This window comes from Streptomyces marincola (assembly GCF_020410765.1).
Lineage (GTDB): Bacteria > Actinomycetota > Actinomycetes > Streptomycetales > Streptomycetaceae > Streptomyces > Streptomyces marincola.
The window spans coordinates 3493999-3717429 of record NZ_CP084541.1 but is presented as its reverse complement, the minus strand read 5'-3'; the positions used below and the strand labels follow the sequence as shown (position 1 = coordinate 3717429).

General features: G+C 72.9%; 211 protein-coding genes, 10 tRNA genes and 4 pseudogenes (1 of these 225 only partly in view). 117 read left to right on the top strand and 108 right to left on the bottom strand.

The window, feature by feature from the left end; all coding sequences use genetic code 11:
* Positions 1 to 723 carry the 3' portion of a LysR family transcriptional regulator gene (locus tag LC193_RS16180; protein ID WP_226074977.1) on the top strand. It extends 171 nt beyond the left edge of the window, so 723 of the gene's 894 nt are visible here — the last part of the coding sequence; its start codon lies off the left edge, out of view; the stop codon is at positions 721 to 723.
* Between the two features lie 36 nt (positions 724 to 759).
* Here the strand turns inward: LC193_RS16180 and LC193_RS16175 are convergent, their stop codons facing one another.
* The 5 genes from LC193_RS16175 to LC193_RS16155 all read right to left on the bottom strand — a co-directional run bounded on the left by LC193_RS16175 (position 760) and on the right by LC193_RS16155 (position 7094).
* Entirely contained in the window at positions 760 to 1554 is a 795-nt protein-coding gene (locus LC193_RS16175; protein ID WP_226074976.1) for an SAM-dependent methyltransferase, read from the bottom strand.
* Positions 1555 to 1648: 94 nt separating this feature from the next.
* Entirely contained in the window at positions 1649 to 2563 is a 915-nt protein-coding gene (locus LC193_RS16170) for an NAD-dependent epimerase/dehydratase family protein (protein ID WP_226074975.1), read from the bottom strand.
* 195 nt (positions 2564 to 2758) lie between these two features.
* Positions 2759 to 4141, bottom strand: coding sequence for a geranylgeranyl reductase family protein (locus tag LC193_RS16165; protein WP_226074974.1), 1383 nt, complete (start codon positions 4139 to 4141; stop codon positions 2759 to 2761).
* 297 nt (positions 4142 to 4438) lie between these two features.
* Entirely contained in the window at positions 4439 to 5434 is a 996-nt protein-coding gene (gene mgrA, locus LC193_RS16160; RefSeq protein ID WP_226074973.1) for an L-glyceraldehyde 3-phosphate reductase, read from the bottom strand.
* 127 nt (positions 5435 to 5561) lie between these two features.
* The gene (locus LC193_RS16155; protein WP_226074972.1) at positions 5562 to 7094 is read right to left on the bottom strand and encodes an alpha-N-arabinofuranosidase; all 1533 of its coding nucleotides are present in this window, start codon (positions 7092 to 7094) and stop codon (positions 5562 to 5564) included.
* 55 nt (positions 7095 to 7149) lie between these two features.
* On the opposite strand from LC193_RS16155, the gene LC193_RS16150 reads away from it, so the two are divergent.
* The 4 genes from LC193_RS16150 (at position 7150) to LC193_RS16135 (ending at position 9193) form a co-directional block, all read left to right on the top strand.
* Entirely contained in the window at positions 7150 to 8151 is a 1002-nt protein-coding gene (locus tag LC193_RS16150) for a LacI family DNA-binding transcriptional regulator (RefSeq protein ID WP_226078663.1), read from the top strand.
* 247 nt (positions 8152 to 8398) lie between these two features.
* Positions 8399 to 8473, top strand: a tRNA-Asp gene (locus LC193_RS16145).
* Positions 8474 to 8477: 4 nt separating this feature from the next.
* Positions 8478 to 8554: transfer RNA gene (locus tag LC193_RS16140), tRNA-Phe, on the top strand.
* Between the two features lie 156 nt (positions 8555 to 8710).
* Positions 8711 to 9193: a hypothetical protein gene (locus LC193_RS16135; protein ID WP_226074971.1), complete on the top strand. Its 483-nt coding sequence runs from the start codon at positions 8711 to 8713 to the stop codon at positions 9191 to 9193.
* 118 nt (positions 9194 to 9311) lie between these two features.
* Here the strand turns inward: LC193_RS16135 and serS are convergent, their stop codons facing one another.
* Together serS and LC193_RS16125 are read right to left on the bottom strand one after the other, a co-directional pair.
* The gene (serS, locus tag LC193_RS16130) at positions 9312 to 10598 is read right to left on the bottom strand and encodes a serine--tRNA ligase (RefSeq protein ID WP_226074970.1); all 1287 of its coding nucleotides are present in this window, start codon (positions 10596 to 10598) and stop codon (positions 9312 to 9314) included.
* A gap of 375 nt (positions 10599 to 10973) precedes the next feature.
* Complete coding sequence (locus LC193_RS16125; RefSeq protein ID WP_226074969.1) at positions 10974 to 11894, bottom strand: SDR family NAD(P)-dependent oxidoreductase; 921 nt, start codon at positions 11892 to 11894, stop codon at positions 10974 to 10976.
* Between the two features lie 179 nt (positions 11895 to 12073).
* Between LC193_RS16125 and LC193_RS16120 the strand changes: the two genes are divergently transcribed.
* Positions 12074 to 12907, top strand: a complete 834-nt coding sequence (locus LC193_RS16120; protein ID WP_226074968.1) for a helix-turn-helix domain-containing protein — start codon at positions 12074 to 12076, stop codon at positions 12905 to 12907.
* 139 nt (positions 12908 to 13046) lie between these two features.
* Here the strand turns inward: LC193_RS16120 and LC193_RS16115 are convergent, their stop codons facing one another.
* Positions 13047 to 15728, bottom strand: coding sequence for a choice-of-anchor M domain-containing protein (locus LC193_RS16115; protein ID WP_226074966.1), 2682 nt, complete (start codon positions 15726 to 15728; stop codon positions 13047 to 13049).
* Between the two features lie 151 nt (positions 15729 to 15879).
* Positions 15880 to 16530 (bottom strand): TIGR03769 domain-containing protein, encoded by a 651-nt coding sequence (locus LC193_RS16110; RefSeq protein ID WP_226074964.1) that lies wholly within the window; start codon positions 16528 to 16530, stop codon positions 15880 to 15882.
* A 737-nt stretch (positions 16531 to 17267) separates the two neighbouring features.
* Here LC193_RS16110 and LC193_RS16105 point away from each other — a divergent pair.
* Positions 17268 to 17963, top strand: coding sequence for a class I SAM-dependent methyltransferase (locus LC193_RS16105; protein ID WP_226074962.1), 696 nt, complete (start codon positions 17268 to 17270; stop codon positions 17961 to 17963).
* Between the two features lie 49 nt (positions 17964 to 18012).
* Here LC193_RS16105 and LC193_RS16100 read toward each other — a convergent pair whose 3' ends face one another.
* The 5 genes from LC193_RS16100 to LC193_RS16080 all read right to left on the bottom strand — a co-directional run bounded on the left by LC193_RS16100 (position 18013) and on the right by LC193_RS16080 (position 22791).
* A complete protein-coding gene (locus LC193_RS16100) occupies positions 18013 to 18759 on the bottom strand; it encodes an SDR family NAD(P)-dependent oxidoreductase (RefSeq protein ID WP_226074960.1) in 747 nt (248 codons plus the stop codon).
* A gap of 119 nt (positions 18760 to 18878) precedes the next feature.
* Complete coding sequence (locus tag LC193_RS16095) at positions 18879 to 19703, bottom strand: helix-turn-helix transcriptional regulator (protein ID WP_226074958.1); 825 nt, start codon at positions 19701 to 19703, stop codon at positions 18879 to 18881.
* Between the two features lie 262 nt (positions 19704 to 19965).
* Positions 19966 to 20760 (bottom strand): hypothetical protein, encoded by a 795-nt coding sequence (locus tag LC193_RS16090; RefSeq protein ID WP_226074956.1) that lies wholly within the window; start codon positions 20758 to 20760, stop codon positions 19966 to 19968.
* A gap of 3 nt (positions 20761 to 20763) precedes the next feature.
* Entirely contained in the window at positions 20764 to 21486 is a 723-nt protein-coding gene (locus tag LC193_RS16085; protein ID WP_226074954.1) for a hypothetical protein, read from the bottom strand.
* A gap of 249 nt (positions 21487 to 21735) precedes the next feature.
* Positions 21736 to 22791 carry a hypothetical protein gene (locus tag LC193_RS16080; protein WP_226074952.1) on the bottom strand — a complete coding sequence of 352 codons (1056 nt, stop codon included), beginning with the start codon at positions 22789 to 22791 and terminating at the stop codon, positions 21736 to 21738.
* Between the two features lie 237 nt (positions 22792 to 23028).
* Here LC193_RS16080 and LC193_RS16075 point away from each other — a divergent pair, with 237 nt between their 5' ends.
* Positions 23029 to 23205 (top strand): hypothetical protein, encoded by a 177-nt coding sequence (locus LC193_RS16075; RefSeq protein WP_226074950.1) that lies wholly within the window; start codon positions 23029 to 23031, stop codon positions 23203 to 23205.
* Positions 23206 to 23266: 61 nt separating this feature from the next.
* Here LC193_RS16075 and LC193_RS16070 read toward each other — a convergent pair whose 3' ends face one another.
* A complete protein-coding gene (locus tag LC193_RS16070) occupies positions 23267 to 24265 on the bottom strand; it encodes an ABC transporter permease (RefSeq protein ID WP_404819421.1) in 999 nt (332 codons plus the stop codon).
* A 71-nt stretch (positions 24266 to 24336) separates the two neighbouring features.
* Between LC193_RS16070 and hrpA the strand changes: the two genes are divergently transcribed.
* Positions 24337 to 28320 carry an ATP-dependent RNA helicase HrpA gene (hrpA, locus tag LC193_RS16065; protein WP_226074946.1) on the top strand — a complete coding sequence of 1328 codons (3984 nt, stop codon included), beginning with the start codon at positions 24337 to 24339 and terminating at the stop codon, positions 28318 to 28320.
* 60 nt (positions 28321 to 28380) lie between these two features.
* Positions 28381 to 28455: transfer RNA gene (locus LC193_RS16060), tRNA-Asp, on the top strand.
* Between the two features lie 436 nt (positions 28456 to 28891).
* On the opposite strand, the gene bldC is transcribed toward LC193_RS16060, so the two are convergent.
* Together bldC and LC193_RS16050 are read right to left on the bottom strand one after the other, a co-directional pair.
* On the bottom strand, positions 28892 to 29098 hold the full coding sequence (gene bldC, locus LC193_RS16055) for a developmental transcriptional regulator BldC (protein ID WP_019431930.1): 207 nt from the start codon (positions 29096 to 29098) through the stop codon (positions 28892 to 28894).
* A gap of 397 nt (positions 29099 to 29495) precedes the next feature.
* Positions 29496 to 30338: a hypothetical protein gene (locus LC193_RS16050; protein WP_226074945.1), complete on the bottom strand. Its 843-nt coding sequence runs from the start codon at positions 30336 to 30338 to the stop codon at positions 29496 to 29498.
* Between the two features lie 154 nt (positions 30339 to 30492).
* On the opposite strand from LC193_RS16050, the gene LC193_RS16045 reads away from it, so the two are divergent.
* Both LC193_RS16045 and LC193_RS16040 read left to right on the top strand, forming a co-directional pair.
* Complete coding sequence (locus tag LC193_RS16045) at positions 30493 to 31686, top strand: Leu/Phe/Val dehydrogenase (protein ID WP_404819420.1); 1194 nt, start codon at positions 30493 to 30495, stop codon at positions 31684 to 31686.
* 245 nt (positions 31687 to 31931) lie between these two features.
* The gene (locus tag LC193_RS16040) at positions 31932 to 32192 is read left to right on the top strand and encodes a DUF3073 domain-containing protein (protein ID WP_086159371.1); all 261 of its coding nucleotides are present in this window, start codon (positions 31932 to 31934) and stop codon (positions 32190 to 32192) included.
* Positions 32193 to 32366: 174 nt separating this feature from the next.
* Here LC193_RS16040 and purM read toward each other — a convergent pair whose 3' ends face one another.
* The 3 genes from purM to LC193_RS16025 all read right to left on the bottom strand — a co-directional run bounded on the left by purM (position 32367) and on the right by LC193_RS16025 (position 35953).
* Entirely contained in the window at positions 32367 to 33446 is a 1080-nt protein-coding gene (gene purM / locus LC193_RS16035; protein ID WP_226074940.1) for a phosphoribosylformylglycinamidine cyclo-ligase, read from the bottom strand.
* Positions 33447 to 33487: 41 nt separating this feature from the next.
* Positions 33488 to 35059 carry an amidophosphoribosyltransferase gene (gene purF / locus LC193_RS16030; RefSeq protein WP_226074938.1) on the bottom strand — a complete coding sequence of 524 codons (1572 nt, stop codon included), beginning with the start codon at positions 35057 to 35059 and terminating at the stop codon, positions 33488 to 33490.
* A gap of 87 nt (positions 35060 to 35146) precedes the next feature.
* A complete protein-coding gene (locus LC193_RS16025; RefSeq protein ID WP_226074936.1) occupies positions 35147 to 35953 on the bottom strand; it encodes a sterol carrier family protein in 807 nt (268 codons plus the stop codon).
* A gap of 118 nt (positions 35954 to 36071) precedes the next feature.
* Here LC193_RS16025 and LC193_RS16020 point away from each other — a divergent pair, with 118 nt between their 5' ends.
* From LC193_RS16020 to LC193_RS16010, 3 genes are all read left to right on the top strand, one after another.
* Positions 36072 to 36572, top strand: coding sequence for a PH domain-containing protein (locus LC193_RS16020; RefSeq protein ID WP_226074934.1), 501 nt, complete (start codon positions 36072 to 36074; stop codon positions 36570 to 36572).
* Between the two features lie 259 nt (positions 36573 to 36831).
* Positions 36832 to 37158, top strand: a complete 327-nt coding sequence (locus LC193_RS16015; protein WP_086159377.1) for a DUF2795 domain-containing protein — start codon at positions 36832 to 36834, stop codon at positions 37156 to 37158.
* Positions 37159 to 37258: 100 nt separating this feature from the next.
* The gene (locus LC193_RS16010) at positions 37259 to 37768 is read left to right on the top strand and encodes a hypothetical protein (protein ID WP_226074932.1); all 510 of its coding nucleotides are present in this window, start codon (positions 37259 to 37261) and stop codon (positions 37766 to 37768) included.
* 171 nt (positions 37769 to 37939) lie between these two features.
* Here the strand turns inward: LC193_RS16010 and purL are convergent, their stop codons facing one another.
* The 3 genes from purL to purS are packed head-to-tail and all read right to left on the bottom strand — an operon-like array spanning position 37940 to position 41132.
* Positions 37940 to 40210, bottom strand: coding sequence for a phosphoribosylformylglycinamidine synthase subunit PurL (purL, locus tag LC193_RS16005; protein WP_226074931.1), 2271 nt, complete (start codon positions 40208 to 40210; stop codon positions 37940 to 37942).
* Positions 40207 to 40884 (bottom strand): phosphoribosylformylglycinamidine synthase subunit PurQ, encoded by a 678-nt coding sequence (gene purQ / locus LC193_RS16000; protein ID WP_226074929.1) that lies wholly within the window; start codon positions 40882 to 40884, stop codon positions 40207 to 40209. Before purQ ends, purL begins: the two co-directional genes overlap by 4 nt.
* Complete coding sequence (purS, locus tag LC193_RS15995) at positions 40881 to 41132, bottom strand: phosphoribosylformylglycinamidine synthase subunit PurS (RefSeq protein ID WP_086159382.1); 252 nt, start codon at positions 41130 to 41132, stop codon at positions 40881 to 40883. The genes purQ and purS overlap by 4 nt, the downstream gene beginning before the upstream one ends.
* A gap of 339 nt (positions 41133 to 41471) precedes the next feature.
* On the opposite strand from purS, the gene LC193_RS15990 reads away from it, so the two are divergent.
* The 7 genes from LC193_RS15990 to LC193_RS15960 all read left to right on the top strand — a co-directional run bounded on the left by LC193_RS15990 (position 41472) and on the right by LC193_RS15960 (position 46048).
* Positions 41472 to 41801: a histone-like nucleoid-structuring protein Lsr2 gene (locus LC193_RS15990; RefSeq protein ID WP_226074927.1), complete on the top strand. Its 330-nt coding sequence runs from the start codon at positions 41472 to 41474 to the stop codon at positions 41799 to 41801.
* Positions 41802 to 41891: 90 nt separating this feature from the next.
* A tRNA-Gly gene (locus LC193_RS15985) sits at positions 41892 to 41966 on the top strand.
* A 41-nt stretch (positions 41967 to 42007) separates the two neighbouring features.
* Positions 42008 to 42080 (top strand) — tRNA-Gly (locus tag LC193_RS15980).
* Positions 42081 to 42295: 215 nt separating this feature from the next.
* The gene (locus tag LC193_RS15975) at positions 42296 to 43210 is read left to right on the top strand and encodes an ABC transporter ATP-binding protein (protein WP_226074925.1); all 915 of its coding nucleotides are present in this window, start codon (positions 42296 to 42298) and stop codon (positions 43208 to 43210) included.
* A complete protein-coding gene (locus LC193_RS15970) occupies positions 43207 to 44046 on the top strand; it encodes an ABC transporter permease (protein WP_226074923.1) in 840 nt (279 codons plus the stop codon). The genes LC193_RS15975 and LC193_RS15970 overlap by 4 nt, the downstream gene beginning before the upstream one ends.
* 77 nt (positions 44047 to 44123) lie before the next feature.
* Positions 44124 to 45431 carry a sensor histidine kinase gene (locus LC193_RS15965; RefSeq protein ID WP_226074921.1) on the top strand — a complete coding sequence of 436 codons (1308 nt, stop codon included), beginning with the start codon at positions 44124 to 44126 and terminating at the stop codon, positions 45429 to 45431.
* Positions 45428 to 46048: a response regulator transcription factor gene (locus LC193_RS15960; RefSeq protein WP_226074918.1), complete on the top strand. Its 621-nt coding sequence runs from the start codon at positions 45428 to 45430 to the stop codon at positions 46046 to 46048. The genes LC193_RS15965 and LC193_RS15960 overlap by 4 nt, the downstream gene beginning before the upstream one ends.
* Before the next feature lie 188 nt (positions 46049 to 46236).
* Here LC193_RS15960 and LC193_RS15955 read toward each other — a convergent pair whose 3' ends face one another.
* The 4 genes from LC193_RS15955 to purD all read right to left on the bottom strand — a co-directional run bounded on the left by LC193_RS15955 (position 46237) and on the right by purD (position 52386).
* Positions 46237 to 47151: a phosphoribosylaminoimidazolesuccinocarboxamide synthase gene (locus tag LC193_RS15955; RefSeq protein WP_226074916.1), complete on the bottom strand. Its 915-nt coding sequence runs from the start codon at positions 47149 to 47151 to the stop codon at positions 46237 to 46239.
* 254 nt (positions 47152 to 47405) lie between these two features.
* Positions 47406 to 48863 carry a N,N-dimethylformamidase beta subunit family domain-containing protein gene (locus LC193_RS15950; protein WP_226074915.1) on the bottom strand — a complete coding sequence of 486 codons (1458 nt, stop codon included), beginning with the start codon at positions 48861 to 48863 and terminating at the stop codon, positions 47406 to 47408.
* A gap of 512 nt (positions 48864 to 49375) precedes the next feature.
* Positions 49376 to 50920, bottom strand: a complete 1545-nt coding sequence (locus LC193_RS15945; protein WP_226074914.1) for a hypothetical protein — start codon at positions 50918 to 50920, stop codon at positions 49376 to 49378.
* A gap of 179 nt (positions 50921 to 51099) precedes the next feature.
* Entirely contained in the window at positions 51100 to 52386 is a 1287-nt protein-coding gene (purD, locus tag LC193_RS15940) for a phosphoribosylamine--glycine ligase (RefSeq protein ID WP_226074913.1), read from the bottom strand.
* Between the two features lie 187 nt (positions 52387 to 52573).
* On the opposite strand from purD, the gene LC193_RS15935 reads away from it, so the two are divergent.
* Positions 52574 to 53278 (top strand): SLATT domain-containing protein, encoded by a 705-nt coding sequence (locus tag LC193_RS15935; protein WP_226074912.1) that lies wholly within the window; start codon positions 52574 to 52576, stop codon positions 53276 to 53278.
* Positions 53279 to 53415: 137 nt separating this feature from the next.
* Here the strand turns inward: LC193_RS15935 and LC193_RS15930 are convergent, their stop codons facing one another.
* Entirely contained in the window at positions 53416 to 54066 is a 651-nt protein-coding gene (locus tag LC193_RS15930) for a hypothetical protein (RefSeq protein WP_226074911.1), read from the bottom strand.
* 88 nt (positions 54067 to 54154) lie between these two features.
* Positions 54155 to 54811, bottom strand: a complete 657-nt coding sequence (locus tag LC193_RS15925; protein ID WP_086162163.1) for a GntR family transcriptional regulator — start codon at positions 54809 to 54811, stop codon at positions 54155 to 54157.
* 654 nt (positions 54812 to 55465) lie between these two features.
* Here LC193_RS15925 and LC193_RS29000 point away from each other — a divergent pair.
* The gene (locus LC193_RS29000) at positions 55466 to 57673 is read left to right on the top strand and encodes a serine/threonine-protein kinase (RefSeq protein ID WP_404819419.1); all 2208 of its coding nucleotides are present in this window, start codon (positions 55466 to 55468) and stop codon (positions 57671 to 57673) included.
* 119 nt (positions 57674 to 57792) lie between these two features.
* Here the strand turns inward: LC193_RS29000 and LC193_RS15915 are convergent, their stop codons facing one another.
* A complete protein-coding gene (locus tag LC193_RS15915) occupies positions 57793 to 59076 on the bottom strand; it encodes an adenylosuccinate synthase (protein WP_226074909.1) in 1284 nt (427 codons plus the stop codon).
* 131 nt (positions 59077 to 59207) lie between these two features.
* Here LC193_RS15915 and LC193_RS15910 point away from each other — a divergent pair, with 131 nt between their 5' ends.
* From LC193_RS15910 to LC193_RS15900, 3 genes are all read left to right on the top strand, one after another.
* Entirely contained in the window at positions 59208 to 59975 is a 768-nt protein-coding gene (locus LC193_RS15910) for a diacylglycerol kinase family protein (protein ID WP_226074907.1), read from the top strand.
* Between the two features lie 339 nt (positions 59976 to 60314).
* Entirely contained in the window at positions 60315 to 60857 is a 543-nt protein-coding gene (locus LC193_RS15905) for a hypothetical protein (protein ID WP_226074905.1), read from the top strand.
* 10 nt (positions 60858 to 60867) lie between these two features.
* Positions 60868 to 61992 (top strand): class F sortase, encoded by a 1125-nt coding sequence (locus LC193_RS15900; protein WP_226074903.1) that lies wholly within the window; start codon positions 60868 to 60870, stop codon positions 61990 to 61992.
* A gap of 80 nt (positions 61993 to 62072) precedes the next feature.
* On the opposite strand, the gene LC193_RS15895 is transcribed toward LC193_RS15900, so the two are convergent.
* The 10 genes and pseudogenes from LC193_RS15895 to clpB form a co-directional block, all read right to left on the bottom strand.
* Positions 62073 to 62486, bottom strand: a complete 414-nt coding sequence (locus tag LC193_RS15895; RefSeq protein ID WP_226074902.1) for a DUF3151 domain-containing protein — start codon at positions 62484 to 62486, stop codon at positions 62073 to 62075.
* 56 nt (positions 62487 to 62542) lie between these two features.
* Complete coding sequence (gene fbaA, locus LC193_RS15890) at positions 62543 to 63565, bottom strand: class II fructose-bisphosphate aldolase (protein ID WP_086159412.1); 1023 nt, start codon at positions 63563 to 63565, stop codon at positions 62543 to 62545.
* Positions 63566 to 63765: 200 nt separating this feature from the next.
* Positions 63766 to 64311, bottom strand: a complete 546-nt coding sequence (gene pyrE, locus LC193_RS15885; protein ID WP_226074901.1) for an orotate phosphoribosyltransferase — start codon at positions 64309 to 64311, stop codon at positions 63766 to 63768.
* Between the two features lie 4 nt (positions 64312 to 64315).
* On the bottom strand, positions 64316 to 65131 hold the full coding sequence (locus LC193_RS15880; RefSeq protein WP_226074900.1) for an aldose epimerase family protein: 816 nt from the start codon (positions 65129 to 65131) through the stop codon (positions 64316 to 64318).
* Between the two features lie 84 nt (positions 65132 to 65215).
* Positions 65216 to 66154 (bottom strand): SRPBCC domain-containing protein, encoded by a 939-nt coding sequence (locus LC193_RS15875; RefSeq protein WP_226074899.1) that lies wholly within the window; start codon positions 66152 to 66154, stop codon positions 65216 to 65218.
* A 150-nt stretch (positions 66155 to 66304) separates the two neighbouring features.
* Positions 66305 to 67045 (bottom strand): annotated as a pseudogene (locus LC193_RS15870) (spermidine synthase); the annotation flags it as partial.
* A complete protein-coding gene (locus tag LC193_RS15865; RefSeq protein ID WP_226074898.1) occupies positions 67042 to 67614 on the bottom strand; it encodes a DUF2617 family protein in 573 nt (190 codons plus the stop codon). The pseudogene LC193_RS15870 and the gene LC193_RS15865, both read right to left, overlap by 4 nt.
* Positions 67615 to 67969: 355 nt before the next feature.
* Positions 67970 to 68302 (bottom strand): MTH1187 family thiamine-binding protein, encoded by a 333-nt coding sequence (locus LC193_RS15860; protein WP_226074897.1) that lies wholly within the window; start codon positions 68300 to 68302, stop codon positions 67970 to 67972.
* A complete protein-coding gene (locus LC193_RS15855; protein WP_226074896.1) occupies positions 68299 to 68949 on the bottom strand; it encodes a YbjN domain-containing protein in 651 nt (216 codons plus the stop codon). Before LC193_RS15855 ends, LC193_RS15860 begins: the two co-directional genes overlap by 4 nt.
* Before the next feature lie 145 nt (positions 68950 to 69094).
* Positions 69095 to 71716 (bottom strand): ATP-dependent chaperone ClpB, encoded by a 2622-nt coding sequence (clpB, locus tag LC193_RS15850; RefSeq protein WP_226074894.1) that lies wholly within the window; start codon positions 71714 to 71716, stop codon positions 69095 to 69097.
* Positions 71717 to 71890: 174 nt separating this feature from the next.
* On the opposite strand from clpB, the gene LC193_RS15845 reads away from it, so the two are divergent.
* On the top strand, positions 71891 to 72313 hold the full coding sequence (locus LC193_RS15845) for a hypothetical protein (protein ID WP_226074892.1): 423 nt from the start codon (positions 71891 to 71893) through the stop codon (positions 72311 to 72313).
* 118 nt (positions 72314 to 72431) lie between these two features.
* On the opposite strand, the gene LC193_RS15840 is transcribed toward LC193_RS15845, so the two are convergent.
* Positions 72432 to 73217, bottom strand: coding sequence for a trypsin-like serine peptidase (locus LC193_RS15840; protein ID WP_226074891.1), 786 nt, complete (start codon positions 73215 to 73217; stop codon positions 72432 to 72434).
* A 387-nt stretch (positions 73218 to 73604) separates the two neighbouring features.
* Here LC193_RS15840 and LC193_RS15835 point away from each other — a divergent pair, with 387 nt between their 5' ends.
* The 3 genes from LC193_RS15835 to LC193_RS15825 all read left to right on the top strand — a co-directional run bounded on the left by LC193_RS15835 (position 73605) and on the right by LC193_RS15825 (position 76881).
* The gene (locus LC193_RS15835; protein ID WP_226074890.1) at positions 73605 to 75608 is read left to right on the top strand and encodes an N-acetylmuramoyl-L-alanine amidase; all 2004 of its coding nucleotides are present in this window, start codon (positions 73605 to 73607) and stop codon (positions 75606 to 75608) included.
* Positions 75609 to 75680: 72 nt separating this feature from the next.
* Entirely contained in the window at positions 75681 to 76235 is a 555-nt protein-coding gene (locus LC193_RS15830; RefSeq protein WP_226074889.1) for a TetR/AcrR family transcriptional regulator, read from the top strand.
* Between the two features lies 1 nt (position 76236).
* Entirely contained in the window at positions 76237 to 76881 is a 645-nt protein-coding gene (locus LC193_RS15825) for a phosphatase PAP2 family protein (protein ID WP_226074888.1), read from the top strand.
* Here the strand turns inward: LC193_RS15825 and LC193_RS15820 are convergent.
* From LC193_RS15820 to LC193_RS15810, 3 genes are all read right to left on the bottom strand, one after another.
* The gene (locus LC193_RS15820) at positions 76859 to 77392 is read right to left on the bottom strand and encodes a TerD family protein (protein WP_226074887.1); all 534 of its coding nucleotides are present in this window, start codon (positions 77390 to 77392) and stop codon (positions 76859 to 76861) included. The two genes, LC193_RS15825 and LC193_RS15820, sit on opposite strands and share 23 nt — an antisense overlap.
* Positions 77393 to 77898: 506 nt before the next feature.
* A complete protein-coding gene (locus LC193_RS15815) occupies positions 77899 to 78333 on the bottom strand; it encodes a PIN domain-containing protein (RefSeq protein WP_226074886.1) in 435 nt (144 codons plus the stop codon).
* Positions 78330 to 78569: a ribbon-helix-helix protein, CopG family gene (locus LC193_RS15810; RefSeq protein WP_226074885.1), complete on the bottom strand. Its 240-nt coding sequence runs from the start codon at positions 78567 to 78569 to the stop codon at positions 78330 to 78332. Before LC193_RS15810 ends, LC193_RS15815 begins: the two co-directional genes overlap by 4 nt.
* 255 nt (positions 78570 to 78824) lie before the next feature.
* Here LC193_RS15810 and LC193_RS15805 point away from each other — a divergent pair, with 255 nt between their 5' ends.
* Together LC193_RS15805 and LC193_RS15800 are read left to right on the top strand one after the other, a co-directional pair.
* Positions 78825 to 80021 carry an ATP-binding protein gene (locus LC193_RS15805; RefSeq protein WP_226074884.1) on the top strand — a complete coding sequence of 399 codons (1197 nt, stop codon included), beginning with the start codon at positions 78825 to 78827 and terminating at the stop codon, positions 80019 to 80021.
* Positions 80018 to 81088 (top strand): ParA family protein, encoded by a 1071-nt coding sequence (locus LC193_RS15800; RefSeq protein WP_226074883.1) that lies wholly within the window; start codon positions 80018 to 80020, stop codon positions 81086 to 81088. The genes LC193_RS15805 and LC193_RS15800 overlap by 4 nt, the downstream gene beginning before the upstream one ends.
* Positions 81089 to 81357: 269 nt before the next feature.
* On the opposite strand, the gene LC193_RS15795 is transcribed toward LC193_RS15800, so the two are convergent.
* The 9 genes from LC193_RS15795 to LC193_RS15755 all read right to left on the bottom strand — a co-directional run bounded on the left by LC193_RS15795 (position 81358) and on the right by LC193_RS15755 (position 90162).
* Positions 81358 to 81816 carry a heat shock protein transcriptional repressor HspR gene (locus tag LC193_RS15795; RefSeq protein ID WP_226074882.1) on the bottom strand — a complete coding sequence of 153 codons (459 nt, stop codon included), beginning with the start codon at positions 81814 to 81816 and terminating at the stop codon, positions 81358 to 81360.
* 4 nt (positions 81817 to 81820) lie between these two features.
* The gene (dnaJ, locus tag LC193_RS15790; protein WP_226074881.1) at positions 81821 to 83014 is read right to left on the bottom strand and encodes a molecular chaperone DnaJ; all 1194 of its coding nucleotides are present in this window, start codon (positions 83012 to 83014) and stop codon (positions 81821 to 81823) included.
* A 42-nt stretch (positions 83015 to 83056) separates the two neighbouring features.
* Positions 83057 to 83809 carry a nucleotide exchange factor GrpE gene (gene grpE / locus LC193_RS15785; RefSeq protein WP_226074879.1) on the bottom strand — a complete coding sequence of 251 codons (753 nt, stop codon included), beginning with the start codon at positions 83807 to 83809 and terminating at the stop codon, positions 83057 to 83059.
* A complete protein-coding gene (dnaK, locus tag LC193_RS15780; protein WP_226074877.1) occupies positions 83806 to 85671 on the bottom strand; it encodes a molecular chaperone DnaK in 1866 nt (621 codons plus the stop codon). Before dnaK ends, grpE begins: the two co-directional genes overlap by 4 nt.
* Before the next feature lie 85 nt (positions 85672 to 85756).
* Positions 85757 to 86896, bottom strand: coding sequence for a PP2C family protein-serine/threonine phosphatase (locus tag LC193_RS15775; protein WP_226074875.1), 1140 nt, complete (start codon positions 86894 to 86896; stop codon positions 85757 to 85759).
* A gap of 4 nt (positions 86897 to 86900) precedes the next feature.
* Entirely contained in the window at positions 86901 to 87650 is a 750-nt protein-coding gene (locus tag LC193_RS15770; RefSeq protein ID WP_226074873.1) for a peptidoglycan recognition protein family protein, read from the bottom strand.
* Positions 87651 to 87663: 13 nt separating this feature from the next.
* The gene (locus tag LC193_RS15765; RefSeq protein WP_226074871.1) at positions 87664 to 88308 is read right to left on the bottom strand and encodes an NADPH-dependent F420 reductase; all 645 of its coding nucleotides are present in this window, start codon (positions 88306 to 88308) and stop codon (positions 87664 to 87666) included.
* 82 nt (positions 88309 to 88390) lie between these two features.
* A complete protein-coding gene (locus LC193_RS15760; RefSeq protein WP_226074869.1) occupies positions 88391 to 89380 on the bottom strand; it encodes an LCP family protein in 990 nt (329 codons plus the stop codon).
* Positions 89381 to 89571: 191 nt separating this feature from the next.
* On the bottom strand, positions 89572 to 90162 hold the full coding sequence (locus LC193_RS15755) for an NADPH-dependent FMN reductase (RefSeq protein WP_226074867.1): 591 nt from the start codon (positions 90160 to 90162) through the stop codon (positions 89572 to 89574).
* 213 nt (positions 90163 to 90375) lie between these two features.
* On the opposite strand from LC193_RS15755, the gene LC193_RS15750 reads away from it, so the two are divergent.
* The 4 genes from LC193_RS15750 (at position 90376) to LC193_RS15735 (ending at position 94201) form a co-directional block, all read left to right on the top strand.
* Positions 90376 to 92508, top strand: coding sequence for a (Fe-S)-binding protein (locus LC193_RS15750; protein ID WP_226074866.1), 2133 nt, complete (start codon positions 90376 to 90378; stop codon positions 92506 to 92508).
* A 2-nt stretch (positions 92509 to 92510) separates the two neighbouring features.
* On the top strand, positions 92511 to 93212 hold the full coding sequence (locus LC193_RS15745) for a Yip1 family protein (RefSeq protein WP_226074865.1): 702 nt from the start codon (positions 92511 to 92513) through the stop codon (positions 93210 to 93212).
* Between the two features lie 34 nt (positions 93213 to 93246).
* Complete coding sequence (gene dcd / locus LC193_RS15740) at positions 93247 to 93822, top strand: dCTP deaminase (RefSeq protein ID WP_086159441.1); 576 nt, start codon at positions 93247 to 93249, stop codon at positions 93820 to 93822.
* Between the two features lie 305 nt (positions 93823 to 94127).
* A tRNA-Gly gene (locus LC193_RS15735) sits at positions 94128 to 94201 on the top strand.
* 63 nt (positions 94202 to 94264) lie between these two features.
* Here the strand turns inward: LC193_RS15735 and LC193_RS15730 are convergent.
* The 7 genes from LC193_RS15730 to LC193_RS15700 form a co-directional block, all read right to left on the bottom strand.
* On the bottom strand, positions 94265 to 95434 hold the full coding sequence (locus tag LC193_RS15730; RefSeq protein WP_226074864.1) for a tyrosine-type recombinase/integrase: 1170 nt from the start codon (positions 95432 to 95434) through the stop codon (positions 94265 to 94267).
* A gap of 1 nt (position 95435) precedes the next feature.
* Positions 95436 to 95648 (bottom strand): excisionase family DNA-binding protein, encoded by a 213-nt coding sequence (locus LC193_RS15725; RefSeq protein ID WP_226074863.1) that lies wholly within the window; start codon positions 95646 to 95648, stop codon positions 95436 to 95438.
* A complete protein-coding gene (locus LC193_RS15720) occupies positions 95645 to 97078 on the bottom strand; it encodes a replication initiator (protein ID WP_226074862.1) in 1434 nt (477 codons plus the stop codon). The genes LC193_RS15725 and LC193_RS15720 overlap by 4 nt, the downstream gene beginning before the upstream one ends.
* A 129-nt stretch (positions 97079 to 97207) precedes the next feature.
* Positions 97208 to 97876: a DUF2637 domain-containing protein gene (locus LC193_RS15715; RefSeq protein WP_226074861.1), complete on the bottom strand. Its 669-nt coding sequence runs from the start codon at positions 97874 to 97876 to the stop codon at positions 97208 to 97210.
* Between the two features lie 39 nt (positions 97877 to 97915).
* Positions 97916 to 99232 carry an FtsK/SpoIIIE domain-containing protein gene (locus tag LC193_RS15710; protein ID WP_318842163.1) on the bottom strand — a complete coding sequence of 439 codons (1317 nt, stop codon included), beginning with the start codon at positions 99230 to 99232 and terminating at the stop codon, positions 97916 to 97918.
* A gap of 62 nt (positions 99233 to 99294) precedes the next feature.
* A complete protein-coding gene (locus LC193_RS15705; RefSeq protein ID WP_226074858.1) occupies positions 99295 to 99504 on the bottom strand; it encodes a hypothetical protein in 210 nt (69 codons plus the stop codon).
* The gene (locus tag LC193_RS15700; RefSeq protein ID WP_404819417.1) at positions 99501 to 99836 is read right to left on the bottom strand and encodes an SCO3933 family regulatory protein; all 336 of its coding nucleotides are present in this window, start codon (positions 99834 to 99836) and stop codon (positions 99501 to 99503) included. Before LC193_RS15700 ends, LC193_RS15705 begins: the two co-directional genes overlap by 4 nt.
* Before the next feature lie 158 nt (positions 99837 to 99994).
* Between LC193_RS15700 and LC193_RS15695 the strand changes: the two genes are divergently transcribed.
* A complete protein-coding gene (locus LC193_RS15695) occupies positions 99995 to 100396 on the top strand; it encodes a GntR family transcriptional regulator (RefSeq protein WP_226074856.1) in 402 nt (133 codons plus the stop codon).
* On the opposite strand, the gene LC193_RS15690 is transcribed toward LC193_RS15695, so the two are convergent.
* From LC193_RS15690 to LC193_RS15680, 3 genes are all read right to left on the bottom strand, one after another.
* Complete coding sequence (locus LC193_RS15690; RefSeq protein ID WP_226074854.1) at positions 100362 to 100523, bottom strand: hypothetical protein; 162 nt, start codon at positions 100521 to 100523, stop codon at positions 100362 to 100364. The two genes, LC193_RS15695 and LC193_RS15690, sit on opposite strands and share 35 nt — an antisense overlap.
* A 1000-nt stretch (positions 100524 to 101523) precedes the next feature.
* Positions 101524 to 101805, bottom strand: coding sequence for a DUF7848 domain-containing protein (locus tag LC193_RS15685; protein ID WP_226074852.1), 282 nt, complete (start codon positions 101803 to 101805; stop codon positions 101524 to 101526).
* Positions 101806 to 101983: 178 nt separating this feature from the next.
* Positions 101984 to 102298 (bottom strand): hypothetical protein, encoded by a 315-nt coding sequence (locus LC193_RS15680; RefSeq protein ID WP_226074850.1) that lies wholly within the window; start codon positions 102296 to 102298, stop codon positions 101984 to 101986.
* 211 nt (positions 102299 to 102509) lie between these two features.
* On the opposite strand from LC193_RS15680, the gene LC193_RS15675 reads away from it, so the two are divergent.
* Both LC193_RS15675 and LC193_RS15670 read left to right on the top strand, forming a co-directional pair.
* Complete coding sequence (locus LC193_RS15675; protein WP_226078660.1) at positions 102510 to 103226, top strand: XRE family transcriptional regulator; 717 nt, start codon at positions 102510 to 102512, stop codon at positions 103224 to 103226.
* A 2-nt stretch (positions 103227 to 103228) separates the two neighbouring features.
* Positions 103229 to 103699 carry an NUDIX hydrolase gene (locus tag LC193_RS15670; RefSeq protein WP_226074848.1) on the top strand — a complete coding sequence of 157 codons (471 nt, stop codon included), beginning with the start codon at positions 103229 to 103231 and terminating at the stop codon, positions 103697 to 103699.
* Positions 103700 to 103771: 72 nt separating this feature from the next.
* On the opposite strand, the gene LC193_RS15665 is transcribed toward LC193_RS15670, so the two are convergent.
* Positions 103772 to 104569 carry a DUF6414 family protein gene (locus LC193_RS15665; RefSeq protein WP_226074847.1) on the bottom strand — a complete coding sequence of 266 codons (798 nt, stop codon included), beginning with the start codon at positions 104567 to 104569 and terminating at the stop codon, positions 103772 to 103774.
* 38 nt (positions 104570 to 104607) lie between these two features.
* Positions 104608 to 105237, bottom strand: a complete 630-nt coding sequence (locus LC193_RS15660; RefSeq protein WP_226074846.1) for a hypothetical protein — start codon at positions 105235 to 105237, stop codon at positions 104608 to 104610.
* Positions 105238 to 105761: 524 nt separating this feature from the next.
* Between LC193_RS15660 and LC193_RS15655 the strand changes: the two genes are divergently transcribed.
* Positions 105762 to 106493, top strand: coding sequence for a hypothetical protein (locus tag LC193_RS15655; RefSeq protein ID WP_226074845.1), 732 nt, complete (start codon positions 105762 to 105764; stop codon positions 106491 to 106493).
* A 52-nt stretch (positions 106494 to 106545) separates the two neighbouring features.
* Here the strand turns inward: LC193_RS15655 and LC193_RS15650 are convergent, their stop codons facing one another.
* Positions 106546 to 107316, bottom strand: coding sequence for a transposase (locus tag LC193_RS15650; protein WP_226073171.1), 771 nt, complete (start codon positions 107314 to 107316; stop codon positions 106546 to 106548).
* Positions 107317 to 107434: 118 nt separating this feature from the next.
* Positions 107435 to 107707: pseudogene (locus LC193_RS29190) on the bottom strand (tyrosine-type recombinase/integrase); the annotation flags it as partial.
* Positions 107708 to 108275: 568 nt separating this feature from the next.
* On the opposite strand from LC193_RS29190, the gene LC193_RS15640 reads away from it, so the two are divergent.
* Complete coding sequence (locus tag LC193_RS15640; RefSeq protein ID WP_226074844.1) at positions 108276 to 109682, top strand: restriction system modified-DNA reader domain-containing protein; 1407 nt, start codon at positions 108276 to 108278, stop codon at positions 109680 to 109682.
* Between the two features lie 173 nt (positions 109683 to 109855).
* Here LC193_RS15640 and LC193_RS15635 read toward each other — a convergent pair whose 3' ends face one another.
* On the bottom strand, positions 109856 to 110464 hold the full coding sequence (locus LC193_RS15635) for a TetR/AcrR family transcriptional regulator (RefSeq protein WP_226074842.1): 609 nt from the start codon (positions 110462 to 110464) through the stop codon (positions 109856 to 109858).
* 190 nt (positions 110465 to 110654) lie between these two features.
* Here LC193_RS15635 and LC193_RS15630 point away from each other — a divergent pair, with 190 nt between their 5' ends.
* Together LC193_RS15630 and LC193_RS15625 are read left to right on the top strand one after the other, a co-directional pair.
* Entirely contained in the window at positions 110655 to 111770 is a 1116-nt protein-coding gene (locus LC193_RS15630; RefSeq protein WP_226074841.1) for an FAD-dependent monooxygenase, read from the top strand.
* Between the two features lie 97 nt (positions 111771 to 111867).
* Positions 111868 to 113409 (top strand): MFS transporter, encoded by a 1542-nt coding sequence (locus LC193_RS15625; protein ID WP_226074840.1) that lies wholly within the window; start codon positions 111868 to 111870, stop codon positions 113407 to 113409.
* Between the two features lie 274 nt (positions 113410 to 113683).
* Here LC193_RS15625 and LC193_RS15620 read toward each other — a convergent pair whose 3' ends face one another.
* Entirely contained in the window at positions 113684 to 114163 is a 480-nt protein-coding gene (locus LC193_RS15620) for a MarR family winged helix-turn-helix transcriptional regulator (RefSeq protein WP_226074839.1), read from the bottom strand.
* Positions 114164 to 114735: 572 nt separating this feature from the next.
* On the opposite strand from LC193_RS15620, the gene LC193_RS15615 reads away from it, so the two are divergent.
* Together LC193_RS15615 and wrbA are read left to right on the top strand one after the other, a co-directional pair.
* A complete protein-coding gene (locus LC193_RS15615) occupies positions 114736 to 116178 on the top strand; it encodes an MFS transporter (protein ID WP_226074838.1) in 1443 nt (480 codons plus the stop codon).
* A 67-nt stretch (positions 116179 to 116245) separates the two neighbouring features.
* Positions 116246 to 116857, top strand: coding sequence for an NAD(P)H:quinone oxidoreductase (wrbA, locus tag LC193_RS15610; protein ID WP_226074837.1), 612 nt, complete (start codon positions 116246 to 116248; stop codon positions 116855 to 116857).
* 313 nt (positions 116858 to 117170) lie between these two features.
* On the opposite strand, the gene LC193_RS15605 is transcribed toward wrbA, so the two are convergent.
* Positions 117171 to 117650: an RICIN domain-containing protein gene (locus LC193_RS15605; RefSeq protein ID WP_226074836.1), complete on the bottom strand. Its 480-nt coding sequence runs from the start codon at positions 117648 to 117650 to the stop codon at positions 117171 to 117173.
* A 315-nt stretch (positions 117651 to 117965) separates the two neighbouring features.
* Between LC193_RS15605 and LC193_RS15600 the strand changes: the two genes are divergently transcribed.
* The 3 genes from LC193_RS15600 (at position 117966) to LC193_RS15590 (ending at position 120519) form a co-directional block, all read left to right on the top strand.
* Positions 117966 to 118511 (top strand): RNA polymerase sigma factor, encoded by a 546-nt coding sequence (locus tag LC193_RS15600; RefSeq protein WP_226074834.1) that lies wholly within the window; start codon positions 117966 to 117968, stop codon positions 118509 to 118511.
* Complete coding sequence (locus LC193_RS15595) at positions 118498 to 119253, top strand: hypothetical protein (RefSeq protein ID WP_226074832.1); 756 nt, start codon at positions 118498 to 118500, stop codon at positions 119251 to 119253. The genes LC193_RS15600 and LC193_RS15595 overlap by 14 nt, the downstream gene beginning before the upstream one ends.
* A gap of 390 nt (positions 119254 to 119643) precedes the next feature.
* A complete protein-coding gene (locus LC193_RS15590) occupies positions 119644 to 120519 on the top strand; it encodes a lytic polysaccharide monooxygenase auxiliary activity family 9 protein (protein ID WP_226078658.1) in 876 nt (291 codons plus the stop codon).
* A 134-nt stretch (positions 120520 to 120653) separates the two neighbouring features.
* Here the strand turns inward: LC193_RS15590 and LC193_RS15585 are convergent, their stop codons facing one another.
* Positions 120654 to 121568 carry a LysR family transcriptional regulator gene (locus LC193_RS15585; protein WP_226074830.1) on the bottom strand — a complete coding sequence of 305 codons (915 nt, stop codon included), beginning with the start codon at positions 121566 to 121568 and terminating at the stop codon, positions 120654 to 120656.
* 138 nt (positions 121569 to 121706) lie between these two features.
* Between LC193_RS15585 and LC193_RS15580 the strand changes: the two genes are divergently transcribed.
* Together LC193_RS15580 and LC193_RS15575 are read left to right on the top strand one after the other, a co-directional pair.
* Complete coding sequence (locus LC193_RS15580; protein WP_226074828.1) at positions 121707 to 122576, top strand: SDR family NAD(P)-dependent oxidoreductase; 870 nt, start codon at positions 121707 to 121709, stop codon at positions 122574 to 122576.
* A 145-nt stretch (positions 122577 to 122721) separates the two neighbouring features.
* On the top strand, positions 122722 to 123447 hold the full coding sequence (locus tag LC193_RS15575; protein ID WP_226074826.1) for a vWA domain-containing protein: 726 nt from the start codon (positions 122722 to 122724) through the stop codon (positions 123445 to 123447).
* Between the two features lie 55 nt (positions 123448 to 123502).
* Here LC193_RS15575 and LC193_RS15570 read toward each other — a convergent pair whose 3' ends face one another.
* The 4 genes from LC193_RS15570 to LC193_RS15555 form a co-directional block, all read right to left on the bottom strand.
* Positions 123503 to 124414, bottom strand: coding sequence for a hypothetical protein (locus tag LC193_RS15570; RefSeq protein WP_226074824.1), 912 nt, complete (start codon positions 124412 to 124414; stop codon positions 123503 to 123505).
* The gene (locus LC193_RS15565) at positions 124411 to 126672 is read right to left on the bottom strand and encodes a hypothetical protein (protein WP_226074822.1); all 2262 of its coding nucleotides are present in this window, start codon (positions 126670 to 126672) and stop codon (positions 124411 to 124413) included. The genes LC193_RS15570 and LC193_RS15565 overlap by 4 nt, the downstream gene beginning before the upstream one ends.
* Positions 126669 to 127586: a hypothetical protein gene (locus LC193_RS15560; RefSeq protein ID WP_226074820.1), complete on the bottom strand. Its 918-nt coding sequence runs from the start codon at positions 127584 to 127586 to the stop codon at positions 126669 to 126671. The genes LC193_RS15565 and LC193_RS15560 overlap by 4 nt, the downstream gene beginning before the upstream one ends.
* 156 nt (positions 127587 to 127742) lie before the next feature.
* Positions 127743 to 128423, bottom strand: coding sequence for a Crp/Fnr family transcriptional regulator (locus LC193_RS15555; RefSeq protein ID WP_226074817.1), 681 nt, complete (start codon positions 128421 to 128423; stop codon positions 127743 to 127745).
* 256 nt (positions 128424 to 128679) lie between these two features.
* Here LC193_RS15555 and LC193_RS15550 point away from each other — a divergent pair, with 256 nt between their 5' ends.
* From LC193_RS15550 to LC193_RS15525, 6 genes are all read left to right on the top strand, one after another.
* Positions 128680 to 129498 carry an ABC transporter ATP-binding protein gene (locus LC193_RS15550; protein ID WP_226074815.1) on the top strand — a complete coding sequence of 273 codons (819 nt, stop codon included), beginning with the start codon at positions 128680 to 128682 and terminating at the stop codon, positions 129496 to 129498.
* 5 nt (positions 129499 to 129503) lie between these two features.
* On the top strand, positions 129504 to 130829 hold the full coding sequence (locus tag LC193_RS15545; RefSeq protein ID WP_226074813.1) for an ABC transporter permease: 1326 nt from the start codon (positions 129504 to 129506) through the stop codon (positions 130827 to 130829).
* A 190-nt stretch (positions 130830 to 131019) separates the two neighbouring features.
* Entirely contained in the window at positions 131020 to 132909 is a 1890-nt protein-coding gene (locus LC193_RS15540) for a potassium channel family protein (protein WP_226078656.1), read from the top strand.
* A gap of 101 nt (positions 132910 to 133010) precedes the next feature.
* Positions 133011 to 133826, top strand: a complete 816-nt coding sequence (locus LC193_RS15535; RefSeq protein WP_226074811.1) for a MerR family transcriptional regulator — start codon at positions 133011 to 133013, stop codon at positions 133824 to 133826.
* Complete coding sequence (locus tag LC193_RS15530) at positions 133823 to 134536, top strand: hypothetical protein (protein ID WP_226074809.1); 714 nt, start codon at positions 133823 to 133825, stop codon at positions 134534 to 134536. The genes LC193_RS15535 and LC193_RS15530 overlap by 4 nt, the downstream gene beginning before the upstream one ends.
* Positions 134537 to 134776: 240 nt before the next feature.
* On the top strand, positions 134777 to 137134 hold the full coding sequence (locus LC193_RS15525) for an ATP-binding cassette domain-containing protein (RefSeq protein ID WP_226074808.1): 2358 nt from the start codon (positions 134777 to 134779) through the stop codon (positions 137132 to 137134).
* A 105-nt stretch (positions 137135 to 137239) separates the two neighbouring features.
* On the opposite strand, the gene LC193_RS15520 is transcribed toward LC193_RS15525, so the two are convergent.
* On the bottom strand, positions 137240 to 137848 hold the full coding sequence (locus LC193_RS15520) for a sugar O-acetyltransferase (RefSeq protein WP_226074807.1): 609 nt from the start codon (positions 137846 to 137848) through the stop codon (positions 137240 to 137242).
* Between the two features lie 64 nt (positions 137849 to 137912).
* A complete protein-coding gene (locus tag LC193_RS15515) occupies positions 137913 to 138158 on the bottom strand; it encodes a hypothetical protein (RefSeq protein WP_226074806.1) in 246 nt (81 codons plus the stop codon).
* Between LC193_RS15515 and LC193_RS15510 the strand changes: the two genes are divergently transcribed.
* From LC193_RS15510 to LC193_RS15495, 4 genes are all read left to right on the top strand, one after another.
* Complete coding sequence (locus LC193_RS15510; RefSeq protein WP_226074805.1) at positions 138138 to 138533, top strand: TetR/AcrR family transcriptional regulator C-terminal domain-containing protein; 396 nt, start codon at positions 138138 to 138140, stop codon at positions 138531 to 138533. The two genes, LC193_RS15515 and LC193_RS15510, sit on opposite strands and share 21 nt — an antisense overlap.
* Before the next feature lie 155 nt (positions 138534 to 138688).
* Entirely contained in the window at positions 138689 to 139951 is a 1263-nt protein-coding gene (locus tag LC193_RS15505; protein ID WP_226074804.1) for a S8 family peptidase, read from the top strand.
* 56 nt (positions 139952 to 140007) lie between these two features.
* Positions 140008 to 140403: a hypothetical protein gene (locus LC193_RS15500; protein ID WP_226074803.1), complete on the top strand. Its 396-nt coding sequence runs from the start codon at positions 140008 to 140010 to the stop codon at positions 140401 to 140403.
* Positions 140404 to 140620: 217 nt separating this feature from the next.
* Complete coding sequence (locus LC193_RS15495) at positions 140621 to 141478, top strand: maleylpyruvate isomerase family mycothiol-dependent enzyme (protein ID WP_226074802.1); 858 nt, start codon at positions 140621 to 140623, stop codon at positions 141476 to 141478.
* Between the two features lie 138 nt (positions 141479 to 141616).
* Here the strand turns inward: LC193_RS15495 and LC193_RS15490 are convergent, their stop codons facing one another.
* Positions 141617 to 143908 carry a terpene synthase family protein gene (locus tag LC193_RS15490; protein WP_226074801.1) on the bottom strand — a complete coding sequence of 764 codons (2292 nt, stop codon included), beginning with the start codon at positions 143906 to 143908 and terminating at the stop codon, positions 141617 to 141619.
* Positions 143909 to 144259: 351 nt separating this feature from the next.
* Here LC193_RS15490 and LC193_RS15485 point away from each other — a divergent pair, with 351 nt between their 5' ends.
* Both LC193_RS15485 and LC193_RS15480 read left to right on the top strand, forming a co-directional pair.
* Positions 144260 to 146887, top strand: a complete 2628-nt coding sequence (locus LC193_RS15485) for a rhamnogalacturonan lyase (protein WP_226074800.1) — start codon at positions 144260 to 144262, stop codon at positions 146885 to 146887.
* A gap of 191 nt (positions 146888 to 147078) precedes the next feature.
* Positions 147079 to 147915, top strand: a complete 837-nt coding sequence (locus tag LC193_RS15480) for a class I SAM-dependent methyltransferase (RefSeq protein WP_226074798.1) — start codon at positions 147079 to 147081, stop codon at positions 147913 to 147915.
* Between the two features lie 63 nt (positions 147916 to 147978).
* Here the strand turns inward: LC193_RS15480 and LC193_RS15475 are convergent, their stop codons facing one another.
* Positions 147979 to 148569: a dihydrofolate reductase family protein gene (locus LC193_RS15475; RefSeq protein ID WP_226074795.1), complete on the bottom strand. Its 591-nt coding sequence runs from the start codon at positions 148567 to 148569 to the stop codon at positions 147979 to 147981.
* 66 nt (positions 148570 to 148635) lie between these two features.
* Here LC193_RS15475 and LC193_RS15470 point away from each other — a divergent pair, with 66 nt between their 5' ends.
* On the top strand, positions 148636 to 149211 hold the full coding sequence (locus tag LC193_RS15470; RefSeq protein WP_226074794.1) for a TetR/AcrR family transcriptional regulator: 576 nt from the start codon (positions 148636 to 148638) through the stop codon (positions 149209 to 149211).
* Positions 149212 to 149260: 49 nt separating this feature from the next.
* Here LC193_RS15470 and LC193_RS15465 read toward each other — a convergent pair whose 3' ends face one another.
* The gene (locus LC193_RS15465; protein WP_226074792.1) at positions 149261 to 150031 is read right to left on the bottom strand and encodes an SDR family NAD(P)-dependent oxidoreductase; all 771 of its coding nucleotides are present in this window, start codon (positions 150029 to 150031) and stop codon (positions 149261 to 149263) included.
* A gap of 56 nt (positions 150032 to 150087) precedes the next feature.
* Between LC193_RS15465 and LC193_RS15460 the strand changes: the two genes are divergently transcribed.
* Complete coding sequence (locus tag LC193_RS15460) at positions 150088 to 150441, top strand: ArsR/SmtB family transcription factor (protein WP_226074791.1); 354 nt, start codon at positions 150088 to 150090, stop codon at positions 150439 to 150441.
* Positions 150442 to 150487: 46 nt separating this feature from the next.
* Here LC193_RS15460 and LC193_RS15455 read toward each other — a convergent pair whose 3' ends face one another.
* The 3 genes from LC193_RS15455 to LC193_RS15445 form a co-directional block, all read right to left on the bottom strand.
* Positions 150488 to 150712: a hypothetical protein gene (locus tag LC193_RS15455; RefSeq protein WP_226074790.1), complete on the bottom strand. Its 225-nt coding sequence runs from the start codon at positions 150710 to 150712 to the stop codon at positions 150488 to 150490.
* 155 nt (positions 150713 to 150867) lie between these two features.
* Complete coding sequence (locus tag LC193_RS15450; RefSeq protein WP_226074789.1) at positions 150868 to 152295, bottom strand: cryptochrome/photolyase family protein; 1428 nt, start codon at positions 152293 to 152295, stop codon at positions 150868 to 150870.
* Between the two features lie 7 nt (positions 152296 to 152302).
* Positions 152303 to 153877 carry an SDR family oxidoreductase gene (locus LC193_RS15445; RefSeq protein ID WP_226074788.1) on the bottom strand — a complete coding sequence of 525 codons (1575 nt, stop codon included), beginning with the start codon at positions 153875 to 153877 and terminating at the stop codon, positions 152303 to 152305.
* Positions 153878 to 154029: 152 nt separating this feature from the next.
* Here LC193_RS15445 and LC193_RS15440 point away from each other — a divergent pair, with 152 nt between their 5' ends.
* On the top strand, positions 154030 to 155280 hold the full coding sequence (locus tag LC193_RS15440; RefSeq protein ID WP_226074787.1) for a pyridoxal phosphate-dependent aminotransferase: 1251 nt from the start codon (positions 154030 to 154032) through the stop codon (positions 155278 to 155280).
* A gap of 69 nt (positions 155281 to 155349) precedes the next feature.
* Here the strand turns inward: LC193_RS15440 and LC193_RS15435 are convergent, their stop codons facing one another.
* Positions 155350 to 156291 (bottom strand): MurR/RpiR family transcriptional regulator, encoded by a 942-nt coding sequence (locus tag LC193_RS15435; protein ID WP_226074785.1) that lies wholly within the window; start codon positions 156289 to 156291, stop codon positions 155350 to 155352.
* A 107-nt stretch (positions 156292 to 156398) separates the two neighbouring features.
* Here LC193_RS15435 and LC193_RS15430 point away from each other — a divergent pair, with 107 nt between their 5' ends.
* Genes LC193_RS15430 through LC193_RS15420 form a run of 3 tightly spaced genes read left to right on the top strand, consistent with a single transcriptional unit; the run spans position 156399 to position 159371 of the window.
* Complete coding sequence (locus LC193_RS15430) at positions 156399 to 157064, top strand: hypothetical protein (RefSeq protein WP_226074783.1); 666 nt, start codon at positions 156399 to 156401, stop codon at positions 157062 to 157064.
* Positions 157061 to 158374, top strand: coding sequence for an FAD-dependent monooxygenase (locus LC193_RS15425; RefSeq protein ID WP_226074781.1), 1314 nt, complete (start codon positions 157061 to 157063; stop codon positions 158372 to 158374). The genes LC193_RS15430 and LC193_RS15425 overlap by 4 nt, the downstream gene beginning before the upstream one ends.
* Positions 158358 to 159371: a UbiA family prenyltransferase gene (locus LC193_RS15420; RefSeq protein WP_226074780.1), complete on the top strand. Its 1014-nt coding sequence runs from the start codon at positions 158358 to 158360 to the stop codon at positions 159369 to 159371. Before LC193_RS15425 ends, LC193_RS15420 begins: the two co-directional genes overlap by 17 nt.
* Positions 159372 to 159403: 32 nt before the next feature.
* On the opposite strand, the gene LC193_RS15415 is transcribed toward LC193_RS15420, so the two are convergent.
* Entirely contained in the window at positions 159404 to 160327 is a 924-nt protein-coding gene (locus tag LC193_RS15415) for an AEC family transporter (protein WP_226074779.1), read from the bottom strand.
* Positions 160328 to 160468: 141 nt separating this feature from the next.
* On the opposite strand from LC193_RS15415, the gene LC193_RS15410 reads away from it, so the two are divergent.
* The 3 genes from LC193_RS15410 (at position 160469) to LC193_RS15400 (ending at position 163093) form a co-directional block, all read left to right on the top strand.
* The gene (locus LC193_RS15410; RefSeq protein WP_226074778.1) at positions 160469 to 161932 is read left to right on the top strand and encodes a M20/M25/M40 family metallo-hydrolase; all 1464 of its coding nucleotides are present in this window, start codon (positions 160469 to 160471) and stop codon (positions 161930 to 161932) included.
* Positions 161933 to 162010: 78 nt separating this feature from the next.
* A complete protein-coding gene (locus tag LC193_RS15405) occupies positions 162011 to 162307 on the top strand; it encodes a type II toxin-antitoxin system VapB family antitoxin (protein WP_086159496.1) in 297 nt (98 codons plus the stop codon).
* Positions 162308 to 162418: 111 nt separating this feature from the next.
* Positions 162419 to 163093: a LytR C-terminal domain-containing protein gene (locus tag LC193_RS15400; RefSeq protein ID WP_226074777.1), complete on the top strand. Its 675-nt coding sequence runs from the start codon at positions 162419 to 162421 to the stop codon at positions 163091 to 163093.
* Between the two features lie 15 nt (positions 163094 to 163108).
* Here the strand turns inward: LC193_RS15400 and upp are convergent, their stop codons facing one another.
* The gene (upp, locus tag LC193_RS15395) at positions 163109 to 163744 is read right to left on the bottom strand and encodes a uracil phosphoribosyltransferase (protein WP_226074776.1); all 636 of its coding nucleotides are present in this window, start codon (positions 163742 to 163744) and stop codon (positions 163109 to 163111) included.
* A 292-nt stretch (positions 163745 to 164036) separates the two neighbouring features.
* On the opposite strand from upp, the gene LC193_RS15390 reads away from it, so the two are divergent.
* The 3 genes from LC193_RS15390 to LC193_RS15380 all read left to right on the top strand — a co-directional run bounded on the left by LC193_RS15390 (position 164037) and on the right by LC193_RS15380 (position 165221).
* Positions 164037 to 164558 carry a tRNA adenosine deaminase-associated protein gene (locus tag LC193_RS15390; RefSeq protein ID WP_226074775.1) on the top strand — a complete coding sequence of 174 codons (522 nt, stop codon included), beginning with the start codon at positions 164037 to 164039 and terminating at the stop codon, positions 164556 to 164558.
* 27 nt (positions 164559 to 164585) lie between these two features.
* Positions 164586 to 165065: a tRNA adenosine(34) deaminase TadA gene (gene tadA, locus LC193_RS15385; protein ID WP_226074774.1), complete on the top strand. Its 480-nt coding sequence runs from the start codon at positions 164586 to 164588 to the stop codon at positions 165063 to 165065.
* A gap of 69 nt (positions 165066 to 165134) precedes the next feature.
* A tRNA-Ser gene (locus LC193_RS15380) sits at positions 165135 to 165221 on the top strand.
* A gap of 146 nt (positions 165222 to 165367) precedes the next feature.
* Here LC193_RS15380 and LC193_RS15375 read toward each other — a convergent pair.
* The 3 genes and pseudogenes from LC193_RS15375 to LC193_RS15365 all read right to left on the bottom strand — a co-directional run.
* Positions 165368 to 165520 (bottom strand): annotated as a pseudogene (locus LC193_RS15375) (site-specific integrase); the annotation flags it as partial.
* 119 nt (positions 165521 to 165639) lie between these two features.
* Entirely contained in the window at positions 165640 to 167793 is a 2154-nt protein-coding gene (locus tag LC193_RS15370) for a tetratricopeptide repeat protein (RefSeq protein ID WP_226074772.1), read from the bottom strand.
* Complete coding sequence (locus LC193_RS15365) at positions 167790 to 168092, bottom strand: hypothetical protein (protein WP_226074770.1); 303 nt, start codon at positions 168090 to 168092, stop codon at positions 167790 to 167792. The genes LC193_RS15370 and LC193_RS15365 overlap by 4 nt, the downstream gene beginning before the upstream one ends.
* A gap of 330 nt (positions 168093 to 168422) precedes the next feature.
* Here LC193_RS15365 and LC193_RS15360 point away from each other — a divergent pair, with 330 nt between their 5' ends.
* From LC193_RS15360 to LC193_RS15350, 3 genes are all read left to right on the top strand, one after another.
* Complete coding sequence (locus tag LC193_RS15360) at positions 168423 to 168584, top strand: hypothetical protein (protein WP_226074768.1); 162 nt, start codon at positions 168423 to 168425, stop codon at positions 168582 to 168584.
* Positions 168585 to 168683: 99 nt separating this feature from the next.
* Positions 168684 to 169466 (top strand): RNA polymerase sigma factor SigF, encoded by a 783-nt coding sequence (locus LC193_RS15355; RefSeq protein WP_226074766.1) that lies wholly within the window; start codon positions 168684 to 168686, stop codon positions 169464 to 169466.
* Between the two features lie 213 nt (positions 169467 to 169679).
* Positions 169680 to 170552 (top strand): RNA polymerase sigma factor SigF, encoded by an 873-nt coding sequence (locus tag LC193_RS15350; RefSeq protein WP_086159506.1) that lies wholly within the window; start codon positions 169680 to 169682, stop codon positions 170550 to 170552.
* A gap of 72 nt (positions 170553 to 170624) precedes the next feature.
* Here LC193_RS15350 and LC193_RS15345 read toward each other — a convergent pair whose 3' ends face one another.
* Positions 170625 to 170852: a hypothetical protein gene (locus LC193_RS15345; RefSeq protein ID WP_226074764.1), complete on the bottom strand. Its 228-nt coding sequence runs from the start codon at positions 170850 to 170852 to the stop codon at positions 170625 to 170627.
* A gap of 180 nt (positions 170853 to 171032) precedes the next feature.
* Here LC193_RS15345 and LC193_RS15340 point away from each other — a divergent pair, with 180 nt between their 5' ends.
* From LC193_RS15340 to LC193_RS15325, 4 genes are all read left to right on the top strand, one after another.
* A complete protein-coding gene (locus LC193_RS15340; RefSeq protein ID WP_226074762.1) occupies positions 171033 to 171932 on the top strand; it encodes an LLM class F420-dependent oxidoreductase in 900 nt (299 codons plus the stop codon).
* The gene (locus tag LC193_RS15335; protein WP_226074760.1) at positions 171933 to 172505 is read left to right on the top strand and encodes an HhH-GPD-type base excision DNA repair protein; all 573 of its coding nucleotides are present in this window, start codon (positions 171933 to 171935) and stop codon (positions 172503 to 172505) included.
* Between the two features lie 22 nt (positions 172506 to 172527).
* Positions 172528 to 173187 (top strand): phosphotransferase, encoded by a 660-nt coding sequence (locus LC193_RS15330; RefSeq protein ID WP_226074758.1) that lies wholly within the window; start codon positions 172528 to 172530, stop codon positions 173185 to 173187.
* Positions 173188 to 173269: 82 nt separating this feature from the next.
* The gene (locus LC193_RS15325; protein ID WP_226074756.1) at positions 173270 to 173506 is read left to right on the top strand and encodes a hypothetical protein; all 237 of its coding nucleotides are present in this window, start codon (positions 173270 to 173272) and stop codon (positions 173504 to 173506) included.
* Positions 173507 to 173510: 4 nt separating this feature from the next.
* Here the strand turns inward: LC193_RS15325 and LC193_RS15320 are convergent, their stop codons facing one another.
* From LC193_RS15320 to LC193_RS15305, 4 genes are all read right to left on the bottom strand, one after another.
* Positions 173511 to 173954 carry a hypothetical protein gene (locus LC193_RS15320; protein ID WP_226074755.1) on the bottom strand — a complete coding sequence of 148 codons (444 nt, stop codon included), beginning with the start codon at positions 173952 to 173954 and terminating at the stop codon, positions 173511 to 173513.
* Between the two features lie 134 nt (positions 173955 to 174088).
* Positions 174089 to 176326, bottom strand: a complete 2238-nt coding sequence (locus LC193_RS15315) for a hypothetical protein (protein WP_226074754.1) — start codon at positions 176324 to 176326, stop codon at positions 174089 to 174091.
* Positions 176327 to 176329: 3 nt separating this feature from the next.
* Positions 176330 to 176815 (bottom strand): hypothetical protein, encoded by a 486-nt coding sequence (locus LC193_RS15310; protein WP_226074753.1) that lies wholly within the window; start codon positions 176813 to 176815, stop codon positions 176330 to 176332.
* Between the two features lie 161 nt (positions 176816 to 176976).
* On the bottom strand, positions 176977 to 177483 hold the full coding sequence (locus LC193_RS15305; protein WP_226078654.1) for a hypothetical protein: 507 nt from the start codon (positions 177481 to 177483) through the stop codon (positions 176977 to 176979).
* A gap of 567 nt (positions 177484 to 178050) precedes the next feature.
* Between LC193_RS15305 and LC193_RS15300 the strand changes: the two genes are divergently transcribed.
* Complete coding sequence (locus tag LC193_RS15300; RefSeq protein WP_226074752.1) at positions 178051 to 178998, top strand: excalibur calcium-binding domain-containing protein; 948 nt, start codon at positions 178051 to 178053, stop codon at positions 178996 to 178998.
* 271 nt (positions 178999 to 179269) lie between these two features.
* Here the strand turns inward: LC193_RS15300 and LC193_RS15295 are convergent.
* Positions 179270 to 179342: transfer RNA gene (locus LC193_RS15295), tRNA-Arg, on the bottom strand.
* Positions 179343 to 179483: 141 nt separating this feature from the next.
* Positions 179484 to 179573: transfer RNA gene (locus LC193_RS15290), tRNA-Ser, on the bottom strand.
* 204 nt (positions 179574 to 179777) lie between these two features.
* On the opposite strand from LC193_RS15290, the gene LC193_RS15285 reads away from it, so the two are divergent.
* Positions 179778 to 180185, top strand: a complete 408-nt coding sequence (locus LC193_RS15285; RefSeq protein ID WP_226074751.1) for an SSI family serine proteinase inhibitor — start codon at positions 179778 to 179780, stop codon at positions 180183 to 180185.
* A 134-nt stretch (positions 180186 to 180319) separates the two neighbouring features.
* Positions 180320 to 183562 (top strand): PAS domain-containing protein, encoded by a 3243-nt coding sequence (locus tag LC193_RS15280; RefSeq protein ID WP_226074750.1) that lies wholly within the window; start codon positions 180320 to 180322, stop codon positions 183560 to 183562.
* Positions 183563 to 183621: 59 nt separating this feature from the next.
* Here the strand turns inward: LC193_RS15280 and LC193_RS15275 are convergent, their stop codons facing one another.
* From LC193_RS15275 to LC193_RS15260, 4 genes are all read right to left on the bottom strand, one after another.
* Positions 183622 to 185313: a long-chain fatty acid--CoA ligase gene (locus tag LC193_RS15275; RefSeq protein ID WP_226074748.1), complete on the bottom strand. Its 1692-nt coding sequence runs from the start codon at positions 185311 to 185313 to the stop codon at positions 183622 to 183624.
* Between the two features lie 88 nt (positions 185314 to 185401).
* Positions 185402 to 185953 (bottom strand): SigE family RNA polymerase sigma factor, encoded by a 552-nt coding sequence (locus LC193_RS15270; RefSeq protein WP_226074747.1) that lies wholly within the window; start codon positions 185951 to 185953, stop codon positions 185402 to 185404.
* Between the two features lie 353 nt (positions 185954 to 186306).
* Positions 186307 to 186987, bottom strand: a complete 681-nt coding sequence (locus tag LC193_RS15265; RefSeq protein ID WP_226074746.1) for a hypothetical protein — start codon at positions 186985 to 186987, stop codon at positions 186307 to 186309.
* Positions 186971 to 187606 carry a sigma-70 family RNA polymerase sigma factor gene (locus LC193_RS15260; RefSeq protein ID WP_226074745.1) on the bottom strand — a complete coding sequence of 212 codons (636 nt, stop codon included), beginning with the start codon at positions 187604 to 187606 and terminating at the stop codon, positions 186971 to 186973. Before LC193_RS15260 ends, LC193_RS15265 begins: the two co-directional genes overlap by 17 nt.
* A gap of 415 nt (positions 187607 to 188021) precedes the next feature.
* On the opposite strand from LC193_RS15260, the gene LC193_RS15255 reads away from it, so the two are divergent.
* Complete coding sequence (locus LC193_RS15255; RefSeq protein ID WP_226074744.1) at positions 188022 to 188453, top strand: TIGR03668 family PPOX class F420-dependent oxidoreductase; 432 nt, start codon at positions 188022 to 188024, stop codon at positions 188451 to 188453.
* A gap of 369 nt (positions 188454 to 188822) precedes the next feature.
* Here the strand turns inward: LC193_RS15255 and LC193_RS15250 are convergent, their stop codons facing one another.
* Complete coding sequence (locus LC193_RS15250; protein ID WP_226074743.1) at positions 188823 to 189632, bottom strand: class I SAM-dependent methyltransferase; 810 nt, start codon at positions 189630 to 189632, stop codon at positions 188823 to 188825.
* A gap of 57 nt (positions 189633 to 189689) precedes the next feature.
* On the opposite strand from LC193_RS15250, the gene LC193_RS15245 reads away from it, so the two are divergent.
* The 17 genes and pseudogenes from LC193_RS15245 to LC193_RS15170 all read left to right on the top strand — a co-directional run bounded on the left by LC193_RS15245 (position 189690) and on the right by LC193_RS15170 (position 201981).
* Positions 189690 to 190406 (top strand): GntR family transcriptional regulator, encoded by a 717-nt coding sequence (locus LC193_RS15245; protein WP_226074742.1) that lies wholly within the window; start codon positions 189690 to 189692, stop codon positions 190404 to 190406.
* A 661-nt stretch (positions 190407 to 191067) separates the two neighbouring features.
* Complete coding sequence (locus LC193_RS15240) at positions 191068 to 191331, top strand: DUF6284 family protein (protein WP_226074740.1); 264 nt, start codon at positions 191068 to 191070, stop codon at positions 191329 to 191331.
* On the top strand, positions 191328 to 191795 hold the full coding sequence (locus LC193_RS15235; protein ID WP_226074738.1) for a Pycsar system effector family protein: 468 nt from the start codon (positions 191328 to 191330) through the stop codon (positions 191793 to 191795). Before LC193_RS15240 ends, LC193_RS15235 begins: the two co-directional genes overlap by 4 nt.
* Complete coding sequence (locus LC193_RS15230) at positions 191792 to 191980, top strand: hypothetical protein (protein WP_226074736.1); 189 nt, start codon at positions 191792 to 191794, stop codon at positions 191978 to 191980. Before LC193_RS15235 ends, LC193_RS15230 begins: the two co-directional genes overlap by 4 nt.
* A 23-nt stretch (positions 191981 to 192003) precedes the next feature.
* Complete coding sequence (locus tag LC193_RS15225; protein WP_226078652.1) at positions 192004 to 192876, top strand: DUF2637 domain-containing protein; 873 nt, start codon at positions 192004 to 192006, stop codon at positions 192874 to 192876.
* Positions 192873 to 193208 (top strand): annotated as a pseudogene (locus LC193_RS15220) (RRQRL motif-containing zinc-binding protein); the annotation flags it as partial. The gene LC193_RS15225 and the pseudogene LC193_RS15220, both read left to right, overlap by 4 nt.
* A gap of 51 nt (positions 193209 to 193259) precedes the next feature.
* Positions 193260 to 193433 (top strand): hypothetical protein, encoded by a 174-nt coding sequence (locus LC193_RS15215; protein ID WP_226078921.1) that lies wholly within the window; start codon positions 193260 to 193262, stop codon positions 193431 to 193433.
* A 12-nt stretch (positions 193434 to 193445) separates the two neighbouring features.
* Positions 193446 to 193700 (top strand): hypothetical protein, encoded by a 255-nt coding sequence (locus tag LC193_RS15210; RefSeq protein ID WP_226074735.1) that lies wholly within the window; start codon positions 193446 to 193448, stop codon positions 193698 to 193700.
* A complete protein-coding gene (locus LC193_RS15205; protein ID WP_226074734.1) occupies positions 193697 to 193984 on the top strand; it encodes a hypothetical protein in 288 nt (95 codons plus the stop codon). The genes LC193_RS15210 and LC193_RS15205 overlap by 4 nt, the downstream gene beginning before the upstream one ends.
* Positions 193981 to 194385, top strand: coding sequence for an NUDIX hydrolase (locus LC193_RS15200; RefSeq protein ID WP_318842162.1), 405 nt, complete (start codon positions 193981 to 193983; stop codon positions 194383 to 194385). Before LC193_RS15205 ends, LC193_RS15200 begins: the two co-directional genes overlap by 4 nt.
* A gap of 95 nt (positions 194386 to 194480) precedes the next feature.
* Complete coding sequence (locus LC193_RS15195; protein WP_226074733.1) at positions 194481 to 196634, top strand: ATP-binding protein; 2154 nt, start codon at positions 194481 to 194483, stop codon at positions 196632 to 196634.
* A 243-nt stretch (positions 196635 to 196877) separates the two neighbouring features.
* Positions 196878 to 197261 carry a hypothetical protein gene (locus tag LC193_RS15190; protein ID WP_226074732.1) on the top strand — a complete coding sequence of 128 codons (384 nt, stop codon included), beginning with the start codon at positions 196878 to 196880 and terminating at the stop codon, positions 197259 to 197261.
* A 47-nt stretch (positions 197262 to 197308) separates the two neighbouring features.
* The gene (locus tag LC193_RS28995; protein ID WP_264086272.1) at positions 197309 to 197440 is read left to right on the top strand and encodes a hypothetical protein; all 132 of its coding nucleotides are present in this window, start codon (positions 197309 to 197311) and stop codon (positions 197438 to 197440) included.
* Between the two features lie 99 nt (positions 197441 to 197539).
* On the top strand, positions 197540 to 198442 hold the full coding sequence (locus LC193_RS15185; RefSeq protein WP_226074731.1) for a bifunctional DNA primase/polymerase: 903 nt from the start codon (positions 197540 to 197542) through the stop codon (positions 198440 to 198442).
* 343 nt (positions 198443 to 198785) lie between these two features.
* The gene (locus LC193_RS15180; protein WP_226074729.1) at positions 198786 to 200273 is read left to right on the top strand and encodes a DNA primase family protein; all 1488 of its coding nucleotides are present in this window, start codon (positions 198786 to 198788) and stop codon (positions 200271 to 200273) included.
* A gap of 46 nt (positions 200274 to 200319) precedes the next feature.
* On the top strand, positions 200320 to 200508 hold the full coding sequence (locus LC193_RS15175; protein ID WP_226074728.1) for a helix-turn-helix transcriptional regulator: 189 nt from the start codon (positions 200320 to 200322) through the stop codon (positions 200506 to 200508).
* A 63-nt stretch (positions 200509 to 200571) separates the two neighbouring features.
* Positions 200572 to 201981 (top strand): tyrosine-type recombinase/integrase, encoded by a 1410-nt coding sequence (locus tag LC193_RS15170; RefSeq protein WP_226074727.1) that lies wholly within the window; start codon positions 200572 to 200574, stop codon positions 201979 to 201981.
* A gap of 143 nt (positions 201982 to 202124) precedes the next feature.
* On the opposite strand, the gene LC193_RS15165 is transcribed toward LC193_RS15170, so the two are convergent.
* Both LC193_RS15165 and LC193_RS15160 read right to left on the bottom strand, forming a co-directional pair.
* Positions 202125 to 202212 (bottom strand) — tRNA-Ser (locus LC193_RS15165).
* A gap of 47 nt (positions 202213 to 202259) precedes the next feature.
* Complete coding sequence (locus tag LC193_RS15160) at positions 202260 to 203792, bottom strand: S1C family serine protease (protein ID WP_226074726.1); 1533 nt, start codon at positions 203790 to 203792, stop codon at positions 202260 to 202262.
* Positions 203793 to 203910: 118 nt separating this feature from the next.
* Between LC193_RS15160 and LC193_RS15155 the strand changes: the two genes are divergently transcribed.
* The 3 genes from LC193_RS15155 to LC193_RS15145 all read left to right on the top strand — a co-directional run bounded on the left by LC193_RS15155 (position 203911) and on the right by LC193_RS15145 (position 206379).
* Positions 203911 to 204702: a glycerophosphodiester phosphodiesterase gene (locus LC193_RS15155; RefSeq protein WP_226074725.1), complete on the top strand. Its 792-nt coding sequence runs from the start codon at positions 203911 to 203913 to the stop codon at positions 204700 to 204702.
* A gap of 152 nt (positions 204703 to 204854) precedes the next feature.
* Positions 204855 to 205289: an ATP-binding protein gene (locus LC193_RS15150; RefSeq protein ID WP_318842161.1), complete on the top strand. Its 435-nt coding sequence runs from the start codon at positions 204855 to 204857 to the stop codon at positions 205287 to 205289.
* A 112-nt stretch (positions 205290 to 205401) separates the two neighbouring features.
* Positions 205402 to 206379, top strand: a complete 978-nt coding sequence (locus LC193_RS15145) for a DUF5926 family protein (RefSeq protein ID WP_226074724.1) — start codon at positions 205402 to 205404, stop codon at positions 206377 to 206379.
* Positions 206380 to 206629: 250 nt separating this feature from the next.
* On the opposite strand, the gene LC193_RS15140 is transcribed toward LC193_RS15145, so the two are convergent.
* On the bottom strand, positions 206630 to 207298 hold the full coding sequence (locus tag LC193_RS15140; protein WP_226074723.1) for a bifunctional DNA primase/polymerase: 669 nt from the start codon (positions 207296 to 207298) through the stop codon (positions 206630 to 206632).
* Positions 207299 to 207693: 395 nt separating this feature from the next.
* On the opposite strand from LC193_RS15140, the gene LC193_RS15135 reads away from it, so the two are divergent.
* Complete coding sequence (locus tag LC193_RS15135; RefSeq protein ID WP_226074722.1) at positions 207694 to 209112, top strand: PP2C family protein-serine/threonine phosphatase; 1419 nt, start codon at positions 207694 to 207696, stop codon at positions 209110 to 209112.
* A 140-nt stretch (positions 209113 to 209252) separates the two neighbouring features.
* On the top strand, positions 209253 to 210713 hold the full coding sequence (locus LC193_RS15130; protein ID WP_226078649.1) for an aminopeptidase P family protein: 1461 nt from the start codon (positions 209253 to 209255) through the stop codon (positions 210711 to 210713).
* A gap of 134 nt (positions 210714 to 210847) precedes the next feature.
* On the opposite strand, the gene LC193_RS15125 is transcribed toward LC193_RS15130, so the two are convergent.
* The gene (locus LC193_RS15125) at positions 210848 to 211351 is read right to left on the bottom strand and encodes a peptidylprolyl isomerase (RefSeq protein ID WP_318842204.1); all 504 of its coding nucleotides are present in this window, start codon (positions 211349 to 211351) and stop codon (positions 210848 to 210850) included.
* A gap of 315 nt (positions 211352 to 211666) precedes the next feature.
* Positions 211667 to 212215 carry an AAA family ATPase gene (locus LC193_RS15120; protein WP_226074721.1) on the bottom strand — a complete coding sequence of 183 codons (549 nt, stop codon included), beginning with the start codon at positions 212213 to 212215 and terminating at the stop codon, positions 211667 to 211669.
* 147 nt (positions 212216 to 212362) lie between these two features.
* On the opposite strand from LC193_RS15120, the gene LC193_RS15115 reads away from it, so the two are divergent.
* Positions 212363 to 213010, top strand: a complete 648-nt coding sequence (locus LC193_RS15115; protein ID WP_226074719.1) for a DedA family protein — start codon at positions 212363 to 212365, stop codon at positions 213008 to 213010.
* 116 nt (positions 213011 to 213126) lie between these two features.
* On the opposite strand, the gene tatA is transcribed toward LC193_RS15115, so the two are convergent.
* Positions 213127 to 213408 carry a Sec-independent protein translocase subunit TatA gene (tatA, locus tag LC193_RS15110; protein WP_226074717.1) on the bottom strand — a complete coding sequence of 94 codons (282 nt, stop codon included), beginning with the start codon at positions 213406 to 213408 and terminating at the stop codon, positions 213127 to 213129.
* Positions 213409 to 213646: 238 nt separating this feature from the next.
* On the opposite strand from tatA, the gene LC193_RS15105 reads away from it, so the two are divergent.
* Complete coding sequence (locus LC193_RS15105) at positions 213647 to 214984, top strand: hypothetical protein (RefSeq protein WP_226074715.1); 1338 nt, start codon at positions 213647 to 213649, stop codon at positions 214982 to 214984.
* 28 nt (positions 214985 to 215012) lie between these two features.
* Here the strand turns inward: LC193_RS15105 and LC193_RS15100 are convergent, their stop codons facing one another.
* Positions 215013 to 215447 (bottom strand): ATP-binding protein, encoded by a 435-nt coding sequence (locus LC193_RS15100; RefSeq protein ID WP_226074714.1) that lies wholly within the window; start codon positions 215445 to 215447, stop codon positions 215013 to 215015.
* 216 nt (positions 215448 to 215663) lie between these two features.
* On the opposite strand from LC193_RS15100, the gene LC193_RS15095 reads away from it, so the two are divergent.
* The 7 genes from LC193_RS15095 (at position 215664) to pheA (ending at position 222978) form a co-directional block, all read left to right on the top strand.
* Entirely contained in the window at positions 215664 to 216458 is a 795-nt protein-coding gene (locus LC193_RS15095; RefSeq protein WP_226074712.1) for a hypothetical protein, read from the top strand.
* 109 nt (positions 216459 to 216567) lie between these two features.
* On the top strand, positions 216568 to 217329 hold the full coding sequence (locus tag LC193_RS15090) for a YcnI family copper-binding membrane protein (protein ID WP_226074710.1): 762 nt from the start codon (positions 216568 to 216570) through the stop codon (positions 217327 to 217329).
* Positions 217330 to 217564: 235 nt separating this feature from the next.
* A complete protein-coding gene (locus tag LC193_RS15085; RefSeq protein WP_226074708.1) occupies positions 217565 to 218233 on the top strand; it encodes an SCO family protein in 669 nt (222 codons plus the stop codon).
* Positions 218230 to 218703, top strand: a complete 474-nt coding sequence (locus LC193_RS15080) for a copper chaperone PCu(A)C (protein ID WP_226074706.1) — start codon at positions 218230 to 218232, stop codon at positions 218701 to 218703. Before LC193_RS15085 ends, LC193_RS15080 begins: the two co-directional genes overlap by 4 nt.
* 10 nt (positions 218704 to 218713) lie before the next feature.
* A complete protein-coding gene (locus tag LC193_RS15075; RefSeq protein ID WP_226074704.1) occupies positions 218714 to 220672 on the top strand; it encodes a copper resistance CopC/CopD family protein in 1959 nt (652 codons plus the stop codon).
* Between the two features lie 37 nt (positions 220673 to 220709).
* The gene (gene efeB, locus LC193_RS15070) at positions 220710 to 222038 is read left to right on the top strand and encodes an iron uptake transporter deferrochelatase/peroxidase subunit (protein ID WP_226074702.1); all 1329 of its coding nucleotides are present in this window, start codon (positions 220710 to 220712) and stop codon (positions 222036 to 222038) included.
* A 10-nt stretch (positions 222039 to 222048) separates the two neighbouring features.
* Positions 222049 to 222978, top strand: a complete 930-nt coding sequence (gene pheA, locus LC193_RS15065; RefSeq protein WP_226074700.1) for a prephenate dehydratase — start codon at positions 222049 to 222051, stop codon at positions 222976 to 222978.
* The last annotated feature ends 453 nt before the right edge of the window (positions 222979 to 223431 follow it).

The window sequence follows — 223431 nt, the reverse complement described above, 5'->3', positions numbered from 1 at the left end:
GTGCGGCTCACCCCGCTCGGGGAGCGCTTCCTCGACGAACTGGGCCCCGCCTACGCGGCGTTGCGTGCCTCGCTCGACAACGCCCGCGCCGCGGCCCGCGGCACGAGCGGCACGCTGCGCGTCGGGTTCCAGGGCACGGTGGACGACCATCTCGCGGACGCGCTGGCGTGCTTCGCCGCCCGCTGCCCCGACGCCGCCGTCGAACTGGTGGAGGTGCCGCTGTCGGACCCGTTCGGCCCGCTGCGCCGCGGCGAGTTGGACGCGGCGGTCGTCCTGCTGCCGGTGCGCGAGGACGACCTCGCGCTCGGGCCGGTGTTCTCGCGCGAGCCGCAGACGCTCGCGGTGTCCGCGCGGCACCCGTTCGCCTCCCGCGCCGAGCTGTCGGCGGAGGACCTGGCCGACGCGCCGCTGATCGGCGTCTGCGCCCCGGCGCCCGCGTACTGGCGCCGGGCGCAGGCGCCGGAGCGCACGCCGGGCGGGCGGCCGGTGCCGGCCGGGCCCGAGGTCAACACCCTCCAGGAGGGCCTGAGTCTGGCCGCCGCGGGCCGCGGCGGCATGCTGCTGTGCCGTTCCACGGCCGCCTACCACGCCGGGCGCCGCGCGGTGGCGTTCGTGCCGGTGACCGGGCTGCCGGACTCGGCGCTCGGGCTCGTGCGCCCGCGCGGCCCCGCCGCCCCGCTGGTGGAACGGTTCGCGCGCGCCGTCGCCGACTCCCTGCCCTGACGCGCGGGGGCCCGCCGGGCCCCCGCGCGGGGCGCGTCACGGCTTGCGGGCCACCCCGCCGTACTGGTGCACCTCGGCCGGCAGGCCGAACGCCAGCGCGTCGGGCCGCCACCGGGAGCACGAGACGACGCCGGGTTCGAGCAGGTCGAGCCCGTCGAAGAACTCCGCGATCCGCTCCGGGGAGCGCAGGATGTACGGCACGGCGCCGCCCTCGTTGTAGCCGCGGATCGCCGCCACGTACTCCTCGCTGGTGTCCGTGCTGTCGTAGTGCACGAGGTAGCTGCCCGGCGGCAGCGCGGCCGTCAGCCGGCGCACGATCGCCTTCGCCTCCCCGAAGTCCTCCACGTGCCCCAGGACGCCCATCAGCATCAGGGCCACCGGCCGGTCGAAGTCCAGCGTGCCGGCCGCGGCCCGCACGATGCCCTCGGGATCGAGCAGGTCGGCGTCCAGGTAGTCGGCCGCGCCCTCGGGCGCGCTGCCGAGGAGGGCGCGGGCGTGCGCGAGCACCAGCGGGTCGTTGTCGACGTAGACGACGCGGGCCTCGGGCGCGACCCGCTGGGCGATCTCGTGGGTGTTGTCGACGTTCGGCAGCCCGGTGCCGATGTCGAGGAACTGCCGCACCCCCGCCTCGCCCGCCAGGTGCCGCACGGCGCGCGCCAGGAAGTACCTGGCCGCCTTGGCCCCGTCCACGATGCCGGGGAACGTCGCGCGGAACCGGTCCCCCGCCTCGCGGTCCACCGCGTAGTTGTCCTTGCCCCCGAGCCAGTAGTTCCAGATGCGGGCCGAGTGCGGGACCGCGGTGTCGATGGGGACCTGGGGCTGCTGGGGCATCGTCGCTCCTTCTGGGGCCGGCGGCGCGCCGGGGCGCGCGCGTGCGCCCCGGCCGCCTGCCATTCTCCCGATGTGACAGCGCGCGGCAACCCGGCTACTCGGGACGGACGTTCTCCTTGATCCAGTCGGTGACCGAGGCGTGCGCGGGCCGCCAGCCGAGCGCGGCGCGCGGCGCGGTCCCGCGCACGCGGCTGTTGGAGCCGAGCGCGTAGACGGCGGGCTCGTAGCCCCACTCGGCCACGGCCGACTCGACGTCGAGCGGCTCGGGCCCGCGCGCGCCCAGCGCCTCCGCGATGGCGGCGGTGAGGGCGCGGAAGTCCGACTCGCCGTTCTCCACGAAGAAGAACGAGCCGGGCTCGGCCCCGTCGAGCGCCCGCAGGTAGAGGTCGATGACGTCGTCGAGGTGGACGTGCGACCAGATGTTCGCGCCGCGGCCCACGTGCCGGGCGACGCCGGTCCTGCGGGCGGTGGCCACCAGCCGCGGCACCTGCACGCTGTCCCGGCCGAGGCCGAGCCCGGTGCCGTAGATGAGGCTGTTGCACAGCACGACGGCGCGCACGCCCTCGCGCGCGGAAGCGAGTACGCCCCGGTCGATCGCCACGCGCGGCGCCTTGTCCGGCTCGGGCCGCCAGGGGCCGCCCTCGGCGATGTCGGCCTCCGTGAACACCTCGTCGCTGTGCTCGCCGCCCGACGCCTCGCCGACGATGCTCGAACCGCTCGTGTGCAGCAGGGCCTTGCCCGAGCCCGCGAGCGCGCGGGCGAGCACGTCGGCGGCGCCCGCGTGGTCGCTGTCGGCCGCGTTGACCACGGCGTCGGCGGCGCGCGCCTCGACGGCCAGCACGTCCGCGTCGTCGAGCGAGCCGGCCACCGGCTCGACGCCGAGCGCGGAAAGACCGCTCGCGGCCGAGGCGGAACGCGTCAGGCCGCGCACCCGGTGCCCGGCCTCGACCAGCCGGACGGCGAGCGAGCCGCCGATGTAACCGGTCGCGCCGGTGAGGAAGATCCGCATGGAGGCGCCTTTCCTGTTCTTTCGAGAGCGGGTCTCGGGAACGGGCCCCGTCGGCCCGGCCGTCCGGGGCAACGTTCCCACCGCGAACGGGCATTCCCCGCCCTGCCACGCCCGCCCGTCCCCCGGCGGCCGGCGCGTTCGGCACCGCGCGCGCCCACACCCGCGCCCGTTCGGCAGCGGACGATCAGCGCCTGATCAGCGCCCCCGCTCCCCCGGCCGCGCCGGCGCCGACACCGGCGCCGCGCTCGCGGCCACGCCCCCCGCGCGCGCCGCGCGCCGGCGCGCGGTGCGCGGCGCGGGCACGGGCGCGGGAACGACGCGCACCAGCGCGTTGATGACCCGGTCCTGCACGTCGCCGCCGCGGTCGTCCGTCAGGTTCCCCAGCAGCCGGATCATCCAGCGCATCGCGGCGGGCGAGGTCACAAGACGCCTGCTGAGCAGCGACGCGACCGCGGGGCGCGTCAGCAGCCCGGCCCACGCGTTGCCGAGGCGGTAGTAGCGCCCGTTCCGCCGCAGCACCTCGTAGGGGTAACGCTGCAACGCCCGCTCCCGCCACGGCCCCGCGGGCCGCGCGAGCGCGTCGGTGACGACCTCGGCGGCCAGTTCGCCCGACTCCAGCGCGTACGGGATGCCCTCGCCGTTCCACGGGCTGACCATGCCGCCGCAGTCCCCCGCGAGCAGCAGCCCGCGCGTGTAGTGCGGCAGCCGGTTGTAGCCCATCGGCAGCGCGGCGCCGCGCAACGGCCCGTCGGCGCTCGCCGCGTCGCGCAGCCCCCACGCCGCGGGCGTGCGGGCCAGCCACGCGTCCAGCAGCCCGCGGGTCTCGCAGGGGCCGGCGCGGCGGTCGTTGATCAGCCCGAGCCCCACGTTCACCCGCCCGTCGCCCATCGGGAAGACCCAGCCGTACCCGGGCAGCGGCGGCCCGCCGGGGCGTACCCGCAGGTCGCCCCAGATGTCGAGGTACGGATCGTCGTGCCGCGCGGCCGTGCGGTGGTAGCGGCGGACCGCCGTCGCCATCGGCCGGTGCGGGAGGCGGCTCAGGCCGAGGGCGACCGCCAGGCGCGCCGACACCCCGTCCGACGCGATCACCACGGGGGCGGCGCAGATCACCGGCCGCTGCCCCGCGCCCATCACGGCGCGCACCCCGCACACCCGCCCCGCGCGGTCGAGCACCGGGCCCGTGACCCGGGTCGAGGTGAGCAGGCGCGCGCCCGCGGCGACCGCGCGGCGCGCGAGCAGGTCGTCGAAGTCGTGCCGCGAGCGGGTCAGCCCGTAGCCGGGGAACCGCGCGCTCTCGGGCCAGTCGACCTCGAACGACGTGTCCCCCGAGACGAACCGCACGCCCCGGTTCCGCTGCCAGCCCGCGCCGCGCGTGTCGACCCCCATGCGGACCAGGTGGTGCACGGCGCGCGGGGTCAGCCCGTCGCCGCACACCTTCTCGCGCGGGAACTCGGACTTCTCCAGCAGCAGTACCTCGTGCCCGTGCCGGGCGAGGTGGTAGGCGGCGGACGTCCCCGCGGGCCCCGCGCCCACCACGATGACGTCGGCGGACTCGGCGGGGAGCGAGCTTGTCGTCATGGCGCGGTGACCTCCCGGATGCGAACCGCGGAGACAGCGAGCCGGCCCCCGCGACCGCTGGTGGGGGCGGCGGGCCGGGGTTCACGGACTCCATACCCCTTCCCCGCCCGCACAACGCGCGGACGCCCGGCCGCCGTTGACCCGGCCGAGCGACTTCGGCCGCACACCCGGGCCCCGCAGGGCCGCCGTTCGCACGGCGGCGCGGCCCCGGACACCGCCGTCGCGGGCACCGGGACCGCGCCGCGCGGCGCCCCGGACGCCATGGGCGTGACGTCCGGGACGCGGGGGGCGCGCGGGTCAGGAGCGACCCAGCAGCGCCTCGATGTCGGCGAGTTCACCGGCCTCGAAGTCGAGGTTCCCGACGGCCGCCACATTGTCCTCAAGCTGCCGCACGCTGCTCGCGCCGATCAGCGCGGACGTGATCCGGCCGCCGCGCAGCACCCACGCGATCGCCATCTGCGCGAGCGTCTGCCCGCGGCGGCGCGCGATGTCGTTCAGGTCGCGCGCCAGCCCCACGGAACGCTCCACGCCCCCCGTGTCGAGGAACGGGCTCGACCCGGCCGCGCGCGACCCCTCGGGGATGCCGTTGAGGTAGCGGTCCGTCAGCAGCCCCTGCGCCAGCGGCGAGAACGCGATGGAGCCCGCGCCGACCTCGTCGAGCGCGTCGAGCAGGCCGTCCTCGACCCAGCGGTTGACCATCGAGTACGAGGGCTGGTGGATGAGCAGCGGCGTGCCGAGCTCCCGCAGGACGCGGGCGGCCTCGCGGGTCTGCTCGGGCGAGTAGTTGGAGATGCCCGCGTACAGGGCCTTGCCCTGGCGGACGGCCGAGTCGAGCGCGCCCATGGTCTCCTCGATGGGCGTGTCGGGGTCGGGGCGGTGCGAGTAGAAGATGTCGACGTAGTCAAGGCCCATCCGCTCCAGGCTCCGGTCGAGGCTGGAGAGCATGTACTTGCGCGAGCCCCACTCGCCGTACGGGCCGCTCCACATGTGGTAGCCGGCCTTGGTCGACACGATGATCTCGTCCCGGTAGGGGCGGAAGTCCTGGGCGAACAGGCGGCCGAAGTTGGTCTCCGCCGCGCCGGGCGGCGGGCCGTAGTTGTTGGCCAGGTCGAAGTGGGTCACGCCCAGGTCGAAGGCGCGGCGCAGGATGGCCCGCTGGTTCTCCAGCGGGGCGTCGTCGCCGAAGTTGTGCCACAGGCCGAGCGAGACGGCGGGCAGCTTCAGCCCTGACCGGCCGCTGCGCCGGTAGGGCATGGCGTCGTCGTAGCGGGCGGCGGAGGCGGCGTACGGCACGGGTTTTTCTCCTCGGTCGGCGCGGTCCGCGGGTGTCGAACCGCCGAATCCTGGCACATGCCGCCCGCCCGCGCCTCCGATTTCCCGGCGGCGCGGGCGGGCGAACGGTGCCTGCTGTCGGGGGCTGTCAGGTCAGGGGGGCTTCGATGGTCACGAACGAGTGCGGCGGCAGCTCGACGCGCAGCCCGCCGTTGTCCTCGGTCCGCCGCACGCCGTCGAACGCGCGGGGCGCGACCGTGCCCGGCGCTTCACCGGTGTTGTGCGCCTGGGGGCGGTCGGCGGTCAGGATGCGCGCGGTGTGCTCGCCCGCCACCCGGCCGCGCAGGTCGAAGGTCAGCGAGAGGCCGTCCTCGGCGTCCAGGTTGCTCACGGAGATCAGCAGCGTGTCGTCGCGGACGCTGGCCGACGCCGAGACCGTCCGCAACTCGCCGTCCCCGACGGCGCGCGCGGCGCCCGGCACGCGCAGGTGCACGTCCAGCGCGCGGGCGTCCTGGTGCCCCTTGTTCATCTCGAACACGTGGTAGGTCGGGGTCAGGATCAGCCGCTCCTGGTCGTCGGTCAGCACCATCGCCTGGAGCACGTTGACCGTCTGCGCGATGTTCGCCATGAACAGCCGCTCGGCGTGCCGGTGGAACACGTCGAAGTGCAGCCCGGCCACCAGCGCGTCGCGCAGGGTGTTCTGCTGGTGCAGGAAGCCCGGGTTGGTGCCCGGCTCCACCTCCCACCACGTGCCCCACTCGTCCAGCACCAGGCCGACCTTGCGGCCCGGGTCGTAGACGTCCATCACGGCCGAGTGGCCGCTGATCAGCCGGTCCACGCGCTGGGCGTTGAACAGCGTGCGGTAGTAGTCCTCGTTCCCAAACTGGGTCGCGCTGCCCTTGGCCTCCCACGTGCCGGCGATCGTGTAGTAGTGGAACGACAGGCCCTGGAAGAAGTTCTTCGGCGTCGCCTCGCAGCCGAAGCAGCTGATCTGCTTCATCAGCGTCTCGGTCCACGCGTAGTCGTCGTCGGAGGCACCCGCGGCGATGCGGTACAGCTTGTTGTCGCCGTGGTCGCGGCAGTACGTGGCGTACTGCCGCGCGAGGTCGGCGTAGTGCTCGGCGCGCATGTTGCCGCCGCAGCCCCAGGTCTCGTTGCCCAGGCCCCAGAACGGCACGCGCCACGGCTCGTCCCTGCCGTTGCCCCGGCGCAGCCGCGCCATGGGGCTGTCGCCCGGGCGCGTGAGGTACTCGACCCAGTCGCTCATCTCCTTCACCGTGCCGCTGCCGACGTTGCCGCTGATGTAGGGGTCGGCCCCCAGCAGGTCGCACAGGGCCATGAACTCGTGGGTGCCGAAGTGGTTGTTCTCCTCCACGTCGCCCCAGTGCGTGTTGACCATGCGCGGCCGGTCCTCGCGCGGGCCGATGCCGTCGGTCCAGTGGTACTCGTCGGCGAAGCAGCCGCCGGGCCAGCGCAGGTTGGGGATGTTCAGGCGCCGCAGCGCCTCGACGACGTCGAGGCGGATGCCGCCCTCGTTCGGGATGGGGGAGTCCTCACCCACCCAGAACCCCCCGTAGATGCACCGCCCCAGGTGCTCGGCGAAGTGCCCGTACAGGTGCCGGCTGATGACCGGCCCTTCGAGGTCGAGGTTGATGACGGCGGTTCCTGACCGGTCCGGCATGCGGAGGTACTCCTTCTCGTGGTGTGGCCGCGGGGATAATCGGCGCGTGGTGACGATGAGCGAGGTCGCGAAGGCCGCGGGGGTCTCGGTGATGACCGTGTCGAACGTCGTCAACGGCCACAGATACGTGAGCGAGGCCACCAGGGACCGCGTGCTCGACGCGATCGACCGCCTGGGGTACCGCGTCAACGTCGCGGCGCGCAGCCTGCGTTCGGGCAGCACGGGCGTCATCGGGCTGGCCGTTCCCGACATCGAGAAGCCGTACTTCGGCCAGCTGGCCGCGTTGATCATCGACCGGGCGGGCGCGCTCGGCTACCAGGTCGTCGTGGAGCAGACCGGCGCGACGCGCGAGAACGAGCTGGGCGCCCTGGCCCACTCGCGGCTGCGCCGCTACGACGGGCTGATCCTGAGCACCGTGCGGCTCGGGGACGAGGACGCCGACCAGCTGCGGTCCGACCTGCCCGTGGTGGTGCTCGGCGAGCGGCTGACCGCGCAGGGCTCGGTCGACCGCGTCGCCATGGCGAACGTCGAGGGCGCGCGTGAAGCCACCCACCACCTGATCGAACGCGGCTGCCGCCGGGTGGCCGCCCTGGGCGCGGAGCCCGGCTCGCGCCCCGGCGCGGGCGCCCTGCGCGCCGCCGGATACCGGCAGGCGCTCGACGAGGCCGGGCTGCCGTGGCGCGCGGAGCTCCAGGTGCGGTGCGGCTTCTCGATGGCGGACGGCGCGGCGGCGGTGCGGGTGCTGCTCGCCTCCGGCACGCCGTTCGACGGCGTGGTCTGCTTCACCGACACCATCGCGATCGGCGCGCTCCGCGCGCTGGCCGACCACGGTCTTGCCGTGCCGGACGACGTCCTGGTCGCCGGCTTCGACGACGTCGAGCAGGCCGCCTACACCGTGCCGTCCCTCACCAGCGTCGCGCCCGGCCACGCGGAGATGGTGGACGCGGCGTTGCGGATGCTCACGGAGCGCATCGCGGGCCGCAGGGACGCCGACGCGCACGAGGAGTTCACCGGACCGCACCGGCTCGTCGTCCGCCAGTCCACCGGCGGCCCCTGAGCTGCGAGAAGGCCCCGGAACCCCGCGGCAGTCGTTCACCCGGACCTCCGCCTCGACCCCGGCATTTGTATCGATAAAATACGACCGGGAAGAACATCGCACGCGCCCCCGCGCCCCGTCAAGGCCCTCGCGCCCCCACCTCCACCCGCCCACCACCCGCCCCCGCGGCCACGCGACTCGGCCGGGCCCGTCACCGTGATACGCTGCTTCAGCGACATCGGCCCGGTCAGGGCGTCGCGACAAGCCAGGTCCTGTGGAGCAGTTTGGAGTGCTCGCCACCCTGTCAAGGTGGAGGCCGCGGGTTCAAATCCCGTCAGGACCGCGCTGGCTGGGTAGCTCAGTTGGTACGAGCGTCCGCCTGAAAAGCGGAAGGTCGCCGGTTCGACCCCGGCCCCAGCCACCAGCTCTGACCAGCGAAAACCCCCTCCGGGGCCACCCCGGCAGGGGGTTTTTCATGCGTCTACGCCAACCGGTACGCCAACGGGCACCGCTGGGCCGCCGTGCGTCCCGATCCGGTCCGGCGGGAACCCCGGGGCCGCCGGGGCACGTCCTTCCGGGCATGACTGATTCGCCCGGTCACTCCCGTCCTGACGACGGCGCGGACCACGACGGCGACGAGGCGTCGCTGCGGCCCGGTCCGCTCTGGCGGCACACGTTGTGGGTGGTGGGTGTCACCCTCGTCGGGGTGTGCCTCGCCTGGGCCGCCGCGTCGTACCGTTTCGGCCCCGACGAGTTCGGGATGCCGCTCGCCACCGAGGGCCACGTGCGGCCCTACCTCGCGGCCTGGACCGCGACCGGCCTGGCGGCGGCAGCCGCGCTGCGGGCCGTCGCCGCCAGGGTCCCGCTCGACGGCCCCGAGGTGGTCGTGCTCGTGATCACCTTCATGGGCACCCGGGTCTCCCTCGGCTGGCGGCCGGACCCTGCGGTGGTGGCCGCGATGGCCGCCGCGGCACTGGTGGCGGCGCTCATCTGGTGCGCCCTCGCGCTGCGTCGGGGCCGGCGCCGGAGGCCCGTCGCACCCGGCGAACGAGAAGCCGGGTGAGCCACGTCGGCGAGCGTCGCGCCGAGTCCCCTCAGCGGAGTCGTCCCCGGCCTTCATGGTGACCTGCACGAGTCGTGTCGCCGTGCCGCAGATCCCAGGAGCGGGGACGACCTCCTGATCAGCGGGCCTTCGCGGGCGTCAGGACCGCCGCCGGGAACCAGGGGCGGAGCACCTCGGGAACGGCGACGGTCCCGTCCGCGCGCTGGTGCTGTTCGAGGAGGGCCGGCAGCAGGCGGCTGGTGGCGAGCCCGGAGGCGTTCAGGGTGTGCACGAACGGCGAACCGCCCCGGCTGGGCCGGTAGCGGATGTTGCCGCGCCGCGCCTGGTAGTCGCGGGCGTTGGACACCGAGCTGACCTCCACGTGGTCCGCGATGCTGGGCAGCCAGACCTCGATGTCGAACGTCTTCGCCATGGAGGCGCTGGTGTCCCCGGCCGCGAGGCGTGTGACGCGGTAGGCGAGCCCGAGCTCGGCGACCAGGCGTTCGGCCTTGGCCAGCAGCTCCTGGTGCGCTTCGTCCGAACGCTCGGGGTGCGCGAACTGGAACATCTCGACCTTGTCGAACTGGTGCCCCCGCAGCGTCCCGCGCTCGGCGGAGCGGTAGCCGCCGATCTCCTTGCGGTAGCAGGGCGAGTAGGCGAAATACCTCTTGGGCAGCTCGGCCTCGGGCAACGTCTCGTCCCGGTGCAGGTTGACCAGGGCGGTCTCCGAGGTGGGCAGCAGGAAGCGTTCCGGCCCCGCTTCCCCCTGCTCGATCGCGAAGACCTCGTCCGCGAACTTCGGGAACTGGCCGGCGGCGTAGCCCGCTTCGTAGGTCAGGATGTGCGGGGGCAGGACGAAGCGGTAGCCGTCGCGCACGTGGGAGGCGACGAAGTAGTTGAGGAGGGCCCATTCCAGGAGGGCCCCGTCGCCGCCGTAGACCCAGAAGCCGCTGCCGCCGAGCTTGGCACCCCGCTGGTAGTCGACGAGGTCGAGGGACCGCGCCAGCTCCACGTGGTCTTTCACCGGAAACGTAAACTCCGCCGGGGTGCCCGCGACCCGGACGACCTCGTTGCTCTCCTTGCCGCCGGCCACCACGTCGTCGTCGGGGATGTTGGGCAGCGGATCGAGGAACGCCCGGCACTCCCCCTCCAACTCCGCGAGACGGCGCTCCCACTCGGCCAGACGGGCCCCCGCGTCCCTGGCCCGGGCGTGGAGCTCCTCGGTGCTTCCGCCCGCCCGCCGGGCCCTGGCGATGTCGCCCGAGAGCCGGTTGCGGTCGGCCCGCAGCCGCTCCGTCTCCGTCCTGGCCCTGCGGCGTTCCTTGTCGAGGGCGAGGAAGGCGGAGAGGTCGACGTGTACCCCTCGCTTGTCCAGACCCCGTCGTACTCGGTCAGGATTCTCACGGATCATGGTGACGTCCAGCATCGCCGCGGCGCTCCCTCTCACTCGTCCATAGCCCGGAACGTCCCTTGGAAGCGCGGGCGAGAAGGGCCCCGCGGTGCCACCGCGCTTCACCGCCGCGTCGGGGCGACGGCCTCATTCGGGCCCGGTGACGGGGGCCGGCCGGCGGGGCATGGGGCGCGGGAACGCCGTTCCTCCCCGCGCTCAGGAGGGGATTCGCCTCGGGCGCGAGACTGTCTTCCCAGCTGCCGACAGCTCTCTGGACTCGCGTGATCCGCGGTTACTCGTCTCCGTCATCGCGTTGGCGGCAGCGTAGACCAGCCCTCGTCGCGCGGCAAAGACCGTTTCCCGCGCCGGCGCGGGGCCCGGCCGCCCCGGGCCGAGACGCCCCGGCGCGCCTCAGGACTGCTGTTCCAGCCAGTCCCACAGGGCCTGTTCGCGTTCGGCGTCGTACGACTCGGCGGACGACGAGGTCGCCCTGGTCCTGTGGATGTACGAGCCGGTGGCGGCCCGCGTCGTGCCGAGGATGACGTCGGCGAGCTTCCGTCCGGCCACGGGCGGGGTGTCGACGAGGGGCGTGACCTCAAGGAGCGGGATGAACCACTTCATCAGGAACGCGGCGGAGCCGCCGGCCTCCCGGGCGAGCCCGGTGCCGGTGACGAGGCTGGGGTTGTAGGCGAGGATGTCGATGCCCTCGGGGAGGCGCCGAGCCCATTCGTGGACGAGGTGGATCGAGCCGAGCTTGCTCGTGGTGTAGGCGCGCCGGCCGCCGGCCCTGACCTTGTCCGACCGGTCGAAGGCGCCCGGCATGGAGACGGTCGCCGGTCCCTTCCACTGGGGCGCGGGCATCGTGCCCCCGGTGTGCCTGAGGTCCCCGAAGTGGGCGTCGCTCACGGTGACGACGATGCGGGCCGGTGCGCGCAGGTGGGGGTGAAGTCGCCGGAGCAGCAGGTGGGTTGCCAGGACGTTGACGGCGAACGTCAGCTCGTACCCGTCCTCACTGGTGTGCAGGGCGTCGGAGAGGTGAACGCCCGCGTTGCAGACGATGGCGTCCATGGGCGGCAGCGCGCCGGCGTCCAGAAGGTCCTCGATCCCCGCCGCCGCGGTGTCGATCGCGGCCTTGCTCGCGAGGTTCGTCTCGATCGCGGAGACGTGCGGCGAGATCTCCTTCAGCCGAGGCAGTGCCCGCTCGTTCGACGGCCCCCGGCCGAGGACCACGAGATGGGTCTCCGGGCCGCGGCGCAGGAGGTCCTTCGCCGCTTCGAGGCCGATGCCCCTCGTCGCCCCGGTCATGACGACGGTTCGGGTCGGTGCGGTCATGGGTGAGTCCCCTTCTCGGGCTTCGGCGTGCCGGGCGGTGACGCGTTCCCGTCGCCGCCGGTGTACGTCCACCAATCTGTCCGGGGCCGGAGAAGCGAGGAAGACTCCGCCGAGCCTGGCACTGGCAGGGCCACACGGCGGCCCCTCCGCCCGCCGCGACCGGTGCCAGAATGCTGCGCATGGGTGGCAGAGATCGGACGGAGTTCGGGGAGTACCTGCGCCGGCGCCGCGCGGCGCTGGTCCCGGAGGAGCCGCCCAGCGGGATGCGCGCGTCGCGGCGGCGGGTTCCAGGGCTGCGTCGCCAGGAACTGGCCGATATCGCCGGTATTTCCGTGGAGTACTACACCCGCCTTGAGCAGGGCAGGGCGTCCAGCCCCTCGCGCGAGATCCTGGCCGCGCTGGCCCGCGCGTTCGAGCTGTCGAGGGCCGAACGGGACCATCTGTTCCGGCTCGGCGGCGAGCCGCCGCCCGGGCCCGAGTCGCCGGACGCCGTGATCCGTCCGGGGCTCCTGCGCCTCCTGCGCGGCCTGGACGACACGATGCCGGTCACCGTCCACGACGGCCGTCTCGACCTGCTGGCCCGCAACGCCGCCGCCGCCGAACTCCTCGGCCCGCTCCCTGGCGGCGGCCCGTTCGGCCGCAACATCGCCTATCTGGCCTTCACCGGCACCGAACTCGCCGACCTGCTCGGCGAGGAGGGAAGCGAGCAGTTCACGCGCGTCGCGGCGGCGGAACTCCGCACGGCGCTGAGCCGGTACCCCGACGACGCGTACCTGAGGTCCCTGTGCGCCGAACTGCTGGCCACCAGTGGGCGTTTCCGCGACCTGTGGGAACGCGGCGAGGTGCACGCGTGGCGCTCCGCGGAGAAGCACATGCGCCACCCCACGCGCGGCTGGCTCGGCTTCGGCATCGAGATGCTGCACGACCCGGAGCGGGACCACTGGATCATGCTCTACACGCCGCACGGCCCGGAGAAGCCGCGCCCCGCCGAGGACCGGCCGCCCCCCACGTGATGGCCCGGCGGGGCGGTGCCGCTCGGCGAGCGGGAGAAGCCGCTGGTCGGCCCGCGCCCGGTGGGAGCGCGCGCCGTTGCGGCCCGGCCTTGGAACGGAGCGGGCCCACGGCGGTCCGCCCCGTTCCCGGGGTGTGACGCTACGCCGCGCGCCCGCGCCGGGTGCGCAGCCAGGCCACCAGAGCGGCCCCCGTGCCCAGCAGCAGCGCACTCAGGGCGAGGATCCAGCCGACCTCCGCGCCGGTCCTGGCGAGACCGCCGCCGTTCGTGCCGGGTCCGCCGTTCGCGTCCGGTCCGCCGGTCGTACCGCCGGTGGCCGTTCCGCCGTGCGGGCCGGCCGGGCCGGGTCCCGCCGCGGGGGGCGCCGGGTCCGGGTCCGGGCGGGGGCCGGGGCCCGGCGCCGGGTCCGGCGAGGGATCGGGCGACGGGCCGGGCGCGGGGCCGGGGGGCGAGGCCGTCACCACCACCGGGGCCGAGGGCGCCGAAGTCTCCGACGGGCCAGCCGCGTTGACCGCATTGACCGTCGCCGTCCACGTGCCGGCCGGCACCTCCGTGAAGTCGGCCGACAGCACGTCCCCGGCGACTGCCCGGGTCAGCGGCTCACCCGACTCCGGGGTGAGGGTCACGCCGTAGCCGGTGATCGGGGAACCGCCGTCGGCCGGGGCGTTCCACGAGACCGACACGGTGGTCCCGTCCGCCGACGCCTCCGGCGCCTCGGGCGCCATCGGCACGGACGTCCCTGGCCCGGTGCCGTCGGCGCACGGGACGACGTCCTCTGCGTCGACGCGGCCGGGCGCGGTGCTGTCGGCCGGCCCGGCCAGGAACGTCAGGGTCTTGGTGACCGAGGTCGGTTGCCCGCCGGGAAGCGTCGCGCTCCAGGTGAGCGGGACGCAGTACACCCCCGCCGCCGAGAAGTCCCACCAGGTGGTTACCGCGCGGGAGGCGATCGGGAGTGCCGTGGAGGTCAGCGCGGGGTCGGCGGAGGACAGTCCCCGGGGGCTGAGCGGGTCGGAGATGTTCTCGTAGCGGAACGTGCCGGGTCCTGCGACCTCGCCGAGGCTGAGCGTGACCGCGGTGCCTGGCGCGACATCGGCGGGCGTGATCCCGCCGGTGTCCAGGACCATGCTCGTGGCGTCCCGCCAGGTGCCGTCGCCGCGCGGGGTGTCGGGGCGGAAGATGACGCGTTCCACGTCGACGTAGGTGTCCGGCTCCGCGACGGTTCCGGCCACGTCCGCGACCACCTCCAGTTCCCCGTCGTGCAGGTAGGAGGCCAGGGCGACGTTGCGGGTCGAGTGCGGCTCGTCGGCGATGTGCCGGTCCGGGGAGACCGGCGCGGGCACGGCCGGCGCGCCGGGTTCTGGCACGGTGATGTCCTGCTGGGCGCAGGGGGCGACCGATTCCGGGTCTTCGTGGTCGCCGACGACCATGGTCAGCAGGCCGGTGTCGCCGGACCAGTGGCCGTCGGCGAGTTGGCCGGTCACCGAGATCGACAGGCAGTACACGCCCGGCCGGGTGAAGGCCCACAGGGGGTGCGCGTGCGCGTGCGCGCCGATCTGGAACGCGGAGGGCGTGCCCAGCCTGGTGTTGAACCAGGAGCGGTTGCGGAGGGGGGAGGCGGTCGACACCAGGGCGACATCGGTGTCCTCCGGGTTGGCGACGCCGTCGCGGGTGAACCCGTTGAGGGAGAACGTCAGGGGCGACCGCAACCGGTCGGCGTCGAGGGACTCGGTGCTGAATCCCGGCCACACGTAGTTCTCTCGCGAGCTGCTGATCGGGAAGTACCAGTAGGGCGTGCCCTCGGGTCCTATCGCCGTCAGGTCCGACATGGAGGTGGGCGGGGGAACGGTCGCCGCCGGCGGGGTGCGGGCGATGACCACCTCGTCCCACGGGGTCAGTTCGGCGTTCACCCCCAGGGTGAGTTCGTTGTCGACGATGCCCGCCCGTATGTCGTGGTGGCCCTCGGTGATCGTCTCCCAGGGGCGCTCCCCCGGATCGCCGGGGCCGGGGTCGGCGCCATCCGGCGGTGCCACACCCACCTGGGCGCAGGGCCGCAGGTCGTCGGGCACCTCCTGGCCGACCACGATGGTGTAGGTCGCGGCGTCCCAGACGGTGCCGTTGCGCGCGGAGAGCACGTCGAGGTCGATGGTGAGGCAGTAGACCCCGGGGGCCGTCGCGTGGAGCACTTTGACCGTGTCGCCGTTCTTCGCTCCGGTCATCGGGGTCTGCGGGACGCCGTCCTGTGCCTGGGCGCAGTCCCAGGCGTGTGCGGGACCGTCCGGCACCCGCAGGGTGCCCGCCGCTTCGGTCGAGCAGTCCCGCAGCGTGAACCGCGCCGGTCGCTCCGCGTCGTCGATGTCGGCCTGGTAGGCGGCGTTCGGGCCGACGCCGTTGAAGGGGTTCGCGGTAGTCCCGCTCGCCAGGCTCATGCCGAACAGGACCCGGCCCGCGTCGCCGTTGAGGTACTCGTCGCGCTTGCCCGGTGTCGGGGGGAACAGGAAGTCGGCGTCCGCGGTGCGGTAGGCGCCGAGCGACGCGTCGAACTCGCGCTCGGTGAGGTGGAGGACCGCCTGCTCGGGCGCGTACCAGCGGTAGTCCGACAGGTCGGTCTTGTCGACCCAGCCCATTTCGAGGGACTCGACCTGGCCGTTCTCGCCCCGCATGAGCGGCGCGACGATGAGGTTCCCCTTGTCGAACACCACCGGCGGCACCGCGTCGCCCTCTGCCGCGCGGGCGGCGGTCGCGGTGGACGGGCTGAGCGAGGTGCCGACGATCACGGCGGCGGTGAGGATTTTCAGGGCGGAAGACAACGGGCGGGACACCACGACCTCATTTTTCGGTGGCCGTTCACCGGTGGTCGGTGACCATACGGCCGACGGCTGGTGGGCGGTCAGGACCGCGGGGGAACGATCGACGCGGACGGCCGGGGAGGGGCGGGCCCGCGGGCCCGCCCCTCCCCACTGGGCCCGGCCGCCGTCAGGAGACGACGAACGTGTAGGTGGAGGTCGACCCGGTCCACGAACCGAACGTGGTCGAGTTGTAGCCGTAGAACTTCAGCTCGTACGTCCCCGGAGCCGAGAACACCCACTTCGCGTGCTCGTGGAACGCGGAGGAACCGCTCCTGACCGAGAAGTCGTGGCGGTCACCGGCACCGTCGTACCAGGTCGTCCCGCCGTGCGACACGGTCACCGTCCCGGTGCCGGGCGTTCCGTTCGGGTTGGTGTGCACGACGCTGTCGAGCCGCAGCGCGAGCGTGTCGCCCGGGCTGAACGCCCCGCTGCTGATCAGGTTCGACGACCCTCCGAAGCCCGCGAAGGGGAGGTCATAGGCCACGGAGTCGCTGTAGCTCTCCGGGAGCACGTAGCCGCCGAGCGCCGGCGTGTGCGGTACCGCGATGTCCCAGGTGCCCGCGGGGACGGAGGGACCGGGGTCGGGGTGCGTGCGCAGCGTGAGGTTCGTGGCGCTCGTGGCCTCCGCGTACACGACGTCGATGTGGCCCGAGGTCCACGTCGCCGCGTGCGCGGGGCCGGCTCCGAAGATCGCTGCCGCCAGGGCCAGGACGATCGCCGCCAGCGGCGAGACGACCCGGGCCCGGACTGTCGTGGATCTTTCCTTCACTTCGGTCATCGCTGACTTCTCCTGTTCGCGGTGTTGGGCGCAGCGGGGATGGGCTGGGCGAGGACCAGTGCCCGTTCCGGCACGGGCGGCCGTCATGCCCCGCGTGGATCTGTGAGGTGACGGTGAGTGATCGCGGGCGGGCTTCCGGCTCTGACGGGGGCTCACGTGACGTGGAATCGGCACTGCGGGACCGGTCGCGTGGGCACCCACCGGCACAGACGAAAACGATTATCACTATTATCTTAGGGGTGTGTGATGCGGCCCTGTCAAGGAGGGCCTGTGCGGTCGGTGCGGCCGACTGGCCCGCTGTCGGCGGAAGTTGACGAACGATGTGGCGCGCGGCTCACGGCGGACCGGTGGACGCGGGACGGAACGGCGCACGACGCCGTCCGGCGCGGAGGCCCGCCGCGGGTCGGGCCGGAAGGGCTCCGCGCCCGGCCGCCTCGCGTAGCCCCGCGCGCCCCAGGGTCGCGGCCGTCAGCCGGGCGCGTTCACCCGCACCGCGCGCAGCGGCCCGGTCGGCGACGCCCTCCTCGACAGTGACCCCCTCGGGAGCCGCACGGCACCAGGCGCAAATCCCGTCGGACGGAGCCTGTCGATAACGGTTGTCGATGTCGACAGAAGGGGCGAAACCGGTCCGGCGTTTGCCGGAATGGCAACGACATTCGCGCCGCGGCGGACGTTCCGGCGAGAGTCGCGATCCTGCCCCGCCTCATCGCAGGCGGCCCGACCGACAGGGAGTGACCATGGCGCAGCAGCCCGAAGGGCCCACAGCGGAGGAACTCGCCGCGCGGACACCCGGGGAGTTCTGGGAGTCCCGCTATCGCGCATGGGCGGACAGCGGCGCCACCTGGGCGAGCCGCGTCAACCCGGTGCTCGCGGAGGTCGCGGGCGGGCTCCCGCCGGGAACCGCGCTCGACCTCGCGTGCGGGGCGGGCGGGGACAGCCTGTGGCTCGCCGCTCGCGGCTGGCGGGTCACGGCGGTCGACATCTCCCCCACCGCCGTGGACCGGCTCGCCGACGTCGCGCGCGCCCGGGGACTCGACGCGTCGGTCGCGACCGAATGCCACGACCTGGCCCTGACCTTCCCGGCGGGAGCGTTCGACCTGGTCTCGGCGCAGTACTTCCACACGCCCTACGACCTGCCCCGCGGCGCGATCCTGCGCACCGCGGCCCGGGCGCTGCGGCCGGGTGGGCGGCTCCTCGTCGTGGACCACGGCTCCCTCGCCCCCTGGTCCTGGAAGCCGGCCGCGGACGCCCGTTTCCCCACCCCGGACGAGATCTACGCCGGCATCGGCCTGCCCGCCTCGGGCTGGACCGCCGAACGGGCCGAGGCGCGGGACCGCCTGGCGACCGGTCCTGGCGGGCAGACCGCCACCGTCACCGACCACATCCTCGTCGTGCGCCGCGCGGTGGACGCGGACCCGGCGCCGGCCGCGTAGCGCGGGAGCCGGCCGCCCCGCGTGCCGGGCCGGCGGCCCGCCGTGCCGGTCAGTCCGGGATGGAGCTGACCAGGCCGCCGTCGATGACCAGGTCCTGGCCGTTGATGTAGGCGGCCTCGGCGGACGCGAGGAAGGCCACCGCGTCGGCTATCTCCTCCGAGCGGCCGAACCGGTGGGCCGGCACGCGGCTCCGGTTCGCGGCGGCCACCTCCGCCGGAAGGTCTGCCTCCGGGTACATCGGGGTGTCGATGTACCCGGGGCTGATCGAGTTGACGCGGATGCCGCGCGGGGCGAGGTCGGCGGCCAGGGTGCGGGCGAGGTTGTGCACCGCGGCCTTGGTGGCCGAGTAGAGGGAGAGGGCGCCGACGCCCCGGTGGAGGGTCCACGAGGCGTTGATGACGACGGCGCCGCCCTCGGGCATCAGGGGCAGCGCCTTCTGGATGGAGAAGAACACGCCCTTGAAGTTCACGTCGACCGTCAGGTCGAAGTCGGCCTCCGTGATCTCCGTGCAGGGCTTGAAGACCCCCACCCCGGCGTTGGCGAAGAGGACGTCCAGGCGGCCGTACCGCTCGCGAACGGTCTCCATCAGGGCGTCGAGGGCCGACAGGTCGGCGGCGTCCGCGACGACCCCGAGGGCTCCCTCGCCCAGGTCCTTGACGGCCGCGTCCAGCCGGCTCCGGTCCCGTCCGGTGATGACGACCTGGGCCCCCTCGCCCAGCAGGCGGCGCGCGGTGGCCAGGCCCATGCCGCTGGTCCCGCCGGTGACCAGGGCGACCTTGTCGGTGTATCGAGTCATGAGGGAAGGGTGCGGGCCCGCCGGGCCTGCGAACAGACCGAACTGATCCTGTGTGTGCCGCCACCAGGCAGCGCCGGGAAACCCCCGCGGCACCGCCGCGTTCAGCCGAACCGCCGCGTTCAGCCGATGAGACGGGACTCCTCCGCGAGGGCCTCCAGCCGTTCCGACGTGTCCGTACCGGGCAAGGGGTTGTGCAGAACGACGCGGTGCCCGGGGTGGTCGGAGAGGGGCAGCGCGGTGTACTCGAAGATCAGTTCCCCGCCCCGCGGGTGGGTGATGGTCTTCCTGCCCTGCGCCGCCTCCGTGACCTCGTGCCGCGCCCACAGCCGCGCGAACTCCGCGCTGAGCGAGACGAGTTCGTTCACCAGCCGGGGGAACACCGGATCGTCCGGGTGCCGGGCGGCGTCCGCGCGGAAGCGGGCGACGATGCCCGGCGCCGCCTCCTCCCAGTGGGTGAAGGCGGCGCGGTAGCGGCGGCTGGTGAAGAACGCCACCAGGCAGTTGTGATCCTCGGGGCCGAGACCGAAGATCTCGCGCGCCGCGGCGTTGGTGGCCGCGAGGCCCCAGTGCCGGTCGAGGATGTACGCCGGGCGGGGCAGCCAGGCGTCGAGCACGCGGTGCAGCTCCGCGCCGGGAGCGGCGGGGGAGGCGGCCTCGGGGGCCGGCGGGTTGAGGCCGGCCAGCCGGTGCAGGTAGGCGCGCTCGTGGGCGTCGAGCCGCAGCGCCCAGCCGATCGCGTCCAGCACCTGCGCCGAGACCCTGATGTCGCGCCCCTGTTCCAGCCACGTGTACCAGGAGACGCCGACCCCGGCGAGCACCGCCACCTCCTCCCGCCGCAGCCCCGGGGTGCGGCGCCGCCCCGCGTCCGGCAGACCGACGTCGCCGGGGGAGAGCCGGGCCCTGCGGGTCCTCAGGAAGTCACGGAGCTGCTCTCTGCGGTCCATGGCTTCAGGGTAAGCACCGCGCCGCGACCGAACCCGCGGTAGATCGTGCCGTCCGCGGCGCTGCCGACGAAGTAGTGTCCGGTCGCGGGGTCGAGGGCCGGCCCTGTGGGGAAGGCGCGGTCCCCGGGGAGGACGTAGCGGTCGGGGGCCCCGGGCGACGCGGTGGCGGCCGTCGGGGCGAGGGTCTGCCCACGCAGCCGCCGTTCCGCATACCGGTCGACTCCCAACAACCCCGGCGACTTCCTCCGCGCGGAGAGCCCCGTCAGACAGCCTGCGCCGGCACACCGATGATCTGGCTGATATCGTCTTTCGCCCGGGCAGCACTGAGGTCAACCGTGTGGGCGAACTTATTGAGCAATTCCAACTGGCGTTCTGCCTGGGGCGGGCAATCGGCGCCTGAGTAGAGAGCGACGAAATTCCCGATACCACGCTGTTTCTCGACAGCCTCGATCCGGTACAGAAGATCATTGACCGACTGCACCAGTCGCTTACCTGGGCGGCTCAGGCTCACCCGATCCATCAGAGTGGTCCGCCCCGCCGCGTACCGGTAATCGAACGTCAGCAGTTGCGGGACGTCGCGAACCTTCACCTGGTAATCCACGTTTCGGTCGATCCCATGGCCGGGCGGAAAAGCCAACTGCTTGAAGGTATCTTCCGCGAGCGCGACGAGAGGCTGCGCTTGCGGGACGTCCAGCGACACAAGGGCCGTGAAGAGCTCGTCGGCGAGCGCTTGAGGCGTTTTCTCGATTTCCGCGTCCAGAATGGGGCCACGGCGTTCGATCAGGTAACTCTCGCCCACGCGCTTCGACAGCGACTCGACTCTCGCGTCGAGATTGCCCCGTGCAGCTTCCTTGCGAATGAAACGCACCCAGGCCCGGTACGTGTCGATCCCGCTCACACGCTTGCCAATGCGCTGGCCGTTGATGGAGCCGTCGGGACGCTGACCGAGGAAGTGACTACCCACACCCCGATCGGCAGTGACCACGACACCGACATTCACCGGCTCGTTGCGGAAAACATCATCGACGTACTTGACGAGGAACCAACTACCGTTCATGGATCACTCACCTCCTTCGGAATCCAGCGTCCAGGCGGCAACTCCCGTGAACTCCGGATACGACTCCTCGATGAATCGGCCCACGTTGAGCTGACGGTACTCAAGGAAGTCTACGAGCGCGTCGGCCTCAAGGCGAGAGAGCAGACCCGCGTCCACGCAGACCCACGCCATCCTGCTCAACTCGGCATGCGTGATGGACTGTGCGCGATCGATCCATGACACGAAGTGTTCCATCGTGTTCATATGTGGAATCAATTCATGGTGTCTGACCCTGCGCTCTCGCGCTTCCTTCAGCGACTCGACGCCCCCTCCCGGAGGGCAGGCGCCGAACAAGGCCTGGTCGTGATCGAACGCGGCCACACCGAGAGTGGGCATATAGGCAAGGTTGCCATCGTGCCGGTCCGTGTTCGAGATCCACTGGTCGAGCACCACGATGCCGGTCGCCTCCCACGGGCGGTCGACCGCGAGTTCCTCGAAGTCGGCCGGCGGGGGGCGCTTCCCCTGCTCGCCGAACCCAAGTGAAAGGAATCCCCACTCAGCGCCGAGTTTGGTCAGAATGCCCGGCGGCACGGGCACTCCCAGCGCCATACCCACGGCTGTGGCGACGTAGTCGTTCACCACACAGTACGGGGAATTCGCATCGGCGGGGCGCGCGTAGGCTGCGAGGCGCGCCAGGAGAACGCCACCCGAAGAACCTTCCACCAGAGCCCCCAGGTCGACCTGCATCGCCTGGAATCCGAGACCGCTCGCGGGTGGTCGGGGCCTACTGCTCACACGCTCCTCCGGCCTCGTCGCGGCTGTGCCCGCGCGCCGCGAGGCAGCGGCTGACCGTGAAGGGCACCGGAAGGCGATCCTATCCACCCCACGGCTCGCCTCAGCTGGTGATGCACACGTGCTCCACGCTTCGAAAGAACGGTCGGGTCCGCTGCGAAGCTCAGGCCAACGCCCCGGAGAGCACCATGCGGACTCCCGCCCTCAGCCCAGTGGTTTCGACCAGCGGCCCAGGGTCGCCGTTTTGCGCAGGACGCGTTCGACGACCTCGTGGGCCGGTCGCGCCAACGCGTGGGGCAGCACCCGCACCTTGTCGGAGAACAGCCTCTCCGCCGGGTCGTAGCCGCGCCACGTGCCGTTCTCCCTGCGTTCCTTGGGCCTGACGACCTCGATCAGCCCGTACGCCTCAAGCGCCCGGCCGGTGTCGCGGACGTCCCTCGACAGCCCGAAGGCGCCGGCCCGCTCCCGCCACGAGGCGACGGCGAAGCCGGAGCCGGGCCCGTTGCCCAGGGCCCGCCACATCATCCAGGCGGCGATCTCGCTCTTCGTCAGCACCTGCACCCAGCCGCGCGTGAAGAATTCGGCCGGGACGTCCACGCACTCCTCGTCGGCGAGCGGGACGCGGTAGCCCGCGGCCCCCGCGGCCGTGCTCCTGCCGTCCTCGGCGAGCAGCCCGAAGCCCTCGTACCTGTTCCTCGTGCCCGGCCGCCCGATGTCGGCCAGGCCGCGCCGCGCCAGCAGGTCGAGCGCCGAGCGGAACTGCCGCAGCTTGTTGCTCGTGTAACCGGACGCCTGCGTCGTCTCGCCGCCGGGCCGCGCCGCCACGGCCACCAGGTCGAGCCAGGTCAGCGGCGCGTCGCCGGTCCTGCCCAGCGGGATGGTGTTGCGCCAGGGCAGCCCCGGACGCGCCTGGCACTGGGCCGCGAACAGCGCCACGAGGTGGAAGCGCATTGCCACTCCCTGCGACACCAGCAGCCGCGCCAGCGGCGGCTGCGCGTCGCTCGGCGGGCGCCTGCGCTCGTCCGGGGCGGGCACGGGACCGGCGGCGGGGTCCTCGGCGGCGAGGCCGGGACCGCCCGGCCCGCCGTCCGGCAGGTCCTCGTTGCGAACGTAACGCCGCCTGAGGCGCACCGCCGACAGGCCGGTCCCCTCCTCCCGGAGCCGTTCCGCCGCGGCCAGCACGTCCGGCAGCCCCCGTTCCCGCACCAGGCCGCGCAGCGCGTCGGCGCGCCGGCCCGCCCGTTCCTGTTCCTGCGTCATCGCGCACCGCCCGCCCCCGTCGCAACGACGTCTTGGTCCGCCTCTCCATAAGAGCGCGCGCACGCGCGCGCGTTCTGGACGGACCAAGGCGTCGCACGTGTCCCGCGCCGCCGGCCCGCAGCGTACCCAGAATGGAGGCGTCGCGGTCACCCCCGGGAGCCGCGACGGGGGCGGCGACGCCGGCCAAGCAACCACCGCCCCCGTCCCACGACACCGAACTCACCTCAGGGAGTACCGATGCCCCACCAGCCTACGCAGCGCGGCGCCGACGCCGCCGTCTTCATCGCCGTCCTGTCGCTCGGCGCGGCACTGGTCATGAGCGGAGCCGCAACGGCCCAGGAGGTCGCCGTGCTCGGTTCCGCGCTCGGCGGCCTGTACACCGTCTGGCACCGGCCCCCCGGGCACAGGAGCTGACCCGCGGCACGGCCCGCCCGGACCGCGGAGGCCCGGGCGGGCCGCGCGGGGCCCGGCCGCCTCAGCGCCCGCCGCCCGGGTGGCGGTGCCGCCAGACGGCGAAGACCGCGCAGGACAGGACGGTCCACCCGGCGAGCACCAGGTAGGGGTGCGCGTGCTGGTGGCCGGGGAAGTAGACGGCGGTGTGCTGGGCGTTCACCGACGCGCCCGGCGGGAGCCAGCGGCCGATCGCGCCCAGCACGGACGGCAGCAGCGGCCAGGAGACGGCGCCGCCGGACGAGGGGTTGCCGAGCATGACCATCAGCACCCAGGTGGGCAGGATCGCCCAGCGCCCCACGAGGGTGTTGAACATCGTGAAGATCATTCCGGACGCGAACATCGTGAGCGAGACGATCCCCCACGAGTGGAGGAACGGCAGCTCCACCGCGTCGAGCCCCCAGCTCACCGCCGCGACCACCGCGAACCCGCCGAGCAGCGCGTACGCCGCGGTCGCCAGGACGCGCTCCAGGGGCCGCAGGGCGCGCGCGTTGACGCTGAGCTGCACCGCGCCGAGGAACCCGGTGATCACGGCGGCGATCGAGATGTAGAAGAGGGCGAGCCCGCGCGGGTCGCCCGGGTGCAGCGGTTTGAGGTCGCGGACGTCGAGGGGCACGTCCAGGGAGCGGGCCGCGGCGCGGGCGTCGCGGGCCAGCAGCTCGGCGACGGGGGCGCCGGCGGCGCTCGCCACGGCCAGTTCGGTCCTGCCCTCCCGTTCGCGCACGACGGCGAAGACCCGTTGCGCCTCGACGGCTTCCACAGCCTGTGGATAGGTGTCGAAGTGGCGGCGGTCGAGGGACGCGGACAGGCGCTGCCGCAGCGCGCCGAGGAACGCCTCGTCCGGCTCCCCCACGACGGCGACCGGCAGGTGGCGCGGCGTCGGGTTGGCCATGGCGTACGTGTAGGAGCCCGCGAAGAGGCCCGCGGACGCGCTGACGATCAGCACCACGACGAGCGCGGGCAGGTACGGCGAGTGCCGGAGGGTGCGCCAGGGTCCGCTCACCCCGCCACCATATGCGGACATAACGCCCACAACACGCCTGCCCGGATAACGGCTCGCCGCTCCCCCGGCGGAGGTGAGACGCTTGGGTGCGTATGTCTACACACCCCTCCCCCGTATCAGATCTCGCCGAGCGGCTCTCCGGGCTCATGCTGCGCGACGAGCGGCGTCTGGGCAAACGGCTCGACGGCGCCCGCCGCATCCGCAAGCCGGCCGCGCGGGACGCCGTGCTCGCGGAGATCGCCGAGGCCGTCGACGAGGCAGAACGGCGCGTCGCCGCCCGGCGCGCGGCCGTGCCCAGGATCACGTATCCGCAGCAGCTGCCGGTCAGCGGGAAGAAGGACGAGATCCTGGCCGCGATACGCGACCACCAAGTGGTGATCGTGGCCGGGGAGACCGGTTCGGGGAAGACGACGCAGATCCCGAAGATCTGCCTGGAGCTGGGCCGCGGGGTGCGCGGCCTGATCGGCCACACCCAGCCGCGCCGCATCGCGGCGCGCACGGTGGCCCAGCGCGTCGCCGACGAGCTGGGCGGGCGGCTGGGCGACGCGGTCGGCTACAAGGTGCGGTTCACCGACCAGGCGGGGGACGACACGCTGGTCAAGCTGATGACCGACGGCATCCTCCTGGCCGAGGTCCAGCACGACCGCGATCTGCGCCAGTACGACACGATCATCATCGACGAGGCGCACGAACGCAGCCTCAACATCGACTTCCTGCTCGGCTACCTGGCCCAGCTCCTGCCGCGCCGCCCGGACCTGAAGGTGGTCATCACCTCGGCGACGATCGACCCGGAGCGCTTCGCGCGGCACTTCAGGGACCGGGAGGGGCGCGACGCGCCGGTGATCGAGGTCTCGGGGCGCACCTACCCGGTGGAGGTGCGGTACCGGCCCCTGCTCGAAGAGGACAGCGAGGCGCCCGACCGCGACCAGGTCACGGCGATCTGCGACGCCGTCGACGAGCTCCAGGCGGAGGGTCCTGGCGACATCCTGGTCTTCCTCTCCGGCGAACGCGAGATCCGGGACACCGCCGAGGCCCTGGAGAAGCGCAAGCTGCGCATGACGGAGGTGCTGCCGCTGTTCGCGCGGCTGTCCCACGGCGAGCAGCAGCGCGTGTTCCAGCCGCACCCGGGCCGCCGCGTGGTGCTCGCGACGAACGTCGCGGAGACCTCCCTGACCGTTCCCGGCATCAAGTACGTGATCGACCCGGGAACGGCCAGGATCTCCCGGTACAGCCACCGCACGAAGGTGCAGCGCCTCCCGATCGAGCCGGTGTCGCAGGCGAGCGCCAACCAGCGCAAGGGCCGGTGCGGGCGGACCAGCGACGGCATCTGCATCCGGCTGTACGCGGAGGACGACTTCCTGTCCCGGCCGGAGTTCACCGACGCCGAGATCCTGCGCACCAACCTCGCCTCGGTGATCCTCCAGATGAACGCGGCCGGCCTCGGCGACATCGAGCGCTTCCCGTTCATCGATCCGCCCGACCACCGGTCGATCAAGGCCGGTGTGCAGCTGCTTGAGGAGCTGGGCGCGCTCAGCGGCGCGCGGCTGACCGAGACGGGCCGGCGGCTCGCCCAGCTGCCCGTGGACCCGCGGCTGGCCAGGATGGTGCTTGAGGCGGACCGCAACGGGTGCGCGCACGAGGTGATGGTGATCGCCGCGGCGCTGTCCATCCAGGACCCGCGCGAGCGGCCCGCGGACAAGCAGCAGCAGGCGGACGCCAAGCACGCCAGGTTCCGCGAGGGGCCGGCCGAGGAGTCGGACTTCCTCGCGCTGCTCGCGCTGTGGGACTACGTGCGCGAGCAGCAACGGGCCCTGTCCTCCTCGGCGTTCCGGCGGCTGTGCAGGACGGAGTTCCTGAACTACCTGCGCATACGCGAATGGCAGGACATCTATTCACAACTGCGCACGGTGGCGCGCACCTTGCGGATCGAGCTGTCGGAACGCGGCGCGCAGCCCGCGCTCGTCCACCAGTCGCTGCTCGCCGGGCTGCTCTCGCACGTCGGCCTCAAGGACACCGACAAGCACGAGTACCTGGGGGCGCGGGGCACGAAGTTCGCGGTGTTCCCCGGCTCCGCGCTGTTCAAGAAGCCGCCGCGGTGGGTCATGTCGGCCGAACTGGTGGAGACCTCGCGGCTGTGGGCCCGCGTGAACGCGAAGATCGAGCCCGAGTGGATCGAGCCGCTGGCCGGGCACCTGGTGAAGCGGACGTACAGCGAGCCGCACTGGGAGCAGAAGCAGGCGGCGGTGATGGCCTACGAGCGGGTGACGCTGTACGGCGTGCCGATCGTGGCGCAGCGCAAGGTGAACTACGGGCGGATCGACCCCGAGGTGTCCAGGGACCTGTTCATCCGGCACGCGCTGGTCGAGGGCGACTGGCGGACGCGGCACCAGTTCTTCCACGACAACCGCAAGCTGCTCGCGGAGGTCGAGGAGCTCGAACACCGGGCCAGGCGCCGCGACATCCTCGTGGACGACGAGACGCTGTACGACTTCTACGAGCAGCGCGTTCCCGAACACGTCGTGTCCGGCGCCCACTTCGACTCCTGGTGGAAGAAGAAACGCCAGGACGACCCGGATCTGCTCAGCTTCGAGAAGTCGATGCTCATCAACGAGCGGGCCGGGCGGGTCACGAAGGACGACTACCCGGACACGTGGCGGCAGGGGCGTCTCGCGTTCCCCGTGACGTACCAGTTCGAGCCGGGAGCGGACGCGGACGGCGTGACGGTGCACGTGCCGCTCCAGGTGCTGAACCAGGTGACGCCCGAGGGCTTCGACTGGCAGATCCCGGGACTGCGCGAGCAGCTGGTGACGGAGCTGATCAGGTCGCTGCCGAAGCCGATCCGGCGGCACTGCGTCCCCGCGCCCGACGTGGCGCGCGGGTTCCTCGGCGAGACGCCCGAGCCGACGGGCGAGGCGCTGACGGTGGCGCTCGCGCGGTGGCTGACCCGGCTGACGGGCGTGCGGGTGGCGGCCGAGGACTTCGACCAGGAACGCGTTCCCGGGCACCTGCGGATCACGTTCCGCGTGGTGGACGAGCGGCGGCGCGGGCCCGCCAGGGGCGGCCGGGCGGCGGGCCAGGGAGCGCAGGAGGCCCAGGGGGGCCAGGGGGGCCAGGGGGCCAGGGACTCCGAGGACAAGGATCTGGAGGCCCTGCGGCACCGGATGAAGCCGAAGGCGCGGCAGGCGCTCGACCGGGCGTTCGCGGCCACCGCCGAGGGCCTGACGTCGTGGACCGTCGGCACGCTGCCGCGCACGTTCGAGACCCGGCGCGGCGGCCAGCCGGTGAAGGCGTTCCCCGCGCTGGTGGACGAGGGCGCGACGGTGGCGGTGCGGCTGTTCGACAGCGAGGCGGAGCAGCGCCGGGCGATGCGGCTCGGCACGCTGCGCCTGGTGATGCTGAACCTGCCGTCGGACCCGGGGAAGTTCGCGCAGCGGCAGCTGGACAACCAGGCCAAGCTGGCGCTGTCGAGTTCGCCGCACGGGAGCGTGCAGGCGCTGCTGGACGACTGCGCGACGGCGGCGGCCGACCAGCTGATCGCGGCGCACGGCGGCCCGGTGTGGGACGAGGAGGCGTTCCGCAAGCTGTTCGACGCGGTGCGCGCGGACGTGGTGGACCTCACCACGCGGATCGTGCGGCAGGTGCGCGAGGTGCTCGCGGCCTGGCAGGTGTGCCAGCGGCGGCTGGCGACGGTGACGAGCCCGGTGCTGGCGCCTGCGGTGGCGGACGTGCGCGAGCAGCTGGCGGGCCTTGTGCCCGCGGGCTTCGTGACGCGGCACGGCGCGCGCAGGCTGCCGGATCTGCTGCGCTACCTGCTGGCGGCCGACCGGCGGCTCCAGCAACTGCCGCACCAGGCCGAGAAGGACAGGGCCAGGATGGCCAAGGTGCACGAGATGCGCGACGAGTACGCGTGGCTGCTTGAGCAGTTCCCGCCGGGGCGGCCCGTTCCCGAGCAGGCCGCGGAGATCCGCTGGATGATCGAGGAGTTGCGGGTCAGCTACTTCGCGCACGCGCTGGGCACGAAGCAGCCGGTGTCGGACAAGCGCATCCTGAAGGCCATCGACGCGCTGGTGCCGTAGGGGGCGGGAAGCGATTGGCCCGGGGGCGCTGTGCTGGGGTAGAGTCTCGCTCGCACGCACGGTCCTGTGGAGCAGTTTGGAGTGCTCGCCACCCTGTCAAGGTGGAGGCCGCGGGTTCAAATCCCGTCAGGACCGCGGCAGAAGGCCCGGATTCCCCGCAAGGGGGGTCCGGGCCTTCTTCGTTGGGTAGGCGTGGGGTGGGCGCGGGTGATCACCGGACGGCGCCCGGCGCCGGACGCCGCCGGCCGGGCCCCTGGGGCACCGGAACGCCCGGCGGCGGTCGCGGACAGGCGCGGGCGGGGACTTCGGCGGGGACGCAGGCCGCGCACTACCGCAAGATCATCCCGGTGGGCAAGTCACCGAGGGTGTGACGGGAGTCACTGAACTTGATAGCGCGCTGAGCTCGTCCGACCCCGTAGAGACACCCGCCAATTTAATATGTGCAATTGCACGTGGGTTCCGGCGCCGCTCCCGGGCACAAAAAGATCGCGCCGGACCCGGCGGAGTCCGACGCGATCTGGGGTCAAGCGGCCGAGGTGGGGGCCCCGGAGCCTGGGTCGTGCGGTGTTGCTCAGGCCTCGCCACGCTGCTGCGGGATGCCCGCCAGCAGTGCGCGCACCTCCGCTTCGCGGTAGCGGCGGTGCCCACCGAGCGTGCGGATTGACGTGAGCTTGCCCGCCTTTGCCCAGCGTGTGACCGTTTTCGGGTCTACGCGGAACATCGTGGCAACCTCAGCCGGGGTCAGCAGCGGCTCGGCATCAGGGGTGCGAGCGGTCATGAGCGGCCTCCTCGGGAGAACCGAACCATCACGGTTCTTTCCTCTAAATTCTGCACCTTGACCCGCGTTGCCCGAAATGGCGGACGAGGGTCGAGTCGGTTATAGGACGAACGGCTTGTCCTCGGCACTACAACTACACCATCCGTCCAGCCGGGTCGGCCAAACCGATGGAATTGCCCTCTCAGGTGTTCAACCTCGGCGGAAGCCACCGGAGCATGCCATAGCGGACAGTCACTCCGCCGTAACGATCGGTCATCGGGCGATGACTGACCTCACCCGCCGGGCGGGCGTCCGCGGCAGCCCCAAGCTCCTTGTCCTATTTTGACACGAGGGGAGCACTTGTTGGCAAGAGGTCCCGACAGTGCCTTCCATCACGCTTGGGGCATTAGTCCGTAGTTCAGTTGGCGAACTGACGCTCGCGGACCGTCATCCAGCGGTCGGTCAGCTCCTCGTAGAGCCGGCCCGCCCGTTCGAGGTCCCCCGCCGCGAGCGCGGCGAGCCCCTCGGTGACCTCCGCGGCGGAACGGTCCGCCGCGAGCTGGTCCTCGGGAATCGTATAGAGCAATCCGCCGTAGTCCAGTTCGACAAGTGAGCGCGGATGGAACTCCTCAAGCCACCGGCCCACGTCCGTGAGCGCCTCGGCCAGCGGCCCCTGCGCCATCGCCTCGCGCACCGTGCGCAGCCCCCGGGCCACTCTGCGGCGCGCCTGGACCATCGGCGTCCGGTAGCGCAGCACGGGCCCCGCTTCCGGCCCCGCGCCCTCGCCCGCCTTGCGGAAGACCCGTTCCTCGTCCGTGAACAGCGCGAACCAGCGCACCGGAACGTGCCAGAGCGCCGAGCGGATCCACGGCCTCGCGTCCGGGTTCCGCTCCCGCCAGGACTGGTAGTCGGCGGTCGCGCGCCGGCGCACGCCGGGCGGCAGCGCCGCGTCGAGCACCGGTTCGGGCAGCAGCCAGTCGCCCACCTCGCCCAGCGCCTGCCACGAACGCAGCCTGGTCCGCCAGGGGCACACGCACAGCACGCCGTCCACCGTCGTGACGAAGGCGTCGGTGCTCTCCCGGACGGGCGCCGCGCGCGGCGGCCTCGCCACCAGCCCCGCGAGGGCGTGGCGCACCTCGTCCTGGGCGGTCGGCAGCCGCTCGCGCCCGGCGTACTCGGCCCAGTGCGAGCGCTCCGGCTCGGGAAAGGCCGCGAGCGGCTCGTAGACCCGCAGATACGCCGCGTACGGCACGTTCGGCACTCGGCCCTCCCTCTCCTCCGGCCGCCCTCGCGGCGGCCCCTCCCGCGCGGCGCGCGCTCGGGGGCGCGGGCCGCGGAACTCCGCCTCCGATCGTGTCAGGGCGCGCAACCCAGGGCATCCCCGCACCCGGGATCGCCGTAGTCTCGTCCTCACCATGCCCTCCCAACCCAGCGGGGAGCATCCGCACCGACGTACAGGAGTCACCACCGTGACCGACGTAGCCACCGCCCGTGGCGTCGAGCCCATCGCGGAACCGGGCGCGCTCGACATCCTCTTCCGCTCCGCCGAGGGCGGCCACGAAGAGGTCCTGCTGTGCCAGGACCGCGCCACCGGCCTGAAGGCCGTCATCGCCATCCACTCCACGGCCCTGGGCCCCGCCCTGGGCGGCACCCGCTTCCACGCCTACGCGGACGAGTCCGCGCCCGAGGAGGCGGCGCTGCGCGACGCGCTGAACCTCGCGCGCGGCATGTCCTACAAGAACGCCCTCGCCGGCCTGCCGCACGGCGGCGGCAAGGCGGTCATCATCGGCGACCCGGCCAAGGACAAGACCGAGGACCTGCTGCTCGCCTACGGGCGGTTCGTGGCGGGCCTCGGCGGGCGCTACGTCACCGCCTGCGACGTCGGGACCTACGTGGCGGACATGGACGTGGTGGCCCGCGCCTGCCGCTGGACCACGGGCCGCTCGCCCGAGGCGGGCGGGGCCGGGGACTCCTCGGTGCTCACCGCGTACGGCGTCTTCCAGGGCATGCGCGCGAGCGCCGCGCACCGCTGGGGCGCCCCCGAGCTGGCCGGCCGCACGGTCGGCGTGGCGGGTGTGGGCAAGGTGGGGCACCTGCTGGTCGACCTGCTCGTGGAGGCGGGGGCGCGCGTGCTGGTCACCGACGTCAACGCGCAGGCGGTGGCCAAGGTGCTGGCCGCGCACCCGCAGGTCACCGCGGCGGCGTCGACCGAGGAGCTGATCACGGCCGAGGCCCTCGACATCTACGCGCCCTGCGCGCTCGGCGGCGCGCTCGACGACGCGACCGTCTCCGCGCTCACCGCGAGCATCGTGTGCGGCGCGGCGAACAACCAGCTGGCGCACGCCGGCGTGGCCGCCGAGCTGGCCGGGCGCGACATCCTCTACGCCCCCGACTACATGGTGAACTCCGGCGGCGTCATCCAGGTCGCGGACGAGCTCCACGGTTTCGATTTCGCACGTGCGAAGAAGCAGGCAGCAAAGATCTACGACACGGCGCTGGAGATCTTCAGCCACGCGGCGGCCGAGGGCGTGCTGCCCGTCGTCGCCGCCGACCGGATCGCCGAGCGCCGGATGGCGCACGCGGCGAGCACTGAACGTGCGTTTACGTAAGACATGTCACCCCCGCGCGCGAGTCGCGCGTCGAAAGAAGGTAAAATCGCCGGTGACCAGCAAAGAGAGGCCCATCGGTCGCCGCACGCGCGGCCCGGTCCTGCGGACGGCGTACCGTAGGGTCGCGGAAGCAGGTACGGTTGAAGGCCGGTGGACCGGGCTCTCGTCCGAGGGCTCGTTCTCATTCATGAACGGATGTCAACACTCCGGGGCCGTTGCGCCCCGTCGTTGAGGGGGTCGAGCCAATGGGGCGCGGCCGGGCCAAGGCCAAGCAGACGAAGGTCGCCCGCCAGCTGAAGTACAACAGCGGCAGGACGGACCTTTCTCGTCTGGCCGAGGAGCTGGGTGCATCGTCGACGCCGGAGCAGCCGCCGAACGGCGAGCGGCTTGAGGATGACGATGAGCTGGACGACGACCTGTACGCGCGGTACGCGGAGTTGTACAACGAGGAGGACGACGACGACGAGCCGTCGTCCGGCAGCTCCTCGAAACGCCGCGGCGCCTGACTCGCGACACCGCGCTTCGGGCTGACCGAAGAGACGACGCGAAGGATTCCGACCCGGTCCGGCATCGCCGGACCGGGTTCAGTCCTGCCCTGTCCCGCGCGTGCCCGCGCCCGGGCCCGCCCGCGCCCCGGTCGGGGCGCGGGTGCGGGCACGCGTGCGGGCCGCGGTCTCGGCTCAGGCCGCATGGTCTCCGGTGAGGGCCGCCTGCCCGTCCGGCCGTCCCGGCCCCGCCTCGGTGACCTCGCCGGCCACCCACGCGGGCACGCCGCGGTCGGCCAGCGTGGCCAGGGCCGCGGGCACCGCGTCGGGCGGGACGACGGCGAACATGCCGACGCCCATGTTCAGCGTGCGCTCCAGTTCCTCGCGCGCCACCCGACCGGCCGCACCCACCGCGCCGAAGACCGGCGGCGGGGTCCACGTGGCGCGTTCGACCGTCGCGTGCAGTCCGTCGGGGACGACCCGCGCCAGGTTCGCCGCCAGTCCACCGCCCGTCACGTGTGCGAAGGCGTGGACCTCGGTCGCCTCGATGAGCGCGAGGCAGTCGAGGCTGTAGATGCGGGTCGGCTCGATCAGCTCCTCCCCCAGCGTCCTGCCGAACTCCGGGACGTGCCGGTCGAGCGTGAGACCCGCCAGGTCGAAGAACACGTGCCGCACGAGCGAGTACCCGTTGGAGTGGAGTCCTGACGAGGCCATCGCGATGACGGCGTCGCCCGCCCTGACCCGTTCCGCGCCGAGCACCCGGTCGGCCTCGACCACCCCGGTGCCGGCGCCGGCCACGTCGTACTCGTCGGGTCCGAGCAGGCCGGGGTGCTCGGCGGTCTCGCCGCCGACGAGCGCGCAGCCGGCCAGCACACAGCCCTCGGCGATGCCCTTGACGATGGACGCGACCCGTTCCGGGCGCACCTTGCCCACGCAGATGTAGTCGGTCATGAACAGCGGTTCCGCGCCGCACACGACCAGGTCGTCCACGACCATCGCGACCAGGTCGTGGCCGATGGTGTCGTGCACGTCCATCCGCTGGGCGATCACCACCTTGGTGCCGACGCCGTCGGTGGCCGAGGCGAGCAGCGGGCGGCGGTAGCGCAGCAGCGCCGAGGCGTCGAAGAGGCCGGCGAAGCCGCCGAGGGCGCCGACGCTCTCGGGGCGCTGGGCCTTGGCGACCCACTTCTTCATCAGCTCGACGGCGGTGTCGCCCGCCTCGATGTCGACACCGGCCGCGGCATAGCTGGCGCCGGGCGGCGCGTTCTCACTCATCAGGGAGTTCTCTCGTGTCGTCGGTGGCACGCGGGGCGCGGTCACGGATGGGTCCGGCGGGCCCGCCCGGCCGGACCGGCCGGCGGGGCGTCCCCGCCGCCCGCTCCCGCCGCGAGCAGCGCTCCCGAGGGCGCGTTGCCCGGCTGTTCGAGAACGTCCTTGCCGAGCACCGCGGGGTCGGGCAGCTCCATCGGGTACGCGCCGTCGAAACAGGCGCGGCACAGGTTGCCCTTGGGGATCGTGGTGGCCTCGACCATCGCGTCGAGCGAGATGTAGGCCAGCGAGTCGGCGCCGAGCGAGGTGGTGATCTCCCGCACGGACAGGCCGTTGGCGATCAACTCGGCGCGGGTCGCGAAGTCGATGCCGAAGAAGCACGGCCACTTGATGGGCGGCGAGCTGATGCGGACGTGCACCTCGGCCGCCCCGGCCTCGCGGAGCATGCGGACGAGGGCGCGCTGGGTGTTGCCGCGCACGATCGAGTCGTCGACGACGACGAGCCGCTTGCCGCGGATGACTTCCTTCAGCGGGTTCAGCTTGAGCCGGATGCCGAGCTGCCTGATCGTCTGGCTCGGCTGGATGAACGTCCGGCCCACGTAGGAGTTCTTCACCAGCCCGGAGCCGTAGGGGATGCCGGACGCCTCGGCGTAGCCGACGGCGGCGGGCGTGCCCGACTCGGGCGTCGGTATCACCAGATCGGCGTCCACCGGGGCCTCGGCCGCCAGCCGGCGGCCCATCTCGACCCGGGAGAGGTAGACGTTGCGCCCGGAGATGTCGGTGTCGGGGCGCGCGAGGTAGACGTACTCGAAGACACAGGTCCGCGGCTTTGCTTCAGCGAACCTCGTGGACCTGAGCCCGCGCTCGTCGACGGCGATCATCTCGCCCGGCTCGATCTCCCGCACGACGGAGGCGCCGACGATGTCGAGGGCGGCGGTCTCCGAGGCGACGACCCAGCCGCGTTCGAGGCGGCCGAGCACCAGCGGGCGCACGCCCTGCGGGTCGCGCGCCGCGTACAGCGTGCCCTCGTCCATGAACGTGAAGCTGTAGGCGCCCGTGACCTTCGGCAGCACCAGGGGCGCGGCCTCCTCGACGGTCAGCGGTCGGCCCGACTCGTCGGTCTGGCCCGCGAGCAGGGCGGTGACCAGGTCCGTGTCGTTGGTCGCGGCCACCCGGTGCCGGGGGCCGCGGCCTCCGGGCAGGGCGGCGACCAGCTCGGCGAGCTCCGCGGTGTTCACGAGGTTGCCGTTGTGGGCGAGGGCGATGGACCCGTGCCCGGTGGCACGGAAGGTGGGCTGGGCGTTCTCCCAGGTGGAGGCTCCCGTCGTGGAGTACCGCGCATGCCCGACGGCGATGTGGCCCTGGAGCGATCCGAGCGCGGTCTCGTCGAAGACCTGGAAGACCAGGCCCATGTCCTTGAAAACGAGGATCTTGGAGCCGTCGCTCACAGCGATGCCTGCGGACTCCTGTCCGCGGTGCTGGAGTGCGTAGAGCCCGAAGAAGGTGAGTTTGGCGACCTCCTCGCCCGGGGCCCAGACGCCGAAGACGCCGCACGCGTCCTTCGGGCCCTGCTCGCCGGGGTCAAGGTCGTGGCTGAGTCGTCCGTCACCACGTGGCACGTTCACGAGTCTAGGCCAGGAAGCCCGGCCGGGGAGAACCCTGGATGGTGAGACATGCCCCATACCGGCCCCGCGCCCGCGGAGCGCTCAGCCGAGCACGGGCAGCTCGCCCGCGAGCGCGCCCGCCCGCTCCCCGCTCGCGCGCAGCCGCCCCGAGGCCACGGCCGCGTCCCACGCGGTGCGCCCCGCGGCCAGCCGCAGCCACGTCACCGGGTCGGTCTCGACCACGTTCGGCGGGGTGCCTCGGGTGTGCCTCGGCCCGGCCAGGCACTGCACGGCGGCGAACGGCGGCACCCGCAGTTCGGTCGAGGCGCCGGGCGCCTTGGCGGCGAGCGCGTCGGCGAGCACGCGCGTCGTGATGGCCAGGGCCTGCCGGTCCAGGCGCACCGGGCGGCCGAGGGCGCGGGTCAGGTCGTCGCTGTGCACGACCAGTTCGACGACGCGGGTCACGGTGAAGTCCAGGGCGCGCATCGCGCCGAACCGGTGCGGCAGCAGCACGTCCTCGCGCACGCCCGTCTCGACCACCGCCTCAAGTTCCTCGGCGGCGGCGTCCATCGCCGCGATCCGGTCGCGGACCACGGCCGCGTCCTGCCTGGTCCTGTCGGCCAGCACGTCGGCCACGGCCCCGGTCGAGGTCGCCCACTCGGCCGCCCCCAGCTCCGGGCGCGCCGCCCGGGGCGGCGGCTGGGCGAGCAGCCGCGGCAGCGCGTCGATCTGGCCGGCGATGTGGACGAGCAGCGTGCCGACGTCCCAGCCCGGCAGCCCGGACGGCGCCGCCTGCGCCTCGTCCGCGATCTCCCTGGCCGCCAGCCGGACGAACTCCACCTGGGCGAGCAACGCGTCGCGGACGCGTGCCGGGGGGTGGACGCGGACCTTGCGGCGGACGGCAGACATGGCACGGAGCTTACGTCCATCGCCGCCCGTCGGCGGCCGTGCGGGAGCGAGGTCACAGGGGCGTACCGAGTCGCGGGACCGCGGCCCCGGGGCCGGAACGCTGTGTCACGATGCGCGCATGGCACTTGCGGACCGTTACCTGGCGGACGACGAGGAACTCCTCTACGAGACGCGGCAGCACTGGACCACGATGGTCAGCGAGTTCCTCGTGCTGTGCCTCATCGCGGTGGTCACGGGCCTCGTGCTGTGGATGCTGCCGGGCGGCGAGGACTGGAGTGCGACGGCGGTGTGGGTGGTGCTCGGCGCCGCGCTGGTCGCGGCCGTGCGGTGGTGGCTGGTGCCGCTGCTGCAATGGCGGGCCACGGTCTACTTCCTCACCACCAAGCGGCTGCACAAGCGGGCCGGGTTCTTCCACAAGACGGGCACCAGCATTCCGCTCAGCCGGGTGAACGACGTGTCGTTCCGCGCGACCTTCTGGGAACGCGTCATGCGGTACGGGACGGTGCGCGTCCAGTCGGCTTCCGAGCAGGGCATGCTCACGCTCAGGCACGTGCCCGAACCCGAGGACCTGAAGAACCGGATCTACCAGGCGATCGACGGCGTCGCGTACGAGGGCTGAGGCGCGGGGCCGCCGAGTCGTTCGCCCGGGGCCGCCGCCCGGGCCGGACGCGCGGGATCGGGCTGGGGTGGGCTGGGCTGGCCCGCGGGGCCGGGCCGGGCCGCGCGCAGGTGAATGGGCCGGGCCGTGCCGGGTACTCCGGCGGCATGGCCGAAGCCGGCCCCCGCCCCGGGCCACGGGCGCCGGGCCCGCCGCACGCGGCGGACCCGGGACGCGCGGCACCGGGCGAACGGGCGAGCACGAACGGAGGACATCTGTCATGGCTGCGACAGACGCCAACGAGATCCTGCACGCCGTGAAGGACGTCGACTTCCCCGCGGGCAAGGACGAGCTGGTCCTCGCCGCCAAACGGGCCGGGGCCTCGGAGCCCGCGGTCAAGGCGTTGCGCGGCATCCCGCCCGAGAGCTACGCCAACCGCGGCGAGGTGGTCAGCTCCGTGCGCCTGCCGGGGGACGCCGGGCTCGGGCTGAGCGCGGCGCAGCGCGCCGAGCAGGCCCGCAAGGGCGGCAGGCCCGGGCAAGCCGAGCGGCTGCGGGACGCGCCGAAGCCGCCGGTGGCCGAGGAACTCGACCGCGACCGGCGCTGAGTCCGCGCCGGGCGCGCGCGCCCGGCGCGGACGGCGCCAGGAGCACGGGAGCACAGGAGCACACGAGCACGGCCGGAGCAGAGCGCCGGAAGGAGGCGTCATGGTGCGCAAGAAGGTCGAGGGCAACGAGGAACAGCGGCGGAGCGCGGCACGCGCGGCCGAGCGGGCCGGCGAGCGCCCCAGCGAACGGGGCGCGACCACCGGCGGCTCGAAGCAGCGCACGCACCTGCCGCACCGTTCCTCGCTGACGCACGAGGAGAAGACCGAGCCGCTCGACCGCGGCAAGCAGCGCCGCGAGGCGCGGGAGCAGGCCGACGCCAGGGCCGCGGAACGGCCCGCGCCGCCCGCGGGCCGCACGTTCACCGGGCGCGGCCGACCGGACTACGGCAGCGACCACGCCCGCGTGTTCCAGGCACTCGGGGACGCGGAACGGCGGCACGGCGGCGAGGCCGTGCACGCGACCGAGGTCGCCCGCACCGCGGGTTTCCCCGACGAACGGACCCGGGTGCTGCTGCACGACCTGGTGTCGGTGCACCGGCTCGTCACGGAACTCCAGGGCACCGACCGCCCCGACCTCGGCCCCCGCTACGAAACGAAACCGGGCCGCTGACCCGGGGCGTTCCCCGGAAGCCGCCCCGGGCCGGAACCCGCGGGGCCGCGCGGGCCGTTCCGTTCCCGTAGGCCACCGGGCGCGGCTCCCGGGCGCCCAGCGCCCGCCGCACGCAGCGCGGCCACTACTCCCGGGGAGTAGTGGCCGCGACGGCTCGCGCGCCCGCGCTCGTTACGCGAACAGGGCGGGCAGGGTGGCCTCGTGCGCCGCGCGCAGTTCGGCCAGGGGGACGGAGAACTGGCCCTGCACCTCGATCGCGTCGCCGTCGACGACGCCGATCCTGGTCGCGGGCAGGTCCCTGGCCCGGCACATGTCGGTGAACCTGACCTCCTCGGCGCGCGGCACGGCCACCACGGCGCGGCCCGCCGACTCGGAGAACAGGAAGGTGAACGCGCTCAGTCCGTCCGGCACGACCAGGCGCGCGCCCAGGCCGCCCTTCAGGCAGGACTCCGCGACCGCCTGGACCAGACCGCCGTCCGACAGGTCGTGGGCGGCGTCGATCATGCCGTCGCGCGAGGCGGCGATCAGCACCTCGGCCAGCAGCCGCTCGCGTTCGAGGTCCACGCGCGGCGGCAGGCCGCCGAGGTGGTCGTGGACCACCTGGGACCAGGCGGAGCCGCCGAACTCCTCGGCGGTGTCGCCCAGCAGGTACAGCAGCTGCCCCTCGGCGCGGAACGCGATCGGGGTGCGGCGCGTGACGTCGTCGATGACGCCGAGGACGCCGACCACGGGCGTGGGGTGGATGGCGGTCTCGCCCGTCTGGTTGTACAGCGAGACGTTGCCGCCGGTGACCGGGGTGCCCAGGGCCAGGCAGGCGTCGGCCAGGCCGCGGGTGGCCTCCGCGAACTGCCACATGACGGCCGGGTCCTCGGGCGAGCCGAAGTTCAGGCAGTCGGTCACGGCCAGCGGGCGCGCGCCGGTGGCCGCGACGTTCCGGTAGGACTCGGCCAGCGCCAGCTGCGCGCCGGCGTACGGGTCGAGCTTGGCGTAGCGGCCGTTGCCGTCGGTGGCGACGGCGACGCCGAGGTTGGTCTCCTCGTCGATGCGGATCATGCCGCCGTCCTCGGGCTGGGCGAGGACGGTGTTGCCGAGCACGTAGCGGTCGTACTGGTCGGTGACCCACGTCTTGGCGGCCTGGTTCGGCGAGGCGATCAGCCGCAGCACCTGCTCGCGCAGCTGGTCGGGGCCCTCGGGGCGGGGCAGCGCTGCGGCGTCGTCGGCCTGGAGCGCGTCCTGCCACTCCGGGCGGGCCAGCGGCCTGCGGTAGACCGGGCCCTCGTGCGCCACGGTGCGCGGGGGCACGTCGACGATCTGCTCGCCGTGCCAGTAGATCTCCAGCCGGTCGCCCTCGGTGACCTCGCCGATGACGGTGGCGATGACGTCCCACTTGGCGCAGACCTCGAGGAACCGGTCGACGTTCTCCGGCCTGACGACGGCGCACATCCGCTCCTGCGACTCGCTCATCAGGATCTCCTCGGGGGAGAGCGAGGCGTCGCGCAGCGGAACGGCGTCGAGGTCGACGCGCATGCCGCCTGAGCCGGCCGAGGCCAGCTCGGACGTGGCGCAGGACAGGCCGGCGCCGCCCAGGTCCTGAATGCCGTCCACCAGGTCCTCGGCGAAGACCTCAAGGGTGCACTCGATGAGCAGCTTCTCCTGGAACGGGTCGCCCACCTGGACCGCGGGCCGCTTGGCCGGCCCCTCGTCGTCGAAGGTCTCCGAGGCCAGCACGGAGACGCCGCCGATCCCGTCGCCGCCGGTGCGGGCGCCGTAGAGGATGACCTTGTTGCCGGGTCCCGACGCCTTGGCGAGGTGGATGTCCTCGTGCCGCATGACGCCCACGCACAGGGCGTTGACCAGCGGGTTGCCCTGGTAGCAGGAGTCGAAGACGACCTCGCCGCCGATGTTGGGCAGGCCGAGGCAGTTGCCGTAGCCGCCGATGCCCGCGACGACGCCCGGCAGCACGCGGCGCGTGTCGGGGTGGTCGGCCGCGCCGAAGCGCAGCGGGTCCATGACGGCGACGGGCCTGGCGCCCATGGCGAGGATGTCGCGGACGATGCCGCCGATGCCCGTCGCGGCGCCCTGGTAGGGCTCGATGTAGGACGGGTGGTTGTGCGACTCGACCTTGAACGTGACCGCGTAGCCCTGGCCGACGTCGACGACGCCCGCGTTCTCCCCGATGCCGACCAGCATCGCGTCGCTCGCCGGGGCCTTCTCGCCGAACTGCCGCAGGTGGACCTTGCTCGACTTGTAGGAGCAGTGCTCCGACCACATCACCGAGTACATGGCCAGCTCGGCGCCCGTCGGGCGGCGGCCGAGGATGGTGCGGATGCGCTCGTACTCGTCCGCTTTGAGGCCGAGTTCGGCCCAGGGCTGTGCGGAATCCGGGGTGCTCGCGGCATGCTCGACGGTGTCGAGGGCGGCCGGGGTGCTGCGGGTGCTCATGCGCTGACCAGCTTCTTGAGGACCGAGGTGAAGAACGGGAGCCCGTCGGTGGTCGGGCCGGTCAGGGCCTCGACCGCGTGCTCCGGGTGCGGCATCAGGCCGACGACGTTGCCCGCGGCGTTGGTGATGCCGGCGATGTCGCGGCGCGAGCCGTTCGGGTTGACGTCGAGGTAGCGGAAGACCACCCGCCCCTCGGCCTCCAGTTCGTCGAGGGTGCGCTCGTCGGCCACGTAGCCGCCCTCGCCGTTCTTCAGGGGGATGGTGATCTCCTGGCCGGGCGCGTAGTCGCCGGTCCAGGCGGTCTCCGCGTTCTCGACGCGCAGCCGCTGGTCGCGGCAGATGAAGTGCAGGTGGTCGTTGCGCGTCAGGGCGCCGGGCAGCAGGTGTGATTCACACAGCAACTGGAAACCATTGCAGATGCCAAGCACGGGAAGGCCGGCCCGGGACTGCTCGATGATCGTCTCCATCACGGGGGAGAAACGCGCGATGGCGCCGCAGCGCAGATAGTCCCCGTAGGAGAAACCACCAGGAAGGATCACGGCATCGACCTGGTGCAGGTCTTTGTCCGCGTGCCAGAGCGCGACGGGCTCGGCGCCCGCGAGCTTTACCGCGCGCAAGGCGTCGCGGTCGTCGAGTGAGCCGGGAAATGTGACGACTCCCACACGGGTGGTCACTGTTCCTCCTCCACGCGCACCCGGAAGTCCTCGATCACCGTGTTGGCGAGAAACGTGCGAGCCATCTCCCTGACCCGGTCGAGCGCCGCGTCGTCGACGGGCCCTGCCAGCTCCAGTTCGAATCGCTTGCCCTGGCGGACGTCGGAGACGCCGTCGAACCCGAGGCGTGGCAGTGCGCGCTGCACCGCCTGCCCCTGAGGGTCGAGGATCTCCGGCTTGAGCATGACGTCGACTACGACGCGAGCCACTGGTACTCCCGGTGGTGGTGCGGTGGTGTTGATGCTTGACGCTGCACCGCTCAGCGTACCCGCAGGAGAAATCTACGCGAGTAGATATCGGAAGTCGAGGTCACGTTAAGGTATCGAGGCAGGAAACCCCTCCAAGAATCGGCCAAGAAAAAGTATGGTCCTGGCACGAGGATGATGAAGTGACCGAATTCATCGCCTCGCATTACTGTGCCCGACACAGTACAAATACAAAGAACCATACTCGCGAACGAGTGGGAGCCAGCGTCGCTGCACGTGATTCGGCGGTAACGGACCTCGGACCGCCGGGCACAGCGCGCCTCCCGGAAGGACCGGATATCCGTGGCACAGCGTGTAGTGGTCACCCTCGCCGATGACATCGACGGCGGAGAGGCGTCGGAAACGGTTGCCTTCGGACTCGACGGAAAGACGTACGAGATCGACCTCAGCTCCCACAACGCCGAGAAGCTGCGCACCGCGCTCGCGCCCTACGTGGAGGCCGGCCGCAAGCGCGCCAGGTCCGGCCGGGCGTTCCACCACACCGCCGTGGCCCCCGACCCCAAGGCGGTCCGGGCGTGGGCGGAGTCCAACGGCTTCGGCGTGCCGGCCAGGGGCCGCATCCCGAAGAAGGTCTACGACGCCTTCAACGAGGCACACGCGACCGTCCGTTGAGCCGACTTGCCATGAACCCGGGTTGATCGGCTAGAGTCTGGAGCGCGCCGCGGGGCAGGGCAGGAACAAGGCCCGAACCCCGGGAGCCGCGCGGGTGTAGTTCAGTAGCAGAACACCCTCTTTCCAAGAGGGAGGCGCAGTGTGCGATTCCTGTCACCCGCTCCAGCCCACTGGCCCCGACCAGGGTCGGGTATAGTGAGTGTCGTGCGGACGTGGCTCAGTTGGTAGAGCATCACCTTGCCAAGGTGAGGGTCGCGAGTTCGAATCTCGTCGTCCGCTCGTGGTCGAAGGGCCCGGTTCGAAAGAGCCGGGCCCTTCGTCGTGTCCGCCTCCTGTGACCGCTGTGACGCACATCACCTCTTGTGGTGCGCCCGGCCCGCGGTCCCCGCGTGCGCGAGCCGCCGGGACAGCCGCGGCGCGTTCTGACATTTGTCATCCGCATCCATGACAGTCGGCACTGCCGGGGCGCGTTCCCCGGCCCGAGGCTTGAGCACATGGACAACGTCATCGAAGTGAGCGGCCTCAGGAGGCGCTACGGGGGCAGCGGCGCGGACGGGTTCGAGGCCGTCCGCGGCGTGGACTTCTCGGTGCGGCAGGGCGAGATCTTCGGCCTGCTCGGCACCAATGGCGCCGGCAAGACCTCCACCGTCGAACTGCTCGAAGGGCTGGCCCCGCCGACCGCCGGCGAGGTGCGCGTCCTGGGGTACGACCCGTACCGCGAACGCGCCCGCGTCCGCCCGTACACCGGCGTGATGCTCCAGGAGGCCGGGTTCCCCGCCGACCTGACCGTCATGGAGACCGCCCGCATGTGGGCGGGCTGCATCAGCGAGCCCGTTCCGCCCATCGAGGTACTGACCCAGGTCGGCCTGGCCGGCCGGGCCGACGTGCGCGTCAAGCAGCTCTCCGGCGGCGAACGGCGCAGGCTCGACCTCGCGCTCGCGCTGACCGGCCGCCCGCGCGTGCTGTTCCTCGACGAGCCGTCGACCGGCCTCGACGCCCAGGCGAGGAAGGACACCTGGCAGGTCGTGCGCGGCCTGCGCGACCAGGGCGTCACCATCGTGCTGACCACGCACTACCTGGAAGAGGCCCAGGACCTCAGCGACCGCATCGCCATCATGAGCGCCGGGCGCATCAGCGTCACCGGCACCCCGGCCGAGGTCATGGCGGCCAGGCCCGCCCGCATCCGGTTCCGGCTGCCGCGGGGGCTCGACCCGGCGCACCTGCCGCTGCCGGGTCCCGTGGACGTGTGGCAGGGCAAGGTCGACGCGCAGACCCACGACGTCCAGAAGGACCTGACCAGGCTGCTGGTGTGGGCCCAGGAGGCCGGCGTCGAGCTGGCCGACCTCGACGCGCGCGCGGCGACCCTCGAAGAGGTCTTCCTCTCCATCACCCAGGAGGCGGCACGATGAGCGCACAGCAGACGACGACACCGACGGCGCGGAAGGCGCCGAAGGCACCGCCGGTCAACTGGGGCCTGCCGAGCGCCGCGAGCCTGCGCCGCGTGCGCGCCCTGGCGCGCGCGGAGCTGACGCTGCTGCTGCGCAACCGCGGCGCGCTGACCGTTTCCCTGCTGGTCCCCGTCCTGATGATCGCGGGCTCGTGGTCGACGTCCGAGGAACTGGACCTGGCAGGCACGGGTCTCAACCGCGCCGACTCGGTCCTCACCGGCGGCATCGGCATGGTGCTGCTCCTGGTGGTCTACCTGGGGCTCGTGCCCACCTACGTGACGCGCCGCGAGGAGGGCGTGCTGAAGCGGCTGCGCACCGGCGAGCTGAGCGACGGCGAGATCCTGGTCGGCGCCGCGGTGCCCGCCACGGCGCTCGCGCTCGCGCAGTGCGCCGTCCTGCTGATCGGCGGCTCCGTGGTGCTCGACGTGAGCACGCCCGCCTCGGTCCCGCTGCTCCTGCTCGGTCTTGTGCTGGGCATCGCGGTGCTCGCGACGTTCGCCACCGTCACGGCCGCGTTCAGCAAGACCGTGGAGAGCGCGCAGGTCACCGGCATGCCGCTGCTGCTGGTCTCGGCGGTCGGCTCGGGTCTCTACGTCCCGCTCGGCGTGCTGCCCGACACCCTCGCGGAGATCTGCCGGTTCCTGCCGCTGACGCCGGCGGTCGACCTGATCAGGGCCGGGTGGACCGGCGGCGAGAGCGGCGCTGAAATACTGGGCGCCATGGCCCTGGCGGTGGCCTGGACGGCGTTCGGCGTGTACGCGGTCCGCCGCCGGTTCCGCTGGGAGCCGCGACACTGAACGGGGCGGCAGCCGCGACACGAAACGGGGCGCCGGCCGCCGGCCAGGCCGCCCGTTCGGCGAGTGAGGAGCATCCGATGCGCGCGACCGGCTGGATGGACGGCATCCGGCGCTCCAGCCAGCGCGCCCGGGTGCACCACTACTTCGCGTGGTCGCTGTACAGCTTCGCGCTGGCCGAGGTCGTGCTGACCGTCGCCCTGCTGGGGCGCGCGACCGGCGACAGCGTGTGGTGGGTGGTCGTCCTGCTGTGCGCCGCGCTCCTGGCGCACATCGTGCTCGGCGTGCTGCTGACCCGCGCGGGTCTGCGGCACTACGTGGGGGGTCTGGACCGCCCTGACCGGCTGCTGGTGGCGTTCTGCGCGGTGACCGGGGTGATCGGCGCGCTGACGGCCGTCGGGGTCCCGGCCGGCGCGCTGCCCGACGAGGGGCTCGCGGTCGCCACCTACGTCGCGATCTACTTCTCCGGCCCCGTGATGCTCGTGCTGCCGTTCGGCCGCGCCTGCGCCCTCGCGGCGGCGCCCGTGCCGGTCTGCGCCGCGATCCTGTTCGTGAACGGCGCGCAGGCCGCCCAGCAAGCGGTGGTCCTCGGCACGGTCACGGGGGCCATCGCCCTGTTCGCCCTCACCTACCGGGCCTCGGGGTGGACGTTGCGCGTGGTGCACCGGCTGGACGAGGCGCGGGAGACCGAGGCGCGGCTCGCGGTGGCGGAGGAACGGCTGCGGTTCGGCCGCGACCTGCACGACGTGCTCGGCCGCAACCTGTCGGTGATCGCGCTCAAGAGCGAACTGGCCGCGCAGCTGCTCACGCGCGACACGGCGGCGGCCTCGGGCCAGATGGCGGAGGTGCAGCGCATCGCCAGGGACTCGCAGCGCGAGATCCGCGACGTGGTGCGCGGCTACCGGCAGGCCGACCTGCACACGGAGCTGGTCGGGGCGCGCGGGGTGCTCCAGGCGGCGGGCATCGTGTGCGCGATCGAGGAGCTTGAGGAGAGCAGCCGGATCGGGGACTTCGGGGACGACGCGCCCGGGAGTGCCGGGCCGCTGCCCGCGCCGGTCCAGTCGGCGCTGGGCTGGGTGGTGCGCGAGGGCACGACGAACGTGCTGCGGCACGCGGCGGCGGGTCGCTGCACGGTGCGGCTGCACAGGACCGCGGAGGGCGAGGCGGTGCTTGAGATGGAGAACGACGGCGTGCCGGCGGACGGCCCGGAGTCGGGGGGCGGCCCTGAGGCGGGGGGCGGCGCCGAGCCGGCGGACGGGGGCGGGGGCACAGGGCTCGCCGGGCTGCGGGAGCGGGTCGTCGCGCTCGGCGGCTCGCTCAGCGCGGGGCGCGCGGGGGGCGACACGTTCCGGCTGGTGGCGCGCGTGCCGGTGAGGGCAGCCGAATGACGGGGGCGCGGGAGATCAGGGTGCTCCTCGCCGACGACGAACACCTCATCCGGGGGGCGCTCGCCGCGCTCCTCGCGCTTGAGGACGACCTGACCGTCGTCGCCGAGGCCGCGTCGGGGCCCGAGGCGCTGGCGACGGCGCTCGCGCAGCGGCCCGACGTGGCCGTGCTCGACCTCCAGATGCCGGGCGAGGACGGGGTGGCGGTGGCCGACGCGCTGCGGACGCGGCTGCCCGGGTGCGCCACGATGATCGTGACCTCGCACGGGCGGCCCGGGGACCTGAAACGGGCGCTGGCGGCGGGGGTGCGGGCGTTCGTGCCCAAGACGCTGTCCGCGCAGCGCCTCGCCGAGATCATCAGGTCGGTCCGGGCGGGCAACCGCTACGTCGATCCCGACCTCGCGGCCGACGCGATCAGCGCGGGCGACTCGCCGCTGACCCCGAGGGAGGCGGAGTTGCTCGACCTGGCGGAAACGGGCGCGCCGATCGCCGAGATCGCGGCGCGGGCGGCTCTGGCGCCCGGCACGGTGCGGAACTACCTGTCGGCGGCGGTCGCGAAGCTGGGGGCGGAGAACCGCCACGCCGCGGCCCGTATCGCGCGCGAGCGCGGCTGGCTCTGAGCGCGGGGCCGGGCGCGGCGCTCTGAGCGCGGGCGGGGCCGGGCGGCGGACGTTCCGGCTCGGGCGCGGGGCGCGTTCGAGGGTGCGTGTTTTTCGGCTCGGGCGCGGGGGGTTCGGCGGCTTGCGGACGTACCGGCGCGGGACGGCGGGTCCGCCCGCGGGCCGGGGCGCGGGCGGAACGCGGGGCGTCAGGACCAGGCGGTGCCGGTGAGCATGCGGTAGGCGTCGGCGTAGCGCTCCTGGGTCCGCGCCACGATCTCCTCCGGCAGCGCGGGCGGCGGCGTGTCGGCCGCGCGGTCCCAGCCGGAGGCCGGGGAGGTCAGCCAGTCACGAATGACCTGCTTGTCATACGACTTCTGCGGGCGGCCCGGCTCCCACTCGTCCTTGCTCCAGAACCGCGACGAGTCGGGCGTCAGCACCTCGTCCGCGAGGAGCAGCGGCCCGTCGGGGCCCGCGTCGGGCGCGTAGCCGAACTCGAACTTCGTGTCGGCCAGGATGATCCCGCGGTCCCTGGCGATGTCGCGGGCGCGGCTGTAGAGCGCGAGCGTGGCCTGGCGGAGACGGGCCGCGGTCTCGGGGCCGACCTGGCGGGCGACCTCCTCGTAGCTGACGTTCTCGTCGTGTTCGCCGACGGCCGCCTTCGTGGCGGGCGTGAAGATGGGGGCCGGAAGCTCGGATCCGTCGCTCAGGCCGGGCGGCAGGGCGAGGCCGCAGACCGTGCGGTCCCGCTGGTACTCGGCGAGCCCGCTGCCCGTGAGGTAACCGCGCGCCACGGCCTCGACCGGCACCATGGACAGGGCGCGGCACACCATGACGCGGCCCGCCCAGTCGGCCGGGGCGCCGGGCGGCGGGTCGGTGGAGATCAGGTGGTTGGGCACCAGGTCGGCGAGCTGGTCGAACCACCACAGGGACAGCCGGGTCAGGATGCGGCCCTTGTCGGGGATCGGGGTGGCGAGCACCCAGTCGAACGCGGACACGCGGTCGCTCGCGACGAGCACGATGTCGCCCGTCTCCGTCCGGTACAGATCGCGCACTTTGCCTGTGTGCACATGCACAAGCCCCGGTACGCGAACGGGCTCCGGCTTGTCGACGAATCCTGGCACGACGCCTCCTGGCGGCTTCTGGGACGGTTGGGCCGCGCGTCCCCATTGTTCCCCAGCCGGCCGCCCGTTCAGCGCCCGGGTGAGGCGCGGGCGAGGGCCGACGGTGTGGTGGGGGCGTGGTACGCGCCGCGCGAGGGCGCCGGCACACACGGTGCGCTCCCCCGGCGCCGGCGCTCGGGCGCCGGAACACCACCGCGCGCCCCTCGGTCGGCGCGCGCCCGGCGGACGCGCGCCGCGGCGCGGGCGCTGGGTGCTCAGTCGCCTTTGCAGATGCGGTCGAGGAGGTTCGCGGTGGCCTTCTGCACCCGGTGGTCGATGTGGCCCGGCCTGGCCAGGGCGGGCGACCACGCGAACGTTCCCGAGGCGAACACCCAGGCCCCGCTCGGCGCCCGGTACAGGGATGTCTCCTGGTGCCTGCGGGCGCCCGACTCGTCGCGGTAGGGCGAATGGGCCAGCAGGACGCGGCTCACCGAATCGGGCAGCGGCGTGCGCGGGTAGTAGCGGTCCGCCTCGCCCGCGACGAGCCCGGGCAGTTCGTCGCCCTCCCCCGCCCCGGTGGCCTCCCACAGCCAGTGGTCGGCGTTGCGCACCACCAGCGGGTGCGGGCGCGGTACAGGACCCGAGTACTGGACGCCGAGCAGCAGTTGTTCCGGGCGGCCCTGGTCGCGCCACAGGGCGGAACGGCCGGGGCCCTGGCGCTTGCGGCAGGTGAGCAGCCTGTCCCCGGCCCCGGACGGCAGGGCGTTCAGGCCAACCTGCCAGTACATGGTGTTGGCCGAGAGGAACACCAGCGAGGTCCCCCCGTCCCTGGCGTCCTCGACGGCCCGGCGCATCGGCGCGGACCAGTACTCGTCGTGTCCCGAGAACACCAGGCCGCGGTAGCGGGACGCGTCGACGCGCCCGGCGTGCAGGTCGCGGGCGGTGGCGTACGAGAGGTCGTAGCCGTACCGCTCGGCCCAGCGGACGAAGTCGTAGGCGTGGCCGGCGTGCAGCGGCAGCCCCGCGCCCGCGTAGGGCCGGTCGAAGCAGACGGTGACGGCCGCGTTCTGCTCGCCGATGAGGCGGCCGGCCGCGTCCCACGCGTGGTAGAGGCTGGCGCCGCCGCGGCCGTCCTCGGGGAAGAGGTTGTACGCCTGCCAGGTGATGTCGGGCAGGATCAGGCACAGGTCGGCCGGCCGGTCGTCGCGCACGGTGAACGGCACGTGGGACCTGAACTCGCCGTCCGCCGTGGTCAGGACGGCCACGTAGGCGCCGGGCAGCCAGTCGGGCGGCACCTGGAGGCGCCAGGACAGCCACCAGTGGTGGCAGGACACGGTGCGGCCGGCGATGAGCGGCGGCGGCTGGCGGATGCCGATCAGGTTCGGGCTGCTGAGCAGCAGGCGGGCGCCGTCGCCCCCGAAATAGCCGATGCGGTAGACGTCGATGGTGAACTCGCGCGGCGGGTCGACCGTGACCCGGAAGTCGAGCGACGCGCCGGGCGCGACCGTTCCCTCGCTGACGAAACCTTTGATCTGGCAGTCGACGTCGTCGGCGGCCCGGGGGCCGTGCGGCCCTCGGCCCGCCCGGCCGGCGGGCAGGCCGAGGCCGCCGGTGCGCAACGGCCCGTCGCCGGCCCGCAGCCAGGGCAGCGGACCCTGTCCGAACGGGTCGGACACGGCGTGCGTGAGCGCCCCGGACGCCCAGCGCCGGACCCGCTCGGTGCTCTCGTTCACGCTCCCCTCCCCGCGCCCGCCGGTTCCGCGGCGCGCGCCCTCCCAGCACACCACACCCGGGGGACCGTACGTCACCGTCCCGTCACCGGAACGGCATGCGGTGTTGGCCCGATAGTGGCGCCGGGCGGCGGGTGTGTCGAGCCCTCGCGGACGGATCGGCGCGGTTTCCCCTGGCGATGGCCGACGGCAAGGCGTTCGCGACCTCGTGGATCGCGTCCGTGAGACACGAAGCCGCGCGAACGCGCCGACCCCCGGCGCACAGCAACGCTTTCGCGCCCCCGCGTGACGGGTGGCGCACGGGCTCGTGAACGCGCGGCGCGCACGACGCCGCCGGGCGCCCGGGGCGCGGCGCGGGCCGGGCGGGCGCCCGGGGCCCGGAGCCACCGAGACGGGGGAACGCCGGGACGCCCCTGTCCAGGCCCTCAGAGCCGCCGGGACGCCAGGCCCCCGGAGCCCCGGCACCGCCGAACCCCCCGGCCCTCCGGAGCCGCCGAAGCCGGAGCGGGCGGGGGTCAGACCAGCCGCACCGGTTTGTCGGCGCGCACGCCGGCGCCCGCGAGCCACGCGCGCAGGGGCGCGGGGTCGCCGTCGTCGACCAGGCTGTGCACCGGCGCCGACAGGTCGTCGCGGCGCCGGTGGCCGCCCGCGAGCAGCACAGGTCCGTCGAGCCAGTCGAGGCCGGGCGCCGCGCCCGCCGTGTCCGCCGCCGCGCAGCACACGGCCGCGGATATGTGCTCCACGAGCAGGTCCCGCCCGGTGCGCGGGGGTTGCAGCGGCAGCGGCAGGGGAACGGCCGCCCCCGGGGCGTGTCCCGCCGCGACGGCGGCGCGCGCCGCGTCGCCGCGCGCGGCGTGCGCGCCGAGGCGCGCGGCCAGCGCCTCGGTCGCGTCGCTGCCCGCGGCGTCCGCCAGGCGCGTCAGCACGCGCGAGAGCGTGGGGGTCTCGGCCGCGTCGAGCACCGCGAAGAGGCGCGCGGCCCGGTCGCGCCAGATGCGGTCGACGACCTCGTCCGGGTAGGCGGTCCAGTCGACGGGGGCCCAGTCCGCGTCGCCGCCGCTCGGCACGCCGTGGAACAGCCGGGCGGCGAGCAGCGAGACCTGCTCGTCGACGAGCCCCGGTTCTTCCAGCAGGTCGCACGCGGGGCGCTGGCCGAGCCTGGCGGCGAAGCCCTCGGCGAGCCGGTCGCGGCGGGACAGTTCGGTGAGGGCGGCGGCCACGCCGGCGTCCAGGCGGCGCGGCCAGCGGCCCACGCGCCACGCGGGCAGCGCGACCCGGGTCAGCAGGCGGTCCCAGCCCGCGTAGGCGAGGCCGACCTGTTCCTGTGCGGCGGCGCGCACCCCGTGGTCGACGCCCTGGGCGCGAGCGGCGGCGGCTGCCGCCACCCCGCGCTCCATCTCGGCGCTGTGCGCCGCCGCCAGGCCCATCAGAAGGCGCGAGAGGCGGCCCGCCGCCACCACCAGCGGGCGGCGCAGCGCGCGGGCGCCCGCCGCGCGCCCCGCCGCCGCGTCCCAGGCGCGGACGCAGCGGCGCGCGGCGGCGATGTCCGGGTGGGCCGAGGGCCCGGTCCCGGCGACGACGGGGGCGAGCAGCGCCCGCAGTTCCGCGACGCGCATCCACCACAGGAACGGCGAGCCTATGACCAGGACGGGGGCCGCGCCCTCGGGGCGGCCCGCGGGTTCCTCCAGCCAGCTGTCGCAGTCCGGGGTGAGCGCGATGCCGCTCGGCGCGGGCACGTCGAGCTGGTCGGCGAGGTCGCGGATGAGGCCGTGCAGCGCGGGCGCGGCCGGCTCCGGCAGGGGAACGGTCGGCGTCACGGCCGGCCTGGCCCGGCAGATCATGAGGCCGGCCCCGACCGCGAGGAGCGCGACGACGGCCGCGAGGACGGAAACGGGGGCGCGCAGCGTGCCCGTCGCGCCGGGCGCGCCCGAGGCGAACAGCACGACCGCGACGGCGGCCGGGAGCAGCGCGAGCGCCAGCGCGCTGTTGCGCACGCGGAGCACGGCGAGCGCGTGGTCGCGCGCGGAGAGTCCGGCGTTTCGCGCCTTACGCTGCCCCATGCCCTGCCCTCCGCAGTGCGACGCCGTGTCCCGCCGTTCCTCCCACTGTCGCACCGGGCACGGACACCGCAACGTGCGATACGGCCGTTCGCCGTGCGGGTGCGCGACCGCAGGGGCGGAAGGCGTTGCGCCGCACCCTAGTTGGGCGCGGCGCACACGTCAGCGAGTCGGCGGATCGGTCACTCGATGGTGGGGCTCTGGGGAGAGGAGGGAATTTCTCCGGCCGCCGCGGCGGCGATGTCGGTGCGGTGGTGAGAACCGGCGAGCCGCACCCGGGCGACGGCGCGGTAGGCCAGCGCCCTGGCCTGCGCGAGGTCGGGCCCCGCGGCGGTCACGGACAGCACCCGGCCGCCGGCGCTCACCACCCGGCCCGCGTCGTCGCGCCGCGTGCCGGCGTGCAGCACGTACGCGTCCGGGCCGTCCTCGGCCTCGATCTCGTCGAGCCCTTCCACCGGGTCGCCGGTGCGCGGCGACTCGGGGTAGCCGTCGGCCGCCACCACGACGGTGACGGCGGCCCCGTCGCTCCAGCGCAGCGGCTCGACCCGGTCGAGCCCGCCGGTCGCGGCGGCGTGCAGCAGCCCGGCCAGCGGGGTGCGCAGCCGCGCGAGCACGACCTGGGTCTCCGGGTCGCCGAACCTGGCGTTGAACTCCACGACCCGCACGCCGCGCGAGGTCAGGGCGAGACCGGCGTAGAGCAGCCCGGCGAACGGCGTTCCGCGGCGGCGCAGTTCCTCGACCGTGGGGCGCAGCACGGTGTCGAGCACCGCGTCGGTGAGCTTCGGGTCGGCCCACGGCAGCGGCGAGTAGGCGCCCATGCCACCGGTGTTGGGGCCCTCGTCGGCGTCGCGCGCCCGCTTGAAGTCCTGGGCCGGCTGGAGCGGCAGCACGGTCTCGCCGTCGGTGACGGCGAACAGCGACACCTCAGGACCGTCCAGGTACTCCTCGATGACGACGCGCTCGCAGGAGCGGGCGTGCGCGCGGGCGTGCGCCAGGTCCTCGGTCACGACGACGCCCTTCCCCGCGGCGAGGCCGTCGTCCTTGACGACGTAGGGCGGGCCGAACGCGTCCAGCGCCGCGTCCGCCTCCTCGGGCGTGGCGCAGACGTAGGAACGCGCGGTCGGCACCCCGGCCGCGGCCATGATCTCCTTGGCGAACGCCTTGCTGCCCTCAAGGCGCGCGGCCCGCGCCGAGGGCCCGAACGCGGCGATGCCCGCCTCCCGCACCGCGTCCGCGACGCCGGCGACCAGCGGCGCCTCGGGGCCCACGACGACGAGGTCGGCCCGCAGCCGACCGGCCAGCGCCGCGACCTCGGCGCCGTTCAGCGCGTCGACCTCGTGCGGCGTGGCCACCTGCGCGGTCCCCGCGTTGCCCGGCGCGCAGTGCAGCTCGGTGACCGAGGGGTCCCGGGAGAGGGCGTGGCAGAGGGCGTGTTCGCGGGCTCCGCCGCCGATGACAAGGATTCTCACGCTGCCCCACCCTAACGGCGCCCGCCCGCCCGGCACTCTTTCGGGTGAGGGGCGGCGGGCCCGGGCCCGGTCGGGCCCGTCCGGCCGCCCCCGGGCGGCGCCCGGGGCACCGCAGGAGGCACTAGAAAGGTGGCTTCCCCGGCCCGGGGCGGTCCGGGCGCGGGCCTGGTGTGGGGAGAGTGCGAGGGTGAGCCTGCCCGAGATGTCCGAGGGCGCGGCGGCCGGCCGGCTGGCGGACCTGTACGCCGAGGCGGAGGCCGACGCGGTCCGCACCGCGGAGCGGTACCTGGCCGCGCGGGTGTGGAAACGCCGCGCGGCGCGGCTGCTGAGGTGCGCGACGGTCGCCGGCGTGGCGGGGGCCGCGGCGCTGCCGCTGCTCGGCGCGGCGGGCCGGTTCTGCTGTCTCGCGCTGCTCGGCGCGGCGGCCTGCGTGGGGTGCGACCGGTACCTGGGGCTGACGGCGGGGTGGCTCAGGGACGCCGCCACGGCCGGGGCGGTGCGGCAGCGGCTCGCGGCCCTGCGGCTGGACTGGGCGGGGGAGGCGCTGCGCGGCGGCGGGTGCTGCCACGGGTGCGAGGAGCCCTGCGGGGCCCGCGGCCTCTGCGGGGTGTGCGGCGAGGCGGTGGAACGGCGGCTCGCGGTGCTGCGCAGGTTCTCGGACGACGTGGCGGAGCTGGTCAGGGCGGAGCGGGCGGAACGGGGGCGTGCGCTGGGCGGCGGCTGGCCGCTGCCCGTGGGGCCCGGTGGGCCGGGGGCGTGCGCGCCGGGGCACGGGGCGGGCGGGGGCGCGGGCCGCGCGGATGGCGCGTTCGCGCGCGGGTCGCTGCGCCCGGCGGACCGGTCCGGCGGGCGGCCCAGCATGCCGCGCCAGCGCCCGCCGGAGAACGGCTGAGACGATCGAAAACGTCACAACGTCACAGAACGCGGCAGAACGGCTGGGAGCGCCGCAGGTTGGCTGAGCCGCGGCAGGGGAACGCCCGGGGCGCGGCGGGCACCGGGCGCGGCCGATGGCGCGTTCAGGCGGCGCGTTCAGCTGAAGACGATCATCGACCCCTGGGCGAGGCTGCGGGTGGCCGCGGCGTGCAGGCCCAGCCACACGTGCCGTTCCCTCGCGAACGGGCCGTCGCCCTCCCCCGCCGCGGCGGCCGGCTCCTCCAGGGCGGTGGGCCGCGGCGGCGGTTCTGGGGCGGGAGGCGGGTTCATCGGGTCGATGCCGAGCACGGGCGCGACCCGTTCCAGCTCGCGCAGCAGGCCGTGGCTCGATCCCAGCGGGCCGCCGCCGGCCAGCAGCGACTCGTTGACCAGCGGGTGCGGGAAGTCCACGGGCACGTACGCGCCCGCGTGGTCGAAGTGCCACACCAGGTGCGCCTGCTGGGCGCCGGCCTCGAACATCTCAAGCAACTGCTGGTAGTCGCCGTCCAGCTCCGCGACGGGGGTGACGGGCAGGCCGCTCTGCTGGAGCAGGTACGCGCGGCGCAGCAGGTGGAGCGCCGCGTAGTCGAAGCCCGCCACCGGCGCGACGGCGCCCGACATGCCGGGGACGTACCCGTAGACGGGCACCGGGGGCAGCCCGGCCTCGGCCAGCGCCCTGTCGTACTCGGCCAGTTCGTCGGCGAACGGGTTGTCGGGGCTGTGGCACAGCACATCGACGAGGGGGACCAGCCAGAGGTCGCAGGCCACGTCACAGCTCTCTCTCGAAGTTCTCTCGACGCTCTCTCAACGTTCTCTCGAACGGTTGCGTACCGCCAGCGTAGGGCCTGGAGTGCGCTCACGCCCCGGTGAGTTGGGCGGCCAGCGCGAGCGCGTGGGTGCGGTGGGCGCGCAGCAGGCGGGTCGTCTCCGCGGTGTCCCGGCGTTCGACCGCGTCGGCGAGTTCGAGGTGGCCGGCCCACAGCCGGTCGGCCAGGTGGGGTTGGCGGCGCAGGTGGGGCACGGTGAACGCCCAGCAGGCGACGCGGAGCCGGTCGAGGAAGGAGGCGATGTGGGGGTTGCCGAGCAGCGCGTCGAGTTCGCGCCAGAAGCGCAGGTCGTAGGCGATGAGGATGTCCAGGTCACCGGCGCGGGCAGCCTGCCGGGCCGCCGCGGCGCGGCGGCGGATGGAGGTGAACGCCTCGGGCACCGCCTCTCGCACGCTTAACTCCGGGTTGACGTGCAGTATCCCGTCGCTGACCAGCGTCTGGGCCTCGACCATGTGCTGGTAGTCGGTCAGCGAGAAACGCCGGATACGGAAGCCGCGGTGGTGTTCCACTTCGAGCAGGCCCTGGGCCGAGAGGTCGACCAGGGCTTCGCGCACCGGCGTCGCCGACACGCCGTATTGTTCGGCGATTTCCCGCACGGTGAACTCTCCGCCGGGGGCGAGCCGCCCGGCGAGTATTTCCTCCCGCAGGGCGTCGGCGAGTTGTTCGCGCAAGGTGCTGCGTTGGATCACGGCGCTCCAGCCTAGACCCCCGGGGGAGACAGCAGGCTGTTTATCGCACAGGTCGCCGGCATGTGCGCGGCGCCGGGTCGCCCGGGCCGCCGCCGGTCTCCGGCGCCGCCGGGGCGGCGAGCCCTCGGCCGGACCGCCGTTCGGACACGGCCCGGCCGCGTACCGCCGGGTACAGCGCACCGGAACCGCGCCCACCGCCCGGGGCCGCCGCGACCCGTGCCGCGCGGGCGCCCGTGGATTCCGCCGCCCGGCCCGGCGCCGGGTCGCCCGGTTCCGGGAGCTACCGGGCGTTACGGTGCCTCGGCGGCATCCGCTCCCCGGGATTGCCCTATTCTGCGTGCCATGTAACGACGCCGCCCGGGGGGAGGACGCGCGCGTGGAACCGCTCGTGCCGATCAAGCGCGCCCCCGCGACGCGCACCGGCCCGGGCCGCCCCCGCGACCGGGGCGGGTGGGGCCGGGCCGGGGCCCGATGCCCGGTGCCGGGCCCGGCGAACGCAACGAAAGCGTGTGCCTCGTGTCACAGAACGGCACGCGCCCCGGTCCCGTGCCGGGACCGGGAACCGATCACGGTTCGGCTTCTGTCCTCATGGGGGCGTACGGGCGCCCGTATTCTCATGAGGCTTACCGGAGCGAAGAGGAGTAACACAGCATGAAACCGCTCGGGCCGACAGATCCTCAACGGGTGGGCCACTACAGGCTGCTGGGGAAATTGGGCGCCGGCGGAATGGGCAGCGTCTATCTCGCCCGCTCCGACCGCGGGCGCACGGTGGCCGTGAAACTGGTCCAGCCGGAACTCGCCGCGCAGCCGGAGTTCCGCCGCCGCTTCCAGCAGGAGGTGGAGGCCGCGCGGAGGGTCGGCGGCGACTGGACCGCACCCGTGCTCGACGGTGACACGGAGGCGGAGACGCCCTGGGTCGCGACCGGGTACGTGGCGGGCCCCTCGCTCCACGAGGTGGTGTCGCACACGTACGGCAGGCTGCCGGAACGCACCCTCTTCATCCTGGCCAACGGGCTGGTCAGGGCGCTGCGCGACATTCATGCCGCGGGCCTGGTGCACCGCGACCTCAAGCCGTCCAACGTGATGATCACGATCGACGGCCCGCGCGTCATCGACTTCGGTATCGCCCGCGCCCTCGAATCCACCGGCGAGGGGCTGACGCGGACCGGCGCCGCCGTCGGCTCGCCCGGCTTCATGTCGCCCGAGCAGTGCCGCGGCGAGGTGGTGACGGCCGCGAGCGACATCTTCTGCCTCGGGTCCGTGCTCACCTTCGCCGCCACCGGCACCACCCCGTTCGGCGACGCGAACAGCGCGATGACCGCGTTGATGCTCCGAATAGTCCAGGGCCAGCAGGATCTTTCCGAGGTTCCGGAGAATTTCCGGCCGCTGATCGAACGCTGTCTGGCCCAGCACCCCGCCGACCGGCCGAGCCTCGACGAGCTGCTCGACGCGAGCGGGACGGAGGACGACGGGGAACCGTGGCTGCCCGGCGCGCTGGTGGCCAAGTTGGGGCGGCACGCCGTCGAGCTGCTCGACTCGGAGGACCCGCTCCAGACGCCGCCGCCCCCCGCGACGCAGCCGCCGCCCGCGATGCCGGTCGTTCCGCCGACCCCGGCGCCGCCCTCGGCGATGCCGAGCCCGCCGCCGCCCACGGCGCCCCCCACCCCGACCCAGCTGAACGCCCCGGCCACTCCGCCGCCGAGCCCGCAGCCGAACGCCGGCGTCGACCACATGGCGACCATGACCTCGGGCATGCCGCCCGCCGGGTACGGCACCCCGCCCCAGCCCGGTTACGGCTACCCGCAGCAGCCGGGCGCGCCTGGGTACGGCTACCCGCAGCAGCCCGGCGCGGCGGGCGCGCCCCAGGGCCCGTACGGGCCCGCGTACCCGGGCGGTCCCGGCGGACCCGGGCAGCCCGGCGGCCCTGGCTCGGGCGGCGGCCGGCGCAAGAACGTCGCGTGGATCGTCGCGGCGGCCGTCGCGGTCGTGGCCGTCACCGTGGGCGCCATCGTGTTCGCCACCTCGGGCGGCGACGACGAGGACGAGCCGGAACCCGGCCCGACCGCCGCGGGGCCGACGGGTGAGGCCACCGAGGAGCCGACCGAGGAGCCCACGGAGGAGCCGTCCGAGGAGCCCACGGAGGAGGAGCCCGTCGAGGAGGGCGGCGAGGTGGGCTGGGAGTTCGTCGGCAGCTGGGAGGGCGAGGTGATGCGGGACGGCGAGCCGAACGGCTGGTTCCAGCGCCTGGAGATCAGGGAGGGCTCGGCCGGCGAGGTCGTCACCACCCAGTGGACGATGCTCAGCGGCCTGCTGTGCACCGAGGAGGCCGAACTGGTCTCGGCCGGCACCGGCACCCTGACCGTCGGCGGGGCCGAGGTCACCGACGTGGTGCCGGACGACGACCCGTCGCGCTGCGAGCCCTACGGCGAGCAGACCATCGAGGCGCAGGACGACGGCTCGCTGCTGTGGACGGCGGGCAGCCTCACGGCCGAGCTGAGCGCGGCAGGACTCGTCGCCGACGGGGACGGCATACCGGTGGCGATCTTCGACTCCGTCTACACGTCCCCCGACTACGAGATCACCGTCCCGTTCTCGGCGTCCGCCGGCGAGGTGGCGCTCACCTACACGGACGGCACCTGCACGTGGGAGGCCCCGCTGGTCGCCCAGCAGGACGGCGACCTCGAATCGATCATCGTCGGTCCCGGCGAGACGACGAGCGGCGACTGCGACGCGCTGCCGTCCTACCGCGTGGAGTGGGAGCCCGTCGACACGCTGGGGGACGCGGAGTCGCTCCAGTTCACGCCCTGGAACGGGGACGGCGGCTTCACCGCGACGTACGAGCGCGACGTCGACGACTGATCCGCGCCGACGACTGATCCACGCCGATCACGAGTCGCGGAACGAGAACGGGCCGGCCGCGCGGGTGCTCCCCGCGCGTCCGGCCCGTTGCCGCTGTGGCCGCCGTCGTGGGACGGCGCTCACACGAACGCGTTGATCTGGATGGTCTCCTCGCGGCCCGGGCCCACGCCGATCGCGGAGATCGGGGCGCCCGAGAGGTCCTGGAGCGCGAGCACGTAGGCCTGCGCGTTCTTCGGCAGCTCTTCGAAGGACCGCGCCTTGGAGATGTCCTCGGTCCAGCCCGGCAGGTATTCGTAGACCGGCTTCGCGTGGTGGAAGTCGCTCTGGTTGTAGGGCAGTTCCTCGACGCGTCGGCCGTCGATCTCGTAGGCGACGCACACGGGGATGCGGTCCCAGCCGGTGAGGACGTCGAGCTTGGTGAGGAAGAAGTCGGTGAGCCCGTTGACCCGGGTCGCGTACCGCGCGATCACCGCGTCGAACCAGCCGCAGCGCCGGTTGCGCCCGGTGGTCACGCCGAACTCGCCACCGATCCGCCGCAGCGCCTCGCCGTCCTCGTCCTCCAGTTCGGTCGGGAACGGGCCCGCGCCGACGCGCGTCGTGTACGCCTTCAGAATGCCGATGACCCGGCTGATGCGCGTCGGTCCGACGCCGGAGCCGGTGCAGGCGCCGCCCGCGGTCGGGTTGGACGAGGTGACGAACGGATACGTGCCGTGGTCCACGTCGAGAAGCGTGCCCTGCCCGCCCTCGAACAGCACGACCTTCCCCTCGTCCACGGCGCGGTTCAGCAGGAGCACGGTGTCGCACACGAAGTCGCGCAGCTGGTCCGCGTAGCCGAGCAGCTCCTCGACGACCTGCTCGGTGACGATGGCACGGCGGTTGTAGAGCTTGGCGAGCACCTGGTTCTTGTGGTCGAGCGCGGCCTCGACCTTCTGCCGCAGGATCGATTCGTCGAACAGGTCCTGCACGCGGATGCCCTGCCGGTTGATCTTGTCGGCGTAGGCCGGGCCGATGCCGCGCCCCGTGGTGCCGATCTTGCGCTTGCCCAGGAAGCGTTCCGAGACCCGGTCGAGCGTCTGGTGGTAGGACGTGATCAGGTGGGCGTTGCCGCTGATCAGCAGCCGTGAGGTGTCGACGCCGCGCGCCGCGAGACCGCTCAGCTCGGAGAGCAGCACCTTGGGGTCCACGACGACACCGTTGCCGATCACCGGGGTGCAGCCGGGGGTCAGGATGCCGGACGGCAACAGGTGCAACGCGTACTTCTCGCCGTCCACGATGACCGTGTGGCCGGCGTTGTTGCCACCCTGGTAGCGCACGACGTAGTCCACCGAGCCGCCCAGCAGATCGGTGGCCTTTCCCTTGCCTTCGTCACCCCACTGAGCGCCGAGCAGCACGAGTGCGGGCACAGGCGTACACCCCTTTCGAGCGGGGCATCTACGCAAGGGCTGCCCCGGATCGACGAAACCCCTGGCGCAATCGCGACAGGGGCTCTTGCACAGAGAGCTTACGGGAGACGCAGCCGGGAGGCGAACAGTCAGTGCTCATCGTCATCGACCCGACGGCCCGGCGGACGGATGGGGAAGCGGTACGGATCGCGCGGGACGTGCTGTGCGCGGCGCCTGGCGAGGCCACGGTCTGCGTGCTCGAAGAGCCGCAGGCCCTGACGCGGGTGCTCAGCCGCCGCCGGGGCAGGCGGCTGGTCATCGTGGGTGACGACGGAGCGTTGCTGCGGACCGTGCGGCTGCTGCACCACAACGGCGAACTGGTCACGAGCCGGCTGGCCATGGTGCCGGTCGGCCCCGGCCCGACGGTGGCGGTGGCGCGCGCGCTCGGGGTGCCGACCGACGCGGTCGCCGCGTCGCGGGCGGTGCTGAGCGGCACCGACCGGCGGCTCGACGTGCTGACGGACGACGCCGGGGGCGTGGTGCTCGGCCCGTTGGGCATCCCGGCGCCGCGGGCCCGTTCCGCCGGGGCGACGGCGCTGTGGTGGCGCACGGTGCACCGGCCGCGGCAGCGGCTGCGGGTGGAGGCCGACGGCCGCGTGCTCGTGGACGTGGACCGGCCGGTGGCCGGGGTGTCGGTGCGGGCGGCGGACGGCCTGGCCGAGGTGGTGGTGCGGCCGAGCCAGGCGGGGGCCGACCTGTCGGCGCGCGCGGTGTCGGTGACGGTGTCGGGACCCGGGTTCAGCTACCGCGCGGACGCCGTGGACCAGGGCCCGACGCGGGCCCGCACGTGGACGGTGCTGCCCGGCGCGCTGCGGCTGACGGTCCCGGCCCAGGGAGCGGGCCGGCCCCGGGGCCGCTGACCGGCGCGGGGCGGCCGGTGGCGGGTCGGCCGGTGGCGGGTCGGCCGGTGGCGGGTCGGCCGAGACCTTCCGGGCCGCGCACGGCGTACGGACGCGCCGCCGGGGGCGGCCCCCCGTGAACGACGGGGCGCGGTCCCCGCCCGAGCACCCGTCAGATGCCGGGCGGCGCTCCGGCCATGGCCGCGGGAGGGCCGGACGGGGCGCGCCCGCCGCCCGCGCGGAGCAACGGGGCACCCGCGGGGACGCCCTCCGGATGCGACACCGGTCACACACTGTTCGCATGAGTGACAACCCGTCACGCCACCTCGCGTGCGGCAGCCGACCGGAGGTCACTCACCCATGAAGTCCCTGCACCGCATCGCCGGCCGCGTCAGCGCGACAGCGGCCCTGACCCTGCTGCCCCTCGGAGTCGTGGCGGCGCCCGCCGCCGCCCATGACGACGCGAGACCCGCCTGGGACCACGCCGCCCCGTTGACCATCTCGCCCAGCTCGGGCGGCCGCGGCACCCCGGTCACCGTGAAGGCGCACTGCCACCCGAGCGGCCCCGCCACCTCGGAGGCGTTCCAGCAGAACATCACGCTGCGCAAGGCGCACGACAAGAAGTGGATCGGCACCGGCCACATCAAGCGCAGCGGCCTCCAGGTCGGCCGGAGCTACGCCGTCACCGTCCGCTGCACCGATGGCGTGACGCTCAGCACGACGTTCACCTTCACCGCCGGCACGCCCTCGGGCGGCGCCTCGGCCGGCTTCGGCGGTTCCGGCGCGTCCGGGAGCGGGAACACCCAGGCCACCGCGCTCGCGGTGGGCGGCGGCCTGACCGTCGCGGGCGCCGCCGGGTACGTGTTCCTCGCGCGCCGCCGCCGTGCCGGCGGGCACTACTGAGGGCCGCCGGGTGCCTCGCGTCCCTCGCGCTCCCCGCGTACCGCGCACGTCCCGTGTCCGCCGCACCCCGCGGGCCGGGCATCCCGGCACCGCCGCGACGCCCGCCGCCCGCGCCGTCGCGCGGGCCGTCTCCGCCGTGCGGCGCGGCGCGCCGCGCCTGGCCACGGCCGGGCGGCGGCTGGCCGGGCGGGCCGGCACGGCCGCCAGGGCGGCCAGGGCGGCCGGCGCCGTCACCACCGTCAGGTCCGCCGTCACCGGCGCGCGCCGCCGCGCCGCACGGGCGGCGGCGCCCGCAACGGCCGCGCGCCCGGCGGCCAGGACCCGGCAGCAGCGGCTGTCCGTCCGCAGCCGCCGGTTCGAGGTGGCCGCCGCGGTCGCCGCGATCACCGTGGGCGTGCTCGCCGGGGTGCTCGCGCCCGGTTCGGACGACGGCGTCCGCGAGGCACGCGCGTCGAGCAGTATCGCCGAGGGCGTCTCACGGCCGGGCGCGGTCGACGCGCCGGCCGCCGCCCCTGACGCGGGATCGACCGCGGGCCTGGACGCGTCCATATCGGGACAGCCGTCGGACGTCGTGGCACCACCGCTCGACCGGGCCGATCCGACCCGGGTCCGCATCCCCCAACTGGGCACCGACGTCGAGGTCTTCGGCGCCGACCTGGCCCCCGACGGCGCGCCGCCCTCGCCCTCCGAGGAGGACGCCATGCGCGCCGCCTGGTACGCGGGCGGGGTCTCGCCCGGTGAACGCGGTGCCGCCCTCCTCGTCGGGCACCTCGACACCTACGACGGGCCCGCCGCGTTCGCCGGTCTCGGGTCGTTGCGGCCCGGTGAGAACATCGAAGTCGACCGCGCCGACGGCCGCACGGCCGTGTTCACCGTGGACTCCGTCGAGCAGTACCCGAAGTCCGACTTCCCGGACGAACGCGTCTACGGCGCCGTCGAGAGCCCCCAGCTGCGGCTCATCACCTGCGGCGGCCGGTGGACGCAGGACGGCGGCTACGACTCCAACATCGTGGCCTACGCCCGGCTCACCAGCACCACGGAAGGCGACGCCGGCGCGGGCCAGCCGCCGCCCGCCGCCGAGCCGGTGCCCGCACCCGGGCCGGTGCCCGTGCCCGCACCCGAGCCGGGCCTGTGAGGCGCCAGGTCACCGCGTCCCCGCGGGCATGGGAAAGGCGCCCCGCCCGGAAACGGGGCGCCCGTGAGAGGAGACGTCCGTCAGGACAGCGTGTCGGCCGCCGTCGGGGAACTGTCACGGAGGAACTGCGTGCAGCGCTCGTACTCCTCCTGCTCGCCGATGGCCGCGGCCGCACGCGCCAGCGCGTGCAGCGCGCGCAGGAAGCCGCGGTTCGGTTCGTGCTCGAACGGAATGGGGCCCTGCCCCCGCCAGCCGCTGCGCCGCAACGCGTCCAGGCCACGGTGGTAGCCGGTGCGGGCAAAGGCGTACGAGTCGATGCTGCGGCCCTCGGCGAACGCGTCGTCCGCCAGCTGCGCCCAGACCAGCGAGGAGGCGGGGTACTTGGCCGCCACCTCGGCGGGGGCCGTGCCGGCCGCGAGCAGCTCGCGTGGCTCGGGGTCGTCGGGCAGGTGCGTCGGGGGCGGGCCCCCGAGCAGGTTCTCGTGAATGGCCATGTCGTCCAGTCTGCCGGGTCCGCCGGGGAAGGCCCAGTCGCCTCCGGGCGGACGCGTTACTTGAGGCGCGTACCCGCGGAACGCAGGTCGCCGCACGCCTGGGTGACCCGCTCGGCCATGCCGGCCTCGGCGAGCTTGCCCCAGCTGCGCGGGTCGTACGTCTTCTTGTTGCCGACCTCGCCGTCCACCTTCAGCACACCGTCGTAGTTGCGGAAGGCGTGGTCGACGATCGGCCGGGTGAACGCGTACTGCGTGTCGGTGTCCAGGTTCATCTTCACCACGCCGTTGCCCAGCGCGGTGGTGATCTCCTCGCGCGTCGAGCCGGAACCGCCGTGGAAGACGAAGTCGAACGGGTTCTGCTTGCCGTAGCGGGCGGCCACGCCCTCCTGGAGGTCCTTCAGCAGCTCGGGGCGGAGCACCACGTTCCCCGGCTTGTACACGCCGTGCACGTTGCCGAACGAGGCCGCGAGCAGGTACCGGCCGCGCTCGCCGAGGCCCAGGGCCTCCGCGGTGCGCAGGGCGTCGTCGACGGTCGTGTACAGCTCGTCGTTGATCTCGTGGCTGACCCCGTCCTCCTCGCCGCCGGTCGGGGTGATCTCGACCTCCAGCACGATCTTGGCGGCGGCGGCCCTGGCCAGCAGCTCCTCCGCGATCTCCAGGTTGTCGCGCAGGGTCTCCGCCGAGCCGTCCCACATGTGGGACTGGAACAGCGGGTTCTCGCCACGGGCCACGCGCTCCTCGGAGATCGCGAGCAGCGGGCGCACGTAGCCGTCCAGCTTGTCCTTGGGACAGTGGTCGGTGTGCAGGGCGACGTTGACCGGGTACTTCTTCGCGACCACGTGCGCGAACTCGGCCAGCGCCGTGGCCCCGGAGACCATGTCCTTCTGGTACTGGCCGCCCAGGAACTCGGCGCCGCCGGTGGAGATCTGGACGATGCCGTCGCTCTCCGCCTCGGCGAAGCCGCGCAGCGCGGCGTGCAGGGTCTGCGTCGAGGTGACGTTGATGGCCGGGTAGGCGAACTGGCCTGCCTTCGCCCGGTCCAGCATCTCGTTGTAGACCTCAGGGGTCGCGATGGGCATGTCCGCTCCTTGAGTGCGTGCGGTGTGCGTGGCGTTCGACTGCCCGAATATCCTCCCAGACGGCCGTCCCGGCCGGGACAGCGCGCGACAGTTTCACGTGAAACCCTTACGCAGCGTGATCGACGCAGGCCGCGGCCGGTGACCTCGGGCCCGCCGCCCGGACGCGTCGCCGGGCGGGCGGGCCCGTCGGAACCCTCAGTTCACTCCGACATGCCCAGGTCGTCGAGCGTGAAGGCCGCGCGGTAGGCGAGCCCCGCCGCCTCGACGGCCGCGGCGGCGCCGCGATCGACGATCACCGCGACGGCCACGACCTCGGCCCCGGCCTCGCGCAGCGCTTCCACGGCCGTGAGCACGGAACCGCCCGTGGTGGAGGCGTCCTCCACCGCGAGCACCCGGCGCCCGGCCACGTCGGGGCCCTCGATCCTGCGCTGCAACCCGTGCGCCTTGCCCGCCTTGCGCACCACGAACGCGTCGAGCCGGCCGCCGGCCGCCGCCGACGCGTGCAGCATCGCGGTCGCCACCGGGTCGGCGCCCAGCGTCAGGCCGCCGACCGCGTCGTACTCCAGGTCCGCGGTCAGCTCCAGCATCGTCCGGCCGACCAGCGGCGCGGCCTCGCCGTCGAGGGCGACCCGCCGCAGATCGACGTACCAGTCGGCCTCCCGGCCGGAGGACAGCACCACGCGGCCGTGGACGACGGCCTTGTCCTTGATCTGCTTCAGCAGCTCGTCACGCACGCTCATGGCCATGACCCTACGACAGGGTGCGCCACGACCACGTCGTGGAGATCTCCAGCGGCTCCAGCGGGGTGACCAGGCGCGGGTGGGTGTTGAGGCCGTTGGGCGGCCCGGACTGGGGCTCGACGCACACCGCCTCCGGCTGCTCGTCGTAGATCACCGCCCACGGGCTGCGGCTGCGCACCGAGAGTTCCAGGCGGCCAGGCCAGGTCAGGGTGACATCGACGCCGTCCGGCATCCCGAAGCAGTCGTCCCAGGGCCCCGCCTTGGGCTCGACGCGGTGGCCGGTCGGCAGGTGGTCATCGCCCCGCTCCTCCTGCCACTCGGCCGAGAAGTCGATCTCCACGCCGGGACCGCCGGGGCTCAGGCTGCGCAGGAACCACGGATGCCAGCCGGCCTGCGCGGGGAACGAGTCGCCTGCCGTCTCGACCCCGAGCGTGAGCGTCACCCCGCTGCCGTCCTCGGCCAGTTCCACCAACTGGGAGACCCGCCCCGCGTAGGGCCAGGGCTCCTCAAGCACGCAGTCCAGCGCCGCCGATGTCGCGTCCGCGCGGAGGGTGCGCCACGGGCGGCGGCGCACGGTGCCGTGGATGGCGTGCTGCCCGGCGTCCACCGGAAGCTGATGCGCGCGGGCCCCGTTCAGGAACCGGCCCTCCCTGGTGCGTCCGCACCAGGGCGCCATGACGAAGGAGCCGAACCGCTCGCCCTGGCGCAGCAGTTCGGTGCCGCCGATCCGTAGCGAGGAGATGCGTCCGCCCTGGTCGGGGCGCAGCGTCAACTCGGCATCGGCGGCGCGGAGTCGTACTCCGCGATCGGAGTCGTGGGTGGTCACCCCATGACGATAACGATTCGATGTACGTAAATCATAATGTTGCCCGGATCGCACGCCCCGGCGTGGCCGCCCACGGGCGGCACGTCACCTGCGGCGCCGCAGTGCCCGGGTCAGCACCACCGCGGTCGCCACGGCCAGCGCGGCGGCAGGGGCCGCCCAGCGCAGCGCGGCGGCGGCGCCCGTTTCGCCGTCGGGCGACGGCTCGGGGGCGTACCGGCCGCGCGGCGGGGCGTGATCCACCTCTTCCGCGCTGCGGCCGATCATGGTGCGCCGGGCGAAGTCGGCCTCCGGTTCTGGCAGCACGGCGTCCTCCTCCTCGTCGTCGTAGGGGGCACCGAGACCGTGGCCGAGGTCCAGCTCGCCGCCGAGTCCCGCGCGCTCGTCGAGCTCCCCGCCCGAGGTGAAGTCGATGTCGGGTTCCGGGACGTCGGCGCGGCGCGCGGCGCTCTCCGCGCCCGGCACCGGCCGGCTCCCCGGCTCGGGTTCCGGCTCGGGCGCCGCGGGAATGCCGGGGATCACCCGCTCGTTGTCGTCCGGCTCCCCGATGCCGCCGACCGCCGGTGCCGCCTCGTCAGGGCCCGTCTCCTCCGCGTCCGCCAGTTCCTCGGCCAGCGCTTCGGCGAAACGATCCAGCAGCCGCCGGCCCGCCGCCTCCCGCTGGGCCGCGTCGAAGGTGCCGATGCGGCCCTCGCCCCGGACGGTGCCCTGGAACGCGACGGTCGTGCCGCCGCCCTCGTCCTCGCGCGCCACCGCGCCGAGGACGAGCGAGATCTCGCCGTCGCCCCTGGCCTCGGTGCCCCGCGCCTCCACGGTGAGCCGGCCGTCGTCGACCGCGAACGTCATCGAGCCGCGGTAGGTGATGCTCGACGAGCCGATGCGCACCCGCAGCCGCCCGGCCGGCGCGGCCGGGTCCGTCTCCGGGTCGGGGTGGAGCCCGGGAACGCACCGGGCCATCCGTTCCGGCGCGGCGAAGACCCTCCGCACGGCGTCGACGGGATAGGGCAGGAAGACCTCGTGCTCCATGGCGCGGAGCCTACCCACTGGTCCGCGCATAAGGCACCGGTCACGCCATATGCCCCTGCCGCGCCGCGCGACCGGCCGCGCTCACGGAGTGCCGGGGCCGCCGCCCGGAAGTCCGGCCGCGGCGGCGGGCTGCTCGCGCAGCCGCTCGGCCGCGGCCCGTTCCAGCGGGTCGACCGCCGCCGAGCAGGCCACGAGCACGGCGATCACCGCCGCGTTGAGCAGCAGCAGCCGGCGCCGCATCCGCCGCGTGAGGTCGCCGCGGAACAGCCACAGCACCATGAATCCGCCGGCCAGCGCGTTGACCACGCCCGTGCACAGCGCCGCGCTCAGCTGTCCGAGCAGCGGCAGCAGCAGGAACGGGAACGCCAGGCCGCCGAGCAGCGCGCCCACGTAGTCGGCCGCGGACAGGTCCGCGACCGCGCGTCCCGCGTCCTGCTGCCTGATGCGCTGGATCAGCGTCATCAGCAGCGGCATCTCGGCACCGATGAGGACGCCGATGCCGAGCGAGAAGGCGACGAGCATCGGTCTCGCCTCGCCGAACAGCACGACCGCCAGGTACAGGACGGTCGCGGAACAGCCGCCGACGAGCGCGAGGATCGATTCGACGAGCCCGAAGTTGACCGCGGCGCTGGCCCGCAGCCGTTTGGCGCCGAGCGAGCCGATGCCCATCGCGAACACCATCAGGGACAGCACGATCGAGGTGTGGGTGACGGTGTCGCCCACCAGGTAGTCGGCGATCGCGATGAGTTCGAGCTCGTAGACCAGACCGCACGCGGCGCACACGAAGACCGCGGCGAGGACCATGACGCGCCCGACGCCCGCCGAAACGGGGAGAACGGCGGTCACTGCGCGCGGCGCAGTCGCACGCTCGGCTTCGGACGTCTCGATCATGAACCGAACGTTACGTCACACTTCGGGTTGGCCTTGTCACCCACAGGAGTGGATTCGAGCTGTTCCGTCGTGCCGCTCACCCGGGTTCTCGTCGCCACCAGGCAGTGCTCCTGGGGGTACGCGTGCCAGGTCCGCCAGTGGAACTGCCCCGCCCTGCGCTGCACGAGCAGCGCGGTGAACGCGTTCGGATCGCCGGGGAACAGCCCCGCGAGGCCGTACGGGTGCTCGGCGACCAGGGCGAGCAACTCCTGGGCCCGGCCGGCGAACGAGCCCGTGCTCATGGTCTCGACCCTGGCGGCGAACTCGTATTCGAAGTTGCCCAGGCGTCTGGACACGCCGAGGGGCAGCGGGGTGTTGCTCCCCGGCATGCAGGCCACGGTCTCGGAACAGGTGCCGTCCCGGCAGTCGAGCAGCACCTGGTGCGAGGCGCCGAGCACGCGCAACTGAATGTGGGCGCCGGCGAGTTCGAGGTCGAGGGTGGCGAGTGACGGCAGCGGCTCGCGGCCGAGTGCCCAGGCCAGGTCACCCGCCCGGGTGTCGGTGAAAGCGGTCTGGATCGTGGTGAGCATGGGTCGGCTCCCGCATGCGCGCAGTTGAGGGCGGCGCGGACCGACCCTCCGGAGACAACGGGACCACCGAATCACGTAACACGCCGCGGCCACAGCGTTTTTACCCAACTTCGCCAGGTTTCCATCCCGTCGGGGTCAGGGTGGGTCAGGTGTTCACCCCTCAACAGCACGCCTTGCGAACACACATGCCGCACCGGTGCCCGAAGTGCCCCCGAAACGCCCGTAGTTGGTACACACCACTGACGCGGCCGGGGGCCGGGCCACGGCGCGCCCGACGGGCCCGGGACGCACCGGGCCGGACGCGCGGCCGGGACGCGCCGTGCGCGGCCCGGCCCACCGCACCGCCGCCCGCTCCCTAAGCCGTTTCCCGACCGTCGCCGGGCCGCGCGGCGTCAGGCCCGGCGAGCAGGCGTTCGACCCGTTCGACCTTGCCGGTGAGTCCGTCGGTGACGCCGGGCCGCACGTCCGCCTTGAGCACCAGGCTGACGCGGCCCGCGCGGGTCTGGACGGCCTCGACGGCACGTTTCACGACGTCCATCACCTCGTCCCACTCGCCCTCGACGCTGGTGAACATCGCGTCGGTCCGGTTGGGCAGGCCGCTCTCCCTGACCACGCGCACGGCCTCGGCGACCTCGGCGCCGACGTTCTCACCCGCGCCGACGGGCGTCACGGAGAACGCGACGATCACGATCCGGTCCCGTCCTCGCGCCCCTCGCGGGCGCCGTCCGCGCCGCCGGAGCCGGCGCCCGCCTCGGCGGCGTCCGCGGCCTCCCCGGCCCCGGATCCGGCCGCACCCTCGGCCGCCGCCCCCTCGGGCGCCTCCTCGTCGTCCTTGGCGAGACCGAACCGGTCCACGAGCCACTTGTCGAACTCGCCCGCCGCCCGCACCCAGCTGACGACGCTGGCCACGAAGTGGTCGAAGCCCACGCCCGCGCCCAGCAGCAGCTGGAAGTCGCCCACGAGCCGCACCGTGCCGTCGTCGCTGGTGTGGGTGTAGACCTTCGGCCACAGCGTCGAGTGGTTCCACTCGTCGGCGGCCTGGAGCAGGCGCGGCTTGTCGTCCACCGTGTACGCCCGGTCGTAGAACGTGCGCACGGTGAGTATCCGCTGCCGCTCCTCGCCGCGGAACATGAAATAGACGCGGTAGTGCTTCCACGGCGCGAGCACGTCACCGGACTTGTCGACGGTGTGCTTCAGCTTCATCCGGTCCAGCAGCTGCTTGACCAGCTCCTGGTTCGGCATGATCGGACCGGCGGGCTTGTTCGCCTGCTGCGGCTGGCCCTGCTTGCCCGGCTGACCCCCGAAGTTCGGGATGGCGGACGGATCGACAGACACGGGTGGGTCCCTTCGTGGATGCGAGAAGCCCTTCCATCCTCTCCCATGCCCGCCGGGGTCTGGCAACCGCGACGACGCCGGGGAACGGCCGGCCCGCGGTCCCCCGCCCCCCCGGCCGGGCAGCCGGGAGGCGGGGGACCGCCCGTCACGCGCCGGGCTCCGCGGCCGTCTCCGCCGGCGTCTCCGCGGTCGTTATGGTCAGCCCGCCGTCGAGGGCCGCGTCCACCCGCACGGTGTCGCCGTCCCTGACCTCGCCGCCCAGGATCTTGCGGGCCAACGGGTCCCCGATGGCCGTCTGCACCAGCCGCCGCAGGGGCCTGGCGCCGTACGCCGGGTCGTTCCCCTCGTCGGCCAGCCAGCCGAGCGCCAGCTCGGTGACGTCGAGCGTGAGCCTGCGGTCGGCCAGCCGCCGCTGGAGCGCGTCGGTCTGGAGCCGCGCGATGCGGCTCAGCTCGGGGCCGGTGAGCGCGGAGAAGATCACCAGGTCGTCCAGCCGGTTCAGGAACTCGGGCCGGAACGCGGACCGCACCGCCGCCAGCACCTCCTCGCGCTGCTGCTCCGGCTTGGCCAGCGGGTCGATCAGGTGCTGGCTGCCGAGGTTGGAGGTGAGGATGAGGATGGTGTTCCTGAAGTCGACGGTGCGCCCCTGCCCGTCGGTCAGCCGCCCGTCGTCGAGCACCTGGAGCAGGATGTCGAAGACCTCGTGGTGCGCCTTCTCCACCTCGTCGAGCAGCACCACCGTGTACGGGCGGCGCCGGACGGCCTCGGTGAGCTGGCCGCCCTCCTCGTAGCCGACGTAGCCGGGGGGCGCCCCGACGAGCCTGGCCACCGAGTGCTTCTCGCTGTACTCGCTCATGTCGATGCGGACCATGGCCCGCTCGTCGTCGAAGAGGAAGTCGGCCAGCGCCTTGGCCAGCTCCGTCTTGCCCACGCCGGTCGGCCCGAGGAAGAGGAACGAGCCGGTGGGCCGATCGGGGTCCGCGATGCCCGCGCGGCTGCGCCGCACCGCGTCCGAGACGGCCCGCACCGCCTCCTGCTGGCCGATGAGCCGGCGCCCCAGCTGCTCCTCCATGCGCAGCAGCTTCTCCGTCTCGCCCTCAAGCAGCCGCCCGGCCGGGATGCCGGTCCACGAGGACACCACGTCCGCGATGTCGTCGGGGCCGACCTCCTCCTTGACCATGGTGTCCCGCTTGGCCTCCGCCTCGGCCTCCGAGGCGGCGGCCAGCTCGCGTTCGAGCGCGGGGATCTCCGCGTACAGCAGCCGGGACGCGGCCTCGAAGTCGCCGTCCCGCTGCGCGCGCTCGGCCAGGCCCCTGGACTCGTCCAGGCGCTCCTTCAGCTCGCCGAGCCGGTTCAGGCCCTGCTTCTCCTTCTCCCAGCGTGCGGTGAGCCCGCGCAGCTCCTCCTCGCGGTCGGCCAGCTCGCGGCGCAGCCTGGCCAGCCGTTCCCGCGAGGAGACGTCCGACTCGTTGGCCAGGGCCAGCTCCTCCATCTTCAGGCGGTCGACGGAACGCTGGAGCTCGTCGATCTCCACGGGCGAGGAGTCGATCTCCATGCGCAGCCGGGAGGCGGCCTCGTCCACCAGGTCGATGGCCTTGTCCGGCAGGAACCTGGAGGTGATGTAGCGATCCGAGAGGGCCGCCGCCGCCACCAGCGCGGCGTCGGCGATCTGCACCTTGTGGTGCGCCTCGTACCGGCCCTTCAGGCCGCGCAGGATGGCGATGGAGTCCTCCACGCCCGGCTCCGCGACCAGCACCTGCTGGAAACGGCGCTCCAGCGCGGCGTCCTTCTCAATGCGCTCGCGGTACTCGTCGAGCGTGGTCGCGCCGACCATGCGCAGCTCGCCGCGGGCCAGCATGGGCTTGAGCATGTTGCCGGCGTCCATCGCGGAGTCGCCGCCCGCGCCCGCGCCGACCACGGTGTGCAGCTCGTCGATGAACGTGATGATCTGGCCGTCGCTGTCCTTGATCTCCCCGAGCACCGTCTTGAGCCGCTCCTCGAACTCGCCGCGGTACTTCGCGCCCGCGACCATCGCGCCGAGGTCGAGGGAGACCAGCCGCTTGTTCTTCAGGGACTCGGGCACATCGCCCTTGACGATGCGCTGCGCCAGGCCCTCGACGACGGCGGTCTTGCCGACGCCGGGCTCGCCGATGAGCACCGGGTTGTTCTTGGTGCGGCGCGAGAGCACCTGGACGACGCGGCGGATCTCGTGGTCGCGGCCGATGACCGGGTCGAGCCGGCCTTCGCGCGCGGCGGCCGTGAAGTCGGTGCCGAACCGTTCCAGCGCCTTGTAGGTGCCCTCGGGGTCCGCGGTGGTGATGCGCCGGCCGCCGCGGCCGGCCTCGAAGGCGTCGAGCAGCTTGCGGTCGGCCGCGCCCTGCGCGGCCAGCAGCTCCGCGGTCTGCCCGCCCTTGGCGGCCAGGGCGATCAGCAGATGCTCCGTGGACACGAACGAGTCGCCCAGCTCCTTGGCCCGCCGGGCCGCGTCGGCGATGACGGCCAGCAGCTCCCGGTTGGGCTGGGGCTTGGCCACGGAGGCGCCCTCGACGCTCGGCAGCCCGTTCAGCAGGCGCTCGGCGCCCGCGCGCAGGGCGGCCTGGTCGGCGTCGACGGCGACGAGCAGGTCCTGGATGTTCTCGTTGTCCTGGCCGGTCAGCAGGGCGAGCAGCAGATGGGCCGGGGTGATGTCCGGGTGCCCGCCGGTCAGCGCGCGGTCGTTGGCCGCGCTGATCGCGTCCCGGCTCCTGTTGGTCAGCTCCGCGTTCACTTCAGCCGTACTCCTCCGTGATCCCGAGTGCGTGGCGACTCCTGAGTCTGCCAGACGCAACATGCGATAAGTTGAGTCTATTCCACTCAAGCGAAAGACGGGACCCGGCCACGCCCCGTGTGCCGTTTCTTCGTGCGGCCGGACGCGGGCCGCGCGGACGGGCGACAATGCCCCATGACCTCTCTCGGCATGGTGGCACCCGTGTTCTTCGTCCTGGCTCTGGTCGGACTGGTCGCGCACGCGGTCCGGCGCCTGCGGGAAGGGGGCGGGCCGCGGCTGGCGAGCCCCCGGCCGTGGGCGCTGGTCTCCGTGCTGTCGCTGAGCACCGCCCTGCTGGTGTGGGGCTACGCGGAACTGACGTACGCGACCAGCTTCTTCCCCGAGGACGTCTGCCACGCGGCGATCGGCGAGCGGGTGCGCCCGGAGCACCACAGCGACCTGCCGCTCAGCACGGTGTGCGGGGGCGTGGAGATGGTGCCCGGCTGGGTCAACCCCGTCCTGTTCGGCCTCGCGGGGCTCTCCGCGGTGGCCGCGGCTGCCGTGCCCCTCTCGTTCCGCGCGCGCCGTGCTCCGGGGGCTCGCGCGCGCCTCGCGTGAGCCCGCGCGCACGGCCCGTGCGACCGGCGCCAACCGAACCCCAGCTGATGTCGAACGCGCCCGGCGCCCCGGGCCCGGCCGGTGCCGCGCCTGGCCGATGCCGCGGGCCGGGCCGCCGTCAGCCGCCGGACGCCGCCGCGAACAGCGCGCGCGCCGCCTCGGGGAACGGCCGGCCGACCACGTGGCCGTCCCCGCTGCCGACCGACATCACGGCCACCAGCGTGCCGGACTCGCTCGCCGGGTCGTACCCGGTCAGCCACGGCCCGCCGCTCGACCCCGCCGTCAGGTCGCAGCCGGACAGCAGCAGCCCGCCCACGTTCGGCGCCTCCGCCTCGTCCGCGCTCAGCACGTCCGTCTCGCCCGCGCAGTAGTGCAGCGTCTCCCCGTCGTACGGGGAGACCGCCGGGTAGCCGAGCACCGCGACCCGGCCGCCCTCGGGCACCGGCTCGAACGCGAGGCGGTTCGCGCCGCTCACCTCCTGAACGGTGCGCCCGTCCCGGCGCCCGAGCGTGAGGAACGCGTAGTCGTGCGGCAGGATCCGCGCCGTCTCCCTGGCCACGTCCCAGCCCGCGGGCGTGTGGAACCCCGTGACCGGCCAGCCGTCCTCGCGGTAGCTGTCGCGGCCGTGGTGGTAGCCGGGCACGAACCACACCTCGTCGGGGGGCTCCGGGCTGGTCGCGTTGCGCACGCAGTGCGCGGCGGTGGCGACCACGCTGCCGTTCGGTGCGTCCACCACCGCCCCCGAGCACAGACCGAGGCGCCCGCCCGCGGTCTCCCAGATCAGCTTGCCGACGGTGGCCACCGGCCCCTCGCGCCACGGCCGCGCCGCCGAGGCGGGCGGAGCGGCGAACGCCACCAGGGCCGCGGCGACCGTCAGTGCCGCGAGCGGACGCGTAAGTCTCATGCGCCCACCCTGTGTTCACGCACCGGACATGTCCAGCTACCGTCCGCCGATCGAGTGGGGGAACGCCACGGGTTGACGACCGCCGACGACGCGCGCGGGAGCGCGGACGAGGCGCGCGCCCGGGCGCACCCTGGCGCGCACGACGGCGAACGGGCGTTCCACGGCGCGTTCCACGGCGCGCCCGCCGCACGTCCCCCGCGCGTCCCCCGCGCAAAGCGACGGCAAAACCCCGGTGCGCCACCGGTATGGACCGGTGCCGCGCCGCAGGCGGCGCGCCCGGCCGGTGAAAGCCCGGCGCCGAGGGGGCGCGGCGCATTGACGCCACGGGACCGCGGGGCCCAGCATGATCATGCCCATGGCAACCAGCCGTCCCCCGGGAGGCACGCCTTGCGACGCACCCGTCCCCCCGCGCGTTCCCGCGCCGCCGCGTCCGCCGTGGCGCTGGCCGCCGCGCTCCCGCTGCTCACCGCGGCGGGTCAGGCCGCACCCGCGGGCGCGCCCGCCGGCGGCAGCGGCCTCCAGGCCGCGTTCGCCGCCGCGGCAGAACGGCACGGCGTCCCCGAGAGCGTGCTGCTCGGCGTCTCCTACCTCCAGTCCCGGTGGGACGGGCACGGCGGCGCGCCCAGTGTCTCCGGCGGCTACGGCCCGATGCACCTCACCGACGCGGCCACCGCGCTCGCCGAGTCCGACGCGTCCGGCGGCCACCACGCGCACGGCACCGAGGACCCGCGCGGCGACACCGCCCGCCCGCTGCCGCCGCCCGCGCCGGCGGACGCGCCCGCGCCCGCCGGCGCGCAGGACGCTCCGCACGACACCGCGCACGACACTCCGCACGACGAACCGCGCACCCTGGCCGAGGCCGCCGCGCTCACCGGCCTCGCCCCGGCGGAGCTGCGGCGGAGCGCCGCGGCCAACGTGCGCGGCGGCGCCGCGCTGCTCGCCGACGCCCAGCGCGACCTCGGCCGCCCGGCGAGCGCGGACCCCGCCGACTGGTACGGCGCGGTCGCGGCCTACGCGCGCGCCGGGAACCGCGAGGCGGCCGAGGCGTTCGCCGACGAGGTGTACGCGGTCATCAACGAGGGCGCCTCCCGCGTCACCGACTCCGGCGAACGCGTCACCCTCCCGCCGCTCGCCGTCACCCCCGACACCGGCGCCGCCGACGCGCTCGGCCTGCCGAGCACCCCGCGCGACCCGCGCGTGGAGTGCCCCCGCTCCGTCTCCTGCGCGTGGGTGCCCGCGCCCTACGTGGACCTCGGCGACGGCGACTACGGCAACCACGACCAGGCGCGGCGGCCCGCCTCCCAGTCGGTCGACCACATCGTCATCCACGACACCGAGGCCACCTGGGAGACCACGCTCCGCCTGGTCCAGGACCCCGAGTACGTCTCGTGGCACTACAGCCTGCGCTCGCGCGACGGCCACATCGCGCAGCACCTGGCCGGCGAGGACGTCGGCTGGCACGCGGGCAACTGGTTCGTCAACGCCAAGTCGATCGGCCTTGAGCACGAGGGCTTCCTGGCCGACCCCGACGCCTGGTACACCGAGGCGATGTACCGGGCCTCGGCCCGCCTCGTGCGCCACCTGGCGCGCACCTACGACATCCCGCTCGACCGGCACCACATCCTCGGCCACGACAACGTGCAGGGCCCGACCGACGCGAGCGTGCCCGGCATGCACACCGACCCGGGACCGTACTGGGACTGGGCGCACTACTTCGAGCTGCTCGGCGCGCCGTTGCGCCCCACCGCGGGCCCGCACGGCGGCCTGGTCACCATCGCGCCGGAGTACGCGGCGCACACGCCGGAGTTCGAGGGCTGCGACGGGCCCGGCACCCCCTGCGCGCCGCACGGGTCCTCCGCCGTCCGGCTGCACACCGCGCCCGACCACGACGCGCCTCTGGTCCGCGACCCAGGAACGCACCCGGGCGGCGGCGCGTCCTCCCCCGGCGTGAACGACATCGGCGCCCGCGCCTCGGCCGGCCAGCAGTTCGCCGTCGCGGACCGGCGCGGTTCCTGGACGGCGATCTGGTACCTCGGGCAGAAGGCGTGGTTCCACGACCCGGCCCGCGCGCGCACCTCGCTGCCCGCGAGCGGCTGGGTCGTCACCGGAGCGGAAGGCGCCGCCACCATCCCCGTGTACGGCCGCGCCTACCCGGAGGCCGCCGCCTACCCGGAGGACGTGCCGGTCCAGCCGGTCGTGCCCCTGTCCTACGAGATCCCCGCGGACCAGGAGTACGTCGTCGGGCAGCGCACCCGCGCCGAGTACTACCGGGCCGTCACGTTCGACCCGGCGGGCCACCAGGTCGTGCGGGGCGAGGAGTACTTCCAGATCCAACTGGGCCACCGCGTCGCATGGGTGCGCGCAGAGGACGTACAACTGCGCCGCTCCTGAAGCCGATCGGGAACGGCGGAATCCCGTCGGACCCTGGCCGACAGGGGGGCGCACACCAGTACACTCACGCCGATGAGCAGGAAGCCGGCCCTCAAGGACCACCTCGCGACCTCCGTGCTTGACGCCGCAGCCGCCGTACTGACCGAGCGCGGCAGGAACGCCTCCATGGCGGACATCGCGAGTGCCGCCGGGGTCGGACGCGCCACGCTGTACCGGTACTTCCCCACCCGCGAGGCCCTGCTCGCCGCGCTGTCCGAGGCCGCGCTCGACGAGTTGGCGGAACGCATAGCCGCCGCCCGCCTCGACACCGTCCCGGTCGCCGAGGCGGTGGCCCGGCTGACCCGCGCGTTCCTTGGCACCGGCAGCCGCTACACGGCGTTCCTGCGGCCCGGCGGCGCGGCGGCGGGGCGCGAGGTGGACCGGCGGCTCGGGCGGCCGGTGCTCGCCCTCTTCCGGCGCGGCGCGGCCGAGGGGACGCTGCGCGGCGACGTGCCGCCCGAGGTGCTGTTCACCCTCTACGCCGGGCTGATCGAGGCGGCGGTGCCGCTCGCGGGTCGCGACGACCTGGGGGTCGAACGGACCAGTGAGGCCACGACGGGCCTGTTCCTGAAGGGTGCGGTGGCCTGACATGCCACGGAACGTCCTGTACGCGACGGTCACGGCCGTGCTGTTCGCCGCCGTGGTCCTGTGGTCCGCGCTCGCCGACGGCGCGCCGATCGGCCCGGACCGGACCCTGCACGAGTGGGCGCTCGACCGGCGCACGGACACGGGCGTCGACGTGGTCACGTTCATCACCGACACGGGGAACCGGGGCGTTCCGCACGTGCTCGCGGCCCTGGCCGGCGCGCTCGTCGTGCCGCGGGCGTGGTGGATCGGCGCGCTGACCGGCCTCGCGGCGCTGCTGATCGCGCAGTTCGCGCGGTTCCTGCTGGTCAACGCGCTCGACCGGCCGCGCCCCCCGATCGAGGACTGGACGCGGCACGCCAACAACGCCTCGCTGCCCTCGGGGCACGCCACCACGGGGGCGCTGACGGCCATCGGCCTGGCCGCCGCGCTGCTGCCCTACTGCCACCGCACGGCCACGCGGGCCCTGGCCATCGCGGTGCCCGCCGCGTGGGGGGTCGCGGTCGGGCTCACCCGCGTCTACATGGGCGTGCACTGGATGTCGGACGTGGTGGCCGGCTGGCTGCTCGCCACGACGCTCTGCCTGCTGGTGCTGCCACCGCTCGGCAGACGCCTGCGGCAGTCCGTCACGCCGCGGGCGCTCCCATGAGCCTGGTGAACTCGTCGGGCCCGCTCACCTCGAACCCGCGCAGGTGCGTGCGGAACGTCCACCCGGCCGCGCCGTCCCGCGTGAACTCGGCGACGGTGGCCGCGTTCGACCCGGCGACCGAGGCCAGGTCGTCCTGGGCCAGTTCGATGTGGCCCTCGGTGACGCGGACCCGCGTGCCGGAGACGTCGCCGAACGTCTTGCGCCCGCCGCGCTGCTGGATCGCCACGCCGACGACCACGCGGCCGTAGGTGTCCGCGAGGCGGCCGAGCTCGAACGTCATGACCTCGTCGTAACCGAAGCCCTGCCCCGTGGTGCTGTCCCGGCTGAGCGTGATCGTGCCGTCCGGTGAACGGCGGTCGAAGTGCACCAGGTAGACCGGCTCACCGTGCGGGTCGTCCGCACGGTAGGTGGCCGCGATGATGTCGAGGTCGTGGGACGCGGCCCCCGACGGGCTCGGGTCCCACCGCAGCTGCACCTCGGCCTTCGCGATTCCCTTGCTCGCACCGCTCATTGACATCCCCTCCAACTACCGCGCCGCCGGGTCTCATTGGCGTTCCGTTGTCATCGTGCCACGCCGGGGCGCCCGCCACGCCCGTCTGACCGGGCGCGGCTCGCGAGCGCGCGCGCCGGGCGTGCGCCGCAGGCCGCCAGGAGGTGACGCCGAGCGCCTCGGTGCTCCACACACCTGCTCGGTGGAACGAGAGCTGGCCCCTGAGGAGAAGGGGCAGCGGATGGATCGGGCACGCAACGGGCTTGCGGCTCGTGAGTCGGTCTGGGCAACACGACGGCCCAGGTTGGGGGCAGAGCCCCTGACCTGGGTCTTTGCCGTTGGAGCGGGCGACGAGAATCGAACTTGCGCTCTGGGCTTGGGGATCACCGTGCGAAACGGGCCGGATGTGGGGTTTGGCCTGTGCGAATGTCGCCGCAGGCATGCGCTGCGGGCCCCTTGCCGTACCCGCTGGTGACCCCGATTCCCCGCCTGTTCCGGCACGCATCCGGCACGGGTGGCGGCAGCGGCTACAGGTCGTCGGGCAGGAGGCGGAAGGCGTGCGTGCCGGTGAGCGGGGTGATGGCTCTGAAGTCTCGACGGTCGAGCGTCAGGATGACCTCGGTGTCGTATGCCTCGGCCAGGACGACGTTCACCGCGTCGGTCAGATCGAGTCGCAGGGCCGCGTAGCGGTTCTGGACTACCCGAGCCCTGCGCAGGGTGACGGCGGACAACTCGGGGATGGCCACGCGCCCGGTACGTTCCTGCGACAGGAGCCAGTCGTTCACCGAGCGGGCCGCCCGGCGGTCGATGTTGCGGGTGGTGATGTGTTCGATCTCCAAGATCACAAGGGGTGAGACCACGGTGAGCGCGGCCTGGCGCATGGCGGTGCGGGCGGGCTCGTGCTCGGCGTCCGAGACGTTGAGGGCGGCGACCAGACCGGAGGTGTCGCCGATGACGATCACTCGGCGTCCGCCACGCCGTCCGAGACCGCTCGGTCGATCTCCTCAGCGGTGACCGGACCACCGAAGTCCAGGCGAGGAATGTCCCAGTCCTCACTCCAGCGCCGGGTGCGCAGCGCCGCGATGTGGAACGCCTCCCGGAAGTACTCCGACTCCGGTCGACCCTCGCGCGCCGCGGCCTCCTTGACCAGAGCCAGGTCCTCTTCGTCGACCATGACGGTCGTCTTCTTCAGAGCCATATGGTTATGGTACCTCCGCCATAAGCGCGTCTATGCCGAGCGACCGGTGCCGCGCCGACCTGATTCGCGGGCCGACGCTCGATCGGGTGAGGCCTTCCGGTGAGTAGCGGCGGAAACCAGCTCGCCGGCCCTCGCGCGGCCTGGTCGGCGTGCTCCCCGACGAGGTCCGGGCGGGGCGACGGGTGGGCTCGTGAGCCCGGAAGCCATCGTCCGGCTTCTCGGCCGGAGCGAGGGTACGCACGGCAGAATGAGGCCGTGAGCGACGAAGACGTGGATCTGGCCGACCTGCTGGGAACCCAGGAATCCGCTTGCCTTGAGTTCAAGCGCAGTCCCAAGCGCGAGGGCAGGCGGGGTGACGCCATCAGCAAGGCGGTGTGCGCCATGGCCAACGACCTGAGCGGTCGTGGTGGGGGTGACATCCTCGTGGGAGTAGACGACAAGGGGATGCCTGTCGACGACATTGATCTGAGCGACCACGCGCTGCTCCAGCTCACCGAGATCCGGGACTCCGGCCTCATCCTCGACCGCCCGTCCCTGACAGTCGAGCGGGCCATCTACCGAGGCAAGCCCGTCGTCCGGCTCCACGTGGCCGCGTCCGCGACTCCGCCGGTGCGGTTCGACGGTGTGATCTGGGTCCGCCCGGGCCCCACCACGCGCACGGCCAACAGGGAGGACGAGCGGGTTCTCACTGAGCGCCGACGAGCCATGGACCGCCCCTTCGACACGCGCCCGATGGAGCTGGCCCGCGTCGATGACCTGGATCTGACCATGTTCCGGCAGTCGTATCTGCCTTCCATGGTCGCCCCAGAGGTCATCGAGGAGAACGGCCGTTCCATCGACCTTCAGCTCTCCTCGCTCCACCTCATGACCCCCGGCGGCACGCCGACCACGCTCGGTGTGCTGGCCGTGGGACTCGATCCCACCAGTCAGGTACCCGGGGCATACGTGCAGTTCGTCCGCTACCAGGGCGTTGACCTCGGTGCCCCGATCGCCGATGAGCAGGAACTCCGGCAGAACCTGGTAGGACTCTCGGCACGTCTGGAACCCCTTCTGCGCAGCAACCTGCGCACGAGACTCGCGGAGGACGGCTTCCGGGAGACGCCACGCCCGGACTATCCGCTGGAGGCACTGCGTGAGCTCTGCATGAACGCGCTCATGCACCGGAACTACGAGACCTCCTACGCGCCGACGCGGATCGTCTGGTTCGATGACCGCATCGAGATCACCAATCCCGGCGGACCGTTCGGGCAGGTCCGGGGCGACAACTTCGACCGTGTCACTGACTACCGCAATCCGTCCCTGGCAGCCGCGATGAAGGGGCTCGGTTATGTGAACCGGTTCGGCCGGGGCATCGGGCGAGTGAGAAGGGCGTTGGAAGAAAACGAAAATCCGCCCGCCGAATTCCAGGTGGACGATTCGTCGTGGGTCGTCGTGATCAGGAGGGCCGCATGACATCGATCGCGCTGTTCAACAACAAGGGAGGCGTGGGAAAGACCACCCTCACCTACCACTTGGCCCACATGATCCGGCGCCTTGGTCTGAGCGTTCTCGCCGTCGACTTGGACCCCCAGGCGAACCTGACCTCCATGTGCCTGGACGAGACGGAGATCGAGGAACTTTGGGAGAACTCCTCCGAGCTCATCAACCAGGGTGCGGTACCGGCGGGCCCACCTGGGGTCGGACGGGTTCGCAGCGGGCAGACCATCGCCGATGCCGTCCGTCCCATCCTCGAAGGGATGGGTGACATCGCAGCTGTCGAGCCTGCCAGGCTCCAGCCGGGCCTATGGTTGCTGCCCGGCAGCCTCGACCTCAGCCGCTTCGAGGACAAGCTGTCCAACGAATGGTCCCGCGCCTACGCGGGCGACATCGCAGCTATCCGTACATCGACGGCGTTCCACCGGATCATGGAGCAGGCGGCGCAGGTCGTGGACGCCGATGTCGTACTGATCGACGTCGGCCCCAATTTGGGCGCCATCAACCGAGCCGCATTGATCTCCGCCGACACGGTTCTGATGCCATTGGCCGCGGACCTGTTCTCGCTCAAGGGCCTCAGCAACCTGGGGCCGACACTGCGCCAGTGGCGCGCCGACTGGCAGCAGCTCGTCCTGCCCAGGGTGCCGCGGAGCATCTCCGCGCCCCAAGCCGAGATGCAGCCCCTCGGGTACGTGATCATGCAGCCGGAGATGCGACTCGACCGGCCGGTCAAGGCGTACGGACGGTGGCTCAAGCGGATTCCCTGGGTCTACTCCTCGGCGGTTCTCGACGAGGCGCAGCCCACCCGCGAGGACGACCGGCACCGCATCGCGACCATGCGGAACTACCGGAGCCTGATGCCTCTGGCGCACGACGCAAGGAAGCCCATGTTCGATCTGAAGCCGGCCGACGGCGCCCTGGGCAGCACCCAGCAGTACGTGAAGACCTGCTTCAAGGAATTCCGGGCGTTGTCCCGCGAGGTGCTCGCACGGATCGGCAAGCCCTTGGAGGAGGACCGCCCAATGGCACCGGCCAACCCGAACTAGCCTCGAACTCTCGTGACGGCTCGTCGGCTCCTTCGGCGGGCCGTTTCGGTCGTTCAGGCTGGTGGCGGCCATGCTGATGGCCCGGCTGTTGCGTCGGGCGGGCGCTCGGGTCCCCGACTCCGGTGGAGGCGGTGCTGCTCGCTCGGACGTCGCTGCCGGTGGTGGCCGGGCGAGGACGGCGCACGGCGGAACGGCCCGGCCCGCCGCGGAACGGCCCGGCCCGCCGCGGGGCGCGGGCCCGCGTCCGGGGCACGGGCCCGCTCGGGGGTTCAGGCCCGGTGCCCGCGCTCCGGACGCCAGACCACGATCGCGGCCGACTGCCTGACGTCCTGGTAGGGCACCAGGTCGCGGCGGTAGGACGCGTGCACCTGCGCCTCGCGCTGCCGCATGGCGACGGCGGCGCCCTCGACGGCCTGCTGGAGCTCGGCCACCTTCGCCTGGAGCGCCGCGACCTGCGTCTCCAGCTCGATGATCCGCTTGATCCCGGCCAGGTTGATGCCCTCGTCCTGGGAGAGCCGCTGCACCTCGCGCAGCAACTGGATGTCGCGCGCCGAGTACCTGCGGCCACGGCCGGCGGTCCGGTCCGGCGACACCAGGCCGAGCCGGTCGTACTGCCGCAGCGTCTGCGGGTGCAGCCCGGAGAGCTGAGCCGCGACGGAGATGACGTACACCGGAGTCTCTTCGGTCAGCTCGTAGGGGTTGCCACTTGGTCCGTTCCGGCCGTTCATCTCATTACTCTCCCTTCGCGGCCTCGAACAGCCCCGCCCTGGGGTCCTCGCCCTCCGCCGCGGCTCGGTACTCCTCCAGCGCCTTCTTCGCCTTGTCGTCCAGCGCGTCCGGCACCGCGACCTCCACGGTCACGAGCAGGTCGCCCCGGCTGCCGTCCTTGCGCACCGCGCCCTTCCCCCGGGCCCGCATGGTGCGTCCGCCGGGCGTGCCCGGCGGCAGCTTCAGCGTCACCGGCGGCCCGCCGAGCGTCGGCACCCTGATCTCACCACCGAGCGCGGCCTCGGGGAAGGTCACCGGCACGGTGACCGTGAGGTTGTCGCCGCGCCTGCCGAACACCGGGTGCGCGTCGACGTGGACCACCACGTACAGATCGCCGTGCGGACCGCCGCGCTCGCCCGGCGCGCCCTTGCCCCGCAACCGGATGCGCTGCCCGTCGTCGACGCCCGCGGGGATGCGCACCTGCATCGTCCGCGAACTGGTCGCGCGCCCGCTGCCCTTGCACGCCTGGCACGGGTCCTGCGCGATCAGGCCGCGCCCGCGGCAGTCGACGCAGGGGTCGGTGAGCGAGAAGCCGCCACCGCCGCCCCGGCTGACCTGCCCGGTGCCGACGCAGGTCGGGCACACGCGCGGCGTGCCGTTCTTGTCGCCGGTGCCCGAGCAGGACTTGCAGGCCGCGCTTGAGGACATCCGCAGCGGAACGGTCGCCCCCGACACCGCCTCGGTGAAGCTGAGCGTCACCTCGGACTCGATGTCCTGGCCGCGGCGCGGCTGGGCACGCGTGCCGGGCCCGCCGCGGTTGAACAGGCCCCCGAAGACGTCCCCGAGCCCGCCGCCGAAGCCGCCGGCCCCGGGGCCGCCCGCGCCGCCCGGGCCGCCGCCCGGCTGGCCCCCGCCGAACAGGTCGCCGAGGTCGAAGTTGAACTGACCGCCGGCGCCCGGCCCCTGGCGGAAGCCGCCGTTGCCGAACAGGGCGCGCGCCTCGTCGTACTCCTTGCGCCGCTTGGGGTCGCCGAGTACGTCGTACGCCTCGGACACGTCCTTGAAACGGTCCTCGGCCTTGGCGTCGCCCGTGTTGGCGTCGGGGTGGTTCTCCCGGGCGAGCTTGCGGTACGCCTTCTTGATCTCCGCCTCGGTGGCGTCCTTCGGGACGCCGAGGACCTTGTAGAAGTCCTTCTCGATGAAGTCCTTGGTGCTCATCCCCGGCGTCCCTCCTTCCACGTCGGCCGGTTCACGTCGGCATCAGCCCTCGTCCGGGCCACCGCCGTCGTCCTTCTCGGGGGCACTCTCCTCCTGTTCGGCCGGCTTGCCCGGCTGCGGCTCGGCGACGCCGACGCGGGCCGGGCGGATCGTCCGCTCGCCGATGCGGTACCCCGGCTGGAGGATCTGCACGCACGTCGTCTCGGTGACGTCGGGCGAGTAGCTGTGCATCAGGGCCTCGTGCACCGTCGGGTCGAAGGGCTCGCCCTCCTTGCCGAACTGGGCCAGGCCCATCTTCGCCGCGACGGTCTCAAGCGACTCGGCCACCTGCTTGAAGCCACCGACCAGTTCGCCGTGGTCGCGGGCCCTGCCGATGTCGTCGAGCACCGGCAGCAGCTCCGTCAGGAGGTTGGCCACGGCCATCTCCTTGACGGCGACGCGGTCGCGCTCCACGCGGCGGCGGTAGTTCTGGAACTCCGCCTGGAGGCGCTGGAGGTCCTGCGTGCGCTCCTGAAGGGCCGAACGGGCCTGGTCGAGCTGCGCGGTCACCGCCGCGTCGCCGAGGTCGCCCGGGCCCTTGAGGTCCGCCAGGTCACCCAGCTCGCCGAGGTCACCGATGTCGCCGAGGTCCCGGGCCGACGGCTGCGGGTCCGCAGCGCCGGTGTCGCCGCCCTTGGCGGCCTCGCCGCCGGCCGGCCCGTCGGGGCCGGCCGGCTCCGCCGGGGCCTTGGGCCCCGTCGCCTCGCCTTCGGGGACCTCGGGCTCCTTGTCGAAGCCCTGCGGGTCCTGGGTCACGCCGCACCGCCCTTCGGCTTGTCGTCGTCCACGATCTCGGCTTCGACGACGTCGTCGTCGGCCTGCGCGCCGGCCGCGCCGCCGGGCGCGCCCTCAGCGCCGGGCGCACCGCCCGCGGCCTGCGCCCCCTGGGTGTCGGCGTACATCGCCTGGCCCAGCTTCTGGCTGGTGGCCGCGACCTTCTCGGACGCCTCGCGGATGGCGGCGGTGTCCTCGCCCTTCAGCTTCTCCTTCAGGTCGGCGACGGCCGTCTCCACCTCGGTCTTGACCTCGGCGGGCACCTTCTCGGCGTTCTCCTTGAGGAAGTTCTCCGTGGTGTAGACGAGCTGCTCCGCCTGGTTGCGGGTCTCGGCGGCCTCACGGCGGCGCGAGTCCTCGTCGGCGTACTGCTCGGCGTCGCGCATCATGCGCTCGATGTCGTCCTTCGGCAGCGCGGAGCCGCCGGTGACGGTCATCCGCTGCTCCTTGCCGGTGCCGAGGTCCTTGGCGGAGACGTGCATGATGCCGTTCGCGTCGATGTCGAAGGTGACCTCGATCTGCGGCACGCCGCGCGGCGCGGGGGGCAGCCCGGTCAGCTCGAACATCCCGAGCTTCTTGTTGTACGCGGCGATCTCGCGCTCGCCCTGGTAGACCTGGATCTGCACCGAGGGCTGGTTGTCCTCCGCCGTGGTGAAGATCTCCGAGCGCTTGGTCGGGATCGTGGTGTTGCGCTCGATCAGCTTGGTCATGATGCCGCCCTTGGTCTCGATGCCGAGGGACAGCGGGGTGACGTCGAGCAGCAGGACGTCCTTGACCTCGCCCTTGAGCACACCGGCCTGGAGGCTGGCGCCGATGGCGACGACCTCGTCCGGGTTCACGCCCTTGTTGGCGTCCTTGCCGCCGGTCAGCTCGCGCACCAGGTCCGCGACGGCGGGCATGCGGGTCGAGCCGCCGACCAGGACCACGTGGTCGATCTCGGACAGGTGGATGCCCGCGTCCTTGATCACGTTGTGGAACGGGGTCTTGCAGCGCTCAAGCAGGTCGGACGTGAGCTGCTGGAACTGCGCCCGGGTCAGCTTCTCGTCCATGTGCAGGGGGCCCTCGGCCGAGGCCGTGATGTAAGGCAGGTTGATCGTGGTCTCGGTGGACGAGGACAGCTCGATCTTCGCCTTCTCCGCGGCCTCGCGCAGCCGCTGGAGAGCCATCTTGTCCTTGGCGAGGTCCACGCCGTGCGCGTTCTGGAACTGGCGGACCAGGTGGTCGACGACGCGCTGGTCCCAGTCGTCGCCGCCGAGGTGGTTGTCGCCGTTGGTGGCCTTGACCTCGACCACGCCGTCGCCGATCTCAAGGAGCGACACGTCGAACGTGCCACCGCCGAGGTCGAACACGAGGATGGTCTGGTCGTCCTTCTCCAGGCCGTAGGCGAGCGCGGCGGCCGTCGGCTCGTTGACGATGCGCAGCACGTTCAGGCCCGCGATCTCGCCGGCCTCCTTGGTGGCCTGCCGCTCGTGGTCGTTGAAGTACGCGGGGACGGTGATCACCGCGTCGGTGACCTTCTCGCCCAGGTAGGACTCCGCGTCGCGCTTCAGCTTCTGGAGAATGAACGCGCTGATCTGCTGCGGGTTGAAGTCCTTGCCGTCCAGGCCGATCTTCCAGTCCGTGCCCATGTGGCGCTTGACGGAACGGATCGTCCGGTCCACGTTGGTGACGGCCTGGCGCTTGGCCACCTCGCCGACGAGCACCTCGCCGTTCTTCGCGAAGGCCACAACGGACGGCGTGGTCCTGGCGCCCTCGGCGTTGGTGATGACGGTGGGCTCACCGCCTTCGAGAACACTGACGACGGAGTTCGTCGTGCCCAGGTCGATGCCGACCGCACGTGCCATTTCGGTATCCTCCAGCTACTGGCTTGAGTGCAACTGACTCAAGAGTGCCGCAGGCGAAGGCAGCCGTCAAATACCCTGAGCCGGGTCAGCTCAACTCTTGTCGTTCATCGGCGCTCAACGCCAGCAGGGCCACGTCGTCCTGCACCGCCTCCGCGTACCGCGTCACGTCCCGCCACACGTACTCCACCAGGTCGTCGAGACCGTCCGCAGGCAGCCGCCCCCCGGGCCACTCCCGCTCCACCGCCCCGGCCAGCCGTTCCGCCAGCGGGTAGAACGCGCCCGCGCCGTCGCGCGCCTCGGTCACCCCGTCGGTGTACCCGAGCAGCACGTCCCCCCGGCGCAGCCCCTTCACCGCCGCCTCCGGCGGCACGGCCTCGGCCGCGCCGAGCCCCAGCGGCGGCCCGGGCTCCGCCGCCAGCTCCGCCACCCGCCCGTCCCTGATCAGCAGCGGCGGCGGGTGCCCGCAGCTCACCAGCCGCACTTCGGCCGCGCCCACCGGGAGTTCGAGCAGCAGCGCCGTCGCGAACAGCTCCGACGGCTCGCCCCCGCCCCCCGCGCCGCCGGGACCCGCCGACGCCGCGTCCACCCGCAGCCTGCGGTCCATGCGCGCCGCGACCGCGCCCAGGTCCGCCTCGTCGAGCACGGCCTCCCGGAACGCGCCGAGCAGCGCCGCCACCGTGCCGACCGCCGCGAGGCCGTGCCCCTGCACGTCCGCCACCAGCGCCCGCACCCCGTACGGGCCGGTCCGCACGTCGTACAGGTCGCCGCCCACCAGCGCCCCGACCTGCGCCGCGCGGTACAGCGCCGCGCAGCGCACGTCGCCCACGCGCCCGGGCAGCGGCGGCAGCACGGCGCGCTGCACCTCCTCGGCGACGTTGCGCACCACGACGAAGTCCCGCACGTACCTGGTCCTGATCCACGACACCAGCACCCCGCCCACCGAGATCGCGCCGACCGCGCCCAGGTCCGCGTCGCTCACGTGCGGCGGCCTCGTCGCCGGCAGCGCGAGCAGCAGCAGCGCGAGCGCCCCGATGAGCGTGGTCATGCGCGGCCCGTAGACCAGCCCGGTCAGCGGCGGCAGCGTCGCGAACAGGAACGCCAGCTGCACCCAGCCCGGCGCGAACCACTCCGCGACGGCCACCACGACGAGCAGCGCGAGCGGCAGCGCCCGCAGCCAGCGCGGCTGGAGATCGCCTGCGCCCGGCAGCTCGGGGCGGCGCGGCACCGCGTCAGCGCCCGGCCGTCACGCGCAGCCGGGCCGCCTCGGCCCTGATGGCCGGCAGCTCGGCGTGCAGGGCGTCGCCCGGGCAGTGCGTCGGAACGATGTCCCGGTGCCCCGACACGACGTGCAGCCGGGCCGGGTCGCCCTCGGGCACCCGGCTGGCGTCGTTCGTCGACACCATCTCCACCCGCCCGCGCGGATCGGTGCCGGGGCGCAGCTTCCACGCGGCGATCCGCGCTATCGCGTCCACCAGCGCCCGCGGCACCTCCCCGACGACCGCGAAGTCACCGAGCGCGGCGACGCCGACGCTGTCCGAGTTGAACCCGGTGGTGTGCGCCCCGAGCACGAAGCGGTCGAGCCCGCCCGAGCGCCCCTCGTAGATCGTTCCGCACTTGTCGACGACGAAGTTGTAGCCCAGGTCGTCCCAGCCCCTGCGCCCCACGTGGTCGGCCTGCATCGCGCGCAGCATCTCGGGCACGTCGGCGCAGTCGTAGTCGTCCGGGTGGTTGGTGTGGTGCACGAACAGCGCGCGGGCCGCGCCCGTGTAGGTGACGGCCTCCCCCCGCATGTCCTCGTCCGCGCCCCACGCGGTGCGCGTGACCACCGCGGGCGCGGGCGCGGCCCGTTTCACCGGCGGCCACCGGTGCTCGGCCGCGGGCGGCGCGGTGGCCGGCGCCGTCAGCGGCGGCGCGGCCCACGTCACCGCGGCGGCCAGCGGCGCGACCGCGGCCCACAGGGCTATTCGGCGTGACCACACGGCCCCTCCCGGGTCAGGGCAGGATCTTCACGGCGCTCGACCAGCCGAGGCCGAGCCGTTCCTGGGCGGCCATGTGCAGGAGCTGGAACCCCTCAAGCTCGCGGGCCCGGCGCAGCGGGCCCACGTCGAGCGGGCGCAGCCCACCGGACGCGGCCAGGTCCGCGACGGCGCCCTTGCCGTCCTCGTCGTCCCCCGCGATCAGCACGTCGAGCGGCCGGTCGGCGACCCGGCCGGAGAGCAGCGTGCGGGCGAAGACGGTGTTGAACGCCTTCACCACCGGCGCGCCCGGCGCCGCGGCGGCGGCGATCTCCTCGGCCGCCGAGGTGCCGGGCGGCACGACGAGCGCGTCGAGGGTGGCCCTGTCGACCGGGTTGCTCAGGTCGACCAGGACCGAGCCGGCCAGCGCGGTGCCCAGGTCCGCGGCGATGTCGCGCCCGGCCGGCCACGGAACGGCGAGCACCACCAGGTCGGCGTCCTCCGTGCCGATCGCGTCGGACCGTTCGACATCCCCGTCGGGCGCGGTCGCGCGCAGCTCGCCGACCAGTGCCTCGGTCCGCTCGGGGGAGCGGCCGACCAGCCGCACGCTGTGCCCGCCGGCCAGCGCGATGGTCGCTGTGCCGCGGGCCATCGCGCCCGCGCCCACGATCGTCACCAACATCTCTCCATGCCAGCACGCGCCCCCGTCCGCCGCATCTCGTTCGGGAACGGACCGACATCCGTTCACGAACGAACGATTCCGGTCAGGCGGGGCTCGGCAGCCGCTCGTCCCGGCGCAGGGCGGCGAAGAGGCGGTCCGCCGCCCGGGTGTCGAGCGCGAGCCGGTCGGCCCGCGCCGGGTGCGGCAGGGTCGGCACGGTATGGAACGTCACCGCGCCGTCGGGAACGGCCCGCACGTCGCGCACCAGCCCGTGCAGCTCGTTCAGCGAGTCGAGCCCCGCGTCCGCCGTGATCGCGGACGTCGCGGCCGTCAGCAGCGGGTACAGGCGCGCCGGGTTGCCGACGGCGCCGTCCTCGGTGATCCGCTCGTGCAGCAGGCCGAGCAGGTGCTGCTGCCGCAGCAGCCGGTTCAGGTCGCTGCCGTCGCCGACGTACACGCGGGCCCTGGCGTACGCGAGCGCCTGCTCGCCGTCGAGCACGTGCCGGCCCGCCGGCAGGTCGTGCCCGACGTTCGGGTCGCGCTCGGCCTCGGCCAGCTCGACCTCGACGCCGCCGACGGCGTCCACGACCTCGGCGAACCCCTCGAACCCCACCGTCAGGTGGTGGTCGACGCGCACGCCGCTCAGCTGCTCGAACGTCCGGATGGTGCAGGCCGCGCCGCCGTACTGGAACGCCCAGTTGAACTGCCCGGGCCCCGGCCGGCTGCGCCCGCCGCCCGGCTCGGCGCAGGCCGGGATGTCCACGACGATGTCGCGCGGCACGTGCACCGCGTCGACCCGGCTCCCGTCCGCCGCCAGGTGCAGCAGCAGGACCGTGTCGGACCTGGCGTTGCCGGTGCCGGAGCCCTCGTCGTGGCCGATCACCAGGATGTTCCTGGCCCCCGTCCGCTCCTCGGCCGGCCGGCCGGCCGAGTCCCGCGCCAGCGCCTCGGCTGCCGTGTGGTCGGTGCGGATGTTGCCGTTGAGCTTCTGGTAGGCCCACAGCGCCGTGCCGGCCGTGATCGCCAGCAGGATGCCGAAGGCCAGAAGCAACCACCACAGCCACTTCTGGTTCCGCGTCATCTGGACAGCCACGACAGCGCTCCACCCTTCCGGCTCGTCCGGCACGCTCCCGGGTCGCGTCCGGTTCCGTTCGGGTCCATCCTGCGCGCCGCACCGGGCGACTTACGGCATTTGGGATTATCTGTCGGAAGATTCCCCTGATTCCCCCGAACGCCGCCGCGCCACCCCGAACGGGCCCGCCGGCCGGCCGGGCGGCCCGGCGGTCAGGCCGCGTACGGGCGGCGCGCGCGGGCGGCGCGCAGCGCGTCGGCCCACCAGGCGAGCTGGTCGAGCAGGACCTTGGCCGCGCCGCCGCACGCCTCGGGGTCGAGCGGGGCGCCGTCGTCCCCGAACCGCGACCAGGCGCCGTGGAAGCTGACCGTGTCGCGCACGGTGACCGTGTGCAGCTCGGCGAAGACCGGCCGCAGGTGCTCGACCGCCCGCAGGCCGCCGGAGAGCCCGCCGTAGGAGACGAAGCCCACCGGCTTGGCCTGCCACTCCTCGCGGTGCCAGTCGATGACGTTCTTCAGCCCGGCCGGGTAGCTGTGGTTGTACTCGGGCGTGACCACGACGAACGCGTCGGCCGCGCCCAGCCGGGCCGCGAGCGCCTGCTGCTTCGGGCCCGCCTCGCCCATGTCGAGGGGCAGGGCGACGGCGGGGTCGGCCAGGTCGACCACGTCGACCGTCCAGTCCTCGCGGCCGGCGGCGACGTCGGCGAACCAGCGGGCGACCGTCGGGCCGAACCGGCCCTCCCTGACGCTGCCGACCAGGATCACCAGGCGGAGCGCGGCCGGGGCAGTGAGGGTCTCGGGCATGAGCGTTCCCTTCCGTTGAGCGGGGGCGTCGCGGCCCGCCGGCGCGGGGCGACGGACCACAGCCTGAAACGTCAAGTGAAGTTGAAGTCAAGGGGACGCGGGCCCGCGGGCGTGACTCCGGGCCGAACGGGTAAGTTACCGCCTAGTAGGATGGGGCTGGGCTATCTTGCTAGCCCGCCCGTCGCCCCAGGCCCGCAGGTTCGAGGAGCCACCATGCAACTCGCCGCCATCGTCGTCTCGCTGGTGCTCATCGCGGTCGCCATCGCGCTGTTCGCCCGGGCCGCGGTGCAGCTCGTCCGCACGCTCCGGCTCGGCCAGCCCGTGCCGGCGGGACTGCGCACCGACGCCCCGGGGAAACGCACCGCCACCCTCGCCAGGGAATTCCTCGGCCACACCCGCATGAACCGCTGGCGCCTGGTCGGCGTCGCCCACTGGTTCGTCATGATCGGCTTCCTGACCCTCGGCCTCACGATCATCCAGGCCATCGGCCAGCTGTTCCAGGCCGACTGGACGCTCCCCCTGCTCGGCGGCTTCGTGCCCTACGAGATGTGGATCGAGTTCATCGCCGCCATGACGGTCGTCGGCATCGGCACCCTCATCACCGTCCGGCTGCTCGGCCACCCCGCGCGCGCCGGCCGCAAGTCGCGGTTCACCGGGTCGACGTTCTGGCAGGCGTACTTCGTCGAGTACGTCATCCTCGTCATCGGCGCGGCCATCCTCGTGCTGCGCGGCCTCGAAGGCGCCCTGCACCACGTCGACGGCTACGAGGCGTCCTACTTCGTCACCTACCCGCTGGTCGCCGCGTTCGACGGCCTGGGCACCGGCACCCTCCAGAACCTGGTCTACCTGACCGCGATGATCAAGCTCGGCACCACGGCGGTCTGGGCCATCACCATCGCCCTCAACACCGACATGGGCGTCGCGTGGCACCGCTTCCTGGCGTTCCCCAACATCTGGTTCAAGCGCGACGCCGCGGGCGGCCCCGCCCTCGGCCCGCTGCTGCCCATGACCTCGGCCGGCGAGCCCATCGACTTCGAGGACCCCGACGAGGACGCCCAGTTCGGCGTCTCCCGCGTCGAGCACTTCTCGTGGAAGGGCCTGCTCGACTTCTCCACCTGCACCGAGTGCGGGCGCTGCCAGTCCCAGTGCCCCGCGTGGAACACTGGCAAGCCCCTCTCCCCCAAGCTCCTCGTGATGTCGCTGCGCGACCAGGCGCACGCCGCCGCGCCCTACCTCCTGGCCGGCGAGACCAACGACATCACCGAACGCCCCCTGGTCGGCACCGCGGAGCAGCAGGGCGTCATCGACCCCGACGTGCTGTGGTCCTGCACCACCTGCGGCGCGTGCGTCGAGCAGTGCCCCGTCGACATCGAACACGTCGACCACATCGTCGACATGCGCCGCTACCAGGTCATGATCGAGTCCGCGTTCCCGAGCGAGGCGGGCACGATGCTCAAGAACCTGGAACGCAAGGGCAACCCCTGGGGCCTGGCCAAGAAGAAGCGCCTTGAGTGGACGAAGGAAGTCGACTTCGACGTGCCCGTCGTCGGCACGGACGTCGAGGACCTGAGCGGCACCGAGTACCTCTACTGGGTCGGCTGCGCCGGCGCCCTGGAGGACCGCGCCAAGAAGACCACCAAGGCGTTCGCCGAACTCCTGCACCTGGCCGGCGTCAGCTTCGCCATCATGGGCGGCGACGAGGCGTGCACCGGGGACTCGGCCCGCCGCCTCGGCAACGAGTTCCTGTTCCAGCAGCTCGGGCAGCAGAACGTCGAGACGCTCGACGCCGCCTCCGCCAAGAAGATCGTCACCACCTGCCCGCACTGCTTCAACACCATCGCCAACGAGTACCCGCAGCTCGGCGGCACCTACGAGGTCATCCACCACACCCAGCTGCTCCAGCACCTCGTCGACGCGGGCAAGCTCGTCCCCGTCACCCCCGTCGAGGGCCTGATCACCTACCACGACCCCTGCTACCTGGGCCGCCACAACAAGGTCTACACGCCGCCGCGCGAGATCATCGGCCGCGTTCCCGGCCTGCGGAACGAGGAGATGCACCGGCACAAGGAACGCGGGTTCTGCTGCGGCGCCGGCGGCGCGCGCATGTGGATGGAGGAGCGCATCGGCAAGCGCGTCAACGACGACCGCGTCGACGAGGCCCTCTCCCTCAACCCCGACATCGTCTCCACCGCCTGCCCGTTCTGCCTGGTCATGCTGTCCGACTCGGTCAACGGCAAGAAGAACGACGGCACAGCCAAGGAGGACCTGCGCGTCGTCGACGTCGCGCAACTGCTCCTGGAGTCGGTCCGTGCGACACCCACGGCGACGGAAGCGGTACGTTCATAGGCGTGGCCGTATTCAGAAGAAGGCGCGACGGGCACCCCCCAGCGCCGGCGCCCTACGCCGGCGCCCCGCAGCCGTACCCGCAGGACCCCTCGTACGGCGCCCCGTACGACCCGTACACGACCGCGCCCCAGCCCCGGCCGGAACCCGCGGCACCGCCGCCGCCCCCGCCGCTGCGCTGGCAGGAGCTGCTGACCGGAATCCTCTTCCGGCCCGACCGCACCTTCTGGCACATGCGGGACTACGCGGTCTGGTGGCCGGCGCTGATCGTCACGTTCCTCTACGGCCTGGTGGCGGTCTTCGGGCTCGACGAGGCCCGCGAGTCGATCCTTGAGACCACCGCCTCGACCGTCGCGCCCTACCTGCTGGTCACCGGGGCCGCGATGGTCCTCGGCGCCCTCGTGCTGAGCACCGTCACGCACAACCTGGCCAGGCAGTTCGGCGGCAACGGCATCTGGGCGCCCACCGCGGGGCTCGCCATGCTGATCATGACCCTGACCGACGTGCCCCGGCTCGCCCTCGCCATCTTCCTCGGCGGCGCGAACCCCGTCGTCCAGATCGTCGGCTGGGTGACCTGGCTCTACGCCGGCTTCCTGTTCACGCTGATGGTCAGCCGCTCGCACGAGATCGCCTGGCCCCGCGCCCTGGCCTCCTCGACGATCCAGCTGCTCGCCCTGCTGATGCTGGTCAAGCTGGGGACGCTGTAGCCGCCCCGCGCGCGGAAGGTATTAACCTCGGGGCGTGCTTCTGTCAGACAAGGACATCCGTACGGAAATCGACACCGGCCGCGTGCGGATCGACCCGTACGACCCGACGATGGTCCAGCCGTCGAGCATCGACGTGCGGCTGGACCGCTACTTCCGGGTCTTCGAGAACCACCGCTACCCGCACATCGACCCGGCCACGGAACAGCCCGACCTCACCCGCGTGATCGAGCCGCCGGGCGAGGAGCCGTTCATCCTGCACCCCGGCGAGTTCGTCCTGGCCTCGACCTACGAAACGGTCACCCTCCCCGACGACGTGGCCTCGCGCCTGGAGGGCAAGAGCTCCCTGGGCCGCCTCGGGCTGCTCACCCACTCGACGGCCGGCTTCATCGACCCGGGCTTCTCCGGCCACGTCACCCTCGAACTGTCGAACGTGGCCACCCTGCCCATCAAGCTCTGGCCGGGGATGAAGATCGGGCAGCTCTGCATGTTCCGCCTCTCCTCCCCGGCCGAGCACCCCTACGGCTCAACCCGTACCGGGTCCCGCTACCAGGGGCAGCGGGGTCCCACCCCCTCCCGCTCCTACCTCAACTTCCACCGGACCCGCATCTGACCCGCCCCCGACCGGCACCGCGCTCCGCAACCGCGCGCACCGCGGACACCGCAACAACCGCCCCGGCCCGATCCGGTCCCGCCCCAGCTGCTGAAGCGGGAACCGGGCCGCGGCGAACACATGCCCCTCGGCGCAACGCACAACGGTGTTGGTCTGCAACACTCACCTCTCCCAGGCGACTTGACGACGGCGAACGCCACCCTAGGAGACCCGACCGACACCCACCACGCCGCCACTCCGACGTACACGGCACCGAGGAAGATGCGGTAGGGTAAGACCCACGACCCGCCCGCAGGACGGGTCAGGCGGGCGTAGTTTAATGGTAGAACATGAGCTTCCCAAGCTCAGAGCGCGAGTTCGATTCTCGTCGCCCGCTCCAACGGCAAAGGCCCAGGTCAGAGGCAGTCTCTCCGACCCGGGCCTTCGTGTTGTCCAGACCAATTTATGAGCCGCGTGCCAGATCCGTGCCAGATGCTCCGTCGCCGCGCTTCCTGTCAGCGGCTTCACGCTGCGCCCGCACCCGGGCATCGATACCTTCGGCCACCTCCCGCTGACGCTCGCGGTTGGAGTGCTGATAGATCATGGCCGCCTTCTCCGAGGACTGGCCCGCGCGGACCATCGTGTCTTTGAGCGTGGCACCACTCTGCGTAGAGAGGGTGTGCCCGGTGTGCCGCAGGTCGTAGAACCGGAAGTCGTCCGGCATGCCCACCCTGGCCCGAGCCTTGCGCCACTTCCGTCCGAAGGTGGACCGCCGGAACGGCTTGCCCTTCTCCCCCACGAACAGCAGGCCATCCGGCTTCTTCTCCGCGTACCAGTCGAGGTGCCGCCGCAGGTCCCTCTCCATGAACGCCGGCAGCACGACGAACCGCCTCCCCGCGTCCGACTTGGTGTCGCCGACGACCCGCCGCCCGGTGGTCAGCTCCGGAGCGGCCCGCCGCACCCACACGCCCACGGCGTCCAGGTCCACATCCGGCCGCCGCATCTCGGCCTGTTCCTCGGGCCGGAGCGGGCCGTACGCGGCGAGGTAGACCATGAGCCGCCAGCGCGGGCCCATCGCGTCGGCCAGCGCGTCCACCTGCTCGACGGTGGCCACCGGCCGCTCAGCCGCGGACTCCTTGCCCGCGCCCCTGATCCGGCACGGATTGCGGCGGATCAGCTCATCATCCGTCGCCGTCTCCATGATGGCTTTGAGAAGCCGGTAGGACTTGGCCACCGTCGTCGCGCCCGTCTTCTTCAGCAGCTCCGCCCGCCAGGTCCGCACCCGGGGCGCGGTGATCTCGTCCAGGTCGAGCCCGCCGAAGTGCGGCAGCACATGCAGCCGCAGAAGCCGCTGGTACAGTTCCTCCGTCGTCGCCGCCAAGTCCCGCTCATCAACCCACTGAACGGCGTACTCCGCGAAGTTGACCGCTCCGGCATCGGGGTCCTGCCACTCCCCGCGCCGCATCTCCGTCTTCTTCTCAGCCAGCCAGTCATCCGCGTCACCGCTGGTCTCGAAGGTGCGGTCCGCCGGGCGCATGACCCCGTCAGGTCCCGGATAGCGAGCCTGCCAGCGGCCGGACGGCAGCTTGCGAACGGCACCGAACCGGCGGCGCCTGCCCTTGGCGTTCGCCATCTCAGGCCACCTTCCCGAAGCGGGACCGGCGCCGCTGCACCGGCCGGACGGTGTTGGCCTCCACGAACGCGGTGAGCGCGCTTTCGGGTATGCGGACGTGCCGACCGACCTTGACGAACGTGATCCGCCGTTCCGCGATCAGCCGCCGGGGGAAGCGCGCGGTGGTGCCCAGCACTTCCGCCACCTGGTCCACGCTCAGGTAGCGGTCCCTCATCGGTCCGCACCACCCTCCGCGAACAGCCGGACGAGGTTCCGTTCGTGCCGCACGGTGGCCGCAAGCAGTTCCTCACCCGGTCGGTAGCCGGTGCCCAGGTAGGCCATGGAGGACTCGACGACAAGCGTGCCCCCACCGGCATCCAGGCCCAGCCGCTCGTGCGCTTGCTCGCGGCGCCAGGCGCGGCGTACGTCGCGCAAGGCCCCGAGCGTGGTGGAGTAGCGGCGGGACTTGGTTGAGAAGTGGCCCCGGAAGCCGAGCATGTGCGCCCACTTCCAGAGCTTGAGGCCCGCGAAGTCCGGCAGCCGTCCCAGCTCCCAGCACGTCCGGATCATCTGGCGCGCGTGTTCCACGACGGGCAGCGAGGTGACCGGGCGGCTCAGGCCGGTGCCCTCACACGGCCGGCAGGCGTTGCCCGCCCGCTGTCCGCGTCCGTCGCAGGCCGAGCAGTGCAGCGGGTAGTCGATGGTCCCGGCGGATTCGGCGCCCTTCGTCGCGTACTTGGCGACGTAGGCAGCAACCGCCTTGTCCGTGAGTTCCGCCCCGTCGCCGAAGCCCGCGATCTCGCGGACGTCCAGTTGGCTGCCCCACCGGAGAGTCCGTTCGCCCACCGCGTCGGACGAGATGGTCAGCTCGACGCGGCGCGCGGCTTGCCGTACGGCGCGCGCCAGCACATCCGCAGTGGCGTAACCCGGGGGCGCTGCGTCGCAACCCTCGGGACCGTCGAAGCGGATCACGGCATGGAAGTGGACCATGCCCCGCCGCTGGTACTCAGCGACCTTGGCGAAGGACACCCGCAGGACCGCCTTCAACGCCTTTTGTGTCATGTCGAGCAGTGCGGCGACTTCGCGGCGCAGGTAGGTGGTGAAGCGGGCCCACAGCGCGGAGGCGTGGGCGTTCCACAGCACGGCGCCCGCGTAGTCGTAGGTGGCCGGGGCCACGGGAGTTCCCAGGACCGGGGCGTCCGTGCCGTGCCATGCGCCGCAGCGGCAGGGCAGTCGCCGCCCGGTGGGCGTGGTGGGGCGGGTGTGGACCGGGCCGAACGAGGGCGCGGTGAGCGTGGCGAACACGCGCGGGTGGGTGCGCACGCTGTCCGGAACGTTCTTGCCGCCGGTCAGCCCGGCGCGGATCAGGTGGAAGGTGTCTGCGGCGTAGCGGCGTGAGCAGGAGGGGCAGCGGGAGGAGCGGCGGTTGCCGCAGGGGACCAGGAGGCGGCCGGTCGGTTCGTCGGCGGTGTCGAAGGTGTGCAGGACTTCGCCGGTCGTTCCGTCCACGGTGCTGCTCTGGCCGACGAGCTGCACGGGGCGGGTGCAGCCGGACACGCTGGTGACCTGTGCCCGTACTCGGTCGAAGTCGTCGAGACCGGCCAGCTCCACCAGGTCCCGTATCGCGGGGCTGGTGAGGTGCTGCGGAATGGTCTGGGGTGTCATGCTGGGGTGTCCTCCGATGGATCGGTAGGGCACCCGGCCCGGGACGGCGAGCTTGCAGGCAACAGACGTTCCGGGCCGGGGCTTTGGCGTTCGAGTGCTTGGGTCCGAGCGGACGGGTCGGCCGGCGGCTCAGGCGGAGAGCCGGGCGTGCGCGGCGAGGGCGACGGGCAGGGCGACGCCCAGTCGTGCGGCGAGTTGCGCGGGGGTGATCGGTTCGCCGTGTTCGGCCCGGTGGGTCTCGGCTATGCGGCGGGCCGCCGCCAGCAGCGGGCCCGGCACGGCCGGAGACTGGGGAACGGGTGGCGGCTCGTTGACCGGAACGTCGGGCATGGCGGGCGAGGCCGGGTCCGGTTCGAGGGCCGGTCGCGGCGCCGGGCCCGGTTCCGGAACGGCTTCCGTTGCGGTGTGGAAGTGGCGAAGGAGTTGCGGGCCGACCTGTCCCCATCCGAGCAGGAGGATCGGGGCGACCGCGTCCAGTGCGGCGCGGCCGTAGTGCCCGGTCAGGACGGGTTCAGCGACGTTGAGCGCCAGGGTCAGCAGCCCGGACAAGTGCATGAGCCGGGTAGCCCCCTTCAGTTCGGAGGCCGGCACACCGCGCAGGGACAATGCGCGCAGGCCGACCAGGAGCCCGAGGACCGACAGGTCCACCATGGGGGCGATCAGCGGGGCAATCGGTCGGGGCACGCCAAGGCGAAGCGCCAGTGCCCAGACATTCCCGAAGGAGAACACGAACGCCAGAGCGGCGATCAGGGCCATGACCACGGTGACGACGCGTTGTGTCATCCGGTCGTGTGCCATGAGGGTTTCACCTCCTTCCTGTCGTCGAGGCGGTCAGGTTCAGGCGGCTTCCGCGCCGTGGCCCGCTGTCCCGGTCAGCAGGGCGGAGGGGTTGCGTGTGAGGTGCGCGGTCTCAGCGGCGATCCGGGCCGCGTGGGCGTCGTCCACGTACGGCGTGCGGACCCGGGTGAAACCCTCGCGCCCCTGCACCGTCATGACGGCCACGCCCACATAGGTGGGGTCCTGCAAGGCGACCGGGCTGGCGTCCGGCCAGTTGCGGATGTCCTCACCGAGGGCGGCCACGGCTGCCTCGATGGTCTTCTGTGCGAAGCTCAGCCCGACCGGGCACACGTCGCGGATGAACGTGGGAATCGCGTCCCCGGTCGCCTTCTGCGTGGCCAGGATGACGAGGATGCCCACGGCCCGGCCCTTCTTCACCAGGTCTTCGACGAGCCGGGCGTTCTCCGCCGCGAGCGCGGCGAGCTTCTTCGTCGCCGGGTCGCTGCCCTTGTGCTCGCGGAAGAAGGTGTGCGCTTCGTCGATGATCAGCACGACCAACGGCCAGGACGCCCGCGGACCGCAGTGCCACATGTTCCGCACACCCAGCGCCGAGCGGATAGCCGCCGCACGCGCCCGCCGCAGCTCCACCATGCGACTGAACAGCTCGTTGCCCGCCGCCAGGTCGTCACCGACGAAGGAGAACAGCCGGTCGGCCACGTCCGCGTAATCGCCTTCCGCCGCCGTTGACGCCTTGCCGTCCGCCACCGCGAACTGCACCGCAGGCGAGGGCGCCAGGTCGCAGATCAGCTTGTTGATCAGCGAGGTCTTACCGAAGCCAGGCAGACCGGCCACGGTCACCCCGGGCACTTCGGCCAGGCTCACCACCACCTCGGAGGCGTACTCGTCCAGCCCCAGGGCCCACCGGCTGACCACCTCCGGCACCTCCCCGGAGGGAACATGCTCGGTCGAAGCGGCCAGCGGATCATGCCGCACCCCGCGAATGCGGACCGTTCCGGGCCCGTCCGGCAGCACCGACACCCGGGCGCACCGCCACGCGTCCGCCAAGTAGGGCGCCGCTTTCTGGTAGTCCGCCAGACCGACCCGGGGCAGCGTCTGGGCCCGCACCTCCACGCCGAACCGGTCGGCCCGGACGCGGATCTTCGGCACCACAACGCGCGGCTCAGGCCGCTTGCCATGCCCGCCGTTGACGCCCGCGCCCACCTGCGCCAGCACAGTCGGCGTCCGGTCCGTCACCGTCAAGCCCTGCATCCGCGCAAGGCGACGCCATCCCGAGCGGACGCGCACCGCCTGCCGCATGCTCGCCCGCAGCAAGCGATCCGCACGCACGTAGCGCACCACCCACACCAGCAGCCACACGACCAGGACGGCGAGGACCGCCCCGGCAACCGCCGGGGCCAGTCCCGCGATCTCCACCGGGGTCATATCTCGGCCCTTCCGGGAGTCGGCCCGTACAGGAACCGGAACAGCGACAACTGAAGTTCCACCAGGTCGCCACCGCTGGTCACTGGCGGGTAGCCGTGCCGTTCGATCACGCGGCACACGTCGAACAGCAAGCCGACCGTGAAACGCGGATCGGCGTCACCGTCCAGCGGCGGGACCGGGTAGACGCGTTCGGAAGCGGCGCTCACTTGACCGGCTCCACGGATTCCGCGCGGTACGCGATCCCGTCGCTGAGCTGACCGTTGAAGATCCGCGCCCACGGAAGCGCGACCAGCCCCACCGGACGAACCGGCGCACCCTGCGCCAGCCCGTCCGACAGGCCCGACTCAGGAACCGTGATTTTCAGAACGTCCGCCCGCCCGGCCAGCATCTCGACGACACCGACCGTGTACAGCGTCTCCCCCGTCTCACGATGAGTCGCGATCTCCCCCGTCTGCGGGTCCTTCACCTTCGGAGCCGCCGGAGTCACCAGCAGGAACGAGGACTGAGTGATGTCCTTCTGGATCGGATGCATGGCCATGAATGAACTCCCTGGCTTCAGAGGCCGCACGGTGCGGCAGATCCAGTTGTACATGGATCGCTCTAGAGCGGTCAAGGGCGATCTGGATCGACCTAGCCATGGGAGCCTGCGTTCGCGCCCACTGTCGGCACGCTCTAGAGCGGACTAACCTGGGCTGCATGGCCTTGCCGTCCAACGATCCGCGCCCGCCCTACCAGCTGGCTGCCGACAAGCTGCGCGAAGAGATCACGTCCGGGCGGCTCAAGCCCGGTGACCGCCTACCGTCGTCACGCGATCTGAGGGAAACCCTGGGCATCGCCAACGCGACGGTTCACAGTGCGCTTCGAGTCCTGCGGGACGAGGGGCTGATCTACTCCGTAGCAGGGCGCGGAAGCTACGTGTCCGACCCGCAGCCCTCCCCCGGCGGAGCCGAAGCCACGCCACCGGAGGAGGACAGGGTCAGCAGTGCACAGTTCCGTCAGCTGAAACAGCGGTTGGACGAGCTGGAGGAACGCCTAGACCGCGTTCTGGCTCTCGTCGAGAGTGTCAACGAGGATCACCCTCGCGAGACGAAGGGGTAGTCAGGGCCGCGTCCAGCCGCTGTTCCAACCGCTCCATCTTCGCCGCGAGGCTGGCCATCCGCTCAGCGATGACCCGCGCTTCCTCCGCGTTGATGCCGGCCACTATCCCGCTCACGTCGTCAGTCATCCTCGTTCCTCCCGCACTCGGCGCTGAGCCACGCCATCACGCGAATCCCGACTTGGTGCCGCCGGGAATGCCTGATGACGCGTGAACCAGCACACCCCTTCATCGCCCCATAGAAGTGTCAAAAACCACGAGTGTGTGACCGACCATCTTTGTGACGCACGTCACTCCTCACCGACCTTCTGAGGCTGCCTTCACCCCTTCCAAGGAGTTCGAGCGGTGCGTCTGTGACCGGGCGCCCCGAGTTTCTTCCGACGAGTCCGGGCACCGTGCCGGACGAGCATCGCCCCAACTCACCAGCGCGCGACACCGCCACGTCAGCGCGGCCGTTGCCCATGCTCGCCCCCACGCTGTTCAAAGTTTCTCTACTGGATCAAGGCGGCCCGCACAGCGGGCCGCGCGGCGCGGCGCCCCGGCCGCCGCCCGCTCCTGTCTGCCGCCCCGCTCAGCGCCGACCGTGGCGCTCGCGCCGCCCGCCTCGAACCGCCGTCCAGCCCGAGCCACTCGCACACGGCACCGCCGACTCATCCGCGCGCGCAGGGGGGTTCGCACTTCCTGGTTGCTCGCGCTTCGCGTGCGGCACCGTCCGTCGGCACCCCCCGGTGGACAGCAACAGCGCCGCGTCGCGATCCCTACCGCGGACCGTGACGAGAAAGATGGAGAAGCGCGGTACCGGCCGGCGGCACTACAGGCAGCCACGCGCACCTGCGTGCGCAGCGAACGGGATCGTCGTGGCGGACGTTCGTCGGTCGGGGCATCGTCTGAGATTGTGGGGGCCACGGGCTCGTTCGGCGCCTGCTGAACCACGGCGTGCATCGCTGGACTTACTCGCATCCTGGGGTTTTCACACCTCCCTGTTCCAGGGGCGGCGGATCGCAGGACACGACCGCAGCCCCGATACCATCGGTACCGGGGTTCTGCGGAATCCCGACCGGACCACCTCGGTAGCTGCCCAGGCCAAGGGGTGGTCCGGCCTTCTTCGTTCTCTGTCTGTCAGGGCCGTCTATGTGGCGGAGTCGCCGCCTTCCAGCTCGTAGAGCGGGTTCCCCGGTGCCGGGAACACGTGCCAGAACCATTGCGTAGTCAGGCGGAATTGGCGGTGCGTGATGTTCCGTCCCGTGTGCTGTAGCGCCCACATCTCCACGGGTTGCGGCTCGTTGTCGACCATCTCCGACTCGGCGCCGCAGGTGACGCATTCGACGCGGAAGATCGCACGCGGCGATCCCTCGGCCGTCTCCTCCGCCAGGGTCCATTCCGCCGCCTTGATGACGGCTCGCGGACTCATCGCGACACCTCCGCCGTGTGGGGCACAGGCTTGAGACGTGGGCGCTTCGCCTCCCATTCGCGACCGCCACCCACCGGGCGCAACCACACCCGCTCGCCATGCAGATCCATGACGCGCCCCACTCCTCCGCACGAGGTGTCGAGCACGACCGCGCCTACGGTGACAGGCGTTACCCGGGTCACGAGGCGACCTCGATGCCGTGAATCCGGTGAGCGCCCACGTCGATGCCATGCGAGGCGAACCAAAGCGCTTGCCGCCGTTCCCGACGCAACCGCCGCTCGCGCTGTTCCTCGGCAGCCACCAGGTACGGCCGGACCAGTGCGGTCCGCTCCACGTGCTCATGCGACGCGGCCCCCGGAACGGCCGGGAGCACGACCGTCGGGCGATCCGTCTTGTCGCCCACAGCGTCGTTTTCGGTCGCCCTGTGTCGTCCAGGCGGCGGAAACAGCCAAGTCAGCAAAGGATCGAGAATCCAGGCGATACAGTGCGGCACGTCGGCGCTCCTTCTCAGCGTTGGCCACTCCCCGGGCCGTCCACCACGGCCGCGGGGGCTTTACGTTGCGTGATCATCGCGCTGGCCAACGGGACGTCGGAACAACCGCGTTACCCCACTTCGGGACGTCCTGCATGATGGGTAACGTCCCTAGTGCCGTCCCGACGTGTGGGGAGAGACTGTGCCGCCGAACGAGAGACTGCGAGCTGTCATGACGGCCGGAGGCTGGACGTACGCCACCCTCGCGCACAAGGTCGACGTGGACCCCAAGTCCGTCGAGCGTTGGGTGAACCTGGGTCGTACGCCGCGCCGGACGACGGCCACCACGGCAGCGGAGATCCTGGGAGAAGACGTGCACGCACTATGGCCGGCGCTTCGCCAGTCCCGCCCCGCCCGCGCGGTCAGCCCGGAGCTGGTCGCCCTCCACGAGAAGCGCGCCGATGTCCCCACCTCGGCGTTCGTGGACCTGCTCACCCAGGCCGGCGAACGAATCGACGTCCTGGTCTACGCCGCCGTGTTCCTCCACGAGGCGTATCCGCGCTTCAACGACCTGCTCCGCGAACGAGCTGCCGAAGGCTGCGCCATCCGTATCGCCATCGGGGACGCCGACAGCACGAACGTCCAGCAGCGCGGCCAGGAGGAGCGGTTCGGGCACGGCATCGAGTCCCGTTGCCGCTTGGCCCTCATGCACTACCGCCCACTGATCGGCACCCCGGGTATCGACGTCCGCACACACGAAACCACGCTCTACAACTCGATCTACCGCGCGGATGACCAGATGCTCGTCAACGCCCACGTCTGGGGCGTGAACGCTTACGGTGCCCCTGTCTGGCACCTCCGCCGCAACGACGGCAGCGGCATGTTCGACACGTACGCCCAGAGCTTCGACGCCGTCTGGGAAACCGCAACCCCCGCCGAGGACAACTGACCATGGCACGCACCGAGTACTACGACGACCCCAACGCCCCCGAGCCCAACAGCATGGTCGTCGCCGCCTCCGCAGTCGTCACCAACGACGAAGGCCACATCCTCCTGCAACGCCGACGCGACAACGACCTGTGGGCCCTCCCCGGCGGAGCGATGGAGATGAACGAATCCCTGCCCCAAGCCGCCATCCGCGAGGTCAAGGAAGAAACCGGGCTCGACATCGAGATCACGGGCCTGGTCGGCACCTACACCGACCCCCGCCACATCATCGCCTACACAGACGGCGAAATCCGCCGCCAATTCAATATCTGCTTCCGCGCCCACATCACCGGCGGCCAACTGGAAATCTCCGACGAATCCACGGAGCTTCGCTTTGTCGCTGTAAGCGAACTAGACAACCTTCCCATGCATCACACACAGCTCCTCCGTCTGAAACACGCTTTGCTGCGACAGGAACAGCCCCACTTGGGATGATAAGCTCAAATAATCTTCTAAAACGGTAGGCGCAGACAGCAACACCCGCCCGCTCCCTCAAAGAGGAAACGCTCATCGATAGATGGCAAGGATGTCTAGAGTAAGCGCAGGGCCAGCAAGTACCGCATCATCATTTTCATTATTTTTGACAGACGACTTGACTACCTTACGCCTCTGCTGACGACTCATTAGCGAGGCACCAGGAAGAGCCAAAAGCGAGTGCCTCTCATCCTTCTTCCATTTCCTGGCGACCTTCCCCAGAATGAACACCTCCCCCTCCAGTGAATCCCTGACAAATTCCTTATTGAGCTTACCCGTGACCTTCGGCGCGTCATCATCTTGATAGCCGACAACCACCATATCGGACTTCACGACTTTGGTGAAATCGCGAAATGCCGCAGTTTCCTCTTGCTTCGGAAGCCCGTCCACGTCCCCTCCAAAAATCGAGGCCATAGGCCGCATAGCATCCAACATATCAACCATACTACTGAACTGCTCTGGCTGGCTCATCAACTGGACTAGGGGCGGAACCTCGATCTCGAAGTGCCCGTGAATTAGATCCATTACCTTCAGCTTCTCGAAGACATCGGCAATGGAATCAATGTCGTAGTACTGCCAGCGCTGACTATCTTCCGTCAGCGCTTTGACGAATCTGATGAAGCGCTGGCTGCTCGTCTCGCGGATCATCCTCTCTTCCTCTTCGGTCCCACTCCCCTTATCAATCTCCCCAAGACCCGGCGGAACAGCAGGTTCGCTGTGCAACCGTCTACGCTTGGTCTCATCCGAGATTCCCTCTTCAACTACCGAGAGGTACTCACCGAGTGACTTTTCATCAAGATACAGAAAGCGCGGAAGGGATGGAATCGGCATTTTCACTCCTTAAGCCGGAATACACAAAAGGCAGCTTCTCAGTCAGCCCGAGCTGCGGATTGCGCCATCTTCTTCAGACGCTCGAACTCCGCTCGACCCTGTTGAATCTTGGCCACATCGACCACCGCAATCGTATTGCTGTAGCCGACATAATTTGCCGGAGACCAGATGTTGCCCATCAACAACGGAAACTTCAGGACGCCGACCCATCGACTTCTATGCCCCATTTTACATTCGATGATCACGTCTTGAGCTTCGGGTTCGGGAAGCGTCAACGGAAACGCGGCGCCGAATTCCACGAAAATCTGCTGAGCAGTCCTGCCGTTGACGGCAAAAACACTAGGCAGATGAACTTCATCACCTTTTACCACCCGCAGCTTCTCGCGTGTCGCATGCCAGGGCAGCGAAACGCCAGACCTTAGAAAGACCAAGCGCATATCTTGGACGATGATGGGCTTCGGCCCCGAATTGAATACCACCAAAGGTAGCAAGATCGATATCCGCTCCTCCGTGATAGTGGCCGCGAAACTATGAGGCGCGTAGGCATAAAGCCTTCCCTGTCTCGCGTTGAGCCACCAAAAAGACAACACCGTGAAGACAAGTGCGCACGCCGCCACGACCGCGGCGGCGGGGAGAGAAGCATTCTGCCCCGTTGCTGCTGTGAGCATATTGTCAAGTATGCCAGCTCGCCCACCTCTCGTGGCGCGTTTCCGATCTCCCCCGTTCGCCCCACTTGCCCTGTTACGCCACTTAACGCCCCCGGAGAACGTGCTGAACGCCAACAAGGTCAGATCTTGCGGTTCGTGCCAGTAGCGTGCCAGAACCGGTAGACAACCGCGGTCAATGAAGGATGCGAAGGCAAGGAGTCAGCGCAGTTGCATGGGAGCGTTCGCGCAGGTCAGGCCCATCGAGAGCCGGTTAGACGCGGTGATTCCCAAGCTCAGAGCGCGAGTTCGATTCTCGTCGCCCGCTCCAAGCATTAAGACCCAGGTCAGAGGCAGTCTCTCCGACCCGGGCCTTCGTGTTGTCCAGACCGATTTACGTGCCGCGTGCCCGTTGCGTGCCCGATCCCATAGTTGGGCCCTCGCGTCTGCCGCCCGGCGCGCTAGCCGACCGCTCACTAGAGCCGCCCCGAACCCTTCGGACAGCATCACTAGGATACTGTGATCACCAAGTCACGGAGGGCGAGAAGTTGAAAAACCTGATAGGTGTACCGATCCTCGCGGTCCTGACGGTACTCATCAGCGGGTGCGCATCAGAGGAAGCCACAGACGACCCCGGCTCGGCGCCCAGCGCTTCCGGCGAGACATCCGGCGAGGGCGATTCGCCTGCCAGCCCGAACGTGCCGACAGCCGAAGGGCTGGCTCCAGATTCCGGTGAACGCTATGACGGTGTGGAGATTCCCTCGCTAGATGGCCTCGCCTGTGCCGAAGATGACGACAATGGGTTCCGATTCGGCAGTGACATGGATCTAAGCCGCATTTACGGCACTGACGCCCTCGTGGCTCGCCAGGATCAGAACGGTGACGAGTGGGCCCAGTTCGCCTGTTACGGTACGTCGCCCATCGTCGTCAACGTAGAGGGAATCGAGGCGACAGCCCCGCACTTCGTGACGAGCACCAGCCTCTTCGAGGATGTGGCCGACCCATCGGCAGTCCTTACCCAGATCGTGACGGAGACAGTGGACCTGAGCGGCAGCTACGATCGCGCCTGGCAGGGAGAGCCCCAGGACCTGAGCACAGGCGATCTCGCCATCCAGTGTCAGAGCAGCCTGGCACTCTCCGTCCACATGGCGACGTGTTTCTGGGCCAACTACGGCGCCGCAGGTCTCGTGGACTTCTTCCCTCCAACAGGGGCGCCCCTTCCTGCGGAAGAAGCGGCTTCCCAGACTCAGGCGTTCGTCACCGCGGCTCTCTCGCTCTAAGGTCTGTCCCGTAAATGATCTTCGACGTGTTGGTGGTCTGCTGGTTTCTGCGTCACCCAGCGAGGACGAGGTTGTACAGGCGGGCGATGCCGAGCATGGCGTGGTGGACGCCGTCACCTTTCAGTCGGCAGTCGCGAAGGATCTTCCAGCCCTTCATCCGCGCGAAGACGTGCTCTACACGAGCACGGACCTTCCGGTGGGAGGCGTTGTGTTCCTCCTTCCAGTCCGGGAGCTCGGTCTGGCCTGCTTCGCGGCGGTGCGGGATGACCAGGCCGGTACCCCGGTAGCCGCCGTCCGCGATGACCGTGGCTTTGCCGACGGCGTCCTTCGCGCCGGACAGCTCCCACGCCTTGCAGTCGTTGCGGTTGCCTGCGACCGGTCGGCCGACGGCGACGACGAGCCGGGTGTCGGCGTCGATGACGACCTGGTGGCTGGTGGAGTACCGGTAGTTCTTCGATTGCTCGGCGACGGTGTGGTCGCGGGTGGGAACGAGAGTGCCGTCCACGATCAGCACGGTGTCCTTGCGGAACCGCTTGCGCTGCTGGAGGGCGAGCGCGGGTCCGAGGTGGTCAATGATGCGGTCGGCCGCCGACTTGGACACCCCGAACAGCGGGGCCAGTTGGCGCAGGGTGAGGTTGGTCCGCCAGTAGGCGGCGACCAGGAGCACGCGGTCCTCCAGGGGCAGGCTCCAAGGCCGGCCCTTGCGCACCGGATCCGCACCTTCCCGCCGGAGCGCGGTGATCAGCCTGCCGAACTGGCGCGGGCTCAGCCCGGTGAACGGGGCTATCCAGGAGGGCTCCGACGCCGTGATCACACCAGACACGGCAAGATCATCTCACCCGCGCCCAGCAGTTACGGGACAGACCTTAGCTAGCCATTCTCTGGATGTTGGGGGAGGCCCAGGCCGACCGGCTTTCTCGGTCTGGGCCTCCCCGACGGCGCTACAGCAACCGAGGCCTGCCTTGTCCGACAGCCGTAGGCTCTTCGCCGGGCTCCTTCCTTGCAGCCTCCCGCAAGCCGCGCACCCGCGCATCGATACCGGCGGCGACTTCCTTCTGGCGTTCGCGATCTGAGTGCTGGTAGACCATGGCCGCCTTCTCGGATGACTGGCCCGCGCGGACCATCGTGTCCTTGAGCGTGGCGCCGCTCTGCGTAGAGAGGGTGTGCCCGGTGTGCCGCAGGTCGTAGAAACGGAAGTCGTCCGGCATGCCGACCCTGGGCCCGCCGCCGGGTGGTCAGTTCAGGAGCGGCCCGCCGCACCCACACGCCCACCGCCCGCCAGGTCCGCACCCGGGGCGCGGTGATCCCGTCCAGGTCGAGCCCGCCGAGGCGCGGCAGGATGTGCAGCCGCAGGAGCCGCCGGTACAGCTCCTCGGACGTCGCTGCGGCACGTCCGGCAGAGGGACGCCGCGACCGGCGCGCGCCCCTCGGAGCGGTCAGTCCCGGTGGGCAGCGAGTACCCGTCGTGGGTCAGGTCGGCGACCCGAAAGGTCTCCGGCGGCCCAGTGGTGCCAGGCTCGGAGAGCCACTCCGGTTCCGTTCCCCGCTCCATCGGTCGAGATTCGGTCCTGTACAGGATTCCGGTGCGGGCTGCTGTGCCGTCGGGGCCGTTCTGTGATCACCTATGCCTAGGAGAAGCGTTGCCGACGCACGGCGCTGCGAGTGCTACCGAATCCGCCTCTTGCCGACCGCTCGTACGGCAAGATGAGAACGCACGCCCCGCAATCCAAGTGCGGTGGAGGATGCGGGATTGTTTTCGACTGATGAGAGCAGGGAGAGCGGATGGGGCGGGAATCCTACCTTGTCGAAGGGCGACGGGTGACCGTGAGCGATCTCATGGAGTCTGGACGTCTGGACCCGGGCGCGCTACTGACCTTCAGCCGACCAAGGGTAGGCGAAATCCATCTCGCGGAGGTCAAGGCTGACGGCCGAATTCAGCTTCAGGATGGGCGGGCTTACCGGTCTCCTTCACGTGCGGCTTCGGCTGCTGTGGGCAGGGGGTCGTTCGATGGTTGGCACGCTTGGACTCTCGACGACGGCCGGACACTGGATGAAGTCAGGCAGGAGTTTCTTGATGAGGTCGCTGCGGTTGTTTCTGCGCCGACGAGTGCGGCAGCCACTGACGTCGACCTGTCATTGCCCACCAAGCGTCATGAACGCTTGAAGGAAGCTCGCCGGAAGGCAGACAGCGGCGAACCCGCCGCTCTTACAGTACGTGACCTCACTGGCTGGTGGGGTGCCCAACGACGGGGATACGTGGTCACCAAGCAGATCTACGCGGATCTGGACAACCACGGCCTCACCACGGCTCCCGATTTCGATAAGGTGCATTTCGACGCTGTGGTGCGCCTGATCACCGCCGCTCGCGGAGGCGAGGAGATCTCAGGCGGAGACTCAGCCGCAGACGAAAAGATGACGCACTCCGATGACGCCGCGGCAGACGACGAGGAAGAGGACGAAGAAGAAACTTCCGTCGGTCTCACCGTGGGGAACCTCCCCTCCGCCCTCGCCGGCATCGTTTCTGTCTCCCCTAACGCCACGTTCGAACAGGCGATCACGCTGATGACCATAAACGACTACTCGCAACTTCCGGTCATCAACGGGCGCAGTCTCAAAGGAGCGGTCACCTGGCAATCCATTGCTCACGCACGTCACGCCAACCCCGAAGCCAGCTTCTCAGATGCCGTCATCAGAGCAAGCGATGTCCCCTATGACCACGACTTGGTGGACATTCTCCCTGTCCTCACCGACAGAGATTTTGTACTCGTCCGCGACCAGACACAGGACATCGCCGGAATCGTCACCGTCAGCGACGTCGCGGCAGCCTACGGGTCCATGGCCAGCCCATTTCTTCTGGTCGGAGAGCTCGACCAACGACTGCGCCGAATCATCGCCCAGACTTTCGACATCGGCGAAGTGGTCGAGATTTGCGACGCACAGGGAAGAAGAAAAATCTCCTCGTTCGACGCATTGACCATGGGGGATTACCAGAGGATTTTGGAACATCCTCCGTGTTGGCAAAAGCTCGGGTTGCCATTGGACAGGAAGATCTTCACTGGACGCCTGGCCGAGATTCGCGAGATCAGGAATGACGTCATGCACTTCAACCCGGACCCTCTTCCGGAGGACGCGGTGCAAAAGATCAGGAACATGATCCGCTCACTGCGCCGGTACGAAGCCCGGAAGTGACGGCCCGTACCACGCGCCTGGTGGGGCACATGTCGGTAGTCGCGCGGGCGGTAGGTCCCGACCTTCTCGCGGCGGCGGCGCCACGGGCTTCCTCGGCGGGCGACGTGCCGCCGGACCGGCTCCCGGACCGCACTGCCGGAGCCTGGCCCGGCTCGGCCGGGGCGTGAGGGGTCTCAGGCGGGTGGTGTCGTGGCGCGGATGCCGGCGAGTACCACGCCGACGATGCGCTCCGCGTCGGCGCGGGTGAAGGGGCGCACGCCGCGGTTGACGATGAGGTGCACGGGTCCCGAGATCATCTCACCGAGGAACGAGCTGTCGACCGGGGGCAGTTCGCCCCGGTGGACCGCGGCGTCCACGCGCCGCCGCATGGCGGCCACGCGCTGGTCGAGGATCCTGCCCAGCGCCGCCTGGACGGCGGGACTCTGGCGGGCGGGCTGGAGGGCCTGTTCGAGCGTCCGGCCGAACGGCGTTTCCAGACCGCCGGCGAGCGCGAGCAGGAAGTCCGCCAGGTCGCGGTGGATGTCGCCGGTGTCGGCGATCGAGGCGAGGTCCTCGGCGTAGCGCAACAGGGCCTCGACCACCAGTTCCTCGCGGTCCGGCCAGTTGCGGTAGACGCTGGTCTTGTGCACGCCGGCGAACTCGGCGACCTCCTCGTAGCGGAAGCCCGCGATGCCGTCGCGCGCCACGAGTTCGACGGTCGCGGCGAGGATCTGCGCCCTCACCCGCGCGGTGCGGCCACCGGGGCGCCGTGCGGGCGGCCGGTCAGGAGTCCCGTTGGCCATCGCCCCGCTCGCCTCCTGTTCTCGGCCGGGTGCCGATTGTCGCCAACTGCGTCGTTGCGGTGCAAGCCGGTGGTCAGTAGGCTCGCTTAAAGCGACAGACTGTTTCTTTAAGCGGCCGGGCGCCACGCCCCGGCCTGCCCGGGCGCCGTTCCGCTCGCCCATCCACCTCAGCGACATCGGGAGCGCACACGTGAACGTCCTCGTCTCCGGAGCAGGGATCGCCGGGCTCGCCTGCGCGCGTGAACTCGGCACTCGCGGCCACGACGTCACCGTGGTCGAGTACGCCCGCCACCTCCGGCTCGCGGGCACACCCATCGACATCCGCGGCGACGCCGTCGAAGCCGCGGACAGGATGGGGCTGCTCGCGAGGATCCAGCGGAAACGCATCCGCATGTCCGAACTGGCCCACTTCGTCGACAGCGCGGGCGAGCCGGTCGCCCGGCTCCCGTTGGCCGAGGTCAACGACTCCGACGACGACATCGAACTCCTGCGCGCCGACCTCGTGCGCATCCTCGCGGACGCGCTCCCCCGCACCGCGGCGATCCGCTTCGGCGACTCGGTCGAGGCACTGACCGACGGCGCCGGCGGCGTCGATGTGCGTTTCGCCTCTGGCCGCGCCGAACGGTACGACCTGGTGGTCGGTGCCGACGGCCTGCACTCCGCGGTGCGCGGGCTGGTGTTCGGACCCGAGAGGCACTGGGTGCGGCACCTCGGCGTTCACTTCGCCCTCGCCGACCTGCCCGGCGAGGCCCGGTCCGCGGGCGCCAACGCGATCTACAACGTGCCCGGCCGGATGGCGGGCATCTTCCGGTACGCGGGCAGGGCCGTCGCGGTCTTCCAGTTCCGCTCGGGACCGATCGCGTACGACCACCACGACCTGGACGCACAGAAGAAAATCCTCGTCGACGCCTTCGCGGGCCACCGGTCATGGCGGATACCCGAGTTGCTCGACGCGGCCCGCGCCGACCCCGGGTTCTTCCTCACGCCCGCGAGCCAGATCCACCTGCCCTCCTGGCACCGCGGCCGGGTCGTCCTCGTCGGCGACGCCGGGTACAGCCCGGCCTACCTGTCCGGCCGCGGCACCTCGCTCGCGCTCACCGGCGCCCGTTTCCTCGCCGAGGAGCTCGAACGGTGCGGCGACGACCACACCGCCGCGTTCGCGCGGTACGAGACCAGGCAGCGGCCCTACGCGACTGCCGCCCAGAACCGTGCCCATGCCGGCCGCGACCGCATCGTGCCGGCCACCTGGGACGCCATCGCCGCGCGCGACAACGCGCTGCGGGCGGCCGAAACGCGCGCGCGTTGAATCCGGGGCTCACGGGCGATGCCCGACGGCCCTGTGCTCCGCACGCGGCGTTCCCGTTCGCCGGCCCTCATTCCCAACGCGCTGGAGAGAACGCACAGTGACATACACGCTGGAAAAGCCCGCTCCCGGTGCCCAGGAAAACCGCTGGGGCAAACAGCTCGTCCTCTGGGCGGCCGTTCTCACCCTCGCCAACGTCCTGGCCGACATGGCCATGGGCTCGCCCATGATGGTCCTGCCCCAGTTGCTGGAGCAATTCGACACCGATCAGGCCGCATGGCTGAACGCGAGCGCGATGCTGGCCGGGGCCATCTGGTCGCCGTTGCTCGCGCGGGGTTCCGATCTTTTCGGCAAACGCCGGGTACTCGTCGGCACCCTGTTTCTCGCCTGTGCGGGAGCGCTGGTCTGCTTCGCCGCCCCCAACGTCTGGATATTCCTGCTGGGGCGCTTTCTCCAAGGCGCGGCATTCGCGGCGGTCTTCATCACGGTGACCCTCGCCCGCCAGATCTGCGCCCCCCGGGTGGCCATGGCCCTGATCGGGCTCGTCACGTCCGGGGCCTCCGTTGTCGGCATCATCGAGCCGTTCGTGATGCAGCCGGTCATCGATGTGTTCGGCCACCGGAGTGTGTTCCTCACGGCGGCGCTGCTCGCCGCGGTTGCCGCGCTCTGCGTTCGCTTCCTCATCCCGGAGTCGCCGATCCGCGGCACCGGGCGGATCGACGTGGGCGGGGCGCTCCTGCTCGGTGGCGGCCTGGCCGCGTTACTCGCCTACGTCAGTCTCGGGAGCGACCTCGGGTGGCTGTCCCGGGGCATGATCGCGCTGCTGGTGGCCGGTGTCGCCGCGTTGGCCGGCTGGGCGTCGCACGCGCTGCGGACCGACGATCCCGTCATCGACCTCCGGGCGCTCAGCCGCCCGGTCCTGCTGACGCTGCTGGCCCTGGTGCTGGCCGCGGGCTCGTTCCGGAGCATGCTCCAACTGACAAGCATCGTCGCCCAGGTGCCGCCCGGCCTGGGTCTCGGCTACGGGCTGGGGGACGGGGAGGCGGTCGCGGTGCTGCTCGCGGTGCCCAACGCCGGCATCGTCGTCGGCGGCACGTGCGCCGGATGGCTCGCGGGGCGGTTCGGTCCCGCGCCGCCTCTGCTGGGCGGCATCGCCGTCGGCGCGGGGTCGGCCTTCGCGATGCTGGCCGGCGTATCGGCACTGCCGTTGGCGGTCGTCTGCGGCGCCACGGGCGGCATGGCCGCCGGCGCGATCGGCGCCTGCGGCTACATCCTGGCGACCGGCGCCGAAGCACCGGAACGGCAGGGCGCGACCGCGGGTCTGGTGTCCGTCGTGCTCGCTCTCGGCTCGGTCGTCTTCACCTTCGCCGGAGGCGAGGTGCTCAAGGCGACCCAAGTTCCGGGGATCTACGCCGACGGTGCCCCGGTGAGCACGGCGGCCGGCGTGCACCTCTACGCGGTCCTGGCGGGAGTGCTCTTCATCCTGGCCGCGCTGCCCGCGTTCCTGCTGGCACGCGCCCGGAGCGGGGGCGGACCTTCGCCGCTGCCTCCCCTCCCCCGTCCGTCCGGGCCGCCGGCCCCTCGCGGGACCGGGGATGCCCCTATGGACGTCAAGCCGCAGGAACGAGGTCGGTTGGGGTGATTCGTTCGGTTGGTGGCCAGGTGGGCGAACGTCCTCTCCGAGCACATGCGTTCGGGCTTGTCGCCGCTGAGGCCAGCAGGGCGGGGGCGGCCTGCTTGACCAGCGGGCCGATCTCGGCGTCGAGTCGGCGATCTCCGCGTCCATGGCCTGGTGGCGGGGCACCACAACGTCGCCGGGCCGCGGACCGTCGGTCTCCCGCGGACGTTGTGTGCCTGGGTGGTCCGGTCGTCGGATCGCGCAGCCGCGTCCCAGCCAATGGACCGCGGCTGGTCGATCACCCCATGTTCTCGTCGCGCGTATGGCGAGTCGTCGACAGGTTGCGGTGGAACTGCTCCAGCACCTTGCTCATTTGTTCCGCGTCGCGCGTCGAAATACCTCTCACCATGGCTTCTTCCGCTCGCGTCCACACGGCTTCCACAGCGGCGCGGAGTCCCTGGCCGCGGTCGGTGAGCGTGACGCGCGTGACGCGCCGGTCGTGCGGGTCCTTGGCCCGTGTGATGAGTCCGGTCGCTTCGAGCCGCTGCACCGTCTTCACCACGGTGGGCAGTTCGACGCCGAGCCGCGTGGCCAGTTCGCTCTGGGAAAGCCCGTCCTGGTTCCACAGCTCAGCCAGCATGAGTTCCTGCCCCGGGTGCAGGCCCAGATCGGCCAGCCCTCTGGAAACCAGCACGCGGTGTTCGCGGGCCACCCGGACGAGGGCTGTTGCCAGGGAGCCGCTGATGGGTGAGGTACTCGCCGGCTGCGTAGGCTGCATGTGCGCTGTTTCTCCCGAGTGCTGAGGCCGAGAGCGGAATCGTACGGTGCCCGGGCCGGACCTCCGCAGGGGTGGCCGACCGGGCATGCCGCGGCACTCGGGAAATCACCCCCCTTTGCGGTTGTCTCCGCAGGGGATGCGACGTTCTCTTCGGGGTCTTGCCGTGGGAACGCCTCGAAGAACGGTACGATCTCCGCCTCGGAAATGCCGTCGTGCACGGCCGGATCGGCACGGACGATCTCGCGGGCTTCCTTGCCGTCGGCGCACCCCGTGTCGGCGGCCACCGGCACGCCTCGCGCGGAGCCGACCGGCGTTCTCACGGGCCCAGCCGAAGACGACGAGGACATGGCGGAACGAAGGTCCGTCGACGGCTTCCGGCCCGCCACACGCCGCCCACCTGCGCACACACCGGGTTTCCCAGTCGGCCTGGCGAAAAAGTTAGCCGGCTAATATGCTGCGGACTCATGAGTGCTGAGATGCCTCGCAAGCCCAACCCTCCAGGCCCCCCGGGGCCTCCGGGGCCTCCGCCGGGCGGCAAAGATCCGTTGATCGCGGGCTCCGGATGGTTCGCCGTGGTCGCCACGGGCCTCGCGATCTTCATGACGACGTTCGACATGACCGCCGTAGCCATCGCTCTCCCGGACCTGAACCGCGAACTGTCCATGTCGCCGCACGAAGGCGAGTGGCTGATCCTCGCCTATGCGGGCGCCATGGTGGCTCTCGGCCTGCCGGCCGGTCGCTACGTGGACACCTCCGACATCCGCGGGTGCTTCACCGTGGGCGCCCTCGGCTTCGCCGCGGCCAGCGCGTTGGCCGGTTTCGCGGTCAACCTGCCCCAGCTGATGGGCGCTCGCCTGCTGCAAGGCGCCTTCGGAGCCCTGGTGGCCGCCGCGGCCCCGGTCATCGCGGCCCGTTCGGTACCACCGGAACAACGCGGACGAGCGCTGAGCATCATCGGCGTTCTGGGACCGCTCGGCGCGGTGAGCGGCCCTGCTTTGGGCGGTCCTCTGGTGGACCAATGGGGTTGGCAGTCCGTGTTCTTCGTCGTGGTGCCGTTCAGCCTGGCGGCCGTAGCGGTGGGCATGCGGCATCTCGCGCCGCTGGCGCCGATGCGTGCCCCCACACTGGGACTGGCCGCGGAGGGCGCGATGGCCGCCGCGGGCACGCTGAGTGTGCTGGCATGTCTGACCTTGTTCGCCGACCCGGACCCGGCCTATCCGCTGATCGCCGGCCTGGCCGTTGCGGCTGTGCTGAGCTTCTTCGCGTGGCGCCGCACAGCCGGCTTCACCGCGGTCCGCGACTCACTGGGCCAGCCGATGGTCGCGGCCTGCGTGCTGTCCCTGACGCTGACCACGGTCGCCAGTGGCACGCTGTACTACCTGCCGCCGTTCGCGCTGGGCGAGTTCCGCGACTGGTCCACCTCAACGGTCGGCCTGCTGCTGCTGTTCCAGCCGCTGGCGATGGGCGCGATCGGGCCCGTCTCGGGCTGGCTGGTGGACAAGTGGAAGCCGCGGGCCACCGCGGCCATCGGTCTGACCTCCATGACCATCGGCGCGGTCCTGCTGATGCTGGCCATCGAGGACTGGCCGACCGCCGCGATCGTGGCTGCTCTGCTGCTGTGCGGTCTTGGTCTTGGCCTGTTCGCGGGGCCGAACCAGACCCTGTTGATGATGTCCGCACCACCCCGACTCCGCGGCACGTCAGCCGCTTTGTCCGGCACCGGACGGCAGCTCGGCCTGGCGCTCGGGCCGGCCCTGGCCACGATCATCTGGCAGGCAGGCGCCCGTGGCGGAAGTGACGACTCGGGCGCGGGCATGGTGCTGGCCTTCATCGTGGCGCCGCTCGCGGTGGCCTGCGCCCTCGGCGCGTTCCTCTCCATGACACGCGACGCCGGCCCCCTGCCGACCCGGCCGCCAGGGCCGCCGCCGGGTGCTCCTGCCCAGGCGGAGACGCCGGTCGGCGCGGGCAACCCGCCCGCGGCCCCGGGCGGGGCCCCGGGGGAACCGCACCGCTGACCCGCGGACGGCGGCACCCGCACTTTCTCTTCCTCCCACCAGACGAAACTGAATCGGAGTCGCCTTCATGAGCAAGATCGCCGTAGTTGTGCACAGCCTCGCCGGTTCCACCACGACTCTCGCCGCGGCGGTGGCCGAGGGCGCCGCCAAGGAGTCGGACAACGACGTGCGGCTCGTTCGCGTCGCCGACGTCCGCGGCGACGAGGAGATCGCCGCCGACCAGTGGATCGGCAAGCTGTTCAGCGAGCGCGTCGTTCACCACCCCGTGGCCACCAACGAGGACCTGACCTGGGCAGACGCCATCATTCTGGGCAGCGGCACCCGCTTCGGGGGCATGTCGGCCGCCATGCGCAAGTTCCTTGAGGGCGCCGCACCGCTGTGGATGTCGGGTGCGTTGCAGGGCAAGGTCGGCGCGGCCTTCGCCGCGGCCTCCACTCCGCACGGCGGCATGGAGCAGACGGTGCAGGACCTGCTCACCTCGATGATGCACTTCGGCATGCTGCTGGTCTCGCCCGGCTACGCGGACCAGGTCCAGTACAAGGCGTCGAGCCCGTACGGAGCGGTCGCGCAGGCCGGCGGGCCCTCCGGCCTCATGCCGACCGAGGACGACCTGGAGGCGGCACGATTCCTCGGCCGGCTCGTCGCCACGACCGCGGGCCGCCTCGCCCCCGCGTCCTGACCCGACCGGCGCCGCCGGCGGAGCCGCCCCGAGGGGCATCCCATGGGCTCGGCTCCTCCGAGCCCGCCCGGAAGCCCGGCAGTCGCAGGCGTGGATGGCTGTGATCCCCTCAGTGCGCTTGGTGTCGTTGCCGACGGCGGGGGTGAGGAGTCCGGCGAACTGCCGACGAGACGGGCGAGCGCGGTCGTCTCCGGGAGCGCCGCACGCGCGGCCGCGCTGCCCGCGTTCCTGCTGGTACGCGTCCGGCGCGGGGGCGGGCCTTCGCCGTCCCTCCCCCGTCCGGCCGGGCCGCCGGCCCCTCGCGGGACCGGGGTCAGTAGGTCAGGCTGATCTGCTGCCCCTGGATGGTCCAGTGCTGGCGGGGCCCGGAGGAATTGCACCCCTCCACGAAGACCATGCGGGTCCTGCCGTAATCAGTGGCCAGGCACATTCCGGGATTCAAGGACTGGTAGATCGTCGTTCCGTTGACGGTCCAGTTCTGACCCGGCCTGGAGTCGCACGGCTGAACCGAGACGATGCGAGTGGTCCCGAAATCAGTGCTCAGACACATACCGGGATTCAGCGACTGGTAGATCCTCGAACCGCTGACAGTCCACTGCTGGCCCGGCCTGGAGTCGCACTCCTGCACCGAAACGATCCGGGTGGTACCGAAATCAGTGCTCAGGCACATGACCCCGACGGCTGCCGAGACGTCGTCGGCGGCCGGATGGGCCGCCTGGGCGGCCGACGGCAGCGCGAAGGACGGGAGGGCGAGAAGGGCGAGCACAAGGAGCTTACGGATCACGTGAGCCACGAGAGGGAACCCTTCATGATCGGTTTATCCACGTCGACCGGCACGCGATTGCTCGTCCTGGCCGAGGGAGCCGTGTGAGGACGGCTCAGGAAGGTTCCCCCCGTTTTCCAGATGATATGCGCGGCACGCGACACCTCACCTTTCGCCGCGATATGCGCGGGCGGCGGCCGAGGAGTGGGACGGCCCTGCCGCGCGACGTTCCCCGAGCGGCGGCACCGGCCGGGCGCGGCGGTGCTGTCCGCGCGTCGTGGCCGACGCGGCGGACGGGACACCCCTGCGTGTAAGGCCGGCGGCGGGTGCCGGACATTGCTGGGCATGGATTCGGACGAACAGGCTGAGGACTTCGACCGGCTGTTCCGGTCGACCTTCCGCCGGGTGCTGGCGTACTGCCTGCGCCGACTCAGCGAGACGGCGGCGCACGACGCCGTGTCGGAGGTGTACGCGGTCGCCTGGCGCAAGCGGCGCCGGCTGCCGGACGACGAGCACGAGGCCGCGTTGTGGCTGCTCGGCATCGCCCGCAAGGTGGTCGCCAACCAGACGCGGGGCCAACGCCGTTGGGCTCGGCTGCTGCGCCGCGTCGCGGAGCAGCCCGGGCCGGCCGTGTCCTCCGCCGAGACGCCCGAGCTGAGCGAGGCCATGGCGGGCCTCTCGGCCGACAAGCAGGAGCTGCTGCGGCTGGCGTACTGGGACGACCTGTCGCGGGCCGACATGGCCGCCCTGTACGGCATCTCCGTCGCCGCCGTCTCGACCCGGCTGCACAGGGCGCGGCAGGAGCTGCGCTCGCGTTTGGCCGCGGCCGACGCCCACGGAATGAAGACACGCGATGAGACGAAGGTGGGGACCCATCATGGGAAGCAGTGAAGAGTACGGCAGCGACGCGGAGTTCGACGCCATGCTGCGGAACGCCGACCCGGCGCGGGACGCGGCCCTGCCGGACCCGGAAGGCCCTGAGGCGTTGCGGATCCGCACCCGGGCGCACCTGCGTTCCCGGCAGTCCAAGGTACGGCGCCTGGTGGTGATCCCCGCCGCGACGGCCCTAGTGGTCGGCGGCGCCACGGCGGGGGCCATGGCGGTCTTCGGGAACGGCGAGGTCTCGCACATCGGCACCGTCGAGTGCTACAGCGACTCCGGTCTCCAGGGCACGGTCATGTCGTACAACCCCACGTCGTACGGCCCGGAGAGGGCGTGCGGGGAGATGGGCGACCTGCCCGAGGGCGACCAGCTCACCGCCTGCGCCCCCGTCGACGGCCGGGGCGCGATCAGGGTGTACGAGGGCGGCGAGGAGGTCTGCGCAGAGCACGACCTCGTCCTCTACAGCGGGCCGACCGATGAGCAGCTGCGCCTCGGCGACATCTCGAACGCGCTCTACGCGCTGGAGATGGACCCGCACGCCTGCCCGTCGCTGACGGAGACGCAGGCGCTGCTCCGCGACGTGCTGGACGAACACGGGCTCAATGACTGGCGCGTGGTGGAGGGGACCGCGAAGGACTACCCGTCGGGCCACGGGCAGACGCTCGGCACCTACGCCGGTCTTGAGAGCTGCCCGCAGCAGGTGACATTCGTCGAGCCGGAGCAGCTGCTCGTGCTGGACATGGGCGCCTGACACCCGCCCCCGGCGCCGGTCGCGGGCCTCGGCCGGGTCCGGACGCGAGGGCCGCCCGGCGCGCCGGGCGGCCCTCGGTCGGCCCGGCGGTGAGGTGGCCTGAATGCGGCGGCACCGGAAGGGCTTTCGGCCGGAACGTGTGCTTCCCCGGGTTCCCGCGCGGCGCTACCTTCCCGAACGGGAGCGCTCCCATGCGCGGCAGCAGTACCGGCGACGGGCCGCCGGTGCACCGGCCAGCTCCAGGGCGCCGGTGCGGTCGGCTCGCCCCTCGCGGGAGACGACTCTTCCTGAGGAGAACCCGTGTCCAACGAATCCACCGGCCGCAGACGGCCGCCGGCCGGCAAGTTCCGCCTCCTGGGCGTCCTGGGAGGGGGGTTGCTCGCCCTCCTGATGGCCTCGATCCCGACCCCGGCCGCCGCGCACGGCGCGACGATGATGCCGGGCTCGCGCACCTACCTGTGCTACCTCGACCTGATCGCGAACAGCGGCACGCAGATGCCGGCCAACCCGGCCTGCGCCGCCGCGGTCCGGCAGGGCGGCACCGGCCCGCTGTACAACTGGTTCGCCGTGCTCGACTCCAACGCCGGTGGCCGTACCACGGGTTACATCCCGGACGGCACGCTGTGCAGCGGCGGCAACCGGGGGCCGTTCAACTTCGCGGCGTACAACGCGGCGAGGTCCGACTGGCCGAAGACCCACCTCACCTCCGGTGCGAACATCGAGCTGCGGCACAGCAACTGGGCGCACCACCCGGGTCGGTTCGACGTGTACATCACCAAGAACGGCTGGTCGCCGAGCCGGGCGGTCGGGTGGGGCGACCTGGAGCGCATCAGCTCCGTCACCAACCCGCCGCAGCGCGGGGGCGTGGGCAGCGAGGGCGGTCACTACTACTGGAACGTCCAGCTGCCGAACCGGTCCGGCCAGCACCTGATGTTCGTGCACTGGATCCGTTCCGACAGCCAGGAGAACTTCTTCTCCTGCTCGGACATCGTCTTCGACGGCGGCAACGGGCAGGTCACCTACGGCGACGGGCAGACGCTGAGCGCGGAGCAGATCGCCGAGGCGGACGAGGCCGCCAGGGCGTCGGCGGCATCCACCGCGCACGCCGGGCACGACGCGCACCAGGCGCACGCCGGGCACGCGGGCCACGACGCGCACGCGGGCCACGCGGGGTCCGAGCACGCGCGGGCCGGTGCCGGTTACTGGGACCACGTCACGGCCGCGCTGCGGGACGTGCACGCGGACCTGTTCAGCCGGCTCTCCTGAAGCCGCGGGCCCGGGGGAGGGTCACAGCCCCGCCGCCCCCGGGCCCGTGCCGGTGCCGCCGCCCGGTGGCACCGGTTCCCGGTCGACCGCGCCACCGCCTGCCGCGTGCGGTGGCGCGGGCCCGTGCCGGACGCCTACCGGGGCTGCGCGGCGACCGCGGGAACGCGCTCCCGGTCCGCGCGGAACTCGGCCAGCGCGTGCCGCACGAACCGCCGGACGCCGGGCGTGGTCCGTCGCCGCGGCCAGACCAGGCGCAGCGGAACACGCGGGCCGTCGGTCAGCGGGACGCCGACCGTTCCCCCGGGCGCCTGCGTTCCCGGCTCGGGTGGGGCGGCGAGCGCGACGGCCTGTCCGAGCCTGACCACGGCCAGCATCTGCCAGCCGTCGCTCACCTCGGGGCCCGGCACCCCGGGCAGCCCGCCCGGCCACAGCGCGGGGTCCATGACCGCGGCGCCCGGGCCGAGCCAGGTGACCAGCGGCTCGTCGGCGAGGTCGGCGACGGATATCCCGGACCGCCCCGCCAACCGGTGCCCGGCGCCGAGCAGCACGTGGGCCCGCTCCTGCCGCAGCACCACGCCGTGCAGGTCGCGGTCGTCGAGCGAGCCCTGCCAGAGCGCGATGTCCGCCTGCCCGGACCGCAGCCGTTCCCGCAGGTCGTCGGCGGTGCCGACGGCGGCGCGGGCCGGGGGCGGCGGCCCCGCGTCGTTGTAGGACGTGACCAGGCGGTCGAGCAGAACGGCGCCGCAGCCCGGGCTCGCCACGGTCACGCCCGCGCCCCCTCCGGCCGCCCCGCGCACGCGCGCGGCCGTGTCGGCGGCTGCGGCGAGCAGCGCCCTGCCCTCGTGCAGCATGACCCGGCCCGCCTCGGTGAGATCCACGCCCTGGGGCGTGCGCATGAGGAGGGGGGCGCCCACGTCGCGTTCGAGGGCGCGGATCGCGCGGGACAGCGCGGGTTGGGTCATCGCGAGCCGGTGGGCGGCCCGGGTGACGTTGCGTTCCTCCGCGACCGCGACGAAATAGCGGACCTGCCGCAGTTCGATCTCCCCCATGTGGACATCCTTCCACGTGCGGTGATGCCGCTGCGGCATGGCGCCATGCGCAACCGGACCTTCCGCGGCGCGGCCCGTGGCTGTGTGCTGGGAGCGCGGGGGTGCTCGCCCCCGTACCGCACGAGAGGGGAGCACAGCATGACGGCGCACGCCCGCAGGGCAGTGGTGACGGCGGGAACCGGAGGCATCGGTCTGGAGACGGCCGTGGGGCTCGCGACCCGGGGCTGGGACGTCACCCTCGTCGCGCGCGACGGTGAACGGGGGAACGCGGCGCGGGCTCGCGTCGACCGGGCCGCGGGTCGGCCGGCGGCCCGGTTCCTCCCCGCCGACCTGTCCTCCCTCAGTGAGACCAGGCGGCTGGGCGAACGGCTCGCCGAGGAGGGCCCTCTGCACCTCCTGGTGAACAACGTGGGTGGCATGTGGACCCGGCGCTGGGTGAGCCAGGACGGCATCGAGGCCAGCGTCGCCCTGAACCACCTCTCGCCCCTGGTGCTGACCGAGACGCTGATCGACGCCCTCGCGGCCGGCGCGCCGAGCCGGATCGTCAACGTCACGTCGAGCGCGATCGCGGCGGCGCAGCCGGTGTTCGACGCGGTGGAGCCGCCCGGGCCCCACTACGGTCTGGCCACCACCGGCCGGGCGAAGCTGGCGCACCTCGCGCACACCCTCGACCTCGCCGCCCGGCTGCGGCCCCTGGGGGTCACCGTGCTCGCGGCCGACCCGGGTCCCGCGGCGACGGACAACGCGGCGCAGATGACCGTCGACATCCTGCCGCCGGCGCTGCGCCCGCACTGGGAGCAGATCAGGCAGGGCGTCTCGACGCCCGTCGCGGAGGCCGCGCGGGCGCCCGTCGCCGCGGCCACCGATCCGGAGTTCGCCGACCTGGCGGGTGCGGTCGTCGGTCCCGGCGGCGTGCGGGACGACAGCCTGGCCCGCTTCGTCACGCCCGAGGTCGCCGAGGCCGTGCGCGCGTGGACGGCCGGGCTGCTGGCCACGACGGCCGCGTAGTCGCGGCGGGACGCGCGGGCCTGGCGGGACGGGCGGGACGGCGGAACAGGCGGAACGGGGCCGCGTTCACCGGGCGGGGGCCCGTTGCCCCAGTGATACGTTCCGCTCATCCGAAGATCGATGGTTCCGTGGGGAGAGGGCTGCCGTGGCCGGTGGGGTGTCGTTGGAGAAGGTGCGGGCTGTCGCGGGGGAGGAGTTCGTTCCCGTCTACGAGGCGGCGGGCGTCTCCCTGGAGAAGGCGGGCCTCGGCGGGCAGCGGGCCGCGGTGTACCTCGTGCTCGACCGGTCGGGGTCGATGCGCCCCTATTACAAGGACGGAACCGTGCAGCGGCTCGCGGAGCAGGTGCTCGCGCTCTCCGCGCACCTCGACGACGACGGCGTGGTGCCCGTGGTGTTCTTCTCGACCGGGGTGGACGGCGTGGCCGAGGTCTCGCTGGCCGACCACAGGGGCCGGATCGAGGCGCTGCACGAGTCCTACGGGCACATGGGGCGCACCAACTACCACGTGGCGATGCAGGCCGTCCTCGACCACCACGCGGCCTCGGGCGCGGACGTGCCGGCCCTCGTCGTGTTCCAGACGGACGGCGGGCCGACGTCGCGGCAGGCCGCCGAGCAGTTGCTGTGCTCCGCTTCGCGGCTGCCGGTGTTCTGGCAGTTCATCGGGTTCGGAGAGCCGGACGACAAGCAGTTCGCGTTCCTCCGCAAGCTGGACGAGCTGCCCGTGCCGGACCGGCGCGTCGTCGACAACGCCGGGTTCTTCCCGGCGGGAACGGCGCCGGGCGCGCTCGGCGAGGCCGAGTTGTACGACCGGTTGATCGAGGAGTTCCCCACCTGGCTCGCCGCCGCCCGCCGGGCCGGGGTGGTGCGCTGAGGGCGCGCCGCCCCCGGGCCACCGCCTCCGGCGGCGCGCCCGGGGGCGGCGCGGGTCACGCGGGGCGGCCGTCGTCGGGCCAGGTCTCCCACGCGGCCGGGGGTTCCTCCTCGACGGGCATGCCGCGGCCGAGACTGAGCAACCGGTCGCGCAGCAGCTTGGCCAGCTCGCGGCGTTCCTCTTCGGAGAGGGCGCCGAGGAGCGATGCCATGTCGTCCTGCCAGCCGGACCTCTCCCTGAGCAGGGGACGGTTCTGCACCGTCCAGTCCAATACCGCCTTGACCTGGTCGGGCTGCCGCGTGAGCCACAGCGCGGCCAGCGAGACGGGGCCGCGGCGCAGGGCGTACAGGCAGAAGTCGTACTCCTCGCGGCTGTTGGCGGACCAGGCGGTGGGGAAGCCGCCGCCGCCCGATGGCGCCAGGAGGCTGTCCGGGTCCGCGGTGCGGCTGCGCACCTCGACGACCCGGTAGGCGAGGCCGCGTTCGGCGATCTCCCGGGTCATGGCCAGGTGCCGGGAGACCTCGGTGGCGTCGAGGAGCCGCCCCGCGGTGGTGTAGTCGTTGTTCAGGTCGCTCAGGCGCCGCTCCAGATCCGTGCGGACGACGTCCCAGCCGTAGACCGTCTGGGTCCGCACCACCTGGACGGGATCGTGGACGTACCACCGCGTGTGGATCAGGACCGGTTGCGGAGGGCCGTGCACGTCGGGCAAGCGGAACGGCAGCGCGCCCGGCTGCTCCTCGGCCAGCACCTGCCAGGCGGCGTCGTAGCCGCCGAAGGCGCGGGGCGCGGGGCCCGCCTGCCTGCCCTGCGGCCACAGCACGTGGAACAGCCCCTCGGCGTCGCGGAGTACGAGCGTCACGTCCGAGGGAGCGCCCCAGCGCTGCCGCATCACCTCCCGCCACGGCGGTCGCGCCACCGGGGTGAAGAGGGGGGTGACGTCCTCCGGCCTGGTGAAGTACTCGGTCACGGTGTCCTCCCGTCGCGCCACGCGCGCAGCGCCTGTCGTGCGATGCCGACGCCCGCCAGGCGGACGTCCTCTCGCTCGCCGGTCTCGTCGATCAGTACGAAGAGGCGTAGTTCGCCATGCCTCGTCCGCCCGGCCAGGTCGGTGAGCAGGACGTCGACCGCCGCGCGGCGGCGTTCGTCGCCGAGGCCGCCTTGCAGGCACCAGCCGAGCAACGGGGTCGCGGTGCCCATGAACAGCTCGTCGTCGGCGAGAGTGGCGCGGACGAGAGCCGTGACGCGGGCACGCGCCCGTCCTGCCTCTTCCGTGCCTTCGGCGCCGAGTGGTCGATCGCCGAGCAGTTGATCGGCGAGCCACCTGGCGTCGTAGGTGAGCAGGTACTGGAACGCCCGCAGGGCGGGTTCCGCGTCCTTCGTCGTGTCCCCGGCCCACTCGGCCAGGCAGTCCAGTACGGCCGACTGGTTGCCCGCCATGGAGAGGGTGACCAGCGCGTGCCGCACGCCCCTGGCGACGATGCGCTCCTGCGCGCCGCGTTCCGGGTCTTCGTCGTGACCGCGCGGCCCGCCGCCGAGGCGCCGCAGCAGCCTGAGGGCCTGCTCGGGCCGGGAGGCGCCGAACTCGCTGCCGCAGGCGTAGGCGACGGTGGAGCGCAGCTGCCAGCTCACCGCGTGGCTCCAGTTGCCGAGGCGGTGCCTGACCTCCCCGGCCAGCACGGGGTCCTCGGCGGCCATGCCGAGCGCGTAGGCCGCGATGCCCCGGGTGGTCATGCGGTCGTGCCCGGCGAGCGTGGCGATGTGCGCCAGGGCCCTGCGCCCGCCGCCCCAGCGGGCGGCCATGCCCATGACGCGGCCCACCGGATGCACGAGATCCTCTTCGGCGGGGACCGTCTGGAGCCAGTCGGTCAGGAGCGGGGACAGGTGGCCGTATTCGCGCCACACGTGGCGCAGCACGGCTTCCCCTCGCCGGTGCCGGGTGAACCTGACGGGTTCCACGGTGTAGTCGAACCCGGAAGCGGAACGGGTCTCACGGGTGTCGGAGCGGGCGCCGATGTCGTTCATCATGCCGGACAGGGAGGTGCGGAAGACGAACGCCGGGTTGGGGCGCGGCACTTCCGACTCCGCGCTTGAGGGGAGCATGGCGTCAAGGCGTCCGTCCGCGAGGCGCAGCAGGCGTTCCGCCTCGTCGCGGACGACGCGGTGATCGAGCCCTTCGAACACGCAGGTGGCCAGGAGCAGGGCGAGGCTGTCCGCGTTGCCGCGCAGGTCGTGCAGGAGTCGGGGGGCCTCCTCCGTGGCCAGGAAGCTCAGTCGGCCGCGCAGGGAGTCGGCGTCGGTGTTCCCGGCGGCCAGTTCATCGACCAGCTCCGCGACCTGGGCGGGAACGAGTTCGGGCACCAGCAGTTCGTCGAGCAGGCCCGGGGCGAGCCCGGCGAGCAGCCGGGCGCGCTCCGCCGGATCGGGAACGGCGTCGGCGAGCCGGGCGTCGAGGACGTCGTGCGGCGGCGGGGGCTCGTGGCGCACCGGCGTGACGTCCAGCTCGTGTTTCAGCCGGTGCAGAAGGGCCGGGTCCTGGGGCAGCACGATGACCATGTGGGCGCGGGCCTTCTTCAGCCGCACCCGCAGCTGGTCTAGTGCGGTGCGCCTCAGCGGCTCGCGGGCGGTGAGCCCGTCGAGCAGGTAGCCCCGCGCGTCGCGGTGCTCGGGCCGCCACTGGGCGAGGTCGACGTCGCTGTCCACGGCGCGGAGGGCGAGGCTGCCGCTGTGTCGGCCGAGCAGGTTGAGGGCCAGGGTGCGGCGTCCCGTGCCCGGGGCGCCGGAGAGGAAGAGGACGCGGGAGCCGAACTGCGCGAGGGCTTCGGGGTAGCACGGGGGTTCGGCGAACCCCGCCTTGGCCCGGAGTATCTCCTCGGCGGTGATCGGGCCGTCGCGCGACTCCACCCGGCCGCTGTCCGCCCGGCTGCCCGGGCCGCCGTGGTTGGCCAGGCGCTGACCGCCGTGCACGGGCCCGAAATTGATCACACTGCCGGGGGCGGAGACCACCTGCCGCCATTCGTCAGCCAGCGGCCCGTGCCCGGTATTCATCACACCGCCGGGGGCGAACAGCATCTGATGCCCTTCGCCACCGGCCGGCCGGGGCCCGGCCTCGCCCGGAGGGTCCTCGGCCTCGGGCGAGGCGGCCCCGGGTTCGGCCCCGGGCCCGGCGGGTTCGCCGGCTTCGAGCGCCGGCCTGCCCTCGGCACCGCTGTCCGGCTCGGCGCTCACGGGCGTTCCCCGTCCTCGGCGTCACGGTGCGTGCTGTCCGGCCGGGCGGGGCCCATGTTGTTGGTGAGGCTCTGCCCGCCGTGGACCGTGCCCGTGTTGACGAAACCCTGGTCCGCCCGGTTGACCACGGACGGCTGGGGCGGCGCGGCGGAACTCCCGGCCCCGGACGCCGGCTTCCGCGCCGCGTCCCGGTCACGCTCCTGCTCGCTCAGCACCCGGTCGCCGAGGATGCGCCGGTCGAGGAGGTTGCCGGAGAGGGCCGGGACGTACAGCCAGGCACGCTGGGCGAAAGCCTTTCCCTCGACGGTTGCCGGGACCTCGATGAAGTAGTCCTCGTGCCGCCCGGTGTACCCGCTGATCACCGCGTCCTGGTAGCAGCGGTCGGACAGGACGGCGACGACCTGAGTGGTGTTCTCGCTCGACGAGGCCAGCATGACCTTGACCGGCCGGGAGTCGAGCAGCCGGTGGGTGTCGTTGCGCGGGGTGCCGTTGCCGTCGGACTCCTCGCCCGAGTCGGGCAGCGGCCCGACGTTCAGGCTGACGCGCAGCCTGATGCGCACGGTGCCGGTCGAGTGGACGTTGAACTCGGTTAGTGTGTCCTGGAGTTGGAGCAGCCAGGGGTGGATCAGCATCGGCATGGCGGACGGGTCGAAGCCGAAGACGTAACCGTCACCCGTGGAGTTGGGGAACCTGCGGTCCGCCCACACGTCGGCGAGTCCGGCCCGTTCGAATGAGATCTCAAGAAGCTGGGGGATCACACGGCTGATGGCGCCGTGTTCGATCGCACGGTGCCCGGTGAAGTCCTTCGCGTCGACGGCGACGATCCCCCGGTAGGGCGGCAGCGGCCGGCTGTGGCTGTGGGGCACCGGCGTCCGGCCGGACAGGGCGCGCAGGGCGTGGCGTGGTTCCGGCATGGGTGTCTCCTCGATGTGCCGATGGCGTACGGGGCGTGCGGCCTTCGCCCACGAGGCGGGTCGGCCGCACCACGGCAGCCTCGCCGAGGCGCGGGGCCCCCGTACGCACCGCCAGTGCACGGCACGGGTGAACAAGGCCACAGCGGCGCGGTGTTGTCAGCTCTCCAGCGCGACCGCGACGCGCCGCAGAGCCGGCAGATCCGCGACCACGACGCGCCCGCGCCCGGCCCGCACACCGTGGGCTGCCAGTGCACCGAGGTGCGCGGTGACGGTGTTGCGCGAGGTGCGCAGGTACTGGGCCAGTTCCTGGCGGGTGAGGGCGAGTTCGATCGGCTCGTGGCCGCGGTCGGCGTCGCCGCCGCCGTCGGCGGGGTCGCGGGAGATCTCCGCCACGTGCACCAGGACGGCGGCGAGTCGCTGGAGGACATCGCCGCACGAACGGGCCCGGTCGGACTCGCTCAGCCGGGCGAGCGCGTAGCGCGTCAGCGCGGGCGAGAGGTCGTGCTCGGTGACGAAGCGCAGGAAGTCGGGCTTGTTGATGACGGCCACGCAGGCGCGGGTCAGCGTCTCGACGCCGGCGAGGCGCCCGCCGCCGCCGATCACCGCTATCTCGCCGAGCAGTTCCCCGTGGCCGCGGAACGCCAGCACGGTCAGCTCACCGTTGCGTTCGGCCCGCAGCACCTTCGCCACGCCGCTGCGGACGGCGAGCACATGGGTGCCCGGCTCGCCCTGGCGCATCAGAACGGTGCGCGCCGGGTGCCAGCGGTCGAACGCCCGCTCCAGAAGGTCGTGCCACACCTTTTCGCCGACGAAGTCTCGCAGGGTGGGATTGGCCATGCACCGACCCTAGGGACCGGGGTTCATCAGCGCGGTGGAATCAGGCGAACACACCGCGTCGACCTCCGGGCCGCGGCGGGCCTGCCGGCGGCTCCCGACGGGCGCGGGCGGCCGACCGCTCCCGGCGTGAGGGGCACACGCCCCCGGCCACGGTGTACGTGGCACCACCCCGGGTTCGGGGAGTGGGCCCAGTGCCCGGAAGCCGCCGCCTCCGTAGTTTCGATGGTGTGGCGCAGAGGGCGCCGGGACGGTAGGGATGACGATGTCTTTTCTGAGGCGCGGGGACCGCCCCGCTCCGAGCGCAGAGGCGCTGCGCCTGGTCTCCGTCACCAAGGTGCACGGCGCCGGCGGGGAGAACGCCGTGACCGCCCTGGACGGCGTGTCGCTCAGCCTGCGGACCGGGAGCTTCACCGCGGTGATGGGCCCCTCCGGGTCCGGCAAGTCGACGCTGCTCCAGTGCGCGGCCGGCCTCGACCGGCCCGACCGCGGCATCATCATGGTCGACGGCGAGGAGATGACCGGCGGCAACGAGACCGAGCTGGCCAAGTTCCGCAGGCGCAGGATCGGCTTCGTCTTCCAGCAGTACAACCTGCTGCCGACGCTGACCGTCGCCCAGAACACCACGTTGCCCCTCCGGCTGGCCGGGCGGCGCGTGGACCGCAAGCGGGCGCGCGAGATCCTCGCGCAGGTCGGGCTCGCCGACCGCCTGCACCACCGGCCCGACCAGCTCTCCGGCGGGCAGCGGCAGCGCGTGGCCATCGCGCGCGCCCTGGTGACCGAGCCGAGCGTGGTGTTCGCCGACGAGCCGACGGGCGCGCTCGACACGCGCAGCGCCCGCGACGTGCTCGAACTCCTCCAGGACGCCGTCCACATCCACCGCAGGACCGTCGTGATGGTGACGCACGACCCGGTGGCGGCCTCCTACGCGGACGCGGTGCTGTTCCTCGCCGACGGGCGGCTGGTCGGCCGCATGGACGACCCGCGCGCGGACGCGGTCGCGGAACGCCTGGCGCACCTCGGCGACGAGGTCCCGATCGGCCGCCCGCTGGCCGACGGCATGCGGGCGGGGGTGTGACGGGCATGCTCGGACTCGCACTGCGCTCGGTGCGGCAGCGCCCCGGCCGGTTCGCGGGCACGCTGTTCGCGGCGTTCCTCGGCGCCGGCGTCAGCATGGCGTTCAACTCGCTGCACGACACGGCCGGCGTCTCCGGCATCGACGACACGAGCGCGGAGACGCTCAGCACGAGCGGCGGGATCGTCGGCGGCTACGGAACGGTGCTGGTGTTCCTCGCCATCGCCTCGACGCTCACGGTCAACGTGCGGCAGCGCGGCGACGAGATCGAGCTGCTGCGCCGCACCGGCGCGACGCCCGGACAGATCAGGCGCATGGTCGTCGGCGAGGCCGTGGTCGTGGCGCTGGTGGGCACCGCGCTCGCGGTGTGGCCCGCGATGCTGGGCGGGCGGGCGCTGCTCGGCGCGTTCCACGACACGGGCCAGGTCGCCAGGAGCGTGGACCACGCGTTCGGCGGGGTGGCCCTGTCCGCCGGATTCGGCGTGACGCTGATCGCGGCGGTCGGCGCCGCCTACCTGTCGGTGCGCCGCGCCACGCGCGGTGCCGCGCCTGCCCGGCGCGGGCGGCTGCGGACCGCGGGCGGCGTGCTCGCGCTGGTCGCGGGCGCCGGGAGCATCGCCACCACGTTCGCGATGGACGCGACCGAGCCCATGCTCATGGCGCCCGCCGTGTACGGCGCGGTGCTGCTGTCGGTCGGGTTCGCCACGTTCTCGCCGGCGCTGCTTCGGGGCGTGCTGGGTGCCGTCGGGCGGCTGCTCGGGAAGTTCGGCGGGGGCAGCTACCTCGCCGTGCAGAACACGCGGGAGCGCGCCGCCGAACTCGCCGGGGTCCTCGTGCCGCTGGTGCTGTTCACGGGCGTGGCGACGGCGACGCTGTACATCCAGCGCGTCGAGAGCCACGTGCTCGACGCCTCGGGCCTCGCCAGGTCGGTGGAGGACAAGAACGCGGAGACGCTGAACCTGATCGTCGTCGGCGTCATCGTGGCGTTCGCCTGCCTGATGGTGATCAACAGCCTGTACGCGGCCACCTCGTACCGGAGCCGCGAGTTCGGCGGGCAGCGGCTCGCCGGCGCGACGCCGGGGCAGGTGGAACGCATGGTGCTGATCGAGGGCCTGATGCTGACCGTGACCGGGGTCGGCCTCGGCACCCTCGCGGGCCTGGCCGGCCTGGCGGCCTTCACCTCGGTGCGCACCGAGACGGGACCCGCGCAGTCGCCGCTGCTGTGGCTCGGCATCGCCGCCATCGCCGCGACCGCCGTCCTGCTCACCAGCTGGGCGACGGCCCGCAGGACGCTGCGCGTTCCCGCGGTCGCCGCGGTGACCGCCGCCGCCTGAGGAACGCGGCGCGCGTTCGGGGAACGCCCCGCGCGCCGCGCCCCTGACCGCCGGATGTCCCACCGCTCCCCCGGGCGGTGGGGCATCCGGCCAACTTGCGTGCGGGCGGAACCCGTTGAGGCCCGCGCGGCGTCCTTCTCGTGTGTCTGTACTCACGCCTCAGGGCCACCAGGGCGCAGCCGCCGGGCACATGATCGTCAGCGGGGACGACGTACTCGCGGTGCGGCTCGGCGCCGAACTCCACGACGTGTACCGGGAACGCGTCACGCTCATCGTGCCGCCCGCCTCGCCGGCCGGCGGCTGGGCGGGGTCCCGCGGGTTGGTCCGGGTGTCCGCGCTCATCGGGCGGCTGTCCTCGGCCGTCGCGCGCAACGACCCGACGGTGCGCGAGATCGAGGCGGCGGAGCCGACCGAGGACGTGCTGCGGCAGGCGGGCGCCGCCGAGGCCGCGGCACTGGCCCTGGTGCACGAGGACGACGAGACCAACATCAGGGGCGCGCTGGCCGCCCGGCGCCTCAACCCGCGGCTGCGCCTGGTGATCCGCCTCTACAACCGCAAGCTCGGCCAGCGCCTGGCCGACCTGCTCGACCAGGCCGCGGCGGTGGCGCTGCCCGGCCCCGACGCGGCGGCGCTCGACGTGGCGGCCCTCGACATGTCGACCATCGTGCTCTCCGACGCCGACACGGCCGCGCCCGCGCTCGCGGCCTCCGCGGTGGCGGGCACCAGGAAGGTGATCGCCGCCGACGGGCTGCTGCTGCGCGCGGCCGAACGCCCGCCGCCCGGGCCCGGCGAGATCGCCGACCCGGGCCTGTGCACGCTGGCGCTGCTCTCTGCGACGGCGCAGGACCCGGCGGGCACCGAGGGCTCCGACCGCAGCGGCGCGGCGGCGCCGCTGCTGCTGCCCGACGACGCGGCGGTGGCGGCGGCCACGGGCCGCGGCACCGTCGTGCTTGAGACCATCGCGCACACCGGGCCGCCGCTGCCCCCGCGCCGCCTGGCGCGGCGGGGCGCGCCGCTCGCCGAGGTGTTCACGGTGCGGCTGCGGTGGGCGCTGGCCGCGGTGGCCGCGGCGGTGTGCGCGCTGGCCGTCGCGCTGTGGGCGGCGACGGACGACCACCCGTTGCGGGCCGGGTACTTGACGCTGCTCGACCTGTTCGCCATCGGGGAGCCGGCCATCGGGGAACCGGTGGCGCGGCAGACGATCCAGTTGGTCTCCGGCCTCGTGGGGCTCGCGCTGCTGCCGATCCTGGTGGCGGGCGCGCTCCAGGCGCTCGGCACGTTCCGCGGCGCGACCGCGCTGCGCCGCCCGCCGCGCGGCCTGTCCGGGCACGTGGTGCTGCTCGGGCTCGGGAAGATCGGGACACGGGTGCTCGCCCAACTGCGCGACCTGGACATCCCGGTGGTGTGCGTGGAGGAGGACCCGGAGGCGCGCGGCGTGCCGCTGGCGCGGCGGCTCGGGGTGCCCGTGGTGCTCGGCGACGTCACGCAGGAAGGCGTGCTCGAATCCGCGAAGATCGAACGCGCCTCCGCGCTGCTCGCGGTGACCAGCTCGGACGCGACCAACCTGGAGGCGGCGCTGTGCGCGCGAAGCGTGCAGCCGGACCTGCGGGTGTCGTTGCGCATCTACGACGACGACTTCGCGACCGCCGTGTACCGCACGCTGCGCGCGGCGCACCCCGGCGCGCTGACGCGCAGCCGCAGCGTGTCGACGCTGGCGGCGCCCGCGTTCGCCGGCGCGATGATGGGCCGGCAGATCCTCGGAGCGGTGCCGGTGGAACGGCGGGTGCTGCTGTTCGCGGCCCTCGACGTGGCCGGGCTGCCGCGGTTCGCGGGCCGGACGGTGGCCGAGGCGTACCGGGCGGGCGCCTGGCGGATCGTCGCCCTCGACACGGCGGAGCCCGCGGACCGGCACCCCGACCTGGCGGCGCCGCGCCCGCGCGAGGCGAACGCCGACGCGGCCGGCCTGCTGTGGGACCCGCACCCCGGGTACGTGCTGCGGCCCGAGGACCGGGTCGTGGTGGCCGCCACCCGGCTCGGCCTGGCCGAGCTGCTGGGCCGGCGGCGGGGGCCCAGCCTGTGACGGGCGGGCGCCGGATCTCCGAGGGCGGCGGGGGCGGAACTCCGAGGGCGGCGGGGCCGTTCGCTTGACCTTGTCGCGGCGGCAACGTTTTCACTGGCCGTATGCGTATCGGAGAACTCGCCGCGCTGGCCGGTGTCACCCCCCGCACCGTGCGGCACTACCACCACATCGGGCTGCTGCCCGAGTCCGCCCGCGAGGCGAACGGCTACCGCTCCTACGGCCTGCGCGACGCCGTCCGCCTCGGCCGCGTCCGGCGGCTGACGGAACTCGGGCTGTCCCTCGATGAGATCCGCGACATCCTCACCGACGACACCGGGCGCGAACTGCACGAGGTCCTGGCCGAGCTGGACGCGGAACTGGCCGCGCGGCAGGAAGCGCTCGGGCGCCGCCGAGCCCGCCTGGCCGAGCTGCTGCGCGAGGTCGGGACCGCGGGCGACCTGCCCGCCGAGGCCCCGGTGTCGCCTGAGGTCGCCGCGCTCTTCGCGTCGATGGCCCGCACCGCGGCCGACCTCCCGGGCCCCGAGCCGCACACGGCCGTGCGGGAACGCGAACTGCTCGCGCTGCTCGACGGTTCGGCCGACCCCGCGACCGCCGACTGGCTGGCCGGGCTGCTGAGGACGGCCGACCGCGAGCCGGACGCGATGCGGCGCGTCTACGAGGTGTACGCGCGCATGGACGAGCTGGCGGACGCCGACGCGTCGGACCCGCGCATCCCGCGCGTGGCCGAGGCCATCGTGGCCGTGCTGCCCGAGGAGTTCGCGGACGCGCTCGCCGGGCCGTCGCGGCAGGCGCTCGACGCGGCGGGCGCGGGCGGCGGCGGGTTCGCCGAGGCGTTCTTCGCCGAGTTGCCGCCCGCGCAGGCGGCGGCCGTCCGGCAGGCGGTCCTGCTGCTCGCACAGCGGGACGGCGGCCGGTGAACGCGGGCCGCGCCCGGCGGGTGGCCGCGCGGCTGCTGCGGCACGAACTGGCGCTGGTGGCCGGGCTGTCGCGGGCGGTCGGCCGCCGCGGCCCGCACGGCGTGGGGCCGGGCGACGTCGCCGTGGGGTACGCGGCGGCGCAGTCGGCGCTGATGTGGGTGGCGCTGCTGGTCTCGGTCGTCGAAACGGTGGTGCTCGCGCTCGTCGTCCCGTGGCCCGCGGTGCACGCCGTGCTGCTGGTGATCGGCCTGTGGGGGATCTGGTTCGTCGCGGCGCACCAGGCCGCGTGCGCGGTCCGGCCGCACGTGGTCGGCGCCGACGGCTCGCTGCGGATACGGTACGGCGCGTTCGTCGACATCCGGGTGCCCGCGGGCCGCGTCGCCGCGGCGCGCGCCGAGCTCCGCTGGGCCGGGGCCGGGCTGCTGCGGACCGAGGGCGCGGAGGACGGCCAGGGAGACGGCCAGGGAGACGGCCAGGGAGACGGCCAGGGAGACGGCCAGGGCGGTGGCTTCGGCGCCGAGGGGGGAACGGCGGACCTGGCGGTCGCGGGGCAGACCTGCGTGACCGTCGAACTCACCGAGCCGGTCGCCTTTTCGCGGCCCCTGGGGCGGCCGGCGCGGGCCCGGGTGCTGCGGTTCTGGGCCGACGACGCCCGCGCGGCCGTGGCCGCGCTGCACCGTGCGCGGGCGGACCGGGAGGGGTCGGGCTGACGGCGGCCGGGCCGCACGCCGCAGGCCGGGCGCCGGACGGGAAACGCGGTCGACAACGGTGCGGGACTCGTGCACGGTGTCCGTCCCGGGGGCATCGGCGCTCCTGGCGTTGTCAGTGGCGGGTGCCATGATCGAGCGGTCCGGGCTCGTGGGCCCGGCCGCGTTCGCCGCCCCCGGCCGTCCGCACTGGTCCACACCGTTCGACACCGTTCCGCACCGTTCCGCACGAGGGAGAAACGCATGCCCGCCGACCCGTTCCAGCAGCCCGCCGCACCGCCGCGCGGCCAGGCCGCGCACCCGCCGGAGGCCGCGGCCGGCCCGGTGGCGGCGGACAGCCACGACGTGATCAAGGTGCGCGGCGCCCGGGAGAACAATCTGCGGGACGTCTCCCTCGACATACCCAAGCGGCGGCTGACCGTCTTCACGGGCGTCTCGGGCTCCGGCAAGTCGTCCCTGGTCTTCGGCACGATCGCGGCCGAGTCGCAGCGGCTGATCAACGAGACGTACAGCGCCTTCGTGCAGGGCTTCATGCCCAGCCTCGGCCGCCCCGACGTCGACGCGCTGCACAACCTGAGCGCCGCCATCGTCGTCGACCAGGAGCGGATGGGGGCCAACTCGCGGTCCACCGTGGGCACGGTCACGGACGCCTACACGATGCTGCGGATCGTCTACAGCCGCCTCGGCACGCCGCACATCGGGACCTCGACCGCGTTCAGCTTCAACAGCCCCGAGGGCGCGTGCCAGGACTGCGAGGGCATGGGCCAGGTCTCGCGCATTGACATCGATCAGCTGGTGGACCGCGAACTGTCGCTCAACGAGGGCGCGATCACCGTGCCGGGCTTCGGGGTCGGCACCTGGTACTGGCAGGTCATGGCCGCCTCGGGCCTGTTCGACAACGACATGAAGCTGAAGGACTACCCGGCCGAGCTGTGGGAGGACTTCCTGCACAAGCCGGCCACGAAGATCAAGGCCGGGACGAACACCATCACCTACGAGGGCCTGGTCACGAAGGTGAACCGCGTCTACCTGTCCAAGGACCGGGAGACGATGCAGACGACGCTGCGCGCGTTCGTGGACCGGGCGGTCGTCTTCGCCGCGTGCCCGACCTGCCGGGGCACGCGGCTGAGCGCCGCCGCGCTGTCCTCCACGATCAACGGGGTGAACATCGCGGAGTGCTCCGCGATGCAGATCAGCGACCTGGCCGAGTTCGTCCGCGGCCTCGACGCGCCCTCGGTCGCGCCCATGCTCGGCGCGCTGCGCGACCTGCTCGGCTCGCTGGTGGAGATCGGGCTCGGCTACCTCTCGCTCGACCGGCCGTCCGGCACGCTGTCGGGCGGCGAGTCGCAGCGCGTGAAGATGGTCCGCCACCTCGGTTCCAGCCTCACGGACGTGACCTACGTGTTCGACGAGCCCACCACCGGTCTGCACCCGCACGACATCCAGCGGATGAACGACCTGCTGCTGCGGCTGCGCGACAAGGGCAACACGGTGCTGGTCGTCGAGCACAAGCCCGAGGTCGTCGCCATCGCCGACCACGTCGTCGACCTCGGCCCCGGCGCCGGCACCTCGGGCGGCGAGATCTGCTACGCGGGGGACGTGGCCGGGCTGCGCGCGTCGGGCACCAGGACCGGCAGGCACCTCGCGCACCGGGCGGCGCTGCGCGAGACGGTGCGCACCCCGCGCGGGCACCTGTCGATCACCGGGGCCGCCACGCACAACCTGCGGAACGTGGACGTCGACATACCCGTCGGCGTGCTGACGGTCGTCACGGGCGTCGCAGGCTCCGGCAAGAGCTCCCTCATCCACGGCGCCCTGCCGGGCCGGGCCGGCGTCGTGGTGGCCGACCAGTCCGCCATCCGGGGCTCGCGGCGCAGCAACCCGGCGACGTACACCGGGCTCCTCGACCCGATCCGCAAGGCGTTCGCCAAGGCCAACGGCGTGAAGCCGGCGCTGTTCAGCGCCAATTCGGCGGGGGCCTGCGCCAACTGCAACGGGATCGGGCTCGTCTACACCGACCTGGCGATGATGGCCGGGGTGGCCTCGGTGTGCGAGGAGTGCGAGGGCAAGCGGTTCACGCCCGAGGTGCTGACGTACACGCTCGACGGCAAGGACATCAGCGAGGTGCTTGAGATGCCCGTGGCGGAGGCGCACAAGTTCTTCCGCACCGGGCAGGCGCAGGCCATCCTGAGCCGCCTGATGGACGTGGGGCTCGGCTACGTGCGGCTCGGCCAGCCGCTGACGACCCTGTCGGGCGGCGAGCGGCAGCGGCTGAAGCTGGCCATCCACATGGCGGAGAAGGCGGCGACGTACGTGCTGGACGAGCCGACCACCGGCTTGCACCTGGCCGACGTCGACCAGCTGCTCGCGCTGCTCGACCGGCTGGTGGACGCAGGGAACACAGTGATCGTCATCGAGCACCACCAGGCGGTCATGGCGCACGCCGACTGGCTGATCGACATGGGCCCGGGCGCGGGGCACGACGGCGGGCAGGTGGTGTTCACCGGCACGCCGGCCGAGCTGGTGGCGCGGGGCGACACGCTCACCGCGCGGCACCTGCGCGAGTACGTCACGGGAACGGCGCCCGCGACCGGCCGGTGAGCGGCTGCGGCCCGGCCCGGGCGCGCCGGGGCGCCCGGGGCGGGCCGGCCGGGCGCGGCCCGGAAAGCCCCGCGGGGGGAACGGACGTTCGGGCCGGCCCGGCGGTCACCGATCGGCGGCTGCCGTTCGCGTCGTCAGGTCGTCGTCCGTGATGTCGCGGAGGACCCGGCACGGCGTACCGACCGCGACCACCATGGGCGGCACGTCCTTGGCGACGACACTGCCGGCGCCGATGACCGAGCCGTATCCGATGCGGACGCCGGGCAGGACCACGACGTTGCTGCCGATCCACACCTTGTCCTCGATGACGATCGGTTCGGAGAACCGCGCGAAGTCGACCCGGCGCGCCGGGTGGACGGGGTGCCCGGTCGTGGTGAGCGTCACGCTGGGGGCGGTCATGACCCCGTGGCCGATGCGAATCTCGACGTCGTCCACGAAGGCGAGATTGACGTTGCCGAAGAAGTCGTCGCCGATGTGGACGTTGCTGCCGAAGGCCGCGCTGAACGGCGGGTGCAGCGCGGGGCGTTCACCGACGGATCCGAGGATCGCGCGGAGCAGTGAGCGCCGCTTGCGGGTGTCGCCCGGCGGGGTGTGGTTGTACGCGAAGATGAGGTCGGCCCTGCGCCGCTCGTCCAGGAACACCGCCTCGGACTCGGTGTAGACCAGCCCGCGCCCGATGCGGTCCAGCACGTCCCGCTCGTCGTCGCGCCCCACGTCCGTCCCTTCCCTTCACTCGCCCGTCCCGTGCCACCGCGCGATCGCCCGGCGGCCCGGCCGGTCAGCCGGCCGGCCGCACGTCCGCCGGAAGCAGTTGCTCGGTGAGCAGGCGGCGTACGCGAACGTCGCGGTCCGCGGTGGCGAGCCAGGAGTCGAGCAGCCGCCAGCCGTGGAAGTAGCCCAGAACATACAGGGCCATGCCCGTGGCCCGCAGGGTGCCGAGCGCCGCGCCGGTCTCGTCATCGGACAGCAGGGCCCAACGGGAGAGGTGGGCGGCCAGCTCGCTGTGCTCGCGCGCTCCGAACACGTCCACTCCCTACTGCTGCGGGCCGGGCTCGACGGGGCGCGGCTCACCGTCGCCGTCGGGGCCCTGACGTACTTCGTCCAGGGGTACACCGCGGCGGAGAACGTCTGGCGCGTCCACCGGCGCGATCCGCAGGACGAGGCCGAACTTCGAGCCGGTGCCCAGCAGTTCATCGAGCAGCGGGAGGACCGCTATCCCACGCTCGCCGGGCACGCGCGGCTCGTCGACGACGACTTCGACGGGTCGTTCCTGCTCGGGCTCGAAACCATCCTCGACGGCATCGCCGCCCACGCCGGAGGCCGCGGCACCGGTGCGGCCGGCCGTGCCGCCGGCCTCGCGGAGCGGGAGGACGCTCGCGGGCACGAGGGCGCCGTGTGATGCGCGGTCGCCGGTCCGGGGCGGCCCGGGGCGCGCCCCGGGCCGCCCCCGGCGGTCTTGCCGCCCGAAGGGACGCCGGGCAGCCTTGTGATTGTCATGGGCACAACCATCCGACGCCGTCCCCCGGTCGCCCGGGCCCGTTCCGAGGAGCCCTCTTGCCCCGCAGACCCCGCACCCTCCGCAGATTTCGCACGGTCCGCAGACCCGGCGCGTCCCCCGTGCCGCGCGGATCCGGCAGGTCCCGCACGGTAGCCGTTCTCACCGCCGCCCTGCTGCTCCCGGCCACCGCCGCCGCCCTGCCCGCCCCGACCGGGGCCGCCCCCGAGGGACACGTCCTCGGCGCGCCCGGACGGGACGCGGTCGACGGCAGCTACCTGGTCCTGCTCGCCGACGGCGGCGAACCGGCCGCCGAGGCGGGCGCCCGGCTGGCCGACCGCTACGGCGTGCGCGTCGTCGACGCCTACGACGCCGCGCTCACCGGCCTCCACGTCCACGCCACCGCGCCGCAGGCCCGGCGGCTGGCCGCCGACCCGGCCGTCCGCGCTGTCAAGCAGGACAGCGTGATCCGCGCCCTGCCGGCCGGCACGCAGCCGAACCCGCCCAACTGCGGACTCGACCGCATCGACCAGCCGGACCTGCCGCTCGACGGCTCCTTCACCTATCCGGACTCGGCCGGCGCCGGTGCCACCGCCTACATCGTCGACACCGGCATCGCCTACGGCCACGCCGACTTCGGCGGCCGGGCCGGTCCGGGGTACGACGCCACCGGGGGCAACGGCTCGGACGGCAACGGCCACGGCACCTGGGCGGCCGGCCTCGTCGGCGGCACGAACCACGGCGTCGCCAAGGAGGCCGACCTCGTGTCCGTCAAGGTGCTCAACGACGCGGGCTCGGGCACCGTCGCCGGTGTGGTCGCGGGCATCAACTGGCTCACCGCGGACGCGCAGGGCGAACCCGCCGTCGCGCTCGTGACCCTCGGCGGCGTGGCCAGCCAGGTGCTCGACCAGGCGGTGCGCACGTCCATCGCCTCGGGCGTCACCTACGCGATCGCCGCGGGCGGCAGCGGTGACGACGCCGGCCGCTACTCCCCCGGCCGCGTCACCGAGGCCATCACCGCGGCGGCGTCCGACTGCCGGGACCGGGTGGCGGGGTTCACCAACCACGGCCCGGTCGTGGACCTGTTCGCGCCGGGCGTCGGCATCGCCTCGACCTGGCCGAACGGCACGGCCGTGCTCTCGGGAACGTCGGGGTCCGCCGCGTTCACCGCGGGCGTCGCGGTGCTGTACCTGGGCGACCACCCGAGTGCGTCGCCCGCCCAGGTGGGGCAGGCCATCGACCAGGCGGCGGCCGTCGGCAGGCTGACCGGCGTACCGGCAGGCAGCCCGAACAAGCTGCTCCAAGTGGTCCCCGTGGACTGAACGGGCCGCCCGCCTCCCGTGGTGCCGCCGGGGCGGGCGTGCGGCACAGTTGACCCATGCGTACGAGTGTGCTGCGAGCCGTGGGTGTGGCGACGACGGCGTACGGGGTGGCGGTGACGGTCCGGCCCGGCCTGCTCGCGAAACCGTCCGGGCTCGCGGGTCCCGACGGGCGGACCGCCGCCGAGGTGCGCACGTCGCTGCGGCCCCTGGGGCTGCGCGAGGCCGCGTGCGGGCTCGCGCTGGCGCTCGCGCCCCGGGGCGCGGCGCTGCGCACGGCCGCGGCGGTGCGGCTGGCCGCGGACTTCGGCGACGCCGTCCTGCTGGGCGCGACGCTGCCGGGCCCGGCGCGGCGCGGCGGCGCGGTCGCGGTGTCCGTGGGGTGGGGCGCGCTCACGCTCGCCGGTCTGCTGCTGCCCGAGAGTCCGAACGCCCGCCGGGCCGCGGCCCGCTGACGCCTCGGCCCGGCCCGGCAGCGCGACGGCCCGGCAGCGCAACGGTCGGATGGACCGGCCCGGCAGCGCAACGGTCGGCGCCTCAACGGCCGGACGGCCCGACACGGCCCGGCGCCTCAACGGCCGGACGGCCGCCGCGATGCCTGCGGTGCCGGGTTCCGGTGCCCGGACCGCATAAGCGGTGGCCGCCGGGTGCGCGGGGCGGCAGACTGCGGTCATGGACACCTCGCGAGGCGGCGGAGCCGGTCACGCCTGGCTCGGTGCCCCGATCGACGCCCGGCCGCTGTTCGCCCCCGAGCACGCCGCGTTGATGGCGCTGCTGCGCGACCTCGCGCCGGTCGACTGGGGCAGGGAAGCGGTGCCGGGCTGGACCGTGCGGGATCTCGCCGCCCACATTCTGGGCGACTGCTACGGGCGACTCGCCCGCGCCCGCGACGGACACCGGGGAGGGCCGTCACCCGCGCCGGGCGAGGCGCTTGAGGCGTTCATCCACCGCGCCAACGCGGAGTGGGTGGCCGCGTTCGCCCGGGTGAGCCCGGCCGCGCTCACCGACACCCTGGACCTGGTGGGCGGGCAGACCGTCCGGTACTTCGAGGCCACCGACCCCGACTCCCCGTCGCTCGGCGTGTCCTGGGCGGGAGCCGACCCGGCACCGATGTGGCTGGACAGCGCCCGTGAACTCACCGAGTTCTGGACGCACCGCCAGCAGATCCGGCACGCCGCCGGGCGGGGCACCGACCCCGACCCACGGCTGTGGTCCGTGGTCCTCGACACCTTCATGCGCGCCCTTCCGCACACGCTGCGCGCGGTCGACGCGCCGGTCGGCACCCAGCTCCGCGTGCGGATCGACGGCCCGGCCGGCGGCACGTGGACCGCCACCGCGACGGGCGAGCGCTGGTCGCTCGCCCCGCCCGCGGGCGAACACCCCGCCGCGACCGTCGAGTTGGACCCGGAGACCGCCTGGCGCCTGTGCACCCGCGGCATCGCACCGGACGACGCCCTCACCCTGGCCCGCCTGCACGGCGACCGCGAACTGGCGGCGGCTGCCTGCCGGATCGTGTCCATCGTCCATTGACCGGCCGCGGCATCACCGCCGACCCGTGGCGGAAAGGACCGGCACGGCCGATACGACCGGCATGACCAACGCGCCCGACACGAGCGATACGACCAACCCGTCCAACCCGTCCAACGCGCCCAGCCCGACCGATCCCGCCTACGACGCCCGGCGCGCCGCGGGCGGGCCGAGCAGCCGGGTGATCCTGGCCGCCGAGGTGCCGAGGCCCGTCGGCGCGCCCAGCGGCCACAACGCGCCCTGCGCGTGCCTGCGCAGGTCGCTCTCGCGGTACCGGCGGCAGAACCGGTGCCAGTTCAGGATGCCGGCCAGCCAGTTCTCCAGGTCGCGGACGTACCCGTCGAGGATGCCCCGCACCTCGTCGTCGAGCCCGAAGTCCTCGTACAAGACCGGTAGCTCATGCGCCGCGACGTGCTGGAACTGCCGCATGCGCTCGGCCATCAGGTCCGCGATCACGCGCAGCGCCGCCGGGTAGTCGCAGTCGAAGAAGTCCTGCACCACCAGCACACCATTGTGGATCTCCCCCTCGAACTCGATCTCCTTCTGGTACGAGAACACGTCGTTCATCAGGCAGGCGTAGTCGGCCGCCGCGTTCTCCAGTGAGCTGATCGGACCGCTGCGGTAGACCTCCTGCGGCACCTTCGGGCCGTGCCCGAGCCTGGCCAGGCACATCGTCAGGTCGGAGCCGAACGTCTGCCGGCGCATCTCGACGTAGTCGACGGGCTCGGGAATGCGGTTCTGCGCCTGGTTGTCCAGCTCCCAGACCCAGCTCGCCGTCATCACCTCGATCGTCTCGCGGAACCTGCGCCGCGCGGGCAGCGTCATCGGCCCCGCGGTGCGCGGCCACAGGTCCGCGAGGCCGCGTTCCAGCCCTGACACCGGGACCGGCATCGCGTTCGGGTCCTCGACGGGCATGAACTGCGCGATCCGCTCGGTCACGGCCCGCGCGCCCGCCACGTCGTGGGTGCGGCCGAAGAGGACCGGGTACAGGTCGTCGCCGTAGGTGCCCCATGCCAGCCAGCCGGAGACCACGTCGAGCGCGTCGGCCGGTGCGTCGGGGGCAAGCCCCGCGGCGCACAGCGGCAGGTCGTAGTCGTACAGCTTGGCCTCGGTCCACGGCGCACCGTCGAGGATGCCGACCCGGTGCGCCCACGCGGCCAGGCGCGTCCGCGCGCCGTCGAGGTGCACGTTGAGCCGCAGGTCGAACGGCATGGGGAAGTCCGGCAGCAGCGAGGGCCCGACGCGCCGGTGCGGCACGTGCCGGAACCGCCTGGCCCTGGCCGCCTCCGCCCTGCGGGTGGTCGTCACGCCGCCGGGGCCGCGCCGCGCGCCGCCCGGCGCGCGGAGGGCCGCGGTGCCGAGTCCTGGCGGCAGCCCGGGCAGCGTCGGCAGCGCAGCGAGGCCGGGCGCGGGCGCGTGCGCGTGCGCCGCGCCACCGCCGACCGCTCCGTTCATGTACCGGCTGGAGCGCATGTGCCACTCGTGGCCGCCCGACTGCCAGTCCTGAAGTCCCTTGGCATAGGCGAGGACCGCGGCGCAGGACGCGGCGTCGAGCCCGGACTCCGCGAACAGCGGGCCCAGTTCGGTCACGCAGGTGTGCTCGAACTGCTGGAGGCGCGCGGTCAGCAGGTCGTTGACGGCCTCGGCGGCCTCCTGCGTCGAGCACGCGAGGAACGTCTCCAGCACGAGGACGCCGTTGCTCATCTCGCCCTCGTCCTCGATCTCCCGCTGGTAGGAGAACAGGTCGTTGCGCAGGTGGACGCCGTCGGAGAAGGTGTCGCGCAGCACGCGCAGCGGCCGGCTCGCCGCGACGGCCGCCGGCACCTCGGCGCGCGCCGCGTACTCGACGAGACCCGCCGACCAGGGCGCGCCGCCGACCTTGCGGCGCATCTCGATGTACTCGACGGGGTTGGGCACGCGGCCGGCGTTGATGTTGGACAGCTCCCACAGCGACTCGTTCAGCAGGTTGGCGGTGCTCTCGGCGAACCTGCGCCGCCACGCGGCCGACATGGCAGGCACCGTCCTGGCCCACAGATCGGCGAGCCCGGCCTCCACCGGGTTCGTCGGCTCGGGGGTGCCCGCGGCCGGGTCGAGCGGCATGAACGCGGGCAGCCGGTCGAGGTACGCCTTGCCGCCCGGCCGGTCCTGGGTGCGCTTGAAGGTCTCAAGGAAGTGGTCGTCGAAGAAGAAGACCCACACGTACCAGTCGGTGACCAGGCACAGGTCCTCGGCCGAGGCGTCCGGGTGCGTGTACGCGCACAGCAGCGGGTAGTCGTGCGCGTCGAGGTCGGCGCCGGTCCAGATCCCGGAGCCCTCCAGCATCCCCATGCGTGCGGCCCAGCGCGGCGAGTGCTCCCTGGCCGCGTCGAGGTGGGGGTTGAGCCGCGCGGGATACGGCATGTAGAACGCGGGCAGTTCGAAGGGCTGTGTCATGGCGCGTCTCCCGGCATCGCGTGGCACCCGAATGGCCCACAGCATTGCCCGTGCTCCGGCCCACCGCAGGACAATCAGAACAATTCGCACCTCAATTCGCCGGTTCGAGTGAACCATGCGACGCGTGCGCGGTCGCGCTGCGTACCGACGCGAACTCTTGACGGCGGACCCGCCCCCTCATACTGTCGCGCCGACCCGTTTTGAAACGTCTCATTGAAACGACTCAATCCGCTCTCGTCCCCTTTCCACGCGCCCGTCCAGCGCGCCACCGCACCCATCAAGCACCTCACGACCGGCCTCGCGCGGCAGGCCGAAGGCTCAACGCGCGACAGGCAAGAAGGGCGTCACCCGATGACACCAGCGGACAGACGACGTAGGGCCAGGCACCGGCGGTTGATCGCCGCCCCGCTCGCCGGCCTGATGACCGCGGGCCTGCTCGCCGCGGCGGGCACCGCCCCCGCGCGGGCGGCGGAACCGGCCGCGCAACCGGCCGCGCGCGGCACCGAGCGCCCCGCGCCCGGCGGCGTCCAGCTCGAACACCTCGACCGCGGTCTGGCCGCCGTCGCCACCGAGGAGGGCGTGTTCCTCAGCTGGCGGCTGCTGGCCACCGAGGTCACCGGGCACTCGGAAACCGGCCTGACCGGCGCCGACTTCCACGTGTACCGCGACGGCGAACTGCTCGGCACCGTCACAGAATCGACCAACTACCTCGACGCCGAAGCGCCCGCGGGCGCCGAGTACCGCGTGGCCGCCGTCGTCGACGGCGTCGAGGTCGACCTCAGCGAGCCCGTCGCCCCCTGGTCCGACGGCTACTACGAACTGCCGCTGGACAAGCCGGCCGACGGCGTCACCCCGGCCGGCGAGGCGTACACCTACTCGGCGAACGACGTCAGCGTCGGCGACGTGGACGGCGACGGCCAGTACGAGTACGTCGTCAAGTGGTACCCGTCGAACGCCAAGGACGTCTCCCAGGTCGGCTACACCGGCAACGTCTACCTCGACACCTACCGCCTCGACGGCACCCTGCTGCACCGCGTCGACCTCGGCGTGAACATCCGCGCCGGAGCCCACTACACCCAGTTCCTCGTGCACGACTTCGACGGCGACGGCCGCTCGGAGATCATGTTCAAGACCGCGCCGGGCACCAAGGTCACCCGCTACCACCCGGACGGCCGTGTCGCCTCGGAGCGCCACATCACCATGCCGCGCGAGGACATCCGCGCGGGATACGGGCACGACGACGACTACCGGATGAGTGCCGAGGACTACTACGCGCACGTCGTCGGCATGTTCGAGGACTGGCACGAGCACCCCGAGGTCGTGGCGGGCAACTGGCCCGCGACGCTTGAGGAGGCGTTCGGCATCGCGCCCGCCCACGACTACCCCCTGTCCCGCGAGGACGCCGAGGCGCTGGCCGACCACTTCATGGACGAGTACGCGCCCTCCCGCAGCGCGCGCAACAACCTGCGCGCGTTCGAGGGCTTCATCCTCGAAGGGCCCGAATACCTCAGCGTGTTCGACGGCGCGACCGGCCGCGAGCTCGACACGGTCCGCTACGAGCCGGGCCGCCACGACGACGGCCTGATGTGGGGCGACTACGCCATGGCCCGCATCGAGCCGGGCAACCGCGTGGACCGCTTCCTGTCCACCGTCGCCTACGTCGACGGGCAGCACCCCTCGGCCGTGTTCGCGCGCGGCTACTACACGCGCTCCACGCTGGTGTCCTACCGCTGGGACGGGCACAGGCTGCGCGAGGACTGGAACGTCGACAGCGGCTGGACCCCGATGTCCAACCCGTTCAACGACGGCCCGCACGGCGTCGACGGCACCGACCCCGAGTTCGGCACGCTGACCACGCAGGGCTTCCACTCGCTGAGCGCGGCCGACGTCGACGGCGACGGCCGGCAGGAGGTCGTCTACGGGTCCGCGACCATCGACGACGACGGCAGCCTGCTGTACAGCTCGTTCGCCGAGATGCCGCCCGGCAGCGCCGACCCCGGCGCGCAGGCCCGCCTCGGCCACGGCGACGCGATGCACGTCACCGACATCGACCCGGCGCGTCCTGGACTGGAGATCTACACCGTGCACGAGGGCGGCGCGAGCGCGCCGCTCGGCTACGCGCTGCGCGACGCCGCGACCGGCGAGGTCATCTACGGCGAGTACACCGGCGTCGACACCGGACGCGGCATGATCGGGGACGTCGACCCGGACGAGCCCGGGATCGAGACGTGGGCCAACCACCCCGAGGGCGGCACCGACCCCGACGGCGTCGGCCTGTGGAGCGCGGACGGCCGGCGGCTCGGGGAGCGGACGCCCGGCACGAACCAGAGCATCCGCTGGGCGGGCGACCTGACGGCCCAGATGGTGGCCGGGTACGGGTATCTCGGCGAGGACACGGTCGTCGAGGACTGGCGGCGCGGCACGCTGCTCACGGCCGAGGGCACCAGGACGAACAACCACACCAAGGGCAATCCGTCCCTGGTCGCCGACGTCCTGGGCGACTGGCGCGAGGAGCTGCTCGTGCCCACGGCGGACAGCACCGGCCTGCGGCTGTACCTCAGCACCGAACTCACCGGCCACAAGCTGTACACCCTGATGCACGACCCGCAGTACCGGGCCGAGGTGGCGCGGCAGCAGACGACGTACAACCAGCCGTCCTACACCGGCTTCTACCTGGCCTCGGACATGGACTTCTCCGCCGTGCCGGTGCCCGACCTGTGGACCCCGGGCGGGGTGGCCGCGCTGGCCGACGACCTGGCCGGGCGCGTGGCGGGCGGCGAGGTGTCGTTCCTCTCCGCGCTGCTGCTGAAGCCGTGGACGGTGAAGGCCGAGCTGCACATGGCGCGCGGCGACCACGCCTCGGCGGCGAGGGCGCTTGAACGGTTCACCGCGACGCTCGAACACCTGCGCGGCGTTGCGGACCCGGCCCGCGCGGCGCTCACCCACCGGGCCGAGACGCTGATCCGCACGCTGCGCTGATCCGCGCGGCGCGCGGTGAACGGCCCCGCCGCGCCCCCGGGCCGAACGGGCCGCGCGCCGCGTCCGTTCGGCCCGTTCGGGTTCGTTCGGGTTCGTTCGGGTCCGCCCCGGGGCGCCGGGCGTCGTCACGGCCCCTCGGGAAGGCGGCGAATTCTGGTGCGTGGCCGCCGGCGGTCTGCGATCCTCGCCGCATGCGCACCGCAAGCCCCGGGAGCCCCGGGAACCTCATGTCTCCCGGGATAGCAGCCACGTTCGATGAACTCGTCGCCGAGGGCGAGGCCGTTCCGACGGAGGGCTGGGACTTCTCGTGGTTCGCCGGGCGGGCCACGGAGGAACGCCCGGCCTGGGGGTACTCGTCGCTGCTCGCGGACCGGATGCGGGCGGCGGAGGCGGCGCTCGACATGCAGACGGGCGGCGGCGAGGTACTGGCCGCCGTTCCCGTGCTGCCGCCCGTGCTCGCGGCCACGGAGTCGTGGCCGCCGAACGTGGGGATCGCCCGCCGGAACCTGGCCCCCTTCGGGGCGACCGTCGTCGCCATGACGGACGACGCGGCGGATCTGCCGTTCCCCGACGGGCACTTCGACCTGGTGGTCAGCCGGCACCCGGTGGTGACGCGGTGGGACGAGGTGCGCCGGGTGCTGCGGCCGGGCGGCACCTACCTGGCGCAGCACGTGGGGGCGGGCAGCGTGCGGGAGTTGACGGAGTTCATGATGGGGCAGAACCCCTTCCCGCCGCCCCCGCCGGCCCGGCCGTTCACGACCAGGTCGGGCGCGACGCCGACGGGCGCCGTGGCCGTCGCGGAGTCGGCGGGGCTCGTCGTCGTGGACGTGCGGCAGCAGGCGTTGCGCATGGAGTTCCACGACATCGCGGCCGTCGTGCACTTCCTGCGCAAGGTGATCTGGACCGTGCCGGGCTTCACCGCGGACGCCTACCGGGAACGCCTCGTGGAGCTGCACGACTTCATCGAACGGCACGGCCCGTTCGTCGCGCACGCGCAGCGCTTCCTCATCGAGGCGCGCAGGCCCTGACGGGGCGCCCGCCGCACCCGCCCGGCGCCTGCCGGACGCCGCGCGTCCGGCGGGCGCCGGGCGTCAGCGGGCCGTGCACCAGGTGACCAGCACGCCGTTGTCGAACGTCTCGCGTGCGGTGGGCGTGAACAGCGTGGGATCGAACGCCCCGTCGAACACCGAGGGCCCGGCCCCGGCGACGACCGGGTAGCTCTTGATGATCAACTCGTCGATCTCCGGGAGCAGTTCCCCGGCGAGCCGGCCGCCGCCGCAGAGCCAGATGTCCAGGCCGCCGTCCTCCTGTTTGAGCCGGCGGACGAGGCCGAGCGGATCGGAGGGGACCACGGTGACGTCCGGGTCGATGCCGACGTCGAGGGTGCGGGAGACGACGTACTGCCGCATGTGGGCGTAGGGACTGGTCATGCCCGCGTCCAGCCCGGGCAGGTAGGCGCCGCGGCCCATCACGACCGTGTCGCAGCGGCGGTTGGGGACGTCGGCCAGGCCGAACATCTCCCGCCCGGCGGTCGGCAGGAACTCGGGATAGCGCGCGTTCATCCGCTCCGCGTAGCCGGCGGCCTGCTCCTCGTTCCCGAGCGGGAAGAAGTCGTACTCGCCGCCGGGTCCGGCGATGCGGCCGTCGAGGGTGACGGCGATGTAGTAGACGAGCTTTCGCATAAAACCACTCCAAGCATAGTAGTCTGTGACCGGTGAGAACGTAGTACTACAACTGGAGTGGTGTCAATGGTGCGGCGGAACGACGAACGGCGGGCGGCGCTGCTGGACGCCGCGATCGAGGTACTGGCGCAGGAAGGGGCGCGCGGCCTCACCTTCCGCGCCGTCGACGCCGGCGCCGGGGTGCCGAAGGGCACGGCCTCGAACTACTTCGCCAACCGCGACGAGCTGTTCACGCAGGTGGGCGAGCGCTTCTACGAACGCCTCCAGCCGGACGAGGCCGCGGTGGCCCGCCTGCGGGACGCGCCGCGCGACCGGGACACGTACGTGACGCTGATGCGCGAACTGGTCGGCCGCGTCAGCGCGTTCCGCACCGGCTACCTGGCCCTGCTCGAACTGCGCCTGGAGGCGACCCGGCGCCCGCGCCTGCGCGAGGTCCTCACCGCGCGCGTCCGCGCGGACGCCGACGCCAACGTCGCGTACCACGAGGCATCCGGGCTGCCGGGGGACGCGACCGCCGTCCGGCTCCTGATGCTGACGCTGAACTGGCTCATCCTCGAACAGCTCACGCTGCCGGACCTGTACTCCGAGGACGAGCGCGAACGCCTGGTGCAGGCCGCCGTCGAGCGCATCGTGCTGCCCTGACCCGGCGTGCGCCGGGTCGGGCGTTTCTTCAGGCCGGGTCGGGCGTTCGTCAGGTCAGGTTGAGCCCGCCGTCGACGGCGAGGACCTGGCCGGTGAACCACGTGGCGGCCGGATCGGCGAGGTGGAGCAGCCACGCGGCGACCTCCTCCGGCTCGCCGCGCCGGCCGAGCGGGATGCGGGCGGCCTCCTCGGCCTTGACCGCCGCGATGACCTCCTCGGGCAGCCCGGCGGCGTGCAGCGCCTCGCTCTCGGTCGGCCCCGGCGCCAGGGCGTTGACGCGGACGCCCTCTCCGGCCAGTTCGAGCGCCCAGGAGCGCGTGAGCTGTTCGAGCGCGCTCTTGGAGGCCGCGTAGTGGGACACCCCGGCACCCGGCCGGTGACCGTAGATGCTGGAGACGTTGAGTATCGAGCCGCGCGTCTCCCGCAGGTGCGGCAGGGCGGCGCGGGCGAGGAGGCTGGGGGCGATCACGTTCAGGTCGAACATCCGCGCCACCCGCTCGGCCGTCACCTCGGGCAGGGTCATGGCGTCCATGCCGCCCGCGTTGTTGACCAGGACGTCGATCCGGCCCCAGCGGTCCACCGCCGCGCCGACGACCGCCTCAGCGGCGCCGGGGGCGCGGATGTCCGCCGGGAAGGCGACGATGCCCGGGTGGGCGCGGGCGGTCTCCTCCAGCGGTCCCGGCCGGCGGCCGACGCCGAGCACGTGGGCCCCCTCGGCCGCGAGGGCGAGGGCGGCGGCCCGGCCGATGCCGGACCCCGCGCCCGTGACGATCGTGACGCGCTGGTGGAACCGGCCGGGGGCCGGGGAGTGCTGGGACAAGGCGTCACCCTTCGTTCGATGTTCGACGAACATAGAACGAACGTATCATCGTGTCCATGCGAGATGTGCGGCACCCGAGCACCGGCGAGATGACGCTGATCGCGGCGATGTCCGCGCTGAGCGACCCGGTCAGGATCGGGCTCGTCCGCCTGCTGTCCGACGGCGCGGAACGGGCCTGGGGCGACCTGCGCGCGCCCGTCGCCAAGTCCACGCTCAGCCACCACCTGCGGGTGCTGCGCGACGCGGGCATCACGCGGACCAGGCAGGAGGGCACGCGGTGCTTCGTCGAACTGCGCCGCGCCGACCTCGACGCCCGGTTCCCCGGGCTGCTCGACGCGGTGCTCGACGCGGCCGACCGGGAGGACGTCGGGCACGACGTGCTCGCGGCCTCGGGCGCGCCCGGGGCGTAGCCGGCGGGCGTTCGGCGGCGGGCGGCAGGCGTTCGGCGGCCGGGCCTCAGACCACGTGGACGGCCGAGCCCGCCTCGATCTGCGCGCTGCCGCCGGGCTGGAGCACGGCGGGGTCCCCCTGCCCGGCCGGCGGGATGAGCCGCAGTTCGCGGTCCGTGTTGTTCTCCAGCAGCCCGGCCTCCCCGAGCGGGAACCGGCCGCCGTTCTCCGGCTCGTCGATGACCTGCGTTCGGCCGTCGGCCGACCTGAAGATGATCGAACCCGTCGCCATGGGTACCTCCGGCGGTGCGTGGGGAAAGCGGGAACCGCAGACATGCCCCGCCACGCCCCCCGCGAGGCCCGCCGGGCCAGGACACCACCCGGGGGGAGCAGCGCGACGGCGCCGCCCGGGCCCACCGGGGTCGCGGCCTCGCCCGAGCCGCGTCCTCACCAGGGCTCGACGATCGGGTCCGGGTAGTCGAGGTCCGCGTCCAGCCGCCACGGGCGGTGCACGGCCCGGCCCTCGACCCCGGCCAGCTCCGGCACCCACCGGCGCACGTAGTCCCCGCGCGGGTCGAAACGGCGGGCCTGGCTCAACGGGTTCAGCACCCGGTTGGGGCGCGTGTCGTTGCCTGTGCCCGCCACCCACTGCCAGTTGAGCTGGTTGTTCGCCAGGTCGCCGTCCACGAGCAGGTCGAGGAAGTGCCGCGCCCCCACCCGCCAGTGCACGTTCAGCGTCTTGGTCAGGAAGCTCGCCACGAGCAGCCGGCCGCGGTTGTGCATCCAGCCCTCGTGCGCGAGTTGCCGCATCGCCGCGTCCACGATGGGGAAACCGGTCCTGCCCTCGCGCCACGCCGTGACGGCGTCCGCGAGGGCGTCGGCGTTCCGCCACGGCTCGCTCCGCCGGTCGCGGTAGTCGCGGTGCGCGGCGTCCGGGCGGGCGGCGAGCACCTGGTGGTGGAAGTCGCGCCAGGCCAGTTGCCGGACGAACGCGTCCGCGCCCGCGCCGCCGTGCCGCCGGGAGCGGTGCACGAGTTCGTTCGCGGAGACGCAGCCGAAGTGCAGGTAGGGCGAGAGGCGCGAGGTGCCGTCCCCCGCCAGGTCGTCGTGCCGGTCAGCGTACGCGTCCAGCGGTCCGCGCTCCCACGCGCGCAGCCGCCGCCGCGCCGCGGACTCGCCGCCCTCGGGCAGGCCCGGTGACGGCGTGCCCGACGCCAGGTCCGAGGCCGCGGGCAGGCGCGCGGACCGCACCTCGGGCACGCGCACCGTGCGCGGCGCGCGCAGCACGTCGCGCAGCGACATGGCGTCCCAGCGCCTGAAGTACGGCGAGAACACCGCGAAGTGGTCCTTGCCCTGCGGCGCGATCACGCCGGGCGGCACGGCCGTGACCGTCGCGTCGTGCACGGTCAGCCGCCGCCCGTCGGCGGCGAGCGCGGCACGCAGCCGCTCCTCGCGGCGCGCCGCGTAGCCGCTGACGTCGGCGGCGAGGTGCACCGTCGCCGCGCCGACGGCAGCCGCGACGCGGCACGTCTCGGCGACGACGTCGCCGCGCGCGACGACGAGCCGCCCGCCGCGCTCGCGCAGCGCGGCGTCGAGGTCGGCCAGGCAGTCGGCGAGGAACGCCGCCCGGTTGGGCACGCGGAACCCGGCCGCGCGCACCCCGTCGTCGACGACGAACAGCGGCACCACCTCGGGGGCGTCCCGCAGCGCGCCGTGCAGCACCGGGTTGTCGCGCAGGCGCAGGTCGGCGGTGAACAGCGCGACGGACACGGCCCGCGCGCCGTTCGCGCCGTTCACGCCGTCGTGTTTCGCACCACTGCCGCCCCTGCCGCCCTTGGCGCCCTCGTGCTGCGCACGTTCGCGGTCCCGGCTCATCGCGGACTCACCCCTCCGCCTGCGCGGTGCTCGTGATGGTGCGGACCATGCCCCCGAAGACCCAGGCGTGGAACGGGGCCACCGCCCACCAGTAGGCGTGCCCCGCCAGGCCGCGCGGGTGGAACAGGGCCCGCTGACGGTACACCGTGCGGCCCTCGTCGTCCCGGTCGACACACAGCTCAAGCCACGCGGTGCCCGGCACGCGCATCTCGCCGCGCAGCCGCAGCAGGCGTTCGGGTTCGAGCGCCTCCACGCGCCAGAAGTCGAGCGCGTCCCCGACCCGCAGGCGCGCCGCGTCGCGCCTGCCGCGTCGCAGGCCGCCGCCGCCCACGAGGCTGTCGAGCCAGCCGCGCACGGCCCAGGCCACCGGCGAGGAGTACCAGCCGTTCTCGCCGCCGATCCCCTCGACGACGCGCCACAGCGCCTCGGGCGAGGTGTCGACGGCGCGCTCGCGCCGGTCGGTGTACAGGCTGCCGCCCGCCCACGCCGGGTCGCTCGGCAACGGCCCCGCCGCCGCGTCGGCCGGGGCGCGGTCCCGGGACCCGCCGGGAACGGACTCCACCTCCCGCTCCCGCTCGCGTTCCCTGCTCCCCGGCCTCTCCCCCGGCCTCTCCCGCGCCCGCGCCCTGGCCCGGTCGCGGGAGAGGTCGGGGGTGGGGCCCGAGGTGGTGTCGAGGGCCGCGTCGAGTGCGGCGTCCAGGCCGAGCGGTGCGCCGGGCGGCGGGGGAACGTACCGTTCGATGTCCCGTTCGCGGCACACCACTTCGTGGCGCAGCGACTCCACCAGCGGACGGGCCAGCCGGCCGGGCAGCGGGGTGACGAGACCGACCCACAGGCTGGAAAGACCGGGCGTGAGCACCGGCACCGGAACGATCAGCCGCCTGCGCAGCCCGGCCCTGACCGCGTAGCGGCGCAGCATCGTCTCGTACGTCACCACGTCGGGGCCGCCGACGTCGAACGCGCGGTTGACGTCGGCGGGCAGCTCGGCGCTGCCGGCCAGGACCCGCAGCATGTCGCGGACGGCGACCGGCTGCACGCGGGTGCGGACCCAGCGCGGGGTGACCATGACGGGAAGGCGTTCCCCGAGCTGGCGCAGCATCTCGAACGACGCGGAGCCCGAGCCGATGACGACGGCGGCGCGGAGCACCGCCGTCGGCACGCCCGAGTCCAGCAGGATGTGCCCGACCTCGGCGCGGGACCTCAGGTGCGGCGACAGCTCCCGCTCCGGAACGCCCTCGGGCGTGAGCGCCCCGGCGTAGACCAGGCGGCGGACGCCCGCGTCGCGCGCCGCGGCGGCGAACACGTGCGCCGCCTCGCGGTCGATCTCCTCGAACGCGCCGCGCCCCCCGAGCGCGTGCACCAGGTAGTAGGCGACCTCGATGCCTTCGAGCGCGGAACGCACCGAGGCCGGGTCGGTGACGTCGCCGCGCACGGCCTCGACCCGGTCGGCCCACGGGCGGTCGTTCAGCCGCGCGGGCGTGCGGGCCAGGCAGCGGACGGTGTGCCCGGCCGCGAGCAGCTCGGGCACGAGCCGGCCGCCGAGATAGCCCGTGGCGCCGGTCACCAGGCAGCGCAGGGTCATGCGGTCCTCCCGTGGTCCGTTGCCCGGCCGGTCCCCCTGCCGCCATGTTTGGCGCGGCCGGCCGGGCCCGCAACCGCGGGGGACGCCGCGCGGCCCGGCTCGCATGCAAGGAATATTGCACAGAGCCCCGACCATGCAGTAGACATTGCCGCATGGTGAGACACTCCGCGACCCTGGCCATCGACGAGACGCTGCGCGCGAGGAAGGCCGCCGGGCAGCGCGTCCTGCACCTCGGCTTCGGCGAGGCGGGCCTGCCCGTCCCCGATGAGGTGGCCGCCGCCCTGCGGGACGCGGCCGGGCGGAACGGGTACGGCCCGGTGGCCGGCTCGCCCGAGGCGCGGCGCGCCGCCGCCGGGTGGTTCACGCGGCGCGGCCTGCCGACCTCGGCCGGTCAGGTGGTGCTCGGGCCGGGCAGCAAGCCGCTGCTGTACGCGCTGCTCGCCACCCTCCCCGGCGACGTCGTCCTGCCGTCGCCCGCCTGGGTGAGCTACGCCGCGCAGAGCGCGCTGGCCGGCAAGCGCGTCATCGGCGTTCCCGTGCCGCCCGAGGCCGGCGGCGTGCCAGAACCCGAGCGGCTGGCGCGCGTGCTGCGCGAGGAGCGCCCCGGCGTGCTGGTGCTGACCGTTCCCGACAACCCGACCGGCACCGTCGCCCGCGCCGAGCACGTGCGGGCCGTGTGCGAGCTGGCCGAACGGCACGGGCTCGCCGTGATCGCCGACGAGATCTACGGCGAGCTGGTCCACGACGGCACGCCGCCGCCCGTGAGCCCGGCCGCGTGGCTGCCCGCGAGGACCGTGGTGACCGGCGGCCTGAGCAAGTCGCTGGCGCTCGGCGGCTGGCGGATCGGGTTCGCGCGCGTTCCCGCCGGGCCCTGGGGCGAGGAGCTGCTGGCCGGGCTGACGGGCGTGGCGAGCGAGATCTGGTCGAGCGCCGCCGCGCCGACGCAGGCCGCCGCCGCGTACGTTTTCGACGACCCGCCCGCCGTCCTCGCGCACGTCGCCGCGGCCCGCCGCCTGCACGCGGCCGTCGTCCGGGCGGCGCACGCCGCGTTCACCGAAGCGGGCGCCCTGTGCCGCCCGCCGGAGGCCGGCTTCTACCTGTACCCGGACCTCGCGCCGCTGCGGGCCGGCCTCGCCGCCCGCGGCGTCGACGGCTCGGCGGCGCTCGCCGCCGCGCTGCTCGACGAGCACGGGGTGGGCGTGCTGCCGGGCGAGGCGTTCGGCGACGAGCCCGGCGCCCTGCGGTTCCGCGTCGCCACGAGCCTGCTCTACGGCGAGACCGAGGCGGAACGGTGGCGGGCGCTGCGCGCCGACGACCCGCTCGGCCTGCCCTGGATCGCCGACGCGCTCGACCGGCTGCGCACGGCGCTCGCCGCGCTCACCGCGCCCCCGGCCCGTCCGTGACCGGTACGACCGACAGGAGAATCACGACCGACACGCCCATCGCAACGGGCGTTCCGCCGGAGCCCGCCCTCAGCGCGGGGACGGCGGCTCGGCGTCGTACACGCCGAACCGCTCAAACAGCTCCTCCTCGGCGCGCAGCGCCGACCGCACATCGGCGCCGCGCATCCGCGCGACCTCGGCCGCCAGCGCCTGGACCAGGGACGTGAACGCCGTCAGCGACCGCAGCACCGAGGGCCCCGCCGCCTCCACGTAGAACACGTGCTCGGTCGAGGCCGCGAGCGGCGACGCCGGGTTGTCCGTGAGCGCGACGCAGCGCGCGCCGCGTTCGCGCGCCCAGGCCGCCGCCCGCACGGTGTCCGCGGCGTAGCGGTGGATGGAGAGCGCCACGAAGCAGTCGCCCTCCCTGACCCGCCGCAGCTCGTCGGTGAGCGCGCCCGACGCGCCGGTGAGCGTCGCGACGTCGTCGCGCACCATCCCCAGCAGGTAGCCGAGCAGGTACGCGGGCGCGTGGCACTTGCGCAGGCCGAGCACGTGCACGCGCGGCGCACGCGCCATCGCCTCGGCCGCCGCCCCGAACGTCGCCTCGTCGACCCGGGCGAACGTGCGCGCGATGTTGGCGCGGTCGAGGGCGGCGGCGCCGTCGAGCAGGCTCGACGCGCCCTCGCCGCCGAGCTGTTCGAGGGCGCGGAACCGGCGCAGCAGCTGGGCCTGTTCCCGCAGCCGCTCGCGGCACAGCCGGCTCAGGCCGGGGAAGCCGTCGAGGCCGAGACCCGAGGCGAAACGCACCACCGTGGCCTCGTTCACCCCGACGGCCGCCGCCAGCTCGGACACGGTCATGAAGGCGACCCCCTCCGGGTCGGCCAGCACCCGGTCGGCGAGCAGCCGTTGCGCGCGGGTGAGCGCGGCGCGGCGCTCGCGGAGCAGGTCGGCGAGCGCGTCGAACGTCCGGGGCGGGCCGGGGGCGCCGGACGGCGCGCCCGGCCCGCGCGGCGGCTTGGGTGCGGAGGCCATGGGGTGGATTGTGCCCGCCGGCGCTCCGGCGGCGGTGACCGGGCCGTGACCTGACCACGCCGCCGCGCGTTGGCACTCAAGGACGCCCGCCGGTGAGGAGAGATCACATGTCGGTTCTTGCCCCTTCCACCCAGGTCCCACGGGATCCGCTCCCGCGGGCCGCGCCGCCGCGCGAGCCGCTGCCGCTCGCGTTCCCCCTCGACGTGCCGCTCGACGTGCCCCTCGACGCCATCTTCGGCTCCGCGCTCGGCGGGGACGCCGATCCGCGCCGGCGCGTGCGCGGCTTCGCCTCGCCCGCGACCCGCATGCTGCTCAGCAGCGAGGGACTGACCACCACGCTGCTCGAAGCCCTGGCAGGCGAATCGTTGCGCCTGCACTGTCTCGCGCAGTTACGAGCCCGCGCCGAGGACGCCGGGGACGGCGTGTCCGCGCTGCTGCGGACGGACCGGGACGCGGAGGTCCTGGTGCGGTACTCGGCCACCACGCGGCGCGACGGCCTCGCCCTCTCGGTCAACCACGTGGTCGCGCGCATCGGCCTGGCTCCCGGCATCGAACCCTGCCTGACCAGCACGTCCATCCCGCTCGGGCCCGCGCTGCACGCGGCGGGGACCGGGCACCGCCGCACGCTGCTCTGCGTGGGCCGCAGGCCCTGGCAGGGCGAGGGCGGGCGCGACCTCACCGCGTGCTACAAGACGTACGTCGTCTGGCACGGCGAGGAGCCGTTCGCCCTGATCGACGAACTGTTCAACCCGGCCGCCGTGCCGGCCACGTGAGCGGCCCCGTCGTGCGGCGACTGCGCACCCAGGTGGCCATCGTCGGCGCGGGCCCCGCGGGACTCGTCCTCGCCAACCTGCTGACCCGTTCCGGCGTCGACTGCGTCGTCGTGGAACGGCGCTCGCGCGCGCACGTGGAGTCCCGCTCCCGCGCCGGGCTGATCGAACACAGGACCGTGCGGGCGCTGCGCCGCCACGGCCTCGCCGACGGCCTGCTCGCCGGCGGCCAGCGGCACGGCTGGTGCGACTTCGTGTGCCTGGGGCGAACGGTCCGCGTCGACTACGAAGCGCTCACCGGCGGGTGCGCGCACGTCGTGTACCCGCAGCAGCTTCTGGTGCGCGACCTCGTCGCCGCGCTCGAACGGGCCGGGCGCGCCCCGCTGTTCGGCACCGCGGTGACCTCACCGCCCGGCACGGGGGCGGGTCCGCCCCGGCTCGTGTGCGCCGGGGAACGCGGCCCTGTGGAGATCCGCTGCGAGCACGTCGTCGGCTGCGACGGCTTCCGCGGCGCCACGCGCGGGGCGCTGCCGCCCGGCGCACGGGTGGCCAGAAGGCGCTACCCGTACGACTGGCTGACCGTGCTCGCGGAGGTCGACCGGCCGGCCGATGGGGTCGTGTACGGCGTGTCGGCCGAGGGCTTCGCCGCGATGGCGCCGCGCACCGCGCACACGAGCCGCTTCTACCTCCAGTGCCCGCCGGGCGACAAGGCGGCGGCCTGGCCCGCGCGCCGCGTGCACGCCGAGTTGCGCGCCCGGCTCGCGCCCGTCGAGCTGCCGCGCATCGCGGGCTTCACGGAGACGCGCGTGCTGACGATGCACAGCCAGGTCACCGAGCCGATGCGGTTCGGGCCGCTGCTGCTCGCCGGGGACGCGGCGCACGTGGTGACGCCCTCGGGCGCCAAGGGCATGAACCTGGCGATCGCGGACGCCGTCGAACTGGCGGACGCCCTGGCCCGCCACCACGGCGGGCGCGGCGACGGGCTCGCGGCGCACGGCGGACGCGCGGCGCTCGACGGACCCGCGGTGCTCGACGGACCCGCGGTGCTCGACGGCTACGGCGCGCGGCGGCTGCCGGACGTGTGGCGCGTTCAGGAGTTCTCCGACCGGCTGCTGCGGCTGCTGCACCTGTCGGCGGACGAGGCGGCCGATCCCGGTTTCGGCCTGCGGCTGCGGCTGGCCGCGCTGGAGCGGCTGGCCGAGGGCGGCCCGCACGCCGCCGCGTTCGCCCACGCCTACGTCGGTTCCGGCCGCGAGTCGGGCCGCGAGTCCGGCCGCGAGGACGAGGGGAACGCCGGTGGCGCTCTCGACTGACCGCCCGGCGCCCACCCGCGCGCGGGACGGCGCCGACCGCCCGGCGCGGGACGGCGCCCCGGAGGGCGCATGGCAGCTGGCCCGCGCCCTGTGGGGGTTCTCGCGCGGCACGCAGGCGACGCTGAGCGTGGCGCAGCCGCTGCTCGGCGCGCTGCTCGCCGACCCGGACCCGCCGCCGGGCCGGCTCGCGCTGTGCCTGGTCGCGTGCGTGGCCGGGTACTTCGCGGTGTTCGCCGCGAACGACCTGATCGACGCCAGGCTCGACCGCGAACGGTTCGCCTGCCTGCGGGCGTACGAGGGTTTCGACATCGACGGCGCGGGCGGGCGGCACCCGTTGGCCCAGGGGCGCCTGAGCCTGGCCGCCGGCGTGGCCTGGGTGGCCCTGCTCGGCTCGGTGTCCCTGGTGCTCTGGGCCCTGCTGCACTGGGTGTGCGCCGTGCTGCTCGTCGTCGCGGCCCTGCTCGAAGCGCTCTACTGCGTGCTGGCCCGGGTGACGGAGTGGAAGTTCCTGCTGACCGGCGTGCTGGTGGCGTGCGGCGGCTGCCTCGGCTGGTTCGCGATGACGCCCGCGGTGGACCGGCCGGTGCTGTGGCTGTTCTGCGTGTGGCTGGCGGCGTGGGAGATCGGCGGGCGCAACATCGTGAACGACTGGGCCGATGTCGAGGAGGACGTGCACCTGGGTGTGCGCACCGTTCCCCTGCGGCACGGACCGCGCGTGAGCGCGGCGCTGACGTTCGGCTCCCTCGCGGTGGCCGCCGTCGCGGGGGCGGGGATGTTGCTCGGGGTGTGGCCCGCGCACGGGCTGCTCGGTCCCGCGGCGACGTGCGCGATGCTCGCGCTCAGCGGCTGGGCGCTCATCGCGCCCGGGCTGCGGCTGCTGCGCGCGCCGGGCCCCGAGCACGCGATGGCGCTGTTCAACCGGGCGAGCCTCTACCCGGCCGCCGCGCTCGGCATCGTGGTGGCCGCGCTGCTCGCGCGCCACGCGCTGCCGGCCTGAGGCCGCCGGGCGCCGCCCGGCGGGCCGGGGCCTCAGCCGAGCAGCGCCGCGACGAGGGTGAGCACGGGCACGGCCAGCAGCGTGGAGAGCAGGATCGCCTCGCGCGCCAGGCGGACGGCCACGTCGTAGCGCGACGCGTACGTGAAGATGTTCTGCGCCGCGGGCAGCGCGGCGATCACCACCACGTTCAGCTGCTCCGCCGTATCCAGGCGGAACAGCAGCGCCGCGACCGCCCACGCGAGCAGCGGCTGGACGACGGACTTGAGGGCCACCGCGAGCAGCACGGGGCCGCGCTCGGCGCCGCGCCCCGGCGGGGTGCTGCCGTGCAGCGAGATGCCGAACGCGAGCAGGACGGCGGGCACCGCCATGTTGCCGATGAGCACGACCGGTTCGAGGAGCGCGTCCGGCGGGGTCAAGCCGGACGCGGAGACCGCGACGCCGCCGAGCGAGCCGATGACGAGGGGGTTGCGGAACGGGGTCGTGACCCGCTGCCACGGCGTGCGCCGACTGCCGCCCTCGGCGGTCAGGTCGAGGACGGTGAGCGCGACCGGCGTCAGCAGCAGCTGCTGGAAGAGCAGGACGGGCGCGACGAGCGAGGCGTCGCCGAGCACATAGACGGCGATCGGGATGCCGAGGTTGCCCGCGTTGACGTACGAGGCGCACAGCGCGCCGACGGTGGTGCGGCCCACGCCCCAGCGCCGCACCGCGCCCACCGCGATGAACACGCCCGCGATCGCGAGGGTGGTGAGGGCCGTCACCAGCAGGGAGGGCGAGAAGATCAACGAGAGGTCGGCCCCGGCGAGCGTGACGAACAGCAGCGCGGGGCTCGCGACGTGGAAGCCGAGCCGGGTCAGCACCTCGCGCCCGTTCTCGCCGAGCGAGCCGCGCCGGCCGATGAGGTACCCGACGGCGATGACGGTGGCGATGCTGGCGAAGCCGGTGATCACTCCGCCCACAACGCCAGCCTTCGCATCATCGAACTTCCGAATGGAACACGCGTCCGGTCACGATGATCCCGGACGGCGGAAGGCGGCCACACCCGCCTTCACTCCGACAATCCTCCCATCTGAAGTTCGCGGGGGATAAAGTCCCGTTTTGTGACGTTTCGCACTGGCAGAGCCGCCCCGCTCGTCCCCCTCGCCCTGCTCGCGCTGCTGGTCACAGCGGTGCTCACCCCGGCGGCGCTCGCCGCCCCTGAGCGCACGCCGGAGCCCGAAACGGCGCACGACCGGTCGGGCGCCCTGGCCCGCGCGCTCGTGGAACGCACCGGAGCCGCGGGCGCGTGGCGGCACCTTGAGGCGTTCCAACGCATCGCCGACGCGAACGACGGCAACCGCGCGGCCGGCACCCCCGGCCACGAGCGGTCGGCCCGCTACGCCGGAACGCTGCTCGCCCGGGCCGGCTACCGCGTCACGTACCAGCGCTTCACGTTCCCCTACCGCGAGCCGGTCACGGAGCGGCTGACCCGCCTCGACGGCGAGCCGCGGGACGTGCCGGTGCGCGCGTTCTCCCACACCGGGAACACCCAGGACGGCGGCCTGACCGCCCGCCTCGCCGACGCGGGCGACGGCTGCGAGGCGGCCCGGTTCGGCCCGGACGCGCCCGGCCGGATCGCGCTCGTCGAGCGCGGCGGCTGCACCTTCGCCGCCAAGGAGGCGAACGCCAGGGCCGCGGGCGCCGCCGCCGTGCTCATCCGCAACAACGTGCCCGGCACGCTCTCCGGCACCCTCGGCGGCCCCGACCCCGACACCCTGCCGACCGGCGGCATCACGCGCGAGGACGGCGCGGAACTGGCCGCGGCGCTCGCCTCGGGGCACGAGGTGCGGCTGCGGCTGGAACTGACCGAGCTGTCCGAGGAACGGACCACCGTCAACGTCATCGCGGAGACCCCGGGCGGCGACGGCTCCCGCGTGGTACTGGCCGGCGCCCACCTCGACTCCGTCCCCGAGGGGCCGGGCATCAACGACAACGGCTCGGGCTCCGCCGCCGTCCTTGAGACCGCCCTGCGGCTGGCCGAGGCCGGCGGCCCGGCGGGGCGGCACCCGCACACGGTGCGGTTCGCGCTGTGGTCGGCCGAGGAGCTGGGGCTGCTCGGCGCGAAGCACTACGTGAAGGGCCTGTCGCCGGACGAACGGGACGACATCGCGCTGTACCTCAACTTCGACATGGTCGGCTCCCCCAACCACGGCCACTACGTGCAGGCGGACGCGCCCGGCGTCGCCGAGGAGCTGACCGCGTTCCTGCGCGCGCGGGGCGAGGAGGCCGAACGCCTGCCGTTCGACGGGCGCAGCGACTACGCCCCCTTCGTCGCCGTCGGCATTCCGGCGGCCGGCACGTTCACCGGCGCCGAGGCCGTCAAGACCCCGGCGCAGGCGCGGTTGTGGGGCGGCACCGCGGGCGCCCCGCACGACCCCTGCTACCACGCGGCCTGCGACCGGCTGGACAACGTGGGGCGCGCGGCGTTCGACACGCATGTGAAGGTGGTCGCGCACGCCGTCGGAACGTACGCGTGGCGCGCGCCCTCGGCGGCCTCCGCGCCCGACGCGCCGGCAGGCGGCTGACCGCTTCACGCCTCATGCCGGATGCGTCACCACTGCGGGAGGCTGCGGCGGAGACGTCCCGCCCGGTAGGCTTCCCGTGTGATCTTCAAGCGCATCGGAAACGGACGACCGTACCCTGAACACGGCCGGGACAACACCCGGCAGTGGGCAGACGTCGCCCCGCGCCCGGTCCGCCTCGACCAGCTGATCACCACCAAGCAGCAGCTCGACCTCGAAACGCTGCTCGCCGAGGACTCCACGTTCTACGGCGACCTCTTCGCGCACGTCGTGAAGTGGCAGGGCGACCTCTATCTGGAGGACGGGCTCCACCGCGCCGTCCGGGCCGCGCTCCAGCAGCGGCAGGTCCTGCACGCCCGCGTTCTCGAACTGGAGTGAGGGCCGCAACGGACACCGCCAGGTCGCGCGATTGCGCCGTTCCGGTAACGCCCTCGCCTTTCAGCTGATCATTTATTAGCCGGGCGAGTCATGCCTGACTACGCTGCGGACATGAGCATGTTGACGCCACCGGGCATGGGCGGGAAGAAGTTCCGCGTCACGGGCGACCGGTACCCGCGGATGCGCCCCCGCCGGCGGCGCGGCAGGTTCACCCTGGTGACGGCCATGGCCCTCGCCGTGGCCGGGCTGCTCGGCTGGGGGACGTTCCAGCTCATCGACGTGTTCTCCGCGGAGGAGGACGGCGGGCGAGCCACGCGCCCGCAAGCCGGCTCGCGCCCCGAACCCGATTGCGCGCCCCCCGCGCACGACATGCGCGCCCCCGGGGCGACGGACGTGCCGCAACCGTCCGCCATCACCGTCAACGTCTACAACGCCACCGGCCGCACCGGCCTCGCCCAGGACACGGCGGACGCCCTCGCCGAGCGCGGCTTCACCATCGGCGACGTGGCCAACGCGCCGGAAGCACTCGACGGCCAGGTCCAGGCGCCGGGACTCCTCCTCGGCGAGGCCGCGGCCGAGACCTCGGGGGCACTCGCCGTCCTCGGCGCGCAGCTGGAGGGCGCCGAGACCGGCGCGCCGCGCGAGGCCGCGGAGGGCGCCGACCCCGCGAGCGTCGTCGACCTCGTCATCGGTGAGGGCTTCACCGAACTGACCGCGGCCGACGAGGCGGAACGCCGCCTGGCCGCCGTGACCGGCGGCGCCGCGGGCGAGACGCCGGGCTGCTGACGCGGGCCGGCCGCGTCAGCCGACCGTTCCGTACATGCGGTCACCGGCGTCGCCGAGGCCGGGCACGATGAACCCCTGCTCGTCCAGCCCCTCGTCCAGCGCGCCCGTCACGACCGTGACCGGCGCCCCGGCCAGCTCGGCCTCAAGCCGCTCCACGCCCTCGGGCGCGGCCAGCAGGCAGATCACCGTCACGTCGTCCGCGCCGCGCCGCATCAGCTCCCCGACCGCCGCCACCAGCGTGCCGCCGGTCGCCAGCATCGGGTCGAGCACGTACACCTGACGCCCCGAGAGGTCGTCGGGCATGCGGTTGGCGTACGTCGACGCCTCAAGCGTCGCCTCGTCCCTGATCATCCCGAGGAACCCGACCTCGGCCGTCGGCAGCAGCCGCACCATGCCGTCCAGCATGCCGAGCCCCGCCCGTATGATCGGCACCACGAGCGGACGCGGATGCGAAAGGCGCACGCCCGTGGTCCGCGTCACCGGCGTGTTGATGTCCACCAGTTCGGTGCGGACGTCACGCGTCGCCTCGTACGCCAGCAGCGTGACGAGCTCGTCGGCCAGCCGCCTGAACGTCGGCGTATCGGTACGCGCATCGCGCAGCGTGGTCAGCTTGTGTGCGACCAGCGGGTGGTCGACGACATGGGTCCGCATGGCTTCGACAGTATCGAACGCCTCGGACACTCCGGGACCGACCGGCCGGTTCCCCGTGTGCGCCGCCGGTGGACAAAGGGCGGCGGCGCCGTGGAGAGTGGTGCCTGGCGGGAGGAGGGCATATGCCGCCCCGGCGCCCGAGCCCCGCCGGCCACCCCCGTATCCTCCGACCGTTCACGCCGGACGAACCGTGCGCGAACATTCCGTTGGTGAACTGCCGAGTTACCCGACAGCGCACCCCTTTTCTGCCACGATGCAGGTGGCACTGCCGAACCGAGTGGGGAGAGTCACGGTGTACTTCACCGCACTGCTCGCGCGGACCGATAATGGTTGGGAAGCGAGTGATACAGAGCTCGATGACGTGGAGAGCCTCGACGAGCTGGCCGAGCTGGCCCGCTCGGCGACCTCCGACGACGAGACGGTTCTCGTCTGCATCGAGCAGGAAGGTGCCTGGTTCGGTCTCGTCCGTGTGGACGGCGAGGACGACCCGAGGATCTTCGTCTCCGACGCCGCACGGGCGACGCGCAGCGCGTACGGCGAGATCCTGCTGACGGACGAGTTGCTGGGCCGCGAGCCCGAGGACCCCGAGGTCCTCGACCTCACCGACCTGGACGGCGCGGAGGACGGCGCGAACGACGCCGGTGACGACTCCGGTTCCCCCGACGCGGTGCCACGCGGCCCGCTGGGCGACCCTGGGCTGCTCGCCGACCTGGGCATCGACGCCGTCACCGTGCTGAAGCTCACGCCGGACGACGCGCTCGGCGAGATCGCCGACGCGCTCGGCTGCTCCGACGTCCTTGAGGCGGTCAGGTGACGGCCGGCTCATGACACGGGCGCCCGCATGACCGCGCGGGACCCGCTGCGCGACCCGTGGCGGCCGGCGATGCGCGAAGCGCTGGCGCGGGCCGCCGCCGCGACGGCCACCGGCGACGTGCCGGTGGGCGCGCTGGTGCTGGGGCCCGGCGGCCCCGACGGCGAGATCCTCGGCACCGGGCACAACGAGCGCGAGGCCACCGGCGACCCGACGGCGCACGCCGAGGTGCTCGCGCTGCGCGCCGCGGCGCGCCGGCTCGGCGCGTGGCGCCTGACCGACTGCACCCTCGTGGTCACCCTGGAACCGTGCACGATGTGCGCGGGCGCGGCCGTGCTCGCGCGCGTCGACCGGGTCGTCTACGGGGCGGTCGACGCCAAGGCGGGAGCCGCCGGCTCCCTGTGGGACGTCCTGCGCGACCGGCGCCTCAACCACCGGCCAGAGGTGATCGGTTCGGTCCTCGCGGAGGACTGCGGCCGAGCCCTCACCGACTTCTTCCGGGCCCGCTGACCGGGCCGGCACCGGCCCACCGCCCCACCGATTTTCCGAGCGGCCCGCACGTGGGATAGGCTTCCTCGCGGTAGCGTGTCCGAGCGGCCTAAGGAGCTCGCCTCGAAAGCGAGTGTGGGGGCAACTCCACCGAGGGTTCAAATCCCTCCGCTACCGCTCTGAGCAGGACAGACGAGAGGGCGGCCCCACCAGGGCCCGCCCTCTCGCCGCGTCTCCGTCTCAGTTCCCGTCTCAGTTCGGCGCTCGCCGCCCCGGTACGTGGCCCCGGCCCAGCGACAGGACACGCCGCTCTTGTGCACAATGACCTTCGCAGCGACGCTGCTCCATACCGCGTCGAGCATGTGCTGATAGCGCGCGGCCATCGCGGTGGAGGACCAGCGCATCAGGCCCGTCACGCCTCGTTCGGGGCCCCCGAGGATCAGCAGCACCGTCGCGGCCGTGTCGCGGTCAGCGTGCCGGGGGCATCGATCAGCGTGCGCTGATCGATCCGGACGTCATCGCCCGAGACCATCACGCGCACGCACAACCCGAACACGGCCACCGCCCCCTGCGGACACCACTGACCAACGCCGCTTCACCGCTCCTCGTCCGACGCGTGGCGGGCCTGGTGCGTCCGCAGCCAGCGGCGCACGTTCCGGGTGCGGGGGTGGTCGGGGCCAAGGGCCGACTCGGAGATGGACAGGGCGCGTTCCGCCAGTCGCGTCGCCTCTTCCGGGCGGCCGAGCGCCGCGCAGGTGACCGCGAGGTTCCCCAGTCGCAGCGCGACGTCCCCGTGGCCGGGGCCGGACGCCGCCTCCGTGACGGCGAGCGCGCGTTCCTCAAGCGGCAACGCTTCCTTCGGTCGGCCCAGCCGGGTCAACGCGACCGCGAGGTCGCCGAGATGGGTCGCGACGGGCGGGTGGTCGGGGCCGAGGGCCGCCTCGGTGACGGCCAGCGCGCGCCTGGCCACCGGCAACGCGTCCCCGGGCCGTTCCAGTTCCAACAGGACGCGGGCGAGGCTCCCCAGCCGGCGGCCCGTGTCGGGGTGGTCGGAGCCGAGGGCCGCCTCGGTGACCGCCAGCGCACGCCTGGCCACCGGCAACGCGTCCCCGGGCCGTTCCAACTCGCACAACGTGGCCGCGAGGTTCCCCAGTCTGAGGCCCGTGTCGGGGTGGTCGGGGCCGAGCGCCGCCTCGGTGACCGCCAGCGCGCGTTCCTCCAGTGGCAACGCCTCCCCCGGCCGACCCAGGGACGAGAGGATGGCCGCGAGGTTGCCCAGCCGTATCGCGGTCACCGGGTGCTCGGGGCCCACCGTCCGTTCCGCGATGGCCAGCGACCGTTCCGTCAGCGGCAACGCCTCGGAGAACTGCCCGCGGGCCCACGCGTGGACGCCGGCCCGGCCGAGCAGACCGGCCAGCGTCCGGATCCTCGCGGGGGCGGGGTGGGCCGCGACGGCCTTGATGTGGGGCAGCAGCATCCGCCAGTGGGGCCAGGCCCGCACGTCCTCGGGGTCGTGCGCGGACGCCGCGCGCCACAGGAGTTCGATGGCCAGGTCGCCGGGGCCGAGGGGGTCGGGCGCGCGGCGGCGCGGGAAGCGCGCGCGCCGCCCGGCGGGCGCGGCGGGCGGTGGGGTCGTGGCGCGCACGACGGTCTGGAGGAGGCGGTGGACCGTGATGGTGGTGTCGGTCAGGGTGATGAGGCTGTACGCGTGCAGGTGCCCGAGCGCGCGGTCCACGTCGTCGCGCGCGCGGGGGGCGGTGTCGAGCACCTCGCGCGGCAACGGGGTCGGGGCGCAGTGCGCCAGAATTCGCAGCAGGTTGACGGCGTCGGGGTCGACGGTGCCGAGGGCCAGCGACCACAGGCGGGCGATGGTGCGCTGATGCGCTCCGCCCGGGGCCGGGGTGGCCAGCACGTCGGCAGGATCGGCGCGCAGCCGTGCCAGGTAACGGGCGGGTGCCGACCGGGTCTGCGCGAGGTAGGCGCCGGCCTGCTGCAACGCCAGCGGAAGATGACCGAGTTCGTCGGCAACGGCGCGCCACGTTCCGTCGTCCGCCGTGACGTGCGGCCCGACCAGGTCGCGCAGCACCCGCAGGGAGGCGCCCGGACGCAGTGTGTCCAGCCGCAGCACCGTGCTCGTGCCCGGCCAGGCCACGTCCCTGCGGGTGGTCACGAGCACCTGCCCGGTGTCGAGGCGCCCGAGCCAGGGCGCGATGTGCGCGGGGTCCTCGACGTTGTCCAGCACCACGAGCCAGCCGGTTCTGCCCTGCAACCAGGTCACCGCCCAGTCGGCCGCGTCCCGGAGCGGCAGCGACGCGTGCACGGGACTGACCACGGCGGCCAGCCGCGCCAGCCCGGCCACCACCTCGTGGGCGCTCTCCGCCGTGACCCACCAGACCGGTCCGCCGCCGCCCGCGAGATGGGCCCGCGCGTGCCGCAGGACCAGCGTCGACTTGCCGATGCCGCCCATGCCGCGCACGGCCTGTGCCACTACCCCCGTGCCCCGCGCGGGCAGCGCGGCGAGCGCCGCCAGTTCCTCGGCCCGGCCCTCGAACACCTCGCTGTCCACGGGCGGCAGGTTGTGCAGCCGGGCCAGTGCGCCCGCGTGCATGGCGGGGGCCGGCGCGCCGGCGTTCACGACGAGCGTGCGCTGTTCGATCCGCGCGCCGTCGCCCGTCGCGATGACGCCCGCGTTGCTGCCCGCCGCGATCGAACGCTCCCCGCCCGCGGCCACGCCGTCGGCCGCCGTCATCGCCCGACCGTGCCCCCGTCGCCCGTCACGATCACGCCCGAGTTCTCCCCGACGGCGACCGAACGTTCGCCCGACGCCACCGGCCCGGCTCCCGGTCCCGGCGGCGGGGGAGGAGAGGGGCGCGTGGCCGATCCGGCCCACGCCCCCAGCAGGCCCGCGATCACCGCTCCGGCGCCGGCTCCCACGGCGATCCGCTCGGCGCGGTCCCAGGGCAGCACCGCGTCGCCCGCCCACACGCACAGCGCGAACACGACCACCGCACCGGCGAACACCAGTGACCAGCGCACCGTCGACGACATCGCGATCCCTTCCGCAGCGGCAGCGTCCCGCCATCGTCCACCACGCCGCGGCGCCTCGGGAAGGGATGTCGGGCGTTCACGCGCGGCCGGACCGTTCACGCGCGTCCGGTCCGTTCACCCGCGGGTGGACCGTTCGGACCGTTCGCGGCCGAACCGATCACGTCAGAACGGAATCGTGCGGAACGGCGGCGCGCCGGGCGGGGCCCGGGCCGCCGGGGCGGGAGCCGTGTCCGCCGGTGCCTTCTGGTCGCGCCGCGCGCGGTGTTTCAATGGCCGCCGACGCGGTCCAGGACCGGCCGGGACCGCAGCGCGCCGCGGGAGGCACCCACGATGACGGTCCACGTTCGCCGGCTCGCCGCTTGGGCCGTCGCAGCCGCCGCGCTCTACGCGGTGATGGCCGCGCCGGGCCGGTCGGCCGAGTTCGCCCACCTGCTCTTCGCCTCCGTCTCCGGCGCGGCGGACGCGGTCGCGGAGCTGCTGACCGGCCGCTGATCAACACGTCTGGACCGGGTGCTTGCGCACGAGCAACAGGTCTTGTGATGCTATGAATGCTTTTGCCCGGTTGTGACGGCCTGAAGGGGTGGTCGGGAGGTGGCGGCGACGCAGAGCAGGGGTGCGGCAGCGCGGGCGCTCACGCAGGCCCTGTTCGAGCGACTGGCGGACTGCTCCGCCGGCAGCGCCGAGCACGCCCGGGTGCGCGCCGCCCTGATCGAGGCGAACCTGCCGCTGGTCCGCTACGTCGCGCTGCGCTTCCGCGGCCGGAACGAGCCGATGGAGGACATCGTCCAGGTCGGCACGATCGGCCTCATCCACGCGATCGACCGGTTCGACAGCGCGCGGGGCGTGCAGTTCCCGACGTTCGCCATGCCGACGATCGTCGGCGAGATCCGCCGCTACTTCCGGGACAGCGTTCGCGGTGTGCACGTGCCGCGCCGCCTGCACGAACTGTGGGCGCAGGTGCGCGGCGCGGCCGAGGAGCTGACGGTGGCGCTCGGCCGCACCCCGACGCCGGGCGAGATCGCCGAACGGCTGAGCATCCCGGAGGAGGACGTGCTGGCGAGCTTCGACGCGGGCCGCGCGTACCGGGTGACCTCGCTCGAATCCGCGGGCGAACGCGAGGACGGCGGCCCCGGGCTGATCGACCGGCTCGGCTACGAGGATCCGGAGCTGGCGGGGGTCGAACACCGCGCGCTCGTCCGGCATCTGCTCGTGCAACTGCCAGAACGCGAACGCCGCATCCTGCTGATGCGGTATTACCGCAACCTGACGCAGTCGCAGATCAGCGCCGAACTCGGCGTTTCGCAGATGCACATCTCCCGGTTGCTCTCGCGGAGCTTCACCCGGCTACGCGCCGCAAATCCGATCGACGCCTAAGTCCAACGAGGTACCCGCCTCCGGGAACTCCGGCCCCAGCTCTGCCGTTTTATCGACATGAAGCTACGTCGCGTTGATGACTTGTGACAGACTGTCTCAGACCGTGTTTGCCGTCACGGCAGACCCGGTATCCACGAGAGGGCGCCTTCTTTCGTGGGATGTCACATCCGGAAGCGCGCCGCCGCGACCCGTCCACGACCTCAAGGGGGTGGCATGTCCGTAGAACTGGGCAGCTCCAAGGTGCTCACCACGACCGGCACGCCGCACGTACCCGCGCCGCACACTCCCGCGCTGCCGCAGGAAGCTCCCACGGAGACCGTCAACCTCGACACCCGCACCCTCTCGCGCTCCCTGTTCCAGCGGCTGTCCGCGCTGGACGCCGACAGCCCCGAACGGGGCTACGTGCGGGACACCTTGATCGAGCTGAACCTTCCGCTCGTGCGCTACGCGGCGGCCCGGTTCCGCAGCCGGAACGAGCCGATGGAGGACATCGTCCAGGTCGGCACGATCGGCTTGATCAAGGCCATCGACCGGTTCGACTGTGAACGGGGCGTGGAGTTCCCGACGTTCGCGATGCCGACGGTGGTCGGCGAGATCAAGCGGTTCTTCCGCGACACCTCGTGGTCGGTGCGCGTCCCGCGCCGCCTCCAGGAGCTGCGGCTCGCCCTCACCAAGGCGAGCGACGAGCTGTCCCAGCGGCTCGACCGCTCCCCCACCGTCGCCGAACTCGCCGTGTGCCTCGGCGTTTCCGAGGACGAGGTCGTCGACGGCCTGGCCGTGGGCAACGCCTACACGGCGAGTTCCCTCGACTCCCCCTCGCCCGAGGAGGACGGCGGCGAGGGCTCGCTCGCCGACCGGCTCGGCTACGAGGACACCGCCCTCGAAGGCGTCGAGTACCGCGAGTCGTTGAAGCCGCTGCTCGCCCGGCTGCCCGCCCGCGAGCGGCGCATCATCATGCTGCGCTTCTTCGGCAACATGACGCAGTCCCAGATCGGCGAGGAGGTCGGCATCTCGCAGATGCACGTGTCCCGCCTGCTCACGCGCACACTCGCCCAGCTGCGCGAGGGCCTGACCGCGGAGGAGTGAGAAGGCCCGGGCCGGCGCCGACCGCCGGTCCCGGGAGAACACGCGGCGCTCCCAACGGGCCCGCCGCGCACGTCAGCCGAGGGCCAGCCAGGCCACGACGGCGATCACGACGACCGCGACGACGACACCGATGATCACACCGGAACGCGGACCGCTCGACGGAGGCGGCGCCGCCGGGGTGGCCTGTCGCGGCGCGGTGCCGCTGTCGTTGACAAACGCCTGGAACATCTGCGTGCTGCCGGCCGGATCGGGTTCCTGGGGACCCTGCGGCGGCTGAGGGGCGTGCGGATTGTGGGCCATGCCTGCCGACCTTAGCGAACGCGCCACGCGCGCCCGCAACCGGTCCTGCGCCCCGCGCGAAGAGGCGAAGGGAACCGGCCACGCGCGCCGACGTACGCCGTCCGGGTGGCATGCCCGCCAAAGGAAAACGTGACGCCGTGTCACCGGAATAAGCGCCGGCTGCCGACCCGTTTCGCCCGCATGGACACCACACGTTCCGCGCTCGCCCACGACCTCGGCCGCATCGGCATCTGGAGCGGCGCGCTCAACTCGACGGATCCCGCCCGCCGCGGCGTCATCGCCGACGCCGCCGCCGAACTGGAGAGCCTCGGCTACGACGCCGTCTGGCTCGGCGGCAGCCCCGGCGTCGCCCAGGCCATCCCGCTGCTCGAAGCCACCTCGCGGCTGACGGTCGTCACCGGCATCCTCAGCATCTGGGACCACGCGCCCGAGACCGTCGCGGCCGAGTTCGCGCAGATCAACGAGGCGCACGGCAATCGTTTCGTCCTCGGCCTCGGCGTCAGCCACAGCGCGGCGACCCCGCGCTACCAGCGGCCGTTCACGGCGATGACCGACTACCTGGCGGCGCTCGACGCCGCCGGCACGCCCGTCCCCGCCGACCGGCGCGTGCTCGCCGCGCTCGGCCCGCGCATGCTCCGGCTCTCGGCCGACCGCGCCGCCGGCGCACACCCCTACCTCGTCACGGCGGAGCACACGGCGCAGGCCCGCGCCACGCTCGGCGCCGAGGCGCTGCTCGCCCCCGAGCTGAAGGTCGTGCTCGACGACGACCCGGCGCGGGCCCGCGCCACCGCACGCGAGTACCTGGCGTTCTACCTGCGGCTCCCCAATTACACCAACAACCTCAGCCGCCTCGGCTTCGACGACGCGGACTACCGCGACGGCGGCAGCGACCGGTTGCTCGACGCGGTGTTCGCGCTCGGGAGCGTGGACACCGTGCGCGCCCGCGCGCACGAGTACCTGGACGCCGGCGCGGACCACCTCTGCCTCCAGGTCGTGACGGCCGACCCCATGCACGACATCCCGCTCGGCGCGTTCCGCGACCTCGCCGACGGCTTCGGGCTCAGCGGTCATGATGGGTGAATGAACCGCACCCTCCGGCTCGCCCAGCAAGAGGACGCCGACGAGCTGCTCGGCCGCAGCCCGCTCGCCGCGCTCGTCGGCATGCTCCTCGACCAGCAGATTCCGATGGAACGGGCGTTCGCCGGGCCCCGCACCATCGCCGACCGCCTCGGCCGCGACGACCTCGACGCCCGCGAGATCGCGGCCTGCCCGCCCGAGGAGTTCGAGGCCGTGCTCGCCGCGAAACCCGCCGTGCACCGCTTCCCCGCCGCCATGGCCAAGCGCGTCCAGCAGCTGTGCCAGTACCTCGTCGAGCACTACGACGGGGACGCGGAGGCGCTGTGGCGCGACGCGGACACCGGAGCTGACCTGCTGAAACGGGTCAACGCGCTGCCCGGCTTCGGCAAGCAGAAGGCGCAGATCCTCGTCGCGCTGCTCGGCAAGCGGCTCGGCGTCACGCCGCAGGGCTGGCGCGAGGCCGCGGGGGCGTACGGCGAGGAGGGGTCCTACCGTTCCGTCGCCGACATCACAGGGCCGGAATCGCTCGCCCGGGTGCGCGCGACCAAGCAGGAAGCCAAACGCGGCCGGAGCTGAACCGCCGCCGTACAGTGGGCGGATGAGAACGGGCGAGCTGATCGGCACCGGGCGCAGTGCGGACGTGTACGCGGTCGAGGGCGCACCGGGACTCGTTCTGCGCCGCTACCGCGACGGCACGGACGCCACCGGCGAGGCCGCCCTCATGGCGCGCCTCGTTGCGCACGGCTACCCCGTCCCCGCCGTTCACCCGGAGGCCGCGCCCCGGCCCTGCGACCTCGTGATGGAACGACTCGAAGGGCCCACCCTGCTGCACGCCCTGCTGACCGGCGGCGAACCCGCGCCGCGCGTGGGCGCCACCCTGGCCGGCCTGCTGCACCGGCTGCACGCGCCGCCGGGCCGCACCGTGCACCTGGACCTGCACCCGGACAACGTCGTGCTCACCCCGCGCGGGCCGGTCGTCATCGACTGGTGCAACGCGGAGACCGGCCCACCCGGCCTCGACCGCGCCATGTCGGCCCTCATCCTCGCCCAAGCGGCGGTGGGCAGCCTTCCGCGAGTGGAACCCGTGCTGGTGGCCCTGCTCCACGCGTTCGACGGCCCGGTGACGGAGCACCTGCCCGCAGCCGCGGAACGCCGTGCCGCCGACCCGGCCATGAGCTCCGAGGAGACCGCCGCGCTCGACGCGGCCGTCGGCCTGATCCACCGGCTGGCCCGGACGCAACCTCAAATTTCGCTCTGAGTATCGCTCCGGACATTTCCCCCCGCCGCAGGCGGGGCAAGGGCAACAGCGTAGGGACTCCTCCGCAGCCCGGAGACAGGCCATGACAGTGAACCCGCACTCCCCCGCCACCCCGGACGTCGGCACGATGGCCCACGACGCGGCGCGCGACCGCATCGGACGCGTGGTGGCCCACTTCCACGGCGCCGTGTGGCTGCGCCCCCCGGGCGGCGGCACGGAATGGGCGGCGCGCCCGGAAGACCTCACCCCGCTGCCCGTCTCCGCCTCCCTGCGCGCCCGCGTCGCCGAACTGAACCGCCGCGCACGCCACGGCCGTTGACCACTCAGCGCGAGGCGTTCTCCTCGCACGGCGTCATCTCAAGCACGCCCGCGAACAGCGGCTGGATCACCCGCGACAACACCTCCCGCGACTCGTCGTCGTCCCCGGGGTGCTCGGCCTCGACAACGAGGGTGAGGGTGTCGATGACATTGTCGTCCAAGGTGCCGGGCACGGCGCACGGCGCGGTCGCCATGGCCACCTGGGGCCACGCCACGGCTTCGAACTCACCCGCAACTGATTGCGCGTCCACCAAGTCGACATCCAGGTCGTGTGCTGTGACGGCCGCCTCGAAATCATCGCGCCCCGTGGCCTGGGCGTACAGGATCAGTTCGCCATCCACGGACAACCGGCAGGCCCGCGTGGCACCCCCTTCGGCATCCGAGAAGGATTGCAGTACGTTGAGCTCAGTACCAGGAGGAAACAGGGGACGGTACAAGTCTTCGGACATGGCCACATCACACAGGTCGGCTGGGAGCGCGTACTCTCGCTCAGAGGGGCCGCTGCTGCACCCCACGATCAGCCACAACGACACCATCGAAGTCACCGCAGCTGCCTTGGGGCGTGCGCTTCGCCGCGCGGAAATCATTCCCCCGCCCTTTCCACGTTGGACGCATCCCATTCCGGCGTGGGCCTGAAATGGTTCCGCACTGCGTCGTCTGCGTCGTTACGCAAATCCCTGGCCAAACTTTCGTCGCCTCCCGCCGCAATGGTCACCGCATTATTCGCCGCCTCTCTGGCGGAGAGATAGTCCTGATAATAACCATCTGCCGCTTCCTCGGCCGCTTCGTCACTGTTGTCGCGTTCGAAGGTGGAGAAGATGCTGCCGGACAGCTCACCGACTCCCCATTCGATTACCGGGCCGGCGACAGGGAATCGCTCAGCGATACGCCCGACACCCTCCTCGAGGATGACCTCGGTCCACGACTCAATCATGTCGACTCGCTCATTGTGCTCCTGGTCGCCCGCTACACCGAGGTCATAGACGGCGTCCGCTCTCCCTGCGCTGAGCACGCCCGCCACCTGCGCCCCTGGCGCGAGGGCATTTTGCACAGCATTGTTCAGACTGGCCCTCGGCGACCGTTCGTCGTCGAGCAGCACGTCCTGTACGGCGAGGGCAGAGTACGCCTGTTGTGCCCCGGTGACGATGCCATATGCTTCCGGATCCCGTGCCAACTGCATCAAAAAACTGGTCACTTCCGGGGCTTCCAAACCATTTAGCCCTCGCGGCGCCGGATGAATTTCCATGTCGCTGAGCGCGAATTGGACATCCGCCATGTAGGCGCCGGTCATGCGGGCCAGTTCGGGGCGCAGGGAGGCGAAGGCTCCGCCGTCCGCGATCAGCGCGGCGTCGTTCTCCGAGAACTTCCCGTACGCCAGCTCCATGATCCGGTCGCCCCGCTCCGTCAGGTGCAGTTGGCGGGGTAGTTCGCCGGCCGGGACGCCCGTCGTCGCGGCCTGGAGGGCCGCGCCGAAGCCGTCCTGCCCGGTCGGCACGTCGACGTCCCGCGTCGGCGCGACGTACAAGGACATGTGCGACCACTCGCGGTCGTCGATCAGGTACTCCAGCCGCCCGTTGTCGCCCGCGGGGTCGAGGTAGGACGCGGCCGTTCCCGGCTCCTGCGCCATGATGCCGAGCATCGTGTCCATGGGGTCGACGGCGAACCAGGCCAGATCCGCGTCGTCCAGTCCGTCGAGCCCTGCCGCGTCCCAGCCCTGCGACCAGATACCCGGGTCGCCCCCCATGGCGGGGTCCTCGGCGGCGCGGACGCCGTCGGCGAGGTCGTGCAGGACGCGTGACGAGAAGTCCGCCTCCCCGGAGTTCATGATGCTGGCGATGAGCTGGTAGCCGCGCACGTCCGTGTCCGTCAGCCCGGTCACCTCGTACTCGGCCCGTCCGGCCTCGTTCAGCTCGTTCATGAACTGCTCGTAGAAACGGCCCTGTTCGGTGCGCCCCCACTGGCCGTGCTCGAACCCCTGGAGGTTCGGGACGTCGGTGCCCGTCGCGAGCAGCGTCCGCAGGTGGTCTCCGAGCACGACGAAGTCGCGCGCGTCGTCGCCCTCGCCGCCGACGCCCTGCCCGGCGACCTGGGCCGCCAGGGCAACGAATCCCTCGCCGCCGATGCCGTCCAGCAGTTCGCGAGCGAACTCCGGATCGTGCGCCTCAAGTTCCAGCAGGCGGAGCAGCTCGGCCCGTTCCTCCGCGGACAGTTCCTCGCCCGCCGCGAGCTTGCCGCTCAGCTCCTGGGCGCGAGCCGCGAGGACTTCGTCGGCGGTGTCGTCTGCCGCGCCGTTGAAGATGCCCGCACGCCTGCCGTCGTTCTCTGCCGTGAAACGGGCCAGGGCCAGGTGCAGGCTCTCGTCCGCCTGGCCCACGGCCTCCACGGCGCGGTCGAGTTGCGCCTGCCACTCGGCCCGCACCTGGTTGAGCCGTTCCAGCTCCGTATCGTTCGGCCAGTCGGGATTCATCAGGACGCGGCCCTCGCCCGTGACCTCGTACCCCGCCGCCCTGGCATCCTCGACGACCGCCTTCAGCTGGTCGCGCATGCGCGTCAGCTCGCCCTTGCCGTCCCTGAGCAGCCCCGCGAGCGCGCGGGCCTCGGCTTGGGCCGCGTCGAGCTCCTGTTCCGTCACGGAGAACTGGAAGGACGCCGCCTGCGCGCTCTGCCCGGTCCACAGCTCCTCATGGCCAGGAACGGAGGCCACGTCGCGCCGGTAGTCGGTCGCGACGTTCTCGAACCCGTCAGCCGCGGCGTCCAGTTCGACCGCCGCCGCCTCCAGCGCGGCGAACTCCTGCTCCATGATCTCGGCGTAGGTCGGCACGGCTCACTCGATCCCGTCGAGTCCCGAACCCGGCATACCGCCGGCGTACGGACCGATCTGGCCGTAGGGGCTGTAGTACCCGAGCTGCCCGAACTGGTGCATGGTCTCCAGCTCGCCGCCGACGAACCCCGTCGCCACGTCGCGCAACGCGTCCGCCTCGGCCCTGAGCTGGTTCGTCAGCCGCTCGACCTTGCCTGCCCAGACCTCGGACGCCGTTCTGAGTCCCGCCGCGCAGGCCCAGCCGCTCATCCGGCCGGCCGCCTGGTCGAGATCGTCGACCGGCCGGTCGCCCTCCCGGCGCGCGTCGGGCAGGATCTCCGTCTCCAAAAGGTCAGCCGCCCGGCGTTGCGCCTCGGTGCGGGCCGTGAGCCCGTCGGACGGTCCCACGCCGCCGGCCCCGCCGCCCTCGGACGTGTTGAGCCGGGTGGCCAGCTGCTCCTCGCGGGCGGCGGCCTGCAACTGCGCCCATTCCTCGTCGAACGACCCCACGAAGCGCCTCCCCCATGTCGCGAACCGCACAGATCGTTCCGTCGATAGTACGCGGCGAGGTGAGGGTGCGAACATCCACGAACTTCGCGCAACGGCCCGCTCCTGCGCGTGCGATCAGGCGCGCGGACGCCCTCAGGGGCGCCTCGCCGGCCACGGAGCGCTCAGGGCATGTCCCGCGGGCCGGCCCACGTGCGCAGGAGCGCCTCGCGTTCCCCGCGCGGCGGGGAGTCGCCCGTCGGCCGGTCGAGGCGCCACGCGACGAGGTCGCCGACGGTCGTGCCCCCGCCGGCGAGCCGGCCGAGGACCGTGCGGGAAAGCTCGTACTCGTCGGGCGTGTACCTTCCGCCGGTGACAGCCGCGTGCACCTCAACCTCGGCGGCGCCGTCCGCCGTCTCCACGCGCACGGTCCAGGCCGGCGGATGCTCGCCGTCGCCCGTCACCGCCGCGTACAGCGTTTCGAAGGCCATGGACACCAGGCGCCGGGGGGCGGACCGCACGGGCACGTCGCGGACGTCGATGCGCCGCACCTCGGGCCAGCTCCAGAACGCCTCACGGCCGGCCCCCAGCCTCTCGACGCCCTCTTCCGTCAGCCGCACCCCGGACGCCGTGCCCGCGGGCTCGGCCCCCAGGTACACGGAGTCCTCGGTGATCCAGAACAGGCCGACCATGGCCACGGGGCCTCCAGGGATGTGGCTGGGAGGGCGAACAGCAGCCCGTTCGCCCGGGTGACGACAGGAGAGACGGCGCGGGCGGCCACGCGGTTTCCACCGCGCCGGGCGGACGCCGGAAACGCCACCGCGGCCGCCGTTGCACTACTTCGCTGCCGCACTCGCGAGGAAAGCCCCGCTCCGCTTTTCCCCGGTTCCGACGGTCGCCGCAGCAGCCCAGCTCACGGGACGCGTCGGGTGTCGGGGGCCGCGAAAACAGACCTGGAAAGGAGGGGTTGCCGCCACGGGGCCTTCACTCTCGCTCATCGGGGAAATCCGCCCGGAGGCGACAGGCGCAGGGGCAGTCGGCGGTGGCGTGCCGATGGGCATCCGGCAGGCCGAGCGCGGTCACCCCACTCGGTTTCGCCCCCCACTTCCGCAAAGCGCCCGTTCCGTTGCCGCACGTCAGGTAGCGTTCCTCGTTCGAAGTGATCCCCGACTGCACAGAAAGCATTGACACCCGTGCACACGCCACCACCCTCGCCACCACTCCCCTTACCGGCGCGGCCGAAATGGCAGCATCCGGCTTTGATCATCACCGCCCTGGTCGTCTTTTCTCCCGTCGGCATCGTGCTGACGTGGCTGAGCCGTTGGCCAAGGCAGAAGAAGATCATCGCCACTGCCCTGTCAGCGATCTGGTTCCTCTACGTACTGGGTTCCGCGCCGTCGGGCGAGGAGGAGAAGAACAACGCCGCCGAGGCGGTGAGCGACAGGGAGACCACTGCCCAGGAGGCTCCGGAAGAAACCGAGGAACCATCCAGGTCGGTGCCGGACTACACGGGCCAGAACCTCGCGGACGCGCGGGCAGCGGCTTCCGATTCCGGATATACGCCCCTGTCGCACGACGCCACGGAAGGCGACGCGGGCCAATGGGACGACAGCAACTGGGTCGTCTGCTTCCAGAACCCGGAAGCCGGGACGGAAGCCGCACCGGACGCCACCATCGACTTCGCCGTAGTACGCGATGGGCACCCCTGCCCGGAGGCCGATGGCCTCGCCATCGAATATCCGCCGGTCCCAGGCGTCATCACCATGACCTATTCTGATGCCGCGGACCTCATGAGCCGATCCGGCCTGACCGACATCGAGGCCGACAGCGCGTACAGCGACGTCGAATTGCCGGAGGACCACCGCGACTGGGTGGTGTGTTTCCAGAATCCGCACGGGGGCGAAGAAGTCCGGGCGCCGGAAGAGGTGCGTGTGCTCCTGTCACTGACCGAGCCGCGCACAGAGTGCCCGGACGCCCAGTACGCGGAACTGCGCCCAGATCCCCCTCCGGTCCCCACCCCTTCGGTTCCCGACCCGATTCCCGACCCGATCGAAGAACCGGAAGACGAAGAGGAAGCGCCCGGCTCCGCCTACTACGAGAACTGCGACGCCGTGCGTGCCGCGGGGCAGGCCCCGCTGTACCGCGGTGATCCCGGTTACCGGAGTGGGCTGGACAGGGACGGCGACGGGGTCGCCTGCGAGACCTAGAAAGGTCCGGCGCCGGACCGGCCGTGGAGGGACCTGCCGGTTCCGGTGGGTCCCTCTCCTCCCAGCGGCCAGGATTCGCCACTCTCGGCGGATGAGTACTTCGGAGGCGTGCGCGGACCGCCATGACCTCGGAGGGCTGCGCCGAGGCCGGTGATGATCAGGTGAGGGACGCGTTGCGGCGGCTCGCGCGGGGGTTCGGCGGGTAGCCGCCGGGCGCTGCCGCACGGCACGCGAAAGCCCCGTTCCGTGATCGGAACGGGGCTTTGACCTGCGCGCTCGGCAGGATTCGAACCTGCAACCTTCTGATCCGTAGTCAGATGCTCTATCCGTTAAGCTACGAGCGCCTGGCCCCTGGGGGCCGGTGCGTGGACAACATTACATGACCTGTGGGCCGGTGGTGAAATCCGTTCCCCGAAGGGCCCGCGACCTGCGCAAACACAGCAAAATGCCCCGGCCGTGCGGACACGGGCCAGGGCATCGGGCGGCGGAGGCTCCGGGATTTGAACCCGGGATGGGGGGTAACCCCAAACCGCATTAGCAGTGCGGCGCCATAGACCAGACTAGGCGAAGCCTCCTCGCACGACAGCGCGGATGCGCCGTCGCGTGCGTGCGAGCAAATGATGCCACAGCCCGAACGGCCGCAGCCAATCGGAGTCCACCCTACGGGGGTGTCGTCGTCGCGTCGAGTTGCGCAACGTGGCGGGCCGAGGAGCGTTAGCAGTGGGAGCGGAGGCGCGTCGGGCGCCCCCGCCGGACCGTCTCGATCATGGAGTCCCCGCATGCTGCACAAGAGCCTGGCCGCCGCGCTCGTCCTCGCCGCCACCGCCGCCCTGCCGGCCTCCGCCGCCGGGCACGCCCCGGCGGACGAGGCCGTCGACCGCCTGCTGATCACCGTCGTGGACAGCGGCACGGAGGCCGACGGGACGCACGAGCTGACCTGCGGTCCCGCCGGCGGCGACCACGCGGACCCCGCCGGTGCGTGCGCCGCGCTCGAACGCGCCGAGCAGCCGTTCGAGGCGGTGGAGCGGGGAACGATGTGCACCTACGTGCACGGCGGCCCTGCGACCGCCGAGATCGAGGGCGTGTGGAACGGCGAGCGGGTGCGGGCCGAGTTCAGCCGCGCCGACGGCTGCGAGATCGCCCGGTGGGACGCGCTGGTGCCCGCGCTGCCCGATCTCGGCGTCTGAGGGCCCCGACCGGGGCCTGAGCAGCATCTTCACATCGGGCCGCCGCGCCTGTTGCGCCTGCCCGTAGACTCCACCTAACGACAGGCACGGGGTACGTGCACCTGAAAACGTGGGTCAAGGGAGGAACCGACGTCGTGAGCAGCAGGCCAGCGAGGGGCGCTGCTCGCCTCGCCGCCATACTCGACGCGCTGCCCGATGCGCTGTTGCTCGTCAACGGCAACGGCACCGTGGTCAACGCCAACGCCATCGCCGTGGAGACGCTTGAGGCTCCGGGCGCGCCCCTCGTGGGACGCGGACTGCTCGACATCGTGCCGGAGTTCGACCCGCGTCGTATCCCGGGTTCGATGCGCCGCCCGGAGGAGGACCCCACCGTGCGCACCCGGCCGACGCGCATGGTCGCGCGGCGCACGGACGGCAGGGAGTTGCCGGTCGAGGTGACCAGTGCCGGTCTCAATTCGGGTCACGCGCCGTACCGTTCGGCGATCGAGGCGGCGTTCGCGGACGACGCCGGTGAGGAGCTGTTGGTTCTCGTGGTGCGCGACCTGTCGGACGCACTGGACACCGAGACCGAGCTGGTGCGCCAGCAGCGGCAGACGGAGATGATCCTGCGGGCGGCGTCCGAGGGGGTGATCGGCGTCGACACGGCGGGCCGGATCGTGCTGGTGAACCCGGCGGCGGCGCAGATCCTCGGGCACCGCGCGAGCCAGCTCGGCGGGCAGGAGCTGCACCCGCTGGCGCAGCATTCGCGGGCCGACGGCACTCCGCTGGCGTTCGAGGAGACGCCGCTGCACGACACGTTGACCTCGGGCCGCAAACACCGGGTGCGCGGGCAGGTGCTGTGGACGAAGGACGGACGCGCGGTCCCCGTCGACCTGACCACGGCACCGGTGCGGGACGGCGACCAGTTGGTGGGCGCGGTGCTGGCGTTCACCGATCGCCGCGCGTTCGACGCGCTGGCCGCGCGGCACGAGCAGTTGACCTCGGTTCTCAAGGAGGGGCTGCGCGGCCCGCTCGACCAGCTGCGGGCGCAGCTGACCGCGCTCGCCGCCGACCCGGCCGGGCAGTTGTGGCCCGAGGCCAACCAGGTGCTGCACCACCTCGCGGCCGGGTACGCGCGGATGACGACGCTGGTGGACAACGTGCTCAGCTACCAGCTGCTCGACGAGGGCCGCGAGAAGCTGGCGCCGAAGCGGGTGTCGCTCGACGCCGTGGTCGCGGCCGGTGTCGAGGGGGCGACGGAGCTGATCGGCCCGGGGCGGGCGCAGTTCGCGGTGCACGCGCCGCCGATCGAGGCCGAGGTCGACCCGGACCGGATGGCGCAGGCGCTGGCGCACCTCGTCGCGGACGTGGCGGGGGTGGACGCGACCGGGCAGGCGGCGCAGGGCGCGGCGGGCGGCGGCGACTCGACGATCGTGGTGGCCGCGGCGCAGCGCGGTGACGTGGTGCGGATCGAGGTGCGCGGGCCCTACGCGGGCGGGCACCCGGTGCACGAGCCGATCGTGCGGGGCATCGTCAGGCAGCACGGCGGGGTGCTCCAGACGCATGAGGTCGGGGGCGCTTCCGCGTACGTTCTTGAGGTTCCGGTGGCCGGGGGCGGCGGGGCCGCTCCCGCGGGGAAGCCGCGGGACGCCACGGGCGACACGACGGTGATGCCCGTTCCCTCGCAGCCGGTGCGCGGTACGGGCGGCAAGGCGCCGCGCGCGATCGAGCCGGTGCCCGACACGCCGACCGGGCGGCGGCGCAGGGCCGCGCCGCCGCAGCCGGTGCCGCCGCAGGCGCAACCGGCGCGGCCCGCGCCCCCGGTGCCGGCCGAGGCGGCGGAGCCGAAGGCCGCACCGGAACCGGAGAACGCGCAGGCCGGGCAGCCGGCCGGGGCCGAGCACGGCAACGGGCGCAGGCGGCGCGCGCTCGCGCCGGTCGGCGAGGTGGCCGCGCCCCCGGTGCCGGCCGCGCCCGAGCCGACGGGCCGCAGGCGGCGGGCGAAGCCCGCGCCCGAGCAGGCGGCCGGGCAGCCGGAGCAGCCGCAGGTCCCGCCGCAGGCGGCCGGGCCGGGCGATGAGCAGGTGGCGGAACGGCCGGCCGGGCCCGCCGCGCTCGAACCCGCGGGTGCGCGGCAGGCGCCGGAGGCGGCGGGTCCGCAGCCGGAGGAGTCCGACGAGCCGCCGGCCGTGGAGCACTCGGTGGTGGCGGCCAGCCCGATCCTGGACGGCAGCGCGCCGGTCGCCGAGCCGATGCGGCAGCAGCGCGCGTTGCCGATGCCGGGCAGCGAGCGGGCGAAGGCCGGGCCGAGGCCGCCGGGGGTGAGCGTGCAGACGCTGGGCCAGGGCGTTCCCGTGGGGCCGCAGCTCCCCGCGCCGGTGGCGCCGGTGGCGCCCACGCCGTCGATGGCTCCGGCGCGACGGCGCAAGCTGGCGACCCCGCCGACCGACGACGCGCGGCTCGCGCCGGCGCAACCGGGCGCGCCGGCCGCGCCCGTGGCGCCGAGCGCGCCGGAGCCGGAGGACACGCAGGGCGGCGGGCGGCAGTTCGCGATCGGCGCGCCCGCCGAGGGCGCGGCCGAGGGCCCGGAACCGCTCGACGGGCCCAACGGGGCCGTCGAGGTGACCGACCGGCCGGCGCCCGCGGGGCCGCACGCGCCGGCGGACGACGAGCTGCCGCCCGAGCCGCTGGACAACCCGCGCCGGCTGCTGGTGTGGCCCGAGCCCGACGTGTCGACGCAGCAGGCGCTGACGGACCGCGGGTACCGGCCGGTGATCGTGCATTCGCGGGAGGAGGTCGACGCGCAGATCGCGGCCTACCCGGCGGCGCTGTTCGTCGATCCGCTGACGGGTCCGATCACGCGGACGGCGTTGCAGTCGCTGCGGTCGGCGGCGGTGGCCGCGGAGGTGCCCGTGCTGGTCACGGCGGGCCTCGGCCAGGCGAGCCGCGAGGCGGCGTACGGCGCGGACCCGGCCGTTCTGCTGAAGGCGCTCGCGCCGCGGGACAGCGAGCAGCACCCGCCGCGGGTGCTGCTGGTGGAGGAGCAGGAGGCCATCGCGCAGGCGTTGACCGCCTCGCTCGAACGGCGCGGCATGCAGGCCGCGCACGCCGTGAGCGACGCGCAGGCGGTGGAGGTGGCCGCGCAGATCCGGCCGAACCTGGTCGTGATGGATCTCAACCAGGTGCGGCGGCGGCGCGCGGGCATCATCGACTGGCTGCGGGTGAACGGCCTGCTGAACCGGACGCCGTTCGTGGTCTACACGGCGGCGGAGCTCGATCCGGGGCAGCTGCCCTCGCTGGCGTCGGGCGAGACGGTGCTGTTCCTCGCGGAGCGTTCGACGAACCCCGAGGTGCAGGCGCGGATCGTCGACCTGCTGACCAGGATCGGGGCCCACTGACGCGTCCCCCGCGCGCGTGCCCGGCCGCGGCCGGGGGCGCGCGGCCGGGGGGCGGCGGGTCAGTCGGCCAGGGTGGTGACGGTGAGTTCGCCCTGGGCGTAACGGGCGCGGATCAGCTTCTTGTCGAACTTGCCGACGCTCGTCTTGGGCACGGCGTCGACGCTGGTCCAGTGTTCGGGGAGCTGCCAGCGCGGGAGGCGCGCGGCGAGGTGGGCGCGCAGTTCGCGGTAGGTGGCCGCGTAGTCGTCCGCCGGTCCTTCGGCGGGCTCGGTGAGGACGACGGCGGCGAGCGGCCGTTCGCCCCACGTGTCGTCGGGCACGGCGACCACGGCCGCCTCGGCGACGCGGGGGTGGGCCATGAGCTGGTTCTCCAGGGCGACGGACGAGATCCACTCCCCGCCGGACTTGATGACGTCCTTGGCCCGGTCGGTGAGGGTCAGGTAGCCGTCGGGTGAGATGACGCCGACGTCGCCCGTGCGCAGCCAGCCGTCGGGGCTGAAGCGGTCGGCCGGGCGCTGCGGCTCGGCGCCCGGTCCGCCGTGGTAGGCGGCGGCGATCCAGGGGCCGCGCACTTCCAGCTCGCCGGCGGAGACGCCGTCCCAGGGCAGGATGGTGCCGTCGGGGCCGGCGAGGCGGGCCTCGACGCCCGCGCTGAACCGGCCCTGCGACTCGCGGTAGGGCCATTCCTCCTCCGCCGTGAGGCCGGGCGGCGGGTGCGGCGTCGTGCCGACCGGGGAGGTCTCCGTCATGCCCCAGCAGTGCAGGACGCGAACGCCGTGCCGCTCGTGGAACGCCCGCATGAGCGCCGGCGGGCAGGCGGAGCCGCCGATCGCGACCCTGTCGAGGCCGGAGATGTCGCGCGGCCGTTCCTCCAGCTCGGCCAGCAGTCCCTGCCACAGGGTGGGAACGGCGGCGGCGTGGGTGGGGCGTTCGGCGGCGATCATGTCGGCGAGCGGGCCCGCCTGGAGGAAGCGGTCGGGCAGGAGGAGTCCCGTGCCGGTCAGGAACACGGCGTGCGGGATGCCCCAGGCGTTGACGTGGAACATGGGGACCACGGGCAGCGTGGTGTCGTCCAGGCGCAGGGCCATGGCCTCGGCCGCCGTGACGTGCATCGAGTGCAGGTAGACGGAGCGGTGCGAGTACGCCGTGCCCTTCGGGTCGCCCGTGGTGCCGGAGGTGTAGCACAGGGCGGCGGCGGTGCGTTCGTCGAACTCGGGCCAGTCGTAGGTGGTGGGGCGGCCGGCGATCAGCGACTCGTAGTCGTGGAACGCGGCGCGGGTGCCGGGCGGCGGGGCGGGCACGGCGCCGGTGCCGTCCGGGTCGACGACGACCACGTGCTCCACACGCGGCAGGCCGGGCAGCAGCGGGGCGAGGACGGGCAGGACGGTGCGGTTGACGAGGATGACGCGGTCGTCGGCGTGGGCGATGACCCACGCGAGCTGCTCGGCGGGCAGCCGCAGGTTGAGGGTGTGCAGGACGGCGCCCATCGACGGTATGCCGAAGTACGCCTCGATGTGCTCGGCGTTGTTCCACATGAGGGTGCCGACGACGTCCCCGTCGCGTATGCCGAACTCCTCGCGCAGGGCGTGCGCCAGTTGCGCGGCACGGGCCCCCGCCTCGCCGAACGTGCGCCGGCGCGGCTCCTTGCCCTCCCCGGCCCAGGTGGTGATGCGGGAGCCGGCGTGGACAGTGGTGCCGTGCCGCAGGATGCGGCTGATCAGTAGGGGGACGTCCTGCATTGTGCCGAGCACCGGGCCTCCTGGCGTTCGCCGTGCGTGCGGGGTCTCCGGTGATTGTGCGGGCAGCGGCGGCCCCGTGGCACTGTCGGGGCCCGACGAATTACGCGGCCATCACCTGGCTGTCGTGGCGCGCGACCTGGGCCAGCTCCTGGTCCTCGCGGAGCTTGGCCAGCGCGCGGGAGACGGCGCTCTTGACCGTGCCGACGGAGACGCCGAGGACTTCCGCCGTGGACGCCTCGCTGAGGTCCTCGTAGTACCGCAGGACGACCATGGCGCGCTGGCGCGCCGGCAGCTTCATGATGGCCCGCCACATCGCGTCCCGGACGGCCTCCTGCTCGGCCGGGTCGGGTGCGGGCAGCGGGTCGGGCTCGGGCAGTTCGTCGGTGGCGAACTCCTCGACGCGCCGTTTGCGCCACTGGGAGGTGCGGGTGTTGAGCAGGGCCCGGCGGACGTAGCCGTCCAGGGCCCGGTGGTCCTGTATCCGCTCCCAGGCCAGGTAGGTCTTGGTGAGGGCGGTCTGGAGGAGGTCCTCGGCGTCGCTTGGGTTGGCGGTGAGCGAGCGGGCAGCGCGCAGCAGGACCGGTCCGCGTGCCTGCACGTATGAGGTGAAGGTCAGCGTCCCTGCTGTCCGGGCTGTCCTGGGCGTGGTCATGCCTTACAAATTAGGAGACTTCACCCCGCCGGGGGATCGGCCACAGGTCGCGATGGGATATCCGCCCCAGGGTGTAGAAGGGGGGTTGGTGTCACCTCCCAGAGGTGGAGGGGGCGATTTCTTTTCCTCAGGGGGGATCAGGGATTCACCTGATGCCGGGGGCGGGGGCGTGGTGGGGCACCCGCCCGCGACCGGCTCGCGCCCCGGCGCGCATGGTGGCCGGAGGGGCGCGCGGGGGCTCCGGGCGGGCGCGGCTCGGGGCGCCGGAGGGGGGCGGAAAGGCAGGGCGCCACGGGGCGGAAGGCAGGGTGGGGCGACGGGCGGGAGGCGGACCGTGCGGGAGGCGCGGCGGGTCAGGCCGTCGCGGTCAGCTCCTCAATGCGTTCGGCGAAGTCGTCGACGGGGAGCGGGAGTTCGATCTCGTCGACGAACCGAACGGCCTCCGGCACGTAGTGCACGACCGCGACCGCGGCGTCCGTCAGGCAGTCGTGGTCGCCGCAGAGCCTGGCCAGGACGCGCAGCACGAGCGCCGGGCTGCACCCGTCCTCCGGCTCCTCGCCGATCTCCACCGGGTCGCCGCCCTCCGGGTCGGCCTGCCGGTGCCACAGCGCGGCCTCCCAGGACTCGCCGAGGATCAGGTGGTGCAGGTACAGGCAGTAGGCCGCCACGCCGTCGCCCGCTCCGGCGGCGAACTGCCACCAGAAGCGCGCGCTGTCCTCCCGGCCCGCGAGCTGGAGCGCGCAGCCGAGTACGCGCGCCCCCTCGGGCTCCGGCACGCGCCCCCCGAGCGGGGCCGCCATGTGCTGAAGGGCGCCGGCCCGGCCGACGACCGTTCGGCACAACGTCACGAGGTGGTGGGTGGCGTCCGCCCCGCGCCCGTCGGCGCGCGGGGGGCGCGCGGCGTGGCCGTGCAGCCGTTCCGCGACGCGGGCGGCGATGCGCGACTCGGCCGCCTCGATCTCCTGGTCGGTGTAGGTGTGGGGGCGGTGCACCAGAACCGCCCGGGCCAGCACCTGGTCAATGGACCTGGGCATGCCCCGGCCTCCCCTCCGTGTCGTCCGCCGCGCCGCGGGCGGCGCCCGGGCCCGGCGCGTCCGCCGGTTCGTCCGCCGCGCGCAGGCCGAGTGCCTCCTTGAGCCGGTGCCTGGCGTAGCGGGCCGTGGAACGGACACCGGGCACGCTGATGCCCAGGATGTCCGCGGTCTCCTCGCTGCTGTAGCCGATGCAGTACCGGAGCACGATGACGTCGTGCTGCCGCTCGGGCAGCTCCCGGATCGCCTGGTAGAGGCCGAGGCTCTCCTCCAGCTCGCCTATGGGGTCGACGGCCGAGTGCAGCGCGTGGGTCTCGAACGCCGCGGTGTCCATCACGACCGGGCGCCGGCCGCGGGCCCGGGCGGCGTCGACGGTGCGGTCCTTCAGCAGCGCCCAGGCGTAGCCGGCGGGGCTGTCGAGGCGCAGGACGTGGCTCCAGTCGGCGGCGAGTTGCTCGAAGGCGCGGTCGACCGTTTCCTCCGCGGCGGCGCGGTCGCCCAGGTGCAGTTCGGCCCACCGCACGTAGGCGGGCCGGTAGAGCTGGTGGAAGGCGCGGAAGTCGGCGGGCAGCGCCGGGAGCGGCGCCACGCCGGTACGCGGGGCGGGCAGGTGATCGGTCACCGGGCCTCGGGGTCCTTCCTTCGGTGTCGGGACTGCGTTCCGGGGTCGCCCGCCCCCGAAGTCATCGGAAGCGGTCGATTGTGGTCAGCCAAGTCAGAAATCTTACGCAACAACGCTGTTCAGTTACGAACTGATCAAAGAACGCCGTGGTCATCCCCGTGACGAAGGGGCGCCTGGTCTCCGGGTGCCCCTTCGTCACCACGGCTTCGCCGCCGGCGGAGGCCGCGGGGTGCGGACCCGCGGTGGCGTTGCCGCCACGACGGTGGTCGAGACGGCACAGCCGGTCCGCCGCGTACGGGCTTCGACCTGTCCCTCAGGCTAGCGGGCAGGTGCGAGGGGGACCACCGTGGCCACAGGATGGCCGAGGGTGCCGTTGCTCACGCGCGAGCGGCGGTCGACCAGGTATTCCGGAGGCATGCAGCTCTCCCCCGAGGCCGCCCGCGCACGGCTCGTCGCGTCCCCCGTCCTGCGGCTGGCGACGGCCGACGACGCCGGGGTCCCCCACCTCGTTCCCGCCACCTTCGCCGCACGGGACGACACCCTCGTCATCGGTGTCGATCACAAACCGAAGCGGCACCACAACCTCAGGCGGCTGCGGAACATCGCGGCGAACCCGCAGGTCTGCGTACTGGCGGACGTCTACGACGACGACTGGACCCAGCTGTGGTGGGCCCGTGGTGAGGGCACGGCGCGCGTTCTCGACGACGCGCAACGTTGTGCGCCGGTTGAATGGCTGCGGGAGAAGTACGCCCAGTACCGCGACACCCCTCCGGCCGGTCCTGTCATCGAGATCACGGTCACGCGGTGGTCCGGCTGGGCGTTCGGCGATCCCGCCCCGCCGGAATAGCACGCACGCGCGGCACGCCGTCCGGGCGTCCCCGTGCTCGCCGGTCGGCGGTCGGCGGTGAAGCGGAACGGCGGTGAGAAGCGGAACGGCGGTGAGAAGCGGAACGGCCCCCGGAGGTCCGGGGGCCGTTCCGACTCGCGCTTTCACCGCGTGGGCGGAGGCTGTGGGATTTGAACCCACGGTGACGTTGCCGCCACGACGGTTTTCAAGAGCGTTGCGGTATCAGCGTTCGAGTTGCTTCTGACCTGCGTGTTCGGCAATGGGCTCGCCGCGCCCGCGCCCGTTGGCCCACACATGGCCCACAGGCCCACGGATTCGGTGTCTCCTGCTCGTGTCGCCAGCACTCCGAGTAGCGCCGCGGAGCCGGGCCTAGCCGGCGGGCACCCACCCCACTGCGAGCAGGTGGGAACTGGCAGCGAGCAGTTCCGGGTACGGCTCCGCCATCCGGGCCGCCGCCGTGGCGGCGGCGATCAGGTCGTCCGTGGGGCCCTCGCCCGGCTGCTGCTCAGCTGTCTTGACCAACGACCAGGCGGGGCCCTCGATGCCGAAGACCTGAACGTCAGCGAGACCTGCGTCTCGAAGCTCATCGAGGAGTTCTTCGGCACGGTGGAAGTAGGCAACGGTGAAGTGAGGGCCCTCGTGCTTCGCTGTGCGCAAGATGCTGGAGACTGCGTCCCACATCGGCTCGGTGTGCAGATGCGCGTAGGTGACGTGTTCGAAGAGCGAGGCGTACCGGTTGATCGCGGCGGCGGCCACAAGACCGCCCGGCCGCGCCACTCGGCGGGCCTCGGACAGCGCTTGGCGGCGGTCAGCGTCGTCAGGCAGGTGGTAGAGCGGCCCGAGTAGCTGCACTACGTCGTAGCTGTTGTCCTCGGCTGCCAGACTCCGCGCGTCTCCGAGAAGGGCGGGACAGACACGGGCAGCCTGTTCAACGTGGCGGGGAACTGGGTCTATGAGGGTCACCTCGTACCCATCCCTGACCAGCCATTCCGCATGGATGCCGGTCCCCCCACCCACATCCAGCACGGTGGCCGGTACCGGAGGCAGGAAGCGACGCAACAGCTCTTTCGTACGGGCCAGCTCAAGGCGCCCGTCGGCTGAGCGACGCAGGCGACTGCCTTCGTCCACGGTCTGCGAGTAGAAGCGCATGACGGAAGGAGACAGTTCGATTCTCGACATGCCCGAAGTATCATCTGTACCGGTGGACCAGTCCAGCGCATGCGGCGAAGGGAAGCCATGGCACTGCTGAAGTATGAGGAGATCGCGGAATCACTTCGCGCCCGCATCGCGAGCGGCGAGTTCGAGCCGGGCCAGACCGTGCCGTCCGGCCGGGACCTAGCCGAGCAGTGGTCGGTGTCGCGTGCGACTGCGATCAAGGCCATGGAAGTGCTGCGCAACGACGGCATCGTCGTCGCCAAGCAGGGCACGGGCTTCATCGTGACGGAAACGCCGGTGGCCCGGCCGGCCGGAGCGCGCCGCGCGGGCACGGCGCGCGCTTCCGGGGGCATGCCCTTCCTCCGCATCGGTGAGCCCGACTGGCTCGAACCTCCCGCTCACGTTGCGGAGGCACTGCGGATGCGGCCGGGCACTGAGGCCCTGAGGCGCGTTCGGGTTCACCAGTTGCCCGACGGGAGCCCGCACAGCTACGCGGAGGCATGGTTCCCCCCGGACGTGGCGGAGGCTTCCCCGCGGTTGGGACAGACGGCGCCCATCGCTGAGGGCACCACGCGCTACGTCCGCCGGCAGACCGGGCGGTACCCCGTCGAGGGGGAGGACGTGACCACGGTGCGGCTGGCGAACGAAACCGAAGCGCATCACCTGAGGCTGTCGGGCACGGGGGCTGTGGCAGTGGTTCTGCACACCGCGTTCGACCAGGACGGCCGCCCCCTCGTGTGCGAGGAAGGCGTTACTCCGGCGGCCCACTACAGGCGCAGCGAGACGTACGCCATGTAGGCGTGCACCCCAAAGAGGGAGCTGGACCGGTATACCGGTCCAGATTTTTTTCTTTCCTCAAAGGGGCCTTGACCAGCGAAGACGTTCCTCCGCCTCAAGGCGTCCGCACACACAGGGCTTGACTGGACCGGTCCACCGGTCCAGTCTGGTGTCACGCCCGGAGGGTCCCGTGAAACGGACCAGAAGGAAGCGCCAGGTGGTTGAGAACTGAACAGTGGATTGATTGGACGGCCCTTCCGCGGTCGTCGGCGGCTGAGGGCCGCCCTGCTGACGCGCCAGAGCAGCGACGATGGCGCGCCCGATTCTGCGGGCTCGGGACCGGCACGCCGCGGCACGGCGGGCTGGTGAAGCCCTTCTCTGCTCGGGAGCCCTGATGATCCGTCGATGTATGTGGGCGTCGCCGCACTGGACCGGCCGGCGGCGCCTGGTCGCGAGCTGCATGTCTGCTCGCGGCTGATCCGGTCCGCTTCTTCCTGGCTCGCAGCGGGTAGCGCTGCGGCCGGTTGCCTCCCCCGCCCGTCCGGGGCCGCGCACTGCGCAGTCTCGTACGGGCGGGGCGGGGGAGCCGGACACCTTCCGACTTCAACGGCGCGCGGCCCCGGTGCTGGAACACCGGGGCCGCTGTTCGGGCCGTTCCATCCGTGAGAGGAAACCACGACCCATGAGGGACATCGTTGCACTTCGGGCGGTTGTTACCGCCGCCCCGTCCGGCGGGGAGCCGTCGGAGGAGGAGCTGGCTGCGATCGAGCGTGAGATGCCGCTGATCCTGGCGGAGGTCGAGCTACTGGACGCGCAGATCATCACCTTGGATCGCACGCCCAGTGAGGTGGACGAGCGGCGGTTGCGGCGAGCTCGCCGCCGGGTGCTGGCCGCGCGTCGGGCGTTGGCCAACCGCACCTCGGGTGTGGCGGGGGTGGGCGCGTGAGCGGGCTGCCGGAACGTGACGTGAACGCGGCGCTGGATGGGGCGTTCGCGGAGGTGCAGGCGCAGATTGCCCGCACGGACTCGAAAGCTTCGATCCTGCTGGCGTTCTGCGGTGCGGTGCTGGCCGGTGTGCTGGCCGGCGGGAAGGCGTTGGTGGCGTTCTGGCCGGCGGCGGTGGCCGGTGGGCTGGGGGCGGCGGTGCTGGCCGGCGGTGCGGGTGTGCTGCTGTCGGTGGTCCGCCCGCGGCTGACGTCGGCCCGGGGGTCGCTGCCGCACTGGGCGGGCCTGACGCCGCGCGAGCTTCGAGAGGCGATGGCGGTGGACCACCGGCATGAGGCCGTGGTGACGCTGGCGCGGCTGGCGATGGCCAAGCACAAGCGGCTTCAGCGGGCGGTCGACCTGATCCGCGCGGCCGGCGTGCTGCTCGTGCTGGCGGCCCTGCTCGCGATCGGGGGTGCGCTGTGAGTGAGGGCGCGCACCCCATCCGGCCGCTGCCGCAGGACGACGGCCGGTTCACGCTCGGGCTGACGCTGGATGTGGCTGAGGTGCTGGTCAGGCACGGGTACCCGCCGATCACCTCCGGGCGCGACTTCTTGCAGCTTCAGCAGGCGCTGTACCGCTTCCTCTACACGGGGGGTGAGGCGCTGTGAGGGTTTCGCTGGGGTCGCCGTTGATGTGGTTGCGGGTCGGGCTGGTTTGCGGGCTGGTCATCGTCGTCGCGATGGCGTTCCGGGTCTCTTGGAACGGGCTTCGGGATGTGGCGCTGGCGATCGGGGTCGATGAGCAGGGCGCGGACATCTACGCGTTCGTGGTCGACGGCCTGATGGTGGTGGCGCTGGTCGCCAGTCTCTACCTGGTCGGCCGGGACCGAACGTTCGCGTTGTGCGTGCTGGGTGGCTACACCCTGGCCAGTCTGGTCCTGAACTACGTGCACGGGTTGATGCCCGATCTGCACGAGCAGGCGGCGGCCGGTTCGGTCCGGCTGTCCGATGAGGACTGGGTTCACTACGTGCTGGTCGGTATCGCTTCCGCGCTGCCGGTCGGGTCGATCTACTTCGGGTCTGATCTGGTCGCCAAGGTACTTCACCACCGGCCCGCGCCCGCCCAGTCGACCCCGGACACGAACCAGGAGGAAACACCGCAGCACAGGGCGAATCAGTCGCCCCCTGACCAGCCGGAATCGGCCCCCGCCGCCCCGCCGCCGGTTGAGGAACCCGCGCCCGTCACGCTGCCCGAACCCACGGTCGATCCGGCACCGACCGCACCACCGGCCTTTGCGGCGTCTGCTGCCGACCGGCCGCGCCGTGCGACCGGTCGGGTTCCCGCTGCGGCCCGATCGCCCCGACCGACCCGCACCCCCGAACAACTGCTGATCGAGGCGCGTGAAGCGACGGCCGATTGGCCGGACGCCGATCTGACGGCTGAGGCGATCCGCAAGGCCGTTCGCACCGCCCCGGCCAAGGCCCGCGCTCTGCGCGACACCTTGCGGGCCGAGCGCGCCGAGCGGCATGTCACGGCTGCTGATCCTGTGGAGGTTGCGGCGTGAGCCGACTGCCCACCTACCGCTGGCGCCTCGCGCCTGACGGGTTGGCCACGTACCGGCAGCTTCGTGCGGCCGGCCTGCGGCCGGGTGGTCAGGCCCCGGTGGCGGTGCTGGAACGGCCCCGCCGCAGGGGTCGCCCGCCGCTGATCGCGTACCTCTACCGCATCGACTTTGCGCGGCCGGTGCGGCCCATGACCGCCGCGAAGTGGGCTGCGGTCCGCGCGGCGATCACCGCGCGCCGTACCTGCCCGGGTTGTGGGGCGGTGCGGGAGTACTGCATCCCTCGTTCGCTTGGCCTGTGTGTTCCGTGTGCTTTCCCGGACCGGGCCCCTGAGGAACCGCGCTCTGCTTTCCACGACACCTCTTGGCTGAAGGAGATGCACGTCATGGCTGACAACAACAACGCCAGTGAGCAGGCCGGTCAGTCCGAGACCGGCACGGGCGGCGGCGCCGTCTACATCGGCGCCAACGGCGACGTCGCCGTAGTCGGTGAGGGCACCGTGATCATCGGTGACGTCTACGGGGGCATCTCCATGGACTTCACCACGAAGAAGAACTGACAGGGCCAAGAGATGACCAAGTCACTGGCCCGGCCCGCTGGCTGGCTCGTGGTGGTCGTGGCACTGCTGCTGTGGCCCGAAGCCGCGGCCGGGCTGCTGTTGGTCGCCGGGACCCTCGCCGTCTGGGCCGCCGCCCAACCTCACCTGCTGGTGTTCGCCGCCGGGCTGTTCGTCGGCCGGCGCCTGCTCCACCGGGGCCGGAGCGCGCTCGCCCCGGCGACCGGCCCCGGCACGCACCGCAACGACTCGAAACGGAGCCCGGCATGAACCTGCCCCAACACCACCACGGCACGTGCACCTGCCACACCCCACCGCCGCCCCACACCCCCCACGTTCCGCAGCACTGGGCGCCCGCCCCGCCGCAACACCCCGACCGGGGCGCGCAGCTCGTGAAGTGGGGCGCGGCCGGGGCGGTCGGCTCGCTGTTCCTGCTGACCGCCGCCGTCGCGTTCGTGGCCGTGGCCATCGGGGCCGTCGCCGTGACGATCTGCGTCCTGGTACTGCGAAGCCTGTGGAACGACATGACCAAGGAGAACAAGGAGAACCGGTGAACGACGAAAGCATCGAGACCATCCGCTACACCGCCGACATCATCCTCATCAGCAACGGGCGCGTGCTGCTGATCGAACGCGGCTGGGCCCCGTTCGAGGGCCGTTGGGCGCTGCCTGGCGGGCATGTGGATGCCGGGGAGACCAGCCGCGAGGCAGCCGCCAGGGAGCTGGTTGAGGAGACCGGCATCCGTGTGGCGGCCGACGCGCTGCGGCAGGTGGGTGTCTTCGACGCCCCGCACCGCGACCCCCGCGGCCGGTACGTCACGGTGGCCTACACCGCCACCCTGCCCGCCCCGGCGCAGCCCCTCGCCGGTGACGACGCCCGCGCCGCCCGGTGGTGGTCCTTGAGCCAGTTGCCGACGCTGGCATTCGACCACGACCACATCCTCAACAGCCTCTGATGGCGCCCCGGGGCGGTCGTTCCTTCCGCCAAGACTGACCGGCCGCCCCGGGCCCCCGCGCACCCCTTCACGAAGTACCGGAGGTACCCCTCATCATGTCCGACCCTGACAGCGGGCACGACCTGAATCGGCCCATTCCCGGAAGCGCGCCGGCGCATACCCGTGGGCATTTGACACTGGTCAAGGACACCGACCTCCCGCCCCCGCAGCAGGATCAGGGAGCTTTCGCCCCGGTGCCCGAGCGGGAGCGTTCGCGGCGGCGGGTGCGTCGTGCCCTGCTCGCCGCCGTGCGGCATGACCGCACGCGCACGGCCGCCCGCTACGCGGCGCGCCATGGCCTGTACGTCGTCGGCGGGGCCCGGATCGTGACCCGCCGGGTGTGGGAGTCGCGCACGACCGCGCGGTACGAGCGGCTGATCCGCGCCGCTGAGGCCGCCGGCCAGCTCGAAGAAGCCAAAGAGTGGGAGGAACGCGCGACCCGGTTCCGGCAGCAGCGTCACCAGCGGCGTATGGACCTGCTGACCGCGCCGGGCCGCGCACTGCACGGTGCGGCCAGCGCGGCCGGTCTGGGGGCGGGTGGTCTGCTGCTGCTCGGTGTCGCCCTGGCCGTGGCCAACGAGAACCCGGCCGACATCGTCGATCCCACGATGTTCGTCATCGACATGGTCCGGTGGGCGGTGTTCGTCGGCTCGGTGGTGTGGGGGCCGGTGACCACGGCCGCGCCGTGGGTGGCGCTGGCCGCGCTGTGGTCGGTCGGGCGCAAGCGGCAGGCCGCGCCGCAGTGGTCCCTGCCCGCCGTCCGGTCCGATGTTGGTGGCGAGCCGATCACGCCCTCGATCGTGGTCACCGCGCTGAGGGACCTGGGGATCAGCCAGCTCCGCAAGGCGATCAAGGACATGGGCGACGCCGGTGCCGCGATGCTCGGGCCCATCACGCTGGCCGGGTGCGGCGTTGAGGTGGACGTCACCCTTCCCTCCGGCGTCTCCACGAACGAGGTCCAGAGCAAGCGGCGCAAGCTGGCGGAGAACCTTTCCCGGCACGAGCACGAGGTGTTCATCACCATCCCCACCGCCGCCCGCACGGTGCGGCTGTGGATCGCGGACTCCGGCGCACTGGATGAGCCAATCGGCCCGTCCCCGCTGGTCACCGACCCTGATTTGACGGCCCACTACAAGACCGGCCGCGCGCCGTGGGGTCAGGACCTGCGCGGCGACGCGGCCCTGATCAGCCTGTATCAGCGGCACTTGCTGATGACCGGCCTGTCCAACCAGGGCAAGACCGCGTCGCTGCGGGCGCTGGCGCTGTGGCTGGCGCACGACCCGGCGGTCGAGTTCCGCATCGCCGACCTCAAGGGCGTCGGGGACTGGGCCATGTTCGGCGGCGTGGCCACGGTGCTGATCGAGGGCCCGACGGATGACCACGTCATCGAGGCCACCGAGATGCTTGAGGACCTGGTCGCGGAGATGGAGCGCCGGATCCAGGCCCCGCCCGGCACCGTCTTCGCGCCGCTGATCGGCATCGTGGACGAAGCGCAGGTTGCGTTCATGTGCCCTGCTGTCGGCCCGGACAAGCGCCCCTACGGCGGCTCCAAGGCCACCAGCCGCTATTTCATGGCCGCCCGCAAGCTCCACAACCAGGGCCGCGCGGTCGACGTGCTGCTGTGGGAAGGAACGCAGGACCCGACCGACCAAAACCTTCCCAAGCTCGTTCGCGAAGGGGCCCACACCCGCGCTTCCCTCGCGCTGGGCACGGAGTCTCAGGCCCGTATGGCGCTGGGGGACAAGGCGGTCGACGGCGGCGCGGCCCCGCACCTGCTGCGCCAGGGGCTGGACAAGGGAACCCTCGTGGTCGCCTCCGACGGGATCACCATCCCCGCCGGCCAGTCCTCCATCACCGTGCGGACCCACTACATCTCCACCGACGACGCCACCCAGATCACCGACCGCATCAAAGCCGGCCGGGAAGGCGTCACCACCCGCACCGGCGCCGGCACCGACGAACCCGCCGACCCCCTCGCGGACATCCACGCCGTGCTGGGGGAGAACGAGCGGATGCGCACGGATGAGGTCCGCCAGCGACTGGCCGAACGCAACCCGCGCGAGTACCGGACCTGGACCGCGTCCGACCTCACCCGCGCGCTGGACCCCACCGGCGCGGCCCCCTACAAGTCCAGTGGCGTCATGGTCGTCTCCCGCGCCCGCGTCCGCGAAGCACTCGCCGCACGCGACACCGACACCCCCCAGTCGTAACCCTCGGTGAAGAGAGGCGGGCGGGGAGGCAGGGAGAACTCCCCGAACACCTCCCCACCTTCGCCTCCCCAACCTGAACTGCGACAACACACCGCCAGGGAGGCAGGGAGGCACCCGCCCGCGACCTGCGGAAACCCCCAGGCGACGCGCCCCAACGGGGTCCCCCTGCCTCCCTCCCTGCACGCACAGTGACCAACTGTGGTGCCGGATGCGCCGACGTCACGCACACACCGAAGGAGTGCAATGACCGCGCTCACCGCTGCCGAGTACCGCCGGCTGAAGCGCGCGGCGAAGGAGTTCGCCCGCCGCGCCGAACCCGGCCGCACCTACTACATCGCGGAGAAGACCACCGGCCCCAAGGCCGGCACGTTCGTCGGCAAGGCTCAGTTCAAGCGGAAGCCGCTGGTCGGCCTCACCTGGGGCGGCGGTATCGGACCGGAACGGTTCTACCTGCTCTACGGCCCCGTCTACGACCGCCGCGACCACCCCGCCATCCGCAACCTGCGCACCTGGCCCGAACAGGCCGAACACGAGGCCAAGTTCGAGGCCGCGTTCCTCAACAGCCGCGAACGCCACGAGACCACCGGACAAGCCGCGGGCCGCACCGGCTTCCGCTCCACCTGGTAGCCGACAGCCCCCGCCCCCACCCGGCCACCACTGAACGAAAGGCCCCCATGGACGACTGCTACGCCGAGTTCATCGACGGCTCGTGGACCTACTGCGGCTGCGAGGAATGCGACCAGCGCGAGTACGAGGACCGCGAGAGCGACATCGAGATGGGCTACGACTCGAACGCCCTCGACTAGCGACCTCCGCCTAGCACCGTCCGGGGCGGTCGCCTCTCGCCAAAGACCGCGACCGCCCCGGCCCAACCGCCCATGACAGACCTGTTGGAGGACTCCAGCATGACGCATGACGCACGATCCGCGCTGCTGAACGCCGCACTTGCCACGGCCGAACGCGGGTGGCCCGTCTTCCCTCTGCGGCCGGGGGACAAGCGACCCGCCGGCCACCCCGAACACCGCTGTCCGCGCACCGGCCGCTGCTCGGGCGGTCACCTGAAGTGGGAGCAGCGCGCCACCACCGACCCCGCCCTGATCCGGGCCGCGTGGACCGCCCGCCCCTACAACATCGGCATCGCGACCGGCCCGGCCGGGCTGCTCGTCGTCGACCTCGACCGGCCCAAGACCAAGAACGAGAAGGACACGCCTGGCGGCGTGACGACCTTCGAAGCGCTCTGCGAGCGCGCCGGACAGGCCGTCCCCGCCACCCGCCGCATCCGGACCGCGAGCGGCGGGTTCCACCTGTACTTCACCGCTCCGGCCGGGGCCCGGATGACCAACAGCGCGAGCAGGCTCGGGCCGCTGGTCGACACCCGCGCGTGGGGCGGGTACGTCGTCGCCCCCAGCAGCACGACCCCCGCCGGGGCCTATGCCGTGGTGGACGACCTCCCGGCCGCCCCGCTCCCGAAATGGCTGTACGCCCGCCTGATGGCCCGTCAGGTCTCGCGGGGGCTGTTCTCCCTACCGTCCGCGCACCGGGCCTCTCGCTACGCCACAGCCGCGTTGGAAGCCGAAACCGCCGCCGTGCGGGACGCACACGAGGGACGGCGCGACACCACGCTTCTCCGGGCGGCGCGAGCACTCGGCCGGTTCATCGCCTGGGGCGACCTCCCCCGATCCGTGGTGGAGGAGGCTCTTCAGGCGGCGGGGGCCTCCTGCGGACTGCCGGAACGCCAGTGCCGCTCCACCGTGCGCAGCGGCCTTGACTGGTCCATCGCCCGCAACAGCACCCGGCCGGCAGCATGACCACCCCCCGCCGCTCCCCCCTGAAGAGCATCACCAGCACCCCCAACCAGCCGCGCCCCGCCGAACCGGCCCCGCAGTCGACGGGCAAGGGCGCCCCGAAGAACGTCGGCCGAAGGCCGTCCTCTTCCATCCCTGACCCGCACCGGCCGGACGGCCGGCACCCCATCGCCTGGCTTCGCATCACCGCACCGCGCGGAGCCACCCCCACCGCCCACTCGTGGTGCCGGTGCGGCAGGGACGAACACGCCGCCGGCCAACGCCGCGTCGCCGTGCTCGTGGCCGACCACGCCGACCACCGCAGCACCTGCCCCCTCAGGAACCCTCAGGAAGAAAGGGCCGCCGCATGATGGCCCGAGACGCCTCCGGACCCGAGGAACTGCCCCCGCCGAGCAACCCGCTCGCCGTCGCCCGTCGACTACTGCCTGACTGGCAGGACAGCGAGGGGCGGCGGGTGTGCCGCCGTTGGCGCGGGAGCTGGATGCGCTGGGACGGCACCTGCTGGCGCGAGCTGGACGAGGCCCAAGTACGCGCCACGATGTACGAACGGCTGGAGCACGCCGTCTACTACGCGCCCGGCAAGGACGGTGAACCGGAAGAACGCGACTGGGCCCCGACGAAACAGAAGATCAGCAACGTGCTCGACGCGCTGGGAGCCATCACCCTGCTGCCCACCGACACCGACACACCCGCATGGCTCGACAGCGACGGCGCCCCGGACAACGAAGAACCCATCGTGGCGTGCGAGAACGGCCTGCTCCACATCCGTGACCGCGCCCTGCTGCCCCACACCCCTGGCTTCTTCAACCTCGTATCCGTGCCCTTCCCCTACGACCCCGGCGCCACAGCGCCGGAATGGGAGCACTTCCTGTCCGAGGTGTGGCCCGATGACCCCGACGCGATCCTCGCGCTTCAGGAATGGTTCGGCTACGTCCTGTCCGGCCGCACCGATCTCCAGAAGATTCTGCTCATGGTGGGCCCCTCCCGCTCCGGCAAGGGAACCATCGCACGAGTGCTGAAGGCCCTGGTCGGCAAGAAGAACCTGGCCGGGCCGACCCTGGCAGGTCTCGGCACGAACTTCGGGCTGTCCACACTGATCGGTAAGCCACTGGCGGTCATTGCCGACGCCCGCCTGTCAGGGAACGACAACACGCAGGTCGTCGAACGGCTCCTCACCATCTCCGGTGAAGACACGATCGACATCGACCGAAAGTACCGCGAAGTCTGGACGGGCAAGCTGCCCACCCGGCTGGTGATCCTCTCCAACGAACTGCCGCACTTCGGGGACAGCAGCGGTGTCATCGCCAACCGCTTCGTGCTGCTCAACCTGCGGGTGTCCTGGCTGGGCAGAGAAGACCCCACCCTCACCGACCGCCTCATCGCTGAGATGCCGGGCATCCTGAACTGGGCCCTGGAAGGACTCGCCCGACTCCAACGCGCTGGCCGCATCACCGAACCCGCCTCAAGCCGCGACGCGGTCACGACCATGCGCGACACCGCCTCACCAACGAGCGCGTTCGTCCGTGAACGCTGCACCACCGGGCCCGCCTGCACCGTCCCCGTAGACGCGCTGTGGAACGCCTGGCGGGAGTGGGCCGAAGACAACGGTGTCCGCCCCGGCACCAAACAGGTCTTCGGGCGCAACCTGCTCTCCGTCGTGCCCCAACTCAACCGCACCCGGCCCCGCGATGCCTACAACCGGCAGGTGGCCACCTACAACGGAATCACGCTCAACGTATCCGAACCACATCTGCCTGAGTCGCGACTCATCGCGACTCAAGAAGGGGTCGAAGAGGTCTTGAGTCGCGATGAGTCGCGACTCAACGCAATGTGAATCCAACTCTTTCGCTGCCCGATCTGTGTTCGCTGAGGAGTGCCACATGGCCCGCCCCGTGATGCTCAAGCTGCCTGAAGTCCTCGAAGAGATCCAGATGAGCCGCGCCGCGTTCTACCGCATGCGTGCCCGCGGTCAGGCACCGCGCCTCCGCAAGCTCCCCAACGGTCAGCTCCGCGTGAGCCGCGCGGACCTGGACGCGTGGTGGCAGCAGTGCGGAGAGAACGCCGCGTAACCCCATCTCGCCACGCCTACCGAGGGGGCCCGCCCACGCGGGCCCCCTCGTTCTTGGAGATCCATGCTCACGTACGACGTAGACGTCTGGTCGATCCGCAAGCGCACCGGCCGCGCCAAGCCCTACGAGCTGCGGTGGCGCGTCGGATCACGCCCCCATTCCAAGAGCTTCAAGCTGAAGCCACAGGCGGACGGCCGCCGCTCGGAACTCCTGACCGCGCTGCGCGAACGGGAGCAGTTCGACGAGGACACGGGGCTCCCGGCCCGCGAGTTGGCAACGCTCAACTCCCCGACCTGGTTCGAGCACTGCATGGCCTACGTCCTGATGAAGTGGCCCCGGGCCGCGGCGAAGCACCGGGCCAGCATCGCGGAAGCTCTTTCGGTCATCGTGCCAACTCTCGTCACGACCACCCGGGGAGCGCCGGACCCCAAGACGTTGCGCAGGGGGCTCTACCAGTGGGCGTTCCGCGCGGTGAAGGGGCCGGACGGTCAGCTGGTCGCCCGGCATCGAGCGGAGGAGCCCCCGAAGGAGATCCGGGAGGCGCTGGCGTGGCTCTCCGGCCACTCCATGAAGGTGAAGGCCCTGGAGGACCCCGCGCTGCTGCGACCGGCGCTCGACGCCATCTCGCGGCGGATGGACGGGGAGAAGGCGGCGGAGAACACCGCGCGCCGGAAGCGCATGGTCTTGAGCAACCTTCTTCGGTACACCGTAGACGAACGGGGACTGCTGTCCGCCAATCCGCTCCCCCGGGTGGACTGGACGCCTGCCGAGGCGGAAGACGAGATCGACTTCCGATACGTGCCCGGTCCGGCCCAGGCACGGGCCCTGATCGGGGCCGTCCGCGATTCGGGGAAGCGGGGACGCCACCTCACCGCGTTCTTCGGGTGCTTGTACTTCGCCGCCATGCGGCCGGCGGAGATCGCCTCCCTGAAGGCCGGAGACTGCAAGCTACCCCCCGACACCCCGGAAACCGCCGACCACTGGGGTGAACTGCTGCTCGCCGAAAGCCGCCCCGAAGTGGGCGGGGGCTGGACGGACGACGGGGAGTCGTACGAGACGAGAGGGCTGAAGCGGCGGGCCCGCAAGGCGACGCGGCCCGTTCCGATCCCTCCCGTGCTCGTGCGGATGCTGCGCGAGCACATGGCCGACTACGGGACGGCGCCCGACGGGCGGCTGTTCCGGGCAGCGCGGGGCGGCCGGGTGCGGTCCACCGAGTACTGCGACCTGTGGGACGCCGCGCGCGTCAAGGTGCTCAGCGAGGAAGACGCGGCGTCGCCTCTCGCGGAGGTGCCGTACTCCCTCCGGCACGCGGGTGTGTCCCTGTGGATCAAGTCGGGGGTGGACCCGGTGGAGGTCGCCCGCCGGGCCGGGCACAGCATCGCCGTTCTCTTCCGCTTCTACGCCAAGATCCTTCAGGGCGGGCAGGCGCGTTCCAATCAGCTCATCGCGGCAGAGCTGAGCAAGGACGGATAGCGGGCCCGCGTTGGCCCACACATGGCCCATACGCGCTGGTCGAACCCGGGATACGGGCGAGTCGTGGTGAGACAGGGCACACGCGGAAGGGGTGCCGCTCCGCAGAGCGGCACCCCTTCTGACCTGCGAGGTCACGACCAGCGCGGAGGCTGTGGGATTTGAACCCACGGTGACGGGTTACGCCACGACGGTTTTCAAGACCGTTCCCTTCGGCCGCTCGGGCAAGCCTCCCGGTGCGCCCGGGGTTTCGCGCGCACCCGGACAGCCTAGCGGCTCGCCTACTCGTCGCCCACGCGCTCGTCGAGCACGACGGTCGTGGTCTGCTCCTGGCCGTCGCGGACGAAGGTCAACTCGACCGAGTCCCCGGGCTCGTAGGTCCAGATCTGGCTGATCAGCGTCGGGCTGCTGTCGATCAGCGTGTCGCCGAACTGCGTGATGATGTCGCCGGGCCGCAGTCCCGCCCGGTCGGCCGGGCCGCCCGGCGCGACGGGGTCGGGCCCGTCGGGGGACTCCTCGATGATCGCGGCGCCCTCGGTCTCCCCGGTGGCCGACTCCACGTGGGTGCCGATGATCGGGTAGACCGGGTCGCCGGTCTCGATGAGGTCGGCCGCCACGCGCTGCGCCTGGTTGATCGGGATGGCGAAGCCGAGCCCGATGCTGCCGACCTCGCCCAGGCCGTTGGAGGAGCCGCGGATCGCGGAGTTGATCCCGATGACCGCGCCGTCGGCGTTGAGCAGCGGGCCGCCGGAGTTCCCCGGGTTGATCGAGGCGTCGGTCTGGAGGGCGTTCATGTAGGACGCCGAGCTGCCCTCCCCGTCGCTGGACGCGACCGGCCGGTCCTTGGCGCTGATGATGCCGGTGGTGACCGTGCCGGACAGGCCGAAGGGCGCGCCGATCGCGATGGTGGTGTCGCCGACGGCGACCTCGTCGGAGTTGCCCATGGGCAGCGGCTGAAGCTCGCGGCCGTTGAGGTCGGTCAGGCGGATCACGGCCACGTCGTAGCCCTCGGCCCGGCCGACGACCTCGGCCTCGTAGGTCTCGCCGTCCGAGAACGTCGCGGTGAGCTCGCCGCCGTCGGCCGCGCTGGCCACGACGTGGTTGTTCGTGAGGATGTGGCCCTGCTCGTCGTAGACGAAACCGGTGCCGCCCGCGGCCTCGGGGCCGAAGCCCGCCTCGATGGTCACGACGCTCGGCAGGGCCGCGTCCGCTATGCCGGCGACGGACTCCGGCGGGCGGGCGACGGAGTCGCCGCGAGTCTCCTGGCCGACGACGGACGTCCCGCCGCCGTCGCCGTCGGCGAGCACGTAGCCGATGCCGCCGCCTATGCCGCCGACCACGAGCGTGGCCGCGACGACGCCCGCGAGCAGCCCGTTCCGCCGCTTCTTCGGCGGGGGCGGCGGGGGCAGGGGCGCGCCCCAGGGGCCCTCGGGCGGCGCGGTGGCGTCCACCGTCGGCGCGCCCGCCGCGCCCGCGCCCGGCGCGGCCGGGTACTGGGGGGCGGACGCGTACGGCGTGTGGGGCGCGTGGGACGGCTGGGAGCCGTAGGACGGCAGAGGCGGGTACGGCTGCTGTGCCGCCTGCGCGGGCGGCGGCGCGGCGGGCGCGGCAGGCGCCGCGCCTGCCTGCTGCCGCGGGGGTGGCGGAGGGCTCGCGGCAGTCGGCGGCTCAGGTGCGGCGGGAGCCGGCGTTTCCCGCGTCGGGGTCGGCGGGGCCGCCGCGGGCGGCGGCGTGACGGGCCCGTCGCGGCGGGCATCGGACGCACCGGCGGCTGGCTCGTCCGGCTTGCCGGTGCCTTCGTTCTCGGTGCTCACAGCTCTCTCCTCTGGGGCACGACAGGATGTGCGAGCAGTCTTGCCCAGGGGCTGTCGGACGAACATAAGCCCCGTCCGACATTCCGCCCCCCGGCCACGCGCGTGGCACCATGTCGCGGTGACCGCCGACCGTCGTCCCATCAGGGTCATCGCGCACCGGGGGGCCTCGGAGGACGCCCCGGAGCACAGCCTGGCCGCGTACCGCCAGGCCATCACGGAGGGTGCGGACGCCCTGGAGTGCGACGTCCGGCTCACCGCGGACGGGCACCTGGTGTGTGTACACGACCGCCGCATCAACCGTACCTCGAACGGTCGCGGCGCCGTCTCCGCACTGGAGCTGGCGCAGCTGGCCGAGTTGGACTTCGGCTCCTGGAAGTCGCCGGCCGGCACGGGCGCCGAGACCCCCGACTCCGCCGATCCGGAACGGACCACCGTGCTGACCCTCGACCGGCTGCTCCGGCTGGTGGCCGAGGCGGAACGGCCCGTCGACCTGGCGATCGAGACCAAGCACCCCACGCGCTGGGCGGGCCAGGTCGAGAGCCGGCTGCTCGACCTGCTCGCCCGGCACCCGCTGCCAGGCCAGGTGCGGGTGATGAGCTTCTCCGCGCGTTCGCTGCGCCGGGTGCGCCTCGCGGCCCCTGGGCTGCCGACGGTCTACCTGATGCAGTTCCTGCTGCCGCGGCACCGCGGCGGGCGGCTGCCCGCGGGCAACCGGATCGCCGGGCCAAGCATCCGCATCCTGCGGCGCGACCCCGGTTACGTGGCCCGCGCGCACCGGGCGGGACACGAGGTGCACGTGTGGACCGTGGACGATCCCGCGGACGTGGAGCTGTGCGCGCGGCTGGGCGTGGACGCCATCATCACCAACCGGCCGCGCACGGTGCGTGAGCAGCTCGACCGCCTCGACTGAAACAGGAGTCTCCTCCTTTCACCCGGCGTGCCCCGGCGCATTCGCTTCGTATCCGCACGTTACGACTGCGTCAACAGATCTTGCATGGCCGGTTTCCGCCGTACGCCGGGAGGGCACCAATCCCATGGCGTGGGGCAAAGGAGGTGTCGGGGGTGGCGCTCGTGGTGACACAGCACGTTCCGGCGTCGTCGTCCATGTCGGTGTCCCACGGACCTGCGGGCGTGGGGGCGGCGCGGAGGCGAATGCGTTCGGAATTGCGCGAAAGTGGAACGTCGGAAACGATCATCGAGGATGCCGTTCTGATTCTTTCCGAACTCCTCAGTAATTCCTGGCGACATGCGAGGCCGCTCGACGAGCGGGAGCAAATCCGCGCGTCCTGGAGTCGCGACGACGACGGCGCCCTCACCATTTCGGTCACCGACGGCGGGGGGCCGACGCGGCCCCGACCATCGTCACCCTCCGTGACCGCCAGGGGAGGCCGCGGGCTGACGATCATCACGTCCCTGGCCCGCGCGTGGGGCGTTCGGGAGACGCCGGCGACCGGCGCCGTGACCGTCTGGGCCGTCCTGCCGGCGCTCGCCGCCTGAGGGGGCGCGCGCCGCCGGGGCCAGGACGCGGCCCGGTCCGGCGCGGTGCCGGGGGCAGCCCGTAGGCTCGCGGCACAGCCGTCCGCCTCACGCAGCAGGAGACCCGCAGACTATGGCCAAAAAGCGCCGCCCCCGTACCCAGCCAAGCGCCCCGGCCGCGGCCCGGCTCGCCGACGGCGAGGTCCCGGTCGTCGGGGCCAGGGAGCCGTGCCCCTGCGGCTCTGGCCGCCGCTACAAGGCGTGCCACGGGCGGGCCGCCGCCCAGGCCGCGACGGAACTGGTGCAGCGCCCGTTCGAGGGCCTGACCGGCGAGTGCGACTGGGTCGCGCTCCGGGAGCTGGTGCCCGCGGCGACCGCACCGCTGGTCCTGCGCGACGGGCTGCCGGAGGGCGTGCCGTCCGTGACGCTCGCCACCGTGCTCCCGATGGCCTGGCCGGCGCTGCGCCGGGACAACGGCGAGGTGCTGCTCGCCGTGCAGAACGACACCGCGACCGGCGACCTCAGCCGCGACCTCGCGGACGTGCTGCTCCGTGCGTTCACCACGACCCCGGGCAACCCGGTCGCCGCCGGCCGGCCCGCGCCCGACGGCCCGCGGCTCCAGGACCTGCTCGACCCCGAGGCGCCGTTCGAGCCGGTCGTCCACGAGGGTTTCGAGTTCTGGCTCGACGACGCGGAACGGGCCACGGGCGACGTGGCGGCCTCGCTCGAACGGGCCAACGCCGCCGCGACCCCCACCGTCCGGCTGACCGGCGTGGACGCCGCCTACTGGTGCAGGACGCCGGAGAAGAACCACCTGCGCTGGGTCATGCGGCACCCAGAGGAGCAGCTGCTCGACGCGCTGGCCAGGCTCCAGGCCGCGGGAGCGACCTCGCTCGGCGAGGACACCCGCCTGGTGGGCTCCTTCCGCGCGCACGGCCTGACCGTTCCGGTGTGGGACCTGCCGAGCGCGCACGGCGCGCAGGAGTGCGAGAAGCCGGCGGCGGCGTTCGGCGAGCGGCTGGCCGAGGCGCTGACCGCCACCGCGCCGCTGACGCCCGAGGAGCGGCGCGCCCGCGACGGCCTGACCAACCGCCAGATCACGCTCAACTGACGGGACGACAGCCTCCGGGTGGCGCGGGCGTGTTGGCGGCGCGCGGGCCCGCGCACGCCCGGACGGCGTGATTCCAGTCACAACTCCCGCCATTCGGCGGTAGTTCGGCCGGTTCATCGGCGCCATGGGATTTGCGAATCCCCGATGAGTTGTTACCTTCTGATGAGGGCCCGGTCGCTGGTGCATCCCCCGTCGCCAGCGATCGGGTCCGCCCATGTGCGCCCGCGCGCGGCTCCCCCCTCGGTGCGCCTCACAGCGCCAGCCACCCGCCCGGCTCGGGCGCGTTGAGGCCGGCCTCCACCAGGGCGTCGATCAGGTCGGCGGCCCGCGGCAGCGGCACCCGGCCCTCCGTCGGCTCCGGCTCGCGCGCCCACCCCACGCCGCCCGACCCCGTGCGCGACGGCGGCAGCGGAACGTACCCGCCCGGCCCGTGGAACCGCAGCGAGCTCGGCACCCGGTCCAGCGCCCCGAGCAGCTCGCCCAGCTCGGGCAGCCCGTAGGGCTCCACCAGCAGCATCCAGCGCGTCGGCGCGGCGACCACGGGACCCGTGGGCACCGCGCGCCGTTCCAGCTCGGCCAGCGCGCCCGCGGCGGCCACCGCGGGCAGGCTCAGCGCGCACGGCGCCCGGCCGCCCGTGGCGAGCACGATCGGCGCCGAGGGCCGCGCGGTCCACCACCACTGCACCATCCGCGCGTCGGTCGTCGCGGCGAGCAGGCCGGGGTCGACGGGGTGCGCGCCGGGCACGACGCAGTTCGCCCGGGGGCAGCCGCACGTCCCGTCCGCGTCCGTGCCGACCCCCGGCAGCACCGGCCAGCCCCACTGCCGTGCGTACACCAGCGCGGCTCCGCGCAGGGCGAGACCGTGGCCATGGCCCTTGCCGTTACCGTTCGTGCGTCGCTCTCCGAGGATCTCGCGCATCGGCGCTCGTCCCTTCCCGTCGCGGGTCAATTGCACCAGGTGGAACACTGATCACCGTACGTAGCGGGTCGCGCTGGGGAACAGCGGCGGGCACCGTGGGCCTGGCCGCCTACCGGTAGGGACGTCACAACTCGACGGTCCGTTCCGATATGTACCCAGCCCGCCCGGCGCGATCCGCCGCCGGGTCCGACCAGTCGATCGTGGGCGGACCGACTCGTCGCTTCTTTTCCGCCAATTCCGCCAAAGTCGCTCCGGCCCGGCCTGTCGGACCGGGAACGCACCCGCCACCTGGGCATCATCCTTCAAGGAAGGACAGTACTTGACACACGTCCGTCCCCAAGGCACCCGCGGCTTGTCCCGAAGTGACGCTCACCACCTGGGGGTTTTTCTCGCCCATGAGCACCTCGCCCCCGCCCAAAGTGGCTGGAACCCACCAGGCACTGCCCACGGTGCCGCAGACTTCGGGGCCGTTCGACGGCCCGCCGCCGGGTCGGCCCGGCGGTGTCCAGGACCGGCTCGCCTCGTGGATCTCCGACCTGACCACGCTGCACGGACTCATTGAACGCCTGGGCCGCACAAGGACGTTGGCCGAGGCGCTGAACGAGACCCTGCGCGCGGGCGCGGGCCTGGTCGGCGCCAGGCGCGGCCTGGTCTCCCTGTGCCCCGCGGACGGGCTCGGCCCCGAGCGGATGACCGGGTTCGGTCTCGACCGGGCCGATCTCGGTCACATCGAAACGGTACCGGGCCGGTGCGTCGGGCTCGACCTGGCGGGCGGCCCGCGCGGCGCCGCGGCGAACGTGCTGCACCGCGACATCGCCGCCGACGAGACCGCGCACCCGAGGCACCGCGAGGTGGCGGCGCGCCTGGGGTTCGCCGCGAGCTACGCCGTCGCGCTGACCGCGCAGCCGGCCGGCCGGCTCGGGGCCGCCGTGTGGCTGTACGACGAGCCGGGGCAGCCGGACGCGCGGCAGCGGCGGCTGCTGGCGCACTACGTGCGCCAGGCCGGCCAGCACATCGCCAACCGGCTCGAACTCGCGCGCGTGCGCGCCGATCTCGGCGGGGTGCGCGAGGGGTTGCTGCCGACCGGGCTGCCGCGGCTGCCCGGCGTCTCGCTCGCGCTCAGGCACCGGGCGGGCGCGCGGGGCGGCGGCGTGTTCTGGGACGCGCTCGCGCTGCCGGACGACGCGCTCGGCCTGGCCGTCGGCGGCGTCTGCGGCGACGGGCCCGCGGCGCTCGCCGCGATGGGCCGGCTGCGCGCCGGGCTGCGGGCCTACGCCGTGATGGAGGGCGAGGACCCCGTCGCGGTGCTCTCCGACCTCGAACTGCTGCTGCGGCTCACCGAGCCGGGCCGCGCGGCCACCGCGGTCTTCTGCCACGCCGAGCCCGCCGCGCGCCGGCTGGTCCTGGCCTCGGCCGGGCACCCGCCGCCGCTGGTCGTCGGCCCGGCGGGCGCGGTGTTCGCCGAGACGGCGCTGTCCGCGCCGTTGAACATGCTCGCCTGCTGGGAGGCCCCGAGCGTCGAACTCCGCGTCGGCGGCGGAGAAACGGTCCTGCTGTACAGCGACGGCCTGCTCCACCGCACCGGCCGGCCGCTGGACGGCGCGTTCGCCCGGCTCAGGGCGGCGGCCGAGGGCGCGGACCCGGCCACGCGCGCCGACCCGGGCGCGCTCGCCGACCACGTGCTGCGTGCCGTGCTCCCGGCGCCGGGGCCGCCCGGCCTCCCGGGGACCGAGGACGCGCACGGCGGCCCGGGCGGGCGGGCCGGGGCCGCGGGCGGCGCGGACGTCGTGCTGCTCGCCGCCCGTTTCTGCTGACGCGGGCCGGCCTTGCGCCCCGGCCGTCCGGCGCTGTCGCGGTGTCGGTGCCCCCGCCTACCATGGACGCCTGTACCGATGTGAGGAGGCACGACGTGGCGGAGGAGCAGGCGGCGGGGCAGGGCACCGAACCCGGGGCGGTGGCGGAGCAGGGGGACGCCGACGGCACGGGCGAGGCCGGGCAGCAGCCCGCCAAGCCCAGGAAGAACGGCGTGGCCCCCCAGGTCTCCGACGAGCTCGCGGAGAACATGAAGCAGGGCTGGGCCGACACCGAGCGCCACGACCTGGAGCCGGTCCCGCAGGCCGAGCACACCGCGCGCCGCCGCGCCGCGCTGTCCGCCCGCTTCCCGGGCGAGCGCCTCGTGGTCCCGGCCGGGCGCCTGAAGACCCGGTCCAACGACACGGAGTACCCGTTCCGCGCCGCCGTCGAGTACGCCTACCTCACCGGCGACCAGACGGAGAACGGGGTGCTGGTCCTCGAACCTGCGGGCGAGGGCCACGACGCGACGCTGTACCTGCTGCCGCGTTCCGACCGCGAGAACGGCGAGTTCTGGCTGAGCGGCCAGGGCGAGCTGTGGGTGGGCCGGCGGAACAGCCTGACGGAGGCCGCCCGCCTCTACGGCCTGCCGGTCGAGGACATCAGGACCGTTCCCGACCTGCTGCGCGGCGCGAGCGGCCCGGTCCGCGTGGTGCGCGGGCACGACACCGTGGTCGAGGAGGCGCTGCGGGACAAGGTGACGGCGGAGCGGGACGAGGAGTTCCGCGAGTTCCTGTCCGAGATGCGGCTGGTCAAGGACGACTTCGAGATCGCCGAGCTGACCCGGGCCTGCGACTCGACCGCGCGCGGCTTCGAGGACGTCGTCCGCGCCCTCGACCGGGCGCAGGCCACCTCGGAGCGGTACATCGAGGGCACGTTCTTCCTGCGCGCCCGCGTCGAGGGGAACGACGTGGGCTACGGCACGATCGCCGCCGCGGGCCCGCACGCCACGACGCTGCACTGGGTGCGCAACGACGGCCCGGTGCGACCCGGCGACCTGCTGCTGCTCGACGCGGGTGTGGAGACCACCGAGCTGTACACGGCGGACGTCACCAGGACCCTGCCGGTCAGCGGCCGGTTCACCGAGCTACAGCGCCGCATCTACGACGCGGTGTACGAGGCCCAGGAGGCCGGTATCGCGGCGGTGCGGCCGGGCGCGAAGTACCGCGACTTCCATACCGCGGCCCAGCGCGTGCTCACCGAGAAGCTGGTGGAGTGGGGCCTGATCGACGGGCCGGTCGAGCGCGTGCTCGAACTGGGCCTCCAGCGCCGGTGGACGCTGCACGGCACGGGCCACATGCTCGGCATGGACGTGCACGACTGCGCGGCGGCGCGGCGCGAGACGTACGTGGACGGCACGCTGGAGCCGGGCATGTGCCTGACCGTCGAGCCCGGCCTGTACTTCCAGGCCGACGACCTGACGGTGCCCGAGGAGTACCGGGGCATCGGGGTGCGGATCGAGGACGACATCCTGGTGACCGAGGACGGCAACGTGAACCTGTCGGCCGCGCTGCCCCGCCGGGCCGACGACGTCGAGCGCTGGATGGCGGAGCTGCGCGGCTGAGGCCGCGGGCGCGGGGGCGCGGGGCCCGCGCCCCCGGCCGTCGCCGGGCGGGCCGGTGACGACGGCGGCGGGCCGGGGGTGTTCTCCCCGGCCCGCCGCCGTCGTGTTCTGTCACGTCCTCGGGGGACGCGGGCTCACTCGACGCTGATGGACTCGATGACCATGTCCTCGACCGGGCGGTCCTCCGGGCCGGTCTCGGTGGTGGCGATGGCGTCGACCACCGCGCGGCTCTCGTCGTCGGCGACCTCACCGAAGATGGTGTGCATGCCGGTGAGGTGCGGGGTGGGGGCCACGGTGATGAAGAACTGCGAACCGTTCGTGCCCGGACCCGAGTTGGCCATGGCGAGCAGGTACGGCTCGTCGAACGTCAGGTCCTCGTTGAACTCGTCCTCGAACTGGTAGCCGGGGCCGCCGCGTCCCGTGCCCTCGGGGTCGCCGCCCTGGATCATGAAGCCGTCGATGACGCGGTGGAAGATGGTGCCGTCGTAGAGGGGTTCGTCGCCCTCCTGCGCGCCCCAGGGCAGGGAACCGTCGGCCAGGCCGGCGAAGTTGGTGACCGTCAGCGGCGCGGCCTCGGGGAAGAGGGTGACCGCGATGTCGCCCTGGTTGGTGTGGATCGTCGCGCTCGTGGCCTCGATCGGGTCGATGCCGGACGGCCCCGCGAGCGCTCCCTCGCCGGTGCCGTCCCCGGGCGGCTCCTCCTCCGAGGGCGCGGATTCGGAGGACTCGGGGGGCGAGGTCTCCTCGTTGTCCGCGGAGTCGTCGTCCGAGCCACAGGCGGTGAGCAGACCCACGCAGAGCAGGGCGCCCGCCAGTCGGCGGGGGGTGCGCGTCATGTCGGTGCCTTCCGGGTACATGCGGGCGGTCAGGGCAGCAGGCTCATCATGCCCCACGTACGCCCCAGGCGTCTCCCCTGCCGTACGCGCCCGTGCGGGCGCCGCGCGCGCCGCTCGTCAGGTGTCGACGCGGGCCTCGGGCAGCCCGGCGAGCAGCGCGTCGACGGTCTCGCGCGGCGTGAGGTCCGAGCTGTCGAGCCACAGACCGAGGCGCGGCGTCGCGCGCAGCCCCGCGTCGAGCGCTTCGACGGTCCAGGGCCCGTACCCCGACTTGGCACGCGCGGCCTCGCGGGCCGCCACCACCTCGGGGCGCGGCGCGAGCACGACGACGTACAGCGGGCGCGCGCGCACGCGCGCGACGTAGGCGGGGAGGTCGTCCCCGAGCAGGATGTCCTGCACCACGGCGGTGAACCCGGCCTCCGCGTACTGGTCCGCGCAGCTCGCGGACAGCCGCTGGCGCAGGTGGAGTTGGGCCAGCGCCCCGGGGGTGGGCTCCGGCAGCATCTCCTCGCGGCCGGAGACGATCATGCGCCGGAACACGTCCCCGCCGACGTGCGCGGCGCGGGGCAGGCGCCCGGCCAGTTCCTTGGCCACCGTGGTCTTGCCCGACGCCATGATGCCGGTGATGAGGATCACGGCCCCGTCCGTCTCCGCACTGGTCAACACGCGCCGGTCCTCTCTCATCCTTATCGGTGGTGTGGCGACCGTATCCGGGTGGGGGGCCGGCTTGCATCGATAATCTGATCACCGCTCCCCCGCCCTTCGACCGACTGGCTCCCGCCCTTTTTCCTGGACGTCCTGGGACGGTTCGTGATGCACACGCTCGCCGCCGGTCCGGCCTGGATGGCGCCGGAACGGATCATCGACACCTTCGGACTCATCGGCATCGTGGTGATCGTCTTCGTGGAGTCCGGTCTGCTGATCGGGTTCTTCCTGCCGGGCGACCCCCTGCTGTTCGCCACCGGGCTCGCCGTCTCGTCCGGCGAGTACCTCGACCATCCGCTGTGGCTCGTCTGCGCGCTCATCGTGGTCGCCGCCGTGGCCGGCGACCAGACCGGGTACGCGATCGGCCGCCGCGTGGGTCCCGCGGTCCTGCGCCGTCCCGGGGCGCGCTTCCCCCGGCCCGAGCACGCGGCGAAGGCGGAGGCGTTCTTCGCGCGGCACGGCAGGGCCTCGCTGATCCTGGCCAGGTTCGTGCCGGTGGCGCGGACGTTCGTCCCGGTCATCGCGGGCGCGAGCCGCATGGACTACCGCACGTTCGTGGTGTTCAACGTGCTCGGCGGCGTGCTGTGGGGCGCGGGCGTGACCCTGCTCGGGGCGGGGCTCGGGCAGGTCGCCTTCGTGCGGGACAACGTCGGGGTGATGCTCATGGCCGTGGTGCTGCTGGCCGCGGTACCGATGGCGGCCGAGTACCTGCGGCTGCGCCGCGCGGCGAAACGCCCCCGGCCGCGCCGCCCCTGAGGCGTCGGCTCGGGGATGTCGCCTCGGCGGCCCGGCCGGGCGGCCTCCCGGCCCGGGCCGGGGCGCCCGGTCGGGCCGGAGGCGGGGTCATGGCGGTGCGGCGGTGCCGCGCCGCGTCAGCCGGCGGCGGGCCTCGGCTCCTCCACCGGGCGCGCGGTCGTGACGTCTCCAGGGGCCGCCTTGATGGTCTTGGCCACCGGCGGCGTCTGGGCTTCGGCGTCCTGCGCCGGCTGCGGCGCGGCCGAGGCGTTCTCCGCCTTCATCGCGGCCGTCTCACTCTTGAGGATGCGTGCGGACTTGCCGAGCGAGCGCGCGATGTCGGGGAGCCGCTTCGCCCCGAAGATCAGCAGCACGATGACGGCGAGCAGGACGAGCTCCCGTGCTCCGATCTGGCCCATGACTTTCACCTCCAAGGAGACGTCACAATGACGTCCACACCATCAGCCACGGTAGCGCGGTGGAGGTGAAGTTTGTATAAATCGAAAGACAATACCCCGGCGTATCGCCGCCCCGGTATGTCACATACCCGTCGTTTCCCCGCGGAGCGGACACACCCTCGGGAAACCGTTCACCTTATGGGATGATCCACAGCGCCATCGGTCGGCGGCGGACAACACAGGGGCGGGGGCCACGCGCATGCACGTGAGGAAGCGGCTGAGGAACGCGGTCGTGGGCACCGCCGTCATCGGCGCGCTCGCCGCCTGCGGCGGCGGGGACGGCGACGGCGGCGGCACCCCGCGCGGCGGCCAGGACAAGACGGGCACCGGCGAGACCGCCGAGAACACCGGGACCACCGAGGACGCGCTGGGCGCGCCCGCGACCCGGCTGACCGTTCCCGCGCACTACGACACGGGACGCGGCTGGGAGCTGCCGCTGGCCGGCGGCGAGGAGCCCATGGTGCTGCGCGGCGCGGGCGCGGTCGCGACCTTCGGCGCCGGCGAGCACGGGGACGCCCCGCGCCTCACCGTGCTGGACGCGGCCACGGGCGAGCCCCGGTGGTCGAGCGCCGCCATCGAGCCGGTGCACGAGAACGCGGTGCCCGAGGCGTTCCCCGCCACCGTGAACGGCGAGGAGTACCTGATCGCCTGGTCCACCGGCGCCTCGGGCGCGGACGTCATCGACCGCGGCGACGAGGTCGTCGTCCTCGACGTGTTCGCCGCCGACGGCTCGGGGAACGGCGCGGAGCCGCTGCGCCGCGTCGAGGTGCCGGGCGCGGGCACCGCGCGGGCGGGCGGCGCCGCGCTGCTGGTGGAGCGGGAGGACGGCACGGTGGTCGGCGTCGACCCGGCCACCGGCGAGACCACCGAGCACGACGAGGACGCCCTGGTCCCGCCCGCGGTCTGCAAGGACTGCGAGCCGGGCGGCGACATCGTGGCGCTCACGGCGAACGGGCCGCTGGTGGCGGGGCACTCGGCGTACGACGGCTTCTGGGTGCCGGGCGGCTGGGCGAGCCACGAGAACGTGCCCGAGGGCGCCGATCCGGCGGCCGAGCCCTCGGTGACCTGGGTGACGGACGACGTGCTCGTGGCCGCGTGGCCGAGGACGGACGGCGGGTCGGTCAGGACCGTGCTCGACGCCGCCACCGGCGAGCGCACGGCGACCGCGGAGTGCCAGGAGAGCGAGGGCGCGGCGAACGACCCGGACCACTCGGTGTTCTCGCCCGACGGCCGGTACCTGGTGCACGGGGCGCTCGTCTTCGACCTGCGCGAGGGAGGCGGCCACTGCTTCGAGCCGACCGCGGACACCAACGCCGTGGAGTTCACCGCCGCGGCCGACAGCGGAACGGCGTTCGGCGTCGCGGACGTGCGGGCCGAGGGCGCGTGGTCGGCGACGCCGACGCCCGTCCAGCTCGACATCGCGTCCGGCGAGGTCACCGAGACGGCGGCGGACGCCGTGCTCCCGCTCGCGGACCTGGCCGGGGCCGGGCTGTTCGTCGAGGGCGGCACGCTGGTGGTCTACCACCACGCCGGGTGACCGCCCGGTGAACGCCCGCCGGGGTCCTTCAGGACGCCTTGAGGCGGGCGTTGTCCCGCCACTTGAGGATCTTGTCGAACGTCACGACCGCGCCGCTGCCCGGCTGGTTGTCGAATCTGACCCGGTCGGACAGGGCCTCGATCAGCCGCATGCCCCGGCCGCCCGGCTGGAGCTCGCGCGGCTCGGGGCGCGGCAGCACGGCGCCGAGCGGGAACCCGGGCCCGCAGTCCGTGACCTCGATGCGGCACACGTCACCGTCGATGGACGCGGTCACCCGGTAGCTCTCGGAACGGGCGCCGCCGTGCTGCACGGCGTTGGAACACGCCTCCGAGAGCGCGACGGACAGTTCGTGCGAGATGTCCGCGTCCACCCCCGCGGTGTCCATGGCACCGAGCAGCAGCCGCCGGGCGAGCGGGACGCTGGACGCCTCCCGACGCAGTTGGAGAGACCACCAGATGCTCATGCTCCAGCCTCCTGGCCGCGGCTCGACATATCCGTAGGTATTGCCTACTGGCGCGCGGCGTAAGCACGGTATTGACGCAACACCCCCCGTTCGGCGGACGTAACGGTACATAAACCCCATGTGCGGATAGATCACCATGGTTGTCCGCCCGTTTCGCAACTTTTCCGCGCCCCCGCGCCCCCACTGTCCGCCCCCCGGTGAGATGATGACGCCGCCATGCGTGCCGGAGCCGATCTGCGACTGCTGCGCGCCGCGGTCTTCGCGGCGGCCTGCGTCGTGCTTGCCGCGACCGGCCACGTCTGGGCGGCGGGCCACGTGCCGCACGCCGCCGCGCTCGCGGCCGGCTGGGCCCTGGTCCTCGTCCTCACCGTTCCGCTCGCCGGACGGGAACGGCGTTCCGTGCCCGCCTGCGCCGCCGCGCTCGCCGCCGCTCAGGTCGCGCTGCACGTGCTGTTCTGCCTCGGGCGCCCGGCGCCCGCCGGGCCCGGCGCGGCGCACCACGGGGGCGCGAGCGACACCATCGCGCTCGCGGCCCGGCTCCTGTGCGACGGCCACGTGTTCCCGCTCACGGAGGAACGCGCCGCGCGCCTCCTCCACGACGCCGGGCTCGGCTCGCACGTCGCGAGCGCGCCGGGCACGGGCACGGGAACGGGCACGGGCGCAAGTGGGAAAACGGGCGCGGGCCTCGGCGACGCGCTGGCCTCGCTCGCCACCGCGCCGATGCTGCTCGGCCACCTGCTGGCCGCGCTCGCCACCGCCTGGCTGCTGCGCCGCGGCGAGGCCGCGCTCTGGCGGCTGGTCCGGCTGTCGGCCCGCTGGTCCGCGCCGCTGCTCCGGCTGCTGCGCGCCGTGCTGCGCGCTCTGCGCGCGCCCCGGTCGGCCCCGCCGACCCCGCGCGCCCCGCGCCGCCGCCACGACCGGCTGCCCGCGCCGCGCGGCACCGTGCTCGCCGCCGCGACCACGCGCCGCGGCCCCCCGCTCCCGGCGCACGACCTCGCTCTCGCGGCCTGAACGCACCCACGGAAACCCGGCCGGGTGCGCCGGTGCCGCGCGCTCGTCCGACCCCGGAAGCCGCGGATGTCCCGGCTTCCTTCCGCATCGCGCCCCCGTGGAGTGCTCCATGACCATCAACCGCACGCGTCTGGCAGCGGGTTCGGCCCTGACCGCCGCCACCCTCCTCGTCCTGACCTCGGCGCCCGCCTGGGCCCACGTCACCATCGACCCGGCCGAGGCCCCGGCCGGCGGCTACACCACCCTCAACGTCAAGGTGCCCAACGAGCGCGACAACGCCTCGACGGTCCAGCTCGAACTGCACCTCGACCCCGAGCACCCCGTGCCGTCCGTGATGCCGCAGCCCGTCCCGGGCTGGGACGTGGAGGTCACGACCGCGGAACTCGACGAGCCGGTCGAGATCCACGGCAGCGAGGTCACCGAGGCGCCGAGCGTCATCACGTGGACCGGCGGCGAGATCAACCCCGGCACGTTCCAGCAGTTCCCGCTGTCCGTCGGTCCGCTGCCGCACGGCACGGACCGGCTGGTGTTCGACGCGATCCAGACCTACGACAACGACGAGGTCGTGCGCTGGATCGAGGAGCCCGTCGACGGCGAGGCCGAGCCCGACTACCCGGCGGCCGTGCTGCGGCTGGCCGAGGGCGAGGGCGGCCACGGCGCGCCCGCCGAGGGCGCGTCCGACGACGCGGCCGGCGGCGACGCCGACGCGGCCCACGCCGAGGGCGAGCCGGTGGCCGCCGAGGACGGCGACTCGGGCGGCTCCGACATGCTCGCCCGCGTGCTCGCCGTCGGCGGCATCGTCGTGGGCGCGGCGGGCGTGGCGCTCGGCGTCCTCGCCGGCCGCCGCCCGAACGGCCCCGCCGCCGGCTGACCGGAACCGCCGGCCGCTGACCGGCACCGTCACCGAACAACCGGGAACCGAACGACCGGAATCCACCGGCGCACGACCACCGGCCCCGGCCGTTCCGCCGCCCACCCGCCACGGGCCCGGGCGCGGAACGGCCGCGGGGCCGCCCCGAGACACCACCCCGCCCCGAGACACCACCCCGCCGCGGGCCGGACGCACCGGCCCGCGCCGGGCCCACCACGCAACAGGAACGATCCCCATGCACCTGCGCAAGATCACCACCGCGGCCGTCGCCGCGGCCACCGCGCTCACCCTCGCCGCCTGCGGCAGCGACAGCGGCGACGAGGAGGGCGGCGCGGAGACGACCGAGTCCGCCGACATCGCCGACGCGCCGGGCGCGGACCAGGGCACCGTCCTCGACCAGCCGTTCGAGAAGCCGGACTTCGTGCTCACGGACACCGAGGGCGAGCCCTACGACTTCGCCGCCGAGACCGACGGCCACGCCACCCTGCTCTACTTCGGCTACACCAACTGCCCCGACATCTGCCCGCTCACCATGAGCAACATCGCCAACGCGGCCGGCACCCTCACCCCCGAGCAGCGCGAGGACCTGCGGGTGGTGTTCGTCACGACCGACCCGGAACGCGACACGCCCGAGTCCCTCGGCCCGTGGCTCGCCGCCCAGGACCCCGAATTCACCGGCCTGACCGGCGACTTCGAGACCATCCAGCAGGCCGCCCGCTCGCTCGGCGTCGCCGTCGAGCCCTCCTACGAGGAGGACAACGGCGACATCGTCTCGACGCACGGCACGCAGGTCCTGGCGTTCCTGCCCACCGACGACAAGGCGCACGTCGTCTACACCGAGGGCGTCACGGCCGAGACGTTCGAACGCGACCTGCCCGGCCTCATCGCGGGAGAGCTGCCGTGAGCCGCCGGGGCCTGCGGGCCGCCGTCGCCGCGGGCGTGCTCGCCGCGTCGCTCGCGCTCACCGCCTGCGGCACAGAAGAGGACGACAGCGACGACAGCGGCTCCGCGCCCGAGCTGGCGACGAGCGGCGCGTTCGTGCCCGAACCCGTGTCCGGCGACATGGCGGCCGGGTTCCTCACCATCAGCAACACCGGCGGCACCGACGACACCCTCGTCTCGGTCACCAGCGATGTCGCCGGAACGGTCGAGATCCACGAAACGGTCGACAACGCCATGCGCCAGGTCGACGGGCTCACCGTCCCCGCCGGGGGCGAGGCGCGGCTGACCCGGGGCGGCGACCACCTCATGCTGCTCGACCTCTCCCGCGAACTCGTCGAAGGCGAGACCGTGGGCATCGAACTGCACTTCGAGACGTCGGACCCCATCGCCCTCGACGTGCCGGTCGAGGCCACCACTCACACCGGGGAGTGACACCACCGCCATGAGGACCCCACCCCGTTTCCCAGCGTTTCCCGCGTCATCCGCGTCACCCGCGGCGCTCCTGCTCCTGGTCGCCTCCGCGTTCGCCCTGCTGCTGCTCGGCGCGACCCCGGCCGCCGCGCACGCCGAGCTGACCGGCACCACGCCGGGGGACGGGGAGGTGGTCGCCACCGCGCCCGAGCAGGTCACGCTCACCTTCTCGGAGTCCGTCTCGCTGCCGCAGGACGCCTTCCGCGTGCTGGCGCCGGACGGCGAGGACGTCGGCGAGGGCACGTTCACGGACGAGGGAGGCAACACGTGGGCCGTCCCGCTCGACACGGGTCTTGGCGACGGCACCTACACCGTGGCCTGGCACGTGGTGTCGGCCGACAGCCACCCCATCTCGGGCGCGTTCACCTTCTCCATCGGCGCGCCCTCGGAGACGGTCGCGGAGGTGCCGCAACGCGCCGGGGACAGCGGGCTCACCGGCCTGCTGTACGACGTCGCGCGGTACGCGGTGTACGGCGGGTTCGTGCTGATGGCGGGCACGGCCGCGTTCATCCTCGTGTGCTGGCCGGGCGCGGCGGCGCTGCGCCCGGTGCAGCGGCTGACCACAGCGGGCTGGGCGACGGCCACCGCGGCGACCGTCGCGCTGCTGCTGCTCCGCACGCCCTACACGGGCAGCGGGAACCTCGCGGACGCCTTCGACCTGGGCGGCCTGCGGGACGTCATCGACACCAGAACGGGAACGGCGCTCCTGACGCGCCTGCTGCTGCTTGCCGCCGCCGGGCTGTTCCTCGCGGTGCTGCACGGCTCGTGGGCGCGCCCGGCGGCCCGGGACCCGGAGAACGCCACGGACGCCGACGAGGGTGAAGAGGCCGAGGACGCCGCGCTGCGGGCCCGCGACCTGCGCTTCGGCCTCGCCGTCGCGGGCGTGGTCCTCGCCGCGGGAACGGCCGCCACCTGGGCCATGTCGGAACACGCCGCCACCGGGCGGCAGACCGGCATCGCCATCCCCGCGCACATCCTGCACCTGCTGGCCGTCGCGGCGTGGCTCGGCGGGCTCGCCGCGCTGCTGGTGCTGCTGCGGACGGCGCCCGCGCTGCCGCGCGCGGCGGTCCGCCGCTTCTCGGCCGTCGCGCTGACCTCCGTCACGGTGCTCGCGGCCACCGGCCTCTACCAGTCCTGGCGGCAGGTCGGCTTCTCGTGGTCCGCGCTCACCGGAACGTCCTACGGCCGGCTGCTGATCCTCAAGGTCGTGCTCGTCGCCCTCATGCTGGGCGCGGCCTGGGGCTCGCGCCGCTGGACCGGCCGCCTCACCGAGGACCGACCCGCCACGACGGAGGCCCCCGAGGACCCTGAGGAGCCCGAGGACACCGAACGGCCCGCCGACTCCGCCGCGTTGGACGGTGAACGCGCCCGGCAGCTGGCCCGCCAGCGCACCGCCGTGCTGCGGGCCAAGGAGCGCAAGGCGCGCGACGCCGACCCGCACCGCGCGGGCCTGCGGCGTTCCGTGCTGGCCGAGGCGGCGATAGCCGCGGTGCTGCTCGCCGTGACCACGGTGCTGACCGGCACGACCCCGGCGCGCGTGGCGGACGCCGCGCCCGCGGAGTCGGCCGCCGCGCCGGGCGACGCGGCGCCGCCGGAACCGATCGAGCTGCCGTTCGACACCGGGGGCGAGTGGGGCCAGGGCACGGCGCGGCTCGACCTGTCCCCGGCCCGCACCGGCGAGAACGCCCTGCACATCCGCCTGTTCGACACCGAGGGCCTGCCGACGGGCGCCGTCGAGCTGCGGGTCGCGCTCACGCTGCCGGCCGAGGACCTCGGGCCGCTGCGGCACGAGCCCCTGCACGTCGACGTCGGCCACTGGACCGTGCCCGAGGTGCAGCTGCCGCGCCCGGGAGACTGGGAGGTGGCCCTGACCATCCGCACCTCGGAGATCGACCAGGTGACGGAGACCGCGACCGTCACCATCCCCTGATCTCGCCCGACCCCCTCAGGAACGCCGAACAGCACCGATGACCACTGAACCGAAGCGCAAGCCCTCCCGCACAGCGCGACCCGCGTCCCCCCACGACACCAAGAACGACACGAACGACACGAACGGCCAGGACGCCGCCTCCGCCCGCCTCTCCCGCCGCCGCCTGCTCACCACCGCGGGCGCGGCGGGAGCCGTCGGCCTCGCGGCCGGCGCGCCCGCCGGCGCACTCGCCCACTCCGCCGCCACCGGCGACGACGGGCCCGCGCTGACCGCGCTCGGGTCCACCGCCGTCCCGTTCCACGGCACGCACCAGCCCGGCATCACCACGCCGGTGCAGGCGCACGCGCACCTGGCGGCGTTCGACCTGGCGCCCGGCGCGGGCCGCCGCGAGGCCGCCGCGCTGCTGCGCCGCTGGTCGGGCCTGGCCGCCGAGCTGATGGCGGGCGGCACGCCCGAGGCCGACACGGGCGTCGCGCGCGACGCCGGGCCCGCCTCCCTGAGCGTGACCATCGGACTCGGGCACGGCTTCTTCGACGCGACCGGCCTCACCGGCGCCAGGCCGGCCGCGCTCGACCCGCTGCCCGCGTTCTCGGCCGACGTTCTGGACGAGGGGCGTTCGAACGGCCACCTGTGGCTCCAGATCGGCGCGGACGACGCGCTGGTCGCGTTCCACGCCCTGCGCGCGCTCCAACGCGCCGCCGGTGAAACGGCGACCCTGCGCTGGCAGATGACGGGGTTCAACCGCACGCCGGGCGCCACCGCGCGGCCCATGACCACGCGGAACCTGATGGGCCAGATCGACGGGACGAACAACCCCGCGCCCGGCGACGAGGACTTCGACCGCCACGTCTTCGTGCCCGAGGGCGGCGACCCGGCGTGGATGGCGGGCGGCTCCTACGTCGTCTTCCGCCGCATCCGCATGCTGCTCGACGCGTGGGAGGCGCGTCCGCTCGCGGAGCAGGAGCGCGTGATGGGCCGCCGCAAGTCGGACGGCGCCCCCCTCACGGGTGAACGCGAGACCGACCCGGTGGACCTCGCGGCCGTCGGACCCGACGGCCGGGGCGTGATCGCCGCGAACGCGCACGTCCGCGTCACCGCGCCCGAGACGAACGGGGGCGCGACGATGCTGCGCCGCTCGTTCTCCTACCACGACGGCTTCCGCGACGACGGCGCGCCGGACGCGGGGCTGCTGTTCCTGTGCTGGCAGGCCGATCCGCTGCGCGCGTTCGTGCCGGTGCAGCGCAAGCTCGACCGGGGGGACGCGCTGTCGGAGTTCGTCCGGCACGAGGCCAGCGGCCTGTTCGCCGTGCCGGGCGGCGCCCGGGAGGGCGAGTACGTGGGTCAGGCTCTGGTCGAGGGCTACTAACGTGTGCGCCATGACAGCAGCGAGCCGCTACACCTATCTCGGTCCCGAGGGCACGTTCACGGAGGCCGCGCTCCGCACGCTTCCCGAGGCGGCGACGCGCGAACTGGTACCGATGATCTCCGTGCCCGCCGCGCTGGACGCGGTGCGCAACGGCGACGCGGGCGGTTCCCTGGTGCCGATCGAGAACTCGGTCGAGGGCGGCGTCTCGGCGACGGTGGACGAACTGGCCTCGGGGCGGCCGTTGATGATCTACCGCGAGGTGTACCTGCCGATCGCGTTCGCGCTGCTCGTGCGGCCGGGCACGACGCTGGAGAACGTCAAGACCGTCACCGGTCACCCGGTGGCGCAGCCGCAGGTGCGCGGCTGGCTGGAGCGGCACCTGCCCGAGGCGCAGTGGGAGTCGGCGGCGTCGAACGCGGACGGCGCGCGGCTGGTGCAGGAGGGCCGGTACGACGCGGCGTTCGCGGGCGAGTTCGCGGCGCCGACGTACGGGCTCGAACCGCTGGTGACCGACATCCACGACGCGGAGAACGCGACGACCCGCTTCGTGCTGGTCGGCCGCCCGGCCCGGCCGGCCGCGCCCACCGGCGCGGACAAGACGTCCGTGGTGCTGTGGCTGCGCGGGGACCACCCGGGCGCGCTGCTCGACGTGCTCCAGGAGTACGCGACGTGCGGGGTCAACCTGGTGCGCATCGAGTCGCGCCCGACGGGCCGGGGCATCGGTGAGTACAGCTTCTCGGTCGACTGCGAGGGGCACATCTCCGACCGCAGGGTCGGTGAGGCGCTGATGGGCCTGCGGCGGCTGTGCGCCGACGTGCGGTACCTGGGCTCGTACCCGAGGGCCGACCAGGTCGCGCCGACGGTGGTCACGGGCACGGCGGACGCGGACTTCCTGCGGGCGTCCGACTGGCTGACCCGGTGCCTCGACGGCCGCAGCTGACGGGTTCGGCTGACGGGTTCGGCGGGGGGAACGGACGGGGGCGTGGACGACCTGGGGAAAGTCCCCCGAGTTATCCACAGGGCACCCTGCGTGCCTGTGCATAAGTCGACACTCACCAATCCGGCGGAACGCCCATAGTGCCTGTTCCACCCCAAGGGCGCGCACTATCCTTGATCCACTTTCGTCAGCACAATCGACGCCGATAACTCCTGAGTGTGAGGCAATTTCCCTCGTAAGTGAGTGTGAACGGGGTTTGAATGGGGAATTCTGTGCCGCGCACTCCGGCCGGAACTCACCCTCTCGCGGTATCCACACAGGGCCGCGCGGCCTGTGGATAACCCTGTGGATACCCGGTCTGACCTGTGGATTCCCCGGGAGCGCACTTTCCCGGCATAACGGACTAAATGCCCTCACGCGTTTACGGATTCAGCCGCTTCGCCGTCGCCCGGTAGC

Excerpts from the sequence above, each read along its gene's own strand:
- LC193_RS16175 (WP_226074976.1), bottom strand. The coding sequence starts at position 1,554 with ATGCCCCAGCAGCCCCAGGTCCCCATCGACACCGCGGTCCCGCACTCG.
- LC193_RS16170 (WP_226074975.1), bottom strand. The coding sequence starts at position 2,563 with ATGCGGATCTTCCTCACCGGCGCGACCGGTTACATCGGCGGCTCGCTC.
- LC193_RS16165 (WP_226074974.1), bottom strand. The coding sequence starts at position 4,141 with ATGACGACAAGCTCGCTCCCCGCCGAGTCCGCCGACGTCATCGTGGTG.
- LC193_RS16155 (WP_226074972.1), bottom strand. The coding sequence starts at position 7,094 with ATGCCGGACCGGTCAGGAACCGCCGTCATCAACCTCGACCTCGAAGGG.
- LC193_RS16150 (WP_226078663.1), top strand. The coding sequence starts at position 7,150 with ATGAGCGAGGTCGCGAAGGCCGCGGGGGTCTCGGTGATGACCGTGTCG.
- LC193_RS16135 (WP_226074971.1), top strand. The coding sequence starts at position 8,711 with ATGACTGATTCGCCCGGTCACTCCCGTCCTGACGACGGCGCGGACCAC.
- serS (WP_226074970.1), bottom strand. The coding sequence starts at position 10,598 with ATGCTGGACGTCACCATGATCCGTGAGAATCCTGACCGAGTACGACGG.
- LC193_RS16125 (WP_226074969.1), bottom strand. The coding sequence starts at position 11,894 with ATGACCGCACCGACCCGAACCGTCGTCATGACCGGGGCGACGAGGGGC.
- LC193_RS16120 (WP_226074968.1), top strand. The coding sequence starts at position 12,074 with ATGGGTGGCAGAGATCGGACGGAGTTCGGGGAGTACCTGCGCCGGCGC.
- LC193_RS16110 (WP_226074964.1), bottom strand. The coding sequence starts at position 16,530 with ATGACCGAAGTGAAGGAAAGATCCACGACAGTCCGGGCCCGGGTCGTC.
- LC193_RS16105 (WP_226074962.1), top strand. The coding sequence starts at position 17,268 with ATGGCGCAGCAGCCCGAAGGGCCCACAGCGGAGGAACTCGCCGCGCGG.
- LC193_RS16100 (WP_226074960.1), bottom strand. The coding sequence starts at position 18,759 with ATGACTCGATACACCGACAAGGTCGCCCTGGTCACCGGCGGGACCAGC.
- LC193_RS16095 (WP_226074958.1), bottom strand. The coding sequence starts at position 19,703 with ATGGACCGCAGAGAGCAGCTCCGTGACTTCCTGAGGACCCGCAGGGCC.
- LC193_RS16090 (WP_226074956.1), bottom strand. The coding sequence starts at position 20,760 with ATGAACGGTAGTTGGTTCCTCGTCAAGTACGTCGATGATGTTTTCCGC.
- LC193_RS16085 (WP_226074954.1), bottom strand. The coding sequence starts at position 21,486 with ATGCAGGTCGACCTGGGGGCTCTGGTGGAAGGTTCTTCGGGTGGCGTT.
- LC193_RS16080 (WP_226074952.1), bottom strand. The coding sequence starts at position 22,791 with ATGACGCAGGAACAGGAACGGGCGGGCCGGCGCGCCGACGCGCTGCGC.
- LC193_RS16075 (WP_226074950.1), top strand. The coding sequence starts at position 23,029 with ATGCCCCACCAGCCTACGCAGCGCGGCGCCGACGCCGCCGTCTTCATC.
- LC193_RS16070 (WP_404819421.1), bottom strand. The coding sequence starts at position 24,265 with ATGTCCGCATATGGTGGCGGGGTGAGCGGACCCTGGCGCACCCTCCGG.
- hrpA (WP_226074946.1), top strand. The coding sequence starts at position 24,337 with ATGTCTACACACCCCTCCCCCGTATCAGATCTCGCCGAGCGGCTCTCC.
- bldC (WP_019431930.1), bottom strand. The coding sequence starts at position 29,098 with ATGACCGCTCGCACCCCTGATGCCGAGCCGCTGCTGACCCCGGCTGAG.
- LC193_RS16045 (WP_404819420.1), top strand. The coding sequence starts at position 30,493 with ATGCCCTCCCAACCCAGCGGGGAGCATCCGCACCGACGTACAGGAGTC.
- LC193_RS16040 (WP_086159371.1), top strand. The coding sequence starts at position 31,932 with ATGGGGCGCGGCCGGGCCAAGGCCAAGCAGACGAAGGTCGCCCGCCAG.
- purM (WP_226074940.1), bottom strand. The coding sequence starts at position 33,446 with ATGAGTGAGAACGCGCCGCCCGGCGCCAGCTATGCCGCGGCCGGTGTC.
- LC193_RS16025 (WP_226074936.1), bottom strand. The coding sequence starts at position 35,953 with ATGTCTGCCGTCCGCCGCAAGGTCCGCGTCCACCCCCCGGCACGCGTC.
- LC193_RS16020 (WP_226074934.1), top strand. The coding sequence starts at position 36,072 with ATGGCACTTGCGGACCGTTACCTGGCGGACGACGAGGAACTCCTCTAC.
- LC193_RS16015 (WP_086159377.1), top strand. The coding sequence starts at position 36,832 with ATGGCTGCGACAGACGCCAACGAGATCCTGCACGCCGTGAAGGACGTC.
- LC193_RS16010 (WP_226074932.1), top strand. The coding sequence starts at position 37,259 with ATGGTGCGCAAGAAGGTCGAGGGCAACGAGGAACAGCGGCGGAGCGCG.
- purL (WP_226074931.1), bottom strand. The coding sequence starts at position 40,210 with ATGAGCACCCGCAGCACCCCGGCCGCCCTCGACACCGTCGAGCATGCC.
- LC193_RS15975 (WP_226074925.1), top strand. The coding sequence starts at position 42,296 with ATGGACAACGTCATCGAAGTGAGCGGCCTCAGGAGGCGCTACGGGGGC.
- LC193_RS15970 (WP_226074923.1), top strand. The coding sequence starts at position 43,207 with ATGAGCGCACAGCAGACGACGACACCGACGGCGCGGAAGGCGCCGAAG.
- LC193_RS15965 (WP_226074921.1), top strand. The coding sequence starts at position 44,124 with ATGCGCGCGACCGGCTGGATGGACGGCATCCGGCGCTCCAGCCAGCGC.
- LC193_RS15960 (WP_226074918.1), top strand. The coding sequence starts at position 45,428 with ATGACGGGGGCGCGGGAGATCAGGGTGCTCCTCGCCGACGACGAACAC.
- LC193_RS15945 (WP_226074914.1), bottom strand. The coding sequence starts at position 50,920 with ATGGGGCAGCGTAAGGCGCGAAACGCCGGACTCTCCGCGCGCGACCAC.
- LC193_RS29000 (WP_404819419.1), top strand. The coding sequence starts at position 55,466 with ATGAAACCGCTCGGGCCGACAGATCCTCAACGGGTGGGCCACTACAGG.
- LC193_RS15905 (WP_226074905.1), top strand. The coding sequence starts at position 60,315 with ATGAAGTCCCTGCACCGCATCGCCGGCCGCGTCAGCGCGACAGCGGCC.
- LC193_RS15895 (WP_226074902.1), bottom strand. The coding sequence starts at position 62,486 with ATGGCCATTCACGAGAACCTGCTCGGGGGCCCGCCCCCGACGCACCTG.
- fbaA (WP_086159412.1), bottom strand. The coding sequence starts at position 63,565 with ATGCCCATCGCGACCCCTGAGGTCTACAACGAGATGCTGGACCGGGCG.
- pyrE (WP_226074901.1), bottom strand. The coding sequence starts at position 64,311 with ATGGCCATGAGCGTGCGTGACGAGCTGCTGAAGCAGATCAAGGACAAG.
- LC193_RS15875 (WP_226074899.1), bottom strand. The coding sequence starts at position 66,154 with ATGGAGCACGAGGTCTTCCTGCCCTATCCCGTCGACGCCGTGCGGAGG.
- LC193_RS15865 (WP_226074898.1), bottom strand. The coding sequence starts at position 67,614 with ATGCTCACCACGATCCAGACCGCTTTCACCGACACCCGGGCGGGTGAC.
- LC193_RS15845 (WP_226074892.1), top strand. The coding sequence starts at position 71,891 with ATGACCTCTCTCGGCATGGTGGCACCCGTGTTCTTCGTCCTGGCTCTG.
- LC193_RS15840 (WP_226074891.1), bottom strand. The coding sequence starts at position 73,217 with ATGAGACTTACGCGTCCGCTCGCGGCACTGACGGTCGCCGCGGCCCTG.
- LC193_RS15830 (WP_226074889.1), top strand. The coding sequence starts at position 75,681 with ATGAGCAGGAAGCCGGCCCTCAAGGACCACCTCGCGACCTCCGTGCTT.
- LC193_RS15825 (WP_226074888.1), top strand. The coding sequence starts at position 76,237 with ATGCCACGGAACGTCCTGTACGCGACGGTCACGGCCGTGCTGTTCGCC.
- LC193_RS15820 (WP_226074887.1), bottom strand. The coding sequence starts at position 77,392 with ATGAGCGGTGCGAGCAAGGGAATCGCGAAGGCCGAGGTGCAGCTGCGG.
- LC193_RS15810 (WP_226074885.1), bottom strand. The coding sequence starts at position 78,569 with ATGGCTCTGAAGAAGACGACCGTCATGGTCGACGAAGAGGACCTGGCT.
- LC193_RS15800 (WP_226074883.1), top strand. The coding sequence starts at position 80,018 with ATGACATCGATCGCGCTGTTCAACAACAAGGGAGGCGTGGGAAAGACC.
- LC193_RS15795 (WP_226074882.1), bottom strand. The coding sequence starts at position 81,816 with ATGAACGGCCGGAACGGACCAAGTGGCAACCCCTACGAGCTGACCGAA.
- dnaJ (WP_226074881.1), bottom strand. The coding sequence starts at position 83,014 with ATGAGCACCAAGGACTTCATCGAGAAGGACTTCTACAAGGTCCTCGGC.
- dnaK (WP_226074877.1), bottom strand. The coding sequence starts at position 85,671 with ATGGCACGTGCGGTCGGCATCGACCTGGGCACGACGAACTCCGTCGTC.
- LC193_RS15765 (WP_226074871.1), bottom strand. The coding sequence starts at position 88,308 with ATGTTGGTGACGATCGTGGGCGCGGGCGCGATGGCCCGCGGCACAGCG.
- LC193_RS15755 (WP_226074867.1), bottom strand. The coding sequence starts at position 90,162 with ATGCCCGAGACCCTCACTGCCCCGGCCGCGCTCCGCCTGGTGATCCTG.
- LC193_RS15750 (WP_226074866.1), top strand. The coding sequence starts at position 90,376 with ATGCAACTCGCCGCCATCGTCGTCTCGCTGGTGCTCATCGCGGTCGCC.
- LC193_RS15730 (WP_226074864.1), bottom strand. The coding sequence starts at position 95,434 with ATGGCGAACGCCAAGGGCAGGCGCCGCCGGTTCGGTGCCGTTCGCAAG.
- LC193_RS15725 (WP_226074863.1), bottom strand. The coding sequence starts at position 95,648 with ATGAGGGACCGCTACCTGAGCGTGGACCAGGTGGCGGAAGTGCTGGGC.
- LC193_RS15720 (WP_226074862.1), bottom strand. The coding sequence starts at position 97,078 with ATGACACCCCAGACCATTCCGCAGCACCTCACCAGCCCCGCGATACGG.
- LC193_RS15715 (WP_226074861.1), bottom strand. The coding sequence starts at position 97,876 with ATGGCACACGACCGGATGACACAACGCGTCGTCACCGTGGTCATGGCC.
- LC193_RS15700 (WP_404819417.1), bottom strand. The coding sequence starts at position 99,836 with ATGGCCATGCATCCGATCCAGAAGGACATCACTCAGTCCTCGTTCCTG.
- LC193_RS15695 (WP_226074856.1), top strand. The coding sequence starts at position 99,995 with ATGGCCTTGCCGTCCAACGATCCGCGCCCGCCCTACCAGCTGGCTGCC.
- LC193_RS15690 (WP_226074854.1), bottom strand. The coding sequence starts at position 100,523 with ATGACTGACGACGTGAGCGGGATAGTGGCCGGCATCAACGCGGAGGAA.
- LC193_RS15685 (WP_226074852.1), bottom strand. The coding sequence starts at position 101,805 with ATGAGTCCGCGAGCCGTCATCAAGGCGGCGGAATGGACCCTGGCGGAG.
- LC193_RS15675 (WP_226078660.1), top strand. The coding sequence starts at position 102,510 with ATGACGGCCGGAGGCTGGACGTACGCCACCCTCGCGCACAAGGTCGAC.
- LC193_RS15670 (WP_226074848.1), top strand. The coding sequence starts at position 103,229 with ATGGCACGCACCGAGTACTACGACGACCCCAACGCCCCCGAGCCCAAC.
- LC193_RS15665 (WP_226074847.1), bottom strand. The coding sequence starts at position 104,569 with ATGCCGATTCCATCCCTTCCGCGCTTTCTGTATCTTGATGAAAAGTCA.
- LC193_RS15660 (WP_226074846.1), bottom strand. The coding sequence starts at position 105,237 with ATGCTCACAGCAGCAACGGGGCAGAATGCTTCTCTCCCCGCCGCCGCG.
- LC193_RS15640 (WP_226074844.1), top strand. The coding sequence starts at position 108,276 with ATGGGGCGGGAATCCTACCTTGTCGAAGGGCGACGGGTGACCGTGAGC.
- LC193_RS15635 (WP_226074842.1), bottom strand. The coding sequence starts at position 110,464 with ATGGCCAACGGGACTCCTGACCGGCCGCCCGCACGGCGCCCCGGTGGC.
- LC193_RS15620 (WP_226074839.1), bottom strand. The coding sequence starts at position 114,163 with ATGCAGCCTACGCAGCCGGCGAGTACCTCACCCATCAGCGGCTCCCTG.
- wrbA (WP_226074837.1), top strand. The coding sequence starts at position 116,246 with ATGAGCAAGATCGCCGTAGTTGTGCACAGCCTCGCCGGTTCCACCACG.
- LC193_RS15600 (WP_226074834.1), top strand. The coding sequence starts at position 117,966 with ATGGATTCGGACGAACAGGCTGAGGACTTCGACCGGCTGTTCCGGTCG.
- LC193_RS15595 (WP_226074832.1), top strand. The coding sequence starts at position 118,498 with ATGGGAAGCAGTGAAGAGTACGGCAGCGACGCGGAGTTCGACGCCATG.
- LC193_RS15590 (WP_226078658.1), top strand. The coding sequence starts at position 119,644 with ATGGCCTCGATCCCGACCCCGGCCGCCGCGCACGGCGCGACGATGATG.
- LC193_RS15585 (WP_226074830.1), bottom strand. The coding sequence starts at position 121,568 with ATGGGGGAGATCGAACTGCGGCAGGTCCGCTATTTCGTCGCGGTCGCG.
- LC193_RS15580 (WP_226074828.1), top strand. The coding sequence starts at position 121,707 with ATGACGGCGCACGCCCGCAGGGCAGTGGTGACGGCGGGAACCGGAGGC.
- LC193_RS15560 (WP_226074820.1), bottom strand. The coding sequence starts at position 127,586 with ATGCCGGAACCACGCCACGCCCTGCGCGCCCTGTCCGGCCGGACGCCG.
- LC193_RS15555 (WP_226074817.1), bottom strand. The coding sequence starts at position 128,423 with ATGGCCAATCCCACCCTGCGAGACTTCGTCGGCGAAAAGGTGTGGCAC.
- LC193_RS15550 (WP_226074815.1), top strand. The coding sequence starts at position 128,680 with ATGACGATGTCTTTTCTGAGGCGCGGGGACCGCCCCGCTCCGAGCGCA.
- LC193_RS15545 (WP_226074813.1), top strand. The coding sequence starts at position 129,504 with ATGCTCGGACTCGCACTGCGCTCGGTGCGGCAGCGCCCCGGCCGGTTC.
- LC193_RS15540 (WP_226078656.1), top strand. The coding sequence starts at position 131,020 with ATGATCGTCAGCGGGGACGACGTACTCGCGGTGCGGCTCGGCGCCGAA.
- LC193_RS15535 (WP_226074811.1), top strand. The coding sequence starts at position 133,011 with ATGCGTATCGGAGAACTCGCCGCGCTGGCCGGTGTCACCCCCCGCACC.
- LC193_RS15525 (WP_226074808.1), top strand. The coding sequence starts at position 134,777 with ATGCCCGCCGACCCGTTCCAGCAGCCCGCCGCACCGCCGCGCGGCCAG.
- LC193_RS15500 (WP_226074803.1), top strand. The coding sequence starts at position 140,008 with ATGCGTACGAGTGTGCTGCGAGCCGTGGGTGTGGCGACGACGGCGTAC.
- LC193_RS15495 (WP_226074802.1), top strand. The coding sequence starts at position 140,621 with ATGGACACCTCGCGAGGCGGCGGAGCCGGTCACGCCTGGCTCGGTGCC.
- LC193_RS15490 (WP_226074801.1), bottom strand. The coding sequence starts at position 143,908 with ATGACACAGCCCTTCGAACTGCCCGCGTTCTACATGCCGTATCCCGCG.
- LC193_RS15485 (WP_226074800.1), top strand. The coding sequence starts at position 144,260 with ATGACACCAGCGGACAGACGACGTAGGGCCAGGCACCGGCGGTTGATC.
- LC193_RS15480 (WP_226074798.1), top strand. The coding sequence starts at position 147,079 with ATGCGCACCGCAAGCCCCGGGAGCCCCGGGAACCTCATGTCTCCCGGG.
- LC193_RS15475 (WP_226074795.1), bottom strand. The coding sequence starts at position 148,569 with ATGCGAAAGCTCGTCTACTACATCGCCGTCACCCTCGACGGCCGCATC.
- LC193_RS15470 (WP_226074794.1), top strand. The coding sequence starts at position 148,636 with ATGGTGCGGCGGAACGACGAACGGCGGGCGGCGCTGCTGGACGCCGCG.
- LC193_RS15460 (WP_226074791.1), top strand. The coding sequence starts at position 150,088 with ATGCGAGATGTGCGGCACCCGAGCACCGGCGAGATGACGCTGATCGCG.
- LC193_RS15455 (WP_226074790.1), bottom strand. The coding sequence starts at position 150,712 with ATGGCGACGGGTTCGATCATCTTCAGGTCGGCCGACGGCCGAACGCAG.
- LC193_RS15450 (WP_226074789.1), bottom strand. The coding sequence starts at position 152,295 with ATGAGCCGGGACCGCGAACGTGCGCAGCACGAGGGCGCCAAGGGCGGC.
- LC193_RS15445 (WP_226074788.1), bottom strand. The coding sequence starts at position 153,877 with ATGACCCTGCGCTGCCTGGTGACCGGCGCCACGGGCTATCTCGGCGGC.
- LC193_RS15440 (WP_226074787.1), top strand. The coding sequence starts at position 154,030 with ATGGTGAGACACTCCGCGACCCTGGCCATCGACGAGACGCTGCGCGCG.
- LC193_RS15435 (WP_226074785.1), bottom strand. The coding sequence starts at position 156,291 with ATGGCCTCCGCACCCAAGCCGCCGCGCGGGCCGGGCGCGCCGTCCGGC.
- LC193_RS15430 (WP_226074783.1), top strand. The coding sequence starts at position 156,399 with ATGTCGGTTCTTGCCCCTTCCACCCAGGTCCCACGGGATCCGCTCCCG.
- LC193_RS15400 (WP_226074777.1), top strand. The coding sequence starts at position 162,419 with ATGAGCATGTTGACGCCACCGGGCATGGGCGGGAAGAAGTTCCGCGTC.
- upp (WP_226074776.1), bottom strand. The coding sequence starts at position 163,744 with ATGCGGACCCATGTCGTCGACCACCCGCTGGTCGCACACAAGCTGACC.
- tadA (WP_226074774.1), top strand. The coding sequence starts at position 164,586 with ATGACCGCGCGGGACCCGCTGCGCGACCCGTGGCGGCCGGCGATGCGC.
- LC193_RS15370 (WP_226074772.1), bottom strand. The coding sequence starts at position 167,793 with ATGACGGCGGCCGACGGCGTGGCCGCGGGCGGGGAGCGTTCGATCGCG.
- LC193_RS15365 (WP_226074770.1), bottom strand. The coding sequence starts at position 168,092 with ATGTCGTCGACGGTGCGCTGGTCACTGGTGTTCGCCGGTGCGGTGGTC.
- LC193_RS15360 (WP_226074768.1), top strand. The coding sequence starts at position 168,423 with ATGACGGTCCACGTTCGCCGGCTCGCCGCTTGGGCCGTCGCAGCCGCC.
- LC193_RS15350 (WP_086159506.1), top strand. The coding sequence starts at position 169,680 with ATGTCCGTAGAACTGGGCAGCTCCAAGGTGCTCACCACGACCGGCACG.
- LC193_RS15345 (WP_226074764.1), bottom strand. The coding sequence starts at position 170,852 with ATGGCCCACAATCCGCACGCCCCTCAGCCGCCGCAGGGTCCCCAGGAA.
- LC193_RS15340 (WP_226074762.1), top strand. The coding sequence starts at position 171,033 with ATGGACACCACACGTTCCGCGCTCGCCCACGACCTCGGCCGCATCGGC.
- LC193_RS15335 (WP_226074760.1), top strand. The coding sequence starts at position 171,933 with ATGAACCGCACCCTCCGGCTCGCCCAGCAAGAGGACGCCGACGAGCTG.
- LC193_RS15330 (WP_226074758.1), top strand. The coding sequence starts at position 172,528 with ATGAGAACGGGCGAGCTGATCGGCACCGGGCGCAGTGCGGACGTGTAC.
- LC193_RS15325 (WP_226074756.1), top strand. The coding sequence starts at position 173,270 with ATGACAGTGAACCCGCACTCCCCCGCCACCCCGGACGTCGGCACGATG.
- LC193_RS15320 (WP_226074755.1), bottom strand. The coding sequence starts at position 173,954 with ATGTCCGAAGACTTGTACCGTCCCCTGTTTCCTCCTGGTACTGAGCTC.
- LC193_RS15305 (WP_226078654.1), bottom strand. The coding sequence starts at position 177,483 with ATGGTCGGCCTGTTCTGGATCACCGAGGACTCCGTGTACCTGGGGGCC.
- LC193_RS15285 (WP_226074751.1), top strand. The coding sequence starts at position 179,778 with ATGCTGCACAAGAGCCTGGCCGCCGCGCTCGTCCTCGCCGCCACCGCC.
- LC193_RS15270 (WP_226074747.1), bottom strand. The coding sequence starts at position 185,953 with ATGACCACGCCCAGGACAGCCCGGACAGCAGGGACGCTGACCTTCACC.
- LC193_RS15265 (WP_226074746.1), bottom strand. The coding sequence starts at position 186,987 with ATGCCCAGGTCCATTGACCAGGTGCTGGCCCGGGCGGTTCTGGTGCAC.
- LC193_RS15255 (WP_226074744.1), top strand. The coding sequence starts at position 188,022 with ATGCAGCTCTCCCCCGAGGCCGCCCGCGCACGGCTCGTCGCGTCCCCC.
- LC193_RS15250 (WP_226074743.1), bottom strand. The coding sequence starts at position 189,632 with ATGTCGAGAATCGAACTGTCTCCTTCCGTCATGCGCTTCTACTCGCAG.
- LC193_RS15245 (WP_226074742.1), top strand. The coding sequence starts at position 189,690 with ATGGCACTGCTGAAGTATGAGGAGATCGCGGAATCACTTCGCGCCCGC.
- LC193_RS15240 (WP_226074740.1), top strand. The coding sequence starts at position 191,068 with ATGAGGGACATCGTTGCACTTCGGGCGGTTGTTACCGCCGCCCCGTCC.
- LC193_RS15225 (WP_226078652.1), top strand. The coding sequence starts at position 192,004 with ATGTGGTTGCGGGTCGGGCTGGTTTGCGGGCTGGTCATCGTCGTCGCG.
- LC193_RS15215 (WP_226078921.1), top strand. The coding sequence starts at position 193,260 with ATGGCTGACAACAACAACGCCAGTGAGCAGGCCGGTCAGTCCGAGACC.
- LC193_RS15210 (WP_226074735.1), top strand. The coding sequence starts at position 193,446 with ATGACCAAGTCACTGGCCCGGCCCGCTGGCTGGCTCGTGGTGGTCGTG.
- LC193_RS15205 (WP_226074734.1), top strand. The coding sequence starts at position 193,697 with ATGAACCTGCCCCAACACCACCACGGCACGTGCACCTGCCACACCCCA.
- LC193_RS15195 (WP_226074733.1), top strand. The coding sequence starts at position 194,481 with ATGTCCGACCCTGACAGCGGGCACGACCTGAATCGGCCCATTCCCGGA.
- LC193_RS15190 (WP_226074732.1), top strand. The coding sequence starts at position 196,878 with ATGACCGCGCTCACCGCTGCCGAGTACCGCCGGCTGAAGCGCGCGGCG.
- LC193_RS28995 (WP_264086272.1), top strand. The coding sequence starts at position 197,309 with ATGGACGACTGCTACGCCGAGTTCATCGACGGCTCGTGGACCTACTGC.
- LC193_RS15185 (WP_226074731.1), top strand. The coding sequence starts at position 197,540 with ATGACGCATGACGCACGATCCGCGCTGCTGAACGCCGCACTTGCCACG.
- LC193_RS15180 (WP_226074729.1), top strand. The coding sequence starts at position 198,786 with ATGATGGCCCGAGACGCCTCCGGACCCGAGGAACTGCCCCCGCCGAGC.
- LC193_RS15175 (WP_226074728.1), top strand. The coding sequence starts at position 200,320 with ATGGCCCGCCCCGTGATGCTCAAGCTGCCTGAAGTCCTCGAAGAGATC.
- LC193_RS15170 (WP_226074727.1), top strand. The coding sequence starts at position 200,572 with ATGCTCACGTACGACGTAGACGTCTGGTCGATCCGCAAGCGCACCGGC.
- LC193_RS15145 (WP_226074724.1), top strand. The coding sequence starts at position 205,402 with ATGGCCAAAAAGCGCCGCCCCCGTACCCAGCCAAGCGCCCCGGCCGCG.
- LC193_RS15140 (WP_226074723.1), bottom strand. The coding sequence starts at position 207,298 with ATGCGCGAGATCCTCGGAGAGCGACGCACGAACGGTAACGGCAAGGGC.
- LC193_RS15135 (WP_226074722.1), top strand. The coding sequence starts at position 207,694 with ATGAGCACCTCGCCCCCGCCCAAAGTGGCTGGAACCCACCAGGCACTG.
- LC193_RS15115 (WP_226074719.1), top strand. The coding sequence starts at position 212,363 with ATGCACACGCTCGCCGCCGGTCCGGCCTGGATGGCGCCGGAACGGATC.
- tatA (WP_226074717.1), bottom strand. The coding sequence starts at position 213,408 with ATGGGCCAGATCGGAGCACGGGAGCTCGTCCTGCTCGCCGTCATCGTG.
- LC193_RS15105 (WP_226074715.1), top strand. The coding sequence starts at position 213,647 with ATGCACGTGAGGAAGCGGCTGAGGAACGCGGTCGTGGGCACCGCCGTC.
- LC193_RS15100 (WP_226074714.1), bottom strand. The coding sequence starts at position 215,447 with ATGAGCATCTGGTGGTCTCTCCAACTGCGTCGGGAGGCGTCCAGCGTC.
- LC193_RS15095 (WP_226074712.1), top strand. The coding sequence starts at position 215,664 with ATGCGTGCCGGAGCCGATCTGCGACTGCTGCGCGCCGCGGTCTTCGCG.
- LC193_RS15090 (WP_226074710.1), top strand. The coding sequence starts at position 216,568 with ATGACCATCAACCGCACGCGTCTGGCAGCGGGTTCGGCCCTGACCGCC.
- LC193_RS15085 (WP_226074708.1), top strand. The coding sequence starts at position 217,565 with ATGCACCTGCGCAAGATCACCACCGCGGCCGTCGCCGCGGCCACCGCG.
- LC193_RS15075 (WP_226074704.1), top strand. The coding sequence starts at position 218,714 with ATGAGGACCCCACCCCGTTTCCCAGCGTTTCCCGCGTCATCCGCGTCA.
- efeB (WP_226074702.1), top strand. The coding sequence starts at position 220,710 with ATGACCACTGAACCGAAGCGCAAGCCCTCCCGCACAGCGCGACCCGCG.
- pheA (WP_226074700.1), top strand. The coding sequence starts at position 222,049 with ATGACAGCAGCGAGCCGCTACACCTATCTCGGTCCCGAGGGCACGTTC.